This window comes from Paenibacillus sp. FSL R7-0313 (genome assembly GCF_037969885.1).
In the GTDB taxonomy this organism is placed as follows: Bacteria; Bacillota; Bacilli; order Paenibacillales; family Paenibacillaceae; genus Paenibacillus.
In genome coordinates this window covers 1,324,478-1,555,163 of sequence record NZ_CP150219.1, presented here as the reverse complement: position 1 = coordinate 1,555,163, position 230,686 = coordinate 1,324,478, and the positions used below count along the sequence as shown (strand labels likewise).

At 47.0% G+C, this 230,686-nt stretch carries 204 protein-coding genes and 1 pseudogene (2 of these 205 cut by a window edge); 54 read left to right on the top strand and 151 right to left on the bottom strand.

What is annotated here, in order from left to right:
• The 25 genes from NSQ38_RS06890 to lspA all read right to left on the bottom strand — a co-directional run.
• Window positions 1-239: the 5' portion of a hypothetical protein gene (locus tag NSQ38_RS06890; RefSeq protein WP_339788074.1), read on the bottom strand. It extends 10 nt beyond the left edge of the window; 239 of the gene's 249 nt are visible here — the first part of the coding sequence; its start codon is at window positions 237-239; the stop codon falls past the left edge of the window.
• A gap of 34 nt (window positions 240-273) precedes the next feature.
• Complete coding sequence (locus NSQ38_RS06885; RefSeq protein ID WP_339788071.1) at window positions 274-1,014, bottom strand: hypothetical protein; 741 nt, start codon at window positions 1,012-1,014, stop codon at window positions 274-276.
• Window positions 1,015-1,692: 678 nt separating this feature from the next.
• A complete protein-coding gene (locus NSQ38_RS06880) occupies window positions 1,693-3,039 on the bottom strand; it encodes an MFS transporter (RefSeq protein ID WP_339788068.1) in 1,347 nt (448 codons plus the stop codon).
• Window positions 3,040-3,108: 69 nt separating this feature from the next.
• Window positions 3,109-4,287: a winged helix-turn-helix domain-containing protein gene (locus NSQ38_RS06875; RefSeq protein ID WP_339788065.1), complete on the bottom strand. Its 1,179-nt coding sequence runs from the start codon at window positions 4,285-4,287 to the stop codon at window positions 3,109-3,111.
• A gap of 191 nt (window positions 4,288-4,478) precedes the next feature.
• Window positions 4,479-5,273 carry an ABC transporter ATP-binding protein gene (locus NSQ38_RS06870; protein ID WP_339788062.1) on the bottom strand — a complete coding sequence of 265 codons (795 nt, stop codon included), beginning with the start codon at window positions 5,271-5,273 and terminating at the stop codon, window positions 4,479-4,481.
• Between the two features lie 2 nt (window positions 5,274-5,275).
• Entirely contained in the window at window positions 5,276-6,196 is a 921-nt protein-coding gene (locus tag NSQ38_RS06865; RefSeq protein WP_017691724.1) for an ABC transporter permease, read from the bottom strand.
• A 104-nt stretch (window positions 6,197-6,300) separates the two neighbouring features.
• Entirely contained in the window at window positions 6,301-7,350 is a 1,050-nt protein-coding gene (locus NSQ38_RS06860) for an ABC transporter substrate-binding protein (protein WP_339788059.1), read from the bottom strand.
• A gap of 341 nt (window positions 7,351-7,691) precedes the next feature.
• Window positions 7,692-7,853, bottom strand: coding sequence for a hypothetical protein (locus NSQ38_RS06855; protein ID WP_339788056.1), 162 nt, complete (start codon window positions 7,851-7,853; stop codon window positions 7,692-7,694).
• A gap of 256 nt (window positions 7,854-8,109) precedes the next feature.
• A complete protein-coding gene (locus tag NSQ38_RS06850; protein WP_339788053.1) occupies window positions 8,110-8,967 on the bottom strand; it encodes an Rpn family recombination-promoting nuclease/putative transposase in 858 nt (285 codons plus the stop codon).
• Between the two features lie 196 nt (window positions 8,968-9,163).
• On the bottom strand, window positions 9,164-9,811 hold the full coding sequence (locus NSQ38_RS06845) for a winged helix-turn-helix transcriptional regulator (RefSeq protein WP_338589118.1): 648 nt from the start codon (window positions 9,809-9,811) through the stop codon (window positions 9,164-9,166).
• A 12-nt stretch (window positions 9,812-9,823) separates the two neighbouring features.
• The gene (locus tag NSQ38_RS06840) at window positions 9,824-10,711 is read right to left on the bottom strand and encodes a rhodanese-related sulfurtransferase (protein WP_076216798.1); all 888 of its coding nucleotides are present in this window, start codon (window positions 10,709-10,711) and stop codon (window positions 9,824-9,826) included.
• A gap of 239 nt (window positions 10,712-10,950) precedes the next feature.
• Window positions 10,951-12,060: a hypothetical protein gene (locus NSQ38_RS06835; RefSeq protein WP_339788050.1), complete on the bottom strand. Its 1,110-nt coding sequence runs from the start codon at window positions 12,058-12,060 to the stop codon at window positions 10,951-10,953.
• Window positions 12,061-12,117: 57 nt separating this feature from the next.
• Window positions 12,118-13,623 carry a HAMP domain-containing sensor histidine kinase gene (locus NSQ38_RS06830; protein WP_338589123.1) on the bottom strand — a complete coding sequence of 502 codons (1,506 nt, stop codon included), beginning with the start codon at window positions 13,621-13,623 and terminating at the stop codon, window positions 12,118-12,120.
• Window positions 13,620-14,330: a response regulator transcription factor gene (locus NSQ38_RS06825; protein WP_338589125.1), complete on the bottom strand. Its 711-nt coding sequence runs from the start codon at window positions 14,328-14,330 to the stop codon at window positions 13,620-13,622. The genes NSQ38_RS06830 and NSQ38_RS06825 overlap by 4 nt, the downstream gene beginning before the upstream one ends.
• Window positions 14,331-14,581: 251 nt before the next feature.
• The gene (locus NSQ38_RS06820; protein WP_084650287.1) at window positions 14,582-15,478 is read right to left on the bottom strand and encodes an AraC family transcriptional regulator; all 897 of its coding nucleotides are present in this window, start codon (window positions 15,476-15,478) and stop codon (window positions 14,582-14,584) included.
• Window positions 15,479-15,700: 222 nt separating this feature from the next.
• Window positions 15,701-17,110, bottom strand: a complete 1,410-nt coding sequence (locus NSQ38_RS06815; protein WP_339788047.1) for an MATE family efflux transporter — start codon at window positions 17,108-17,110, stop codon at window positions 15,701-15,703.
• 236 nt (window positions 17,111-17,346) lie between these two features.
• Window positions 17,347-18,210, bottom strand: a complete 864-nt coding sequence (locus NSQ38_RS06810; RefSeq protein ID WP_339790420.1) for a carbohydrate ABC transporter permease — start codon at window positions 18,208-18,210, stop codon at window positions 17,347-17,349.
• Window positions 18,211-18,426: 216 nt separating this feature from the next.
• Window positions 18,427-19,308, bottom strand: coding sequence for a sugar ABC transporter permease (locus tag NSQ38_RS06805; protein WP_338589132.1), 882 nt, complete (start codon window positions 19,306-19,308; stop codon window positions 18,427-18,429).
• A 38-nt stretch (window positions 19,309-19,346) separates the two neighbouring features.
• Complete coding sequence (locus NSQ38_RS06800; protein WP_339788044.1) at window positions 19,347-20,666, bottom strand: extracellular solute-binding protein; 1,320 nt, start codon at window positions 20,664-20,666, stop codon at window positions 19,347-19,349.
• A gap of 114 nt (window positions 20,667-20,780) precedes the next feature.
• On the bottom strand, window positions 20,781-21,575 hold the full coding sequence (locus tag NSQ38_RS06795) for a response regulator (RefSeq protein WP_339788041.1): 795 nt from the start codon (window positions 21,573-21,575) through the stop codon (window positions 20,781-20,783).
• Entirely contained in the window at window positions 21,565-23,337 is a 1,773-nt protein-coding gene (locus NSQ38_RS06790; RefSeq protein ID WP_339788038.1) for a sensor histidine kinase, read from the bottom strand. Before NSQ38_RS06790 ends, NSQ38_RS06795 begins: the two co-directional genes overlap by 11 nt.
• Window positions 23,338-23,878: 541 nt before the next feature.
• On the bottom strand, window positions 23,879-24,706 hold the full coding sequence (locus tag NSQ38_RS06785; RefSeq protein WP_339788035.1) for a carbohydrate ABC transporter permease: 828 nt from the start codon (window positions 24,704-24,706) through the stop codon (window positions 23,879-23,881).
• Complete coding sequence (locus NSQ38_RS06780; RefSeq protein ID WP_036606633.1) at window positions 24,706-25,572, bottom strand: sugar ABC transporter permease; 867 nt, start codon at window positions 25,570-25,572, stop codon at window positions 24,706-24,708. Before NSQ38_RS06780 ends, NSQ38_RS06785 begins: the two co-directional genes overlap by 1 nt.
• A 24-nt stretch (window positions 25,573-25,596) precedes the next feature.
• A complete protein-coding gene (locus NSQ38_RS06775) occupies window positions 25,597-26,835 on the bottom strand; it encodes an extracellular solute-binding protein (protein WP_339788032.1) in 1,239 nt (412 codons plus the stop codon).
• A gap of 262 nt (window positions 26,836-27,097) precedes the next feature.
• On the bottom strand, window positions 27,098-27,589 hold the full coding sequence (gene lspA / locus NSQ38_RS06770; RefSeq protein WP_036606631.1) for a signal peptidase II: 492 nt from the start codon (window positions 27,587-27,589) through the stop codon (window positions 27,098-27,100).
• Between the two features lie 240 nt (window positions 27,590-27,829).
• Here lspA and NSQ38_RS06765 point away from each other — a divergent pair, with 240 nt between their 5' ends.
• On the top strand, window positions 27,830-28,297 hold the full coding sequence (locus NSQ38_RS06765) for a heme-degrading domain-containing protein (RefSeq protein WP_339788029.1): 468 nt from the start codon (window positions 27,830-27,832) through the stop codon (window positions 28,295-28,297).
• Window positions 28,298-28,368: 71 nt separating this feature from the next.
• Here NSQ38_RS06765 and NSQ38_RS06760 read toward each other — a convergent pair whose 3' ends face one another.
• The 12 genes from NSQ38_RS06760 to NSQ38_RS06705 all read right to left on the bottom strand — a co-directional run bounded on the left by NSQ38_RS06760 (window position 28,369) and on the right by NSQ38_RS06705 (window position 38,491).
• Window positions 28,369-29,346 (bottom strand): permease prefix domain 1-containing protein, encoded by a 978-nt coding sequence (locus tag NSQ38_RS06760; protein WP_339788026.1) that lies wholly within the window; start codon window positions 29,344-29,346, stop codon window positions 28,369-28,371.
• Between the two features lie 6 nt (window positions 29,347-29,352).
• A complete protein-coding gene (locus NSQ38_RS06755; protein WP_133386233.1) occupies window positions 29,353-29,682 on the bottom strand; it encodes a PadR family transcriptional regulator in 330 nt (109 codons plus the stop codon).
• A 160-nt stretch (window positions 29,683-29,842) separates the two neighbouring features.
• Window positions 29,843-30,790, bottom strand: coding sequence for a nucleoside hydrolase (locus NSQ38_RS06750; protein WP_289390622.1), 948 nt, complete (start codon window positions 30,788-30,790; stop codon window positions 29,843-29,845).
• A 56-nt stretch (window positions 30,791-30,846) separates the two neighbouring features.
• A complete protein-coding gene (locus NSQ38_RS06745) occupies window positions 30,847-31,251 on the bottom strand; it encodes a DUF350 domain-containing protein (protein ID WP_017691702.1) in 405 nt (134 codons plus the stop codon).
• Window positions 31,233-32,633 (bottom strand): glutathionylspermidine synthase family protein, encoded by a 1,401-nt coding sequence (locus NSQ38_RS06740; RefSeq protein ID WP_339788023.1) that lies wholly within the window; start codon window positions 32,631-32,633, stop codon window positions 31,233-31,235. Before NSQ38_RS06740 ends, NSQ38_RS06745 begins: the two co-directional genes overlap by 19 nt.
• Before the next feature lie 4 nt (window positions 32,634-32,637).
• On the bottom strand, window positions 32,638-32,922 hold the full coding sequence (locus NSQ38_RS06735; RefSeq protein ID WP_036671603.1) for a hypothetical protein: 285 nt from the start codon (window positions 32,920-32,922) through the stop codon (window positions 32,638-32,640).
• Complete coding sequence (locus NSQ38_RS06730) at window positions 32,922-33,389, bottom strand: hypothetical protein (RefSeq protein WP_339788021.1); 468 nt, start codon at window positions 33,387-33,389, stop codon at window positions 32,922-32,924. The genes NSQ38_RS06735 and NSQ38_RS06730 overlap by 1 nt, the downstream gene beginning before the upstream one ends.
• 267 nt (window positions 33,390-33,656) lie before the next feature.
• Entirely contained in the window at window positions 33,657-35,738 is a 2,082-nt protein-coding gene (locus NSQ38_RS06725) for an ABC-F family ATP-binding cassette domain-containing protein (protein ID WP_339788018.1), read from the bottom strand.
• A 98-nt stretch (window positions 35,739-35,836) separates the two neighbouring features.
• Window positions 35,837-35,998 carry a hypothetical protein gene (locus NSQ38_RS06720; protein ID WP_017691697.1) on the bottom strand — a complete coding sequence of 54 codons (162 nt, stop codon included), beginning with the start codon at window positions 35,996-35,998 and terminating at the stop codon, window positions 35,837-35,839.
• Between the two features lie 110 nt (window positions 35,999-36,108).
• Window positions 36,109-36,393 carry a hypothetical protein gene (locus NSQ38_RS06715; RefSeq protein ID WP_339788015.1) on the bottom strand — a complete coding sequence of 95 codons (285 nt, stop codon included), beginning with the start codon at window positions 36,391-36,393 and terminating at the stop codon, window positions 36,109-36,111.
• A gap of 52 nt (window positions 36,394-36,445) precedes the next feature.
• The gene (locus NSQ38_RS06710; RefSeq protein ID WP_091035796.1) at window positions 36,446-37,444 is read right to left on the bottom strand and encodes a glycosyltransferase; all 999 of its coding nucleotides are present in this window, start codon (window positions 37,442-37,444) and stop codon (window positions 36,446-36,448) included.
• Window positions 37,445-37,462: 18 nt separating this feature from the next.
• Window positions 37,463-38,491: an aminoglycoside phosphotransferase family protein gene (locus tag NSQ38_RS06705; RefSeq protein ID WP_339788012.1), complete on the bottom strand. Its 1,029-nt coding sequence runs from the start codon at window positions 38,489-38,491 to the stop codon at window positions 37,463-37,465.
• A 114-nt stretch (window positions 38,492-38,605) separates the two neighbouring features.
• On the opposite strand from NSQ38_RS06705, the gene NSQ38_RS06700 reads away from it, so the two are divergent.
• Together NSQ38_RS06700 and NSQ38_RS06695 are read left to right on the top strand one after the other, a co-directional pair.
• On the top strand, window positions 38,606-39,196 hold the full coding sequence (locus NSQ38_RS06700; RefSeq protein ID WP_339788009.1) for a TetR/AcrR family transcriptional regulator: 591 nt from the start codon (window positions 38,606-38,608) through the stop codon (window positions 39,194-39,196).
• A gap of 371 nt (window positions 39,197-39,567) precedes the next feature.
• A complete protein-coding gene (locus tag NSQ38_RS06695; protein ID WP_339788006.1) occupies window positions 39,568-40,146 on the top strand; it encodes an NAD(P)H-dependent oxidoreductase in 579 nt (192 codons plus the stop codon).
• Between the two features lie 464 nt (window positions 40,147-40,610).
• Here the strand turns inward: NSQ38_RS06695 and nikE are convergent, their stop codons facing one another.
• The 10 genes from nikE to NSQ38_RS06645 all read right to left on the bottom strand — a co-directional run bounded on the left by nikE (window position 40,611) and on the right by NSQ38_RS06645 (window position 51,650).
• Window positions 40,611-41,411 (bottom strand): nickel import ATP-binding protein NikE, encoded by an 801-nt coding sequence (gene nikE / locus NSQ38_RS06690; RefSeq protein ID WP_339788003.1) that lies wholly within the window; start codon window positions 41,409-41,411, stop codon window positions 40,611-40,613.
• A 138-nt stretch (window positions 41,412-41,549) separates the two neighbouring features.
• Window positions 41,550-42,356 (bottom strand): ABC transporter ATP-binding protein, encoded by an 807-nt coding sequence (locus tag NSQ38_RS06685; RefSeq protein ID WP_339790417.1) that lies wholly within the window; start codon window positions 42,354-42,356, stop codon window positions 41,550-41,552.
• A gap of 38 nt (window positions 42,357-42,394) precedes the next feature.
• On the bottom strand, window positions 42,395-43,225 hold the full coding sequence (gene nikC / locus NSQ38_RS06680) for a nickel ABC transporter permease subunit NikC (protein WP_036606611.1): 831 nt from the start codon (window positions 43,223-43,225) through the stop codon (window positions 42,395-42,397).
• Window positions 43,222-44,166 (bottom strand): nickel ABC transporter permease subunit NikB, encoded by a 945-nt coding sequence (nikB, locus tag NSQ38_RS06675; RefSeq protein WP_339788000.1) that lies wholly within the window; start codon window positions 44,164-44,166, stop codon window positions 43,222-43,224. The genes nikC and nikB overlap by 4 nt, the downstream gene beginning before the upstream one ends.
• A gap of 247 nt (window positions 44,167-44,413) precedes the next feature.
• Complete coding sequence (gene nikA / locus NSQ38_RS06670; RefSeq protein WP_338589180.1) at window positions 44,414-46,048, bottom strand: nickel ABC transporter substrate-binding protein; 1,635 nt, start codon at window positions 46,046-46,048, stop codon at window positions 44,414-44,416.
• A gap of 294 nt (window positions 46,049-46,342) precedes the next feature.
• Window positions 46,343-47,290, bottom strand: coding sequence for a 1,4-beta-xylanase (locus NSQ38_RS06665; RefSeq protein WP_339787997.1), 948 nt, complete (start codon window positions 47,288-47,290; stop codon window positions 46,343-46,345).
• Between the two features lie 66 nt (window positions 47,291-47,356).
• Window positions 47,357-48,394 (bottom strand): glycoside hydrolase family 130 protein, encoded by a 1,038-nt coding sequence (locus tag NSQ38_RS06660; RefSeq protein ID WP_289390634.1) that lies wholly within the window; start codon window positions 48,392-48,394, stop codon window positions 47,357-47,359.
• Window positions 48,395-48,416: 22 nt separating this feature from the next.
• A complete protein-coding gene (locus NSQ38_RS06655) occupies window positions 48,417-49,250 on the bottom strand; it encodes a carbohydrate ABC transporter permease (RefSeq protein ID WP_133386247.1) in 834 nt (277 codons plus the stop codon).
• Between the two features lie 2 nt (window positions 49,251-49,252).
• Window positions 49,253-50,140: a sugar ABC transporter permease gene (locus NSQ38_RS06650; RefSeq protein WP_017691677.1), complete on the bottom strand. Its 888-nt coding sequence runs from the start codon at window positions 50,138-50,140 to the stop codon at window positions 49,253-49,255.
• A gap of 196 nt (window positions 50,141-50,336) precedes the next feature.
• Entirely contained in the window at window positions 50,337-51,650 is a 1,314-nt protein-coding gene (locus tag NSQ38_RS06645; protein WP_339787994.1) for an extracellular solute-binding protein, read from the bottom strand.
• A gap of 449 nt (window positions 51,651-52,099) precedes the next feature.
• On the opposite strand from NSQ38_RS06645, the gene NSQ38_RS06640 reads away from it, so the two are divergent.
• From NSQ38_RS06640 to NSQ38_RS06630, 3 genes are all read left to right on the top strand, one after another.
• Window positions 52,100-53,290 (top strand): AGE family epimerase/isomerase, encoded by a 1,191-nt coding sequence (locus NSQ38_RS06640; protein ID WP_339787991.1) that lies wholly within the window; start codon window positions 52,100-52,102, stop codon window positions 53,288-53,290.
• Window positions 53,287-54,471, top strand: a complete 1,185-nt coding sequence (locus NSQ38_RS06635) for a glycosidase (protein ID WP_339787987.1) — start codon at window positions 53,287-53,289, stop codon at window positions 54,469-54,471. Before NSQ38_RS06640 ends, NSQ38_RS06635 begins: the two co-directional genes overlap by 4 nt.
• Before the next feature lie 140 nt (window positions 54,472-54,611).
• Window positions 54,612-55,688, top strand: coding sequence for a substrate-binding domain-containing protein (locus NSQ38_RS06630; RefSeq protein ID WP_339787984.1), 1,077 nt, complete (start codon window positions 54,612-54,614; stop codon window positions 55,686-55,688).
• Between the two features lie 75 nt (window positions 55,689-55,763).
• Here the strand turns inward: NSQ38_RS06630 and NSQ38_RS06625 are convergent, their stop codons facing one another.
• The 3 genes from NSQ38_RS06625 to NSQ38_RS06615 all read right to left on the bottom strand — a co-directional run bounded on the left by NSQ38_RS06625 (window position 55,764) and on the right by NSQ38_RS06615 (window position 59,038).
• Window positions 55,764-56,441, bottom strand: a complete 678-nt coding sequence (locus NSQ38_RS06625; protein WP_339787981.1) for a hypothetical protein — start codon at window positions 56,439-56,441, stop codon at window positions 55,764-55,766.
• A gap of 363 nt (window positions 56,442-56,804) precedes the next feature.
• Window positions 56,805-58,232, bottom strand: coding sequence for a hypothetical protein (locus NSQ38_RS06620; RefSeq protein WP_339787978.1), 1,428 nt, complete (start codon window positions 58,230-58,232; stop codon window positions 56,805-56,807).
• 290 nt (window positions 58,233-58,522) lie between these two features.
• A complete protein-coding gene (locus tag NSQ38_RS06615) occupies window positions 58,523-59,038 on the bottom strand; it encodes a DUF2179 domain-containing protein (RefSeq protein ID WP_036671622.1) in 516 nt (171 codons plus the stop codon).
• A gap of 345 nt (window positions 59,039-59,383) precedes the next feature.
• On the opposite strand from NSQ38_RS06615, the gene NSQ38_RS06610 reads away from it, so the two are divergent.
• Window positions 59,384-60,598 carry a Glu/Leu/Phe/Val dehydrogenase dimerization domain-containing protein gene (locus tag NSQ38_RS06610; RefSeq protein ID WP_339787975.1) on the top strand — a complete coding sequence of 405 codons (1,215 nt, stop codon included), beginning with the start codon at window positions 59,384-59,386 and terminating at the stop codon, window positions 60,596-60,598.
• Window positions 60,599-61,304: 706 nt separating this feature from the next.
• Here the strand turns inward: NSQ38_RS06610 and NSQ38_RS06605 are convergent.
• The 13 genes from NSQ38_RS06605 to NSQ38_RS06545 form a co-directional block, all read right to left on the bottom strand.
• A complete protein-coding gene (locus NSQ38_RS06605) occupies window positions 61,305-62,972 on the bottom strand; it encodes a hypothetical protein (protein WP_339787972.1) in 1,668 nt (555 codons plus the stop codon).
• A 1-nt stretch (window position 62,973) separates the two neighbouring features.
• Window positions 62,974-63,759 carry an ABC transporter ATP-binding protein gene (locus NSQ38_RS06600; RefSeq protein ID WP_047840868.1) on the bottom strand — a complete coding sequence of 262 codons (786 nt, stop codon included), beginning with the start codon at window positions 63,757-63,759 and terminating at the stop codon, window positions 62,974-62,976.
• A gap of 234 nt (window positions 63,760-63,993) precedes the next feature.
• Window positions 63,994-65,397, bottom strand: coding sequence for an RICIN domain-containing protein (locus NSQ38_RS06595; RefSeq protein ID WP_339790415.1), 1,404 nt, complete (start codon window positions 65,395-65,397; stop codon window positions 63,994-63,996).
• A 139-nt stretch (window positions 65,398-65,536) separates the two neighbouring features.
• Window positions 65,537-65,728, bottom strand: coding sequence for a hypothetical protein (locus tag NSQ38_RS06590; protein ID WP_091035743.1), 192 nt, complete (start codon window positions 65,726-65,728; stop codon window positions 65,537-65,539).
• Between the two features lie 135 nt (window positions 65,729-65,863).
• On the bottom strand, window positions 65,864-66,460 hold the full coding sequence (locus NSQ38_RS06585; protein ID WP_339787969.1) for a PepSY domain-containing protein: 597 nt from the start codon (window positions 66,458-66,460) through the stop codon (window positions 65,864-65,866).
• Between the two features lie 277 nt (window positions 66,461-66,737).
• The gene (locus NSQ38_RS06580) at window positions 66,738-67,538 is read right to left on the bottom strand and encodes a PepSY domain-containing protein (RefSeq protein ID WP_339787966.1); all 801 of its coding nucleotides are present in this window, start codon (window positions 67,536-67,538) and stop codon (window positions 66,738-66,740) included.
• Between the two features lie 78 nt (window positions 67,539-67,616).
• Window positions 67,617-68,993: an ATP-binding protein gene (locus tag NSQ38_RS06575; protein ID WP_339787963.1), complete on the bottom strand. Its 1,377-nt coding sequence runs from the start codon at window positions 68,991-68,993 to the stop codon at window positions 67,617-67,619.
• Complete coding sequence (locus NSQ38_RS06570) at window positions 68,990-69,745, bottom strand: response regulator transcription factor (protein WP_339787958.1); 756 nt, start codon at window positions 69,743-69,745, stop codon at window positions 68,990-68,992. The genes NSQ38_RS06575 and NSQ38_RS06570 overlap by 4 nt, the downstream gene beginning before the upstream one ends.
• 55 nt (window positions 69,746-69,800) lie before the next feature.
• Window positions 69,801-70,445: an SDR family oxidoreductase gene (locus NSQ38_RS06565; RefSeq protein WP_036671628.1), complete on the bottom strand. Its 645-nt coding sequence runs from the start codon at window positions 70,443-70,445 to the stop codon at window positions 69,801-69,803.
• A gap of 317 nt (window positions 70,446-70,762) precedes the next feature.
• Window positions 70,763-71,944 carry an NAD(P)/FAD-dependent oxidoreductase gene (locus NSQ38_RS06560; protein WP_036606574.1) on the bottom strand — a complete coding sequence of 394 codons (1,182 nt, stop codon included), beginning with the start codon at window positions 71,942-71,944 and terminating at the stop codon, window positions 70,763-70,765.
• Between the two features lie 24 nt (window positions 71,945-71,968).
• A complete protein-coding gene (locus tag NSQ38_RS06555; protein ID WP_017691658.1) occupies window positions 71,969-72,415 on the bottom strand; it encodes a DUF1641 domain-containing protein in 447 nt (148 codons plus the stop codon).
• A 690-nt stretch (window positions 72,416-73,105) separates the two neighbouring features.
• Entirely contained in the window at window positions 73,106-74,905 is a 1,800-nt protein-coding gene (locus NSQ38_RS06550) for an RNA polymerase sigma factor (protein WP_339787955.1), read from the bottom strand.
• Window positions 74,906-74,942: 37 nt separating this feature from the next.
• Window positions 74,943-75,875: a hypothetical protein gene (locus NSQ38_RS06545; RefSeq protein ID WP_051447001.1), complete on the bottom strand. Its 933-nt coding sequence runs from the start codon at window positions 75,873-75,875 to the stop codon at window positions 74,943-74,945.
• A 190-nt stretch (window positions 75,876-76,065) separates the two neighbouring features.
• On the opposite strand from NSQ38_RS06545, the gene NSQ38_RS06540 reads away from it, so the two are divergent.
• Entirely contained in the window at window positions 76,066-76,242 is a 177-nt protein-coding gene (locus tag NSQ38_RS06540; protein ID WP_074092719.1) for a CsbD family protein, read from the top strand.
• Between the two features lie 164 nt (window positions 76,243-76,406).
• Here the strand turns inward: NSQ38_RS06540 and NSQ38_RS06535 are convergent, their stop codons facing one another.
• A complete protein-coding gene (locus NSQ38_RS06535; RefSeq protein ID WP_338589230.1) occupies window positions 76,407-77,408 on the bottom strand; it encodes an NAD-dependent epimerase/dehydratase family protein in 1,002 nt (333 codons plus the stop codon).
• Window positions 77,409-77,560: 152 nt separating this feature from the next.
• Between NSQ38_RS06535 and NSQ38_RS06530 the strand changes: the two genes are divergently transcribed.
• Window positions 77,561-78,079 carry a cupin domain-containing protein gene (locus tag NSQ38_RS06530; protein WP_133386258.1) on the top strand — a complete coding sequence of 173 codons (519 nt, stop codon included), beginning with the start codon at window positions 77,561-77,563 and terminating at the stop codon, window positions 78,077-78,079.
• Window positions 78,080-78,240: 161 nt separating this feature from the next.
• Here NSQ38_RS06530 and NSQ38_RS06525 read toward each other — a convergent pair whose 3' ends face one another.
• The 8 genes and pseudogenes from NSQ38_RS06525 to NSQ38_RS06490 all read right to left on the bottom strand — a co-directional run bounded on the left by NSQ38_RS06525 (window position 78,241) and on the right by NSQ38_RS06490 (window position 90,208).
• Window positions 78,241-79,323 (bottom strand): DUF1835 domain-containing protein, encoded by a 1,083-nt coding sequence (locus NSQ38_RS06525; protein WP_339787951.1) that lies wholly within the window; start codon window positions 79,321-79,323, stop codon window positions 78,241-78,243.
• Between the two features lie 73 nt (window positions 79,324-79,396).
• Entirely contained in the window at window positions 79,397-80,032 is a 636-nt protein-coding gene (locus NSQ38_RS06520) for a TVP38/TMEM64 family protein (protein ID WP_339787948.1), read from the bottom strand.
• A 292-nt stretch (window positions 80,033-80,324) separates the two neighbouring features.
• Window positions 80,325-80,759: pseudogene (locus NSQ38_RS06515) on the bottom strand (HNH endonuclease); the annotation flags it as partial.
• Window positions 80,760-82,350: 1,591 nt separating this feature from the next.
• Window positions 82,351-83,526, bottom strand: a complete 1,176-nt coding sequence (locus tag NSQ38_RS06510) for an acyltransferase (RefSeq protein WP_338589237.1) — start codon at window positions 83,524-83,526, stop codon at window positions 82,351-82,353.
• Window positions 83,527-83,807: 281 nt separating this feature from the next.
• On the bottom strand, window positions 83,808-85,154 hold the full coding sequence (locus NSQ38_RS06505) for a deoxyribodipyrimidine photo-lyase (RefSeq protein WP_339787945.1): 1,347 nt from the start codon (window positions 85,152-85,154) through the stop codon (window positions 83,808-83,810).
• Between the two features lie 27 nt (window positions 85,155-85,181).
• Window positions 85,182-86,345: a response regulator gene (locus tag NSQ38_RS06500; protein ID WP_339787942.1), complete on the bottom strand. Its 1,164-nt coding sequence runs from the start codon at window positions 86,343-86,345 to the stop codon at window positions 85,182-85,184.
• A gap of 99 nt (window positions 86,346-86,444) precedes the next feature.
• Window positions 86,445-89,540 (bottom strand): ATP-binding protein, encoded by a 3,096-nt coding sequence (locus tag NSQ38_RS06495; protein WP_339787939.1) that lies wholly within the window; start codon window positions 89,538-89,540, stop codon window positions 86,445-86,447.
• Between the two features lie 239 nt (window positions 89,541-89,779).
• Window positions 89,780-90,208, bottom strand: a complete 429-nt coding sequence (locus NSQ38_RS06490; protein ID WP_339787936.1) for an SRPBCC domain-containing protein — start codon at window positions 90,206-90,208, stop codon at window positions 89,780-89,782.
• Window positions 90,209-90,435: 227 nt separating this feature from the next.
• Between NSQ38_RS06490 and NSQ38_RS06485 the strand changes: the two genes are divergently transcribed.
• Entirely contained in the window at window positions 90,436-91,203 is a 768-nt protein-coding gene (locus tag NSQ38_RS06485; protein WP_339787933.1) for a class I SAM-dependent methyltransferase, read from the top strand.
• Between the two features lie 264 nt (window positions 91,204-91,467).
• Here NSQ38_RS06485 and NSQ38_RS06480 read toward each other — a convergent pair whose 3' ends face one another.
• Both NSQ38_RS06480 and NSQ38_RS06475 read right to left on the bottom strand, forming a co-directional pair.
• Window positions 91,468-92,502 (bottom strand): NADH:flavin oxidoreductase/NADH oxidase, encoded by a 1,035-nt coding sequence (locus NSQ38_RS06480; RefSeq protein ID WP_339787930.1) that lies wholly within the window; start codon window positions 92,500-92,502, stop codon window positions 91,468-91,470.
• Window positions 92,503-92,550: 48 nt separating this feature from the next.
• Window positions 92,551-92,742, bottom strand: coding sequence for a 2-hydroxymuconate tautomerase family protein (locus NSQ38_RS06475; RefSeq protein WP_017691642.1), 192 nt, complete (start codon window positions 92,740-92,742; stop codon window positions 92,551-92,553).
• A 488-nt stretch (window positions 92,743-93,230) separates the two neighbouring features.
• Between NSQ38_RS06475 and pepT the strand changes: the two genes are divergently transcribed.
• Complete coding sequence (pepT, locus tag NSQ38_RS06470) at window positions 93,231-94,469, top strand: peptidase T (protein ID WP_036671635.1); 1,239 nt, start codon at window positions 93,231-93,233, stop codon at window positions 94,467-94,469.
• Window positions 94,470-94,605: 136 nt separating this feature from the next.
• Here the strand turns inward: pepT and NSQ38_RS06465 are convergent, their stop codons facing one another.
• Window positions 94,606-95,298 carry a cyclic nucleotide-binding domain-containing protein gene (locus NSQ38_RS06465; protein ID WP_339787927.1) on the bottom strand — a complete coding sequence of 231 codons (693 nt, stop codon included), beginning with the start codon at window positions 95,296-95,298 and terminating at the stop codon, window positions 94,606-94,608.
• Between the two features lie 283 nt (window positions 95,299-95,581).
• Here NSQ38_RS06465 and NSQ38_RS06460 point away from each other — a divergent pair, with 283 nt between their 5' ends.
• The gene (locus NSQ38_RS06460) at window positions 95,582-96,421 is read left to right on the top strand and encodes a methyl-accepting chemotaxis protein (protein ID WP_338589254.1); all 840 of its coding nucleotides are present in this window, start codon (window positions 95,582-95,584) and stop codon (window positions 96,419-96,421) included.
• A gap of 148 nt (window positions 96,422-96,569) precedes the next feature.
• On the opposite strand, the gene NSQ38_RS06455 is transcribed toward NSQ38_RS06460, so the two are convergent.
• Window positions 96,570-98,006, bottom strand: a complete 1,437-nt coding sequence (locus NSQ38_RS06455) for an alanine/glycine:cation symporter family protein (RefSeq protein ID WP_074092731.1) — start codon at window positions 98,004-98,006, stop codon at window positions 96,570-96,572.
• A 329-nt stretch (window positions 98,007-98,335) separates the two neighbouring features.
• Between NSQ38_RS06455 and NSQ38_RS06450 the strand changes: the two genes are divergently transcribed.
• Window positions 98,336-99,265: a response regulator gene (locus tag NSQ38_RS06450; RefSeq protein ID WP_339787924.1), complete on the top strand. Its 930-nt coding sequence runs from the start codon at window positions 98,336-98,338 to the stop codon at window positions 99,263-99,265.
• A gap of 176 nt (window positions 99,266-99,441) precedes the next feature.
• On the opposite strand, the gene NSQ38_RS06445 is transcribed toward NSQ38_RS06450, so the two are convergent.
• Window positions 99,442-99,618 carry an aspartyl-phosphate phosphatase Spo0E family protein gene (locus NSQ38_RS06445; protein WP_338589257.1) on the bottom strand — a complete coding sequence of 59 codons (177 nt, stop codon included), beginning with the start codon at window positions 99,616-99,618 and terminating at the stop codon, window positions 99,442-99,444.
• 434 nt (window positions 99,619-100,052) lie between these two features.
• On the opposite strand from NSQ38_RS06445, the gene NSQ38_RS06440 reads away from it, so the two are divergent.
• Window positions 100,053-100,676, top strand: a complete 624-nt coding sequence (locus NSQ38_RS06440; RefSeq protein WP_091012490.1) for a GPR1/FUN34/YaaH family transporter — start codon at window positions 100,053-100,055, stop codon at window positions 100,674-100,676.
• 205 nt (window positions 100,677-100,881) lie between these two features.
• Complete coding sequence (locus NSQ38_RS06435) at window positions 100,882-101,394, top strand: acyl-CoA thioesterase (protein WP_026081401.1); 513 nt, start codon at window positions 100,882-100,884, stop codon at window positions 101,392-101,394.
• A 35-nt stretch (window positions 101,395-101,429) separates the two neighbouring features.
• Here NSQ38_RS06435 and NSQ38_RS06430 read toward each other — a convergent pair whose 3' ends face one another.
• Window positions 101,430-102,506, bottom strand: coding sequence for an anthranilate phosphoribosyltransferase (locus tag NSQ38_RS06430; protein WP_339787921.1), 1,077 nt, complete (start codon window positions 102,504-102,506; stop codon window positions 101,430-101,432).
• A gap of 18 nt (window positions 102,507-102,524) precedes the next feature.
• Window positions 102,525-103,118, bottom strand: a complete 594-nt coding sequence (locus NSQ38_RS06425) for an ANTAR domain-containing protein (RefSeq protein WP_338589262.1) — start codon at window positions 103,116-103,118, stop codon at window positions 102,525-102,527.
• A 610-nt stretch (window positions 103,119-103,728) separates the two neighbouring features.
• On the opposite strand from NSQ38_RS06425, the gene nirB reads away from it, so the two are divergent.
• The 4 genes from nirB to cobA are packed head-to-tail and all read left to right on the top strand — an operon-like array spanning window position 103,729 to window position 108,190.
• Complete coding sequence (nirB, locus tag NSQ38_RS06420; RefSeq protein ID WP_339787918.1) at window positions 103,729-106,170, top strand: nitrite reductase large subunit NirB; 2,442 nt, start codon at window positions 103,729-103,731, stop codon at window positions 106,168-106,170.
• Between the two features lie 16 nt (window positions 106,171-106,186).
• The gene (nirD, locus tag NSQ38_RS06415; protein ID WP_339787915.1) at window positions 106,187-106,504 is read left to right on the top strand and encodes a nitrite reductase small subunit NirD; all 318 of its coding nucleotides are present in this window, start codon (window positions 106,187-106,189) and stop codon (window positions 106,502-106,504) included.
• Window positions 106,505-106,541: 37 nt separating this feature from the next.
• Window positions 106,542-107,423, top strand: coding sequence for a formate/nitrite transporter family protein (locus NSQ38_RS06410; RefSeq protein ID WP_339787912.1), 882 nt, complete (start codon window positions 106,542-106,544; stop codon window positions 107,421-107,423).
• Window positions 107,420-108,190, top strand: coding sequence for a uroporphyrinogen-III C-methyltransferase (cobA, locus tag NSQ38_RS06405; protein ID WP_076213931.1), 771 nt, complete (start codon window positions 107,420-107,422; stop codon window positions 108,188-108,190). Before NSQ38_RS06410 ends, cobA begins: the two co-directional genes overlap by 4 nt.
• Before the next feature lie 233 nt (window positions 108,191-108,423).
• Here the strand turns inward: cobA and NSQ38_RS06400 are convergent, their stop codons facing one another.
• Window positions 108,424-109,062 (bottom strand): TetR/AcrR family transcriptional regulator, encoded by a 639-nt coding sequence (locus NSQ38_RS06400; protein WP_339787910.1) that lies wholly within the window; start codon window positions 109,060-109,062, stop codon window positions 108,424-108,426.
• Window positions 109,063-109,257: 195 nt separating this feature from the next.
• On the opposite strand from NSQ38_RS06400, the gene NSQ38_RS06395 reads away from it, so the two are divergent.
• A complete protein-coding gene (locus tag NSQ38_RS06395; protein WP_339787907.1) occupies window positions 109,258-110,025 on the top strand; it encodes an SDR family oxidoreductase in 768 nt (255 codons plus the stop codon).
• A 462-nt stretch (window positions 110,026-110,487) separates the two neighbouring features.
• On the opposite strand, the gene NSQ38_RS06390 is transcribed toward NSQ38_RS06395, so the two are convergent.
• From NSQ38_RS06390 to NSQ38_RS06380, 3 genes are all read right to left on the bottom strand, one after another.
• Window positions 110,488-110,799, bottom strand: a complete 312-nt coding sequence (locus tag NSQ38_RS06390) for a hypothetical protein (protein WP_076332227.1) — start codon at window positions 110,797-110,799, stop codon at window positions 110,488-110,490.
• Window positions 110,800-110,942: 143 nt separating this feature from the next.
• The gene (locus NSQ38_RS06385; RefSeq protein ID WP_339787904.1) at window positions 110,943-112,304 is read right to left on the bottom strand and encodes a HAMP domain-containing sensor histidine kinase; all 1,362 of its coding nucleotides are present in this window, start codon (window positions 112,302-112,304) and stop codon (window positions 110,943-110,945) included.
• Window positions 112,304-112,981: a response regulator transcription factor gene (locus tag NSQ38_RS06380; RefSeq protein WP_338589277.1), complete on the bottom strand. Its 678-nt coding sequence runs from the start codon at window positions 112,979-112,981 to the stop codon at window positions 112,304-112,306. The genes NSQ38_RS06385 and NSQ38_RS06380 overlap by 1 nt, the downstream gene beginning before the upstream one ends.
• A gap of 255 nt (window positions 112,982-113,236) precedes the next feature.
• Between NSQ38_RS06380 and NSQ38_RS06375 the strand changes: the two genes are divergently transcribed.
• From NSQ38_RS06375 to NSQ38_RS06365, 3 genes are read left to right on the top strand one after another with little or no spacing between them, the layout of a single operon-like run.
• On the top strand, window positions 113,237-114,055 hold the full coding sequence (locus NSQ38_RS06375) for a polyphosphate polymerase domain-containing protein (RefSeq protein ID WP_339787901.1): 819 nt from the start codon (window positions 113,237-113,239) through the stop codon (window positions 114,053-114,055).
• Window positions 114,048-114,728 (top strand): DUF4956 domain-containing protein, encoded by a 681-nt coding sequence (locus tag NSQ38_RS06370; RefSeq protein ID WP_076332062.1) that lies wholly within the window; start codon window positions 114,048-114,050, stop codon window positions 114,726-114,728. The genes NSQ38_RS06375 and NSQ38_RS06370 overlap by 8 nt, the downstream gene beginning before the upstream one ends.
• Before the next feature lie 27 nt (window positions 114,729-114,755).
• A complete protein-coding gene (locus tag NSQ38_RS06365; RefSeq protein WP_339787898.1) occupies window positions 114,756-117,062 on the top strand; it encodes a carbohydrate-binding domain-containing protein in 2,307 nt (768 codons plus the stop codon).
• A 110-nt stretch (window positions 117,063-117,172) separates the two neighbouring features.
• Here the strand turns inward: NSQ38_RS06365 and NSQ38_RS06360 are convergent, their stop codons facing one another.
• From NSQ38_RS06360 to NSQ38_RS06345, 4 genes are all read right to left on the bottom strand, one after another.
• Complete coding sequence (locus NSQ38_RS06360) at window positions 117,173-118,582, bottom strand: MDR family MFS transporter (RefSeq protein ID WP_339787896.1); 1,410 nt, start codon at window positions 118,580-118,582, stop codon at window positions 117,173-117,175.
• A 154-nt stretch (window positions 118,583-118,736) separates the two neighbouring features.
• Window positions 118,737-119,201, bottom strand: coding sequence for a MarR family transcriptional regulator (locus NSQ38_RS06355; protein WP_133386280.1), 465 nt, complete (start codon window positions 119,199-119,201; stop codon window positions 118,737-118,739).
• A gap of 104 nt (window positions 119,202-119,305) precedes the next feature.
• A complete protein-coding gene (locus tag NSQ38_RS06350) occupies window positions 119,306-119,884 on the bottom strand; it encodes a class I SAM-dependent methyltransferase (RefSeq protein ID WP_339787893.1) in 579 nt (192 codons plus the stop codon).
• 26 nt (window positions 119,885-119,910) lie between these two features.
• Window positions 119,911-120,582, bottom strand: a complete 672-nt coding sequence (locus NSQ38_RS06345; protein WP_339787890.1) for an FHA domain-containing protein — start codon at window positions 120,580-120,582, stop codon at window positions 119,911-119,913.
• Window positions 120,583-120,815: 233 nt separating this feature from the next.
• Here NSQ38_RS06345 and NSQ38_RS06340 point away from each other — a divergent pair, with 233 nt between their 5' ends.
• Window positions 120,816-120,971: a hypothetical protein gene (locus NSQ38_RS06340; protein WP_165980318.1), complete on the top strand. Its 156-nt coding sequence runs from the start codon at window positions 120,816-120,818 to the stop codon at window positions 120,969-120,971.
• 374 nt (window positions 120,972-121,345) lie between these two features.
• Here NSQ38_RS06340 and NSQ38_RS06335 read toward each other — a convergent pair whose 3' ends face one another.
• Together NSQ38_RS06335 and NSQ38_RS06330 are read right to left on the bottom strand one after the other, a co-directional pair.
• Complete coding sequence (locus tag NSQ38_RS06335; RefSeq protein ID WP_339787888.1) at window positions 121,346-123,934, bottom strand: DUF2339 domain-containing protein; 2,589 nt, start codon at window positions 123,932-123,934, stop codon at window positions 121,346-121,348.
• 188 nt (window positions 123,935-124,122) lie between these two features.
• Window positions 124,123-125,166: an LCP family protein gene (locus NSQ38_RS06330; RefSeq protein WP_338589292.1), complete on the bottom strand. Its 1,044-nt coding sequence runs from the start codon at window positions 125,164-125,166 to the stop codon at window positions 124,123-124,125.
• A 112-nt stretch (window positions 125,167-125,278) separates the two neighbouring features.
• Between NSQ38_RS06330 and NSQ38_RS06325 the strand changes: the two genes are divergently transcribed.
• Window positions 125,279-126,253, top strand: a complete 975-nt coding sequence (locus tag NSQ38_RS06325) for an aldo/keto reductase (RefSeq protein ID WP_339787886.1) — start codon at window positions 125,279-125,281, stop codon at window positions 126,251-126,253.
• A gap of 144 nt (window positions 126,254-126,397) precedes the next feature.
• On the opposite strand, the gene NSQ38_RS06320 is transcribed toward NSQ38_RS06325, so the two are convergent.
• The 3 genes from NSQ38_RS06320 to NSQ38_RS06310 form a co-directional block, all read right to left on the bottom strand.
• The gene (locus tag NSQ38_RS06320; RefSeq protein WP_091035655.1) at window positions 126,398-126,859 is read right to left on the bottom strand and encodes a MarR family transcriptional regulator; all 462 of its coding nucleotides are present in this window, start codon (window positions 126,857-126,859) and stop codon (window positions 126,398-126,400) included.
• Between the two features lie 134 nt (window positions 126,860-126,993).
• Complete coding sequence (locus NSQ38_RS06315; RefSeq protein WP_017691614.1) at window positions 126,994-127,671, bottom strand: TIGR00266 family protein; 678 nt, start codon at window positions 127,669-127,671, stop codon at window positions 126,994-126,996.
• Window positions 127,668-128,063: a winged helix-turn-helix transcriptional regulator gene (locus NSQ38_RS06310; protein ID WP_339787883.1), complete on the bottom strand. Its 396-nt coding sequence runs from the start codon at window positions 128,061-128,063 to the stop codon at window positions 127,668-127,670. Before NSQ38_RS06310 ends, NSQ38_RS06315 begins: the two co-directional genes overlap by 4 nt.
• Window positions 128,064-128,227: 164 nt before the next feature.
• Here NSQ38_RS06310 and NSQ38_RS06305 point away from each other — a divergent pair, with 164 nt between their 5' ends.
• On the top strand, window positions 128,228-129,442 hold the full coding sequence (locus NSQ38_RS06305; protein WP_339787880.1) for an MFS transporter: 1,215 nt from the start codon (window positions 128,228-128,230) through the stop codon (window positions 129,440-129,442).
• A 196-nt stretch (window positions 129,443-129,638) separates the two neighbouring features.
• Entirely contained in the window at window positions 129,639-130,496 is an 858-nt protein-coding gene (locus NSQ38_RS06300; protein WP_339787877.1) for an aldo/keto reductase, read from the top strand.
• 154 nt (window positions 130,497-130,650) lie between these two features.
• Here the strand turns inward: NSQ38_RS06300 and NSQ38_RS06295 are convergent, their stop codons facing one another.
• The 9 genes from NSQ38_RS06295 to NSQ38_RS06255 all read right to left on the bottom strand — a co-directional run bounded on the left by NSQ38_RS06295 (window position 130,651) and on the right by NSQ38_RS06255 (window position 142,568).
• Window positions 130,651-132,750 carry a glycosyl hydrolase family 18 protein gene (locus tag NSQ38_RS06295; RefSeq protein WP_339787874.1) on the bottom strand — a complete coding sequence of 700 codons (2,100 nt, stop codon included), beginning with the start codon at window positions 132,748-132,750 and terminating at the stop codon, window positions 130,651-130,653.
• Window positions 132,751-134,262: a glycosyl hydrolase family 18 protein gene (locus NSQ38_RS06290; protein ID WP_339790412.1), complete on the bottom strand. Its 1,512-nt coding sequence runs from the start codon at window positions 134,260-134,262 to the stop codon at window positions 132,751-132,753.
• A gap of 444 nt (window positions 134,263-134,706) precedes the next feature.
• Window positions 134,707-135,762, bottom strand: coding sequence for a pectinesterase family protein (locus NSQ38_RS06285; RefSeq protein ID WP_339787871.1), 1,056 nt, complete (start codon window positions 135,760-135,762; stop codon window positions 134,707-134,709).
• Window positions 135,759-136,871, bottom strand: a complete 1,113-nt coding sequence (locus tag NSQ38_RS06280) for a glycoside hydrolase family 88 protein (protein ID WP_339787868.1) — start codon at window positions 136,869-136,871, stop codon at window positions 135,759-135,761. Before NSQ38_RS06280 ends, NSQ38_RS06285 begins: the two co-directional genes overlap by 4 nt.
• A gap of 26 nt (window positions 136,872-136,897) precedes the next feature.
• On the bottom strand, window positions 136,898-137,875 hold the full coding sequence (locus NSQ38_RS06275; RefSeq protein ID WP_339787863.1) for a LacI family DNA-binding transcriptional regulator: 978 nt from the start codon (window positions 137,873-137,875) through the stop codon (window positions 136,898-136,900).
• 39 nt (window positions 137,876-137,914) lie between these two features.
• Window positions 137,915-139,510 carry an extracellular solute-binding protein gene (locus tag NSQ38_RS06270; protein WP_339787860.1) on the bottom strand — a complete coding sequence of 532 codons (1,596 nt, stop codon included), beginning with the start codon at window positions 139,508-139,510 and terminating at the stop codon, window positions 137,915-137,917.
• A gap of 69 nt (window positions 139,511-139,579) precedes the next feature.
• Entirely contained in the window at window positions 139,580-140,461 is an 882-nt protein-coding gene (locus NSQ38_RS06265; RefSeq protein ID WP_339787859.1) for a carbohydrate ABC transporter permease, read from the bottom strand.
• 29 nt (window positions 140,462-140,490) lie between these two features.
• A complete protein-coding gene (locus NSQ38_RS06260; protein WP_047841090.1) occupies window positions 140,491-141,396 on the bottom strand; it encodes an ABC transporter permease subunit in 906 nt (301 codons plus the stop codon).
• Window positions 141,397-141,764: 368 nt separating this feature from the next.
• Window positions 141,765-142,568 (bottom strand): helix-turn-helix domain-containing protein, encoded by an 804-nt coding sequence (locus NSQ38_RS06255; protein ID WP_339787856.1) that lies wholly within the window; start codon window positions 142,566-142,568, stop codon window positions 141,765-141,767.
• A 117-nt stretch (window positions 142,569-142,685) separates the two neighbouring features.
• Between NSQ38_RS06255 and NSQ38_RS06250 the strand changes: the two genes are divergently transcribed.
• Window positions 142,686-143,909, top strand: coding sequence for an MFS transporter (locus NSQ38_RS06250; protein WP_339787852.1), 1,224 nt, complete (start codon window positions 142,686-142,688; stop codon window positions 143,907-143,909).
• A 78-nt stretch (window positions 143,910-143,987) separates the two neighbouring features.
• Complete coding sequence (locus tag NSQ38_RS06245; protein WP_339787847.1) at window positions 143,988-144,770, top strand: ABC transporter ATP-binding protein; 783 nt, start codon at window positions 143,988-143,990, stop codon at window positions 144,768-144,770.
• Between the two features lie 199 nt (window positions 144,771-144,969).
• On the opposite strand, the gene NSQ38_RS06240 is transcribed toward NSQ38_RS06245, so the two are convergent.
• The 5 genes from NSQ38_RS06240 to NSQ38_RS06220 form a co-directional block, all read right to left on the bottom strand.
• Window positions 144,970-145,698 (bottom strand): class I SAM-dependent methyltransferase, encoded by a 729-nt coding sequence (locus NSQ38_RS06240; RefSeq protein WP_339787842.1) that lies wholly within the window; start codon window positions 145,696-145,698, stop codon window positions 144,970-144,972.
• A 146-nt stretch (window positions 145,699-145,844) separates the two neighbouring features.
• Window positions 145,845-147,140 carry a glycosyltransferase gene (locus tag NSQ38_RS06235; protein WP_339787837.1) on the bottom strand — a complete coding sequence of 432 codons (1,296 nt, stop codon included), beginning with the start codon at window positions 147,138-147,140 and terminating at the stop codon, window positions 145,845-145,847.
• 160 nt (window positions 147,141-147,300) lie between these two features.
• Window positions 147,301-148,176 (bottom strand): diguanylate cyclase, encoded by an 876-nt coding sequence (locus tag NSQ38_RS06230; RefSeq protein ID WP_338589329.1) that lies wholly within the window; start codon window positions 148,174-148,176, stop codon window positions 147,301-147,303.
• A gap of 112 nt (window positions 148,177-148,288) precedes the next feature.
• Window positions 148,289-149,398, bottom strand: a complete 1,110-nt coding sequence (locus NSQ38_RS06225; protein ID WP_339787831.1) for a glycosyl hydrolase family 8 — start codon at window positions 149,396-149,398, stop codon at window positions 148,289-148,291.
• Window positions 149,399-149,499: 101 nt separating this feature from the next.
• On the bottom strand, window positions 149,500-149,940 hold the full coding sequence (locus NSQ38_RS06220) for a MarR family transcriptional regulator (protein ID WP_339790410.1): 441 nt from the start codon (window positions 149,938-149,940) through the stop codon (window positions 149,500-149,502).
• Between the two features lie 212 nt (window positions 149,941-150,152).
• On the opposite strand from NSQ38_RS06220, the gene NSQ38_RS06215 reads away from it, so the two are divergent.
• On the top strand, window positions 150,153-150,593 hold the full coding sequence (locus NSQ38_RS06215) for a GNAT family N-acetyltransferase (protein WP_339787828.1): 441 nt from the start codon (window positions 150,153-150,155) through the stop codon (window positions 150,591-150,593).
• 167 nt (window positions 150,594-150,760) lie between these two features.
• Here NSQ38_RS06215 and rlmN read toward each other — a convergent pair whose 3' ends face one another.
• The 3 genes from rlmN to greA all read right to left on the bottom strand — a co-directional run bounded on the left by rlmN (window position 150,761) and on the right by greA (window position 154,149).
• Window positions 150,761-151,855, bottom strand: coding sequence for a 23S rRNA (adenine(2503)-C(2))-methyltransferase RlmN (rlmN, locus tag NSQ38_RS06210; RefSeq protein WP_339787826.1), 1,095 nt, complete (start codon window positions 151,853-151,855; stop codon window positions 150,761-150,763).
• 179 nt (window positions 151,856-152,034) lie between these two features.
• Window positions 152,035-153,390: a sodium-dependent transporter gene (locus NSQ38_RS06205; RefSeq protein WP_091035609.1), complete on the bottom strand. Its 1,356-nt coding sequence runs from the start codon at window positions 153,388-153,390 to the stop codon at window positions 152,035-152,037.
• Window positions 153,391-153,672: 282 nt separating this feature from the next.
• The gene (gene greA / locus NSQ38_RS06200; RefSeq protein WP_062836673.1) at window positions 153,673-154,149 is read right to left on the bottom strand and encodes a transcription elongation factor GreA; all 477 of its coding nucleotides are present in this window, start codon (window positions 154,147-154,149) and stop codon (window positions 153,673-153,675) included.
• A 291-nt stretch (window positions 154,150-154,440) separates the two neighbouring features.
• Between greA and NSQ38_RS06195 the strand changes: the two genes are divergently transcribed.
• Both NSQ38_RS06195 and NSQ38_RS06190 read left to right on the top strand, forming a co-directional pair.
• The gene (locus NSQ38_RS06195) at window positions 154,441-155,313 is read left to right on the top strand and encodes an arylamine N-acetyltransferase (RefSeq protein ID WP_339787822.1); all 873 of its coding nucleotides are present in this window, start codon (window positions 154,441-154,443) and stop codon (window positions 155,311-155,313) included.
• A gap of 159 nt (window positions 155,314-155,472) precedes the next feature.
• Entirely contained in the window at window positions 155,473-156,159 is a 687-nt protein-coding gene (locus NSQ38_RS06190) for a 4'-phosphopantetheinyl transferase superfamily protein (protein ID WP_339787819.1), read from the top strand.
• Window positions 156,160-156,334: 175 nt separating this feature from the next.
• On the opposite strand, the gene NSQ38_RS06185 is transcribed toward NSQ38_RS06190, so the two are convergent.
• Both NSQ38_RS06185 and NSQ38_RS06180 read right to left on the bottom strand, forming a co-directional pair.
• Window positions 156,335-157,081, bottom strand: a complete 747-nt coding sequence (locus tag NSQ38_RS06185; RefSeq protein WP_036612268.1) for a Bax inhibitor-1/YccA family protein — start codon at window positions 157,079-157,081, stop codon at window positions 156,335-156,337.
• Between the two features lie 207 nt (window positions 157,082-157,288).
• A complete protein-coding gene (locus NSQ38_RS06180; RefSeq protein WP_036612270.1) occupies window positions 157,289-157,645 on the bottom strand; it encodes a nucleotide excision repair endonuclease in 357 nt (118 codons plus the stop codon).
• Window positions 157,646-158,318: 673 nt separating this feature from the next.
• Between NSQ38_RS06180 and NSQ38_RS06175 the strand changes: the two genes are divergently transcribed.
• Genes NSQ38_RS06175 through NSQ38_RS06165 form a run of 3 tightly spaced genes read left to right on the top strand, consistent with a single transcriptional unit; the run spans window position 158,319 to window position 161,158 of the window.
• The gene (locus NSQ38_RS06175; protein WP_339787816.1) at window positions 158,319-159,770 is read left to right on the top strand and encodes a PLP-dependent aminotransferase family protein; all 1,452 of its coding nucleotides are present in this window, start codon (window positions 158,319-158,321) and stop codon (window positions 159,768-159,770) included.
• Between the two features lie 12 nt (window positions 159,771-159,782).
• Complete coding sequence (locus NSQ38_RS06170; RefSeq protein WP_339787813.1) at window positions 159,783-160,703, top strand: D-alanine--D-alanine ligase; 921 nt, start codon at window positions 159,783-159,785, stop codon at window positions 160,701-160,703.
• The gene (locus tag NSQ38_RS06165; RefSeq protein WP_074092765.1) at window positions 160,700-161,158 is read left to right on the top strand and encodes a GNAT family N-acetyltransferase; all 459 of its coding nucleotides are present in this window, start codon (window positions 160,700-160,702) and stop codon (window positions 161,156-161,158) included. The genes NSQ38_RS06170 and NSQ38_RS06165 overlap by 4 nt, the downstream gene beginning before the upstream one ends.
• A gap of 132 nt (window positions 161,159-161,290) precedes the next feature.
• Here NSQ38_RS06165 and NSQ38_RS06160 read toward each other — a convergent pair whose 3' ends face one another.
• From NSQ38_RS06160 to NSQ38_RS06140, 5 genes are all read right to left on the bottom strand, one after another.
• Window positions 161,291-162,079, bottom strand: a complete 789-nt coding sequence (locus tag NSQ38_RS06160) for a glucose 1-dehydrogenase (protein ID WP_339787810.1) — start codon at window positions 162,077-162,079, stop codon at window positions 161,291-161,293.
• Between the two features lie 141 nt (window positions 162,080-162,220).
• Window positions 162,221-163,684 carry a GNAT family N-acetyltransferase gene (locus NSQ38_RS06155; protein WP_339787807.1) on the bottom strand — a complete coding sequence of 488 codons (1,464 nt, stop codon included), beginning with the start codon at window positions 163,682-163,684 and terminating at the stop codon, window positions 162,221-162,223.
• A 243-nt stretch (window positions 163,685-163,927) separates the two neighbouring features.
• A complete protein-coding gene (locus NSQ38_RS06150) occupies window positions 163,928-165,436 on the bottom strand; it encodes a copper amine oxidase N-terminal domain-containing protein (protein WP_339787804.1) in 1,509 nt (502 codons plus the stop codon).
• 207 nt (window positions 165,437-165,643) lie between these two features.
• Window positions 165,644-165,772 carry a hypothetical protein gene (locus NSQ38_RS06145; protein WP_017691584.1) on the bottom strand — a complete coding sequence of 43 codons (129 nt, stop codon included), beginning with the start codon at window positions 165,770-165,772 and terminating at the stop codon, window positions 165,644-165,646.
• Between the two features lie 136 nt (window positions 165,773-165,908).
• On the bottom strand, window positions 165,909-166,376 hold the full coding sequence (locus NSQ38_RS06140) for a YfbM family protein (RefSeq protein WP_338589357.1): 468 nt from the start codon (window positions 166,374-166,376) through the stop codon (window positions 165,909-165,911).
• A gap of 96 nt (window positions 166,377-166,472) precedes the next feature.
• Here NSQ38_RS06140 and NSQ38_RS06135 point away from each other — a divergent pair, with 96 nt between their 5' ends.
• Both NSQ38_RS06135 and NSQ38_RS06130 read left to right on the top strand, forming a co-directional pair.
• Window positions 166,473-166,937, top strand: coding sequence for a DUF4385 domain-containing protein (locus tag NSQ38_RS06135; RefSeq protein WP_047840920.1), 465 nt, complete (start codon window positions 166,473-166,475; stop codon window positions 166,935-166,937).
• Window positions 166,938-167,041: 104 nt separating this feature from the next.
• Window positions 167,042-168,349, top strand: coding sequence for a VWA domain-containing protein (locus NSQ38_RS06130; RefSeq protein ID WP_339787801.1), 1,308 nt, complete (start codon window positions 167,042-167,044; stop codon window positions 168,347-168,349).
• A gap of 21 nt (window positions 168,350-168,370) precedes the next feature.
• Here the strand turns inward: NSQ38_RS06130 and NSQ38_RS06125 are convergent, their stop codons facing one another.
• Window positions 168,371-169,186 (bottom strand): SDR family oxidoreductase, encoded by an 816-nt coding sequence (locus NSQ38_RS06125; protein ID WP_339787798.1) that lies wholly within the window; start codon window positions 169,184-169,186, stop codon window positions 168,371-168,373.
• A 249-nt stretch (window positions 169,187-169,435) separates the two neighbouring features.
• Between NSQ38_RS06125 and NSQ38_RS06120 the strand changes: the two genes are divergently transcribed.
• Window positions 169,436-170,095, top strand: a complete 660-nt coding sequence (locus NSQ38_RS06120) for a TetR/AcrR family transcriptional regulator (RefSeq protein WP_339787795.1) — start codon at window positions 169,436-169,438, stop codon at window positions 170,093-170,095.
• Between the two features lie 132 nt (window positions 170,096-170,227).
• Here NSQ38_RS06120 and NSQ38_RS06115 read toward each other — a convergent pair whose 3' ends face one another.
• The 5 genes from NSQ38_RS06115 to NSQ38_RS06095 form a co-directional block, all read right to left on the bottom strand.
• Window positions 170,228-171,289 (bottom strand): LLM class flavin-dependent oxidoreductase, encoded by a 1,062-nt coding sequence (locus NSQ38_RS06115; RefSeq protein ID WP_036612299.1) that lies wholly within the window; start codon window positions 171,287-171,289, stop codon window positions 170,228-170,230.
• A 155-nt stretch (window positions 171,290-171,444) separates the two neighbouring features.
• Window positions 171,445-171,606: a hypothetical protein gene (locus tag NSQ38_RS06110; RefSeq protein WP_339787792.1), complete on the bottom strand. Its 162-nt coding sequence runs from the start codon at window positions 171,604-171,606 to the stop codon at window positions 171,445-171,447.
• Window positions 171,603-171,860: a hypothetical protein gene (locus tag NSQ38_RS06105; protein WP_074092774.1), complete on the bottom strand. Its 258-nt coding sequence runs from the start codon at window positions 171,858-171,860 to the stop codon at window positions 171,603-171,605. The genes NSQ38_RS06110 and NSQ38_RS06105 overlap by 4 nt, the downstream gene beginning before the upstream one ends.
• A 109-nt stretch (window positions 171,861-171,969) precedes the next feature.
• Window positions 171,970-172,782, bottom strand: coding sequence for a class I SAM-dependent methyltransferase (locus tag NSQ38_RS06100; RefSeq protein WP_339787789.1), 813 nt, complete (start codon window positions 172,780-172,782; stop codon window positions 171,970-171,972).
• 154 nt (window positions 172,783-172,936) lie between these two features.
• The gene (locus NSQ38_RS06095; RefSeq protein ID WP_017691576.1) at window positions 172,937-173,278 is read right to left on the bottom strand and encodes a zinc ribbon domain-containing protein YjdM; all 342 of its coding nucleotides are present in this window, start codon (window positions 173,276-173,278) and stop codon (window positions 172,937-172,939) included.
• A 234-nt stretch (window positions 173,279-173,512) separates the two neighbouring features.
• On the opposite strand from NSQ38_RS06095, the gene NSQ38_RS06090 reads away from it, so the two are divergent.
• A complete protein-coding gene (locus NSQ38_RS06090; RefSeq protein ID WP_339787787.1) occupies window positions 173,513-174,664 on the top strand; it encodes a VanZ family protein in 1,152 nt (383 codons plus the stop codon).
• Between the two features lie 175 nt (window positions 174,665-174,839).
• On the opposite strand, the gene NSQ38_RS06085 is transcribed toward NSQ38_RS06090, so the two are convergent.
• From NSQ38_RS06085 to NSQ38_RS06055, 7 genes are all read right to left on the bottom strand, one after another.
• Window positions 174,840-176,297 carry a carboxylesterase/lipase family protein gene (locus tag NSQ38_RS06085; protein WP_339787784.1) on the bottom strand — a complete coding sequence of 486 codons (1,458 nt, stop codon included), beginning with the start codon at window positions 176,295-176,297 and terminating at the stop codon, window positions 174,840-174,842.
• Between the two features lie 280 nt (window positions 176,298-176,577).
• The gene (locus tag NSQ38_RS06080; protein WP_339787781.1) at window positions 176,578-177,672 is read right to left on the bottom strand and encodes a metallophosphoesterase family protein; all 1,095 of its coding nucleotides are present in this window, start codon (window positions 177,670-177,672) and stop codon (window positions 176,578-176,580) included.
• Window positions 177,672-178,010, bottom strand: a complete 339-nt coding sequence (locus NSQ38_RS06075) for a multidrug efflux SMR transporter (RefSeq protein WP_051447260.1) — start codon at window positions 178,008-178,010, stop codon at window positions 177,672-177,674. Before NSQ38_RS06075 ends, NSQ38_RS06080 begins: the two co-directional genes overlap by 1 nt.
• Window positions 178,007-178,777 carry an HAD family hydrolase gene (locus NSQ38_RS06070; RefSeq protein WP_338589383.1) on the bottom strand — a complete coding sequence of 257 codons (771 nt, stop codon included), beginning with the start codon at window positions 178,775-178,777 and terminating at the stop codon, window positions 178,007-178,009. Before NSQ38_RS06070 ends, NSQ38_RS06075 begins: the two co-directional genes overlap by 4 nt.
• Window positions 178,778-178,937: 160 nt before the next feature.
• Window positions 178,938-180,311 carry an ABC transporter substrate-binding protein gene (locus tag NSQ38_RS06065; RefSeq protein ID WP_339787779.1) on the bottom strand — a complete coding sequence of 458 codons (1,374 nt, stop codon included), beginning with the start codon at window positions 180,309-180,311 and terminating at the stop codon, window positions 178,938-178,940.
• Window positions 180,312-180,348: 37 nt separating this feature from the next.
• Window positions 180,349-181,194 carry a carbohydrate ABC transporter permease gene (locus NSQ38_RS06060; protein WP_339787777.1) on the bottom strand — a complete coding sequence of 282 codons (846 nt, stop codon included), beginning with the start codon at window positions 181,192-181,194 and terminating at the stop codon, window positions 180,349-180,351.
• A 59-nt stretch (window positions 181,195-181,253) separates the two neighbouring features.
• Window positions 181,254-182,129 (bottom strand): sugar ABC transporter permease, encoded by an 876-nt coding sequence (locus NSQ38_RS06055; protein WP_036671737.1) that lies wholly within the window; start codon window positions 182,127-182,129, stop codon window positions 181,254-181,256.
• A gap of 252 nt (window positions 182,130-182,381) precedes the next feature.
• On the opposite strand from NSQ38_RS06055, the gene NSQ38_RS06050 reads away from it, so the two are divergent.
• Window positions 182,382-182,900 carry a transcriptional regulator gene (locus tag NSQ38_RS06050; protein ID WP_339790406.1) on the top strand — a complete coding sequence of 173 codons (519 nt, stop codon included), beginning with the start codon at window positions 182,382-182,384 and terminating at the stop codon, window positions 182,898-182,900.
• A 243-nt stretch (window positions 182,901-183,143) separates the two neighbouring features.
• On the opposite strand, the gene NSQ38_RS06045 is transcribed toward NSQ38_RS06050, so the two are convergent.
• The 3 genes from NSQ38_RS06045 to NSQ38_RS06035 form a co-directional block, all read right to left on the bottom strand.
• Window positions 183,144-186,479 (bottom strand): S-layer homology domain-containing protein, encoded by a 3,336-nt coding sequence (locus tag NSQ38_RS06045; RefSeq protein WP_339787774.1) that lies wholly within the window; start codon window positions 186,477-186,479, stop codon window positions 183,144-183,146.
• Window positions 186,480-186,855: 376 nt separating this feature from the next.
• Window positions 186,856-190,893, bottom strand: coding sequence for an S-layer homology domain-containing protein (locus tag NSQ38_RS06040; RefSeq protein ID WP_339787771.1), 4,038 nt, complete (start codon window positions 190,891-190,893; stop codon window positions 186,856-186,858).
• Window positions 190,894-191,122: 229 nt separating this feature from the next.
• Entirely contained in the window at window positions 191,123-191,866 is a 744-nt protein-coding gene (locus NSQ38_RS06035; protein WP_339787768.1) for an SDR family oxidoreductase, read from the bottom strand.
• 239 nt (window positions 191,867-192,105) lie between these two features.
• Between NSQ38_RS06035 and NSQ38_RS06030 the strand changes: the two genes are divergently transcribed.
• Together NSQ38_RS06030 and NSQ38_RS06025 are read left to right on the top strand one after the other, a co-directional pair.
• On the top strand, window positions 192,106-192,459 hold the full coding sequence (locus NSQ38_RS06030) for a helix-turn-helix domain-containing protein (RefSeq protein WP_339787765.1): 354 nt from the start codon (window positions 192,106-192,108) through the stop codon (window positions 192,457-192,459).
• 144 nt (window positions 192,460-192,603) lie between these two features.
• Complete coding sequence (locus tag NSQ38_RS06025; protein WP_339787762.1) at window positions 192,604-193,650, top strand: sugar diacid recognition domain-containing protein; 1,047 nt, start codon at window positions 192,604-192,606, stop codon at window positions 193,648-193,650.
• A 133-nt stretch (window positions 193,651-193,783) separates the two neighbouring features.
• On the opposite strand, the gene NSQ38_RS06020 is transcribed toward NSQ38_RS06025, so the two are convergent.
• The 3 genes from NSQ38_RS06020 to NSQ38_RS06010 form a co-directional block, all read right to left on the bottom strand.
• Complete coding sequence (locus NSQ38_RS06020) at window positions 193,784-194,941, bottom strand: glycerate kinase (RefSeq protein ID WP_339787758.1); 1,158 nt, start codon at window positions 194,939-194,941, stop codon at window positions 193,784-193,786.
• Window positions 194,942-194,963: 22 nt separating this feature from the next.
• Window positions 194,964-196,259 (bottom strand): SLC13 family permease, encoded by a 1,296-nt coding sequence (locus NSQ38_RS06015; RefSeq protein WP_339787756.1) that lies wholly within the window; start codon window positions 196,257-196,259, stop codon window positions 194,964-194,966.
• 521 nt (window positions 196,260-196,780) lie between these two features.
• Window positions 196,781-197,215, bottom strand: coding sequence for an Lrp/AsnC family transcriptional regulator (locus NSQ38_RS06010; RefSeq protein WP_036611653.1), 435 nt, complete (start codon window positions 197,213-197,215; stop codon window positions 196,781-196,783).
• A 161-nt stretch (window positions 197,216-197,376) separates the two neighbouring features.
• Here NSQ38_RS06010 and NSQ38_RS06005 point away from each other — a divergent pair, with 161 nt between their 5' ends.
• Complete coding sequence (locus NSQ38_RS06005) at window positions 197,377-197,838, top strand: VOC family protein (RefSeq protein ID WP_339787753.1); 462 nt, start codon at window positions 197,377-197,379, stop codon at window positions 197,836-197,838.
• Window positions 197,839-197,928: 90 nt separating this feature from the next.
• Here NSQ38_RS06005 and NSQ38_RS06000 read toward each other — a convergent pair whose 3' ends face one another.
• Window positions 197,929-198,483: a hypothetical protein gene (locus tag NSQ38_RS06000; RefSeq protein ID WP_339787750.1), complete on the bottom strand. Its 555-nt coding sequence runs from the start codon at window positions 198,481-198,483 to the stop codon at window positions 197,929-197,931.
• Window positions 198,484-198,579: 96 nt separating this feature from the next.
• Between NSQ38_RS06000 and NSQ38_RS05995 the strand changes: the two genes are divergently transcribed.
• The gene (locus NSQ38_RS05995) at window positions 198,580-199,497 is read left to right on the top strand and encodes a phosphatidate cytidylyltransferase (RefSeq protein WP_076213755.1); all 918 of its coding nucleotides are present in this window, start codon (window positions 198,580-198,582) and stop codon (window positions 199,495-199,497) included.
• Window positions 199,498-199,849: 352 nt separating this feature from the next.
• Here NSQ38_RS05995 and NSQ38_RS05990 read toward each other — a convergent pair whose 3' ends face one another.
• Both NSQ38_RS05990 and NSQ38_RS05985 read right to left on the bottom strand, forming a co-directional pair.
• Window positions 199,850-200,428, bottom strand: a complete 579-nt coding sequence (locus NSQ38_RS05990; RefSeq protein WP_338589406.1) for a hypothetical protein — start codon at window positions 200,426-200,428, stop codon at window positions 199,850-199,852.
• Window positions 200,429-200,832: 404 nt separating this feature from the next.
• Window positions 200,833-201,210, bottom strand: coding sequence for a LysM peptidoglycan-binding domain-containing protein (locus tag NSQ38_RS05985; RefSeq protein ID WP_339787748.1), 378 nt, complete (start codon window positions 201,208-201,210; stop codon window positions 200,833-200,835).
• 306 nt (window positions 201,211-201,516) lie between these two features.
• Here NSQ38_RS05985 and NSQ38_RS05980 point away from each other — a divergent pair, with 306 nt between their 5' ends.
• The 3 genes from NSQ38_RS05980 (at window position 201,517) to NSQ38_RS05970 (ending at window position 203,989) form a co-directional block, all read left to right on the top strand.
• The gene (locus NSQ38_RS05980; protein ID WP_339787746.1) at window positions 201,517-202,569 is read left to right on the top strand and encodes a trifunctional transcriptional activator/DNA repair protein Ada/methylated-DNA--[protein]-cysteine S-methyltransferase; all 1,053 of its coding nucleotides are present in this window, start codon (window positions 201,517-201,519) and stop codon (window positions 202,567-202,569) included.
• A gap of 77 nt (window positions 202,570-202,646) precedes the next feature.
• On the top strand, window positions 202,647-203,420 hold the full coding sequence (locus NSQ38_RS05975; protein ID WP_339787743.1) for an isocitrate lyase/phosphoenolpyruvate mutase family protein: 774 nt from the start codon (window positions 202,647-202,649) through the stop codon (window positions 203,418-203,420).
• Between the two features lie 50 nt (window positions 203,421-203,470).
• Window positions 203,471-203,989, top strand: coding sequence for a hypothetical protein (locus NSQ38_RS05970; RefSeq protein ID WP_339787741.1), 519 nt, complete (start codon window positions 203,471-203,473; stop codon window positions 203,987-203,989).
• Window positions 203,990-204,152: 163 nt separating this feature from the next.
• Here the strand turns inward: NSQ38_RS05970 and NSQ38_RS05965 are convergent, their stop codons facing one another.
• From NSQ38_RS05965 to NSQ38_RS05935, 7 genes are all read right to left on the bottom strand, one after another.
• The gene (locus NSQ38_RS05965; RefSeq protein WP_091035496.1) at window positions 204,153-204,851 is read right to left on the bottom strand and encodes a hypothetical protein; all 699 of its coding nucleotides are present in this window, start codon (window positions 204,849-204,851) and stop codon (window positions 204,153-204,155) included.
• Window positions 204,848-205,723 carry an ABC transporter ATP-binding protein gene (locus tag NSQ38_RS05960; protein WP_339787738.1) on the bottom strand — a complete coding sequence of 292 codons (876 nt, stop codon included), beginning with the start codon at window positions 205,721-205,723 and terminating at the stop codon, window positions 204,848-204,850. The genes NSQ38_RS05965 and NSQ38_RS05960 overlap by 4 nt, the downstream gene beginning before the upstream one ends.
• Window positions 205,720-206,100 (bottom strand): GntR family transcriptional regulator, encoded by a 381-nt coding sequence (locus NSQ38_RS05955; RefSeq protein ID WP_036611682.1) that lies wholly within the window; start codon window positions 206,098-206,100, stop codon window positions 205,720-205,722. The genes NSQ38_RS05960 and NSQ38_RS05955 overlap by 4 nt, the downstream gene beginning before the upstream one ends.
• Before the next feature lie 99 nt (window positions 206,101-206,199).
• The gene (locus NSQ38_RS05950; protein ID WP_017691550.1) at window positions 206,200-206,370 is read right to left on the bottom strand and encodes an aspartyl-phosphate phosphatase Spo0E family protein; all 171 of its coding nucleotides are present in this window, start codon (window positions 206,368-206,370) and stop codon (window positions 206,200-206,202) included.
• A 244-nt stretch (window positions 206,371-206,614) separates the two neighbouring features.
• Complete coding sequence (locus tag NSQ38_RS05945; RefSeq protein WP_339787735.1) at window positions 206,615-207,997, bottom strand: transcriptional regulator; 1,383 nt, start codon at window positions 207,995-207,997, stop codon at window positions 206,615-206,617.
• 272 nt (window positions 207,998-208,269) lie between these two features.
• Window positions 208,270-209,187, bottom strand: a complete 918-nt coding sequence (locus tag NSQ38_RS05940) for an aldo/keto reductase family oxidoreductase (protein ID WP_076213731.1) — start codon at window positions 209,185-209,187, stop codon at window positions 208,270-208,272.
• A gap of 147 nt (window positions 209,188-209,334) precedes the next feature.
• Window positions 209,335-210,225, bottom strand: coding sequence for a diacylglycerol kinase family protein (locus NSQ38_RS05935; protein ID WP_091035480.1), 891 nt, complete (start codon window positions 210,223-210,225; stop codon window positions 209,335-209,337).
• Between the two features lie 380 nt (window positions 210,226-210,605).
• Here NSQ38_RS05935 and NSQ38_RS05930 point away from each other — a divergent pair, with 380 nt between their 5' ends.
• The 3 genes from NSQ38_RS05930 (at window position 210,606) to NSQ38_RS05920 (ending at window position 215,246) form a co-directional block, all read left to right on the top strand.
• On the top strand, window positions 210,606-212,123 hold the full coding sequence (locus tag NSQ38_RS05930; RefSeq protein ID WP_339787732.1) for a leucine-rich repeat domain-containing protein: 1,518 nt from the start codon (window positions 210,606-210,608) through the stop codon (window positions 212,121-212,123).
• 311 nt (window positions 212,124-212,434) lie between these two features.
• Window positions 212,435-213,775, top strand: coding sequence for a glycoside hydrolase family 30 protein (locus NSQ38_RS05925; protein ID WP_339787730.1), 1,341 nt, complete (start codon window positions 212,435-212,437; stop codon window positions 213,773-213,775).
• Between the two features lie 310 nt (window positions 213,776-214,085).
• Window positions 214,086-215,246 (top strand): MFS transporter, encoded by a 1,161-nt coding sequence (locus NSQ38_RS05920; RefSeq protein WP_339787728.1) that lies wholly within the window; start codon window positions 214,086-214,088, stop codon window positions 215,244-215,246.
• A gap of 128 nt (window positions 215,247-215,374) precedes the next feature.
• On the opposite strand, the gene NSQ38_RS05915 is transcribed toward NSQ38_RS05920, so the two are convergent.
• On the bottom strand, window positions 215,375-216,337 hold the full coding sequence (locus NSQ38_RS05915) for an endo-1,4-beta-xylanase (protein WP_339787726.1): 963 nt from the start codon (window positions 216,335-216,337) through the stop codon (window positions 215,375-215,377).
• Window positions 216,338-216,597: 260 nt separating this feature from the next.
• Between NSQ38_RS05915 and NSQ38_RS05910 the strand changes: the two genes are divergently transcribed.
• Complete coding sequence (locus NSQ38_RS05910) at window positions 216,598-218,895, top strand: 5'-nucleotidase C-terminal domain-containing protein (RefSeq protein WP_339787723.1); 2,298 nt, start codon at window positions 216,598-216,600, stop codon at window positions 218,893-218,895.
• A 91-nt stretch (window positions 218,896-218,986) separates the two neighbouring features.
• On the opposite strand, the gene NSQ38_RS05905 is transcribed toward NSQ38_RS05910, so the two are convergent.
• Window positions 218,987-219,544 carry a DUF4352 domain-containing protein gene (locus NSQ38_RS05905; RefSeq protein ID WP_339787719.1) on the bottom strand — a complete coding sequence of 186 codons (558 nt, stop codon included), beginning with the start codon at window positions 219,542-219,544 and terminating at the stop codon, window positions 218,987-218,989.
• Window positions 219,545-219,834: 290 nt separating this feature from the next.
• Between NSQ38_RS05905 and NSQ38_RS05900 the strand changes: the two genes are divergently transcribed.
• A complete protein-coding gene (locus NSQ38_RS05900; protein WP_339787716.1) occupies window positions 219,835-221,280 on the top strand; it encodes a DEAD/DEAH box helicase in 1,446 nt (481 codons plus the stop codon).
• A gap of 265 nt (window positions 221,281-221,545) precedes the next feature.
• Here the strand turns inward: NSQ38_RS05900 and NSQ38_RS05895 are convergent, their stop codons facing one another.
• Both NSQ38_RS05895 and NSQ38_RS05890 read right to left on the bottom strand, forming a co-directional pair.
• Window positions 221,546-221,785: a hypothetical protein gene (locus tag NSQ38_RS05895; RefSeq protein ID WP_062836614.1), complete on the bottom strand. Its 240-nt coding sequence runs from the start codon at window positions 221,783-221,785 to the stop codon at window positions 221,546-221,548.
• 459 nt (window positions 221,786-222,244) lie between these two features.
• Complete coding sequence (locus tag NSQ38_RS05890) at window positions 222,245-223,657, bottom strand: DKNYY domain-containing protein (protein WP_339787713.1); 1,413 nt, start codon at window positions 223,655-223,657, stop codon at window positions 222,245-222,247.
• A gap of 246 nt (window positions 223,658-223,903) precedes the next feature.
• Here NSQ38_RS05890 and NSQ38_RS05885 point away from each other — a divergent pair, with 246 nt between their 5' ends.
• Window positions 223,904-225,772 carry an AbfB domain-containing protein gene (locus NSQ38_RS05885; protein WP_339787710.1) on the top strand — a complete coding sequence of 623 codons (1,869 nt, stop codon included), beginning with the start codon at window positions 223,904-223,906 and terminating at the stop codon, window positions 225,770-225,772.
• A 144-nt stretch (window positions 225,773-225,916) separates the two neighbouring features.
• Here the strand turns inward: NSQ38_RS05885 and NSQ38_RS05880 are convergent, their stop codons facing one another.
• Window positions 225,917-226,525: a flavin reductase family protein gene (locus NSQ38_RS05880; protein ID WP_339787708.1), complete on the bottom strand. Its 609-nt coding sequence runs from the start codon at window positions 226,523-226,525 to the stop codon at window positions 225,917-225,919.
• Between the two features lie 154 nt (window positions 226,526-226,679).
• Between NSQ38_RS05880 and NSQ38_RS05875 the strand changes: the two genes are divergently transcribed.
• A complete protein-coding gene (locus NSQ38_RS05875; protein WP_339787705.1) occupies window positions 226,680-227,033 on the top strand; it encodes a helix-turn-helix domain-containing protein in 354 nt (117 codons plus the stop codon).
• A 201-nt stretch (window positions 227,034-227,234) separates the two neighbouring features.
• On the opposite strand, the gene NSQ38_RS05870 is transcribed toward NSQ38_RS05875, so the two are convergent.
• Window positions 227,235-230,686, bottom strand: partial view of an InlB B-repeat-containing protein gene (locus tag NSQ38_RS05870; RefSeq protein WP_339787703.1) — the end only. 3,616 nt of this gene lie beyond the right edge of the window; only the last 3,452 of its 7,068 coding nucleotides appear in the window; its start codon lies off the right edge, out of view; the stop codon is at window positions 227,235-227,237.

The window sequence follows — 230,686 nt, the reverse complement described above, 5'->3', positions numbered from 1 at the left end:
TCTTTCTTTTTGTCCATTTCAGCCCATACTAGATAAATAATTCCTAGACAGAGTGCAATTATTTCTGGGATAAAAGAAAAGGATTTTGTAACTGACAGAGCATAGTCAAACATACCCTCACCTAAAACATTATCTTTGCGGCCCATAATTGCCGCAACAATATAATGTGTACTATTTCTCGAAATAAACAATATGGCAGAGATGACAAGGAGGGTAATACCAGCTGCCCGTTTATTCATATAATCATTCCTCCTTGGTATCAATTGATTTGTTTTAATTCGGAACCGTATCAGTTTCCATTATTACATAGAGCCCATCAGGTAACCCTGCATTTCCTTTTTTCGCGATATAAACGTCTAGAAAATATGTCTCATCAGTTATTTTCACATTGGTCTTACCATCGAAGTTCCATAGTTCTTCATACATTGTACCAAAAGAATTACTCATGTTGGGAGTATATTGCATCCATGAGTATTTTTTTGGAGGTATTGGTTGAGCAATTGAATCAGTGTTAGAGTATGAGTTACTCCACGATGCCCCTACTGATACCCCTGCAGTAAATGCTTTTTTAGTATGAGAAGCGGATAAACTAACGTTACTCGTATAGGATTGTGAAGCCGCAAAGGTGATAGTTCTAGTTGCAGTTTGTGTCCCAGAATTATAAACCGGAACGGAAATTCTGCGAGCTAAATTTTGCCGATACACTGTAGGTACGAATCCAGCCTGAACGTATCTACTTCGATCAATCAAAGCAAATGGTGTAATCAAATCATCATCATTAGTACGACTCTTTAAATCCCCAATATTAATTCTATTAGTCATAATACTTTTCTGTGCCTCTAAAAGTTGTTGTTTTTCCTCATTTTCCTTTATTAAAAGATCATACTGCTCAGTATTAAGCTCTTTTTTCACCCCATCTTCAACGACAAATGCTCTTGCTACATTAGATTCGGCCGAAACTGTATTTTCAGTTTCAGCAAAAGCAGCTGAGCTGGTACCTCCTACCATTGCCACTACTAGAGACAGAATTACCGGAAACTTCAACTTCACCTTCATTTTCACGTTCCTTTCTCTTAGGTTTATTTACGCACAACCAAATACAGTAATTGTATTAAATGTATCTATTTATAATAAGAACACCTTATGTCAGTGTAAAGTTTGGAATTTTTTTAAAAAAAATAATAATTTATTATCCATATAAGAAAATAACATCCATATCTATATGTTTTCGCACCAGATCCAAGGTATAATCACTAAAAAATACCGATGAGGAGCAACGTTTCTTTGAATATTCAAGATCAATCAGAACAAGACGTACTCTTCATCGAAGAATAGTTTTGAGAATTGATCTCTCTTTTTCTTCCTTAGAATCTACAATCGTTTGATAAGAAAACAGTTGGGCGTCAATGCTCCAAGGTTTAGTAACCCATTTCACGGATTCTCTCCTCTGATTGAGTTCAAGATAAGGAACTATATCAAGATCAAGTAATGCATCATAAATTCCTATAATAATGATATGCTTGTCGTATCTTATTTACATGTAAGTTCGCTTCTCTCGGCTTTGGTAAAACCATGGTTATCTCCTCACTCTTTTATGGTAGGAACAGTTAGCTATTAAGAGAGACCCCAAGTTTCAATATGGCTATCTGTCTGACTGTAGATACAATGATGTTAGGAATCGGGTCAAAACAGTCAGACCGATTCCTGCGGAATGGTCTCTTTTGCTTCCGATAGGAGAGGCTGTTTCCCCTCCCATAAGACGCGCTGTAACAGTATGCCAGCAAGACCAATCACCAGCGTAGCAAGACCGATATATTGAAAAGTGGGGCTCGGCCCTGCAACTCGAATGAGCGCTCCGCCTGCAAGTGGAGCTACGACAAGTACAACACTGGATAGTGAATTTTGAATGCCGAAGACACGCCCTACATAGGCAGGAGGGGTCTCCTTTTGCAACAAATAATTCAGTGTGACCATAAATAGTCCATTACCCAGCCCGATGCAAAGGCCCCAGATAATGACCCAAATTTCAGGTGTTTGTGGGCCGATCCACCCCAATGCAGCGATTCCGGCACCCACGAACAGATATCCTCCACCCAGTCCCCACCCATCCGCAATTCTCGGCAAGCGATTTAACAACAAAATGATGACAACTGCCCCTGCGCCTGCAGATGAACCCAACCAGCCGAGCAGTGATTCATTACCTGGCTTGATCTCCCGAAACAGGGTCGTAAACTGATAATCAATCATCAGAATGGCCATGAGTCCAAAACAGCCGAACAGAATCGTACTCAGCACGGTGCGACTGCTCTGTATAAAACGCCAGCCTTGCTTCCACTGGGAGAACAAAGACTCCGATCTTTCCTTTCCACTAGCAGCACTTCCGTCTGATTCAACGGACTCCGACTTCTCCACCAAACGCCGCAAGGGCCATAATACCGCACCTGACAACAGGCGGGTACAGGCATTAATGACAATACAGATTTGTGGTGAGAAAAAGGCCAAAATGACTGCACCCAGAAGTGGTCCCGCCACTTTCGAACACTGGCTTACAAAACCGTTTAGGGACGATGCCTGAAACAGATGCTCCTCTGCCACCACCTGGCGGGTTAACGCCTGCTGAGCTGGAACGTGAAAAACCCCCATCATGGCCCGTAAGGCAAGAAGCGGAAGCAACCATGCCGGGCTTGGTGCGAATAAAATAGCAACGGTTAATCCCACCGTGATCACATCACACAGGATCATGATTTTCACTTTGTGCAGTCGATCAGCAAGGGCACCTGCAAAGGAGCCCAGCAGTATGCCCGGGACAGCCATACATACAGGAATAAGGGCAATGATCAGCGGATCGGCGCCCCAACGGTAGGCCACCATCACCTGGATGGCAAGTGCATCGAACCAGTCTCCAAACGTAGCCAGCGAGTATGCGATAAACATGCGGACAAACCGGAGGTTGGTCCATAAGCTTTTGGAAGATTTCGCAGATGAGGCGGGTGATTCGGTGGATTCATTGGATGTGGGTCCATTTGAAATGACGGTCATACGTGTACTTCCTCCCTTGATTACAGCCATTAGCGGTCTGTATGTTCCTTGGCTGTAATCATAAAGGAGTTATATCAGAGGAAGATCAGAGGATGGGGAGATAGGGGATAAAAAGTTACGTATTTCATCTACAATTTGTTGTCCATATGCGGGTACACCGTAACTTTTGCCGATCTCTGCATACACTTGACGATACTTACTGCGAATTCTGCCTTCAATTCGATGTTGACCCATGAACTGGAGAATCTGAAATGCAGCATTCAGATATAGCGGTGCGTTCAGCGACATCTTTAATACGTCCAGGCCATCATCCATTCTAAGTTCCGCTTCACGAACTCGTCCTTGCCGAAGTAACCATAACCCCTCCATCACCTGAAAACGTCCGATCTCTCGCAGATACGGGGCATCCTTCAATCCCGCTCGCAGGACTGCCATCTGGGCCTCAATAGCTTCACCGCTGCCACCCCACAGTTCCACATACAACGCTGCAAGTGCTACAGGCAGTCTGAAATTCTTGAGCTCGTCAGTCTCTATTACACGATATGTTTCTTCCAGCTGCTCTTTGGCACGTTGATATTGGCCCGCCTCTACATAGACTTCAACGATGTTTAGAATGCGGAGTTCCCGAAGCTGATCGGCAGACAATGCCGATGAATTCAGCGCCTGTTCATACAAAGGTAAGCTTTCTGATGGTTCAATTAGCGAATGAACAAAGATCAATAACCAGTATAAGCGCTCTTCAAAAGCAATTTCTTTCGTTGTAATCAGCCACTCCAGATCTCCCTGTATAAAACGGATATACAACTGATAATAAGGGGCAATCTGAATGCCAAGTGCTTCCTGCTGTTGAACCAGGGTCTGTATGGCATTTCCCTGCCCAAACAAGTGATATTTACGAAGTAATCCGTGAATGACTTCCTGCATTTCTGGGTCCTGAGCAGAAGGGCTAGCGGGTAGAGCGGACTTGTTATCATGCACAGCAAGCCGGTATCCGTAGCCCCGTACTGTATCCAGACGGATCTCATCCCAGCGTTTCAGCTTCTTGCGCAGGCGATAGATATGATCGTCCACGGTGCGTTCAACCGGATATTCAAGCGGCCATACCCGATCCAGCAGTTGGCTGCGGGTGAAGGCTTTTTCCTTGTTTTCATACAAAAAATGCAGCAGTGCAAATTCCTTGGCGAGCAGGCGAATGGACTCTGTACGCCGCGTGACAGTATATGTTCCTTCATCCAATTGCAAAGACATGCCTGGTTCCTCCTACTATGTATAATTCGCTAATCCGAACAGTATAGATTCATTCCATTTTTTCAACGTGTTCAACATACCATAAAAACCCTTTGCGAGAACGCAAAAGGTTTTTATCGTCTATCTTATAGCTGGCTTAGATTGTAGATCACGCTACGTATATCTGTTCTTCCAACAAGTATTCACTTGTCTTAACCCAGCACGACACGATCATCTGCCATCTTTTTGCCGCTAATCCGTTCGAATTCACCAAGCAACTCAGGCACGGTTAACGTACGTTTGCGCTCTTCGCTGACATCCAGAATAATTCGTCCTTTGTCCATCATGATTAGACGGTTACCCAGACGAATGGCCTGTTCCATATTGTGCGTCACCATCAGGGTGGTCAGTCTCATCTCACGCACAAGTGTCTCCGTCAGTTCCGTGATCAATTCGGCACGTGAAGGGTCAAGGGCTGCCGTGTGTTCATCCAGTAGCAAAATCTGCGGCTGGGTAAACGTAGCCATCAACAGACTGAGTGCCTGCCGCTCACCGCCAGACAAAAGCCCCACTTTTGCATTGGGACGCTTCTCCAGTCCGATTCCCAGCTTCTCCAGTTGCGTGTTGAAAACCTCACGTCTGGCACGGGTAACTCCGAAGCCCAGTCCGCGTCCTTTACCACGTTTGTATGCCATCGCCATATTTTCTTCAATGGACATATGTGGTGCTGTTCCTGCCATCGGGTCCTGAAACACCCGGCCAATCCAGCTGCTGCGTTTATGCTCCGGCAGATTTTTAATGGAGCGGTCATTGATCAGTACATCACCCATATCCGGCTTCATCACACCCGAGATGATGTTCATCAGCGTGGATTTACCCGCTCCGTTACTGCCAATCACCGTCACAAAATCTCCCGGATTCATCGTCAGATTCACGCCAACCAGCGCGGTCTTCTCATCCGTTGTACCTGGGTTGAACAGCTTGGTTACTTGCGTAATCTCCAGCATGATCACATACCTCCCTTCGCCTGATGACCCCCGGATCGCATCAACTCTTCTGTTCGTTTGCGAGCCAGACTTCGCTGCTTCATGGAGCGCTGCATCGTTGGGAATACAAGGGCAATAATGACGATCACCGCGGTGATCAACTTCAGATCAGATGTATCAAACCATTCGACCTGTAGGGCAAGTGCAACCACAATCCGGTAAATAATCGAACCAACGATCGCTGCAAGTGTCGCCCAGAATACCGTTCTTGCTCCAAGAATGGCCTCACCGATAATGACGGAAGCCAGTCCGATAACGATCATACCGATGCCCATCGTGATGTCTGCAAAACCTGATTGCTGTGCAATGAACGCACCAGACAGTGCAACCAATCCATTGGATAAGCTGACACCTACAATGGTAGTCACATCCGTATTTGCCCCAAAGCTGCGAATCATGCGTTTGTTATCACCTGTCGCGCGGAGTGCCAGTCCAACATCTGTTTTCATGAACAGATCGAGCATGATTTTAAACACCAGCACGACGATGATAATTAGTACCATGACATGCTCACCTGAGAATGGATTATCCATACCCATAATGGATTTATTCGGTGCGCCAAGAATACGCATATTAATGGAGTAAAGCGCGATCATCATCAAAATCCCGGATAACAATCCGTTGATTTTGCCTTTGGTATGAAGCAGACCTGTACAAGCCCCGGCCACCATGCCGCCAGCCATTGCCGCCAAACAGGCGAGCCAAGGAGAGAAGTCATTGGAGATCATAACCGCCGCGATTGCGCCTCCTGTTGTAAAACTTCCGTCTACGGTAAGGTCAGGAAAATCGAGTATGCGGAACGTAATGTATACACCCAGTGCCATCAGTGCATATAAAAGCCCCAGCTCGATTGCTCCTTCAATTGAATTCCAGCTTATACTCACGCTACTTCCTCCCTGTCTATCGAAAAGAATGAGGCGAACCCGTTGCATGTTCGCCTCGCATCCATACTGCCGGATTACACTTCGGTCAGATTATTGAATGAATCTTATTGAATAATGTTGTTTTCCTGGTCTTTTACTTCGGCTTTCATCTCATCTGTAACCATGATACCTTGGGCTTCAGCCGCTTTCAGGTTCAGGATCAGATCCAGCTTGTCCGGAACGGTGACTTTCATATCACCAGGATTCGTACCATTTTTCAGAATATCCGCGGCCATCTCACCCACCTGATATCCATGGTCATAATATTTGAAGCCAACCGTTGCGAAAGCTCCTTTTTCAACGGTATCCCGATCACTGGAGAAGAACGGAATTTTATTACTGTTCGCCGTTTGGATGATCGTATCAACCGCACTCACGACAGAATTATCAAGTGTGATGTAAAAGGCATCTACTTTGCCAACAAGAGAATCCGTTGCCTGTTTTACTTCAGATGTATTCGTAACGGGTGCTTTCACCAGCTTGATATTATGTGTTGCGAGTGCTTTTTCTGCGTTATCTGCCATAACCACCGCATTTGGTTCACCTTCGTTAATGACCAAGCCCACCGTTTTCACATCCGGCAGATTTTTAGCGATAAAGTCAGCCAATTGTACGATGGCCTCTGGATTCGTGTCGGATGCACCTGTAACATTGCCGCCCGGCTTGTCCATATCGGTCACCAGTTTGGCACCCAGTGGGTCTGTCACTGCTGCAAACAACAATGGCTTGTCCTTCACTTGTTGAGCCAGAGCCAACGCAGATGGTGTTGCGATGCCGAGTACGAGATCATTTTTGGAATCACCCGAGATTTTCTGTGCAATGGACAGGTTGTTCGTTGAATCACCTTGCGCATTATTGTAATCGATTTTAAGGTTCTTGTTCTCTTCAATACCCGCATCCTTCAGGGCTGCGATGAAACCTTCGCGTGTAGCATCCAGGGATGGATGTTCAACAATCTGGGAGATGGCAATCTGGTATGATTTTTCCTCGCTGCCTCCACCTGTTGTACTGCCCGATCCTTCGGATTCCGAGCTTGTACCGCTGTTATTTCCGCAACCTGCCGCAACGATCATTGAAGCAACCATCATCAGTGACATCCAAAATTTCTTTTTCATGTGTGAGAACCCCTCTCCATCTTATAAAATGTGGTTAACCTTATCGATCTGAATTCCATTGACACGATAGGGCGGGACAAAACGAACGCTTCAACGCATTGTTGCTTTGATCGACAAAAGCAGACAAATATAGACTTTTCTCATGCGACTGAAGTCCATGACCCGTGTTGGTGTTTTATTGTTCCCCTAATATTAAGGGGCGTCCCGATATCCGTCAATGGTTGAACCGCTTCCAATTTAGTTTCATCGTATGGTTGTGATAGAAAACATTACATTAAACAAAAAACCACCCACATTGTTCTGTAGATGGTCGCCATGGATACAACAACATAAAGTCTTACTCATGAAAATGGAATATGAAGTCTTCTTCTAATCTCGTCCACGAGCATTGTTTTCTCCGCTTCCGATATGGCATCCGCGATCAATTTGCGTACCGCAACAAGCTTAATCCAAGGTTCGATATCTGCATAACCAATACCGGACAACTTCTCATACTCCTCCATAAAGATGCGAATGCTGGAATAAAGGTATCATGCTCTCGAAGGAGTATGTTACCCGGGTTGGGATTACCGTGACATAGTTGCTGCTTCATGGGTAATTGATAACTGGGCAATCACGGCAGCTATCTCCGCTCCAGACAAGTATTGTGCTTCATCATGAGATTTTTCATATTTAAAATTTTCAAAAAAAGAGGCATCCCTCCCAGTGTACTTTGGGTATGGTCACCTTATATCGATCAATGGATAGCTCCAGAGTGCTTTATTCCTTTTCTTTTTGCAGTTCTTCTAATTCAGATGGTGTTAGCCCGGTAGCTTTAATAATAGTAGCCTGATCAAGACCTAAAGTGAGCATATTCATTGCGATTTTCCGCTTGCTCTCAGCTTCACCTTTCTTGAGACCCTCTTCTCGTGCGCCCTCAATCATGGAAGCTTCGTCCCATAGAAATTTCTGACGGTCAATATATCGTTGACGTGCTTGCTCATCCTGGCTCAGAAACTCTAATACACTCATGGCTTTTTTCAAAGCCGGTTCGGGTTCGTGCATCATTAACGCCTCCCAGCTTGATTTAGTCATTCCTTTCAGAAATAACAGCCAACGCACCAATCCATCCTTTATTTGAATATTTTCATCATTCAGCTTTGGTATTTCCATAAAATGAATCTCTATAACATCCGTCAACGGAATATCAGTATGGTCTTCTCTTAAATGAAATACGTTGTGGTACTGATCATTAGCGAGCATTTTGAAATTAACAATGTTGATCGCTACGCATTTTTTGAGTTGACTATATCTCTGTCCTTCAAGTAATTGTCCGGAATATTGTTTACCCCAATAGAACAAAGTCCTCTTCTCTAAATCATACTGATTAAACAACTGCATTTCAACATTAATTAGCTCACCTTGATCTGTTTTGGCCCGTATGTCCAGTATGGACTGTTTATCTCTCGGTGTATCCTTGTCCAGATAAGGGTTGATTAACACAATCTCGGTCAGTAAAGACTCACCTGCATTTTTGAAGGTATGATTCAGAAAAGCCAGAAGAACATCCTTATTCTCTTCACTTCCAAAGATTCGTTTGAACACATAATCGTTCTTGGGATCAAGCAACTCTGTCATTATTATTCACTCCTACGCGCAAATTGAACAGAATATATCTGCTGAAGTATCAGCAAATATAAGGATGCGAACATGCACTGGATGTTAGCTTCATTATAACACGCATTTCCATACGTAAATAGCGTTTATACGTAATTCATTATCAAAAAAAGAGACTATTTCGACGAATCGAAACAATCTCTTGTGTATAAACCAATTAATTCCCCGACGCTTCGCGAATCTCATACTTGCACCTTTTGCCGCCATCGGCGTAACATTCGGTACGCTCTACCTCAGCTTGAAGCAGCGAGCGGAACAGATCGAGTTCACAGCGGCAAGCCTGCTTGTAGACACTCGCGACTTGCACAATCGGGCAGTTCATTTCCGTAATAACGTAGGTTCCATCTTCTTCTCTGGATGCATCCGCCATATATCCGTTGGCATTCTGGATTCGCGCGAGTTCCTCCACCCGTCCGGCCAGATCCTGGCCCTCCATCTGTGGCAATCCGCTGCGAAGCAGCTTGTCCCGGCGACTCTCGAACAATGCATCCACCACACCACTCCCGGCTGAGTCAGACAATTCTTCAAGCAGTTCCAGCGTAAGGGACGAATATGATTTTGGAAAAAAGCTGTCCCCGCGTACCGTCAATTGGTACACCGAGGACGGACGTCCGGCCGTAGCCCGGGCCTCCCGAACCTCGATCCATCCGTCCTGCTCCAGTGCCGTCAGATGACGGCGAATGGCCATGCCGGTCAGACCCAGATCAGCTGTCATTTCCCTCGCGGTCAATGTACCTTGCTGCTTCAGCATGAACAAAATCCGTTCACGCGTCGTTCGTTCCTCTTCGCGCTTCACGATCAGCACCTGCTCTCCTGCTTATGCGTGTACCGGTGCTGCCTCCCGGCAGGCATCCGAGCAAAAGCGGTTATGCGTCTCTTCGCAATCCTCACAGCTTACATGCTGCAGGTTGCAGGTTGGACAATTAATATATCGGTCATGTGTCGTTCCACAGTGATAACAGCTGGCAATGACAATATCCTCGTCTGTCCGGTTAATCGGTACAGAGATCCGCTCGTCAAACACGTAACACTTGCCGTCGAACAGATGGCCTTGTACTTCCGGATCTTTACCGTACGTGACAATACCGCCGTCCAATTGAGCCACGTCCTGGAATCCTTCATTGATCATGAACCCGGTCAGCTTCTCGCAACGAATGCCACCAGTACAGTAGGTAATAATCGTTTTGTCCTTCATGTCACCCAGGTTCTCGCGGATCCACTCCGGAAACTCACGGAACGACTCGACATCTGGACGAATGGCCCCGCGGAAATGACCAATTTCGTATTCGTAATCATTGCGACCATCGATAACGATGACATCATCACGTTGCAGATGTTCATGGAACTCTTTCGGTGAGAGGCGTTTGCCGCTAATCACATTAGGATCAAGATCTTCGTCCACGCGGAACGTAACCAGCTCTGCTTTGTGACGAACAAAGATTTTTTTGAACGCATGCTCTTCCACATCATCAATCTTGAACACCATATCGCTGAACAACGGATTAGCCAGCATGTCTTTCATGTACTGTTCCGTCTGTTCGGGCGTTCCGGATACCGTACCGTTAATGCCTTCGGATGCGATCAGAATACGGCCTTTCACACCGAGGTCCTTGCAGTATTGCAGATGCTCTTGTGTAAACGTCTCGGGGTCTTCAATCTTCACGAACTTATAATATAAAAGCACGCGGTACGCGCTGTTACACATGTATATCACCTGTTCCTATTCCATGTTGTTATTAGCCGGATCATCCGGCAAGACGACTACGTTGCACCCTTACTTGTAAAAAGAAAATAAACAGCCGCCCGAAACATCGTCTCGAACTGCTGCCTGACATTCGACTTTTATTCCTGCATTCTAGTTTATCGGAAGCGGAACAGCTTAGTCAATATAAATGTATAGAAAGGGATGAAAGATATGGAACATATCTTTCTGCACCATTCACCCTATTCCGAGATCGTAATGACCGAGGTCACAAAGTGATAAGACTCATTCTCCAATATGGCCTGCGATAACAGGATCTTATTGCCTTTCGGGCTCCAGGCGAGCGGGTCAGAAGCGTTGTCCATATCCGCCGAGATCTGGAACTGCTCAGCCGATTCCGTGTTGGAAACAAACAGCCCTTTCTCATTATCATTCTCTGAATTGATGGTGTATGCAATCTTGGAATCATCACCCGACCAGCTTGTGCCGAAAATCTGCGTGCCTCTGGCGAGAGTGGCCTTCTCATTGCCTTCTAGATCGGTGAGCACCAGCGCCCGTTTGGTATCCGCTGTTCTTTTCACAATCGCAAGCCTTGTTCCGTCATTGGAAGGAATGACCCACTCCACACTTTTCAGCACCTGTTTCACGTCACCCGTCTTCACGTCATATGCATTCAACTGGCCGTCTTCGCCCGTAATATAATAGATGGTATCATTCGCAACCTTGATGCTTCGAACATTGAAATTGCCTGTCTCCACCAGCACTTTCGTTGTACCGTCCACACTTGCCGAGATGAGATCACCCTTCATATTGGGAAAAACAACATGGTCATTATCGAGCCACGCACCCTCTTGGATAAATCCATCCTCCTTACCAGCAGGGGTTGTTTCCCCGTTATGCAGGTTCAGAATATAGCCTTTTCCCGTGTTTTCCTCCGGCTCCCGATAGAATAGGTACTGACCATCCGGTGACACCAGCGGTGCACCAAGATTCGCTTCACTTTCCTTGAGCGGCGTATCTGTACCTTTGGTTAGATCATACATGTATAAGTTATGCGGGTACCTTTCCTGACCTTCAACGGTGACGGGTTTCAAGGACTTGTTCTCCTTGTCGGATACAATCCAATCATCACTGAGCCAGGTAATCCCGCGCATATTTGGCAATTTATCTATTTTCTCCAGCTTAAAGCTCTGGTAGACGGATGTGTTGGTGTTATCTTTCACCGTAATATCGGTTCCCGTCTTCCCGCCTTGTGTGTTGCCCCCCGGCTCTGTTATTCCCCCGCATGCTGCTGTTGTTAACAGGACGATGGCCCCGAACGTGCCCAAAGCTGCTTGTTTCCAATTCATCATGGTCCCCCCTGGTTTCTCTTCTATAAGACCAAGCATACACACGGCATACTTCCAAAGTTATTCAGACTTGTTTCGAACTTGTAAACTTGCATCAGCCAAAGGAAATACGAGTTGGAATGCCACACCTTCCCCATCTTCTGGATCACCCGACAGCAGGGTGATTGTACCGCCCTGTTTTTCAACAAACTGCTTCACGAGAGATAGTCCCAGTCCTGTTCCGCCAGTTTTTCTGGCCCTGTCTTTGTTCACGGTGTAAAAGGGTTCAAAAATCTTCTCCCGTGCCTCTGCCGGAATCGGTGTACCCGAGTTGTAGATGCGAATGACCGCTTGACGCCCCTGCATCCGTAGTTCACTCTTCACCCGGATCACACCATCCGGAACGTTATATTTGATCGCATTATCCAGCATGTTGATGAAAATATGCATAAGACTCTCCCGATCACTGCGGATCACCGCCGGTTCAAGATCCAGTTCCATGTTCAGCGCAAACTTCTCCGCTTTCCCACGCATCCGGCCACAGGCATCCTCCAGCAGAGCACTGACCTCTACATCTTCGGCCTGGTTCTCGAAGTCATACTTCTCCAGGGCAGATAAATGTAATACTTTCTCCACCATCTCGTACAGCCGCTCCGTTTCTTTGCCAATGTTACTTGTGGCATCATCAAGCAGTTGCGGATCATCCTTATACATGTCGAGTAGCTCCACATAAGCTTTGATCGACGTTAGCGGTGTCTTGAACTCATGGCTGATGTTACCGATATATTGTTTCTGTTGCTGTTCCAGCGCCTGAAGCTTCTTAATCGCCAGTTGCAGCTTCTCCTGCTCCGCATGCATGGCTGTGATGTTTTGCTGAATGGATGTACTCATATAATAAATGCCCTGCCCCAGCTCCCCCAGTTCATCCTTGCGCCTTACAGGAGACTCCGTAATGTAGTTCCCTTCGCGAATGGAGTCTGCGGACCTCTTCAGCCGGGTAATCGCGACAGCAAACCGATTGTAGAACAGATAACCTAATATGAAGCTCAGCGCCACAACGGTAATTCCGGCCCAGATGAACAATTGAAGGATGCGAGTATAAAATTCATGGTAGCTCTGGACAGGATATTGTATCCATACGGCGCCCATCTGTCCATCCGGACCATCCAGCGGTGCGGCATAGAGCAGGGTCTCACCCTGCTCATGATAGGCTATTTTATTTTGCAGCGCATAGTCTAGCGTTTCCTGAACAAGTTCACTCTCGCTGGAGGCGAAGGATGCTCCCACCTGCTGGCCTGTCATGTTATAGAGTGCTATTGGCAATCCGGTAGAGTTGGCCAGTTCCTGTGCCAGCCTGCGGCCATTTCGCTGTAAAAAAACGTCCTGATCCAGATGAACGGACTCGGTGTAGTAGGACTGTCTCACATTCAGATTCACCAACCGTGTCTGCTGCGATAAAATACCTTCAATCTGTGACTGCTGATTGCGTTCAATACCGCGCAGGACCAGTGAACTAAGTACAACCACGGTCAGGATAAGCAAGGCTGCCAGAAAAACACTGAACTTCAGCTTGATGCTGACTCTCATATGGCCCCGCCTGTTTCAGGAGCAGATGCTTTGTAACCAATCCCGTATACGGTCTGCAATTTTTGCTGATCTGTATCTCCAATTTTCTTACGCAAACGCTGGATGTGAATGTCCACGGTCCGTGTCCCACCCGCATATTCCATACCCCAGACCCGATCCAAAAGATCATCTCGTGTATACACACGCTCAGGATTAGACATGAGAATGGTTAGCAGATCGAACTCTTTTGGGGTCAGATCCAGCTTCTCCTCATTCACGGTCACGGTGCGGTGAGCAACATGAATACGCAGTGTGCCATTCACGATGGCCTGATTCTTCGAATCGTCAGGTGGTGGACTGCTTTTCTCGACACGGCGCATGAGCGCTTTCACCCTTGCGAGCAGTTCACGGATCTCGAATGGCTTGGTCATATAATCATCGGCGCCCATTTCCAGGCCAACGATTTTATCCACGATATCATTTTTGACAGTTAGCAAAATAATGCCGATATCCTCCCGGTCTTCCAGCCTCCGGCATACACCGTACCCATCAAGTCTTGGCATCATGACGTCCAGAATCATGACTTGCGGGTGAAACGATGCGACCTTAACCAAGGCCTCTTCGCCGTCACTCGCAGTCTCTACTTCATATCCTTCGCGCCGCAGCGCGTAAGCAATGGCACTGACGATGCTTGATTCGTCATCTACCACGAGCACTTTTTTATTCATGGGATTCATCCTCTTTATCTATGTCATGAGTTAGTTTATGGGTCTATGTTAGCAAGGTCCGTGGGAATTAGCTATGGATGAGTTTGCAATTTGTATGAGAGACTTTCATCCTCTCAGCTTGGACTTGGCTCTACTTTCTTTATACCCCAAAGGCAACAAAAAGAGCCAACCCATAATTGGATCAGCCCTTGATCTATAGATTTCCAAATCATGTTAATGTTTAAGTCAGCCGTTTAAGGCCCCTTCTGCATTTACTCCTCAAATGACAGATTGAGCGGCTCGTCCGACATCTCGTACTCTGTCTCCATATGTGTCAGCGGTGTGTTCAGATCCACTTCTTCGAAGCGGAAGCTGTCGACCCACACTTTTCCTTTACCGTTCAAAATAACCCCGAATGAAATGACCGCGCTGCCCTCCGGTACATCAAGCACAATACTATACTGATTCCATGGCTGCGTACCCGTAATTGGCCGATCATGCATGTTATCAAATTGGAGTACATCATGAACGTTATTATCCACACGCATCCATAATCCGCAGAACGCATCCACATGCTCGGTCTTCACGAATCCCGATAACTTCATCCGCTTGCCCACATACTTGTCTGCTCTGAACTGTTGCATCATAGTTGCAAATTCGTTGGGCTCCATCGGCGTAACTGCCTTCAAATATCCTGAAGCTTTTCCCTGATGCACTTCGGCAGGATCAATGCCCATCTCATAATTTTGCGGATGACTTCCGGTTAACATCCAACCTGTAATCGTTGACGTCTGATTCATCTGTAATTCCCCTCCTCTGGTTCTTCCTTCGAATAATTTCAGATCGAACAATTTGCGAAAACGTCCTGGTGGCATGCCATATAATTTACGAAATGCACGGGTGAACGCTTCCTGACTCTCAAAGCCACATGCCAGCGCGATGTCCAAAATGCCCGCATCCGTCGACCGCAGGGTCGTGGACGCCAGACTCATCCGACGGTTTCGGATATAATCCACTACCGTCATGCCCACCTCATTACGGAAAATTCGATGGTAGTGATATGGCGACAACAACGCTTCGGATGCCACTTCTTCCAGTCCAATCTGCTCATGCAGATGAGTCTCAATATAGAACAAACTTTGCTGAATCATTGCACGATAACGGCTCAACTGAGGTAAAGCCCCCTTCCATATCCTTACTATACGTGAAGGATGTCATCGTCGTTTTGATCATTTTTGCTATCTTCACTTCGTTTGGCCTCTATCCCGAACGCAAAAAAGAGCCAATCACGGATGGAATCCTTTCCGTAATTGACTCTTCTGGGAAACTGCTGCCCTGTGGCTACTGTTGAGCCACTTCATTGATCTACAGCAGGTTCATTTATCTATTCGTCAGACAGCTGGCACCGGCTGTGCACCAACCTCTTCATCATCATGCTCCACCAATTCATGTTTCTCCCAAGCTCTACTCTTCCAGCGGAAGTACATAATGACCGCACGCGTCCACTCATCAGCCGCAATGGCAAGCCACACACCAGCGAGCCCCAGATGAAGCTGGAATATGAGCAGGTACCCCAGTGGCAGACTCATGCAGACCATGGAGATCAGCCCCATGTATACCGGGAATTTTGCATCCCCTGCCGCACGCAGGGAACCAATGATCACAATATTGCAGGTACGCCCGGTTTCGAGCAAAAGACTAAGCAGAATCACTTGAGCCCCCAGCTTGATAATTTCCGGATTATCCGTAAATATGCTCATCAGTGGCACACGGAATAAAATGATGATTACATCAATGATAACCGTGGCCAGAAGGGCCCATTTTACACTGTCAAAAACACGTTTGTACGCATCGTCTTTGCGCCGCGCACCCACAAGCCGGCCTACAATAATCGATGTCCCCATACCAATCGCCATGCTGAACAAGTAGATATAGCTGGAGATATTACCCGCATACTGCTTGGTTGCCATAGCTTCTGCACCCAGATAGGTCACATACAGCGTGAACACGAGCTGGCAGGAATGATATACCATCGATTCCATCGCAGACGGAATGCCAATCCGCAGAATTTTGCCAATGAATTTCTTGGACAACTTAATGTAGTATTCAAAATCCACCCGTACCTCGCTCACACGATACAACAACCAGAAGAAGATCAGCAGGCAGATAAACCGGCTTCCCACCGTGGAGATTGCTGCACCTTCCACCCCAAGCTTCGGCAGGCCGAAGTGTCCAAAGATCAATGCATAGTTACCAACAACGTGAATCACGTTCATGAATACAGCAACATACATCGTTTCTTTGGTGTAACCATGTGTACGAATCGTCGCAGCCAGCGCATTAATGAGTGCCTGGAGGAAGATCCCGCCACCAACGATATTTATATACGAACGGGCAAAATCATAAATTTCGCCTTGAATATTCAGAAGTGTTAGCAATTGTCCTCCGAACAGAAGGAAGATTCCGCTCAGGACCAGACCTACGATAAGATTCAGTGTGATCGCATTACCTGTAACCTGCGCTGCTTCACTTAACTTTTTCGATCCGATATATTGTGCGACTACAATCGCAGCACCATGTCCAATGACTTCCAATACAAGGATAGCGATAGAAATAATCTGATTGGCTGCTCCAACGCCGGAGACCGCATTATCGGATACCGAGCTGAGCATGAGCGTATCCACGCTCCCCATCAACATAAATAAGAAGAGTTCCAAGAAAATAGGCCATGTCAGTCGAATCAGATTCAGATCCTTGGCATCAGAACGAAGGGACTCTTTGGTTGAGGATATTGCTGTCATTTTCTCACCTTTCCCATGTGGGCTTTAATTCTTAGGGTATGTTAGCACAGGTAGTTTGAAAATGCAGTAGTTTTGCGAAAATAGTTGAAAGTTTTTTGTAATTCCATAAATAGGTATTTTCAGCGTTTTCATCAAGCCCTGTTTCCGTACGCCTGCCCGAGGTTTTAGAAGATAAAAAAGGCCCCTCCCGACTCGCTTTTAAGCAAGTAATGGAAGGACCTTAGATCCCCAGCCTTTTAACCTTTAACAGAACCCGCAGCAATTCCCTCTACGATTCGATTACTCAGGATGAGAAACGCAATCAGGATCGGCAAAATACTAATCATCAGCGTTGCACCAATCGCTCCCCAATCTGTTGTATATTGACCGATAAAGTTCTGTACCCCAACAGTTAAGGTCTTGTACGAATCTGTACTGATGAACGTATTAACAAAGATAAATTCATTCCAGTTATAGATCATGTTGATGATCGCCGTTGTGGAAATGACCGAAGACGTCATCGGCAGCACAATCTGAAAGAAAATCCGATGCACGGAGCAGCCATCCATCACTGCGGCTTCTTCCACTTCACGGGGAAGCGCGTAGTAGAATCCCAGTAGAATCATAATGGTAATTGGCATATTAAAGGCAATGTAAGACAAGATGACTGACAAAGGATGATCGGTGAGATTAAGCTTCAGGAACAAGCTGAACAGTGGGATCAATGTGGAGTGCACAGGGATCATTAGACCCACCATGAATAACCCCAATATCAACGAGCGACCCTTCCAGCGCATACGTGTAATGGCAAAGGTCACCAGACTGGCAAACAGCACGGTGAACACAACCGAGACCGCCGTAATCCATACACTGTTGAAGAAGTATAAGCTGATATTTCCCTCTGTCCATACCTTGACATAGTTTTCCCAACGCGGGGTAGCAGGAAGGGAAAAAGGCGCCATGTCGAATACTTCCTGATTATTTTTAAGCGAGAATAACAGCAGCCATACCAAGGGCAAAATTTGCAGCAAAGCTACCAGGGACAAGAGGAAATACAGCAGAACATATCCGAATCTCCTTAACCATGCCGAACCTCGGCTTGTCCCCGGGTACGTTGGCAATCTAACGGCCGTATCCGTCTTCACCGGGATGGACCTCCTTTCATTTCACTAGGGCGTGTCTGGAAACTCCGAAGGTGGCAGATTTTGCCGAATTTTCGTTCCAAGCAAGGAAATTTTCCGCAGGCGTGCCGGGGCACGTCAAGGGAAAGTGACGCAGCAGGGGGCGAAAAGGCGGTAAAAGATGCACTTCAGCGAGTTTTCAGACACGAACTAGCGTCAGGAATACTGGATCGTATCTTTGGATGCTGTCGCTTTTCGAAGCAGCCAGGTAACCAGCAGACAGATCAAGAGCAGGAAGAAACCTACAGCACTGCCGTAACCAAAGTCGAAGCTACGGAACGCCTGACGATACATATAGGAGGCCATCACTTCGCTGGAACCATTCGGTCCGCCATCGGTCATCACGTAGATGAGATCAAAATACTTGAGTGAACCTACCACAGCCAGTACAACGGTCACCTTGATCACCTCAGTAATAAGCGGCAGCTTGATTCGAAAAGCGATCTGCCAAGGGCTTGCTCCATCAATCCGGGCTGCTTCCACCAGAGATTCCGGAATATTTTTGAGTGCCGCATAATAGATCAAAATATAGAAGCCTGCATACTGCCACAGTATCGGTACGAACAATGCATACAGCACCAGGGATGGTTCCGCCAGCCAGGCTGGCGGATTGCTGAAGCCGATCGCTTCCAGAAAGGTGTTCAGCACACCATTGCTGGGATGATAGATCTTCAGCCATAACTGGGCGATCGCGACCGAAGACAGCAGCATCGGGATCAAATATATTTTGCGGAACAGATTGGCACCCTTGATTTTGCCTGACAGCACCAAAGCAATCATCAGATAACCGATCAGACTCAGCGCAGAGAACAAAGCAAGCAAAAAAGTATGACCCGCACTCTGCCAGAATGTTCCGTCCTGAAGCAGTCTGGCGTAATTATCCAATCCAATATAGGTCATTGCACCGATCCCGTCCCATTGCATCAACCCATAATACCCGGTGAGCACGATTGGGATGTAAACCAAGACCAGCAGCAGAAGCAGTGCAGGAAGCACGTACAACGCAGCAACGAGACGGTTGGACATGACTTTGTCCATCACATTATCCTCCCTTCAAGCGTTCAAACGTGTGTACGTCAATTGCCTTTATCAATCGCAGCCTGATGATTCTTCACAAAGTCCTCCGGTGTTACCGCTTTGCCAAACAGCGCCTGAATCATATCCAGATGTGCCTGAGCGGCTGCCGGTTTCATCTGCACGTCTGCAAAAAGTGTGAGACTGCTGGCCTGATTCAATTCGTTGAGCAGGTCAATGTAAAGCTGTGGCAGCTGTACTGCAGCTGTATCTACTTTGGTAGCCGGGATGACGCCTGCTTCAGTCACCGAACTCTCACCCCATTTTTCCACAAAGTATTGCACGAACTTCGCCGCTTCTTCCTTCACTTTGGAGTTCTGGGCCACGAACAGCCCTACGCCTGGTCCACCTACCCAGCTGTTAATATCACTCTTGCCATCTTCCATCGTTGGGAATTTGAAAAATCCGATCTTGTCCTTGAATTCCTGCGGGATGTCCGGGTTGGTCGTGAAGTTTGGCAGTTCCCAGGTGCCCATCAGATACATGGCAGCCTTTTCATTCATGAATTCGGATTTGCCCTCATCGTTGGACAACCCGTTGAAGCCTTTGTTGAAGGCATTCATATCCACCAGCTTTTGTACCTCGGCAGCAGCTTGAGTCAGCGCAGGATCGTCAAACTTGCCGGAGCCATTGATCGCCTTTTCCAGTGCATCTCCACCTAACCGATTCGCCAGATACATATACCAGAGTGAGCCGGTCCAGCGGTCTTTATTACCCAGTGCGATCGGAACCTCACCGTTATCTGTCAGTGTCTTCAGCACACTCAGGAATTCATCGTACGTTGCTGGCGGCTGCAAGTTATATTTCGCAAAAATGGCTTTGTTATAATAAATGGGGGAGATATTCAACTCGATTGGTAACGCATACGTTTTGCCGTCTATGGCATAGGCTTCTGTTGTTCCGGCTATGAATTTCTCGCCCAGCGAGCCGCTCAGCAGATCATCGACCGGTGCAAACAGATTCCCCTTCACATAAGGCTCCAGAAATCCAGCAGCCCAAGTTACACCAACATCGGGAAGTTCATTCGATGCCGACAGAATTTTCAATTTGTTCTTGTATTGTTCATTCTCCAGCACTTCCTGCTTAATGGTCACATTGGGATGATCCGTCTGATACTGCTTGATGATATCGTTGACCAGTTTGTTTTGCTGTGCGGAACTGCCTGCTGGCCAGAGGTGCATGAATTTGAGGGTTACTTTCCCATCTGTGCCGTTGCTGCCCGTTTCACCCTCTTGATCCGAACTTGAACTGTTACATCCGGATAAAATTACGGCGAGAACCAGCGTCCATGACAGAAGAATGGCCATCGTCTTTTTGCTCATTATCCCAACCCCCTTGGTTTTTTCGGTTAATGTAACCGCTTTAACAAAATTGTAGCACGGGCCTATCACCCCTATAAGGCCAGAATAATTTGGAAAAACTCCACTTTTTTGAGGTTATTTGTTATCTCGTTCAGATAGGGAATGCCGATATTTGCTTGGACTAAGTCCCTCAAGACTTTTAAATACCGTGATAAAATATTTATCCGTCTGATAACCCACCTGTTCGGCAATCTCCGAGATGGGCATCGTTGTCTGTACAAGCAACTCCTTCGCGCGCTGAATGCGTTTGCGGGTAAGGTATTCACTAAAATTGATGCCGATCTGTTCCTTGAACAATACACTGAAGTAACTGGAGTTGAGATGGAGTAACTCAGCGATTTCACGCATGGTCACATGTTCACCCAGATGAGTATCCACATAGGCCAAAGCTTCACTGATCTGGCTATTAAGCCTCTGTTCCCCGCGCTCCTTAACATCCAGCAACTTGGGGTCAACCATTTCCTGCATCGTTTGAATACGCCGCTGTTGTTCGCTGAACTTCAAGGCTTTTTCGACGGTCTGCAGCAATTGTTCTTTATCAATTGGTTTCAACATATACTCCACGACACCCAGCTTAATGGCCTGCTGGGCGTACTGAAAATCGGCATGTCCTGACATAATCAGGACAACAGGCTTGTTGGAAAAATGTTGAATGGCCTCAATCAGAGACAAGCCAGAGAATTCTGGCATGCGAACATCCGTTATTAACAGATCTGCCGGCTTTTTCTTGAGCCATTCCACGGCCTCGACGCCACTTTCTGCAGTCTGAATGTGATTTCGTCCTGCCGACCATCCTTCCAGTGTCTTGCGAATACCCTCTCTTGTACGCGGCTCATCATCCACGATAAGAATCGTTTTGTCATGAATCATATGCACCCTCCGTTCCCATGGGAATCTCAAAGGAAATGACAGTTCCTTCCCCAACCTTACTTGTTATGGAAAGCCTGCAACGTTCGCCAAGTTGGCTGCCAAAGTAAAGCTTCAGTCGCCGATGTACGTTGATTAGACCTACGCCTGTCCCCTTGTTAGATACAGCGGGGCCACCATGTAAGGCATGAATGACAGATTGAAGCCGTAATTCATCCATACCGGGACCATCATCCCGAACCTCAATGCGAACCAGATTCTCCTCGGTCGAAGCATACACATGGATGCTTATCTTTCCCGGTCCCAGTTTACTTTCAATGCCGTGGAGAATCGCATTTTCGACCAAGGGCTGTATAAGCAGTTTCGGAATGGGGACCTTACGAACCGCATCGTCCAGCTGAATCTCCCATTGCATTCTGTCTCCCAACCGCATCTGCATAATACGAAGATAACGCTCGGCGTGTTCCAGCTCGTCGGCAATCGTAACCCATTCATCCTGCTGCGAACTGGAGATAATGTAGCGAAATAATCGGGACATTGCCACGACCATACGTGCCATCTCCTCGTCTCCCTTTTCTTCAAGGGACCAATAGAACGCCTCCAGGGTGTTAAATAGAAAATGAGGATTAATCTGAGACTGCAACGCCTTCAGCTCGGCCCGGGACTGCATGATTTCCTTCTCATGAACCACACGGGTCAATTCGTTCTGCCTGTAAACCATCTGGTTATACACTTCGTTGAGTTCATTGATCTCCATCGTAGAGCTGACCATTAGATTAGGTCTCATTGCTCCTGGCTGTGCACTGCGCATAGCCCGCATCAGCCGTATGAGCGGACGTGTAATCATCGTGGACAGAAAGAAGGACATGATGAGGAACAGAACAACACCAATCATTCCCGAGACGAGCAGCGCCGTCCTCAGGATGGATACACCTTCCGTTGTCTCCCGCAGCGGGGTCAGGACAGCAAGTGTCCATCCCGTTAACTCCGATTTTTGCCGGACGACGATGTAGGATTCCTCCCCGTTTTGCACGACTGATCCGCTGTCCAATATGGCCTTGGGATCGAGATTTATCTCCAGATCGGAAGTCACCACTTCTCCTGCACCATCCAAGAGCATGATAGAGTCCTGCGAACCATCTGACCCATTCGAATCATTGAGTTGAAAAAAACTGCGTTGCATCCGTACCACCACATAACCTCCATGTTCGAAAGAATGATCCAGCAGGTTAATCCGACGAATAGCCAGAAGCACACCCGGATCTTCAGGGTCAGCGCCTGCCCATACCAGTCTGCCTTTTCCTTCATCCGCCAGGTTGATCCAGTTGCGCTCTACTCTGAGATCGAGGGATCGGTCATCCATCGGAAAGATGCGGTTATAACCCGTAGTGTATATCTCCATACTCTGCGCACCATTGATGAAAGACTGATAGCTGCCTGCAATCTGCAAGAGCGCTTGGCGCTGATTAAAGGTGGCCGGGTTGCCTTGCTTCTCATCGCTAAGCAGACGCTGCACGTATGAATCATCCGCCACCTGGGCGGTCAGTGAATTCACTTGTGCAATGAGTGCATCCAATCTGCCACTGGCTTGGACGGCGGTTTGGTGAATATGTTTCTCCGCATTGCTTTTCAGCAGAGCAGCTATCCGATCATAGGCCGATATGCCTGCGAGCAGCAGAACAACAAGCATCACCATAACAAAACCAATGAAGATCTGATTCCGAAGTGAGTTAAAATGTCCTTTCTTCCCGTGCAACTTCCCCATTCTCCTCTCTTTTTGGCATGTAAAAGAACCCACCACCTTACGCCCGTGCTCTTGAAGACTGGGTACAAACGATGCCGGATTTATCTACGTATTCAGTTCCCCTATATAAAATGAACGAAAGAATATTTACACTTGCCACTACGATGACAGAATAACCTTCCAATCGCTGTTATCCCCAGATTTTTTGATTCCCTTTTTAAAGGGGAAAATCCGGGGATAAAGGCGAACGCTCCGCTTTTTCAGGTTATTTCTGCCCTCTCCGTTCTCGTGCAAATGTTTAGTTCAATTTATATAGTTAAAGCGCTTGCAAAATTGAACCTCAATCTTCTTCTCACTATCTTTGTTTACCGATTAAACTAACGACTAAAAAATAGCATAGTTTTACAGGTTAATCAATCCTCTCAATAGTTCCCAAACGTTAAATGACAAGGATCAAAAACAAAGAGAGGGGACTTTTACAGTCCACCTCTCTTTACTCATCTTCCCTTTACATATGTCCATTCCTTTTACATCTATCTTTTTCTTCCCTACATAATTTCAGTTATTTCACAGACCCTTGTGTAACCCCGTTGATGATCCACTTCTGCGCAAACAGATAGATGATAATCATCGGCAGCAACGCGAGCAGGTATGATGCGAATGCAAGGTTAAACTCGGTATTGAACTGTCCTTGGAATACATACTGTACCAGCGGCAGCGTGTATTGTCCCGGATCACTGATAATAATGAGAGGCAGCAAGAAGTCGTTGTACGTGGACAGACAGGTCAGAATACCAACCGTGGCACTGATGGGTGCCATGAGCGGGAAAATGATTTTCCAGAACGTGCCCCAAGTTGTCGCCCCATCTACAAAAGCCGCTTCCTCCAGCGCTACCGGAATAGACCGGATGTATCCAACGTATACAAATACGTTGAATGCCAGACCATAGACCGTGTGCAGCAGGATTAGACCTACCAGATTCGTCATCTCCAAGGATGCGGTCAGCTTAACAATCGGCAGCATGATGATTGGGAACGGAATGAACATCGCGCTGACGAAGTAATAATACAGCCCTTTGAAAAACTTGCGTTTCTCCATATTTCGCGCAATGGCATAGGCCACCATCGAGTTACTGAGCAACGTCAAAAGCACGGTTGATGCGGTCACAATCGCACTGTTACGGAACGACTGGAAGAAGTTTGTCATGTCGATGGCCCTCGAGAAATTCTCCCAGTGAAGCGTTGTCGGGATGGCAAAGACCGATTGGGCCATCTGCTCCGGATTTTTCAAAGCAATCGTAACGGTCATATACAATGGGAACAGGATAAACAGGGTACCCAGCACAACAAGCAGCATAACGAGCCAATTGATTCGTGTACGGCTTCTCATTACAGATCCATCTCCCTTCTTTGCAGGAACCGGATTTGCAGAATTGAAATCACCGCAATAACGATGAAGTAAATAACCGAGTTCGCAGATTGATATGCATATTCGCCGCCTTCAAATCCGCCGGTGTAGATCAGATGGGAGATGGACTGCGTCGCCCGTCCGGGACCACCGTTGGTCAAGGCTACGATTTGGTCGAAGACCATAAGTGAGTTTTTCATCGCCAGCACCATATTAATGGTGAAGAAAGGTGCAATCAGCGGGAAAGTAATACTCCAGAATTCACGCCATTTGCCTGCACCATCGAGGTTGGATGCCTCGTATAGTGTCGTTGGTATCGTTTGCAGACCAGCCAAATACAGAATCGTATTCAGCGCCACAGATTGCCATACTGCAACAATGACGATACCGATCCAAGCCAGACTCTCGCTGCCGAGAATGTTGGTGGATAGCGCGTTGATGCCCAGATTTTGCCCCCAGATCGGGAATACGTTGGAGAACAGGTAGTTAAATATGTAACCTACGATCAGTACACTCAGAATATTGGGCAGGAAGTAGATGCCGCGGAAAAAGTTACGGAACTTAATCTTGGCATTCAGCCCGAGTGCAATGAGCAGGCTCAGAATATTGGTCAGGATCGTCACCACGATCGCAAATTTGAATGTAAACCAGTAGGCGTTACCCACGTTGTCATCTTGGAACAGATTGAAATAGTTTTTAAAGCCAACAAAATCATACTCTTTCCCGAATCCGTTATAATTCGTAAATGAATAATAGATGCCCTGGAGGGCCGGCAGTGTCATAAATACAAAGAACAATACAACCGCCGGAACCGTCATCCAGTAGTAAGGTGCGATACGTTTGTTCATACTCCATCCTCCTTCAGACAAGGCTTAACGCCGATTGGCAACCTTGTCCCATTCTTTGTCGAGTGTATCTAGATAGTTGTCGATGTTTTGGTTCTGCAAAAAGGACTGTACGATGGAATTCAACTGCACGGCAGCCGGAATATAGTGATCGGCAAAGTCAACAACCTTGCCCTGCTCGATATATGGCATCAATTCCTGTACGGCAGGATCATCCTGCTTCACATCTTCTACCGCAGAGAACAGCGTCTGTTCATCAATGTACCTTCCGATATTTTCAGGCTTTAACAGGAATGCAATAAACGTCTCTGCCTGCTCGCGATTAGGCGTGTCCGCCGCAATGGTAAACAGGGAGTCGATCCCGTTCACCAGCTTGATCTTGCTTGCATCGTTGCCCGTTGGGAATGGGAAGAAACCGATGTCCACATTCGGGTTAGCTTTGCGAATCTCCGAGATGGCCCAGGTTCCCTGGATGTACATGAAAGCTTCACCGTTAGCGAAGGCACGGTTACCGTCCGAATACGCTTTACCAAAGTTATCGCTGTGACCATACTTCATGAGTTCCAGCTGCTTCTCAGCTACCTCGCGGTACTTCTCCTTGAACGTCACTTTGTTATCGCGCCGCTCTTGGTAGAAATCAATACCGACCAGATTGGAGGCCAGTGCATTGAACGGCAGGCTTGTCTGCCAGTCATCCTTGTATGTGAAGTAAAATGGAATCTCACCTGCATCTTTTATCTTTTGGGCGGTTGCAATGAGTTCATCCCACGTCTTGGGCACGTCCAATCCCATTTCCTTAAACAGCGTTTTATTGTACATGATGCCGTTTGCATTAGTCGCGTAAGGAATACCTGTTACTTCGTCCATGCCTGTGAGATCATTCAGCATTTGTATGTAGTTTGGATCAATCGTCTGGAGTAATGAGCTGTCCGTCAGATCGGTGAAAATATCACTCTGGGCCAGAATGGAATAGGTGTCGGTTGCACCCATGGCCATAATATCCGGTATATCATTTTTGACGACACGCGTTTTTAAGACCGTCTCCGCATCTGGCGGATTCACCTGTGTCACCTGAATATCGTCATGCTCCGCATTAAACGTTTTAATTAATTCATCAAAGGTTGTTTTGGCTTCAGGCTTGTTCTGGAAAAATTCAATCTGCACTTTGCCATTCGCGCTATCTCCACTGGTACAGGAAGATAAAAGTACAGCCATCATTCCACAAAGCAACATTGTCCCGAGAGCCTTGGTAAGCGTTGTTCTCATGTTGTACCTCCCTCAGCTTTATACGTAAGAATTTACCCATTCAGATGGTGAAATAACCATTTGGTTAATCCTTCCAAACTAACTTCAATCTGAGTGGATGATATAAGTCTTTATTATTTCTAAAACGGTTTCGGTAAAAATGAATCACGGCAGTTCTTCCCATGACCTGAATCGGGCATAACAAAAAGGACACTGGATGATATCCAATGTCCCTCATTTAATAAGCTTATATTCAGCCACTGTAACGCTTTTATCCAACCTATTACGAACGTTCTGCTTTCGGCAAAGCATTGCGTAAACGTTTGGCTCGATAACTCTGATATGCACGAATCAACATGCCGATGATGATCATGACCACACCGATGTTAATTGCGACATCAGCGAGATTCAAAATCCCGCGTCCTGACGGAAACACGAGGAAATCCGTTACCCGCGCATATATAAATCGATCGATCGCATTTCCTAAAGCCCCACCGACCATAAAACCCGCGCCAGCTTGCATCCAGAAACCGCGAATCTCACCTTTACTCCGATAATACAGCATGCCCGCTATGAACAGAACAGCAATCACACCGAACAGCCGTGCATTTCCCTGAAACATGCTGCCCGCCATGCCACTGTTCTCGTAATGCTGTAACTGCATGCCCGAGTTACCCAGTCTCATGACGTCGCCAACTTCCATATACATCCTCACTGCAATCTTGGTTCCCTGATCCACCAAAGTCACCAGCAGTGCTACAAAATAAAACAGCATCGTGCTTCTCCTCCTGCCTACTTAGCGATAACTTATTTTAACTTTAAGAGTTTTGAGTATATTAGGTTCCCTTCACTTTAACACAGCCGATGTATGCTCTCCAAATGAGCCGTCTTCAACCACGCCTATAACATCCACTAACATCGTCCAGTCCGCATTTGGAAGGTACTAAACCTATTCATGTCGAATGTAGACATCAATCATATATGTAAAGGGGCTGCCTGTAATTTGAACCTGACCATGATCGAAAAATTAAAGGAAATGCAGCAGGAAGAAATGGACTTGGTATTTGGCACATTTGATTCTGAAACGGCGCTTAACCTTGGCCTGCATCTGGTTGAAGAAGCGAAGCGTCGCTCCCAAGCCGTGACCATCGACGTTACCCTGAAAGGACATCGTCTCTTTTTGCATGCGATGGAAGGCACTCATCCCGACAACGAAAACTGGATTCGCCGCAAGAACAACGTGGTGAATCATTTCTCCTCCAGTTCTTGGCATACGGCTCTGAGGTTAAGAAGCGAAAACCAAAAGCTTGAGCAAGACTTCAATCTGCCTTCATCGGACTATGTCCTGGCTGGTGGCGCTTTCCCGCTGATTCTGGAAAATGAGGGACAGGTCGGCACCATTACAGTATCAGGTTTGCCCGATGAAGAAGACCATGATCTGGTCACGACCGGCATTCGCTCGTTTTTGTTGCAGCAAAACTAGATTAAGTGGAGCAAAAAAAGCCCACCTGATCAATATAGATCAAGTGGGCTTTACTAGCTAAAGCAGCATGCTCAGGACGGATTTTTACTTTTCATAATATGGTACACATTGCTAAAGCTGCCGGAGAGAATGCCTGTAATCGGGAATATGGCCCAATTGATATCCCACCGTTGATATACAAAGCCTGTGAACAAGAAGATGGCTGTCGCCAGCGGCCATACAATCGCTTCCACGGCTCTCACAACCTTTACCTCTTGCTTCTTCTCTACCGTCAACTGGTGCTTCTCCAGCAAGTTCGTGTAAGCCCCCTGAATGTTCCCGTAATATACAAACAAGAATGCTCCTACCCCAGCCATGACCATAAAGGCAGATACACCATAAGAGGCGTAGTTATCATTGATAGAGGAGGCTGCGAAAATAAACACAGGAGACAGAATGCACAGGCAGACACCCGTAATGATGGCTATACGATAAGTCAGAGCGAAGCTCTCCCGACTATGCTGAATACTCATTTTAAGTGTATAAGGAAGCTGGAAGCCCTTCTCCATATAACTGAAGCGTTCAAGCTTCATGCCACTGTGAATGAACATGCCCACCGCAATGGCAATGAGCACGAACATGCCGATCAGGCCCAGTACAGCCCCCGTTTCCACCGAACGGTTTGCAGCTGAAGTGGCATAGTTCTCAAATAAAGTATCCATGAAAATCAGAAACGCCACACCCAACGCGCACAATAAAACACCCAGCCCGATCCAAAATCCGGCATTTCTTTTGGCAGTGGTATATGCGTAGGCTTCTTCTTCCGTCAGCACAGGTACTGCCTCTTCCGCACTGACTGGCTGAATACCGAGTTCTGCAGTTAACTCCTCGATATTACCAAATTCCGAGATCACAATGCCGATGGCTTCATTCTCCGACTTGCCTTCCCGCTTCAACTCCAGGTACTTATCTTCCATCCCCGAAAGAAGCTCCTGCTTCAGATGCTCCACCTCGGGGGTCTTCGGCAGACCAGCAAACATGTTCTCCAGATACACCATAATTGTCTCCATGTTTCGTCACAACTCCCTGATAAATAGATTAACAACCTCCTGCGTAACCTTCCATTCCTCACACTTTTCTCTGTAATAGTCGAGGCCGGACGGCGTAATCCGGTAATAGGTACGACGCTTTCCCAAACTATTCTCATCCAGGTAAAACGATTCAATATAACCGTTCTTCTCCAATCGGGTGAAGGCCGAGTATAACGTCGTCTCCTTCATGACGTACTTTTCCTCTGTCAGCTGCCTGATGTTCTTGGAAATCTCGTAGCCGTACGACTCCCCTTCGAGCAGCATGTAGAGGATCAGCGTATCATTGTAGCCACGTATAACGTCACTGCTGATCACAAAAGATACTCCTCCTCATTACTTCATCTGTCGTAGTAGTTGAAGTATAGCACAATTTACTACGACAGGTGAAGTAGTTATTCCAAAAATGGGCAATAAAAAATCCGTACCTGGGATAGGCACGGATTTTCTTCTTTTTCCTGCAGTTCAATTCCTGCGATTATTGAATCGCTGAGAGAACGTCCAGCAGCATGGATTTGAATTTTGGTCGATCAATGGCCTCACATACACGTACATTGGGCTCTTTGCCAAAACGTCCGTTGATATCAACCACACTGTATCCGCGTGTCAGTTCTCCTGCTGCTTCTACATCCACATAATATTGACCCGACTTGGTCATGATGGATTCATCTGCCGCAACAGCCATCAACAACGTATCGGGATGAGTAGTGCCATTCAGCTTATGTACCGACTTGTTGAACTTCATAACCACTTTGTTGATTGCGGTGAAGAAATCGGCACCCGATGTTCCGAGAGCTGCAATCTCTGCATGATCGTCATCGTCCATGACTGAATATTGCGTACACATTTCCCAGCCAACCATCGTGATTGGAATGCCTGCATGCAGTACAATTTTCGCCGCTTCCGGGTCCACGTAGAAGTTATACTCCGCCGCTGGTGTGATATTGCCCAGTGCATTATTCGTTCCGCCCATAATGTACAGGTGAGCAATCTCCGGAATAATCGTTGGGTCTTTCTGGATCGCCATTGCAATATTGGTCAGCGGGGCAATCGCCAGAAGTTCAATTTCGCCCGGATGTGCATGCACCTTCTCAATAATAAAATCAACCGCGTGCCCGCTCTCGGGGCGCTGATCCGCCTTCGGGAAATGCGCGCCGCCCATGCCGTCATCGCCATGCACATCTTCCACTGTGCGGTGCTGAGCTTTACCGTAGGCCATTAGCGGACGCTCGCATCCTTTATACACAGGCACCTTGCCGCCATGTCCAGCAACCTGTACCGTGTACAGGGCATTTTCAACCTCCTGGTCGAATTGTACGTTACCGCCCGTAATGGTGATGCCTTCCACCTGAAAGTGGTGCAATGCCGTCAGGATCGCAATCGTATCGTCTCCTGCTGTATCTGTATCGATGATGACTCTTCTCATGATGCCGCGCTCCTTCTACCGTTTGATAGTAAACTCTATAAACACTATGTCTTATTTTACATCAAAAATGTACCAATGACGATGGAAACGCCGATGATAATCGAACGCAGTAGCTGGGCTACCGCCATATTGCCTCGTGCGATTTCGTCACATACCCGCATTTTTGGAATCAGGAAATCAAATATAATATAGACCAGGCACAGCACAATAATTCCAAACGCCGACCACAGCAGCATATCCAACCACGAGTGCGTTGAGAAAGATACCATTCCCACAATAATACACAGTCCCAACAATTTGCTGCCCATGTACATACCTGCCGCCTCGTTACCTTTGGCGATTTCCTCACTATCGTTATACCGGGTCAATTTGCTAAAAGCGAAATATCCACATACCAATACCACCAGCAGAATGCCCACACCCACCGCCACATTCACGAGGTTTAATCCCAAGTTCTCCATTCCTTCTCCTCCTCATCATTCATCCGTTCACGAACTGTAGCCGCACAATAATAGGCCATATCTCCAGTTACTTTCTCCCCAACCCTGGGTAACACCCCAGCCAAACGCCCACCGATAACAAACACCCCTGTAAGCAGATAACCGCTGTACGCTCCATCTTCCGTCTCGATCACGGCCTGTTCCATCGGAACCAGCTGCTGATAGATTTTGGGTTGGTTTTCGTAATAAGCTGCAATCTCTTCATCCTCGTCTGTTGCCCCAGTTGCAAGATTGGATTCCAGCGCCTCGTTAAGAGGATGCTCCATATCCTGCTTTCCAAAGGCATTGTTCGTTCCTCCATCCAGCAAAAGAGTACCTCTGCCCTCGCGTCCCCAATAACTTTTGGATACATACGGTATGGCATTCAGCTCGAAAGGCTCAGCCGAAAAATAGGTGGGCAGCAGATATCGGGAAATCACATCCATTTCTGCTCCATCAAAGAGGGTAAATCCGCAATATTCCGGGGTTTGCTCGTTACGCTCGTAGAGCGACCAGATCGCCGCCATGAAGCCTTTGCTCTGCATCAGTACATGCTGAACCGGATTCATCAGGCCTAGTCGTCCTTCACGTACAAGTTCAAGCAGTGCAGCACCAATGTCCACTCCTGTCGTCTCATCCCGATCATCAATCAGATACTCCAGTGGATAGAGACGGTACAACAGGTTAATCTCCCGCCCCTTATGGTAAAGCGCCTCTCCCGGAACAATCTCCAGTTCCTCCAGTGGAGCATAGAAAACTTCGTATCCCGCTTCCTGACAACGTCTCATCAGGTATTCCGTATTTGTTCGATCTTCGACATGTTCGCCAAAAGAAGTGAACGTCACCGGACCCTGCAATCCCTGCTCTGCATAGAATTCCAGCCATATCCTGAAACACTCCCGAATACGTGTATCCATCTCGGCAGATGGCGCAGTTAGCGTAGCATCCTCAGCAAGATCGAACAGGATATTTTCCAATGCAGCAGCCTCCGGTATGCCCGTTGGAGTGTCCGTATTATTTTCAATACACTTGGGCCCAGCTTCTCCGATAATCCAGTCCTGACGGGTAATGCCTCCAGTTACCATCTCCATACGTGCCGCCGGAATAAGCCCGGGATGGATACCCAACTGATGCTCCAAAAAGGAATCCGGCATGTATTGCTGGATAAATCGCATCACTTTACAATAAATGCCGTCTACCGCCTCAGCTGCGGTACGCAGCTCTTGTATCTCCGAGGGAGAATAGACCGTCAATGCAGGCACACAATACTGCTTCCCGTACATTCGATGGTATGGAATCTGTTGTCCCGCTTCACCCTGAAACACCTCTTCGTGACTAAACGGCAGTTGAACCACTTGCCTCATCCGGTTATCCTCCCGAACTGCGGAAGAAGCTACCGAAGCCGCTTGATTTGGACTTGGATTTGCTATAGGAGCTGTTACTGTCCTTGTTGCTTCGATACGACGACCCACCGTAGTAATAGTGCCCACTGCTGGAATCATATTCACATCCGGTATCATACTCCGGGTCACATTCATCATTGTTGCTGCCACAACCCGATAACACGGCAGGTACCGCCAGCATCAGGGAGAACGCAACCAGCTTTGCTTTTGAACCGGGTTTCGATGCTTGCCCCCGCTCTTGGTCACTCATTACAGATCCACCTCTTTCATATAAAACAACACTTTCTTGCGATCCGCATCCAGCACGGAATACAGGAATTCATACGTCTTGCCATCGCGAACCATGTAATGGTCCAACAGTTGTTCGGCAAGCTCCATCGTATAGGTGAATGACGTTGTGAGTTCCAACTCCTGAAATGAACGTCCATTCCACAACATATACTCTGCGCTGTACATGGAAGACATTTTGCACATCGCCAGCGCAGCATCCGCAATGGCTGCACCGTACTCATCCGGCATCTGTTGCTCATACGCCGTTACATATACTGCATGTTCCCGCCCATCCTGGCATTCATTGGACAGATGCGCCCAGAGTTTGTTTTTCACCAGAGTGGCATCCACCAGTTTGCGCATAAACAGTTCATCTCGCGTGACTGAAGTCTGTTCCAGCACTCCCGTCTCCGCCTGTCGATCATCCGACCAACTCCGATACGTCAATGAATAATAGATACCGATAACCTCCCTTTTTGCGAGCTCTTAGGTGAGCCGTTTCAATTCATACAAACGTATTTAACGCATGTGGAGGTAAAAAGTTACACTATTCCCCATGACATGTAAAAATAAGAACAGGTTGTCGCCCAATCTCGGATCAACAAAGCTTGAAAAAACAAGTAATTCCGCGTTTGGTATGTAACTCCGGCCCAAAAAGGCCGGAGAAGATTCTCCGACCTCGTATGTTCAATCTTATGCTCATGCCATTCAGACTTATAACTCAGCCCACTGGGCCAATAGATCATTGTATTCAGCGGACAATTGCTCACGTTCATTCCAGATTTGTTCCAGTTCAAGTGGATTGTTCTGCACCGTTTCCAGCTGTTGATCCAGCACCTGAATCTGTGCCTCAAGACGAGCCAGAATTTGTTCCAGCTTCTCCGCAGACTGTATGTTGCCATTGCCGTTTCTATGATTCGATACAGCTGTTGCTGAAGGAGTTAACGCCTTACCTGATTCAGTAGAAGCTTCATAATCACGACTTCCATCGATAGCCGCAACAGTGGAACCGTTCAATGTCGAGATTGCTTCTGATTTCTTCCCTGATCTGGTAGTTCCGCCGGGCGCAGACGTTAAACCTGACTTCATCTCTGACTTGGCGTTCCCACGAGAAGAAATTCCCACTCCTGCTGTAGCCTGAGTTGTCGCCGCCGAACGAGCTTGCAAATCAAGCTTCTTCTCGCGATACGCCTCATAGTCTCCCAGATAAGCGGTCATCTGCCCGCTCTCCAGTTCCCAGACACGGGAAGCGAGGCGATTGACGAAGTACCGATCATGTGAGATGGCAAGTACGGTCCCTTCAAAATCAACCAGCGACTCTTCCAGCGCTTCTCTGGATGCGATATCCAGATGGTTAGTTGGCTCATCGAGCAGTAGTACATTGGGTTTACGCTGCACCAGCAGAGCCAAACGCAGGCGCGTCCATTCCCCGCCAGATAATTGCCCGACAGAGCGGAATACATCCGCTCCATAGAACAGATATCGGGCCAGAATTCCGCGAGCCTCTCCTTCCTCCACGCCTGCTTCCAGACGAAAGTATTCAAGTACGTTCAGCTTCGGATTCGTGGGTTCCTCCTGTTGAGCCAGATACCCCACATCCACACGAGCCCCCCACTCCAACTTGCCCGCATTGGGCTGCTCGTCACCAAGCAACAGCTTGAACAGGGTCGTCTTGCCGGAACCATTGCGGCCAATGAGTGCAATTTTATCCCCATATTCCAGCAGACCCGAAACCCCGCGCAGGATTTCACGCTCGCCATAACTCTTTTCGACCTGTTCCAATACCGCTACCCGTTTACCCGTTCGATCCGTAGGACGCACATCGAATTCGGCATTGCGGCGCTCCAGCACAGGACGCTTCACCTGTTCCATCCGCTCGATGGCTTTACGCATAGAAGCCGCCCGTCTGAAGAACTTTTCATTGCCGCCCACACGACCCCATTCCTCCAGTTGGCGAATTGTTTCTTTCATTTTCTTGATAACCTTCTGCTGCTCCTTGAACTCTTCGAATTGCTGCAACAGCCGTTGTTCCTTCACTTTCATATATTCCGTATAACCGCCAGCAGACGTTTCCGCTTCTCCATCCTCCAGCTCCAGTGTTCGATTCACCACCCGATCCAGAAAATAGCGATCATGCGAGATCAGGACAATGGTGCCAGGATATTCTCGTAAAAATCCTTCCAACCACTCGACCCGCTCCAGATCAAGATGGTTTGTCGGCTCATCCAGCAATAACAGATCAGGTTTTACGATCAGCTGCGAGGCCAGCACAACCCGGGTCTGTTCCCCACCGGACAGGGAACCGAAGCGCCATTCATAATGCGCCTTGGCGATATCCAGACCGTCCGCCACCTGATCGATCCGCGCATCCATTTCGTATCCACCCTCACGCTCAAACTGGTCTTGCAGCGCTGCATAACGTTTCAACAGGCGCTCCAATTGATTAGGGTCTGCTGCACATGCCGGATCGGACATCTGCTGCTCCATTTCCTTCATTTGCGTGCGACATATCATAAGCTCCTTGAATCCAAGGCTCAGCACATCCAGGACGGTATGGTCATCCAGTCCTTCTGGAACTTGTGCCACGTAGCCAGTCCGTGTATCTTTTTTGATCATCAATTGCCCTTCATCGGGCTTGTTCAGTCTTGCCATCAGGCGCATGAGTGTTGTCTTGCCGCTTCCGTTGCGGCCGATCAGAGCGACCTTGTCACCTTCCATAATTTCAAATGTAATGCCGTCCAGCACCAGATGTGCTCCATGGTATTGAGTCAGTTGTTGCGCGCTAATTATCATCATAATAAGGTTCCTCCTATGGTATGGAAGATCCTGACCGCAACACAAAAAGAGCCGCAGGAGGTTAGCTCCGCGGCCCTTCAGAATTCAAGCAATATCGCTTATCGTCCGAATGAGGTCAAGGCAGGCATCTTCTCGCAAATGTTAACTTCCGTATATTCAAAATTGGACAGACTTCTCCCGTTGGTCAGAAAAGTATGAACAATGCCAGCCATAGCAATCGGCAGCTGGCTAATACGGTTGTTAAGCATCTCGTGATTCACCTGTCCTCACCTCCCTTGTCATAATTAATGTCAATATATCACAGACGAATGCGTTTCCGCAACCATCCCTTCGCCCAATTCACCCTTACTGTACAGTAGCTACAGCTCTGTTAGTCCCTGCCTCGTCGCCGAAGCACCACATCCCTAATCGCCACCGTAATAAGTGTTAACATTCCCGAGGTACCCAGTGATGCGCCAAGCAGGGCATATCCGATACCGTTCCACCCGCCAATATCGATGCTGATCATGATTACGACGGCACCGCCAAGCAAGGCCACACATGGCAATATATATTGAACCCACGTCATTCGCCGTCCTTGCAAACGGTAGATAAGCCATTCAATCAGCAGCTGCACCGCCCACATTCCCAATGTCCACAAGATCAGTACTTCCATAAGGTTCCCCTCCTGTTGCTGGATGGATCAAGCCTGTGTTACAGACCTTACGTTACTTCAACCAATCCGAGAAAAAGTTCTGGTACCCTTCTTTCATCTTCGTGCGCGAAAAAGCACCAAACGCATACTCACGGTTGTCTTCTGACACACTGCGCGGTGCGGCCGCAGCCATGTTCACCAGTTCAAACCAGTTATCCTCGTTGCCTGCAAAGGCATGCGTGGATCGAATGTGACCGTAGCAGGCATGCTCCGGTTTCACGACCATTTTGCCCATCGCCATCGCTTCCGTCAGCGGCATCGCAAACGTATCAAAGGCCGAACAGTTCCAATACACCTTGGATGAGTTCATCAACGTAAATATCTCATCCTGCGTAAGCGCAAACTTCAGCTTCACGTTGGGAGGAATGTCGTACTTCTTCATGGTTTCCTTATAGCGTACACCGCCAAACACCATATATACTTCCTTGTCCGGGTTCTGCCGAGCATATTCCAAAACTAGATCCGGTCGACGGTTTGCTTCATCCCGACCGATCCAGAGCACCCGATTATGCACAACCTGGCTCGGGTCATAGTGCCGATTCGCCAGCTCTTCGCTAAAACCAATCGGGATGACGTTCACGTCATGTACGCCGAAATTGCGGCCCAGTTCTGTTTTCAAAAACTCCGTCTGCACAATCGCTTTATCCACCATCGTATAAAATGGCTTCATCATCTCATATCCCGTCAGTGCGGGATCGGGGAAACTGTGCGGGAACAATACACTCTTTGGTAAGAACATCTTCAAAAACGTAAACCCGGATACGGTGTAGATGACATGCTCTATATTTTGGCTATGAATCTGGTCCAGCACGATATCGTAATTCACCAGGTCACCTTTCTCATGCTCATACCCCGGCAACCAGTCGTATCCGCTGACATGACGCTCCGGCGAGATGAACACAATATCCACACCCAGCTCCAGACCAATCTGCTTCAGCCGATCCGCAAATACGCGTGGCCCCTGTGCTTCCGTGAATTGAATTTTACGCATAACAAGTCCGACTTTACGCAAGCTTCTCACCCCTCATTTCTATTCCTCACGCAAGTGCTTCATGCACTGTTCCAGCGTCGCTGCCGTCTCATGCCACTGGTTACGCAACTGTTCCTTCGGCCACACACATTCCTCACTTCTCAGGTCACCGTCAATCAAACGCAGCATCCAGAGCGAAAATACAATAGCATAGGCGTTGTACCATTCTGCAAAAGAAACCCGTTCAATCTGCATGCCCAGGCTTCCCAGTTTGTCCAAATAAACATCCATGACCCGCTCTCGCAATGCAGGCGTCACCGTTCTGGGAAACAGCGGATGCGAGAGATCAACTAGGTGATATATATCCCACAGCGGTGTATTCAGATGAGCATGCTCCCAGTCCAAGACGACCAGTCTGCCGTCTACTTCCGCCAGATTACCGGGATGCAAGTCTCCGTGACATAAAACGGTTGGAAGTTGCTCCTCAGCTGTGAGAATCAACGTGGAAATCTTGTCCCAATTCGATGCGGACAGCTGCATATCCAGTCTGGATAACAGTTCATCGTTAGACTGCTTTTGCATTTGCAACTCATCCAACATGGTGTGAATGGACGGTTTCTGGCCCACGCGAGGCAGCTCACTCCAATTCGTAACAGGCAATGCATGCCATGCTGCCATATGTGCCGCTGCGCCGAGCATCGTCACTTCTTGCGAATCATGCACCAGTTGCCCCAGATCCTCGTAGATCATCCAGCTCTGTGCCGGTGCAATGGTAAGATCCGACGCTGCAATAAGCTGTGGATAGATCTGTGGTAGACCAGACATTACACGCTCGTACATCCATCGTTCCCGTCCATGCTGTGCAGGATTCGTCAGTGGTTTAAAAATATAACTTTCACCGGTAGGAACAGTGAATCGCTCCACATATCGTCCGTTCATTCCTTGATACAACTGTTCACGGCTTGTTATATATTGATCATTCAGCATTCCTTCGGGCGTCACCCAGCTGTATGCATCCATCTCTTCTTTCACGCATCCACCATCCGTTTCGTTCTCGCTGCTGCTCCGATGTTGATTTCTATTCATCATACGTCGCTGTTCACAAGCCTGCAAGCTTTGTTCGTAAGCGCTTATTCAGTGTATCAATTCAGATTTTCAAAATTGCTTGTTGCATTTTGGTTAGTAATCACTTACTATACAATCATGAAGAACAAATCTCATGTGGACAGCAAAAAGAAAGATATCCTACAAGCGGCGATGCGCTTGTTCGCAACCAAAGGCGTTGACGGCATATCCGTCAAAGAGATCGGTGACGCCGCCGGAGTAACCGATGCGGCGATCTACAAACATTTTAAAAACAAAGATGCCGTTGCACTGGAAGCCTTCACCCAATACTGTGCGGACTATACTTCACTGATTGACGGGTATGTTCGACAGGAAGGTCCGGTGCTGGAACGCTTCAAGCAACTGGTTACCAAGGTTCTCCATCTTCATGATGAAGATCCCTACGGGCTGCTGCTGATTTCACAGAATCATGAAATATTCATTGAAGCCGGAAGCAGCGAGGATTACCGTCAGCCATTGGATGCGTTAATGGATCTGATCGATCAGGGAATGATGCGGGGTGAGCTGCCTCAGCAGGATTCACGGCTCACAGCCGTTCTGGTAATCGGTGCAATCACACGTATGGCGGTCTCCAGTATGCAAGGTGAGTTACCCGAGTTGTTGGTACCCTACACTGGAGAGACGGTTCACCGTCTTGCATCGATGTTGGGGCAGGTACCACAAGAGTAGCGAGGGAGATGGGAAGCCATTTGCCCATGCAGAACTCCAAAAAAGGTTCAGAGTTGCACGTTAATAAAAGTGCGTGTTCAAAAAGTCTGGGTTTCAGTACTGAGAAGATGGGATGAAGATAGAAATAGAGTAGCGAAGCGTAGAGAAAACTACGTGAGCAACGGACATCTCAGCTGAATCCCATCTTCGATACGGATGATGCCGCTAGGCATGATTTGGAATCAAAAGCGGACTTGTTGAATAACTTCTAAAGAGAATCGTCAACATACCATCAGGATATACGGATGGATTACCGGGTCATACGTGACCTTTTCTTTTTGCACATGAGGTTAGTGTTCATTAACTAAAATAGTCAGGACGTGTCATCTTCCATGAAAAAAATATTAATTATTCAAGGCAACCCCGTCTCCCCCAGTTACAACGGTGCAATCGCCGAGGCGTACCGCAAAGGTGCGGTGCGAGCGGGTGCCGACGTCCGCATGATTACCCTGAACGAGTTGGCATTCAACATGAATCTGGAAGGAGGATATCGTAATAAACTTCCACTTGAACCAGATTTGCTGGAGGCCCAAGAAGCAATCAAGTGGGCCGAGCATCTTGTATGGGTATTCCCAATATGGTGGGGAGGACCGCCTGCCCTGCTGAAAGGTTTCGTTGACCGAATCTTCATGCCAGGTTACGCCTTCAAGTATCAAAAAGGAAAACCTTTCCCGGATCAACTGCTCAAAGGCCGCACCGCCCGCATGATCACCACGATGGATGGTCCGAGCTGGTACTTTAAATGGTTCCAAGGTGAGCCTGCACATAAAATGATGAAAATCTCCACATTTGCACTGACTGGCATCAAACCTGTGCGGATAACAACTGTAGATCAAGTTGGTAAGAAGTCAGATGAACAGAGAAAGAATTGGCTTGATAAGATTGAGCAGCTTGGGCGGAAGATGGGGTAAAAGATTTTTGCAAAAAACTTCATCGGAAGTATATGTTCACCTTGTAAGTTAAATCAAAGATCTGGGGATAGGCGTAATTCAGAGGTAGTCCTGTTTTTCGCGAGTAGCGCAGTGTAATTTTAGTTTAACTTATATCAGAAAGCAGGAAATGTGCCTATTCCCAGTTACAAAAAAAGGGTTGTCCCTACGTCTTGTTCAAGACGCAGGAGACAACCCTTTTAGCATTCATTATGATCTAACGAACCGTAAACACGCTATTAACGCCATTTCCGATAAGTCTGAGGTTTAACGAATCTTAGACGCGTTATTTCCTCGATCTGTGTATCATTTGGCGGTTTTAAACTAGTTTGCACCGGAATAACTTCACTGAGGTTCGTTACATTTTGCATTCCTTGCTAAATCGCCAATTAACGCTCACTCGGTTCGTTAGCGACTTGCCCATCTACAACCATACAAACAACGTATTACCCAAACGAAATACGACCTGATGGATGCTCAGGCAAAATAGCTGTAACCAACTGCTGCACAGCCGGATGATCCGACTGCATTACCGAATCCCCGGCATCACCGTTATAGACAATCCTGCCCTGATCCATCACGGCAATGCGGTCACAGATCGTCATGGCGGCCCGAATTTCATGTGTGATAAAGAGATACGATAACCCGTAGGACGCTCTTAGCTCAGCCAATAGAGATAAGATTTGCGTCTGGTGCACCATATCCAGGCTGCTGATCGATTCGTCCAGTACGATTAACTTTGGCTTGAGCGCGATGGCTCTTGCGATGTTAATTCGCTGTAATTGCCCACCGCTGAACTGGTGCGGAAGCTTGTTAGCATCCTCTGGTGTAAGTCCCACCTGCTCGAGCAGTTGTCCAATCACACGAAGTTGTTCTTTTGCCGAAAATCGCTCGTAATTATCCAGCGGCTCCCCAATGATCTGCGCGGCAGTCATGAGCGGATTCACCGCCGAATAACAGTCCTGGAACACGACCTGTAGATCACGCCGTAATCCCTTGAGTACTGGTTTGCTGGATCGGTAGATATCCTGTCCTTGAAACAAAACCTGACCCTGGCTGGGCTTCTCCAGACCAAGAATGATTTTGCCCAAGGTACTTTTACCTGCCCCGCTCGTACCCAGGAGCCCCAGACACAAACCCTTTTCAATCGTAAGTGAGATGTCTGCCAGCACAGGAGGACGCGCTCCCGAACGATCCAGCCAGTTGCGTTTGCCATAGCTATGGCTTATTTCACGTACCTGAAGCATCAGGTCATCCCCCTCTCTTGTACTTGGCAGAAGCAATCTCCGAAGAGGCCGAATCTACACATCACCATGCCCATTCCACCTCTACGACTACCCGCTCTACACATACACTCACTGAACGATTCCACTCTTTATTAGTCGCTATCGTCCTAAAGACATACTGGGTCTGGCATTTAACAACATCCGTGTATACTCATGCTGCGGGTGATCGAACAGTTGGTACACATCTGCTTGCTCCACAATACGTCCCTTCTGCATAACCGCGACTTCGTCTGCCATTTGCGAGATCACGCCCAGATCATGGGAGATGAGCAAAATGGATGTGCCATATTCCGTACGTAAACGATCCAATTCCTGAAGCACCTTGAACTGATTCACGACATCCAGTGCCGTCGTTGGTTCATCTGCAATGACCAGCGCTGGTCGCAGGCACATCGATATGGCAATCATCACCCGCTGCAACATTCCACCGCTCAGTTGGAAGGGGTATCGTTTCATCAGCTTGGCCGGCTCGGGCAGGTTCATATCTGCCAAGGCAGCAATAGCCCGCTCCCCGGCCGCTGCTTTGGACATACCTGTGTGCGTACGCAAGGTTTCAATGAATTGAGATCCAATCGTATATACGGGTGTAAAAGCATTCATCGGGTTCTGCATAATAAATCCGATGTCCTTGCCCCGGATGCGTCGCATCTCCTCACCTGACAATGAGCCAAGCTCCCGTCCATTCAGACGGATGCTGCCCGACACTTCCATCCGGCGTGAATCAAGCAGATGGAGCAAGGCGTTACACGTAACGGTCTTGCCACTGCCACTCTCGCCGACCAGACCGAAGACACGACCTTTTTTTAATTCGAAATTAATAGGCGCAAGTAACGGGACTGAACCCTCCGCTGTTCTAAGATTCACTTGCAGACCACGAACTTCGAGTACCTTCGCTGCATCATCCATCGTTACGTTCACCTCCATATGCCTTTGGTTCCGAACCACTACCTTTTTGCAATGCCATAACGCTCGGATAACGCTTCACCCAAGATGTTGAACGTAATGACTACCAGCAGAATCAATGCACCTGGGTAGATCATCAACTCCGGATGACTGCGAATGTAACCTGTTCCTTCATGAATCATGGCTCCCCACTCTGCATTCGGTGGTTGAATACCGAGTCCCAAGAAGGACAGAGCGGATATATCCATAATCGCCCATCCCATCTCCAGCGTGCCCATTACAACGATGGGACGCTGCACGTTGGGGATGATATGTTTGCGGATAATCGTCCACGAAGAGGAGCCGCTAATCCGCGCCGCCGCGATGAAGTTCCGTTCCTTCAGACTAACGACCATGTTCCGGCAGATGCGTGCATAATACACCCACTGTACCATCATAAGGGCTAGAAGCACCTGCATCAGACCTGGACCAAAGATCCCTACAATGCCCAGCACCAACACCAGATTTGGAAATGCCATAATGCCTTCACACAAGCGCATCAGCAGACTGTCAACCCAGCCACCAAGGTAACCGGAGATCGAGCCTACAATGACACCTATGAGCAAAGATGACAGGAAGATCAGGGTAGCAAATCCAAGCGACACTCTCGCTCCATACATCAGCCTAGTGAGATTGTCGCGTCCCAGATGATCCGTTCCGAGCCAATGCTCAAGCGATGGACTCGCCAGCTTCTGCAACAGATTCACCTTCACAGGGTCATGAGGAGCAATCCATGGGGCTAATAACGCGATCACGAAGAAAAGCAATATGATCACCGAGCAGATCTGGATGGCTCTCTGTCCTTTAAATACCGCACGCCATTTGTTTATCAATGTTCTGCCCGTCCTTTCGCTGAAATCCGTGGGTCCATAACGAGCTGCACCAGATCAACGAGCAGATTGCATACGATGAACAGGCATGCCGCCAGGAAGACATAACATTGAATCACGGGAATATCCCGGTTAAATATCGCATCGACAAAATAACGTCCGAACCCAGGCCAGGAAAACACCTGCTCCACAATAATGGTTCCTGTCAGCAGCTTGCCCATACTCATCCCCATTCCCGTAATAAGGGGCGTTATGGCGATTTTCAGCACATGTTTCAGCATGATGACTCGTTCGCGAATCCCGCGTGTTCTCGCGTACTGTACATATGTCTCCTGCAATTGCTCCAGTACACTGGAACGCAACAATCGGGTGTAGACCGCAATAAGAATCAAGGAAAGTGTAATCGTAGGCAGAACCAGATTCTCCCACGATCCACGCCCCTCAACAGGTAGCCAGTCCAGCTTTACCGAGAAAAAGAAGATCAGCAGATAACCAAGCCAGAATTGCGGAATAGATGCTCCAAAATAGGAAATCGCACGGCTGACCATGTCAATCCAGCTATTCTTATACACCGCCGCCAGTATTCCCAAAGGAATACTTACCAAAACCGATAACAACATACTCCAGAAGGCTAGCTCAGCCGTAGCCGGAAGCCTTAATTTCACTTCATCCCATACAGGTTTATTGGTGAGATACGAAGTGCCAAAGTCGAGCTTGGCAATCTTCTGAATCGTATGCGCATATTGGGTTAATAAAGGCTGGTCCAGACCGAACTCATGCCGCTTTTGCGCAAGTAGCTCCGGTGTCGGATAGATATGAGCGGCTGTCAGATAAGCCTCGGCCGGATCAACCGGTGAAATATGAATAAGCGCAAAGGTAACAAGTGTAGCGATAAAAACGATAGGAATGATCGCGATCATTCGTTTACCAATATAACCGATCACTGAACATTCCTCCCTGTTCTCAAGCTACATGCGCTTATTACTCTTGAAATCACTATATAAGTTCAACTAATTTTTTACACGAGAACGGAGAGGACAGAAAAAACCTGAAGAAGCGTAGCGTTCGCCTTTATCACCGGATTTTCCCTTTAGAAAGGGAATCAAAAAAATCTGGGGATAACAGCGATCGGAAGGTTATTCTGTCATCGGAGTGGCACGTGTAAACATTCTTTAGTTGAACTTATACAAATTATTGATTGCCTAATTCAATTCCCACAAACGGATTTTCATCACGGTTCGCCGGGAAAATAAAGTTGGAGATTTTCTTCTGATATACAGCCGTTTTCTTAATATAGGAGATCGGTACGATTGCCGATTGCTCCTGAAGTGTTTTCAGGATAGAGCCATATAACTCTTGGCGTTTCGTCTCGTCTGTGGATGACAGGGCTGCATGCACCTGATCGTCCAGTTCCTTTTTCATCGGCAACGCACTCAGGGTCTCGGAAATCCCGAATCCAGGGCTCGCCACAACGTTAATGAAGGAATGTGGATCATATGGAGCGCCATAGTTGTACCAGAAATACAGGTCGAAATCATTGGCTTTCAGACGCTTGATCTGTACCGTCAGTTCCAGCCCAGTGAGGTTTACTTTAACCCCAAGCTCGCTCCATTCCGCCTGAATGGTCTCAGCCATCGCTTTCTGAATCGGGTCCGTTTTGTCAAAAATCATCTCGAAATCAAGCTGCTGACCGTCTTTCTCACGAACCGTACCACCAGCCGGTAACTTCCAACCCGCTTCATCCAGTAAAGCTTTGGATTTCTCCACGTCATACGTGATCGGTTCCAAGTCTACATTGGTGTATGGATAGTTTTTGGACAATACGGTATCGGCTGGTTCTTCCAATCCGGAAGTAACGCCTTCCACCATCGCCTGTTTGTTAAACCCTTGCTGGAGCGCCATCCGCACTCTGACATCGGACAGCTTTGGATTGGAAGAGTTCAGCAGCAAGCTGCGAGTACCCACCGGATCAGACAATTGGGTCACATATTTATCATTGTCACGCAGCTCCTGGAACGCGTCCAGACTGATCATACCTTCACCATAGATCAGGTCGAGATCGCCTTTTTCAAAAGCAAGGACACGAGTTTCACCGTCTGGAATGATTTTGACCGTAATCTGATCTACCTTTGGTGCTGTTCCCCAATAATTCGGGTTGCGTTTGAAAACAGCATATTCGTCCTGCTTATATTCAGCCAGCATCCACGGACCCGTTCCAACCGGCTCTTTGATGCCTTGGGAAGTATCTCCGTCATCAGGGAATCCAGCTTCACCCAGGAAGCGGAACGGACGGACCACAGACAAGTCCTGAAGAACCGGATAATATGGCTCTGTGAGTGTCAATCGGAAAGTATGGTCATCCACAACTTCTGTCTTGTCGAGCACACCTACAATGCCCAGCCAGCTATGTGTATCTTTGTTTTTCATTACAGCGTCAAAGTTCTTTTTCACAATCTCAGCATTAAATGGCGTACCATCTGAAAATTTCACACCTTGGCGAAGCTTGAATGTATATACCTTGCCGTCATCGGAGATGGTCCATGATTCTGCCAGAGCAGGTTCCAGTTTTCCGTCCTTCTGGTAACTGATCAGTGGCTCATAGAGCATGGATTGGGCAAATAATTGCGAAGGATTGTACGTATGCGGATTCATTGTACCGATATCACGTGGCCATGACATCGTAATCGACTTCGTAGATGTTTGATCCGAAGCAGCAGATGAGGATTCATCTCCACTTCCTGTATTGCTGCAACCCACAATAACGAATAACAACAAGAGCATAGTTGCCAGCGTGAGGGCCGAAGATTTGCGATGTTGAACAGACATGGATGTTGAACCCCTTTTCTCTATTTTATGATAATGATTATCATATTCATCCATTAAGAATAGGCAGGAGCCCTCCTTTTGTCAACAAAATTCGACATAGTATGTGTTGTTATTAAAATAGCCAAAAAAGCCCTTCCTATAGGAGGAAGAGCCTGTCGACCTGAATATAAATCGCAACTGCAAAAATAAGTTCCACAATAATCTGCTATTCCTTGCTCACAGCAAGGTAATCACGAAAGTACATATGCAGATACATTACTGAAATCCATCTTCATACGCCTTCTTGTTTCTCATTTAAACGTCTACAGCGATGCCCTCATAGAACCGACGAATCACCTGCTCCGCTGGCTTGCCGTAAACTCCATATCCGTCATCGGTCAGCGCATCCTTCTCCGCGTGCAGATGTGCGCTCCAATCCCACAGACCGAATCCGCGTACCCAATGACGCTGACTGACATGCCGGAACATCGCCTCATAAAAACGCTCTTGTTCCTCCGCATTCATTTCGCCTTCCAGTCCCCAATCGTTTGGTACCTGGGCTGATCCACTGCGGCTGGGACAGCCTGCTTCTGCGAAGAAGAAAGGTTTGCCGTAGGGAGCAATCGCCTGCTCAATTCGATCCAGCTGTGCCTCCCAATCTCCGATGGGATAATACCCACTGGAAGAGATGACGTCCACAGCATCCCACCATTTCACATGACCTTCCTGATATTTGTCCGTATTGTATGACACCGGTCCCGTGTACACTTCACGCACACCAGCGATTACCTCGCGCCATTCCTGATCCCGACGCTCGGATTGCACCATCTCACAGCCTACGATGAACATCTCACACTTTTCCTGCTCTGCAATCCCTGCATAATGCTTCTGAAATGCCGTGTAACTGCAGAACCAATCCTTCCACTTCGGCTCACAAGGCACATCGATATCAAAAAAGTTAATGTGTGCACGCCATGTGCCGTCGGTGCAGTTAACGGTTGGTTTCAGAATGATACGCAGCCCGAGTGTACGGGCATAACGAATCATGTCGATCAGTTCATCATCCTCCACCAGATGTTCACCCCGATACTTGACCTCTACCGCCTGCGGATGATCCTGATGTGCCGCCAGTGCAAAAATAACATGTGAACTGCCTGTACGTTCAGCCATCAGGCGCAAGGATTCTTTGGCTTCCGGCTTGCGGAAGTCGCCCTTGCCACTCATCCAGCCAAATGTAAATCCCTTAATATAATCCATATGCATTGCTCCCCAGTGTTCCTGTTAACTTAATGTAAATACAATGACCGAATATATACACTTTCACTTCAATTACAGCTTGCCTTCCTCGTGATCTCCTGCAATGACTTCGTCCGTCTCGATCACATAGTTCACGATCTCTTCGATGGTCGTGTAAGCCACGCCCACATACGTGTCGGCTGCGCCGTAATAGATGGCGATACGTCCGGTATCAGCATCATGCAGTGTTGCACACGGGAAGATGACGTTATCAACGAAGCCTTGCTCCTCGTACCATTTTTCCGGTGTCAGTACAAAGTTAGAAGAACGATATTTTACTTTGGAGGGTTCATCTAGATCCAGAATGACCGCACCCATGCTATATACCAAACCGTTACAGGTTCCAGTGACGCCGTGGTAGAACATCAGCCAGCCTTCGGACGTTTCAATCGGAGCAGGACCGCCGCCAATTTTGACCGATTGCCACCAGCCCTGGCCGCCTTTGCTCATCACATGACGGTGCTTGCCCCAATACACGAGATCCGGGCTTTCGCTCAGGAAAATATCCCCGAATGGCGTATGTCCACTGTCACTTGGTCTGGACAACATTACATAGTTATCGTTGATTTTGCGTGGGAACAACACGCCATTCCGGTTGAATGGCAGCATTGGATTTTCGAGGCGGACAAATGTTTTAAAGTCATCTGTTTTGGCCAGACCCAGTGCTGCACCGTAGAAGTCTGTACACCAGATGATGTAATACGTGTCTTCGACTTTGACCAAACGTGGATCGTACGCATAGTTCGGCATAAACGGATCGCCATTCTCATCCACAAATGCAATACGCTCCTCTTCAATCGTCCACTCCAGACCGTCCTCACTCGCCCCCATGTGCAGGTGCGGACGGCCATTAACGGTTTCAGCGCGGAATACACCAATGAATTTTCCTTCATACGGTATAACAGCACTGTTGAAAATACGGGCAACACCCTTGACCGGGTTACGCGGAACCACCGGATTCGCCGAGTGTCTCCATACCGGGCCTTCCGTTCCCTCCGGTTTGGCTTCCCATGGCATATTCGGCAAAGCATCCCCAACAATGTGTACGTTTTTCGTTTCGGCAACTGACATTTTTCATTTCTCCCTTCGGATTTTATTTAACTGAACCTTGCGCGAAGCCGTTGTAGATGTACTTCTGTAACAACAGGAAGATGATCATGGTTGGAATAATGGCGATCATGATGCCAGCGCTGATGACTTCCCACTGCGATCCAAACGGTCCCTTGAATTTGAACAAGGCGGTGGATATGACCTGTAGATCGGTCTTTGGCATGTACAAGAACGGTGTGTAGAAGTCGTTATAGATGTTCACACCCTTCACGATAATGACCGTTACAATGGCCGGTTTCAGCAGTGGCAGAATGATTCTCCAGTAGATCGTGAAGTACGACGCGCCGTCCAGCATGGCGGATTCATCCAGTGCACTTGAGATGGAGCCAAGGAACTGCAGGAAAATATAAACCGCGATGATATCTGTACCCAGGTACATCACGATGGCCGCCCAGCGTGTGTTAAACAGGTCGAGCGCGTTGATGATCTGGAATGTGGCGACCTGTGTCGTAACACTTGGAATCAGGGTAGCGAGCAGGAATGCCGCGACCATGATTTTCTTGCCTTTGAATTTGAACCGATCCAGCACATACGCGATCATGGAACCCGTTAAGGTCGCCCCTATAATGGAGATGACCAAGATAATAATTGTATTTTTGAAACCAACCAGCATGTTGCCATCCACAAAAGCCTTCGCATAGTTCGCAAAGTTCAGCCAGTTGGCTGGCGGGGCAAGCGGGCTGCTGGTAGCGTATTCTGCATTCGTTTTGAGAGATGCAAACAGGATGACCACGATAGGTAACAGTGCGATAAACGCCGCAAGCACCAGGGAAGCATATTTAACCACGCTCGCAAGGGTGTATTTGAGTTGTGTCACGTTTATTCCTCCCCTTTCATGGTGACGCGCTGCACAAGCGTAACGAGAATAACGATCAAGAGCAGCACCACAGCCATGGCGGATGCCAGTCCCAGCTTGCCATATTTAAATGCCAAGTGAACCGTTTGGATTACAAATGTCATACTGCCGTTGGAACCATCGGTCATGATATATGGAATATCGAACGCACTAATTGCGCCGCTAATCGCCAAGATCAGGTTAAGCTGCAGGATGCGTGTAATGCTTGGCAGGATGATGTGGCGGAATTGCTGCCAGCGATTGGCACCATCAATATCGGATGCTTCATACACATCCTTCGGAATGGAGGAGATTGCACCCAGGAAAATGATAAAGTTGAAGCCCATGTATCTCCATACCGATGCACCTGCGAGTGACACGTTAATAATATTGGGATTACCGAGCCAGAGCTGCGTGTATTGTCCCAGCCCTACAGCATGCATGAGCATATCGAGTGTACCGTCAGGTTTGAAGAAAAAGAGGAAGATAAAACCGATGGCTACCCCATTCAGCAAATAAGGGAAAAACAGTATGCCTTTGAAGAAGTTTTTGCCTCGAACTTTGAAACTCAGAATCGTGGCAAAGTAAAGCGCCAAGCCCATCTGTAAGAACGTAGCCACGAAGTAGTACAAGCTGACAATAAATACTTTGAAGTATTCGGGATCACTGAAGATACGCGTATAGTTCTCAAACCCAACATAATCGAACCTTTTGCTGTATCCGTTCCAATCGGTGAAACTGTATTTGAACATGTTGATGACTGGCAAGTATGCAAATGTAAACAGCAACGCCAGCGGAATAATTGAGAAGGCACAGATGATAAATATGCGTTGCGCTGAGTAGCCCCAATTCGAAAGTTTTAAGTACTTCATGCTCTCCACACCTCCAAGCGGTTCTCCCGCCTATATATCGAAAGACTCCCGTCCAATGGAATTTCTGCGTAATAACTGCCGGGGGAAGAGCATGGGTATCATGCTTTCAAATACCACATACTCCATGCTCCATTCATATATGGATTCCTATATCCCCGCAGTCCATTCATCACCTGATCCACTTACGTTAATCCAATTATTTCGTGAGTTCTGCTCTTGCTTTGACCCACTTATCGTTCAGATCTTTCATAATGTCGTCATACGATTCCTTGCGGTTCCCAATACCTGCTTCGATAATTCGTTTCTTGAAGTCAGGCTGCCAGAGACCGATTTCGCCTTCGTTATCGATCTTGTCAACCAGACCTTCCTGACCTTCTTTGGCAGGTGTAAGTGTGGAGAATTTAACGTCTTTATATTGATCCAAAATGGGTGGTAATTCCGCGTTTTTGTCTGCATCCATACCGCCGCCCTGTTCAACCGCGTAGTTTGATTTCGCCAGGAACCAGTCAATCCAGGCTTTGGCAGCAGGTTTGTTCTCACTGTTCACGTTCATACCGATGTTATAGTCGGCGGAGAGCGGAACCACAACCTCACTTGCATTGGTTGGGAAAGGAAGGAATCCGATGTCGTCCGGTGTATCCGTCATGCCTTGGATCTGTGTGATGGCCCAAGATCCAAGTGCCATCGTAGCAATTTTGCCTTTGGCGAGATCCGCTTTGGAGCTTTCCCAGTCGGTAGTTGTTGGATCTTTCTCGATTAGACCGTTCTTGGCTGCATCATAGAGCACTTTATATAGTTCATAGTGCGGCTGACCAGGCACAAAGTTATCATCTGTGTTCGGTTGGTCCACATTCACGTAATCTACGCTACCTGCAACGGTTGGCAGATCCGATTCCCATTGTGTCAGGGCCCAGCCGGATGCATAGTTGGTGTAGAGCGGAACCGCGTCAGTATTGTCTTTGATCAACTGAAGCGCAGCCTGGAATTGTTCAGGTGTCTTAGGCACTTCATTGATACCGGCTTCTTTGAAGACCTGTTTGTTATAGATAATTCCCGAGAACGTGATGACCGTAGGGATACCGTATACCTGACCATCCACCATGCGTTCCTCAATAGCGGTGTATTTGTCTTTCAGTTCATCGTACGTGCCAAGCGGCTCGAAGAAGTCCGGGATATCCGCGATCGGAACGCTCGTCGGGATCATCAGAACGTCACCATAATCTTTGGTGCTCATACGAATTTTCACTTGTCCTTCATAGTCGGCCAGTGCCTGAAAGTTCACTTTGACATCCGGGTATTCCTTATTGAACTCAGCAGCGTAATCTTTGAATACGGTATCAACAATATCTGTACGTTGTGTAAGGACGGTAATTTCGCCCTTGATATCTGCCGGATCTGTACTGATCTCCTCCCCTGCCTGCGAAGATCCACCTCCGGATGAACATGCAGCAAGTAGTGAAGTGATGAGCAGCATCGTCAGCAACATCATCCAACCTTTGTTTTTTTTCAATTGTTTCGACCCCTCTCTTAAGTTAATTAAGTTATCGTTAAGGTTACAAAATGAATTTTATTATGGTAACGCTTACCTGTCAATTAAATTATTTATAACTTAACAAGAAAAATTACGATGCATTTCGTTGACATCTGTTTTTCAGAGCACTAATATGGATTAATAAAGTTACCGATAACTTAAATATATAAATTGATTAAACATTTACACGAAACGTAGAGGACAGAAAGAACCTGAAGAAGCGGAGCGTTCGCCTAAAAGCTTTCTGAAAGAAAGCTACATCGGAAGCATACGCTATCCCCGGATTTCCCCCTTATAACAAGGAATCAAAAAAATCTGGGGGTAACAGCGATCGGAAGGTTATTCTGTCATCGGAGTGACCAGTGTAAATATTCTTTAGTCCATTTATGAATTAAGAATTATGTAACACGTTGAAGGAGCGCTCACTTATGAATACAAAAACACCCCAACTCCAATCTGAGATTAAGGCCCATTGGGAGAAGCAGATTTTACCCTTCTGGTCCAACCTTAAAGATACAACCCACGGTGGATTCTACGGCTGGGTTGGCAATGATCTTCAGGCGAATACGCAGGCAGCCAAAGGCGGGATCGCCACGGCACGGCAACTCTGGTCTTTTGCAGCGGCGTATAGGGTTACCGGAAACGAAAGATGGCGCGATCACGCGGAGCACGCCTATCGTTTTCTCGCAGACCATGTGATGGATACCGAATATGGCGGTATGTACTGGATGGTAGATTACACAGGGGAAGCGCTGGACACGAGCAAACATGTGTATACGCAATCATTCGGTGTGTATTCACTCAGTGAGTACTATCGTGCTACCGGGGATGCTTCTGCATTGGAACTTGCGAAAACGCTTTTTGCTCTTATCGAGGACAAAGGTCTGGACGCCGGACTACCTGCTTACAAGGAACAATTTGATCGTACATGGAAGGAACAGCCCAATGAAATGCTGAGCGAAAATGGGGTTATTGCGGATTACACAATGAATACGCATATCCATGTGTTAGAGGCCTACACCACGCTCTATCGCGTGTGGCCAGATCAACAAGTGAAGGCTGCGCTGGAACGCCTGCTGAGAATTCTATATGAACGGGTGTATGACCAAGACACCAAGTTTCTCGGGGTATTTTTCAACAAACAGTGGGAATCCATCATCGATCTGCGCTCGTTCGGACATGACATCGAAGCCAGCTGGCTGATCGACGAAGCCCTGAAAGTTCTGGGGATGGAACAACATCCGGAGTATGCGGCGATGGTAACGGATATTGCCTATAACATCTCCAACGTGGCCGTAAATGCCGATGGTTCCCTGCTCAATGAACAAGAAGGTGAACATATCGATGAGAAGCGAATCTGGTGGGTTCAAGCAGAGGCGATGGTTGGCTTCTATAACGCGTATCAGCGCACAGGTGATCCACTGTTTCTGGAGAGAGTGGAACGATTGTGGACCTATACGCAAGAAAACATCATTGACCAGCGTGCTGGCGGGGAATGGTACTGGTCGGTGGACGGGAACGGCACACCGGATCAGAGTGAGATTGCCGGACCGTGGAAATGCCCGTATCACAATAGCAGATTCTGTATTGAACTAATCGAGAGGATGGGATCAGAATGATACACCCGAAATACAAGGAGTTATTGGAGAAACAGGAACAGCTGCTTACTCGCCCCAATGAGATCAATTCTTCCTTCTACAACGGCATATATGATCGGTATCAATATCCGGTAATCACTCGCCATCATGTACCGCTGCATTGGAGATTCGATCTGGATGAGACGACGAACCCGCATTTCATGGAACGTCTGGGTATTAACGCAACGCTGAATCCGGGAGCCATCTATTTCAATGGCAAATACGTCATGGTTATTCGTACCGAAGGATTAGATCGCAAATCAATCTTTGCACTCGCCGAGAGTGACAATGGAATTGACGGGTTCCGTTTCACGGGTAAACCATTGGTCTGGGATGATATCGATGCGGATGAAACCAATCAGTATGATATGCGCCTCGTCCAACATGAAGATGGCTGGATCTATGGCATCTATTGCTCGGAACGCAAAGACCCGGAGGCTCCTGCATTTGATACATCCAGCGCAGTTGCACAGGCAGGACTGGTCCGTACACGGGATCTTACAAGCTGGGAACGGTTGCCCAACATCACAACGAATTCCCCTCAACAGCGCAATGTCGTTTTGCACCCGGAATTCGTGGATGGAAAATATGCCTTCTACACCCGTCCACAGGACGGATTCATCTCGACAGGCAGCGGCGGCGGAATCGCCTTTGGTCTGTGTGAGGATATCTTGAACCCTGTCATTCATGAAGAGACCATTATCGACGAACGGCAATATCATACGGTATATGAGGTCAAAAACGGTCAAGGCCCTGCTCCGCTTAAGACGGATCGTGGCTGGATTCACATTGCTCACGGAGTTCGGAACACCGCAGCAGGCCTGCGTTATGTGTTATACACTTTCGCTACGGATCTGAATGATCCGGCGCGTATTATTGCCAAGCCGGGCGGCCACTTCATTGCCCCTTATGACGACGAGCGTGTAGGCGATGTGTCCAATGTTATTTTCTGCAACGGTGCTGTGGTCAATGAGAAGAAAGAAGTCTTTATCTATTACGCATCCAGTGATACCCGCTGTCATGTGGCAACAACCACCCTGGAGAAACTGGTCGATTATACGTTCAATACACCGGCTGATCCATATCGTTCCTTGGACTGTGCTAGCCAACGGGGTCAGCTGATTGAACAGAATGAGAAGCTTCTACAGAAACAATTGACATAACATCGGTAGAGCGTCCTCTCAGGGAAACCTGCAATGTGCTGAAAATTAGCGAAACAACAGCCAGAATGGCTTTATTCCAAGTGGGTAACGATGTATACTGATATGGATTGTTATTATGTTGGAGGAAAGCGCTCATCATAATGACAGCACATTGTGCCTATACCGGCTTGAAGGAGGCGACCATACTGAAGAATAATATCACCATGCGGGATATCGCCGACAGGCTCGGGGTCAGCAGTGTGACCGTCTCGAAAGCATTGAATGATAAAGATGGCGTGAGTGGCGAATTAAAGGAAAAAATTAAAGTGCTTGCTGTTGAAATGGGCTATCGGTATAATGCCGCTGCCCGTTCGATGAAGGAAGGCTTAACCCATAATATTGGCGTAATTATCCCGGAGCGTTTTACCGGGCCTACGCAGTCGTTCTATGTACGCGTGTTCCAGCGCATCACCAAACATCTGGAGGAACAGGGCTACTACGGCATTCTGCACATATTGAATGTGGAGGATGAGGAAGAATTAACACTGCCCAAGCTGTACAGCGATAACAAGGTCGATGGTTTCATCGTGCTCGGGCAGATCAGCAAAGAGTATATTGAACTGGTGAGATCGATGGAGGTTCCCAAAATGTTTCTCGACTTCTACGATGAGCATTCGGATATCGATTCCGTCGTTACCGATAACTTCTACGCTGCCTATGAGCTAACGAACTATCTGGTTCAGCAGGGCCACCGTGACATTGCTTACGTGGGAAACCTCTATTCCACGAGCAGTATCCAGGACCGATTCCTCGGATATTACAAATCCTTGCTGGAACATCGGCTGCCAATGAATCCGGATCTGGTTCTGAATGATCGGGATGAACGGGGTACGTTTATTGAGATTGATCTGCCGGAACAGCTGCCAACCGCTTTTGTATGCAACTGTGATCAGGTCGCTCATCTGCTCGTTCAGAAACTGACTTCCATGGATATTCAGGTGCCTGGCCAATGCTCTGTTGTTGGTTTTGATAATGATATCTACGCGATGCTCTCCGATCCCAAGCTGACAACTGTTGAAGTGGATGTGGAACAGATGGCGCGCACGGCAGTTCAGTCCATGCTCAAAAAGGTCGACAACCCGAACCGCAGTTTCGGCCGTGTACACGTGAAAGGCAACATCATCTATCGTGACTCGGTGAGTGCTGTGTCTGCCTCATCAGATACTATGGATATCTGAATTAAAGAATTAAATAAACGAACACAGATGACTGGCCTTTATCTTACTGGCCAGTCTTTTCTGATGCATCGGAGCTTAACGAGGGCGACGATCTGTTGAATTCTTCAAAAATGTAGTCGTTCTCCAAATCGAGAGGATGAGGATTAACTCATACACATTGGTTAAAGTTCCGGTTTCCAATGGCAGGGAGATTAACTGTCCTACAAACAATAATGCAGTCCCAACAAACAGCCATACCCATTTATGTTTGAAAAGAACGATCAGGCTAACAAATAAGAGTACAAGCCCCACGATGATCACCATCATCGGCGGACCTCCATGACCTTCTGCCATATATCTCAGTACTCCATACTCTTCTATAACCTTGAGATTTTTAACCTCGGATAAAGTAAAACCTACAATCTGGTAGATAACCAAACCTAAAGTTATCAGCCATGCTACCACACTCGTTATACTTCTATTTGCAAACTTGGCACCTGAGCTACGCAAGATATGGTAGCCAACCAGAATAAGGGTAGGGGTAGCAAATGCATGTAGCCAAAATCGAAGGCTACTAAGAACAATTAACAATTCCCCTTCCCCTATCAAATTACCTAAAGCAATAATTCCATTATCATATGCCAAGCTGAACGCTACAAATAGCTGAAAACTGGAATACGCGAGCCATTGCTTCCTCTGGGTTAAATCGACGCCCATCCGAATAACAAGTATCAAATAAACAAGAGTAAGTACGGAGTATATCCATACATCCAAGCTGCTTCACCATCCTTATTGGTCAATTCTAATAAATTATATTTACCGGTAAGTAAATTTACAAGTCATACTTGTAAAAATGGATAACTTGTCATAAATTACTCGCTGATGTAATGAAGATGAATATCGATATATAACGTTTACCCGGGAGACCAACACATGCTGTAGCTGGAGATGTTCCACCCTAACAAGGAGTCACTTTTCAAGCGGCCCGCCAAACTGTTAATGAAGCTGATTCATATAAAAAGAGCACTCCCGGCTATCGTAGCTGCAGGAGCACTCTTTTCCTTATTTGAAAAACGTAAAAGCAACAGGTTACTCTGATGTCTACTCGCTTTGTTCAGACTTAAATCACATCATCGCCTAATAACTTGTCTTCAACCAATTGTCCTTGGACCAGGTCAGTTTACCCGAACCCGCGCCATTGGAAGCCGTGAGGCGTGCATTCAACGTAGATGGATCATCCGTGGTATAGCTGTAAGGAAGTGTCGAGAAACCGTTCCAGGAGAACGATTTTACCACTGCCGGGATTGGCGCCAGTGGACTGCCAGACGTATCACTGCTTCCACGGAATGAGCTGCCATCCAGGGAGTACATGGTATCGGTCACTCTGATTTTGCCGGTATAGGTTGGATCTGCCGGATCGGTCTGATTGTTACGAACAGGATATAGCACGTCCTTAATGACTGATTTCTCAACCAAGACGGCCCCTCTTTCCGTAGAAATCGCTCCGTTGCCAATGATATCGAACTTATAACCTTTGGACGCAATCGCTGTTGCCATCGCCGTTGTAATTTTGGCTTTAGCGGCACGTGCCCCTGTCGCATCCATCACGATGTTGTATGCATGTGCGTTGCCTCCACGCAGGCGTGGCATCCGGTCCTGAATATCCTTGTACAAGTTATGGTGCAGCGTCATGGACAGGTTGGCGTTAGCTGATTCCAGGCTGGTCGAACCGACCAGATGTCCTTTCTTTTGGGGTCCCGAGATAGCGATAATATCGGCTTTGCTAAGACCTACAGCACTGCTGCGCAGGTAGTTGTACATGGGATAGGAAGCCTTGTTTGCTTCCAATTCGTTAATCTGCTGGGTAACCCAGCTGTTCGAGCTGCCGTCATCCCCTTTGAAGAGGGACCAGGAGATGGTCACGCCGCTGGTTCCTTTTTTCGAATCGACGAGTCCATCATAGGCTTTATTAAATGTGCAGTGATCAATCCATACGTTGCTGTTCTCCTCCAGGGTGATGTAATCCCAGTCATTCTTGTCGTAATCACCTTTGGTGGATTCATCCCATTCCCATAACTCATCAAATTCCAGGTTGCGAATGATGACATTCGAGCTTCGTTTCACGCTGATCGCAGCGTGTTTGATCTTGGAGCCATTGGCGGAGAAAATCGTGAGTCCATTGAAACCATCAATCGTGAGCTTGCTAACACCGGTCTGTTTTAATACGGGATGCGTCAACGCATCATTATGCTTGGCAAAAGGAGAAGTCTGCGCTGCGCTCGGAATTTCATTCCATCCCAGATTCAGATCGTTCATGATCTCAACAACTTTGACACCGGAGTTCTTTTTCAGCGCCAATGCCAGATCGGTCGCATTATACACTTTCTTATACGTGGCTGTGTTTGATTCGCTAATGATGCCGCCGCCCACATTCCCTTGGGAGAAGCCTGTAAGATTGTAGTCTGCGTTACCCGCTGCCTGCACACTTGCCGGGCCGGACAATAAAGTTAACCCCAACGTTAGAGCCAGAGCTGTGCTGCACAAGCTTCGAAATTTGCTTTTCATCGATTCCATTCCTCCCAATATATGATGATGACATTCGTCCATCGCTGCCATGCCAAGTTACGAAGGACATGTTCTCAATGTAATTGTTGAAAGCGATTACAACAATAATCCCTATCTCACATGTGGTTAGGAAAGGCTGGTATGGTAAAGGTTTGTACTGTAAGCAACCTTGAATCGTACAGAGTTAACTTGGAGAGTGAGGTTTCAGGGATACATCGAGGTAACAAGAACATTCTAGATGGGATGAAATTAAAAAAGCAGGACTGCATCTGCCGCAGACCTGCTCGATTTTACTTTTTGATGGAACGTGTCCAGAAGCCACCATGGAACTGTTTGGGCTCCACAGTAATGACAAATGCTTTCGGGTCCAGACTGAGAATCGTCTGATAGAGCAGTTTCTGGTTTTTACGTTTTGCCAGAATCTCCATCACAAGCCGATCTCCATCACGTCCACTGCCCACCCATGCAGTAACGCCGTAGCCCTTATCCCGTAGGGCATTCGCGACGCTTCCATCCAGCTGATTACAGATTACTTTAACGGTGATATAACCGAGCGCAATCTTTTCTTCAATCCACGCTCCGAGCAGCACACCCAATCCGTAACCTACCGCATATACAATCAGGGCCTCCGGTTGTTTCAGATAGTTTAACACCAGATTCAGACCGAGCACATAGATCACAATCTCACCCATGCTGATCAGTGCGGCGATATATTTCTGTCCTTTGAGTGTCAGAATCATCCGTAATGTATAAGCCGATACATATACAATCTGGATCAAAAAGATAAATACCAATATTTTAAACAATCACTATCCCTCTTTCCTGGCCTTCGCAACGGAATTGGCCCTTTGCTGCATATACTCGACGATTTCGTTTCATCTATGCTTCCGATATGTTCGCTCTATCTCCATCATTGGACGTTATACCCTCATTCTAAACGGTTGGATGTAAATCCGTAGGCATTTTCTGCTCTCTGGCATGCCGGAACTGCCATTATAGAACCGTTTGTACCGATTATCAACCCGGCGGAGGTCCCAGGGTCGAAAACGGGGGTCTTTGAATATGCTGTATCATCATAAAGCCAAGCACGCTGGCACAGGATATCAGGTCAAAACCAGGATGGATGGGTCAAAACAAAAAGGGGGGCCGTCATGCAACTATGGCAGGAGATGGAGCGAGAAGGCATGGAGGAACTCATTTTTTGCCATGATGCAGATAGTGGATTGAGGGCGGTCATTGCCATTCATAACACGGTCCTTGGACCTGCGCTCGGCGGATGTCGCTACTGGACGTATGCGTCCGAGGAAGAAGCTGTTCGGGATGCTGTGAAGCTTGCCAGAGGCATGACGTACAAAAATGCAATCTCCGGACTGCCTTATGGTGGAGGGAAAGTGGTCATATGGAATGTGCCTATTGCGAAAAATGCAAAACCGGATGTGGATGGTTGCGGGTCTCAAAGTGCTGAGCAGGTCGCTGGAGATTTAGGGGTAGAGCAGCAAAAGGGCGCTATCGCTGAACGGGAAGTCGTCGCCGATCAGGGTGCTGATCGTATAGATAAAAGCCTGGATACGGACGTATCCAAGCGGGCGCAGCGCTTTCGCGCACTGGGTCGTTGTCTGGAGCGGCTGAACGGACGGTACGTGACCGGTCTTGATCTGGGTACCACGGCGACAGACATGGACCAGATCCGATTGGAGACCGCACATGTGACGGACACCACGGGTTCGCTTGGGGCGCAGGATGACTTCACTGCCGAGATGACCGCCTACGGCGTACACATCGGCATTGTGACCTCGCTGCGCCAGCAAAGCATTGCATCTTTGCAGGGCATACCCGTTGCCGTCCAGGGACTGGGCAAGGTCGGGTATGCCCTGTGCCGTTACCTGCATGCAGCCGGGGCACGGCTCATTGTGGCAGACGTTGTACCGGAGCGTGTACAACGTGCCCTTGTGCAGTTCAGCGGCGCCATCTCGGCCGATCCGGCCCATATCCACGCCGCTGACTGCAAGGTCTTCGCCCCCTGTGCCTTAGGGGGCGTACTGACCCCGGCAACGGTGGAGGAGCTGCGCTGCTCCATCGTTGCCGGGGCGGCCAACAACCAGCTGAGTGAACGACAGCTGGTTGCAGGCCGCATGCAGGCGCGCGGCATCCTGTACGCGCCTGATTATGTGCTCAACGCAGGCGGAATCATCTCCACCGCCTACGAGCTGGAAGGCGCGGGGCCTGACCTGATCCGCCAAAAGGTGGCGGGGATTGCAGGCACGCTGAGCAAGGTATACGCAGAAGCTACGCAATCTGCGATCTCCACAGCGGATGCAGCCGATCGGCTGGCGGAATCCATCCTTCGATCAGGCTATAAGAAATAGGGCACCCCACTCTGCCCAAAGATACAGATCAAGAACCGTTCCAATAGCAGACCCCTAGCCGTAAACAAGTCCAGAACCATCCGTTAGATTACTCACTTCTACCACAATTCACGCGGGTGATTGCGTACTCATGTGTCCCCACATACCTGAACCTAATATTTGCTTGCTGGGCGCGACGTTACTGCTAGTCCTTATTACTAAATTGGATACAGCTTCTATATACAAACACCCTGCCACCTAAGTATATTCACACCGCCAACACATCGGCCGTCTCCCTATTGATTCAAAGTTATAGTATTACCTGGAACTCATTATGGGCTTCACTCGATTTAGATATTTCGACGTACCGAAAGAGAGCCTCCACTGCTTCACTCCATTTTAACGAACCTGATACACGTTATAAGCCCCTTTTAGCATGGATCTAATATCTAACGAATCTCAGACACGTTATTGTGCCTAGTTTGGTCCTTTTTCAAGCTAAATAACTACTTTTCCGAAGAATAGCGTTCCTGAGGTTCGTTAGAATTTATATTTCAGAATTTTACCCTGAATAGGTTGTCTCAGGTTCGTTAGCGCAGCGGACGAGGGTTCTATGGGGTAGTATCACCTATCAAAAAGAGCTAACCCCGACATCCGTGTCCAGGTTAGCTCTTTTACCCTCTCTTATTGTTTAGTCCTCTTACTCTCTTTCTCTACTACTCTATTCTCAAACTGCAACCGGCCTCTTCTTCGCTGTCTTCTTCTCTCGAAACAGCAGCGTCCATAGTAACACATTCGCTACGATCAGTAGCGCACCGTAGATCCAGATGCCCCCCGATACCGAACGGAAAAAGACATGGACTCCCCATAACATGGCAAGCACAGGGAGGGCGGCGAATACATACCAGCCATCACTTTGCTGCGCCATACTGAAAGATTGGGAGAACGGCGGCTTACGCAGCAACAATTTGCCTGCCAGTGGGACAAGTGCCGTAGCCGTCAACAAAATTATCGCAATATCCGGCAGTATCCGTGATCCAAATGCCCAGGTGAACAGAATGGCATTTGCCAGAAATATAGGCAGGAACATGTTGCACAAGAATGCCTTCAGAGCGCCTTTGTATAACGCGCTATCATTCGCCATCGGTGCAGCGCGAAAGGTCCAGAACGCCTTATATTGTCCCGAAAATTTCAACATGACCACAACCGTTACAACCAGCATCAGCACGATATAAAAAGTGTATACAAACGAACTTTGCCTAAACTCAGCCCAGGTAGAAGACTGCAATTCGGTAAACCAGAATACATAAGGTAAAACAAATGATAAACCAAGCGATGGATACACCTTCAGCTTGAATTCCCGTTCATTACGCATCATGCTGGCTGACAGACGGAAGCAAGCATGCTCCTCTCTGGAACGACTGACCACCTTGGAGATCAACCGATCCCATCTTCCGCGTCTGCGTCCGGAGGACTGACCCGAATGTGCCATTTTCTCCAAATACAATTCAAAGGAAGGCATAAGCTTCACATATGCGATCAGACTTACCACAGGAACCAAAACTGCAAGGGCTGTGAACGTGTAGATCCATACATTCCCGCCCCCTGCGAATAACCATTCGTAGGCAGCCGCATACCATAACGGAGGCAACAGCAACTGCCACCAAGCTGGTGTAAATACCATACCAAAGTCAATAATACTGAACGAACGGATGACCAGCTGATAACCGATTGCAATCCCCACGGAAAGCAGAATCTGTACCATATTGATCATATCCTTCAGCTTCTCGCCATCCAGAAACTTCATCATGAACAGATAGATCAGAGACGTTGTCACCAGAATCAGCATATTGATCAGAATCAGTTCTACAAGGAAAATCAGAAAGAATCCGATCCCATGCGTCACTAACGCGGCAATTAGCGGTATACCGGTTAATGAACCCGTCAGCAATAGCAGATAAACGCCTGCATGGATGGCTCGGGCCATACCTACCGTTCGCCCATTAACAGGCTTGGTCATAATAATATTACGATCCCGAATGTCCAGCAGTACGGAGGAAAAATCCGAGATCATGGACGTCATGATCATAAACATTAAGATACCAAACACAAGCCCCATCTGAAGCATGAAATGCCCCGTATCCCAGACGATGAAGGGGACCATCATCAGTCCCATTAATCCATACAACCACAGGGAACGAAGAAACTGATTCCCTTCCTTGCGCTCTTTTTTCCCTGAATTGTTGGATAAAATGGTAGGTACTCTGCGTTGATCCATCTGAAATTTCACCCGCAAAATCAGGCGAAGCACATCATAATCCGCCCCTGTTCTGGCGATGATCGGACGAAAGCGATCCAGAATCTTGAGTGTGCGGAAGTCGGAGGATTCCTCCATATCAGTACACCTCCTGCACAATCGATACAAATCGCTCCGCAATGGCTTTGTGCTCATTGAAGCCTGTCAATTGATTAAATACTTCCTCCAGCGTCCCTTCCATGGACTGCTGTTGGAGCTGCTTGAACGTACCGTCTGCCACCACGCGTCCTTCAGCGATCAGTACAATTCGACTGCTGATCTTCTCCACCACATCCATGATGTGTGACGAATAGAAGATCGTTGTGCCTTTAGCTGACAATTGTGACAAAATCTCTTTGACCACCATCACACTATTGGCATCCAATCCGCTGAGTGGTTCATCCAGAAATAGCAGATCCGGGTCATGCAGCAGCGCAGAGATTAACAGCACTTTCTGACGCATACCTTTAGAAAAGGATGCAATGCGGGAATGATATGATTTTTCCAGCCCAAAACAATCCATCAATAGCTTGGCTTTGTAATCCGCATCTTCATAGGACATGCCGTATAACTCTCCCGTAAAAGTCAGATACTCCGCAGGCGTTAATTGTTCGTACAATTCCGCGACCTCCGGAACATAACCGATTCTGCGCTTATACTCTACATCCCCATCCGCAATATCTTTACCAAAGATTCGCACCGTGCCTACATATCCTTCAACCAGCCCGAGTAAAATCTTAACCGTTGTACTTTTGCCAGCCCCATTGGGACCAATATATCCAATCATCTCACCGCGATTCACTTCCAGATCGATGCCATTCAGCACATAACGTCCGTTATATCTCATACGTAAGCTTTCAATTGACAGCACTTGTTGTTCACTCACTTCGTTATCCAGCTCCTGTCTCTATCTTTTTCTACAATTCTACTAGTTTACCACAGATTGGGATGGTAATGATCGGAAATAGGTCACGATATCAGCCATCGTCTGGATATCCCCTTTGAGTATGAGCATCACGTAACAAGCGTGAACACATCACAAAGCCCCTGTCCCACCTTACGGTAAGAGACAAGGGCTTCCACTTTATGTTGAACCTTATTTTATAATATTTAAAACGTCTTACTGCACCTTAACAATCTGAAAATGCTGATTCGTGCCGCCATTATCCGTCCACTGGATGGCCGCAGCCCCATCTGCCAGGGATTGACCGGAGATGTCCAAGACCTTGCCTGTACTGCGGTTCTTCAGTTTATAATAACCACCACCTACATGGACGAGCTGCCATTGCTGACTGGCCCAGCCGCCATCATTCCACTGTTCAATGACAGCCCCATCGGTCGTGGCACCATTTTCCACACCGATTAGCTTACCACTGGAACGGTTGATGATTTTGACATAGCCGCCACCCGCATCGGTAATCTGCCACTGTTGACTTGTTGTTCCCCCATCTGCTCGCTGCTCCAGATCCGCACCGTTGGCGGAAGAACCCCCGATGACATTAAGCAACTTGTTACTTTTACGACTAATCAGCTGATATGAAGCATTCGGGTCCCATACATCCGGTGTATTCACTCCGGTCACGATCCCTGTTGCTGTATCAATCGTAATACTGCTGGCCCAGTTCATCGCCAGACTGGTTGCGCTTGGGAATGAAAGTGGCAGCCAGACATACTTGGAATCCTGCACAGGTCCGCTCCACGCTCCAGCCCAGCGATCACCCATGTAGAGATAGGAGGTTGTTTGTGAACCCTCTACCGGAACAACATAGGTGGATTGGGAACCATACGTTGTACTGTCTCCAAAGTTACTGAGACCGCTCCATGTGCCTGTAATGCTGGAGGCTGTCGCATATTTCGCCTGATTCGGATTCCAGCCAGTGGCACCCGAGGTGATCAGGAAGTAGACGCCATCTTTTTTGAATAGGGCAGGTGCTTCACGATATTGTCCGGGCCACAGTGTTGTGACAAGGGATTCCACACCGAGGAAATCCGGGGTCAGCTTATATATATTCAGATCTGCATTCACTCGGGTCGCGGAGATCAGATAAGCGGTTCCGTTATCGTTATACACCGTCATGTCTCTGGAATCATACCCAAGTGGACGATAGCTGCCCACATACGTGTAGTTGCCATCAACCGTATTCGAAGTAGCTACGGCCACTCGGGCCTCGCCATAATCCAGACCATTCTCCTTGTGCATCCACAGCACATATTTGCCAGTCGAACTGTTATAGATGACCTTCGGGCGTTCAATGTTGGAGATATTTAACTCGGCTGCCGAGCTGCTGGTGAGCACATCATTGCGATACTCCCAGTTCTTCAGATCCGATGAACGATACACCGATACCGCCTTGAACGTTCCATTCGTATTACGATTCTCCCCAAACCAGTAATAATACCCATTTGCCTTGATCATCCCGCCCCCATGAGCATGAACGACATTGCCATTGGTATCCTTGAACTGTATCCCGTTCGTTACACTGAGCGGAGCAGCTGAAGCATTCGGTCCGGGTGCGAGCAGCATACCTATTGATTGCAGCGCCAAAACCAACACAAGCAAATAACTTAAGCGGTGGGTAAAGCGACGTGAATGTGTATTCTTTTTCAACCATCCATCGTTCATAGCCATATCGTAATGCACCTCCATATTTTTTGTGAAGCGCTTACATAAAATAAAATCGATATGTCTCATCTGCCTCCGATCGATGATGCATTTTAGCAATAGAATTCTTGGCAAGATTGGCTGGGCATTCACCTCCTTGATTCCGATTGTATCCGCCACGTTCCTGCTCGGATAGTGAACAATCCGGCGGAAGATGTACAATTTCATACTCCATTCTCTTCATCAACAGCAAAAAGACGCTTCCCCCGAAGCGTCCTCTGCTATACCTGCCCTGCCCCTCCATGATGTAACGATCTCTAGCTGTGTGCGGCTGTTGATAGGCAGGTTTTTATATGATGTTTTATCGGCGTACTCTCGCCCTTATTGCTTAGTCTTGGTCGTCAAAATCCTGGTCGAACGATAACACTTTACCTGTGTTGGCATCGATATCTACATCTGCTTCACCTTGAGCGGTTCTCAGTTCGATCTCATACACATAGCGACCATCATCATGATCCAGCTCGACTTTGGTTACTTTACCACCCGTAACTTGTTTCAGCGCAATGTTTGAAGCTTGGGATGCCGTCAATTTGACCTGCTTGGAAGCAGAGTTGTTAGATGTGTTGCCTGTCACATTATCTTTATAATCGTCGTCATCATCGTAGTCTTCATCATTCACGACCGCAAGAATTTTGCCTGTATAAGCATCCAGACGAACGACAACATCATTGGTTCCTTTTCTGTCGATCTCAACTTCATAGAACGTTTGGCCGTTTCTACGCTCCAGATCCACGTCATCCACTTTACCATCGGCTGCTTTTAACGCCAACGCTTTTGCTTGTGATGCATTCAGCATTTTACCTGTGCTGTTCTGATTCTGTGTTACAGATTGTGTTGTTGACGTTGGTGTAGTTTGCACCGATTGTCCGTTCACATTCCCGCTAGCCGCTACGGCTGATCCACCAAGTAATACTGCTGCTGACAAGCTACCAATCCAAAGTTTATGTTTGTTCATCATCATCATTCATCTCCTCGTTGTTGTTGTTTCGTTCTCGTCTACATTTATAGAATAACCTGCAGGAATGAGAGATCAGCGAGAGTTAGATTAGAATTTGATGAGAAAATGAAGAGAATGCTCATTTAATAAGTGTTCATTATGTTTGTAATCTAAAAGAAATGAAAAAGATGACCCCTAAACTAGGAATCATCTCTCTAAAGCAGTTCAACACTATAACTATATTTAATGGGTTCTTTGCAAAAGGTTAATCCTCGTCCTCATCCCAAGTCACCGAACGAATCGCTCCTGAGATGGCATTCACCTGCACAATAGCCTCTCGGCCATCCTCCAGATCAATTTCAACCAGATAATATGGATTCCCACTGTTGGTTCCACGCAGTTCGATGTCGTCCACTTCTCCCGGGACCTCCGCAAGTGCCTTCTGCTTGGCTTGTTTCTCGCTCAGAAACTGAGGTTTGGGATCATCCTTGGTTGGTTCAGTTGTCGGGGCTGCTATTGTTTTGGAAGCTATCGTCTCTCCCGTGTATGGATCAATCGTGAGTTCTTCACGGCTGTTATCCTTCGCCTTCACGACCGCGGTGTATACCGGACTGCCTTGCTGCTCCACAAGTTCAAGCGAGACCAATTGGTTATCTGTTTGTTGTTTTAACAACGCCGTCTTGATCTGCTCGCGGCTCCATAACGTCTTTTCTTCCGCTTGTGGGTTCGACTCCAGCCGTTTGATGGAATTCACGGTAGCCGTGACGGCATCCACTTGCACATCATATAGGCCAGTCTCCGAACGGAGCTGCATGATATACGTCCCGTCCTTCAACGTGGAATTCACAATCTCACCTGGATATTGATCCAACACCGATTGGGCCGCCGCATCTGCCGTAAGTACCGCACCAGTCGATTGCCACGGCTTCCACCACACAACTGCTGCCACAATCAGCACAACGAGAAACCCCGGCCCCCACCAGAGTGATCTTCGCGATTTCGCCCATCCGCTATTCCCCTGTTCATGCCGTTTCATCTCCGGTGGTCGCTGCTCATGCTCTGTCATCACGTTTCCCCCTATGCACTCTCTTATCATCCCCAGTTGATCTGATGCTTATCAGTATATAAGAGAAGAATGAGAATTTCATGAGAGCGGCCCGTTCTGAACCGATAAAGGCAAAATAATCGAAGCCTCGGTGCCTTCACCCTCGGTGCTGGTCAGTTCGATCCGTGCTCCAACTGCTCCTGCAAGCTCTTTGGCAAGTGACAATCCCAGACCTGAACCGCTTGCGCCTAAGCTGCGTGTTCTGGCTGGATCAACCCGGTAGAATCGGTCAAATACCTTCTCCAGCTCGTCCTCCCGCATACCAATCCCGGTATCCACGATCCGAATACGGCACTCTTGCCCCTTGGCTTCCAGCCTGACTTCAATTGCATCTTCACTATACTTCCGGGCATTATCCAGCAAAATAAACAAAAGCTGCTTCAGCTTGCTCTCATCGCTGATCGCCCAGATTGGACCTGGATCTTCACACCGCACTTCACGGTGATAGGCTTCGCGAAACGCACGTGTGGAGTCTGTAGCCAGTCTCGTGATATCCACACGCGCCAACTGTACATTCCACTGCTCTGGCTGCTTCGCGAGCAGTAGCAGCTGTTCGGTCATCTCTCGCATGCGAACCGATTCGGACAGAATCGCCTCCACCGCTTCATCAAATACCTCGGGCCGCTCTTTTCCTCGCCGCTGTAGCAGACTGGCATAGCTTTCAATAATGGTCAGCGGTGTTTTGAGCTCATGAGATGCATCGGATACAAATCGCTCCTGTCGTTCAAAGTTGGATTCGAGCAGATCCATCATCCGGTTGAACGTTTGCCCCATCGTTTTCAGTTCATCCTTCGACCCTTCCTCCAGTGGAAGACGCTTGAATTGGCCGCTGGACTGTATATCAGTCATCGTGCGTGTCATCTGCTGAATCGGTCTGGTCATTCGATTCGCAAGAATCCGGCTGGAGATAATGGCTGGAATGAGAGCAATAATCGTGACCGCCACAAGCACAGTCCGCAGTACAGACAGACGATTCTCCGTCTCTGCAATGCTCTCGGTGACCTGTACATTCACCACCTTGCCATCAGGCCAGATGACCGGGACTGATACCCACACATAACCAATCTGCTCAACTTGGGTATACTCTGATTTCTTCTCACTTTCGTACTTATAAGGTAGCTTGCTCAGCTGCTCGGAAGCTGCTGTTGTTGTCACCGGGGAACTGGTGCCGTCTTCATTAACGATCCGAAGCATGCCGTTCACAGGCGCGTAGGCCCGCAGTAAGTCGTCCGGCGGAATGGAGCCGGCAGACTGACGCACTCCTTTGACAATAGACTCCGCTTCCGCTTCCACCCGATTAACCTCGTTATCAATCGACATCCGTTCAAACACGATGTAGACCGACAGGTTCACCGCGATTAACAGCACAGCAAATAATACAGACGAATATCCGTAGATTTTACTACGCAGGCTCATAACTGTTCCTTCAGGACGTATCCTACGCCCCGTACGGTATGTATTAAGGGCGGTGTGAATCCGTTATCCACCTTTTTGCGCACATAACGGATGTACACATCCACCACATTGGTATCTCCATAATAATCGTAACCCCACACAGCCTGCACAATCTGATCACGACTGAGCACCTGACGTTGATTCTGAAGCAGATACACGAGCAGGTCGAACTCACGTGGAGTAAGCTCAATGGCCACACCATCTCGGGATACCTCTCGCGTACCTTCATTTAGTTTCAACCCGGCAGCCGTCAACCAGCCCGCCTCAACTTCATCCTGATGCCCAGAAGAGTCATTCCCCGTATCAGCAGGTGTAGACGAAGAAGCGGAAGAAGCAACAGACGCCACTGCACTAAGCCGCAATGCAGCCCGAACTCTGGCAAGTAGCTCTTCAATCTGGAACGGCTTGGTGATGTAGTCATTGGCTCCGAGATCCAGGCCGGATACTTTGTCCTCTACAGAATCTTTGGCAGTGAGCATAATGATCGGAACCGTAGCATCTTTGGCCCGAACTCGCCGCAACACTTCAATTCCACTCATACCAGGCAACATCACATCCAGCAGAATCAGATCCCACTGTCCTTCTGCATACTTCTCCAGTCCTTCTGTTCCACTTCCAGCCTTGCCCACCTGATATCCCTCATACTGTAGTTCCAGTTCCAGCAGACGTGCTATTTTGGGCTCATCCTCTATGACCAGCACGGCTTCGTTCATGCAGCGCTCCCCCTCATCCCCATCATTTCATTCTCCCGTTATCTTACAATAACATCTACAATTTGCCCAAGGCATCTTCAACCGGATGCTCCCCGGCAACCAGATCAAAGGCCATTCGGTACGTCTTCTCTTCCTGCAAAGAAGCCACGATTACACGGGCCACATCTTCACGCGGGATACTCCCCGGTTCCAGATCGGTTCCAACTGCGATCTTGCCTGTGCCCGGTTCATTCTTGAGACCACCTGGACGTATAATCGTGTAATTGAGATCACTTGCAAACAACGCACGATCCGCATAATGTTTCGCCACGTAATAAGGCTTGATGGACTCTGACCACTTCTCCCGTTGATCTGCGCCATACGCACTGACCAGAATATATCTGGAGATTCCTTGCTGCTCTGCGGCTTCCATCGTTTTCACCGCACCGTCGAGATCAATCAGAAGTGTTTTGTCCTGACCGGTAGATCCGCCAGAACCCGCCGTAAACACAATGGCATTATGATCCTTCATTGCCTCAGCCAAATCCTCTACACTACCCTCCAAGTCACCAATTACCACATCTGCACCGAGTTCCTTCAGTGCATCCGCCTGCTCCGGTTTGCGGATCATAGCCGTTACTTTATGTTTGCCTTCCTGTGCCAGCTGCTCCACCACAAACTTACCGATTTGTCCATTTGCTCCTATAACTAAAACGTTCATACGTCATTCTCCTCTCAGTTGAACGGATGGCTTGATGCGGCTCCCCGATCCTTTTATTTAAAGGTGCTCATCCTATAATTTAAACGAAAGCCGGCGCTTCTAAGCGCCGGCTTCATGTCTATGCCCGTTCAGTACATTTATGAAATGTGAATTCTTCCGTTGTCCCATTAATATGCCATATCCCCTAGGTACTTTATACGCGACCTCACATTTGACCACTTCTGCCGCACCTTTTTTCCATCTGAATATCTGTTTTCCTTTGTAATGGTGACAACCAAAAAGGACGCCCAAAAGGGCGCCCTTGAATGGCATTAAGATTAGTAAGCCAGTGCGAACAAACCGTGAATATGAGCCAGGTAACGGATGTTACTTGCTTCTTTCATCATGGTTGCAGGCAGACCTTTCAGACGAGTCTGGTTGCCACCGATCATGCCGACAGCATCTTTACGACCCAGACTTCCCAGCGTACCGGAGAATACTGGTGTGAAGGATTCCATTGCGCCACCTTTGAACATAACGCCCAAGTTGTGACCAATAGTCTCACCCATTTGCCAAGCCAATTGTGCTGTTGGAGGGTAAGGGCGAGCGCCTTCGCTAGGGAAGACCACTGCGCTGTCACCAGCAACAAACACGTCTTTGTGAGAAGTAGATTGCAGAACTTCCGTAACTTTCGCACGGCCACGATCCACTTCAATTCCGCTGTTAGCAACAACAGCGTTGCCTTGTACGCCACCTGTCCATACGAGTGTGTTCGTAGGGATGGAGCTGCCGTCTTTCAGCAGAACTTCGTTTTCTTTCATCTCGGTAATCGCTACGCCAACGATGAAGTTAACGCCACGTTTCTCAAGACTTGATTTAGCACGTTCAACCAGCTCTGGCGGGAATCCTGCCAGGATGGAAGGACCTGCTTCAACTGTGTACAGGGATACTTCTTTGAAGTCGATGCCTTTTTCTTGACATACTGCAGGAAGCAGGTCAGCGAATTCGCCAACAAGCTCAATACCTGTCAAGCCGCCGCCACCAATAACAAACGTAGCGTCTGCTTTGTTGCCGGACTGTTTGTAAGCATCAAGACGTGCTTCAACGTGTGCACGAATACGGTTTGCATCGCTAACCGATTTGAGCGTGAAGCTGTACTCTTGCAATCCCGGAATTCCGAAGAATGCCGTTTCGCTACCCAAGGCAACGACAAGTGCATCGTAAGAGTATGTGGAGCCGCTGGTCATCAGAACTTTCTTCTCGTCCGGCTTGATTGTATCCACCGTATCGATTTTCAAGTTCACGTTTTTGCCACGCAGCAATTTTTCGAGTGGAAGAGCAACTGCTTGTTCAGCAATGCTTCCCGCTGCAAGACGGTGCAGTTCCGTGATAATTTGGTGTGTAGGGTAACGGTTCACGACAGTAATTGTCGCTTCTTCCGGAGACAAGTATTGACGTGCAGTCAATGCAGTCAACAGACCGCCGTATCCTCCACCCAAGATCAAAATTTGCTTCGACATATCCATCCTCCGTTCTTCTAAGTCTTAACGTTTCGGTTGTTGACGCTCGTTCAAGATGCTCAAGAAAGATTGAGCAAAACGAAGCGATTGTTGTACGTTTGGATCTTTAAGCATTTTCAGCATAGCGAACAAGCCAACTGAAGTTTGCTCTGTTTGCGCACGGTCATTGGCTTCGATGGCAGCAGAAGCTACACCTTTAGCTTTGTCTACAACAGGCTTAGCGAACTCGCCCATTGCGCTCATTGTGTCGCTGATCAGAACTTTGTCTGTTGCTACACTTTGTGCAAAGTCATAAGCTTTCGTCATAGCAGTAACCATTTCAGCCAATTTAGGCAGGTTCTCCACCAGAACGGTTAAAGACTCCTGTACCTCAGGCTTCATCAGTTGATCCAGAACGTCCAAGGACTGGCGCTCGGAAACGTTGGCACCTTCTGTAACTGGCACCTCTTGTTGAGTAGGCGATTGTGACATAAGAGAAAGTCCTCCTTTACTTTGGGATAGAAGTCCGCGACTTTCATGATGCCTGTCAAGCAGAGCCGAACCACAAAATACATCGAATACATCTAAATGTACCAAATTTCACACAATAGGATGAGCGTAGCTCATGGCCACTCCCATATCATGCATTGTATCTTGGATCTATTGCGGACAACAGGTGTTGACGCACAAAACGACAAGCAGGCCGAAACCGAACTCTATACCCTTATATTACACCTCTTACACATGAACATGAAAAAGAAATTTTTTACACTTGTGAAGATATTGTGAACATTGTAACAAAATCGATTTTTTTGTCAACCCATGAAGGCAGGCTAAAGCCGCCGATCCTCCTGTCCAAGATCCGTATTACTACCACATGTGGTATTAAGACAAGATCACATATGACCAGATGTGCGATATGTACACAAGGAAGGATTTGTTTATTCAAATGTTCAGGAATTGTTTTCCAATATCACGATAATCATGCAACGAAATTGGTCACTGTCGTTATTATGCAGCGTTGGGCTCGGCCTTATTCCATCATTGAGACATCTTTTCTATTTCAAGTATGAACCTCTTGCGTCACGAATGCAAAAAAAAGACAGAAAGAAGGCCTGACGGATCGCCCTGCCTCCTGATATTTGTTTTCACTTTTTGCCCGATCTGATCGATACAATTAGGTCACACCATAACTATTTCTGGGGAATGCTGATCCATTTCTTCAAGCAATGCTTTTATTGCAACGACGGCGGCTCGCTCCAATTTCTCCACTTCCAGAAGTATCGAGATAGCCTGATCGGCATGAAGCTTCTCATTAGGCAGTCCTCCATCTGGAAAAGGAAATAATGCCGCGAGTGTATTTAACTTTTGGGACATGTTTCGATATAACTCTTTTGCCTGAAGACAGAATGGAATCAAGTTGGAATAGCAGGCAGTCGAAGCCCACTTTAGAGAAAGTTCTTTGAAAAACTCACTTGCATAACGTCTTGCATCCCACAAAACTGCAATGTTATAGGCGTGACCGTTCGGTTCTACCCGTCTGTATTCTAGGGCTTCTCTCCAGACTGCATAGGCAGCCACACCACTGACTGTTTTCGGCAAGGTATACGGGTCCTCTCCACGATAATGAGCCAACGCAGCTGTCAGTGCCGCGCGCAAGTTCATTTCTCGTATCATGCCATCTGATTCGGCTGCCAGTACAAATACTTCCTGATTCACACCCCGGCCTACATGATCATAGGGAATTGTTCCTGATTTAATGAAATCGGTACCGTATAGGGTCCGGGCTGCGTCATCATAGCCATAGATCAACCCGAATTCCGGAATATTCAGGTCCCACACAACGGCCGGAATTCCCCGATGAATGGCGTAACGTATCAGGGAGAGGGCCTGAACAAGTCTTGGATTAAGCAACCTTTTCCCCTTCGCTTTCTCCTCTAGCATCGAAGGATCGACCAGATTGGCATTAAGTCCCGCTTCGCTCGCCAAAGCCTCAACCGCATGGGAACGATAACCCATATGTTGCAATCCTCTTGTAAGCACCTCTTTGAAGTTATAGGCGGTAGGTCCAGCGATATGTATGTCCTGAGGCAGGATGGTCAGACGAAAAGAAAGTCCACTCATCCCCATAACCATGGGAAGAGACGGAGATGGACCGATATAACCTAACATCTCGTGAATGGATGCTGCTGCCGAGTTCCAGGTTTGGGGAGCCCGAAACGAAAGGGGCTCCTCCAGAGTCACTCGATTTTGCCCAAGTGAATTCCACTCTGCCAGCATTTCTTCTACAGATAAATGAATATGAAGCTGAGACACTTTTTTACGTGAACGGGACAGAATTTGATACACATTGGCAATTGTCAGGTTGAATTTGTAGGCCATTTCTTGCGGTGACAGCTGCTCCATCCAATATGATGTGAAGACCTGTTGTTCTCTTTCATTCAGACAACCCAACAGCCTGTGGAGATTGTTCCTCATTTCCTGCTGAGCAACAGCTTGATACGGATCATAGCCTGTTTCCTGCGATCTCCGATTTGAGTCATTCAGAAGATGATTCAGCGTCATGTCGAGTGAGTCTTGATCGCTCCATGAGGTATCATCGGCTCCAAATCCAAATGCAAAAAACGAAGAAAAATGTTGTTCCCTCTGCTGCTTTTGGCGCTGCATATGTGAGTACGCCTGATTACGTATAATACGCTGCATCCAGGCCATAAAACGCTCAGCATTCTGAAGCTGTCCCATATGAATGAACGCACGAATAAGCCCATCCTGTAAAATGTCTTCTGCGAGATAAGAATCATACGTAAGTGCTCGCACATAACGAAACAATTGCCCACGGTGACGGTGAATCAAATCTCCAAAAGCCTCTGTATCCCCCGTTTGGGCTCGTTGGATAAGCGTGATATCCGGCTCATTTTGACGATCCTCTAATATCTCATCTTCCCCTGGCCTGATATGGCGATTATTAGTTAATCCATCCATGTATATCTCCCTTCCTTATAACGCCGCTCCACTTTCATTACTCCATCTTCAGAATAGAAGCTTCGATCATGGCTTCCGTCTCCGCGAGTGCCACCATGATTGTCGCAGCAGCCTCCCAGTTCCGAGAGACAAGACGGGATTGGCATTCCCCGAATTGGCGGGATTGTGCGTATTTCAAAGCAGATAGGTCAGGATGGATTGTTTTAAAAAACAAACCATAATCATGGGCACGACGCGCGCCTACTGGCAGAGCAAAATACACATAATGAGCCCACTCATTATCATCGATTGCTCCAGCACGAACCTGTTCCGCCTTATGCAGAATGGCTGAAGCTCCGGTTCGTCCTTCCTGTGCAGCAATATCATGGGTCTGTTCTGTAAGGGTTGATTTGAACCAAGTAAAAGCCCGACGGTTAATCTCCTCCAGATCAGGATGTTCAATGCGTTCAGGACTCCACCATCGTCGATACACACCGCTACTCCATGGGAATTCAGACTTCCATGCTTCCTCAAGTTTATCCAGTGTCAGGAAGACATTGGGGAATCCGGCTGGGTCATGCAGGCATATTTCATCGCCCTCCATGCTCAACGCCACTACATAATGATCGCAACCACCCAGGTTGGGAGAGTTGGGATTGTAGACGAGTTTGCCCATATCCAGCGGACCCATCATGACAGGACCCTGCTTCAAAGCCTCTCTTAGCTCATCTACAGGCATCTCTGTACCCCGTGCTTGCACACTTTCGCGCACACTAAATCCCAGAATGCTCATCGCCTTGCTGATGGCCAGATCAGGACTAGATGTACAGTCATCAAAAAACAGAAGGTCTTCCTGCGTGCGGAAAGCTCCGAGGGAAAAGCCACCTATAGCTTCAAGGACACTCGGGTCAACCTTTTCTCCGATGGACGACAGCAGCATTGAAGCTGAATTAGCATAACAATACGCACCATTGCCAATATAATTGCTCATATCATAACATCCTCTCATTCCTTTAATGAAGCACGCGACTATGCAATGCCTATACTTATACTGACTCTCCATACAGGTCATTTCTGACAGAATATCCAGAACAATTTCTGCCTGTATCACAATAGCAACGTTTAGAATAAGGACATCCCGGTTAATAAGGACTACACCAGAAACGAAGGAGATGTTCGATATGAGTAATTCAACTGGCGATAAAATCAAAGCAGGCGTAAATAAAGCCAAAGGCGAAGTGAAGGATCAGATCGGTAATGCAACCAACAACAGATCCCTTCAGGCTGAGGGTAAAAAAGACAAAGCCAAAGGTGCTGTACAGGATAAAATTGCCGACATTAAAAAAGATCATCACTAGATCCTTTTAATGTGAAGGTCCAACAGCACGATGATTTCGTGCAATAGATTATTTTAATAGCCTGACCGTCCGTGTTCGGAAGCTATCCGAAAATGAGACGGAGGCGCAAAAAAGCCAAGGAAGGTGTTACTCAATACACCCTTCCCTGGCTTTTTTTGTGCGTTCTATACTGCTGGAACTGCGTATCTTGCCATATCGATAATGAAACTGCGCGTTTCCCTTGTTGTATGGTATTCACGACTGAACTGTCTGACCCATTCGGGATGTTCCCGATACCAACGGAAGGTTCTTTCCAATCCTTTTTCCAAAGTGGTTTGAGGTAACCACCCCAATTCCGCTCGCAATCTCCCTGAATGTACGACCAGACTGGACCCCCTGGACTGGGTTGGTTCTTGCTCCCGGATCTCTACAGCAGCTATAGATCGATCCATCGGTTTCAACAATTCCCCGATTTCCTGCATGGTTGTTCCAAGCCCTGTCGATATGTTATAGACCTGTCCATCTTTGCCTTTCAGCATGATCTGTTCAATGGCCCGGAGGGCATCATCTACATACAAGAAATCACGTACTGCCGATCCCTGGATATCAAGAGGCAGTCCATCCAGCATTCGACCGAAGTTTCGGGGAATAATACGGTCTGGCAATTGCCATGGACCATAGAGGTTGGTCAAACGAAAGAGTTTGACTGGAAGCTGGTAACATTGAGCGTAGGAGTGAGCAAGCATTTCACACGCGACTTTGGATGCGGAATAAGGTGAGACAGGTGCATACGGATCTGATTCGTGATAGACTCTGCCCCAATCACCGCCATACACTTCAACGGATGAAGCCAGCAAGACTGGAATGTGATGTTCGGTCGCATATTGCAGAATAGCCTGTGTGCTGAGTGTATTATTGCGGAAAACTTCTCCTGGCTGATGATACGAATAATCCACGTGTGGCATGGCTGCCAGATGAATAATGTAATCTGTTCCTGGAGGCAGATGAATCCGGTCCGATGCAAGGTCACAACAGATGAACGGCATCTCATGCAGAGGAGAAATGTGAACAAGCCTCTGACAATAATCATCCCGATCCAGAAGGATAATTTGATGCCCCTTTTGCGCCAAATACTGCGAAAGATTAAATCCCACAAATCCAGAAGCCCCTGTAATCACAATGTTCACACACGATTCCCCCTTGCGATTTATACAACGAGTGCATTGAAGAGAGTATATGTACTGAGTATAACCTTAAAATGATACATTTTGTATCATTTTACAATTGTTTTTTGTTCGTCTTTGAGTTTATAGGGTAATTTATAGTGAGGTGATGTGAGATGAATGAACGGAAAAAGGACATAGAGACGTTATTCCTTCAGGATGACGGTGTAATTCCCAATCATCCGACCCTGCCTGTGCTTTTGTATAAGAATGTATGGGCTGAAGAGGCTCTTCATGCAGAATCGTTGCTGAACCGTAATGGATGGGGGAATAGCTGGTTGAATGGTGTGTTCAATTATCATCATTATCATAGTAATGCTCATGAGGCTCTTGCTGTGGTGAGTGGATTCGTGGAACTGATTTTAGGCGGAGAAAATGGACAGAAAGTTTACCTTCAGACAGGCGACGTTGTCGTGCTTCCCGCTGGAACAGGGCATAAACGTTTGGAGTCCAGCACTGATTTTCGTATTGCCGGTGCTTATCCGGGCGGCATGAGTTACAACACACGCACAGGTGAAGAAGGCGAGCGACACAAGGCTCTTCAGGAGATTCAAGAGGTTCCGATCCCGGATACCGATCCGGTCTATGGGCAGCACGGACCGCTACTAGAAATCTGGAATGGGAAGAAATCTTAATACAGTGATGATCATAAAGACGATTGGACAATGCACAAGCGAAGTTGGTTCAGTAATCAAGGATGAAAAATAGACTGTTCCCCGGACAAGTAGTAGAATCATGCCGGAGTACAGTCTATATGTTTTTCTTTAATCTCTAATCTATCGCACGCCAGCAACTTTTAGTTCAGCTCCGTACTCGCAAGTCGGATACTGTAGTACCTCATCGCATGTGGCCTACCTTCCATCTCCAGTCGTCCCTGCAGTACAAGTTGACGTATTCGATATTCAATAAATGCGTCTCCCACAGTTTGTTCTAAATATCCAAGTACTTCACCTACAACACGGGCACATATTATAAATTCATCAGATTGTCTGGTTAACGTAAGGTCTCTCACCTTTTGCATAATGAAATCATCAATTCCGTCCTCGGACACGCTATGGATCTTACTATCCTTCATTATTCGCAGAAGGCCTCGTTGTTTAGAGAGAGAATCCCACTCTTGCTCCATCTGCTTGCGCTCTTCTAAAGACACCGGCTCTGCATTTACACAGTGGTTCCACATGGCCAACAACTTCTCGGAAACAATCTCTCCTGTTCTCCAAACATCATACTCGATATCAGGGTTATGGAATAACTGCTGATACAGTTCACTTGTCTCGATCAGATAAACAGGACTCTTCCTGTTACGCAGCAAATGAATAGCATACAGAAGACCCGTTTTCTCATGGGCGTTATTAGCATACCAAATGGTAATTCTAGTCTCTTCATCAATGGAACTCATCACGGTATTTAATTGAATCAGTTCATCTACGCCTTTGATAGCGTAATTTCCGTGTTCACTCAAATAAAGTCGCTCCAGTAACCAGAGGTGTCTACGTTGTAGAACTATCCTATCAGTGAGATCTCCCAATGGGCCAATCGCATAGTAGTCATTCATAGAATAAAAACGCCGCTCCAAGCGTCCAGGAACGCTACCCATGGCAACCTTAATGCTACCCAACGGCGATTCACCAATCGCTATATGAATTTCACGCGGCTTCTGTGTATCAAGCAATTGCTGCTCAGCTTGCTTCCTATTCCTTTCCTCGTCTAACCCCTCAAAAATCCGCTGTACACTCACTGCAAAATGAACTGAATGTTCTTCTGTCTGATGACTGACTGCCATGTCCGCCCTAAGATAGAGCATACGCAATAATGAACGAAGCTCTTCTTCATTCATGCGATATAATTCTTTATCAAAGTCAAAGACATTTTCAATCATACTGATCCCCCTTAAAAGGTTCATCACGAGTTAATTCATAAATGCCACACAAATATACCACTGTACCCCGAAACTAGGAGGAAATTGATTTTCCAGAGGGTTGATTCAGATCATGTAGATCTTCTCCATCTGACGATGAACGGGTAAAGTGTCGCTCCAGTTTGCGGCTTGCCCACAGGGATATCGCAATAAACAGCAATACGCCTACCCAGCGTACAGGGTGCTCCAGAAATTGTTCCACATTGGAACCGATATACGTAACAGAGAAAATCATGATCGCTTTACCACAACCCACTGCAAGCAGGAAGGATAACAATCGCATTCGCGCGATACCTGCCGCCACATTAATAATGACGAATGGACCTACCGGGAAGATACTCAGCAGAAAAACATAACTGAATGCATTCCTTCGAATCCATACCATGCTGCGTTGCACACGAGGTTTGCGTGCCCATCGCTCTACAAAGGCGGATTTCCCAATCTCCCGCACAATCAGGAACGTAACGGTACAACCGAGCACCATGCCGATCCATGAATATAAAAATCCTGCCCACAGACCATATACCGCACCGTTCACGCCTACAATTAATAGCGTTGGAAGCGGCGGCACAAATGATTTCATAAACGTAAGCAAAATTCCCGGTAACGGGCCAAGGGAGCGAAACTTCTCCAGCCAGAAACGAATATTTTCTTCCGTAATATATGACATAATGTCCAATGCTGCCGGGGTCATCTGCATCCATCCAATCTATACAGTCTAAGTTCTCAGGCTTGATGTTCACTATACATTTCATCATTCATATGGATGATGAAGCTTCTTTAGCAACTCCCTCCCAGTATAACGTACATCTTCGATGAACACCGTTGTCAATTTGAAGAAATTATTGCACAGCAAACTCACTTCCCACCCAAATCAGAATTAAATCAAAAAAGCACACCTCGACCTCTGTGGTCTTGGTGTGCTCTTCATATCAAAACCCCGATTCCATGTTCGGGGGCATTTATCCTTCTTCCAGCTGCGCTTCCTGCATTGCCAGTTCAATCAGTTCTGCCTGATGTGCAGCATTCCATTCGGGAATACCGGAACGCATGAACTCTTCGGCATCCATCGCTGCTTTGGACTGGTTGCACAGATTACAGGCGCAGACACAGTTGAGCGGGGTGGTATGTCCACCTTTGGCACGCGGCAGCAGATGGTCAATCGTATCTCCATACGATCCACAGAAGTAACAGGTGTAGTGATCTCGGGTTAAAATATACCGCTTGAAATCCTTGTTGCTGAACAATCGGCGAATCGTGTACCGATTGACCACCACAGCGGCTTTTTCCTTGACCAGCGTGACCGCAAGCTCCATGTCCACTTCCTGATGCCAGCGTCTGCCCTTGTCGGTCTTGCCTCGCATCCGTACCATGCCTTGCCGGTTGGTCCGGAGCGAAGCCGGATCTTCCGGGTCGATGGCCACCGGGGCCGCCGGCGTCTGGCGGCGAGGACGGCCGTCCGTGCCAGCCCCGTGACTGCGGCTGGCATGCGAGGGTCGCTGCCCGGATGTAACGCGGGCAGCGTCTTCGCCGTTCGCCTTGGGCGCACGCTCCTTGCGCGCCTGGCGCGGCTTGGACCCTGGCGAGCCAGGCTGGCGCACGGGCGCAGGAGGCCCTGCCTCCGCAGCAGCCCCCGGCGCTTGCCGAGGCTCGCGCCCGGTGGCGGCAGGCTGTGCCTCCGCCGCCGTAGGTGCAGCGACCGTGGTGGCATCGCCACGGTCGCTCAAGGCCGGCGCATGGGCCTCAGCAGCTATGCTGCGGGCCTGCCCTGCGCCGGGCGCGAGCGCGGCAGCACGCTTGCGGCGCCGCTTGCGCTTGCGTTTGGCTGCGGTCGGTTGATCCGCAGCCATGGGCTCTGCTGCCGGGCCTTGCGGCTCAGCCGGCAGCAGAGCTTGGTGGGCCGCCGCAGCTTGCTCGGCGGCCTGCCCTGCAGCGGCTGCTCGCGCGCCAGCCCGCTGTGCAGTGCCCTTATCATTCGCAGCAGCATGAACCTCCTGCGAATGCCCTTCTACCCCACGCCAGCGCTCACCTGGCTGTGGCTTATCTCCTACCTCACCCGCCAAACAATCCTGCTCCAGACTCGTCTCTCTCAGCTCATTGCCCGTTATGCTCTCTGAACGCTTGCTCTTCCTCCGTTTTCTCCTCTTCTTCCGAATACCCGAAGAAGAGGGTGAGGAAGTCACCAAGTCAGCACGTTGATCATCATTCGAAGAATTCGAGCCTACTGACGGTTGAGACACCAGACTTCTGTCAGACTCAGACACCGTAGCAGATCCCTGCTCCACGTCATGGAAGGTACGACCTGCCTTATTTCTCGCAGATGCAGAGGGTCTGGCAGTAACAGCACGTGTCTCCAAGCCATCCCGCTGATGCTCAATCCGTTCATTCATTCGTCCGCTCACGCTTGAACCTGCATCGTGGTCAGCCTGTCCACCGAGCTGGCGACAGCTGCGGCAGGCTCCACGCCTGGCTCCGGGACCTGCCCGCTTTCCGGTTCTGCGCCGGAATTCGGACATCGGCCGCTGTTGTCCGCAATACATACACGTTTTGCTCAGTCGCGCTTCTTGTTCCGTCTTTCCTTGCCGGAAAGGGGCTGGACCCGTCTCCATGTTGTCACCTCGGTTCCGTATGAATCCGGTTTCTTTCTATTGTATCACATCTGCTCGCGAACACCCTCATGGCCAAAAGCCTGATAATCTTTCGAATTATACTCCTGAGTCTGTTCACTGCATTCGTGAAGAATGTGTTCCACATATTCCAATATATCTTGCATCGGTCTCCCGCATTTTTCGCATGTTGTCATTATATTCACCTTAATCCTGTTATCCATAATGTATTATCGTTCCGCCTTATGATTACCCCTCATACATGAAAAAGAAACACTCGTTCCCCACATCCAGCATATCTGTATAGACGAAAAAACCGTTCCCTGCTCTCCCCTAAGGTCGACCAAGAAACGGTTTATTATTCCTGTGTTGGAAAACCATCTTAACGAACGTCCAGTTGGCCCGAGTTCTGTTGTGGGACGAGACGTGGTTTGGGTTTTGGCAGATTGCCAAAGATGACCCATGCATATGGAACAAACCTTGCCGTCAATCCAACGACGATCCACGAAGCGATTAGAGCTACACCGAATCCTCCGGCATACCACAGATGCACTAACCAGGAAACACCTGTTTGCGGTGGAAATTCACGATACACCAGCAGGAAGAAGGGATGGATCAGATAGATGCCAAAGGACAATGCCCCAAGCCGATTCAGCGGCTTGACGATAAGTGAAGGCCCTTTGCGATAGAGCAGATAGGCAATCTGGATAAGCACCAGCGCACAAGCAAAGGTATGCACATTCCAGAAGAATTCGTACCACAGTGTGTTATACGTTGCGATCTTCAGACGCAGCAGGTAATAGATATACACATGGCCAAGTCCGGCAATGATCCAGACCGCCCAGAGCAGAATCCATGAAGCTACGCGTCCTTTGGTTGCATTGGCCCGACTGATGACAAACCATTGCTTGATTTTAGGGAAATATACCCCGATAAAAGCACCCAGCATGAAATAGGAGAAGTATGAGAACGCCCAGCTTCCCTTGTTGGGTACCTGGAATCCATATTTATTACTTACGATAAATGCCCATTGAATCAATAATCCAATCGGTACAGACCATTTGACCACGGAAGGATACTTCTTGAGCAGCCATAACACCAATGGGAATAACAGATAGAATTGCATGTTAATAAACACAAAGTACAGATGCGTATAGGCTTTACCCGTAAACAATTTCGTAATGAAACTTACAGCCGATTCGCCAAACGGTCGGCCCTGATAATGCGTGAAATGCAGAATAACAAAATACATCAATGAAAACAGGAAGTACGGAAGCAAAATATACACAAATCTTTTCTTGTAGAAGTTACTTACGAGTTTCTTATCCAGCGGACGGGAATAATAGTTATAGAACAGTACGAAACTGCTCATAAAAATAAAGGTTGGCGTACCATATTTCATAAAGATATTAATAAAGTTGTACAGCCAGTAGTAGCCTGAACCCGTCATGTCCACCGTCGCATAGGACGTGGAATGCACGCACAGTACGCCGATAATTGCCATGGCACGCACCAGATTCAGCTCTGGAATTCGCTCTCTTTTCAGTGTTTCACTCATGTTTACGTTTCTCCTTAATGTGTTCGTCAATATGTCAGATATGACTTAATACAATAAAGCTCTCTATCTATTAAAAGCCATAATGCTTAAGATGGATAGTCCATTTTCTTAACAATTCCTAAATTTTCAACACATTTCACACTATTTTCATGTCTATATATGTAAAAAAGACCGCGAGTACGCGGTCTGTGGGACATCCTGCTCTCAACCAAATGAATATTGGATCAACCGGATGAGAATGGTAAATTTGGGTTTGGGCATGATCCTGCTTCTCACTGAGTCTACTTCCCACGACTCGCCAAAATCTGTTTATACACGTCAATAGCTGCCTGTCTCGAAGCCTTCAGATCAACAATGGCATCCTTGCGCGGCTGATGGATATCCTTGCTATGCAGATCCTTCAAATCTGGCAACCACTTTCGAATGTAGTCTCCTTGAGGATCGTACTTCTCCGATTGCGTTACCGGATTGTTCACCCGAAAATATGGAGCTGCGTTCTCACCAAGCGAGGCGCACCACAGCCAGTTACCTCGGTTCTGAATGTTATCATAGTCACTCAGCTTGCGCCTGAAATAGGCTTCACCCAAGGTGAATGGGCATTGCAGGTTTTTGGTGAGAAACATCGCCGTGAGAATCCGCAGCCGGTTTGGCATATGTCCGGTTTCATTCAGTTCCGTCATCGCTGCATCAATAATCGGAATGCCAGTCTCCGCCTTGCACCACCGTTCAAAGTGATCATCATGGAGAGCCGAGAGATCGTACACCTTTTCATATGTAAAATAGTGACTCTCATAGACGGCTCGATACAGATAGAAGTCGCGGAAACACAATTGCCTGATCCATTCCCCAGCCTCAGCCGTGCGACTCGCCGCATCATACATTTTGCGAATGGATACAGCTCCCACAGCTACGTAAGAACTGAGATGACTCGGCTCGTACGCCTCATATTCATCCCGATGATCACCATATTCAGCAATTCGATCTGACAAAAATTGATCCAACAGCAGATGCGGGTCCTCGTCATTCGAACCACTGCCCTCCAGCAACTCCGGAGGTACCTGCATTGCATCCGGCCATTCAATCTGACGATCACTCACCTTCAACTCTGCAACCGTTGTTGCCGAAGGAAGGTTGGGATGTTCATTCATGAATTCCACCCACCGCCGATGAAAAGCCGCAAATACCTTATAAGGCTCCGACTTGCCTGTAAAATTGGCAAATCCATTCAGATCCATCAGCAGATGATCCGTCAGTTGTGTGAACGTAACCTCGCGTGCCTCACTGACTTTGCGTATGGCCCTATCCCGCTCAATTGCATATGGCGTCATGTCCCGATGGACTACAATCTCGTCAATCTCACCTTTGAATTCGTTCAAGATGAATTCAACCACTTCAGCTGGATTGCCATAAGCAACATGCAGTTTTCGTTTGGCTTCAAGATAACGTCTGCCTAATTCCGCTGCATGCTGCCTGAAATTCACACCGCTGTGTTCCTTCTCTCGGCCTTGCCGCAGGAGAAATGCATCGTAGATGAGAACATGCACACTCTCTTCTTGGTGTTCCCGCAAATAATCGAATGCAGCCAGATCATCCGTACGCAAGTCTTTGCGGTGTATGAATAACTTCATGCCTCACCCTCCTGTCTGCACTTACGTTTATTTGTCCGTCAGGTTCTGATATAACCTGCTTGTTTCGGGCTCGGGCTGATACCCCAGATCCTCATTTAATGTCAATGTAAATGAATGATATAAACGAAGTATGCCTTGCTGATCATCCATGGATGCATACACTTCCATCATGAGTCGGCAGATCTCTTCCGAATAAGGCTCCCGTTCCTGCAATATCGTTAATTGCTCAATCGCTTCCTTGCCACGACCATGCTCCATGTCCCATCTCGCAATATCCATAACCAGCCCTGTGTACTTCCGTCTCAGTTCCCTTGCTTTGGCCTGTGCCCAGTGATAATCATGCTCTTCCAAATAATCGGCACGATAAAGCGGAATCATATGCCTCAAGTCATCAACATTGTCTGATGTGATGACGTTGTAGACCATGGATTTTTCGAATTGATCCACATCACTTACCAGATTGCCTGATAACAGGCGATAACGGTTCATATTGTACTCCAGCTTGCCTGTCATGTTCCATTCCTTAAACAGCTTTCGAATCTGGTACACGGAAGTATGTAGATGGGTTAATCCCTTTTCCTGGGAAACATCACCCCACAGCTTATCCAGCAGAATCTCCTTGCTTACCCATTCTTCCCTGTGATGAAACAAAAAAGCAAACAATTCCTGTGATTTGGTTGTGCGCCACTTATGTTTCTTGGCACCCTGATCCAAGCTTCTGTAGATATCCAGATGTTTGAACGTAAGCAGCCCCGGAACTTCAGTATCCAACTCCACAGATACATTTGCCGATTCCTGTATCTCGGCGGTGGCTGCAACTTGGGAAGTATGCGACATTATGCCCGCAATTCGATCAATGGTTTTGGTCAATCGGGCGGAGCTTACCGGTTTCAGTACATAATCCAGTGCATGCAGCTCGAATGCTTCCACTGCATGGTCCGCATAAGCCGTAACAAAGATGATACGAATACTCTGATCCAATTGCTGTATATATTCAGCCGCTTCCAGGCCATTCATCTCCGGCATTCCAATGTCCAAAAATACAACATCTACACGTTCGTTTGCCAGAAAATGCAGACCATCACGAGCTGTTGAAAAACATTGCACGGGTGTAATTCGTCCGTCCGCTCGTAGTAGTCGCTCCAGATGAAGCTGCGCTGGCCTCTCATCATCGATCACAATGGCTCTCACCGTTATTTCAGCCTCCTGCCATGAAAGATTCAATAGGAATACCGATTTTATCGGCATCCGCTTATTAGTCTGTTAACCATAATTGCTTAACTCGGCACATTAATTGGAATAATCCACCTTTTGCACAGGGATACGGAATCGGATCTGCGTGCCTTTACCCACATGGCTATGAATCTCGAGTCCCTGACCATAGAGAGACATCAGGCGACGGTTTATATTTTGCAGCCCGACACCTCCTGGACCTTCGGTGCGCCCTGACATGACCTGAGCCATACGCTCAGGAGGGATACCTACACCATCATCCTGAACCTGAACGACCACATGCTCGCTCTCTTTGAAAATTCTAAGCTGAACTGTCCCGCCGGCTGCCCTCTCCATCACGCCGTGGCGAATGGCATTCTCCACAAGTGGCTGAATACTGAGAGGTGGCAGATATAGATGCACGTCCGATTCCACCTCATACTCAACCACCAGTCTTTCCTCAAATCTCGCCTGTTCCAGATGCACATAAGACTCCACCAATTCCAGCTCTTTGGTCAAAGGAACAAGCTGCTCCCTGTTCTGGAAGTCAAAACTTCCACGCAGGTAATGACTCAATTCAATCAGCAGATCGGTTGCTTTGTCCGGATTCACTGCACAGGTCGCGATAATCACATTGAGTGCATTATATAGAAAATGCGGCTTGATTTGCGCCTGCAAAAAGGCCATTTCGGTCCGAATAGCCTCCTGCACAGAACTCCGCATCTCAATTAACGTCCGAACTCTGGCGCGCAATTCGCCGGCATCCACCGGTTTGCTCAGGAAGTCATTGGCTCCCGCCTGGAATCCGTGCTTGATATCCTCTGGCAACCCGCGAGCGGTCAGCATCAGAATCGGTAACTCTGACAGGGAACTGTGCTCACGCAGTTTGCGACATAACTCAAGTCCGGACATTTTGGGCATCATCCAGTCCGTTATGACAAGATCAATCGACGGGAATTCTTCACGAAGTTTCAATGCGGTGGACCCGCTATCTGCTGCGATAACCCGATATCGTTCCGTCGATAAAAGGTTAAGCAATACCTGTCGATTCACGGGGTCATCGTCCACAATCAAAATCGTATGCTCAGCTTCCGTAAGTTCATCCAGCTCATCTGACTCTCTTGTCACAAGCTCCTTCGTCCCTGCCCCCTGTGCAGCAACATATCGGGCGGCAGCTGGTTTCGAATGAGATTGCAGCAGCGGCAACTTCATAACAGGCAGGGTGAAATGAAAGGTCGAACCTTGCCCCGGCTCCGATTCAACCCAGATCTCACCACCGCCAAGCTCAACGAGTTTTCGCGTAATACTGAGACCCAGTCCGGTTCCATTATTCAATCGCTCGATCGTGCCGTTACTCTGCTCATACGCCTGGAAGATATCCTCCTGTTTGTCCAAGGCAATGCCTACCCCTGTATCAGCAACCGATACCTTCACCCAATCCCCTTCAACACTAGCGTACAATCGAATCTCACCCTGCTCAGTGTACTTATAGGCGTTACCCAGCAAGTTATACAGAACTTGTCTTAGGCGATCTTCGTCTGCCTCCACAAGTGGCAACGACTGGGGCCATTGCTGAATCAATATAACTGGCTTATCCTCAAACGTGAAACCCGAGACTTCAACCACAGTACGAGCAACGGATTCCAGATCAACAGGTACCCGTTTCAACTCGATCTCACTATTTTTTAATTTGGAAAAATCCAAAATATCGTTAACCAGCAGTGAAAGGCGCTTTCCGGTTGAAGTAATCATGGACAGATTTTTGGCTTGCTTGGGCGTGACTGCTCCGGCCGCCCCTTCCAGCATGGATTGCGCAATATTAATGATGCCATGCAGGGGAGTTCGCAGCTCATGAGACGTGTTAGCCATGAACTCGTCCTTCAGGCTGTCGATGGCAAGCAAACGCTCAGACAGGGCTTCCACGTCTCGGAATGATTGTGCAAAGCGGATTGCGGTCACAATCATCTGGGCAAATACAAATAATAAAAGTTCAATCAGCGCAAAGAACGCTGTGTCTAGGGTAGTGAACGCACCAAGGGTGTGCAACACAACAACCATGAGTATGCTCATCATGCTCACCAGTGCAAAGTGGCTATCATTCGGCCGTCCTTTCAACCAATAAAACATGGCTCTCAGCGTATAGAACATGACAACAAGGGAGATCAGTAACATGGGAAGCTCAAGAGACGAGAAAAGCGTGGGAGGGAGCGTAAGACCCACAATGGTCTGGGTAACGATCAACACTACAGCCAGACGAACAAACCACTGATGAACTGCTCCTGGCACACGGGCGTCCATATACCGAAGCAAAAAGTAATAGGCAAAGGCTGAACTAAGGAGCTGAATCCGAAGCATCTCATTATTGGTCAGGAACGGTACAAACGTCCCCAGTAACTTCTCCCCATGTGTCAGAGCGTATATCGCACCAGAAAGGCTGAATAATCCGAGAAAACGAAGCTCCTTCTCCGTACGTCGTAATCTGAATAGTAGTAGGAAAAAGGCGGCTGGCAAGATAAAACCAAATAAGGCCATCAGATCCTTGAGCCAATCTTGTTGCTGGCTTTTCAGAATGCTATGCTCGTCTCCAAACAAAATGGGCGCTACAATGCCCCCGGAAGAATAACTATAGTTCGATACCTGAATGATAATGTCAGCCGTGTTGCCCTCAATGGACGTGAATCCCGTAAAGGGCAGATTTAATTGTATATCTGTCGCCTTGGTCTTTCCTGGCAGGCCTTTGCCGCCAATCTCTTTACCATCAATAAATACCCGGTGGGCCATGCGTATATTCTGTGTGCGTATACCATAATCATTTTTCATCGTCCGGGGTGTAAGCTGGACTTGCAGGTGATAAGTTCCATACCCATGCGCTTGCCCCAGAGATTTGTTCCATCGGGCAGGAACCTGAGTACCAGACGAAGCCGGCAATGGCTTGCGACCGGATACACTTGCTTCAATATCTGCCGGACTCAGCAGCTGCCCAGGGTAGAAATCCCAGACACCCTTTAGAGACGCTGCACCCTTGCGATCAAAGTCCCATTGGGTCAGGTCAATTTTTCCATCTGTAGCCTGGGGGTTACTCCGTTCGCTAATTAACGTCTGGGCGATCCAACCCAGTGGAACAATGACAATACATATGAAGCTTATGGTCAGCATAATCCAGTGTTTTCTCATCTATGTATTCCTTCCATCCACAATGGCGAGAGACGTCTAATTTTGTCGATTATCACTATAATTCATGTTACACGTTTCTGGTGCTCACGGAAATAGTTTCCGTCTCATAATCGGTCAACTTCCTTATAATTTTAAGGATCTCTATCTGTTTTCGCCAGCTCCTAGTACACCAAGAAACCCCAGGCCGAATTTCACCGGAATGAACGGGCGAAATGGCCTGGGGTTGATTAAATGAAGATTTATTTAACAACTTGAGCAAGCTTCTGAACGATTCCGGCCCATCCCTGTTCCATACGTTCGCGTACGATAGCGTGGGCCTGTCCAAACTCGGTCAGTTTATCTGCATCCCAACCGCTATGAATCAGTGTAAAATCTGTACCTTCGGGCTGTTCATTCAGTTGGAACGTCAACGTCCAGTCCTTACCCCAGCGGAATGACAGCTTGTGCAGTGGAAGAACTTCCGTCACCTGACATGGTGATTGGCCGAAGGGGCCTGCTTCCAATATAAACTCGTGACCTTCCACGGGTTCCAGATTGCCTGGCATGAACCAGGTTTTCAGTCCCAGCTCGGTCGAGACCATTTCCCACACCTTCTCTACAGGTGCATGGAGCATCAGTTCCTGCCGTATATCTGGCAGTGCACTTGATGAACTTAATGATGAATCCATTCGAATCACCTCCTTATACATTTCATTTCGTATAACTACCCGAATAGAAGTTGACCTCCACTTCATCCCCACCCTATAATTGGAACATATTCCATAAAAGGTGCGTGATTCCTATGATAGTCTGCTCTGAAAAATCCAATTCCAACCGTTGCCGGAAGGGATAATCTTAACGTATTCCCTTCCACGTTTGCAATTCATTACATTGAAATGTGGGGGATACCTATACCATGTCTTTCAGTTATTACGGTCCATTATGTACCGCCGTATATGATCTAACCAAACCCGTGGGACACTCCTTGGGAGGAGACATTGAATTCTATCGCCATTATCTCCAGCGCTGCAAAGGACGTATCCTTGAAGCCATGTCGGGATCAGGTCGAGTGCTCATTCCTTTGCTTGAAGCAGGCTTGAAGGTGGATGGAATTGATTATTCAATGGATATGATCGACTCTTGCCGTTCTCGTTGCACCGAGCGGGCATTGCCCATGCCTGAGCTGTTTGTTGCCGATCTGGAGAAGCTTGACCTTCCATATCGATACGAGGCAATTATCATTCCCGGAGGTTCTCTGCTCCTCATTCAAGACAGACAGGCGTCGATTAACGTATTACGTAATCTATTTCAGCATTTAGAACCTGGCGGCAGGCTCGTGTTTGATCTGTTTCTGCCCGATGTGACACAACCCTCTTCTGTAGAAACATCAACCGTTTCATTACCCGATGGTGATACGATCACGGTAGAAGTGAAAACCATTGAGGTAAACCTTCTTCACCAGTACAAATCAAGTCTCATTCGCTACGAACAATGGCATCAGGGTGCTCTTGCCGCTACGGAGCTGCAACAACTCACTCTGCGTTGGTACGGCATAGAAGAGTTACGCCTAATTCTCGAACACATTGGTTTCTCTGACATTAAAGTGTACGCCGACTTTAACCCGGATCAACCACCCACGCAGTCCAATCAAAAATTCGTCTATGAAGCGACTCGAAGAGCGTAGTCATCCGTATTGATGCTTCTCATTATAAAAAAATTAGGCCACAGCAAAGGTTATCCCCTGCTGTGGCCTATTTTACTATATAAAATTTGCAATAACATTTACATGAGAACGCAGAGGGCAGAAATAGCCTGAAGAAGCGGAGCGTTCGCCTTTATCCTCAGATTTTCACCTTTGAAAAAGTGAATCAAAAAAATCTGGGGATAACAGCGATCGGAAGGTTATTCTGTCATCGGAGTGGCAAGTGTAAGTATAATTTAGAGCAAATTAGTATCCACGAGAATATTGCTCTGCAATGGCAGCTCGATCCTTGCTGACACCCAGTTCCAGAGCCGCATGGTTCGCCCAGTACGGATCACGTAGCATGCCTCTGCCAACGGCAACCAGATCCGCATCACCGTTGCCAATCACCGCCTGAGCCAATGCTGCATCCTCCAGCATACCCACTGCGATTACAGGAACGTTCAGTTCTTCACGGAAGCGACGGGCAAATGGCACTTGATACCCCGGATAGTTCCCCGGTTTCCGCTGTCCCGAAGGTCCTTCGCCACCTGAACTGATATGGAACATGTCCACGCCTGCATCTTGGTAGGCACGAGCGATATTGATCGTGTGGTCGATGTCGTATCCACCATCCGCGTATTCTACAGCCGAAATCCGCAAAATCAGCGGCATATCTGCTGGCATTTCTTTTTTCACCGCCCGAATGACTTCAACGCCAAAACGGGACAGATCCTGCCCATATACATCTTCACGATGATTCATCAGCGGAGAATGGAACTGGTGGATCAGGTATCCATGTGCGCCGTGCAGCTCAATGGTATCCACTCCAGCCTGTACTGCGCGGCGAACACCGTCTGCGAACTTCTGCACCATGGCTTCTACCTCTTCTGTACTTAACGCACGCGGTTCCTTGTACTTTTCTCCCGGGAATGTAACTACCGATGGGGCAACCGGCTGCGGTGCATCCTCTGCTTTTCGTCCGGCGTGTGCGATCTGAATAGCTACTTTGGAGCCGTAGGCATGAATTCCGTCTACAAGTTTGGTGAAGGCAGGCACATGCTCATCTGACCATATACCCAAGTCATTATCGGTAATACGTCCATCCGGATCTACATCGGTCATCTCGATTACAATCAGTCCTGTTCCTCCAACCGCACGGCTCACATAGTGAACCTGATGCCAATCGTTCGGAATGCCATCCTTCGCAGTGACAGAATATTGGCACATCGGTGCCATGACGACACGGTTATTTAATTGCAGGCTCTTGAATTGATAAGGGGAAAATAATTGTTCAGTCATTGATGTTGCATCTCCTGTTCCATGATCATGATATATATGAAGCCTTACTTATTTGTCTAAGTCCGAAAACAGTTTTCCGTTCTTGCCGTAATTGTCCTTCTCCAAATCCTCAATGAAGATAAAGACTTTGCTCGGATCAACATCCAATGTCTCACAAGCCACCTGAGTCATACGTTCAATCAACTGACGTTTCTGCTCGACCGACTTGCCTTCCAGTACCTTAACCGTGATAAATGGCATGTCTTGAACACATCCTTTCTTCATCATTTATTATGAACCTCGGTTATAGAAATACAAGTACGTACATTTTTGTGACCTAGTACCCTTTTTGATACCTAATCATCCTCACATTTCGGTTCTGCCCCATTCTGGAAATGACTGCAAAACATGATATGATAACCGTAGAGAACCACAATAATTACTATACCCAATTTACATAAGTTGTGACTAACGGTTACACGATAACGGAGAGGGCAGAAATAACCTGTAGAAGCGGAGCTAAAAGCTTTCTGCAAGAAAGCTACTTCGAAAGCATACACTTCGCCTAAAAGCTTTCTGAAAGAAAGCTGCATCGAAAGCATACGCTATCCTCAGATTTTCACCTTTGTAAAAGTGGATCAAAAAATCTGGGGATAACAGCGATCAGAAGGTTATTCTGGCCTCGTAGTGGATCAGTGTAAAACAAGTAGCTCAACTTATATACTACTCAAGCTAGGGAGAGATTATAGATGAAAGATATATTAATTCAAAGACTGAGCACTTACGTTCAGATGGATACCCAATCTGATGAAAATAGTGAGACATGCCCTTCCACACCCGGCCAACTGGCCTTGGGCAAACTGCTCGTTGAAGAGTGTACCTCCATTGGTCTGCAAGATGTGACGATGGATGAGAACGGTTATGTCATGGCTACACTGCCATCCAATACCGACAAGGATGTTCCCGTAATCGGTTTCCTGGCTCACCTCGATACAGCGACCGACTTTACTGGCAAAAATGTCAAACCACAGGTTATCGATAACTATGACGGTGCTGACATTGTGCTGAACTCGGAGCTAGACGTAGTACTGTCCAACAAGGATTTCCCGGAGCTGCATGAGTATAAAGGCCACACCCTGATCACAACCGATGGTACAACATTGCTTGGTGCAGACAATAAGGCAGGCATTGCTGAGATCATGACCGCGATGGCCTATCTGATTGAACACCCGGAAGTGAAACACGGTAAGATTCGGGTTGCTTTTACCCCGGATGAAGAGATTGGCCGTGGACCGCACAAGTTCGATGTAGCTGCTTTTGGAGCCAAATATGCGTACACGGTTGATGGTGGACCGCTTGGCGAGCTGGAATACGAGAGCTTTAACGCAGCTGCCGCCAAAATTACAGTACGAGGCACCAATGTGCATCCCGGAACAGCGAAGGATAAAATGGTGAACTCTCTGAAAATTGCAATGGAATTGAATCGACGCCTGCCTGTGGAGGAAGCTCCTGAATTCACGGACGGTTACGATGGTTTCTATCATCTGTTGTCTTTGGAGGGTGACGTTGAGCTGACGAAAATGAGCTATATCATCCGTGATTTCGACCGGGAGAAGTTTGAAGAGCGCAAAACAAATCTGCTCCATATCGCAAACGAACTGAAGACCAAGTATGGAGAGAAAAGCATCACAGTTGAATTGAATGACCAGTACTATAACATGCGCGAGAAAATTGAACCCGTACGCCAGATCGTCGACATTGCCCATGAAGCCATGACCCGACTGGATATCGAACCTGTGATTCGCCCCATCCGGGGAGGAACAGATGGTTCCCAGCTATCCTATATGGGCATGCCAACACCAAATATCTTCACTGGCGGTGAAAACTACCATGGCAAATTCGAATATGTATCGGTAGACAATATGGTGAAGGCAACCCGTGTCATTGTAGAGATCGCTCAATTGTTCGAGCAACGCGGAGATATCTAATTCACCTAAAGTACAGAGCAAAAAGAGCACCCCTTGGTATATTCGGGAGGGTGCTCTTTGTTATGCCATATTGTATTTTATTGTGTCGCATCATGTCGCATAGATATGTAGGCTTGGTCTTTATTTTAAAATGCCATCACTCATATATATTGCCTCCCGCGATGACACGCAACTGATCCAGATCACAGATCACAAGCTTTCGTTGCACTTTGCGAATAATATTTCGATTACACAGATCTTGAACAACTCTATTAAGATGTCTATAGCTGGTGCCCAGCATATCCGCCAGTTCGGTGAGCTTGGAGGTCTGAATCTCTTCCGAAGAGGACTCGTCCTGGCCCATTGTGGACAACAGATAGCTGGCAAATCGGCTCTCGACCGGATATAACATGTTCAGACTCGACAGGTTCGAGAAGGTATACAATTTGTGTGTAACTTGACTCAGCATAAAGTGGAGAAATTTAGGGTTCTCTGCATACGTATTCTGGAGAGCGCGATAACTGATACCCAGTAACAGGCTTTTGCTCACAGACTCTACCGTATTCATAGCCTCCTTGCCATTCACCAGTTCCAAATCTCCCACAAGCGCAAGTGGTGTACTGAAACGAAGCAACAGAGACTTCCCGTTAGGCAGGGTGGTATAGATCTTGAGTTTGCCCTGCACGAGAAAATACAATCGCTCGGGTCGTTCACCTTTGGCACATATCATCTCGCCCTTCGCGGCCTCAAGCAGTCGCAACTCAGCGAGCGCAGACTCGTCCAGCACCTTATCCAACCCATTCTCACGGGCAAGTTGCCGCACAAGTCCAAAGTCCATAATTTCCTTCATTCCGACTTCCCCTCCGTTGTCGTATATAACATATGCAAAAGGACATATGTCCCATAATTGATATACACTCGTACAAATATCTTGATATAAAAATAGTTACAACTAACACTTATATCCAATAAATCAGTTCACATGGTAAATATTTAAAAATTTAATCATAAAATGTTCATTCTTTCATACAAAATACCGTTCACGAAAAGCCATTTCTATCCGATGAAAGATAGAGCATTCCATAGATCGTTAAAAATAATACATTCAAATATTGAAAGGATGGTCCTCTTCCATGAACGTTGTAGATGCCCTGCTTAAAGTAATGCCTTATATCAGCATGATCCTTAGAGAACCAGCTAGTTTAACTGTATATGATCACGAAAAGGTATTGGAGGTTGTTACCACCGACAAGTTTGACCTTGGTTTTGAAAAAGGAATGCCACTCTTGGAATCGTATCAAAACTTTGCCATCTTAAAAAACGGAAGAGAAGCTACTCTCGCTACTCTCTCCAAGGAAGTTTATGGTATCGAACTGGATATTTTGAACATTCCGATCTTTGATGATAACCAGAACGTTGTTGCTGTTTTCTGTGTATCTTACGACCAATCCAACCAGAACCAACTTGAGGACATTATACAAGAAAATCAAACCATCAATGGTAACCTCGTTGATATGGTGCAGCATGTCGCCGCTCATGCCGAAGAATTGCAAGCAACCAGTGAGCAGATCCTGCAGAACACACGGATTGCTGTTCAGAACTCTTCCCAAATCAACAAAGTAGCTGGATTCATTCGTGAAATCTCTGAACAAACCAACTTGCTTGGCCTGAATGCCGCTATTGAAGCCGCTCGCGTTGGTGAGGCAGGCGCTGGCTTCGGTGTGGTTGCTTCCGAAGTACGCAAACTCTCTGTGGATGCCAAACAAGCTACAAGTGATATCGATACCAGCCTGAGAGATGTACAACAGGTCATCAAACAGATGGAAGTTGAAGTCTCCCAGATTGCAGCCTCTTCACAGGAACAAGCAACGCTTGTAGCATCCTTTACCGATGTGATTGAGCAGCTTAACGAAACAGGGGCACGAATGAAAACTCTATCCGAACAATTGATCAGTTATTCGGTTAAAAAGTAATTAAAATATATCTTTTGATGTACTTTAGCTAGTGCAAAGAAACATTTTATATGCAACAAACAGGACTCGGGTTGCCCATGATGGATAATCCAAGTCCTGTTGTTTGTTGTGCCCATTTGTATATAACCAACCAGGTACAGATGAAATCTTAATTGGCTACATGTATTGATTTATCTCCAATAACTTCTTCTTCCGACTGCCAGCATTCCACTTCACCCGGAATATGAATCCGGTCCCGGGTAAAGACGGGATCACGGCCTTCAGCCTTCTGTTTTTTGTAGTCCTTCAATGCTTCGAACGTCACCTTGGACAGCATCAGAATCGCAATCAGGTTCACCACCACCATGAGCCCCATGAACAGGTCAGCCAAATCCCATACCAGCTGCACTTTGGCTACCGCACCAAACACCACCATCGCGATAACGCAAATACGGTATACCCACAGCCAAACTTTGTTGGATTTGATAAACTCAATGTTGGTTTCTCCGTAGTAATAATTTCCGATTAGTGTACTGAAGGCAAACAGGAACACCATAACCGCCAGGAATCCCGATGCCCATGAACCAATATGTACACTTAATGCTGCCTGAGTTAACTCAATGCCACCCAGATCGGAACCTTTGTACACTCCTGATAGCAAAATAATCATGGCTGTGCTTGTACATATCACTAACGTATCTGTCAGCACGCCAAATGCCTGGATAAGTCCCTGTTTCACTGGATGTGTTGTATCCGCCGTTGCAGCAGCATTCGGGGCACTACCCATCCCCGCCTCATTGGAGAACAATCCACGTTTCACACCGTTCATCAGTGCAGCGCCCAGCGTTCCGCCAGCCACCTGTTCAATGCCGAAGGCATTTTTGACGATCAATGCAATCATGGCCGGAAGCTGGGTAATGTTCGCCAACACCACAAAAGCCGCTACCCCAATGTACAATACAGCAAGCACAACGACAATGTATTCCGACGCTTTGGCAATCCGTTTGACACCGCCCATAATAATTCCTGCAAATACCACGGCCATAATGATCCCTACCGTTAACCGATCCGTGCCAAATGAGTTCTCAAATGCAACAGTAATCGTGTTAGACTGCACCGCATTAAAGACCAAACCGAATGAAAGTGTGATGAGAATGGCAAATAAAATCCCCATCCAGCGCTTTCCTAGCCCACGCTCCATATAATACGCCGGACCCCCGCGGAATCCGCCCTTATCCTTCACTTTATAGATCTGAGCCAGCGTGCTCTCCACAAAACTGGAGGCAGAACCAATAATCGCAATAACCCACATCCAGAATACAGCCCCGGGTCCCCCCAGTGCGATCGCCAGTGCAATACCGGTAATATTGCCTGTGCCTACACGGGCCGCCATACTAATACAGAACGCCTGAAAAGGTGAAATTTTGCCTGGTTCCTTGCTTTTCGGCTCTAGAAGCACCTTCACCATATCTCCAATCATGCGGAATTGCATGAATCGGGTCTTGGTGGTGAAGTATATCCCACATACTACCAATAGTATAATTAACACTTTGGACCATAGAAAATCATTGAAAATGACGACAATATCTTGTATTGTTTGCTCCATCGGTATGCCCCTTTTTATGGTGTATTTCAAGCACAGAGATGGTCACGTGAAAAGTTTGTACCATTCTGCACAACACTAGCCCCAGACTTCGGGATGTTACTTATACTACAAGGGCATCTACGAAAATCGACAAATACCTACATGCAATTCCTACATTTATTTTAAAATTGGGCTTTGATTGCCCAAACATTGTCATAGAACCTGACATGTCAGGTTCTATGCAAGAAGGAAAGGAACGATTACACTGGAACGAGAGTTCATGGCGGAGTTAACCGCCTTTACCATAGATTTATCAATCACACCATTCGCAGAGAAAGGGAATGACTGACATGCGTTATTTTATCGTGGATGATGATCCTGGCGTTCGTTCCATGTTGATGGATATTATTGAGGATGAAGGCCTTGGCGATATTGCTGGGGAAGCTGAGGACGGAGCACATATTCACGCGGAACTGTTGGAGCTGCATAAGGTGGATGTACTGCTGATTGATCTGCTGATGCCACAACGAGACGGGATTCAGACCGTGCGGGCGCTTGAGGGAAGGTTTGAGGGCAAGATCGTCATGATCTCCCAGATCGAGTCGAAAAATATGATCGGAGAAGCCTATTCACTAGGCATTGAATATTATATTACGAAGCCGATTAACCGGCTGGAGATCCTATCTGTTCTGCGGCTGGTGAGCGAAAGGCTTCGGATGCAGCAATCCATCGCAGATATTCAGCGGACATTGCAGGGACTGTCCGGTTTGAATTCTACCGAACGCGCTACGGCTCCGGTTCCGGACAAAACAATCACGACTGCAGGACATTTCCTCCTGTCCGAGATGGGCATGATCGGCGAAGCGGGCAGCAGGGATCTGCTGGACATGCTGGAATATCTGGAGCAAGTAGAGACAGATGAGCATAAGCTGTCGCCCTATACATTCCCATCCCTCAAGGACATCTTCCAGAACGTAGCGGTACGCAAGCTGGGAGACAACGCATCACTCGCAGAGATTAACAAGGAGATCAAGGCATCGGAACAACGTGTTCGCAGAGCCATCTTCCAGACGCTGAGCCATGTGGTGTCTCTGGGATTAACGGATTATACACATCCCAAGTTCGAGAACTATGCATCCAAATTTTTTGATTTCACCGAAATCCGCAAGAAAATGCTGGAGCTGCAAAACAATGTGGAGCCTTCCTTGTCCCAGACACGCATTAATACGAAAAAATTCGTACAGGTTCTATACTTAGAAGCCAAACGATTGCTGCATTAAACAGGTAGATGATTGATATTCGGCAAAAAAACAAACGGGCATGAATACTATGCCGGAATGGTACTGCCTCTTCAACGGAGGCAGTCCATTCCGGCCATATTCATGCCCGTCTGTACGATCAAGTGTTACTTATCTATGTGATTCGTTCTGTATTTAAAATCAAAATCCCTTCGGGTTCAGGCCCGTGAATGGTTTCGGCTAATTCGGTTATACTCATTAATCAATTCGTCCAATGCCATAGACTGCCGAATCACATCGGGATGTCCAAGACCACCTTTGTTATGCTCTACCAGCACATAAAGGTTATGTCTGGCCTTCTCTATTTTATTTTTCAAATCCAAACTCATAACCATAACCCCTGATACCTCCTTATTCTGTGAACCATTTTAGTTTTTCCTGTCAATCTATAGTTGGATTAACATATGGCATAGGAGACAAGGATGTTTTGTATTCTTCTCCATTTTTTGATAAAGATTATTTTATCACACAAGAGCTTATCCGAAAATGGCTGATATGACGCAATTTAGTGGTAATCACAAGGCCTTTATTCTAACGTCTGGCCTCATCATTCACGGCCAGAATGGATTGTGTCGTAAATGTGTATATTGAAAAAACAAAAAGTCTATTGGTTCAAAAGGTAATAAAATCCCTTTCCATAATGGGGGCATTCAGGTACAATAGGGCGATGTGTGTGTCCGGACCCGGCGGATACAAATGATGTAATTTAGAGGACGGCCAACGACGGCCATGGATCCTGATTTGATATTATTGGAGGCTTATCATCACCATGCAAACCGATTCACAGACTAAAGTCAAAATTGTTAACGCCGATCCCAGCGCAATGGGATTATTTGGGTTGGCTATCGTAACCCTGGTCGCTTCTTCCCAAAAGCTTGGCATTACGGATGGACTTAGCTACGCTATTCCTTGGGCGATCTTCCTGGGTGCCTTTGCCCAGTTATTCGCATGTATTCAAGATTCCAAACGCAACAACACCTTTGGCACAACAGCTTTTGGCGCGTATGCATTCTTCTGGTTTGCCATGGCGGCCAACTGGATGATCAAAATGGGCGTATTTGGCTCCACGCTTGCTGAACAGGCCGATGGCAAGCAGCTCGGATTCGCTTTTGCCGGATACCTTGTATTCACCCTGTTCATGACAATCGGTGCTATTGAAGCAAATAAAGTATTGCTTATCATCTTCATTCTGATTGACTTCCTGTTCCTTGGCTTGACCTTTGACGCTTTCGGCGTAGCTCCTCACATTTTCCACACCATTGCAGCATACGCTGAAATGGCGATCGGAATTGTGTCCCTGTATGGTACAGGTGCTTCGGTACTGAATGCTCACTTCGGTTATGCGTTCTTGCCGATCGGCAAACCGTCCGGCATTTTCAAACCCAAGGCTTAATATACAGCAGTAAACCGCCAGCGCGCCGGTCCGCGCCTGGCGGTTTTTTTGCAGTCCAACTTCATTTGAATATGTATCTGACCGACACCTATACTAGGGATAATAGACCAAAAAAAGACCCTGTAACACATGAAATGTCACAGCAGCCATACTGTAAGGAGGAAAAAGCATGAGAGAGATACCGAAACCTACGGAGATGGATCAGGTGGAGAAAAAGTATGTACGCGAAACGCGTTGTTTTAAGACGGCACGGGTGTTCCCAACCGATGTCAACAATCATAACACACTGTTCGGCGGCAAGCTGATGTCCTACATCGATGATATTGCATCCATCGCCGCTTCCAAGTTATGCCGGGTCAATACCGTAACAGCATCAACTGACTCGGTCGATTTCCTGTACCCGATTAACCCAACGGATTCCGTTACGCTGGAATCGTTCGCGTCCTGGACCGGACGCAGTTCCATGGAGATTTTTGTGAAGGTGATTCGTGAGGATCTGAAGACCGGAGAGAAGAAAATTGCGGCGACTGCATTTCTGACCTTTGTGGCCTTGGACGAAAACAATCGAAAACTGATTGTACCTCGTATTATCCCGGAGACGGAAGAAGAGAAGAAACTATACGAGACCGCTCCGGATCGGGCGGCCATGCGGAAACAACGGCGGGAAGAGAGCAAGAAATTCGCTGACTTCCTGACCGTTACTTATCCTTGGGAGTAAGGACACACTAAACAAGCACAAGCTTGAACCAAGGCTTATCTGGACGATGCCGGATAGATGGACATCGCTCTATTATCCGGCAGTTCGCCACCCATGGAGACACACCACTGTTGATAGATGCGATATGCTGCACCACTCTCCAGTAACCCCTGACAAGTGTATATGCCCTCTTCGATGGAATTGACACGCCCCGCGGCGTACAAGCGGAATCCTCCATTTAACAAGACCTGATTCACAAAAGCGATATGACCATCGCCGCTTAATACACTTTCCGCCACTTCAAGCTGCTTCGCAGCCGTCCAGACCAGTTCCGGCACGGGCATATCCAGTTCATAGGCTGCAGGATCAACCAGTTCCAGCTTCATATCGCCGTCTTCCACTGCGTATACGCGGGTTGGCCGATCAATGTACAGATCCTCAGAACCTTCCATCCCCTGTACAACATAAGCACGACGATAGTTAAACCGGGTGAGCAACTTCGCAATCCGATCCAGAAAGGTATTATGAAACACACCAAACACCAAATACGGTGAATGGTTATAATCAATCAGTTTCTCTGCCGTGTTAAACACCGTACGGAATCCCAGCTCTTCCCGTAACGGACGAAGCTTGCGAAGAGGCTCACACCACTCCTCGGAGGATACGTACATGACACCGGAACGCAACGCAGCCCCACGGGCATCTTCCCGATCCATTTTACGTGTATCAATTCCCGCTTCCTTTAATAGAACCGACAGCGTAACGCCCCACTTGGGCGGTAAAGGATCACTCCCGTGTAAAGTCACCGGCAACCCGGCAGCCGCGAGTACAAACGCAACCGGAAACGTGGCCATGAACGACTTCGTCCGCCCGTCATAGGGACCCGCACAGTCCAATCCGTCCTGAAATACGGAGAAACGTTCCGCACTGTTACGGCATGCATGAACAAAGGCTTCCAGTTCCTCGACGTTTTCCATTTTCATTCGTTCAGCCATTAGAAACGCAGCCGTCTGGGCAGGGGAAACCTCCTGTTTTAGGATTTTCTCTGCAACGGTCAGTGCCTCTGTATAATTCAGATCACGCGAGCCTCGTTTCCCACGTCCGACTTCTCGGAGTATCTGAGACATATCCATGGAGAATCCTCCTTCCAATTAAGACTGGAGCAGTTGATGGGCCTTCACAATCGCTGTGGCTACATCAACCATCCGTTTGCGTTCATCCATCGCTTTCTTGCGTAACAGGTCATAGGCTTCGGCCTCGGAGATCTGCTTCAGATCACTAAGGATAGCCTTCGCCATATCAATCCACTTCCGATCCTCCAGCCTGGATTGCAGCTGCTTCCGTTCCTGCTCCCACTGTTTGCGTTCCATGTAGCGCCGAGCTGCAAAGTGAAGAGTCCAATGGATCTCGGGCCCGGTCATGGATGGTGTAAGTATTCCATCAAATGAAGTTTCGACCTCGCAGGATTCTGCGGAGGAAGAAGCCGTATCTGGCGCACACCACCAGAGCAGCGGGGAATCCGACTTCCCCTTTCCCAGGCAGTTCACCCAGTACTCCACATCGGCCAGCGACAGATGCAAGATGGACGCTTCCGCTGCAATAGCCAGCTTCAACGCTTCCGTTTCACTGCCCGCCACCTGTACATGGTACCCGTTTGCTCCCAGCAGCCTCTCCGGTGTCAGAGGGATTGCATCGGATGAGGCAGCTATCGTTGGTTGAACACGGATGACCAATAAAGATCGCATGATGGATCAATCCCTCCCTATGGCGTATAGTCAGAGTCCACAACATTTAAGACGTTAATACACAAAAGTGATAAATATGTTACATTACCTAACAAAAGTTAAGTAGTGACGATTATGCGTCTTATTTTCAACATTAAAATGATCTTTTCATGCCTCAAAATGATCTTTTTATGCCCCATCATGTTGCAATAAAAAAGGGTCAAACACTATACATGGCACCTTTTCTACAGTGTTTATCATATCCAGCGTGCTAACGTTATCTAAATCCTTCAAATTAAGAAGATATACTCGTAAAACTTCGTCGTCCATTCGGTATTCCAATAAACTCATGTAAACATAATTAACTTTAAATTTCAAATACTTTTTTATGTTAACTATATTGACACGTGTAGATCGATCTTTTATAGTTAAGCCATAACAACTCCATATTTAAATCGATCACAGTTACAACGGCGTAGCTGGTTGAAACGGCAATGAAGCCTGTTTTGCAATCTCGGAGCAAGGGATGCGTATGTATATACGCAGTCCTCCGAGGCATAACAGGCTTTTTCGATTTTAGAGACAAGGTTTCGAGGCAGTTTGCAGAATGGACCTAAGGGGGCTAATCATAATGAGTACAACGAAAAAACTGGTGCTGGTCGGCAATGGCATGGCGGGAATCCGCACAATCGAACATATCCTTAAGCTTGCTCCGCACGCTTATGAAATTACAGTCTTCGGCGCAGAGCCGCATCCCAACTACAACAGGATCATGTTATCCTCTGTATTGGCTGGCGGAACATCCATCGAAGATATCGTAATCAATGAGTGGAGCTGGTACGAAGATAACGGCATTCAGGTATACCCGGGTGACCCGATCGTTCAGATCGATACCAAGCGCAAGGAAGTTGTATCTCAAAATGGTGTACGCGCAGCCTATGATGAGCTGATTATGGCAACCGGTTCACAGGCGTTCATCCTGCCACTTCCCGGTGCTAACAAGGAAGGCGTTATCGGTTTCCGTGATATTAAAGATTGCGAAACCATGATGGCAGCATCACAAAAGTATCGCAAAGCTGCCGTCATTGGAGGTGGATTGCTAGGGCTGGAAGCAGCGCGGGGGCTGCTCAATCTGGGCATGAACGTCACGGTCATCCATATTAACGGTCATCTGATGGACCGGAACTTGGATTTGCCGGCAGGCCTGATGCTCCAGCGTGAGCTTGAAGAGCAGGGCATGAAGTTCCTTTTGAATAAACATACCGAAGAAATTACAGGCAAACATCGAGTGAAGGCTATTCGTTTCACTGATCAAACGGTACTTGAAGCTGATCTGGTTGTCATGGCTGTCGGGATTCGCCCTCAGATTGAGCTGGCTCGCAATACCGGCCTCGATGTGAATCGTGGTGTCATCGTAGATGATTATATGCATACCAGCATCCCTGGCATCTCTGCCGTAGGTGAATGTGCAGAACACCGCGGTATTGCCTACGGACTGGTTGCTCCATTATATGAACAAGGTATGGTACTCGCTAAACGTCTGGCTGGCGCAGCAACTGAAGGATACGAAGGTTCGGTCACTTCTACCAAGCTGAAAGTATCCGGGGTTGACGTATTCTCTGCCGGACAATTCAAAGACGCTGCGAACACGCGCAGCATTCGTATTCAGGATGATGTCGATGGTGTGTACAAAAAGATGGTGATTAAGGATGGGCAGCTAATTGGAGCTGTACTGTTCGGGGATACCACGGATGGCGCATCGCTGTTTTCTCTCATTAAGAGTGGTGAAAACATCAGTGGTCGCGAGAAAGAAATTCTACTCGGCGTACCTTCCGGTGGTTCAGGCTCAGGTCCATCTGTCGCGGAACGCATGGCAAGTATGCCAGATGACGAGATTGTCTGTGGTTGTAACGGTGTTACCAAATCTTCCATCGGGGACGCTGTTCTGAATAAAGGCTATAATACACTCGGTGCAATCAAGTCGTGTACCAAAGCCTCCGCTTCTTGCGGTGGGTGCAAACCCATTATCGAAAACCTGCTCACATATTATGCCGGCGATAATGTAGGCGAACAGACCAAAGAAGGCATCTGTGGTTGTACATCCTATGATCGGGATGAAATTGTTGCACAGATCAAGGAGATGGGACTCAAAAGCGTCAAGGAAGTTATGAATGTTCTAGGTTGGAATGAACCGGAAGGTTGCTCCAAGTGTCGTCCTTCCCTTAACTATTATCTCGGTATGATCTGGCCGGCTGAATACACAGATGAGCGTGTATCCAAATTCACCAATGAACGTTATCACGCCAATATCCAGAAGGACGGTACCTATTCCGTTATTCCACGGATCTATGGTGGTGTTACTTCTCCAGCCGAATTGATCAAAATTGCAACTGTCGCAGAGAAATACGATGTGCCGTTGGTGAAATTCACGGGTGGACAACGTCTCGATCTGCTTGGTGTACAAAAGGAGAACCTGCCGAAGATCTGGGAAGAGCTCGATATGCCTTCCGGTTTTGGTTATGGCAAGGCGCTGCGTACGGTGAAGACTTGTGTAGGTAATACGTTCTGCCGATTCGGCACGCAGGATTCCATCGAGATGGGTATTCGTTTGGAGAAAAAACTCGACAAAATGGTGGCTCCAGCCAAAGTGAAGCTCGCTGTTTCCGGATGTCCGCGGAACTGTGCAGAAGCGACCATCAAGGATCTGGGTGTTGTCGCCATTGATGGCGCTTGGGAGATTCATGTTGGCGGTAACGCCGGAGTTAAGGTTCGTGCAGCCGAGCTACTCTGTACGGTGAAGACCGATGCGGAAGTGGAAGAGTGGACTTACTCTTACCTGCAATATTATAGAGAGAATGCAAAATGGAATGAGAGAACAGCGGCTTGGATTGAACGGGTAGGTCTGGATCATGTGAAGGAAGCATTGGCGGATCGGGATGTACGTCTCGCTCTGGTTGAACGTCTGGAAGTTACTCTGGGTCACACGGTTGATCCTTGGAAAGAAATCATTCAAGACGAGAAATTGCGTAAAAACTTCACCCCACTGTCCGGTGCCGAGCCGGTAACCCACTAGAAGAGGAGGAACAGCGATGAACAAATTCCGAATTGGACACCTTGCAGATATTGATGAAAAGGGAGCACGGACCTTCCTGATACAGGATACCGAAATTGCAGTCTTCAAACTGAGCGACGGAAGTCTGCATGCCATCGAGAATCGTTGCCCTCACAAGGGCGGCAAGCTGTCGGAGGGCATGGTATGCGGGACAGCAGTTCATTGTCCTTTGCATGATTGGAAGATTGATCTGCGTAATGGTAAGGTACACGAGCCAGATGAAGGATGCTTGAATACCTACAAAACAGAAGTGGACGGCAACAGCGGAGAAATCTTCATCACAATTGCGGGTTAAAGGCTAGAGATACCCTGACATCAAGGAGGCGTGCGCTATGGATTTTGTTAAACCTGCAGAAGTGCTGCAATCGATGGTCGAAGCTGGTGAGAGCAAAGCCAGAATGAATCGGGTACAGATGCTGATCCGCGGTTTTCTGGCGGGAGCTATCCTTGCTTTTGCAACCACACTGGCATATACCGCTGTATCTCAAACTTCCGTTGGTTTGGCAGGTGCACTGATATTCCCGGCGGGATTTGTCATCATTATTCTGTTGGGTCTCGAATTGGTGACAGGAAACTTTGCGATGCTTCCACTCGCAATGATGAAACGTAAAATCACACTGATGGATATGCTCCGAAATTATTTCTGGGTGATCACAGGTCATCTGCTCGGATGTGCATTCTATGCTCTGTTATACGGCATGACCATCACCAAGATGGGTACGGATATGAGCAACCCTCTAATTCAAACGCTGATCCAGACCAGTGAAGCCAAAACATTGGGATATCAGCATTTGGGCGGAGCAGGCATTGTTCTGGTGATCATTAAAGCCATTCTATGTAACTGGATGGTCGCACTCGGGGCAGTGATGGCAATGACATCCACTTCTACTCTGGGTAAAATCGTAGCGATGTGGCTGCCCATTACCATATTTTTCGCTCAGGGATTTGAGCACGCTGTGGTGAACATGTTCGTCATCCCGGCAGGTATGATGCTCGGCGCACAGGTGAGTATCGCTGACTGGTGGCTGTGGAATCAGATCCCGGTATTGGTGGGCAATCTCATTGGCGGAGCTGTATTTACAGGCCTCGGTCTGTATGCCGCTCACCACTGGGGAAATCCAGTGAAGCTCTCGTCCAAACTTGCAACCATTCCGGGTGGTCGTTCAGGATTGGCAAGTTCCGATGTTACACCGAAATTGGGGACACGATCATGAGCCGGGGCCTGGTTAGTATTGTTGGCGCTGGTCCTGGAGATCCGGATCTGATTACGGTTAAAGCCCTCAAACGTATTCAGTCCGCAGATGTCATTATGTATGATCGGCTTGTGAATGATCAATTGCTCGCCGAAGCTCGTGAAGGAGCACTCCGCATCTACTGCGGCAAGGCTCCAGGCCTTCACTCCATGAGTCAGGAGATGATTGGACGGATGCTGGCTGCACATGCAGCGGAAGGCAAACAAGTCGTACGACTCAAGGGTGGCGATCCGTTTATATTTGGCCGTGGTGGTGAAGAAGCACTTGTGCTGGCGGAAGCAGGGATTGCATTTGAGATCATTCCTGGCATCACTTCAGCTGTAGGTACATCCGCTTCATCCCTTATTCCGTTAACCCATCGCGGGATTGCTTCATCCTTCGCATGTGTCACGGGAACCGGCAGTGACGGAAGTGTATCATCTGTTCGCTGGGATCTGCTCGCCCATAGCGTGGATACACTGGTCATCTACATGGGCATTAGCCAACTGCCCCAGATTCAACATGAATTGCTTCACCATGGCAAAAGTGGACACACCCCTGCGGCTTTAATCGAACGTGGAACCACTTCGGAGGAGCGCATTATTACCGGCACACTTGCCGAACTCCACTCCCTCGCCAAGTCGCATCAAGTGAATAATCCGGCATTAATCATGATTGGCGAGTCGGTCCTGATCCGCGAACAGCTGCTTCAGATGCAACAGGCCGCGAACGCCTCCATGACCGGATAATCGAATTGGATTCCTTCATCTATATCAATTGAACAAAACATTTACACAAAACGGAGAGGACAGAAACGACCTGAAGAAGCAGAGCGTTCGCCTTTATTCCCGGATTTACTCTTTATAAAAGGAATCAAAAAAATCTGGGGATAACAGCGATCGGAAGGTTGTTCTGTCATCGGAGTGTGCAGTGTAAATATTCTTTAGTTCAATTGATATAGAACAAAACTCTCATTCGACCTTTAATCCAACATCATACGCTCGTGAACAGTCCGGCCCTTCTGCCCTGGTTCAATCAGCAGACGGGTCGGTTTGATGTTAATCAGCGCCGTAAGCTGCTCTCCCATATAATGCGCAGAATACTTGAATCCAATCTCCGCCCAATGCATGATTACCCCTACTGTTGCAGATACCAGATAACTTAACATGATGTCATAATTAATTGTCCACTCACTATCCTCGGTCACCAATACAAAATCTTCGGTTAGATACGTTCTAAACATATTGCACAGCCGGGAACCCATATCGGAATGCATTGTTATTAATGCACGAAAGATATCCTGATGGGCTTCAATATATTCGAATACAGGCATCGTGGATGGCAGCAATACAGTCATGTCCACTTCCTTGAGCTGTGCGTATGGTTCTGCATAAGCTCGCCCCACTCCCTGCATGAAATCATCCAGAATGAACTGCAACAACTCCGGTTTGCCGGGAAAATGTAAATAAAAGGTTCCACGGTTGTAATCCGCCCGTTCCGTAATATCCCGGATTGTGAGGGCATCCGCTCCCTTCTCTAATATCAAAGAAACCGCCGCAGCGATGATCGCATCCTGTGTTCTTCGTGCTCTCCGATCCTGAGGATGTTCAATGATCAACATTCTCGCCTCCTTTGTTCATTATTGTAATATAAATAAACACCGCTTACACCTCTGTCCGATAGCTGACATATGCGCTGTCAATGATTATTGTCACATTGCTATGTATATCTTAACATTGAGACAGGAAAGATAGACGACAGGTTGAAACTTTTTTTGAGAAATACCTGCCAATAATGAATAAGGAGCGGATAGTTCATGAGTACATCTTATACACATACAGCCGTTATTACAGGAGCAGCCGGAGGCATTGGTAAAGAATTGGCACGTCGCCTGGCTGAGCGCAAAATCAACTTGGTTCTGGTGGACCTGAATGAAGAAGCCATCCAGCAAACAATTACCGATCTGAACCTCGACAAAGAGCACGTCATCGCCGTAAAAGCGAATGTATCCCAAGAAGCAGACGTGAAAAATTATGTACAAAAAGCATTGGATGCTTTTGGCCGAATCGATTATTTTGCCAACAATGCCGGAATTGAAGGTCCAACAGGGCTGATCGAAGACCTGAGTGTTGAAGCACTCGACACCGTATATAACGTCAACATTCGTGGGGTATTCCTGGGTCTGCAAAATGTTATTCCAGTGATGAAAAAACAAAAATCCGGTGCGATTCTAAACACCTCTTCCCTTGCGGGTCTGATGGGTGCACCTGCCGTATCTCCATATATTATGTCCAAACATGCCGTAGTTGGTCTCACGCGTACCGCTGCAAATGAACTGGCGCCTTATAATATCCGGGTTAACGCTGTATTGCCAGGGACAATCAACACACGTATGATGCGTCAGATTGAGGCGAATTCCGGTAACGTGGAGGATTATCAATCTGCTACGGTATCTGCCATTCCAATGGGCCGTTACGGTGAACCGGAAGAAGTCGCTGCGGTGATGAACTTCCTGTTGTCCGAAGAAGCATCTTATGTAACAGCTTCCCTCTACACCGTAGATGGCGGTATGGTGGGTCAATAAGAAGCTGTAAACTGTAGGATCCGGTCCGATAGAACTTCAAGTCCATCCTTAGAAAAGTTATACCGACAGGTGTTCCCGAAGGAATGCCTGGTCGCTACAATCTAAAAAAGGCCTCAACACCACAGTATTGTGGAGTTGAGGTCTTTTTTATAGTACAACACTTGCCATGCATTAGGCTGCATCTGTGAGATTTCACTTTTGAAACGCCATTTAAACGTCTCGTTGCACCTTGTGATCACTCTAAGTTACTCTAACGAACCTAGGGCACCTTATTTCGGCTAAAAGCGCTTATTTCCCGAAATAACGAATTTCAGACACGCTAGTTCCGCGGAAATGCTGCCATTGCACCGAAAAGTCCTAAAATACAGAGAATAACGCGTCTCAGATTCGTTACATTCCCAATCGAGCGAGAAACACCCGAATAGCGCGTGTGAGATTCGTTAGATTTTGCCCACACTTAACTTAATCGACGTATCCCGCGTGACCCTTGTCCATCAAGTAGTCCATCTCAGCATCCAGGATGCTTTCCACGGTCAACTCATCCAGCTTCACATCTTTGCGACTAAGGATGTAGTCCGCCAGATCATCGCCGTCAATATCCACATCGTTACCTTTAGCATTTTCGTGCGCCTTGTTGATGTACGCTTGCTCATGCTTCAACACAAGAGCGATGTTCGCCTGGCTTGCCTTTGTTTTATCTGCAATATATTGCATCATTTCTTGTTCATTAATTGCGTTTGCTTCTGCCACGTTCAGTTCATCTCCTTGATTCATACATACTGTTGCCATTGTAGCATAGGTTAACCCATTAGAGGCAGAACTTATGCCTGACGAACGATTATAGAGTGGGAGGGAAGGTTAGTGTGGAGCCGAAACGTAGGTAGCATTTTTTCATACGCTGGCTCATCACTCCCACCTTACGACAACCGCACGTAAAATGTAGCGCCCTCTCCTACAACGCTTCGAGCATACACTTCTCCTTTGTGCTGATCCACAATGGAACGAGCAATCGCCAAACCCAGACCATGCCCACCATGCTTGCGGGCTCTTGACGAATCCGTACGATAGAATCGATCGAAGATCCGATCCAGATGTTCTGGTGCAATGCCTTCCCCTGTGTTGGACACGGCCAGCATGACATCATTATTCTGTTTCTGGAGGGTAACGTTTACGGCCCCTTTTGGACCGGAATACTTCACTGCATTATCGAGCAGGATCAGAATGACCTGTTTGATCTGCTCACTGTTCCCATGAACCATAAGATTCGGCTCAATGTTGTAATCGAGGGAGATATTTTTCTCAAAAATAACGGCTTCCATCGGCAAAATAATACTCTCTACCGCATCGCTCATATTAAACTTTGCATGAATCATCGTGGAGCGTGAGTCGTCCATCTGTGTCAGATAGAGCAGATCATTCGTAAGTCCGGTCATACGCTCAGTTTCCGACTTGATATAGTGCAGCCACTTCGCCTGGTTCGCTATGGTATCCTCCTGATTCGCAAGCAGTACGTCAGCATTCGTATTGATGATCGCCAGAGGTGTCTTCAACTCATGTGAAGCATCACCGATGAATTGTTTTTGCTTCTCAAACGCTTCTCTGACTGGTGCAATGGAACGATTCGCAAAATAACGGCTCAAGAAGTAAATCACAATCAACATGATTAATCCAACAACAGCAAAGGTATAGATCAGATTCGTAAGAATGCCCTGTTGTGCCGTCACATCAATGAATACGATCATATGCCCGTCACCGCTCGGATCAACCACATAGGCCCAGTCCGTTCCATCCAGCGCAAATTGTCCAGTCTGCCGTTCCGAATCACCAACCTTATTCTGGTCAACCTTTTGCAGTGCCTCGGCGTAGAACGTATCTTCCATATCAAATCTGGAATGTGTATCCGTAATCTTCCACTGATCATCCGTCTTAATCATGAACGAAACGGAACGTGCCGGAGGTGAGTTGGGATCACCTCCCGGGCCTCCATTATCACCACCCATGGCATCGGAGGGAAACGAATCTGAACCGGAACTTGAACTTGAACTTGAACCTGAGCCTGTATTACCACCTGTACCGGAACCCTGCCCTTCCCCACGTGGCATCTTGGATGAATTATAAGGACTGTGATAGAAATCAGACACCTTGTACAACTCCATATTGGTCTCACGCTGCACATTCTGATAAGTAATTGTATAGATCGTCGCAAATGCCACCAGCATCATAATGGAAATAGACACCAGATTCACGATCAGGAATCGATTTCGGAGTTTCTTGAACATCAGGACGTCACCTCAAGCACATACCCGACACCCCGAATCGTGTTAATGCGGACAGCAGAGTTCAGGAAGGTTAATTTTTTGCGCAAAAACGAGATATACACCTCCACATTGTTATACTCCACTTCCGAATCAAATCCCCATAACTTCTCAATAATCTGCTCTTTGGAGGTAATCGCCTGTTTGCGGGCAATCAACAGCTCTAGCAGTTCATTCTCCTTCAGATTCAGCTTGATCTCCTTACCCTGAACACTCAGCTTCAACTGAGTTGTATTCAGCTCAATGTCGCCAAACTTCAACCCATCCTCGGGAACCACTTCGCCCTTCCGCCGTAAAGCTGCACGAATCCGGGCCAGCAGTTCCTCTGTGGCAAAAGGCTTGGCGATATAATCATCGGCACCATAATCAAGGCCTGTGACTTTGTCCGATAGTTCACCCTTGGCAGTAAGGAGAATGACAGGCGTATGATTGCCTTCACTGCGGAGTTTCTTCAGGACGGCGATCCCGTCCATCTCCGGCATCATGATGTCGAGTAGTAACAGGTCGTAGATGCCGCTCTGCGCATAATCGAGTCCTGATCTGCCGTCGTGGACCATGTCCACGGAGTAGTTGTTTTTTTTCAAAATCTGCGATACAGCCTCTGCCAAATGAACCTCATCTTCCGCAATTAATATTCTCATGCTCTATTCATTCCTCTGCTTGAATTATTCGTCTTCAATTAACTCTTTATGATATCACCTATTCTACCAATTAAACCTTGAATCAATCTTAATTCATTTTGTGCATGCGAACTATTATAGGAAGGTAAAAAAATGTTAACGCAATGTAAAACCATTTAAGATTCATTCAAGGTTGGGGCTCTAAGATACAGACATGGAAGCAATACACGATGCAACAAAACATACAACCCACCCACGAAAGGAATGAAGTCCCACATGGCTATTGAAGTATTCAACCGATATGAGAGCAAGTACCTTCTGACGGATGACCAGTACGCACATTTCTACAATGACCTGCTGAAATACATGGAGCTGGATGCCTACAACAAGAAACATGAGTATTACTCCATCAGCAACCTGTACTTCGACACTCCGCAAGATTCGCTGATCCGCGCCAGTCTCTCCAAACCAAAATACAAGGAGAAGCTGAGACTGCGGGCATATGGAATCCCTGAAGAGAATGCCAAAGTGTATCTGGAGATTAAAAAGAAAGTCTTCGGCTTGGTGAACAAGCGCAGAACAGCCTTGAAGCTGGATGAAGCTTACGAATTCGTTCGTTCGGGACAGGCGCCAGAGCTGGCGGATTACATGAACAAACAGGTTGTTGAAGAGATCAAATATTTCCTTCGGGTATACGACTTGGAACCGAAAGTGTATCTGGCGTATGAACGCAAAGCGCTCTTCGACAAGAACAGCCGCGATCTCCGCATTACATTTGATACTAACATCCGCAGCCGCAGATACGATCTGAAGCTGGAACAGGGAGATTACGGTGAACCGCTGGTGAAGGACGGTCGATGGCTGATGGAAGTAAAAGCCGAGAAAACTGTTCCGCTGTGGCTGTCGCAACTGCTATGTGAGCATGGTCTCTACCGCACCGGATTTTCGAAATACGGCAACGAGTTCAGACATCTGGTGAGAACAACCAACCTGAATTACCAAACAGAGCGCATTCTTGTACCAGGTACCGATTTCAACCCATCCATAGAACAAGATAAAACGATTATAGAAAGAGAGAGTGTCCTATATGCTTGATTCACTGTTCAGCTCAGCCCTAACCGATACCAACCTGACGTTTAACAACGCAGTCATCACCATTGGTCTTGCCATCATTCTGGGGTTAATCATCAGCCTCACCTACATGAAGACTAACCAAAGCACATACTCCCAGAGCTTTACCTTAACGATGGTTGTCCTGCCCGTCATCGTCGCCATCATCATCCTGCTCATCGGTAGCAACATCGCTCGAGCATTCAGCTTGGCAGGTGCCTTCTCCATCATTCGTTTCCGTAGTGCACCTGGTGATCCAAAAGACATTGCTTATGTATTGTTCACGATGGCTTCCGGTCTGGCCTGCGGTGTAGGCGCTTTTGGATACGCGGTGCTGTTCACCATTATCCTGTGTGTACTGATGTTTGTCCTGAGTCGCTTCAATTTCGGCGGCAAGAAAAGTCAGCTGAAAACGCTGAAAGTCACCATTCCCGAAAACTTGAGCTATGAAGAAGCCCTTAATGAAGTGTTCCATAAATTCAACGTACCTTTTGATCTGAAAAAAATCAGAACGACCGAACTCGGTAGTCTGTACGAGCTGGTCTACAGTGTAACCATTCACGAAAGTGTTAGCCAAAAGGAATTCCTCGATGCCATCCGTACACGGAACGGCAACCTGGATATCTCGTTAACCATGAGTCCAACCACGGAATATTAATTTTTAATTCGAAGGGAACGATCTAATATGAAGAAAAACATGATAACAGGCAGCAAACTTTGGTCCATTGCCATGATTACCAGCCTACTCGCAGCATGCAGTGCACCAGCAACGACAAGCACAACCGCCAATGCCGCAACATCAACGACAGGAACAACCAAAACGGTATCCGTCAGCGAGCAAACTTCTGTAAAATACGCGGATCTGGTCTCTCTGGATGCTGACGATACCAACATTAGCTGGAGTGAGACAGATTCCACAGCGATTAAGTTGAACGGAACAACTGCAACGGTGACCGGTTCGGGCGCCAAAGCAGCGAATGGTTCGGTAACTATCTCGGAAGCAGGCACTTATGTACTTAGCGGTGAGCTAACGGATGGCCAGATCGTGGTTAATGTTGCCGATAAGGGTACTGTGCATCTCGTATTAAACGGAGCAACAATTCATGATAACGACAGCGCTGCGATCTACATTCAGAAGGCCGGTAAAGCGGTGATTACGCTCGAAAAAGGAACCAAGAATACCGTTTCCGATGGTAAAACATATGTGTACGCCGATGCTACGACAGACGAGCCCGATGCTGCAATCTTCAGCAAAGCAGATCTTACATTCAACGGTGCAGGTCAATTGACCGTCACAGGTAACTATAATGAAGGTATTACAAGCAAGGATGATCTGAAGATCATTAGCGGTAACATCAGTGTCAAAGCAGCAGATGACGGGATCAAAGGTAAGGATATGGTCGCCATTCAAGCGGGTACCATTACCATTGAAGCCGAAGGCGACGGTATTAAATCCACCAATGACACGGATACCACCAAAGGCTTCGTTGCAATCGCAGGAGGTACCTTCGATATTCAGAGTGGCAATGACGGTATTCAAGCCGAAACCGCACTCGTGGCAGATGGCGGCACATACAACATTGTAACGGGCGGCGGTAGCGCCAATGCACCAGCCAAAGTAGAAGAAGGTCCATTTGGCGGCGGTGGCGGTGGATGGGGTGGCGGCACACCACCAACCGATATGGGTACACCACCGGATGGCGAACCTCCTGCGGATATGCCAGAGATGCCTACTAACAGCGGTACGAATGCGGGAACTAACACGAACGGCGCAACAGCATCCAACTCTGCTAACACAACAACAACAACGGATAACAATGCCGATGCAGACACAGCAACAACAGCAACGGAGTCCACAAGTGCCAAAGCACTCAAAGCAGGTGCAGATCTTACGGTTAATGGTGGTACGTATACCATTGATTCCATGGATGATTCCTTGCACAGCAACAATAACGTAACAGTCAACGACGGAACATTCAGCATCGAATCCGGTGATGACGGCATCCATGCCGATCAGGCCCTGACGATTAACGGCGGAACCATCACGATTGCGAAGAGTTATGAAGGACTTGAAGGTGCAATCATCACCCTGAACGATGGGGATGTCGATGTAACAGCATCCGATGATGGCGTAAATGCTGCAGGTGGCGAGACGGAAACAGCTGCGAATACAGCGGCAAGTACAGATAGCGCTACTACAGCAACCGATGCCGCAACGACATCCAACAGCTCTGTAACCGAAACGACAGGTACAACATCAACTACCGATCAGGCATCCCAAGGTACAGCTGCTAATCAGCAAGGACGTGGACCGGGCGGTATGGGTGGTGCAGCAGCAAGCAATAACGAGTTCCACATTAACGGCGGTTCCCTCACCGTGAACGCAGGTGGTGACGGACTGGATTCCAATGGTTTCATCAATATGACTGGCGGAACAGTTATTGTGAACGGACCAACGGATAGCGGCAACGGAGCATTGGATTATGACGGTACATTTGAAATCAGCGGTGGATACCTCGTGGCTGCCGGAAGCTCTGGTATGGCACAAGGAACATCCGATACGTCTACGCAAAATACCATTGTGATGACATTCCCTGCAACGCAAAAAGCTGGAACACTTGTACATGTACAAGATAGCGAAGGCAACAACATTCTGACATTTGCTCCGGCAAAAGATTATCAAACCGTGGTTGTCAGCTCCCCGGATCTGAAAAAAGATGGCTCCTATGTGATCTACTCCGGTGGTACGTCTACAGGTAAAGCGGTGGATGGACTCTACACAGACGGTACCTACAGTGGCGGAACTCAAGTAGTTGCATTCCAATCGACTAGCAATGTAACTTGGGTCAATGAATCAGGTGTAACTACAGCCAATTCAGGTATGGGTGGTCCTGGTGGCGGCGGTGGACAAGGTGGATTCGGAGGCGGCAGAAACAGATCCCAATCCGGTACGACCTCCGACAGCACAGGCACTACCGATTCTGCAAAATAATCATGATTTGTAGTTAAGTGTATAATAAGAAACACTAGGTCCCGAAATCACGATAACAGTGAATTCGGGGCCTAGTGCTTTTATTTTTCAGGAAGAACATGAGTAACTGTTCATGCGTTCCTCTTATTTGTAAGATACAAACTAGGGATTAGAATAATTACAAGAATAACGCTGGATAATAGAAATCCGGCATGGTACCCCTTCAACTCATTTATGACCGTTGGTTGCAACCCTTGTATGACCGTTGCAACAACCGTTGCGATAATAGCTGAGCCAAAGCTTGAACCAAGATTCTCAATCATATTAATGCCCACACTCGCTTCGGGGAGCTGTGTGCTATCAAGCCCGGTGTATGCTTCACTTGTTAACGGCAGACTAATTCCTCCAATACTCGCACCACGAATTAACAATATAACGGAGATCCAGATCATACTTGTTTTATCAGAGATGAAAATAAGCGGAATTGATCCAATGAGAGAAAGAAATAAACTGACAATCACTACATATTTGGGTCCAATTTTATCAATCATTTTTCCAAGTAAAGGCCGAGTAACAAGCATCCCAACCCCTTGGGGGATAAGAGCAACTGCTGTTTCAATCGCCGTAAAATGGCGAAAGTTTTGAAAGAATAGCGGGAGGATTAACATCGGGCCCATAAGAGCAATATTTGCCATGAACAAGCCGGCGCTTGAAGCAGCAAAACTTTTATAAGTAAACAAACTCATGGGTAGGACCGTTTGATTCTTGCGAATGAGATTATAAGCCATATATATGACAACCAAACCCACACCAATACCCACCCATAAGATCGTTTCATTATTGTTAAACGTAGCATGTTCCGCAGCTCTCGTTATCCCGTAGATTAAAGCCCCGCTCATGGAAGATAAATTAATAATGCCAAACAGATCAAGCTTATTCTCTTTGTTGAAAGGTTCAAAGTCAGGAATTGTTTTCATCATTACTGGCGCAGCAATCAACACGATAAACACGTTAATGAAGAAAATCCATTGCCAGGATGCCACCTGAACGATGAATCCTCCAAGGACTGGACCCAGAATAGGGCCGAAGATCATAGGCGTACTTACGATGGCCATCACTTTTCCCAAGTGATCTTTCCCTGCCGTTTTCACCAAGAGGGTAAACATGAGGGTCGTAATCACCCCTGCGCTGAACCCTTGAAGTAAACGAAAGAAGATAAAACTCGAAATGTTCCAGCTAACACCTACTAAAATAGAAATCACTCCAAATAGGATAACAGCACCAATGAAAATCTTCTTGCTATTAAACTTGTTCATAAGCCAACCGGAGATGGGAACTGCCATGGCAAGAGCGAGAATATAGCCTGTAATGGCCCATTGAATAATGGTCAAGTTTGTATTGAAATCATGTGTTAATTGATCTATGGCAATATTCACCATGGTAGAATCAAGCAAAGGTGCAATGGCTCCAAGAGCTATAGCCCAGGCTGCAATGAGCACCTCTTTGGGTAAATCAGTGGTTTTGACGTTTTCTTTAGTCATATGTGTCTCCTCTTTGCATTATTGTTTCCTATTCAACAAAAAATGTAACTCTTTTTAGTTTCCTTGTCAACAATATTTATTCAAATAAAAAAGCAACCTACCCTCGATTAGAGTAGGTTGCTTTTTTGTGTTACCCTTCATTACACACATTTATCTAAATGTCCAAACCCTGTTTCTTTATCTCTGCGTCCAAATGTTTGCTGTATTGCTCCATAAACCTGAGCATGCCCTCCAATTGCGCTTCGGTTACCTGCTCAAACACAGCCTGATCCCGCTTTTGAAATTCTTGGTGAAGTTCCTCGTGAATACCGAATACAACGTTCCCTTTCTCGGTCAGTCTGAAATAGACTTCTTTCTTGTTCTCCGGCTTCTGGTAGACTTCGATCAGTTTTTTTTCGATAAGTTTCTTCGTCAATTTACTTATGGCACCCTTGGTCATATACAGCGACTCTGCAAGCTTTGTCACATTGGGATCGATATTCTTTCCAATATATTCAATGCAATGAACTTCGGAAGACTTATAACCACGAAGACTGGCTTCCATCTTCGACTTGTTAATCCAGACCATTTTATTAAATAATTCTCTGAAATGATCAGTCACTTGTTCTTGTTTATTCATAGCTATATACACCCCACGTGAGTTATAACATGCATTGAAAAAAAGCAGAAACATGAGGGTCTCATTCCTCCGGTTTCTCCTGTCTCCAATCATAAGCTTCTTCATTAAAAAGCATACACATACACTTTGGTACGTAGGGCATCTCGACATGTTATTATGCGTAGCGGTTCCTTGTCCGGCAGGGCAAAACAGACGCTAATCACCTTGGCACCCGGCGGAAGCTCCCGACTGAACTTGTCCAGAAGTCGGGTCATCGCTCCCGGAAACAGATAACAGATCACACAATCTGCATGTTCATAGGAACTGGTGTAGATATCCCCGCGCATGAAGCGCAGTCTGCCCTTGAGAGAGTGCTTGTTTCCCTGGGCTCGACGTAAGCGAACACTGAGATAGGCAAATATTTGGGAAGACCATAAGGGAATGATAGAATTCTCAATCCCGGTCAGCCTTTTACCAGGGCAATGCCTTACAACATCCATTCCCAGTGTGCCCCATCCGGAGCCGGCTTCGAGCACATCGCCGTACCCTGGAATGCGGTTTACCTCTTGAATGACCACCTGCCTGACGCGGCCGGATGTGGGCATCGGGGAAATCCCGTTTTTCCAACTGACAAGTACGATGGATATGACACCGATCAATGTCACCACGGCAATCAGCCATGGAATCAGGTAAATGATGAACATGAACTCATCCCTTTGTTATCACTCATTCATTCTGGCACATGAGACTTCATATATACACCCTTTTTATAAACGGACTTGATGGTAAAGTGCACACCCAGCTTACGATTCGTCCGATAGATTAGCGAGTTAATCTCGTCGATCCCTACTGCTTCACTCTCCAGCATGCTCCGCTCCGGCCACACCTGAGCCACAATCTGCTCTCGGGTCACAAAATGGTCCAGTTGACTATACAGCAGCTTGAACAGCTGATACTCCTTCTTGGACAGCGGAATCTCCACTTCGCCGATCTGTACCGTTTGCAGGTGATCCTGCAAGCGTACGCCCTCACCCAGCAGATCCGACACCCGATATTCCCTTGTCTCTCCAAGATCTCCTTCAGCGCGAAGCTGGATCAATCCGTTAACCAACGTCAGGCTGTCTCCTTCGCCAAACGGATATTTCTCATAGGGAACGAGGCGCTGCCCGTTCAGTTCCGTTCCATTTTTACTATCCAGATCCTCGATCCATAGCTGTTCATGTACATCATAATGAATGCGGCAATGCCGCTTCGATATCATCTGATTATAGACAGACAAGTCCAATTCACTACCGCCTGTATAACGTCCCACCGTAATGGAGCGACCCTGGCTTACATAAGCGAATGAGCCGTCACTTTCCTGTCCTGGCGTACGAATGACGATTTTTGCCGTCTCCCGCATGTTATTCTCCCACCTTCAACGATCACTCACTCGATCTCTATAAACATTTCATAACAATAATGATAAGATCATCAGATTTGTTCCATTGTTTGCACCGCTATAGATCAATATAGTGGTATACAGGAACGATTTTTGTTCGGTTCTACTCACTCTACTATACCAGACGTTGTGCTTTTTTTCTCATGACGGCCGGATGTCTACTTTAGCTCATTCAACAAGAGAGGTACCTTCTGATGAACAAAAAAAACATTTTCATATACGTATTGCTCGCCTTTGCCCTGTCCATGACATTAACCGTGCTCTCCCGCATGAATGATGATGGCGGAGAATCACTGAAAGGCACATCGGCTTCCGAAACCTCATGGTTACAAATGAAGATCCAACCCTAAGTCTACTCTATTATAACGTGATCTCCACGCAAAACGTTTCACGAATGTCATATTAGCCTAAGCCATAGACTCCAATCAATAAGGCCCCAGATTGCTGGTTACAGCAGCCCGGAGCCTCATTTTAATCCAAAAAATCTATATTACACGACTTATTTCCCAAAGCGAAGTGAAGTGGACAATGGACATCCCCACCATCCACACTCACCTTAACGCCGCTTCTTTCTCACGCCGAATTTCCTCCACGCATACACGATAAGAGCTACAGGGCCAGCAAGCCATAACAGTTGCCAAAGCATGATTTTCATGTCGAATCCCATTTCAAGAATCCCTCCCCATATAACCGCAAATGCAACCTCGGTCGTTCAGAATCAAAGTCAGTCTTGTTCCTCCTCAGGAACAGTCGGTTCGTCGGCAGGCTTGGCTGTCTCTCTGGACTGTATTTCCTCCATCCGGCTGGACACCTTCTGATACAGGTAAGAGATCCCCAGCAATAGTACGCCAAAGCTGAAATAGGCAAAGATTTTGCTGCCCGAGGTAAGCATACCCACATCATAGAACACCATCTTACCCGTAGCGAACAACGTGAGACCCAGGCCCAGACGCCGAATCATCACATATTTTCTACGGAATCCATAGGCAATATAGAGAATCGCCAGCAGCAGATAGATCAGGCTGAACATCAGCCCCACATCACCCCACTGGAACTGGATCGTCAGGAATACGGTGATAACCCCAAGCAGGTATACCCCTGCGATAACCGGGTACCATTCAATGCTCTTGAACTGCCCACGGATGCCTGCAATCAGCAGATCCCTTCCTGCAAAGAATACCCCTACGTTAAAGATAATTAGCACCAGCAAACCAACAATCTCTGCCGCTGTATGCTGCTGAACTTCCGGCTGAAGGGCTGGCATAGTTAAGGTTACGGCCAATGCAATACAACAGCCAATAGCATGCAGGAAGGTGGTATACACCTGTACGTATCGATCATGCAGCAGCTTCACCTTGCTCAGTCCATAGGCCAATGCAATCGTGAGCGCTGCGAACATGAGTAACTTGTAGAACATGTATAACAGGAATGTCCCATCGACTGCTCTGGTATACAATTCATTTGACTCATACAGTACGTATAACCACAGATTCGCAAGTGCTACATACTTGAATCCGTTCAGGAAGCCCTGCTCCAGCGGGCTGTAGTTGAATCTCTCCCTGGACGATGAGCTGTTGTGAACTGCCCAGGCATAATACAGTGTAATAAGCAAAGTTCCCAGCGTAATGCTGGTGTATTTTAACATAAAGTAAGAACGTTCCCCGATGAAGAATAACGCCAGAAGATCGTAGTACACAAAAGTGATTAGACATAAAAGCACAATGCCCCATCCGGCACGTTCCACCGACTTGAGCCGTTTCAGATGTCCGAGTGTGACCAGCAGAACGCCTTCAATTAACCAACCCATGGATAACCACTTGGCCCCGAACTGGAACGGGATAATCAGAATGGCAAAGGTCAGGGAAGTGACATAGAAGAGCAGAATCGTCTGTTTCTCCTGAGCCATATGGCGCTGAACGAATCGTGCGAGGCCCAGATACACCGCGCAGAAGATTAACGCCAGCAAGCCCTGAGCATCATTCCAACCTGCCACATCAAATAACACGTATAACATCAGACAACTAATGCTCGTATTCATGGCGAGTAGAGCGAAATCCCACCAGGTTAACTTCATCCGGTGTTTGAACGGATACGCCAGTGTAATCCCCAGATACAATGCAAACGTCACAATGGAATACAACATGCCAATCTTCTCACTTGGCGACAGCCATAAGAGGATGAGCATGGATGGTGTGTTGAACAGAAAACTAATATAGTGCACAACCGGCCACCGTTTGCCAAACGAAATAAACACAATAATGCCGTTTAAGAGCAGCAGATAGATCATGGCTACATAGACAGCAGTGCCCTCAAGCCCGAACGAGAACATATACGAGAATAGCGGAAGATATCCGCCTACCAGACCCAATGAACAGATGGTCTTCGATTGGTATCTCAAGGACAACAATACGGAGATTGCCGATACCAATACAGACAGGGCAAGTCCCGTATATAACCCGATAATATGCAGTAAAAAGTAACTATAGAAGATGGACCCGAATAACACGGAGATCCCACCGCCGAGCAGACCCATTGCAAACGTCTGCTTTTTGCGCCGGAACAGCCACTCTCCTCCAGCAAGCATCAGTGCACCGAGCAGGAAAAAGGCTCCACTCTTCATCTCGTCATTAAACCAGGTCGAGTACGAATATTGAAACGCTGCTCCAACCCCCAGAATGAGGAGCAAGATGGCTACTTTGTTGATCCAGCTGAGTCCAATCTTCATCTCCATGCGATTCTGCCTGATCCGGCGCTGAATGGTCTCTTCGCTCAACCCTTCCTCCGCCATATGCTCATATCCACGTTCCATGTGCCCACGCAGAGCCTCTTCTCTATCCCATACGGCTCGTCTGTGCGATTCAATGCGCTCATTCACCTCTGCCGCAAGGTAAGCAATCCTCTCCTTCACCTCATCGGAATCCTCTTGCAGCTCCTGTGCGGCCTGGTTGTACAGCGCGTTTAGATTGGATTTGGTTCGATGTTCATGGAATGCAATTCGATCATTATGTACCGCTGTTTTCCCTTGAAAATAGGTCTCCATCTTCTCTCGGGATACCCGAATCAGATTCAGCTTCTCATCCAGCATCTGCTCGGATAACGCCATGCGAAGACGTGCATTCTCTTCTTCCATCTTGCGCGAGCGAAGTTCGAGCTGTTGCAGCTTGAGTTTGTGAGCTTCATACTGTTCCTGTAACTGTTCATTCTTAACGATCAGGTCATCGGACTGGTATTCCTGGAGCAAGGCGTGATACTCCTTCGCCAGCTGTTTCTGCTGCTCCTGAACCTGCCCAAGCCGTTCCTTAAACTCCTTCATGAGTTTCCTCCGTTGGTTGATGTTTAATCTTTTCCCTATATTTTACTATATGTATGCCATAAAAAGAGGTTTAAACATTAGATATATCTGTGCAATATGTCATCCGCAGGATCTCAAACGCAAAAAAGCCGGGAAGCAACCGCTTCGCCGGACTTATATTCATATGGGTTTTGCACAAGAATAGATGCTTATGCTGCATCAGGTGTATCTGCCTGGTCCGCTGACTCCGGTTCAATAATTTCGGTAGCATCCGGGTCCAGCCAGCTGGCGATCATGCCACGCACATATTGCAGATCGTCCTCCGACAGATCGTAGTACCATGTGCCACTGCGCGTTGCACCCTCACCCTTCAGCATGTAGTTGCTGATCGTTGGTATGCTATCTTTCATATATAAGGACTCGGCAAATTTCACGATAAAGTCCGAGGTCATGTTGGTTGTAAAATTCGATCCGGCAATCTGAATTACGTCCGGGATCTTGGTCAGATTTTTGACCTCCAACGCGCGATTCATGAAGGCACTTAGGAAAATCCGGTGACGCATCGTCCGATTGAAATCGGAATCTTCCCGGTAACGCACATAACCAAGCGCTTCTTCACCGCTATAGATCGGTTTATTCGCTTCAACAAACAGCTTCTCATGAATTTTGAGCTTGTTCTCAATATTTTTCTTGATCGGCAGTTCAACGCCACCCACCGCATCAACAATATCCTTGAGCCCGTTAAAATTAATCGCGGCATAGAAATCCACTTTGTTCCCCAGCAAATTCTCCACCGTATCCATCGCCATCTTGGCTTCACCGTGGGCATACGCTGAGTTGATCTTTGACTTCACATCCCGGCCAACAATCTCGGTATAGGAATCACGTGGAATGGACAGCAGCAGCACTTTATTGTCTTCTGGACGCACGACGGAATAGATGATGGTATCCGAACGGCTTGGTTCGTTATCCCGCTGGTCAATCCCCAGCAGCAACAGCGAGAATGGGTCGGTATGTTCCACAACAGGGGCATCCTTATCGCCAGCTGGTACAAAGGAGTCATCCAAGGCTTCCTTCACCGTAGCTGATGCGAACAAATTAAAGGCAAACACGACGAGTTGCTTTTGATAAATAAATCCGAGTCCTCCCAACACAAGCAGCACACTTAGGGTGATGATCAATGGCTTCTTCCATTTCTTCTTCGGTTTCTTCGGCTTCCGTCTTGTTAAATGTGCGGCACTGTTTTCCATCATATCTCCTTTAATAACGGGTTCTTAGAATCATTTAACTATATTAATAACACGTTTTCAATAGATTACGTTATAATCTGCTATACAAATACTGACAGAGAAGGAGCGATGAAAGATGGATTATCGACGTTTAGGCAATAGTGGTTTGCGTGTTTCAGCGCTGGGGCTCGGCACCAATGCGTTTGGCAAACGCGCGGATGAAGCAGCTTCTACCCGCATTATTCATGCAGCGATGGATCAGGGCATCAACTTTATCGATACCGCCAATATCTACGCAGGCACGGAATCGGAACGCATCATTGGACAGGCTCTTACAGGTCGACGGGAAAACGCGGTGCTTGCCACCAAAGCCGGATTACCCCGGCATGATGGTCCTCATGGGCGTGGTTCCTCCCGCTACCATTTGCAACAAGAGCTGGAACATAGCCTGCGGCGTCTGCAAACGGATTATGTGGATCTGTACCAGATCCATACCTTTGATCCGCATACACCGCTGGATGAGACACTGCGCACACTGGATGATATGGTCACTTCCGGCAAAGTCCGTTATATCGGAGCCTCCAACTACGCAGCCTGGGAGCTGATGAAAGCTCTGGGGATCAGTGAACAGAAAGGTTATATGCGCTACATCTCCACCCAAACCAGCTACTCCCTGGCAGACCGTACGCCTGAGTTGGAACTGGTACCGATGTGTCTTGATCAGGGTGTAGGCATTATCCCGTATTTCCCGCTGGCAGGTGGTATTCTGACAGGTAAATATAACGGACAGACTAGCGTACCTTCCGGGTCCAGAGCAGACACCGATCCATCTTTCAACCGTTTCCTGCTGGAGCATAATATCCAACTGAGTGAACAAGTGAGTGCTAAAGCTGCCTCATATGGCTGCTCCCCAAGTGTGCTGTCACTCGCATGGCTGCTGACACGTCCGGCTGTATCCACAGTCATTGTTGGCGCCACACACACCGATCAGTTGGAACATAATCTGGCTAGTCTGGACATGTCTCTACCCGTTGATCTGTTGGTCGAACTGGATCAGATCAGTGACTCTTTCCGTCGCCGCGAGCCGTTTGCATCCTACCGAATCGATTGAGCAACCGAAATAGACCTCCCGACAAGATGAAGTCAGGAGGTCTATTTGTATTTTGCATAAATATTATTATCATTAGTATTCAGAAAATTTTCCAATTCCACTACATTCTGTAGTTTAATACATTAAAAAAAGATATATTACGGATCAACTCTCTGTTTTTTGGCGAAGAAACTCTTGCATAATCTCCATATACTCTTCCTTACGATCATCCAAAGTTTCGAAAAATGCCTTGTCCGATTCCTCGACCAGATGAATTCCCTCCACAGCCAATCGGGTTCCTTCTTCCGTTGTTGTGATAATATTGGCACGCGTATCTGTCTGATGACGAGCGCGGGTAATTAATCCCCTTTTTTCAAGCGCACGTAGAACCTGAGAAGTCACGTTAACATCCACCTTGGCAAACTGAGCAATTTGAACCTGAGTAACTCCTTTGCCTTCCTCATCGTGTTCATTGAGCCACAAACAGGCGTGCAACAATACAAATTGAGGTTGTGTCAGTTCGAGGGGCTCCAGCACCCTGCGTACTTCCTTTTGCCACATGGCTGTAACCTGCCATAACAGATATCCCGGGCTTTCTTGTGCGTTTTTATACCGTGAGCTTGTCATCTCATACCTCCATGATGTGCGACCTTATGCAACAGAATATGTACCCGTCAGTCAATGAAGTAAATCCATTATTCATATAACGATGTTGGAAACATATCCGTTGCAACTCTGTGTGTTCTTTCTCAAAAAAATAATTAGCGCGCAGGGATAAACTGCTTCACCCATTGTCCGAATCCTTGAGGATTGCGGCTCTGTATAAGAATGGTTCCTTCTCCCCGGAACCGACATACCAGTCCTTCTCCACTTGTAACACTGGATAACCAGCCCTGTGAAGCTTTCTCAATACGGTAATCTACATAATGAGGCCATGCCACCAAATGGGCGTTATCCACGATCATTTCTTCACCTGCTGCCAGATTAATCGCATGGATGGCACCATAGGAAGACAGAAATACAGTTCCACGTCCACTGATCTCAATAATGAAGAAACCTTCTCCCGAAAAGAGACCTTTTTTCAGATTTTGCATTTTGGTATTCACCTGAATGCCCTCGGTTCCTGCCAGAAATCCGTCTTTCTGCACATAGAGTGAATAGGAACCGTCCAATTCAACAGCTTCTACATCGCCCATGCTTGAAGGTGAGAGCAGAATCTCTGCCGACCCGCCCGCAGCCGTCAGTTCCTGAAAGAAAAACTTCTCCCCGCTCAGCATCCGACCGAACCCGGCAAACATCCCACCTTCTGCTGAACCCTTTAGTTCGACCGTAGGAGTCATGGATACCATCGCACCACTCTCGGCCTTGAACCGCTCTCCCCGCTGCAAATGTACCTTGAGCATCGCAAAAGCACCATCATATAAAATCTCATAGTTCACGGTTGCACCAGCTCCCTATTGTCAGAGTTAAAATCATTGAGTCCATTATCTTCCAGAACTGCTGATTTGTCTCCGTATTCCTTCACAATATGTTGATCCCCCCAATTACATAGCGCATTGAGAATCGGTTCAAGACTTCTCCCGTACTCACTCAATTCGTATTCTACTTTGGGAGGGACCTGATTATATACGATTCGATTCACGATCCCGTCGTTTTCAAGCTCTCTCAGTTGCTGTGTTAACATTTTTTGTGTGATTGCGGGCATAATACGCTTAAGATCACTGGTTCGTCTTTTCCCATGTGTCAGATGACAGAGAATGACGCATTTCCACTTGCCACCGATCACCTCTAAGGTAGCTTCAACCGAGATGTTATATTTTTTTCTAACCATAACTTGCTTCCTCCCTGATGAATTGAATTACATCCGTCGCATGCTGTATAGGCACCAAAAAGTACGTAGGGTACTAAAAAGTACGTACTATTCAATCTATACCGAATAACTCATAATAGCATTTGCCGGTACGTAAATCTACATTCGGGGGAGTTGAGCAAGAAATGTTACAAGATTCAAAGCGCAGCACGTGGGCACTGCTAGCACTGGCCATTAGTGCCTTCGCGATCGGTACCACAGAATTTATCAGCGTTGGGCTACTGCCCCTCATTGCAGATGACCTGGGCATTTCCGTAACTTCAGCGGGACTGACCGTTACTTTATATGCATTAGGCGTTACCTTTGGGGCTCCTGTTCTGACCTCACTGACGTCTACCATATCACGCAAAACGCTATTGCTTGCCATCATGATTGTCTTCATTGCGGGTAACACGATGGCTGCACTATCGACGGGCATCACCATGTTACTCATTGCACGAGTAGTATCCGCTCTGGCACACGGGGTGTTCATGTCCATTGGCTCCACGATTGCAGCCGATCTGGTGCCTGCCAACCGTAGGGCAAGTGCCATTGCGATCATGTTCTCCGGTCTTACCATTGCCACAGTAACCGGTGTACCTCTCGGTACACTCATTGGTCAACATTGGGGCTGGCGCGCTGCCTTTATCCTGATTGTTGTGGTTGGCATTATTGCAATGATCGGAAACCTGATACTCGTGCCATCCACGTTGAAGCGAGGAACACGGACGGCATTTCGGGATCAGTTGAAGCTTGTTACAGGTGGACACTTGCTGCTTGCTTTTGCCATTACTGCCGTTGGGTACGGAGGAACATTTGTTGTCTTTACGTATTTGTCCCCGTTGTTGCATGATATCAGTGGATATTCTGAGAAAACAGTAGCGTTCATTCTGTTGTTGTACGGAATAGCCATCGCTGTTGGCAACATCATCGGCGGCAGAGCAGCCAATCGCAACCCGCTCAAGGCGCTCTTCTACATGTTCATCATTCAGACCATCATTCTCGGCGTGATGTACTTCACCGTCCCGTTTAAGTTGGCAGCACTGCTCACCATTATGGGTATGGGTCTGCTCGCCTTCATGAATGTGCCTGGTCTTCAGATGTACGTTGTAACCTTGGCTGAACGATATGCACCACAGGCCAAGGATGTAGCCTCAGCCTTTAACATCGCCGCATTTAATGCAGGGATCGCTATAGGTGCCTATTTGGGTGGAGTGATCAATGACTCCATTGGTTTGATTCACACGACATGGGTCGGAGCCCTGATGGTTCTCGTAGCTGTAATCCTGACCGCATGGGCTAAAATGCTGGAAAGCAAGGATCAACATGCATCAGTCGAAATGGAGAAAGCTTCGTTCTAATTTCCATTCCGACCATGGGTCTCACTCTTATATATATCAATTCCAGCCTTCGAGGGGAACCGGTTTCACATGGTATTTTATTATACTATAATACGTTGAACCCAATTTGATCTACTATGATTTAATTTTGTATGATAAAACAACGATAATTCAGCTTGAAACGATTGATTTTCACACAATTTAAGGAGGAAATCTCATGACAACAGCTCAAACCGCACAACATTTACAATCCACAGTAACTCTGCATAACGGTGTTTCTATGCCTTGGTTCGGACTTGGTGTATTTAAGGTAGAAGAAGGATCTGAACTGATTGAAGCCGTGAAAAATGCGATTAAACATGGCTACCGCAGCATTGATACTGCTGCAATATACGGCAATGAAGCCGGTGTTGGCCAAGCGATTGCCGAAGCTTTGCAAGAAAACAACCTGAAACGCGAAGAACTGTTCGTTACATCTAAAGTATGGAATGCAGACCTCGGATATGAAGAGACTCTTGCGGCTTTTGATACCACATTGAACAAACTGGGACTGGAATACCTGGATCTGTATCTGATTCACTGGCCTAAGGCAGGCAAATACAAAGCAGCCTGGAAAGCAATCGAGGAACTGTACGCAGCCGGCCGCATTAAGGCTATTGGCGTAAGCAACTTCCAGATTCATCATCTCGAAGACCTGATGCAGGATGCCAAAGTGAAACCGATGATCAATCAGGTGGAATACCACCCTCGCCTGACTCAGGTTGAGCTTAAGGCTTTCTGTGAAAAACATGGTATCCAGCTTGAAGCTTGGTCACCTCTGATGCAAGGTCAGCTGTTGGACAACCCAGTGCTCACGACGATTGCTTCAGCCAAAGGCAAATCGGTTGCACAAGTCATCCTGCGTTGGGATCTGCAAAATGGAGTCATTACCATTCCGAAGTCCACCAAGGAACACCGGATTATCGAGAACTCCTCCATCTTCGACTTTGAACTTTCAAATGAAGAGATGGATCAGATCAGTGCTCTGAACGAAGATGTACGCGTTGGACCTGATCCGGACAACTTCGATTTCTAATGAATAACCTTTTTGGAGCCTGCTTTGTTTGACATAGCATAACGAAAAAACACCGGACCAGGAGCCGGTGTTTTTTCGTTATATTCTCTTCCCTATAGCCAAACCTCGCTAAAACTGCACGCTTCAATTCAAAATGTTGTAATCCATTTTTTAACTATTGGACCTGCCACAATGCAGGGACATTGGATGGTTCCCACCCAGGCAAGGAAGTGTGGGCCTGCAAACATTTATATGTCTTGCCGCTATAGGTGACCAGCTGTCCTACAGTATAGGCTGTATTCGCCTGCCAGGCGGAAACGCCCGGATTTGTCGTTCCTGCTGTTGTTTTCACGGTCACCGCATTGCTCGCAGCAGAACCATTCCCCGCCGCATCCTTTGCTTTCACCGTAAAAGTATACGAGGTATCCGCAGCAAGCCCGCTGATCGTTGCTGTTGTTCCAGTCACGGATGTCGCAAGTGTCGTTCCGTTGTACACATCATAACCCGTTACACCCACGTTATCCGTGGATGCCGTCCAGCTCAGCGTTATGCTGGATGTTGTTTGCGCGGTTGATGCGAGGCTCGTTGGCGCAGTTGGCGCTTGAGTATCCCCTCCCGGCTGAGTGGCAGTGCTTACGGTTACAGCATTACTGGCTGCAGACAGATTACCTGCCGCATCCTTTGCTTTTACCGTAAAGCTATAGGATGTACCCGCTGACAGTCCGCTGATTGTTGCGGTCGTCCCGTTGACGGAGGTCACAAGATTGGCACCATTATAGACGTTATAACCGGTAACCCCTACATTATCCGTTGAAGCATTCCAAGCCAGTGTAACCGAGTTTGCCGTCACGCCTGTCGAACGGGCATTACCGGGTACGCTTGGCGCCGTCGTATCTGCTGGAGGCACTGTACCTCCGGTAGGCAGATCGGCTTTCAGTTTATTCTGAAGTGTTTTGTTCCGGTCACCGCTAAGCTCCCAGAACATCGCTCCGCCGAGTCCTTTGCTTTTGATATAAGCGGTTTTATATCCAATAGACTCCGCATCGTCATAGCTAATAAAGCGCTTGTTGGTCGCATTATAGAGATATGGCACCTTGGCCGTGTCATTCCAGTAACGCGTGTACCCGTTTTTGTTAATGTAATTGGTCTCCAGATCATAGAAATCAAAGGAGCCTGCTTCCCAAGTTCCAACGGAAGAACCTCCCGCGCAGGTCTGATACTGACCATTGCCCGCCTGTGCGCATCCATCCCAGCCGCGGCCGTAGAATGGAACACCAAGCACAAGTTTGGCGGCCGGTACCCCAGCATTCAGATGCCCTTGCGCTCCGGCAGCTACGTTAAATGTATTGGCATCCGGCACCCCAGCAGCTGAAGCCGCAGGGTCATAGTTCAACGGCGCGTTATGCGCGCTGACTTTTTGCCAAGCCCCGTTAAAATCATATGTCATAATGTTAATCCAGTCGACGATGGCAGCTATATTGGCAAGCTCTGTATTCGCAGCATAGGTCGTCGATGCACCGCTTGCAATCGTAAGCAGATACTTCTTGCCGTCCACAGCTCCGGCAGCATCCAGCTTCTCACGAATTTTGCTCAGAAGCAGTGTGTAATTCTGCTTATCCTCAGGACGTTTGCTGTTACCATCAAGTCCGCCTGATACCGGATACTCCCAGTCCAGATCTACCCCGTCAAAATTGTATTTCCGCAGGAAGTCGACGGCAGAGTTTGCAAATACCTCTCGCGTTGCCGCAGTCGCAGCTACATCAGAGAAGCGATTGGACCACGTCCATCCTCCCACCGAGATGATTGTCTTCAGATTAGGATTGATCTGTTTCAACTTGTTAAGCTGATTGATATTACCTGCAATGGGCTGATCCCACGTATCCCCTGCAAATGTCTTGCCGGTATCAATCCATGGATCGCCAAGCACGATCGTTCCATTCGGTACATTGATTGTCTGGCTCTTCTCATTCTGACATGTCCAAGTCACCGGGTTAGGGCCCGAAGGGTCCGGATTTCCATGAATACCGTTCCAGCAAATATCGGCAAAAGCATAGTTGATATGCGTGACTTTGGTCGGGTCGATATCCGTTACATTATAGTTTCTCCCGTACGCAGCCCAGGACGGGTAGTAACCAACAATTTTATAAGAATCTGCAGCTGCTGCCGTAGCGGGTTGGAGCACAAAAGAAGGAACAATGACGGATAAGAGCAGGGATAGACCCAGGAGAAACTTTGCGGTTTTCTTGAAAGCAGTGTGTTTATTTAAATGTATCATCTAATACACAACCTCCTTTGTCGTTTGCGTACTCAGCCCGTTCAGGAACGGACGATGTGCGCTCGAAAACTGGTTATTTGTATATGCGTCCCAGTTGATGGACCAGGTCATAATCCCTTTTATCCCCGCATAGCCCGTAGACTGGCGCAAAGTGTAGGAACCGCCGTATGACACACCTTTGATTAGATAATTCAACGCCTTTTGCAGATCGGCTGGTGCCGTATAACCGCCTCCAGCAGCCTGTTGGGAAGCCGGTACACCGATGGCAATCTGGTCCGGTCGCAAGGGACTAAAGAAAGGGCCTGTGCTACCGCCTACATGAAAGCCTTGAAGCAGCATCTCCGCCATGGCCACATGGAAATCAGCTGTCCCTTGGGCGTAAGAGCGTCCATCCAGCCCCACCATGGAGCCCGTGTTATAGTGCTGCACATGAAGCAGGGTCAGGTCATTACGCAAGGCATGGATGACTGGCAGGTAAGCTCCCCAAGGACCGCCGTAGCTCAGATATCCACCCTGTACATAGGCCGTCTCCGGTGCAGCCGTCAGGATGAAATTAGCGCCGAAGTGTGACTTAACCGCTTTCACGCCTTGGATGAGGTTAATAATTTTCGGTGTAGTTGGACTACGGAAATCGGTATCCCCTGCATTCAGAGACAGGGAGCTTCCTTCCAGATCGATATCAAGACCATTGAAACCATACGTGGAAATGATTGATTTTAACGAATCTTCGAACTGCTGTCTCTTGGTCGCGTCGGTAAGCTCAATGGTACCGTTGGCTCCCCCCATGGAAAGAAGTACTTTTTTCCCCTGGCTTTGCAGATAGGCAATATCGGATTTGAATTCGGCTACTGTTGCATTGTATGGAGTAAAAGCAAGCGTTCCGCTGCCATGTGAAATCGGTTCGGCAAAGGAGACATTAATGACGTCATAGGCTGTTGATACGTTACGAAGTCTGATATTGGTTGAACCATTATCGAAGTTATGCCAGTAGCCAATCAGCCATTTAGTGCCGGTTGGCCCCGGATTGGATGATCCATTGGAAGTTGTCACACTGAGGGAGGTGCTCGCAGCCGATATATTGCCTGCGGCATCTTTGGCTTTTACCGTAAAAGCATAAGTCGTGCTGGCTGTCAGTCCCGTGACTACAGCCGTTGTAGTTGAAGTACTTGTCACAAGAACGCCGTTCCGGTACACCTCATACCCCGCTACGCCCACATTATCCGTGGATGCATTCCAGGAAAGAATCACGGAGGTATTCGTGATGGAGGATGAAGTCAGACCCGCAGGAACAGAAGGTGGTGCCGTATCTGGCGTTGGCGTTTCCCCTCCTGAACCTTCCCCGACGTGTTTCCACAACGCGGGCACAACAGAGGGCTCCCATCCGGTCAACGCCGTGTGTGCCTGAATACACTCATAATCTTTATTTTGATATGTTACGAGGTCTCCTTTCTTGTATGCGGTGCCTGCCTGCCACTGGGCGGCGGCATCGGCTCTCGGTGCAAACCACGAAATAAGGAGAAGAAATGCCAAAGCAAATGTAATGACCGGGCGGAATCGAACAGCTTGATTCAAGCAAAATCCCTCCTGTACTAAGGATACGTTCACCTTGCAAACAAAACTTCAATTGTCCACCTGCATCTGATCTGTGATCGACTAGAGCCAACCTCATTCAGCCATCTGATGTTGCGTGTCACTTCACTCCCTTCCCTTACCAAAATGGACCTTCCCTCTCGTGTTCTTTTTTTGCAGGCACCATCCAAATTTTACAGGGAATTTACAGATCCTCATCCTGTATTTAATCAGTAAAATGCAAAAGAGATAAGGGATAAAATAGTTCTATTGGGGGCGAAAAATGTAATATAGCGCACAAAAAAGGTTTTCTTTCAACTCCTTAGGAGACTTGAAAGAAAACCCTTGTTAGATATTGCGCAGAGAAGAGGGCGTGTCTTACCGCCGCTACTCCCCTCTCCTTTCAAAAGGCTGCCATCCATCCACGCCGGACAGAATCAGAGGTACAGTGTACTCGGCCGCTTCCTGTTCGGTCAGTATTTTGGACCAAGGCACACGATCAGCAGCACCTCCGGCACCAGGCCCAGCGCTGTTGTATTCCGCATACTGAACGGTCTGCTCTGCATCTGTCTTGTTCCAGTTGTGCCATCCCTCCCGCTTCACATGAGCGCCGATCCAGCAGTTCAAAAAACAGACTTTGGCATGATGACGCCACGGTCTGCCCAGATACACCGACTGCGGTGGAGCATTGCTGGTCAGATCACAGTCCAGAAATACATAGCCGTAACGCACATCCTCCGGCGTAGAGGCTGCCGTAATCCAACCGTTCACTTGTCCGTCCGTTGCCTCCGCTTCAGTCAGGCGATTCTTCGTAAAGATCTCGCAGCCCTTAAACACCACCGTAGCCGAGCCAAAAATAAAATCGATATCACCTTCGATGTAACAGTCCTCGAAGTACTGCCGCAGTTTGCGCCGCTCAGCACCATCGCGTGGCCCGCCAAAGTAACTGCGATCCATGGGCTGCTCCGGCAGCGGGCCGGTGAAGATCGTATCCTGGTGACCGATCAAACGACAGCGGCGAAAGGCCGCCCGGTCTCCATCCACATAAACGGCCAGCGCCTGACCAACTTGCTTGCCCGGCCCAGCAGCATTTACGAAGGAAATCCCCTCTGCCGTGAAATCATCAGCACCAATGAAAGCCGTATAGGAATGAAACGTATGATATGGCGACCCATCCGGGAACTTCTTGAGTGCATGATCATCATACGTAATGATCGTCTGCTCCGCCCCCTCACCAATCAGATGGATGCCCGGCTTCTCCATATGCAGCTTCTCATGATATACACCAGCCTTCACGCGAATTGGAACGGTTCCGATGCCATTCTCCGGCAGCGCATCAACTGCAGCCTGGATCGTCACATAATCCCCCGTCCCGTCTGAAGCAACCGTCAGACAGGGAGCCGATGATTCCAATGCTGTATTTGGCAATCTCTGTTGCGTCATGGCAATCGCTCCATTTCCAGCGCTGCCAGCAGAAGCGGAGCCACACCCATAAAGGAATCGCTTACAACTGCTTCGCTTACATAGTAGTTGTACGAGCCATCCCGGTCCAGACTTAGTCCTGCGCCATGACAGATCCCGTTTAACCGAACGCCGTCAGCCGTCTCCTCCACTAACCTGGAGGAAAGTCCCTGCCATCCTTTCTCCGCCGCAGCTCTGAAATGCGGCTCAAGATATCTCAGCCGCACACCCTTGGCAAGTGCATATACAAACATGCTTGACCCGGATGCTTCGAGATAGTTGCCTTTGCGGAAGCCCTGATCCAGCACCTGGAACCATAACCCACTCTCCTGCTCCTGCACGCGTACCAAAGCATGACACATCCGTTCGAAGATGCCGATGATGGTTCCGCGCTTTGGATGATTCACGGGGAAATGCTCCACGCTGTCTACAATCGCCATGGCATACCAGCCCATCGCCCGGCTCCAGAAGTGTGGCGAGCACCCTGTCGATGAATCTGCCCAGACCTGTTCCTTCGATTCATCCCAGCCATGATAGAGCAGGCCGGTCAGCGGATCACGGGTCTGGCGTTCGATTAGCAGAATCTGATGTGCTACTTCGTCCCATAACTCGGGGTGATGAAAGGTCTTAGCATACTCGGACAGAAAGGGAGATGACATATACAGGCCGTCCAGCCACATCTGGAATGGATAGATTTTTTTGTGCCAAAAACCGCCCTCCGACGTGCGGGGTTGCCCTGCGAGCTGTGCTGCCAGGAGATGCGCCGCTTCTGCGTAACGCTGATCTTCAGCACCATCCAGTAATGCAAACAGGTTTTTCCCCTGATTAATCTGATCCAGATTATATTCTTCCAAAGTATAGGTGCCAATAGAGCCGTCGGGCTGGATATACAGGTCCATATGCTTTTTCATAAAATCAACATACTCCTGTTTGCCATAATACTGCCCGGTTCGTGCCATCGCCATCAAGGTCATGCCTTCCACGTATGCCCATCGTCCCGAAGGGAACGCATGATAACCGTCCCCGTCACATTGCTGGATAATCGTTGCTGCAATTCGCTCAGACCAGGATAACTGCGTCTGTACCTGCATAAGCAATTCCTCCTTGAATGTTGTACTCACCTAATAGATGTATGACTAACTGCTGTTGAATTGCGAAGGTTCAGCTTAGGCTGAATGACTACCGGAACATCGACCTGTTCATCACGGATTAACGATACAATCAGCTCTGCTGCCTGCACAGCCAGTTCATCCAGAGACGGGCCAATCGTCGTCAAGGCTACTTCGGCATACTGCATATCCGGCAGATCATCATACCCAATTAACGAGATATCGCGTGGAACACTGTAACCTGCCTCAAGCAAAGCCCGGAGCGCCCCTCGGGTGACCAGATTGTTCAGTCCGATAAAAGCTGTTGGCGACTCCGGTCCAAACACATGATTACGTATGGCAAAATACCCATCCTCCCAGGAGGAATACGCAGGCAGCACATGGTCTTCGTTAAAAGCCAGACCCGTACGCTGTAACGCTTCCCGATATCCCTCCAGCTTGACGTGCTGGGAGTTGCCGATAAATCCGATTCGGCTGTGGCCCAGCGATTTCAGATGCTCTACTGCTTTGAACAACCCTTCTTTGCGATCAATCTTGATGTAAGGAGAGTTCGGCGCTTCATCTGTACCGAGCACAAAACATGGCATGTTGAGTGTGGCGAACTTTTTCCAGAACATCTCCCGATTGTCCAATGCGTAGTCCCACAGAATACATCCGTCCACGCGCAGCTGGCTGAAGACATCCACGCCATCATCCGCCACAACCAGGATCATCTGATATCCCCGCTTCTTCAGCTCGGTATGCAGACGGCCGGAGATGTTCGAGAATAACGGATTGCTCAGCTCATCCAGCACAAAACCGATGATGTTGCTCCTGCCGGTGGAGAGTTGCCGGGCCAGCATGTTTTTCCGATACTGGTGTTTCTCCGCGACCGCAAGCACCTTCTGCTTTGTTGCCGGTTTGATTCGGGGATCATCATTCAGGGCCTTTGATACCGTGCTATAGCTCACCCCCGCCAGTTTGGCAATGTCTTTAATGGTTATCAAAATCAATCAACACCTCTCATACGCCTGAAACCCTATTTCCTATTTCTGTGCAGCCTTATAACGATCATATTGTGCCTGTCTGCCCGCAATAACCTGCTCTATATTCATCTTCTTCAACGTCTCAATATAACTGTCAAACTGGTCCAGACTGGCATCACCGCTAATAAACTTGAAGTTCATCTCTTCCACGAATGTGGTGATGTCAGGCATCGCCATGCTCTCCACGCTCGCTTCATCCGGCAGGGCATAGACAAACGGGAACGGTTCGCGCACATACGGCTCCAGTTCCTTATCCATCTTTGCATGCCAAGGGGCTACGACGGAATCAGCAGAATCGGTGGATTGGATGTTCGGCAGATTCACCGGACCAATACCGAGCTTCTGAATGTATTCATTGTCCTTGCCTTTGTCCGTGAATGTCTTCACGCCATTCTCTTCCGTATACGTGTCATCCTTGATGCCCCACGTATAATACGTCTGTGCTTCCTCACTTACTGCATAGTCCAGGAAACGGAAAGCAAGTTCGGGATTTTTACTATCACGTGTAATGCCAAAGATGCCACTCACTGGTGTACGTCCTACGTAGAACTGATCCCCATGCGGTCCTTTCAGTGGCAGAATGCCTTTGATGATTGGCTCTTCCGGATTATAATCCTTGAACAGCGGGCTGTAGACCATCGACATGTACCAGCTAAAATTAAACGTTGCTCCCGTCACATCCTGAGAGATGCGCGACGTGACCTGATCACTCGTGGTGCTCGCATAATCCACCCCAAGCAGACCTTCCTTGTACAGTCCGTTCAGATAGGTCAGGTACTCCTTGTACGCCGGCTCATAATAGCTGAAATGTACCTTGCCCTGATCGTCTGCATAAAACTGATTGGACAGATCAAGTCCAAATGCCGGGCCAAAGGCCATGGACACAAATTTGGCTTCCATGGACAGCGGAATCTCATCAGCTTTTCCGTTGCCGTTCGGGTCATCTGTCTTGAACTTGCGCAACATCGCCGTAAATTCATCCAGCGTAGTCGGCTCGCTTAATCCCAGCTTATCAAGCCAGCGCACATTGACCATAAATACCGGCATGTAGTTGCGGGTTAACGTCTGCTGCGGAATATAATACATTTTACCATCTGGCGTCGTTAAACTGGCTTTAACCGAAGGGGACTTTTCATATATTTTTTTGAGATTCACGCCGTACTTCTCTACCAGCTCGTCAATCGGGATAAACAGGCCGCTATTGATGTACTTCATCAATTGATCCTGATCCGGCAGGTATACGATATCGGGCAAGCCCGTACCGGCAGCCAGCCTCGGATTTACGGCATCCGCATAGTTCTGCGGCGGAATTAGATCCCAATCCACCGTAACACCGGCATTTCCTTCGATTTTCTTAACGATCGCTGCGGTGGACAAATCCACGTTCGTCGTCCAGGCGTTGGTGCCGAGAATAGACAGCTTGGCATCCGGTTGATCCGTTACCGGCCCTGCCCCGGTATAGTTGAAAGCTGGCTCCGAACTGGACGGGGTGCTCCCCGCATCGGTTCCCGCCCCTGTTCCACCGCTGCATCCCGCCAGGCTGATTGCCAGTATCGCTGCGATTACACTTTTTCTTCCTGCCCCTTTAAATCTCATCCATCATTCCTCCTTAGGTATGAACCATTTTGAACTCCCTTGAATGACATGACACTTAAGTAAGTAAAGCTATCCTTTCACGGCTCCGAGGGTGATCCCCTTAACGAAGTACCGTTGGATAAACGGGTAGATCGTAACAATAGGCAGAATACTGACTACAATGGATACATAACGAACTTGAAGGGTCGATACCGCCAGCGCACCGGATGTCATTGTGCCGCCCATCTTCTGCATCACTTCCGGAGATGCCATGATCAGCACCCTTCGCAGGAACATCTGTAAGGGCTGCATATCCTGTTTGCCCAGATATAACAGGGCCGAGAAAAAGTTGTTCCAGTGGAATACCGCATAGTACAGCGTGAGCACAGCCAGTGTTGGCTTGATGATCGGAACCGCCAGACGATACAGCATCGTCATCTCGTTGGCCCCGTCTATACTGGCACTTTCGAAAATCTCATTCGGAATGCCTTCAAACGCCGAGCGGCAGATCATGACGTTAAACGTAATCACCAGCACAGGCAGCACCATAACCCAGCGAGTGTTGTACAGCCCAAGCGAGGTAATCAGCATGTAGACCGGAATGAGTCCACCCGAGAAATACATGGTAAAAGCGATGAAGAAATTCAGCTTGCGACGTAAGAAAAACTGCTGTCTGGATAATGGAAACGCCGCAAGACATGTTGCCACAATGTTTAACATTGTGCCTACCACGGTGTACCAGAGGGTGTTGTAAAACGAAACCCATAACTCCTTGTATTGCAGTACCATTTGGTAACCTGACAGGGTAAACCCAACGGGCCACAATACCACTTTTTGTTTGTCGATGGCATCCACCGAGCTGAATGAAATACTAATGACGTACAGAAAGGGATACAACGTGATAACAACCGCCAGTATGGTCAGCAGGTAGACACATCCGTAGAACAAACGGTCACTTCTCGATTTTTGCATACAGGTCTCCTTTGGTCCGGGTTATAGTCTTACCAGAGTGACATCTTGGTCAGGCGGCGGGTCATAGAATTGGCAGCAAAAACAAGGATAAAGGTGATGATCGAGTTGAACAGGCCGACCGCTGTGGCGAAGCCGTAATTCTGGCCCTCAATCCCCATCCGGTATACATAGGTGGACAGGACATCAGCCGTTTCGTAGGTGGCTCCGTTGTAGAGCAGATATACTTTCTCGAAACCTACACTCATAATGCCGCCAAGCGACAGAAGCAGAAGAATGACAATGGTTGGTTTGATACTCGGAAGGGTCAGGTGCCATAGCTCCTGGAATTTGTTGACGCCGTCGATTTTGCCGGAATCATACATCTCGGGGTCGATCCCCATAATGGCTGCAATGTAGATGATGGAGCTGAAGCCAAAACTTTGCCAGATGTCGGAACTTGTGAAGATGGTACGGAACCAGCTCGCATCCATCATGAAGTTCACTTTTTCCATGCCAAGACTCGCGATGAGGGTGTTCACGATACCGTCTGTTGGTGACAGGAAGTTAATAATCATACCGGCTACAACAACAGTGGAGATGAAGTGAGGAAGGTACGTAACGGTCTGGGCAAATCGCTTGAATGTCCGGTTCTTGATCTCCACGATGCAGACAGCGAATAAAATCGGAATGGAGAAACCAAATAAGAGTGGCAGGAAGGCGAGCAGAAATGTGTTACGCAGCAGTCGCCAGAAGTAAATGGAATTCACGAACTGTTCGAACCAGCGTAGTCCCACCCACTCCCCGCTGAGCATGCCCTGCCCCGGCAAGAAATTACGAAATGCCAACAGCACGCCAGGCATCGGAAGGTACATGAAGATGAGGTAATACAGAAAGATAGGCGAAAACATCAGCAGCAAATACTTATCCCGTCTGATCAGGCTGAACAGCGTGGACATGCGTTTTTTCAACGTAAAACACTCCCCTTCGCTACATAATTACAACGTTTGAATTTTCGAATAAAAAAGAATTGTCATTTCACTGACGTATTTGTTATTCATTTCATTCACATTTTGTAACAACCTATATTATTCTGCATAAGAACAAGATATTAGCTTGAATTAGTCCTCCTCACACCGTATTTCTTTCTTTTCAACACTTGCCATAACCATAATTACAACGTTGTAATTTTAACTTAAATGTATACGCTTACATAAACTTTTTCCCATCTTAGCAAAGTCTTCAATGTTTGGCAACAACAAAAATCAGTGTCATGTTGTAACGTACTAAAATACAGTCTCGCATATGCGAGACTGCCCGTTAAAATCTAAATGTGATTCCGATATTCCATCGGTGTCATAACATACACTCGCTGAAAGGCTCTGTAAAACTGGCTGACGCTGGAAAACCCCAGTTCATAACTGATTGTGGTTACTGAATCCGTTGTATGGCGAAGCCTCTTGGATGCTTCTTCTACGCGCAAATTCAGCAAATATTGATACGGTGTTGTTCCCGTAAGAGCTTTGAAAGAACGCATAAAATGATACCGGCTCTGATGCGCAACCATCGCCATCGAATCAATATCCATTGGGCTTGTATAGGCACTGTGAATGTAATCCAACACTCGTTGGAGATGAGGGTCAATGAATGTACCGTGATCCACAGTCCCTTTACCATTTTCCTGCCCCGTCAACATACGTCTTAGATACGTCTCGATCGCCAATTCTGTTTCCTGCACTTGCAGCATTTCGGGCACATCATCTAACAAAATGGAATTCCAGCCACGAAACAGACTGTTTATCTCAGCAGGATCAAATGTCTGGGTAGGTCGAAATTCAGCTCGTCCCCCATTTAACTCCGCACCTTCAAAACTGCCTAATGGCGGTTTGCGGAACTTGATCACAATGACAGCCGAATCCGACCCTATCTCAAAATAATGCTCAGTCTGGGGATGGGCAATAATCCCCATGCCTGCCTTCAGAGGATAATCATACCGTTCCTGCACCAGATGACATTGACCTCTGACCGGCAGCGTTAGCTGATACCAGTCGTCATGTACATGCGGCTCATTCGCAAACCCTCCGGTAGCTTTCCATAATTCCAACCCATTTAGCGTCATGTTTAATTCCATCGTTTGCTCACCTGCTGACATTATAGCAAATCGTGCTCACTTTCCAAGCACTTTTCACAAAGACATGATCTGCCCCCATCTTTTATCATAGAAAAAAATAATTCGAGGTGATCTCCCATGGCTCAGGCCACTTTAAGCAAAATGCAAATCAACTCCTCCGCCAATTGGGCACTTGCCGGAGTCAGCTTCGCCCATCTGCTGAATGATGCGATGCAGACAGTGGTTCCGTCTGCTTTCCCACTATTCCAGCAGACCATGCAGCTCAGCTTCGCCCAGATGGGCTGGATTGCCTTCACCCTGAATATTACCGCATCCGTCCTTCAGCCACTGGTCGGTTATATGTCAGACCGCAAGCCAATGCCGATCCTGCTTCCCGGAGGTATGTTATTCTCCCTGATCGGTGTTCTCGGCTTAGCCTTGTCTTCCGAGTTATGGATGCTGCTTGTTGCGGCAGCATTGATTGGCATAGGCTCGTCCATCCTCCACCCCGAATCCTCACGCGTGGCTCATATGGCAGCCGGCCGTGGACGCGGAATGGCGCAGTCGATCTTCCAGGTGGGCGGCAACACAGGACAGGCTATTGCTCCATTACTGGTCGCCTTCATCCTGCTGCCACATGGGCAGCGTAGTTTTCTATGGCTGATGGGCTTTGCCCTGATCGGTATCTTCATTCAGTCTTTGGTCAGTCGTTGGTACAGAGACAAACTTGCCGAGACTCGCATTCGTCAGCAACGACCTCTAAAATCAAGCGGCGCAGAGCCAGCAGCTCGGCCTGTGAGCAGGGGATTCATCGCTTTTACAATGGGAATTCTCATCCTGCTGCTGTTCTCCAAATTCGTATATATTGCAGGCATGACCGGGTACTACGCCTTCTATTATGCCGATGCATATGGCTTGCCTCTCTCCCAGGCACAGATCTGTCTGTTTATTTTGCAACTTGCAGGCATGGTCGGAACCTTGCTTGGTGGCCCACTCGCTGACCGCTATGGACGCAAACCGATGATCTGGTTCTCCATCGCAGGCACTGCACCGTTTTCCCTACTGCTACCTTATGCAGGACCCGTCCTGTCTATGGTGTTGTGCGGAATGATTGGACTCATCCTGATGTCTGGCTTCAGCGTCATCATTGTTTATGCGCAGGAACTGCTTCCTCGTCATATTGGTACGGTATCCGGGTTATTTTTTGGCCTGTCGTTCGGCATGGCTGGACTTGGCTCGGTTGTGCTGGGGTCCTTAATTGACGTGACCAGCATTTCGTTTGTTATCAAGTTATGTTCGTTTTTGCCACTGCTTGGTGTGTGTGCTGTATTTCTGCGCAGGGACCAACCAAGAACAGTGTGATAACCGTTGAAACCTCACTGATTTTGTGACTACAATACACCTAGGACACTCGAGGATAACAGGAGGAAGGAATAACCCATGATAATTGATGTACAGCATGTCACTTGGAAAAGGGGACCTCTTACCCTGCTGAATGATGTAAGCTGGCAGGTTAAAGACGGTGAACACTGGGCGTTGCTTGGCCTGAATGGCTCCGGCAAAACAACACTCCTGAACATGATCACCGGGTATCTCTGGCCGACCGAAGGCAAGATATCCGTGTTAGGCCATGAATATGGGGATGTGGATCTGAGGCAGCTTCGCAAATCCATCGGCTGGGTCAGTTCATCTCTGCAAGAGAAATTGTACGGCACGGATCGCACACAGTATGTCGTGATCAGCGGCAAACATGCCACCATTGGCCTGTATGACAAGCTGTCAGATGATGATCTGGATCAAGCAAAACAATTAATGCAAACGCTGGGCTGTAAGCACCTGTGGGATCGGGAATATCGTACCTGTTCTCAAGGCGAGAAACAGAAACTCCTTATTGCCCGAGCACTCATGGCCAATCCACGCGTACTCATTCTGGACGAGCCTTGCAATGGACTGGATCTGTTCTCAAGGGAGCGACTGCTGGACAGCATCCGTGAACTATCACAGCGTCCAGATACCCCTTCGCTCATCTACGTCACCCATCATACCGAGGAAATATTGCCCGTGTTTAGTCACAGTCTCTTGCTACGCAGGGGTGAAATCGTGAATAGCGGATTAACTAGCGAGCTGATGAACACCGAAGTGCTGAGCAACTTCTTCGAGGCACCTGTGGAAGTTGCTCGGCATGGAGAACGTGTCTATGTTAGAGCTGCGGCGGATTCATAATCGCATGGTTATACACAGCAAACTTACAATAGGTGCAGAAACATAACAGTAAAAGCCCAATATCTTATCCACATGTGGATAGATTTTGGGCTTTTCACTGCTATATCTAGTGTTATCCACCGTTTTCTGTGTAGAACTTTCTAATTTATGAGTATAACTTAGTTATGTCCTTCTATTTATCTATATTCTTCTCCACGATCTATTTCCGGGCTGCCAGGAACAGAAACAATGGAATACGCTGCCTGCGCAGATAGGTTTCCTCGTTTACAAAATAAGCACGTTGTGGTGCTGACTCGCGCAAATGTTCTACACGGAATCCTGCCCGCTGCAATGCCATAAAGTATGATTCAATGGAACGATGCATCTTTTTCACAGAACCGCCCAGCCACTGCTGCTCACGGAATCCTTCCACAAAATACTGATCAACCACCCAATCCGTTCGCGTCCCGGAAGGTTGCAGTGTGGACGTGATCACAGGATGTTCTACCGAAAATATGAATGTGCCATTTTCATTTAACGTGTTATATATCTTGTGGAATAGGCTCTCCACATCCTCAATGTAGTGAACAGCCAGTCGGGATATAACCAGATCGTATGTACCTGCCGGATAGGTCCAGTCTTCCATGAATGCCTGTTCAATCTGTGCATTCGTGCCTTTAACCGATTCGTTAGCTGCCCGCACCATATTCAGTGAACCTTCAACTCCCGTGTAAGTTGTACCCTCTTGACCAGAACGGAGCAATTCTACGCCAAACCTCGCATCCCCGCAGCCAAGATCCAGTATGCTCTTGCCCGCAACGTCTCCGATCAGCTCTAGCATCACGGGTTTCTCTAACGTATCATTGGCATTCTCCTGCCACTGGCGGCGTTCCATATACTTCTCAAAGTTTTCCTCATTATCGTAAAACTCAGGTCCCCTGTAGCCCATTCCACACGCCTCCGTTTCCTTTATGCAACGTTCAATATGTACAGCCTGAAAGAGTATACATAATGCCAACCAATCTTTCCATAGTAAAAAAGACTGCCTTCTGAACGAATCCAGAAAACAGCCCTTCATTTATAAGTTGATGTTTCTCAGCCAAAACGCTGCGTTTTGTACCATTTGGTTTCTCTCCGGAATAGCTTATCTCCAATAAGCGAGATAAATGCTTTGACGGATATGACCAGAAATAACTGGGCATATGTGAAATAGGAGAGGCAGGCCACAATAAAATTCTGCGTATTGCTTTGCCCAATATCTGCTGAGAGTGCGAGATTAATTTGTAGTACATAAATGTAGTACATTAATGCCCATGCTATTACGAGATACACGTAAACATCCCCTGAGAACTGGAAGGGAGAAATGACATTCGGATTAAATAATGCAATAACCTGATACACTAGATTCGAGACAAAAATAATATCCGATACAATAATAGCGATCATAAACCAGAAATAACTTGCAGCATAGTACAGAACATGCAGTTTAATTCTCCAGCTAGTACGGTCAAATAAATGCTTCACATTGTCGATAACAACCTGGTAATTTCCCTTGGACCAGCGCTGGCGCTGTTTCATATATACCGATAATTGCTCAGGTTCCTGCTGGTAAGCCTCTGCTTGTGGCGCTAATGCAATAAGCTGACCCCGAGTAAGAATATCAAACGACACGGCCGTATCTTCCGTGATCGCATCAGGGTCCCATCCACCAATCTCACGGATCAGTGCTGCCTTGATAATATAGTTCGTACCAGGAATCGTGCCCAGTTTGAATAACTCCCATAACCCCGTATGATGAACACGTTGGACCGTTATAAGTTCCAGATTAATGCAACGGGAGAGAAAATTCTGACCCCGATTACGAGCTTTGTTTCGACCAAATACAGCACCATACTTCTCCGGGTTTTCCAATGCTTTTTGTGTCAAAAACATCAATGCATTCCGCTCAGGCGCCGCATCTGCGTCATAGATACATATCCATTCTCCCCACGCCAGTTCAAGGCCATCATTCAATGCTCCCGACTTCCCACCTGTACCGGTACGCTCCAGAATGGTAAAGTCACGATCTGCATAACTCGTCTTGGCCTTGAGTTCCTTCAGGCGCTCTGCTGTATTATCTGTACAATTATCTGCAATAACAATAACTTGAACTTTATGCTCAGGGTAGTTCAGACGCAATATATGCTCAACGGTAGACACGATAACTACCCCTTCATTATGCGCAGGCACCATGACAGTCACAGTGGGGTAATCATCCATACTTTCAGGAATTTGAATTCCCTTTTTTTCTTGTTTGTTAATGAAACGAATAGCTCCAGCCATAATGACAATCGACTCGGTGACGGATATCCAAATACTGAGGATGGACATCAACAGCAGGAAATCAGCCATTCAATTTCCTCCGATCATATTTCCTGTTAATTTTCCCTCGAAAACGAAGAGTCGCAAAGGTTAATATAAGAATCGTAATGGCAAAGAAACTGCTAACTACAATACATAATGGAACAAACCATGTTAAATAATTCACAGAAATACTCCTCCCCCATAGCATCTAGATGTATTCACCAATGAGATCTGTCTCTGTGTTCCGTTCCAGTGCCGCAATAACAGCATCGATATCCTCATACTTACTGAATTGTTCCTTCTGGAATACCAGTGCACCCGATCGAATAACCGTCTGCAACTCATTTCCCTTTTTATCGATGATTTGCAGATCCATCATGGCTTTTTTGATCCGTTGTGTCAGGATGGGCAAGTACTCCACATTGGTCATTGGACAGATAATCACAAAACGTCCTCGATCCACAAAAAATTTATAATCCTCAAACCGAATCTGCTTCTGTATGGTAGTGGATAGTTCAAGAAGGAACTGTGCATAACGTACGGAACCGAGAGATTCCAGTACCAACGGCAAAAACTCGATCTTGAACATCGCCATGCTGAATCCATATTGCTCCGAATAACGTCTGGCTAGATTACTTTGCTTAACAAGCGTATCCGCAAGTGCATCCTTATTGCCCAGAGAGGTATCCAGATCAATCTCCGGATTACGCTCCTGAAGCTCCTGCAGACGCTCCATGACACGCGCATTGCGCACAAGACTTGCCTTGATAAAAGCAGCCACAGCCACATTGGCTGGAATGAGCAGCCACCAAGAGAACGTAAGTACACTTACATCCGCGTAGGTAACAAGCCATACAAAATAAGAGACCAGATAGATAAATCCGGCGACGACAGATACCCCGACAGGTATCACAAAACCCAGGATCAGCGCTGCAAGCGACACAATGCTAAACACCACATCCAGTGTAGTATAACTCTGATTCATATAAATCTTAAGATAGACAACGAGCTGCTGGATTACGGCTAATCCAATCAAACTCGCATATCCCCATGCAATACGAAGGATGGGTGCTTTATTCCTCATAGGTTTCTTCTCTCCAGTAGATTGGTTAGTGATATTTCGAGTAAACAATATATGACATGAATAGACAAACATTATGTTAACACATAGTTGAATATATTAAACGACATTTTTATTACTTTTTAAGTAACTTTTGTAATTCAGTCTCCCCAAGCAAAGGAAACAGGTTATCAAACATATGTGTGTTTCCACTAAATACATATCCGCCTGGATAACTGGCATCCAGACTACGCATGCTGATCATATGCTTATACAGCTGTTTCGCCCATTTTGGATCACCTGATTGAACCGCAAGCAGTATCGCGAGTCCATATACGGATGGAGATTGGTAAGATACCGCAGGTGTGCGAGTACTACGCTTATATTGTCCCGGCAGCTGATGACGGGTATTGAATTCTTTTTTCAAAAAAGCAATGAGCTTGTCCGGTTTGCGGCTGGTCGCAGTTAGATGGTTCGCTACGATCAGCTGATCAATCAGATTCACTGTGTCATCATATGTATACTCTTTCGTCCCCACATTGAATGTTTTCGGATAAAATATCCCGTCATCCGGCATACTCTTCAACATGGATTCGTACTTGGCATATGTGCCCGGCTCCAGCATTTCATGCTTCTCCATTAATTGGAGAGACGGTAGATCCACATAAACCAGGCTTAACATATCCGCGGAGTAACCGTTGCCAAAATCGTGAAAATCAACATAATATCCTTTATTCTGAACCGACTGCGTCAGTGTACGGGAAATATCCGAGGCCGTTGCCAGTTTGGCTTCTCTTCCCTGTTGCCATTGATCTGCTGCCTTTAATAAGGCACCTACAATTCGGAAATCATCACCGAGCGCGTTGGTGGTCACGTGAGATTTTCCCTCAGCATCCAGCTTCCAGGCAATATATTTTTGCGGCATGAGGAAATAGGTCGTCAGCAGCTCATAGCTTTGCTCAAATAACGCCTGATCGTTCTTGGCTACAGCATATTGCATCCAAAGACCAAGTGATTCAGATAAAACCTCTCTGCCTGCTACGATATCCGCTTTTTCGGATGTGGCATCCTGCAAATAGGACGCAAGTAAACCATTGGGATTGGTCATATGATCTTGGACAAAGGATACTGTAGGGGATAATTCATTCATCACGAACCGCTCCTTCATGAAAATAATGAACGCTGCTGCAATACTGACCACCATTATGACCAACCACGTTACTGTTTTCCGGTTCACTCTCTTCATGATTCCCTCCTGTACTTTTGCTATTGTGAGATAATGACTCTGCTCCTTGAGATCGGTTCGGCTAGGGTCTGGGATGTAGGGGTCAAGGATAGAGGCATTGTTCATTCTGAGATATCCATGTAGGACCGCCGTCCGCCCTTTTTGACAAATTTCCAGTCTACCTCGATGTTGTGGCGCATTCGGCGGAGAAGCTTAACCGCGGTCTCTATATCTTCATCCGTAAAGTCGTCCAGCGTCACCTGGTCGGAATGCTCGCCCTCTTTACGAATGAATTCCCATGCTTTCAGGCCAGCTTCTGTCGGATATAACAACTTGTTCTTCTTATTGTCTATTGCCGACTGTTTGACAATAAATCCATCGGATTCGAGTTTGCTAATCGCTCTGGCCGCTGTCGTTCGATCTACTTTGATTAGTTCAGCCAGCTGGTTGGGAATAATGCCCGGATTCTCACATATGCGATAAAGATACAGATATTGGCCTCGGGACAAGTTCAGATGTTGAAATTCGACATTGCTGATCGAATCCAGACAGCGGGCAATCATGCCAATTTCGCGCAACACTTCGTTTTTATCAGTCAATGCACTCACGCCCTTTTATAAAATTGTTGCATTCACAACATAAATAGTGATATAACTACAGTTAAATTGGATTAAATTTTAACCAAGATACTCACATGGAACGGCTGCAATGATTATGCTATATACCAGTTTATCATGCCCGGATATGATTACTATCGTCCAAAGGAGAAACATTCATGAATACAACGATTGTTGAAGTTAAAAATCAGGAATTGCTCGATGCCTGTTTTGCCATTCGAACTGCTATTTTTGTCGAAGAACAAGGCGTACCCGCAGCGGATGAATTCGATGCTTATGATACATTAGACGCGGAGGCACGCCACATTCTGCTCTACGTAGACGGTGTGCCTGCTGCTTCCTCCAGACTGCGCATTGTGGAACAGGTCGCCAAATTGGAACGGATCTGCGTCATGCTCGATTACCGCAAACACGGCCTGGGCCGTGTGCTGATCGACAAGCTGGAGCAGATGGCTGTTGCCGAAGGACTTGAGAAAGCCAAGCTGCATGCACAGGTACAAGCTTCCGGGTTCTACGAACGTCTCGGATATGCACCCGCGTCGGAAGTATTTATGGAAGACGGCATTCCCCATCTGCTGATGACCAAAAAACTGAAATAATGAGATTCCAAAAAACGCCTCCGTTATCACTTCTCAGTGATATACAGAGGCGTTTTGCATTAAGACCAGGCAACGCATTCGCAACCCAACAACGGTAAATGGCACGTAGAGGCACCCATTAGAGCAAACAAGTATCCTAACTTTACTTGCCAGCTCCGCATTGTGTCTTATCCCAGTGCCAGACGGTCTGGCTCAGATTCGGTTGCGTTGTTCTTCATTTGTTTACTGCGCAGCTGTCCGCAAGCAGCATCGATATCCGTACCATGTTCCATACGTACAGTGGAGTTGATGTTGTTCTTTTTGAGCGTATCATAGAAACCCAGAATCGATTCTTCTGTACTCCGTTGATACTGACTGTGCTCATCCACCGGGTTGTATGGGATCAGATTCACACTGACCATACTTCTGCGACTGGACAACAGTTCAGCGAGCTCCGCGGCATGCTCACGTTGATCGTTAACATCACGTAACAGAATGTACTCAAACATGATGCGTTTGTTCGTTGTAGCCAGATAATAATCCACTGCATCCATCAATTGCTCAATCGGGAAAGCCCGGTTGATCTTCATGATGTGTGTACGCAGTTCATTATTAGGTGCATGCAGAGAGATTGCCAGGTTAACCTGCAGACTGCTGTCTGCAAATTCCTTGATTTTATCCGGAAGGCCACTCGTGGACACAGTAATCCGTTTCGCCGCCAGCGCCAATCCTTTGCGATCCTTGATGACTTCGATGAAATCACTCATGTGTTGGAAGTTGTCGAATGGTTCGCCAATCCCCATCACAACGACGTTGGTTACCCGCTCGTCTTGACCCGCTGCATCCAGATGTCGCTGCACATGCATAATCTGTTCCACAATCTCGCCAGCGGTCAAGTCACGGCTCTTCTTGATCAGACCGCTCGCACAGAAGCTGCAGCCAATATTACAGCCCACTTGTGTGGTCACACAGACGGTAAGTCCGTATTTTTGCCGCATCAATACCGTCTCAATGAGGTTGCCGTCCTGCATCCGAAGCAGAAACTTCACGGTACCATCTGCCGATTCCTGCTTCACATGTTCGCTCAGCGAGTTCATTGTGAAATGCTCGGAAAGTACATCCAGACATTCTTGACGGACATCGGACATCGCCGGGAAATCGTGTACACGCTCTTGATATAACCATTCCCAGATCCGGGATGCACGGGATTTTTTCTGCCCATGCTCCGGCAGCCAGGAACGTAATTGCTCTAATGTTAATCCATATATGGATGATTTGTTCATTGTATAATCCTCTTTTCGCAAAAAAGCATATGGCTTATCGGTCCTACCCAAAAAACCTCTACTCCGTATTGTCCCAAAATTGACGAGGGAAAACAAGGGCTTTTGCATTTCTTCCAAGAGGTTTTATCCATGGTAAATCTGCACAACAGACCATATTTCACCCTATCGGGCCTTCACCATTAGAAGTGAATGATACCGGATGTGTGCAGTAGAACCAGCAGAACCAGGATCGGAGCTACGTAACGCAGCATGAACAGCCACACCCGGAACCATCCGGAACGCAGGCCGGAAGCTTCCGCAGCCGTTTTCCAGAAGTATCCGGCAAAAATCGTCACAAGCAATCCACCGACAGGCAGCAGGATGTTGGATGCTACAAAGTCCATCCAGTCGAACACACTCTTCGATCCAATCGTCCATTCAGGCTGCAATCCGAGCGACAATACCGAAGGAAGTCCCACGATGAAGACCGCTAGCGAAATAACCCATACCGCACGACTGCGGCTCCAGGACAAACGTTCCATGAAATATTTCACCGGAACTTCCAGCAAGGATACCGCTGACGTTAATGCCGCAATAGCCAACAGGATGAAGAACAGTCCGCCAAACAAGAAACCAAGTGGCATCGCCGAGAAGGCCGCCGGAAGTGCCACAAAGATCAATGACGGTCCTTGGTCCGGTGCAATACCAAACGAGAATGTTGTTGGGAAGATGATCAGACCCGCAATGAATGCATAGATCAGGTCACCTGCACCAACGGCGACGGTTGCCGCACCGAGGGATTGATTTTTATCCACATACGAACCGTAGGTTACAAGAATACCCATCCCCAGTGACAGGGAGAAGAAGGCATGTCCAAGCGCCACCAGTGCGGATTCCGTTGTAAGTTGTGAGAAGTCCGGATTCAGGAAGAAGGAAACCCCAGCTCCTGCACCCGGCAATGTAACTGCTCGAATCATCAGGATAATGAGCAGTACCAACATCGCTGGAATCAGCACCTTGTTAAACTTCTCGATTCCGTTAGATACCCCTTTGGCAACAATCCAGCCTGTGATCAGAACCGAAACCAGTTGCCATACAATCGGCATATAACCGCCTATGAAGGAATTGAACTGTCCGGCATAATCCGGATTGTTGAACAATGTTCCACTGAATGACGTAATTGCATATTGCAAGGTCCAGCCTGCAATAATGACATAAAAAGACAGGATGATAAACGGCGTCAGTACTTGCAGCAATCCGGCTGCGAGCCAGCCCTTATGTCCACCTGCTTTGATAAAAGCAGTAGCTGCACTACCTCTGCCACTGCGACCAATCGCAAGTTCAGCCAAGAGCACTGGCAGACCGATGAGCAGCAAACAGACGATGAAGAGCAGGAAAAACGCAGCCCCTCCGTTCTCACCCGTAATGTACGGGAATTTCCACATGTTGCCCAGACCAACCGAACTACCAATGGCCGCCAGGATAAATCCAGCTTGGGAGAAACGTTCTCCTTTGCCAGCGTTGTCTTGATCTAGATTAGGCTTACTAAAATTCATCGTATCTACTCCATCACTTTAAAGTTTTCCCGTAATTATATACTACTCACCTTGTCAGGTCATTCGAAATTCGAAATTTGTCGAAATGTTATTTTTTTACATAAAAAACATACGGAATTCTTTGTCTTATAAGTTCCTTAAACACAGTATGTGATAAAGTCCGTTAGTCCAACCGTATGAAGTTTCAACAAATCCATATTGCCAAACGTTCAAAGCCCAGTAAAATCAAAAGAGGTGTCCCCTCAGCCACTTGGATGACTGCGGAACACCTCTTATTTTTGATTAAACTTTGATTTGAAGTAACTCGTACTTGATAACGCCCATCGGAGCATTGACATGAATGACGCTGCCCACTTCTTTGCCCATTAATTCCTTGCCCAGCGGGCTCTCGTACGAAATTTTATTATCCGCAACATCGGCCTCGGCAGGGCCAACCACTTTATATTCAATCTTCTCGGCGAACTCAATGTCATTAAGCAACACCGTCGATCCAATGCTCACTTTGTTGGAGTCTATATTGTCTGAAGAGATGACTCTTGCTTTTGTCAGCATCTTCTCCAAGATCAAAATTCGAGTCTCCATAAAGGCCTGATCATCTTTGGCTGAATGATACTCACTATTTTCCTTCAGGTCACCGTAACTGATCGCGAGTTTCAGACGCTCAGCCAGTTCCTTACGCTTCACTGTCTTCAAATCCCTCAGTTCGTCCTCCAGCTTTTCCAAGCCTTCCTGTGTCAAAATCACTTCATCATTAGCCATTTTTCCATCTCCTAATCCTGCTATCTATCTATATTCTAACCTATATCCACTCCAAAGGGTTAGCATACCCCAGAAAAAGAAATAGCTCATCCATATATTGTATTTCAATGACATCAAAACCATGTCCATCTCATGAGATGATTTTAAAGGCTATCCTATGAATTGTACCGTTACAATCAACTCAATTGATGATGTTGTTTTCACCCGGTGAATTTTACAATGAACTCAGGGCAGCAGAAGTTTTATAAAAATTTGGGCTGCAGCCCACCATATGACGTGAGGTGACTCTGAATGATTGAACTATTGAATACAGCTGAAATACAGACCTATCTGAAACGGATCGGCATTGAAGATATAAAGGAACCTACACTGGAATTCTTATTTGAACTCCAGCGAGCACATGTCCAATATTTATCCTGGCAAACGGTCGATATTTTTGCAGGTCGTCCTGCGGGAATCGGTCTTCAAGATTCCATTCAGCTTATATTACAGGGACGTAGCGGCTACTGCTTTCATCTAAATGGTGCATTTAGTGTTCTTCTCCACTCGCTGGGTTATACGGTCGATTGGCATCGCGGGGGAGTTCAGCCTCATGGGGAACAACCCCGTGTGAACTCATTCCATCTCGGTCTATCTGTGCTTCTACCGGATGCTGACCCAACAGTTGAGCGCTGGATTGTAGATGTAGGTCTGGGCGGAATGCCCTTTGAACCTCTGCCACTTCGTTATGGAACCTATGGTTCAGCTCCGTTCACATACCAATTGATCCCTTCATCTGTTGCTAGTGGGGGATGGCGACTTGAGTACGAGCCGAATGGGCCAAGTGAAGGCGTCGACTATGCTCCCGAGGTAGTCCACGATCTGGAGGAGTTCATCCCCAAACATGAATTCTACAGTCGGGCTGCCGAATCACCTTGGCATAACGCATTTTTGCTTCGTCAGCGGGATAAGAATCGCAGTCATGAATTACGTGGATGTATGCTCCGAACTCATGATATCGAAGGAATCCGGAAAACGGAGATCCGGAATTATACCGAGTGGCGCAACGTATTAACTGAAATATTCCATGAACCCTTGGTGAATTACAGCGAACTGGAATGCCAAGAGATGTGGGAGCGAGTGCAGTCTGCGCATATAGAATGGAAACAAGCGCAAGAAGCATGAGATAAAGATGCATTACCTGAAATCTTAACATGAAAAGCGAGACAACCGGCTTGCTTGTTAGGGGCATCCGTATAGTGATGATTTGGGAGGAAGAGTTGAAGGGACGTTCCATATAAAGGGAAGTTACTGAACTGCGCCGAATACGTATTCAGGTGATAAATGATGATAACTATTCGTGTGCTCCAAGTTCCAGAAGTATTGCCCGAGGCGTACTGGAACCACTTTTTGTCGCAAGTTTCTGCCGAGCGACGTGCTCAGGCTTCGCGTTTTGTGCGTCAGGCTGACGCGTTTCGCTCCGTGCTGGGCGAGATATTGACTCGTGTATCTTTGAGCAAATTAACTGGACTGAGACCTGCTGAGCTTTCTTTTACCCGTAATTCCTACGGCAAACCTTCGCTCAATCACCATTCGGATGTACAATTCAACGTCTCCCATTCTGGTGATTGGATTGCGCTGATCTCCGGGAGTACAGATGAACTAGGCGTGGATGTGGAAAAAATAGCTCCAATTGACATGCAGATTGCAGAGCGTTTCTTCTCTCCTAAGGAGAGCCAGTTCTTGGCCGCCGAGCCTGATGATCGTCAGCTGGAGACCTTCTACCGTCTATGGACGCTGAAGGAAAGTTATATCAAGGCAGTGGGTATGGGGTTGTCCATGCCATTGGATTCATTCGCCATCCTTCCCAATGAGCGGGAAGATTGGCATTGCAAACAGGCCGGGACTTATCTCTTTCTCAGTCAGCGACTGGATGAAGGACATATGATTGCGGCATGTTCGGCTGGTGGAGAGCTGCCAAGCCAGCCCGAGATTATCACCTTGGAGGATCTGTATACAGAGTTGGTATAGAGCGGTGCTGGGCTGAACTAGTTGGGATCAGTTGAGTTTTGTAAGAGGCTGGCATCAAGAAGCCCTAGCTAAGGTTAATTAAAAAAAGCTAACGACGTGAGTATCACGCGTTAGCTTTTTGGCTTTTTAACTTTACATTCACACTACGTTTACGTCTCGTACGAATTGAATAGAACTAATCCCGGCTCCGCAATTTGCCAAGCAGACGGATGATCTCAATGTACAGCCATACCAGGGTAACCATCAATCCAAACGCACCGTACCACTCCATGTACTTGGGCGCACCACGTTCAGCACCACCCTCGATGAAGTCGAAATCAAGGACTAGATTGAGGGCAGCAACAATGACAATAACGACCGAAATACCAATGCCGATTAAGCTGTTATCATGCAGGTAAGGAATCGAAATTCCGAAGAAACCAAGTACAAAGCTCAGCAGATACATGATCATGATACCGCCGGTTGCAGCCACAACCCCAAGCTTGAAATTCTCCGTAGCTTTGATCAATCTGGTTTTGTATGCCACCAGCAGAGCGATGAATACAGCCATGGTCAACAGAGCCGCCTGTAAGGTAATTCCGTTATACAGGGACTCATAGGTTGCAGAGAGTGCTCCAAGGAAAAGGCCTTCTGCCACAGCATAGACGGGTACCAGATATGGTGCCGCTACGGGTTTAAACGAAATCACAAGTGCCAGAATGAAACCAACGATCAATCCGCCATAAGCGAGCGGCATCACTTGTTGTCCGTTAAAAAACATCATCCATGTTGCAAACGCACTGCCCAGCAGGATCACAAGCGTAATAAACGCTTTGTTAACCGTACCGTTGATCGTCATGTAATTCTGATACCGATCTTCTCCATATCCTCTGTTTTCAAACGTGCTGTCTTTAAGTGTAGGGTTACCGCTACGACCGATCAACACAATCACCTCTTCATATGTATTTGATATATCTGTGATACTAAGTTTGGGCGTACTACGGTTCAATTCTACAAGCTACTCCCTCGAAAAGATCGGGATGGCACCAGCAGGAATCGGATGCAATCCTTCGATTACATCCGTAACCACTGGCGAAACAATTAGGACATATGTCCCAGACATTGCATGTTCATGTGCTTTTTAAGTGTCTTATTTGTACAAGACTTTATCTACATTGTATTTCGCACGCATCGTGTTGATGATATACGTCTCGTAAATTTCACGATCTACCGGATCTTCAACCAGGCATACTTCAATCTTCGTTACTTCTTCCCGGTGATTCTTAATTGGTGATACCGTGTCTTCAAAATGCTTTTTGATACGTGGTCTTAATTTACGTGCTTTCCCGACAAATAACAACTCTCCAGCGGCATTGTAAAACATGAAAATCCCGCCTAGTTCCCGGGTAATCAGGTGAAAATCAGTAAATCCATAAATGTGGCTAAGCTGTGGATCAGCCTGCTTTGTGATGGTTACATCCGGTGTTGGCACGGTAATATTAATCAATAGGCTCACTTCCTCATTATCTATAGGTTTACATCCTATCACATATTATAAAGGGACACCATTTCAATCTATATGAAGTACAATTCACGCAATTTTCGCTATTACGACAAATATTTCAAAAAAAAGGTTAACTTCCCTGATTCAAAGTGGTACTATAGGGGTATGAGGAAGAAATTGGGCACTGAGACATACGTCTTTATATCTACCTCCGTCTATTGTACCCTATGATTGAATATCTTTTTCATGCTGAATTCTGTTACGTGATCACGACAAGAGTACAGTTAGCAAGAACCCTAGCTTATAGATTGTGGATTCATCATCTACTCGACCCTTGCAGCAAGCAAACTTAGAAAGACCTAGATTCATGATTCACTGTAGATTTTAAGTATCACCTAGAAAGCCTGCAATTATAGTCGTACTGAAGTTAATAGACACACGTAGAAGGTCAGATAGCTATCGATCCTAGAGAGACTAGTCATGCAATGCAACTGTAGAAATTATAGCAGCAGTACTATAGAAAATGGATCAAGTTTCACCACCAGGCCCCGGCATACTGCCAGGGCTTTTTTGCGTTTGTGCGAACAACCAACCACACGCTCAGGGAAACAGAGGTATCGTGGTTCTTTCTGCTGGGTTTATAATATGGCAAGATACCAATAGAGGGAGTGATGGGATGTATTCCGATCTGCAACTGACGGAGGACCGCCCTGTATATATACAAGTCAAAGATTATATGAAGCGATTGATGCTCAAAGGCGGCCTGCAAGCCAAACAAAAACTGCCCTCGACCCGTGAACTCAGCACACTCATGAAGGTTAGTCGCAGCACGGTCCTGCTCGCTTATGCCGAGCTTGAAGATGAGGGACTGATCTATGCAGTCAAAGGCAAGGGCAATTACGTCAGTGCCTCCATCGAAACACCTGAGGCAGCAGCAAGCTGGAAACTGGACTGGACGACAGAGGTAAGCGAGTATGCCATTCAGGCAGAGCAGTACGATCTGATGAAGCATGGCTCCGGAGCAGAGCGCGGTGAAATATCGTTTACCAGCATAGCACCGGATGAAAAGCTGTTTGATCTGCACAACGTGAAACGGGCTTTTCTGGATCGCATGTCACTTGAAGGAGAAGTACTGCTGAATTACGGATATGCGCAAGGATACAGACCGCTGATGAACTATTTACTACGTTATATGGAGAACAAAGGTGTCGACCTCCGTGGCAAGGACATTCTGATCACCAACGGATTCACGGAAGGTTTCGATCTGGTGCTTGGAGCGTTGCGTAAAAAAAGCGGAAAAGCGCTCTGTGAGAATCCAACGCACCACACGGCGATCAAAAATCTGAAGTTGCACCAGTTCCACCTGACCGGTGTGAACATGGAGCCGGATGGCTTGGACTTGAAACAACTGGAACATGAACTTGAGGCAAGTCCATATGATCTGGCATATCTCGTGCCCTCCTATCACAATCCAACCGGGATTGTGACGTCCCCTGCGAAACGGGTAGAGATCATCCGGTTGATGAACAAGTATGAGGTACCCATCATTGAGGACGGATTCAATGAAGAATTACGCTATTCCGGTTCCCACGTATCTCCCCTGATCGCCAGCATGGGGAAAGGCAATGGACTGGTGTATCTGGGCAGCTTCTCCAAAGTACTGTTCCCAGGTCTGCGGGTAGGTTGGATTATTGCGGATGCGGCGCTGATTGATTATCTGGAGAGTATGAAACGGGCACGCAGCATCCATACCTCCACGCTGGACCAATCGTTATTATATCAATATCTGAGCAACGGTAATTTCGAGAAATATTTGAAGCGAGCTCGTACGGAGTATAAGCGAAAATATGAATTGGTTGTGCGTTGCCTGAAGCAGCATCTGCCAATGTGCCGGATTTCCGGTGCGGGTGGTCTGCATCTGTTCGTGCAGTTCCCGTCCGAATACAGAACCCGTGAACTGCTGGGAGCTTGTAAAGTGAAAGGTGTAACGTTCACACCTGGGGATACCTTTTATCTGGAACCCGGTCAGGGTGTAAACACGATGCGTCTGGGTTTCTCCAGAGTCAGCGATGAAAATATACGTAAAGGCATTCGCATCATTGGCGAGACAGCAGCTCAAATGAGATAAGGAGGATTTCACATGAAAGTTGGCGTGATTATGGGCGGTACATCTTCAGAGCGGGATATTTCCCTGCTCACCGGACAGGAGATGATTGCAAACCTGAATAGAGACAAATACGAGGTTGTACCCATTGAGCTGAATACCAAGCGCGATCTAATCGACAAGTCAGCGGGGATCGATGTGGCACTGCTTGCCCTGCATGGCAAATACGGCGAAGACGGTACGGTTCAAGGCACACTGGAATCCCTGGGTATTCCCTACACAGGTTGTGGCGTGCTTGCGAGCAGTGTATGCATGGATAAAGACATGTCCAAACAACTCATTCAGCATGCAGGTGTGCTTACCGGAGAATGGCTGCGAGTGAGTCATATTGAGGAACTGTCCTCTATTGCTGTTCAACAATTAACGTACCCCGTGGTGGTCAAACCCAATTCAGGCGGTTCCAGCATCGGTACCCAAGTGGTGAAGGAAGCTTCCGCCCTGTCCGCTGCTGTAGAGGCTGCCCTCGCCTGGGATGATACGGTCATGATTGAACAGTATATCGAAGGTGAAGAGATTACCTGTGCCATTCTGGATGGTAAGATGCTGCCGGTGATCTCCATTCGTTCGAACGCGGAGTTTTTCGATTATTCTTCCAAATACGATGACCATGGAGCCGATGAGCAGGTTGTGCAATTGCCTTTGGACCTTCACAATCGCGTTGAAGCCGCGGCCTTGGCCTGTTATCAGGTGCTCAAATGCAGTGTTTACGCGCGCGTGGATATGATGATTCGGGAAGGCTTGCCGTATGTGCTTGAAGTGAACACGCTGCCGGGTCTTACCCGTAACAGTCTGCTGCCCAAAAGTGCAGTTGCTGCAGGTATTTCTTTTGCAGATCTGCTGGATACCATTATTGAACTTTCATTGAAGGAAAGACCCAAGGAGGCTACAACATTATGAGCCTGGATGTGACGATTAGACATAGCTCCACTACAGATCTTCAAGATATGGTCATTCTGATGGATCAACTCGGTTATCCCACCACGTACGCCGAGATGGAAGAGCGCTATACCCATATCTCTGCGGACGCAAACTTTACTACACTGGTTGCTGAAGCACGCGGACGCGTAGTTGGACTGATCGGATTACAGACGTCTTATCTGTATGAAAAGAATGGAAGACACTGCCGTATCTTGGCATTGGTTGTGCACGACCAATTCAGAGGCTCAGGCATCGGCCGTCAGCTCATTCTTGAAGCTGAGCAATGGGCAGCCACGCATAACGTGGATTCCTTGTCTCTGAACAGTGGCAATCGCCCAGAACGTGAAGCTGCACATGAATTCTATCGCCAGATGGGCTTTATAGCCGGGAGTACCGGGTTTAGCAAAAAGCCGCAGATTTTACAGCACACTTAACCTGCCGGATACGGGATACGCCCCCTTGAATATCAAACCCAAAAAAGAACGCCCCAATCCGCAACTTGGCGAAAAAGGGCGTTCTTCAGTATATATCTATGTCGCATTGATGTGCTGTTGATGATTATGGGATCAATATTTGGCTGACTGCGCACCATCAATCGGAATAATGGCTCCATTGATAAATGGTGCTTCGCCAGACAGCAGGAAGGCAACGAGACGCCCTACTTCCTTCGGTTCACCCAAGCGTTTCGCCGGGTTGTCCTTCACGAACTCTTTGGATGCTGACTCCCAGTCATTCGGATTGATCTGTTTGAACGAGCCTATAACCATATCTGTCAGAATGGCTCCGGGTGCAATTGCATTAACGCTGATCCCATGCTCGGCGTATTCAATCGCTGCATCTTTGGTCATGCCGGCTACGGCATGTTTGCTCGCTCCGTAGGCAATCTGGTTTGGCACGGCGCGGATGCCACCGACAGACGACGAGTTCACAATATATCCTTCGCCCTGTTTTTTCATCACAGGCAGGACGTGCTTCAACCCGAAAAATACACCCTTCAGATTGATATCGATAACTTTATCAAACATTTCTGTCTCGTAGTTCTCGATCAGGTTTTGCTTGCCTTCAATGCCTGCATTGTTGAAAAATGCATCGATACGCCCAAATTCATTGACCGTATCACTAACATACTTCTTCACAGCTTCTTCGTTGGCTACGTCACCTTCAATTAACAGAAACTCGGCATGCTGTATCTCTTCGGAGATTACACGTTTGGTCTCTTCCAGCGCCTTCATGTTCACATCCACCAAGGCAAGCTTCGCCCCTTCACGTGCTACTTCCACAGCAGCTGATCGCCCGAGGCCGGAACCGCCGCCTGTAATCAGGACCACTTTACACGCAAATCGTTCAGTCATCATTCATAGACCTCCCTTTGCTGTTTTGGACATCTTCCATAGATAAATACCCGTTTCCTCAATTATTCTAATCAAACGAGAATCTGTTACAGCCAGCATCTCAACCGGATTAGTATGCTTCCGTATTCGCCCTGGCATTCGTCCTCAGGACTTCATAGCCTCATAGGCTGCAAGTAATTCCTCTACTTCTACTCCGTTGATCTTCATCCCGGTCACTTGACATTGTTCCAACTGAACTCCAGATAGATCGCAATCGATAAAACGACTTCCCCCAAGATCACAATGCGCCCACTGCATAGGTACACGGTCAGATCCAAGGTGTGTGTCCTGGAATTGAACGCCATCCAAAGCACAGAATTCAATCTTGCTGTCGGTTAGGCGCAAATCAGCTAGCAATATATTCGTCATATTTAAATTGGTAAATTTGCTTCCACTCAGGTTGCAGTCAGTGATCCGACTATTGGTCAGATTACTGGTACTGTAACGAACCGAGTCCAGATTAGCTTTAACATATTCAACCACCGACTCACCCGAGTCCTTGGCTAATGTCTCATCACATGTTGGATCAAAAGAATCAACGGACATGTTCTTCTCATATACAAACTCATCCTCAGATGCATAGATACAAACATATCCCATTTTTTCGTAAAAATGATGATTATCCAGCTGCCGACCTGAGGTCTCCAGCTTCCAGGTTTCAATCTGTGGAAATTCAGCCTTAATAAGCCTCATGACTTGAGTTCCCACGCCACGGCCCTGGCATACAGGGTCAATATAGATCTTATCGATCCTGGCATGTTTTCGTCCAAGCACGTTAACACTCACTCCGCCAATAGCGCATCCATCTGATTCTACAACATAATAATCCCATTCACGGATCACGTAACGATGCATGCGAACTGACGAATAATCAGGCGGGCATAGATTGCTATCGATATCCTTCTCATTATCCGCCCAGACTTTTATGACATGATCAAAAGCACGAGTGCAAATCTCTGTAAGCACAACAGCATCTTCCTGCTGTGCTCGTCTTAAGCGAACTGTGCAATGCATCTGCTTCAATTGCGCTGGTTCGGACTTTACTTTGAGCAGTTCAAAATAATCATAGCACTCCTGGTCCATAAGCATTCTGCGAGAGATATAATGAAAACCTGTATGCTCCAGAACTTTGCGTGACGGCTGGTTGTGCGGCTTCACAATGCCCACGATTCGATCCAGCAAGGTATGCTCAAATACATATGCTGTTAGCGCCTGCACAGCCTCTGTGATGTATCCTTTATTCCGGTAATCCCGGGAGATGGCGTAAGCCACTTCACGGTCAGCCCGATCCAGCATGTCATTGGGAAACACACCACACCAACCAATGATACGCTGATCTTTATTGTGTACAACGGCAAGCAGGATGCGTACATCTTCCGGGCTGAACTGTTGGTAACTGCCAACGACAAACTGTAAGAATTCACGCAACTGCTCCTCGGTCATCTTCCAATCTGGCAGGACATCTGTGATTTCAGGTTGTTGGGTTAATGCATACACGGCAGCCTGATCTTCAAGCGTAAATGGACGCAACGTAACGGAGTTTGAATGGATGAACAATTGACTTTTCATATACAACACCTCTGGGGATTTATTTAGGATGACACAACAAAGAGGAGCACCTCCAATAGAGGCACTCCCCGATCCGTTTCATCATTTCAGAAACGCCGAAGCTCCTCGTAATGGGTCAAAAGGACACACGTATCCCGTTCATGGTCTAACGGAATTTTTGCGGTGTTCTTTTCACGATCATCACGAGAAATCTGGCATACTCTGAAATCCCCTCTCATGCTAAGGACTACTTCAACGTCTCACTTAAGGACGGTCAATGTAAATCCAGCCTGTTTCTTGTTCCTTATCTACAGTAGCTCCAAGGGATTCAGCCATAAAGCGCAGCGGCACATACGTCTTGCCGTCCTTGCCGACATAGGCGGATTCCACCATGGTTACTTCTTTACCAGCAACGGTTGCCTTCTTGGAACCTACAGTCAGGACAATCTCGTCACCAGTGATGTCGTCAATGACAACGATTTGGTTTGAACCTTTGGTCCATTTCACTTCAGCATCCAATTCCTCAGACACGTAGCGAAGCGGAACAAATGTTGTATTCTTAACCGTGATCGCCCCAGCGTATTCATCATCCGGGAAGAGCACTACACTTTTACTCGTGATCCCAGCTTCATCTTTCAGCAATTGGTATGCCAGTGAATTGGAATCAAAATTGCGCAGCATCTGTCCAGGCGTAATATCATCCTTCATCAGATCCATAACGCCGCCTGATACATCCACTTCATCCACTGCAACCGTTCCACCGATATTCCACTGTTCACTGTCTCCACTTACGGTTACGGAGTTCACCGGCAGATCTTCGGAAGCCGGCAACGCTACTTTCAGTTCAAAGTTTTGCTTGCGAATATCCAGCTTGCTGTCGAGATAGAAATCCAATTTCAGTGTGGTACCTGTGCCAAATACCGTTTTGAATTCAGGTGTCTCATTCAACAGGTTGTTCAGCTCCTGATCATAATTGACCAGCATGCTGTCCAGTCCTACTTTGATAATGGCATATAGTGACGCAACGGCTTCATCTTTCGATTCAGGAACGATCGAATTCAGCGTGTCGTCTCCCCCACCTTCTACCTCATTCACTGCTTCCAGTACAGGGTAGAACACATCGTACAGATCGCCAATCAGGTCTTTCAGTCCTTGCTCATCCTTCGAAATACTCGTCAGGAATGGTTTAACCATGGCAAGCATCTCTTCACCACTAACTTCCAGATGCAGCTTGGAGAGGCTAAGTGCTTCGCCATTCACGGATTCCTGTACCGGTGTTACGGAGATGTTCTTCGGATTGGACAGATGCTTCAGGACAAAAGAGAACAGTTTCGGGGAAATTTCCTCGAGTTGTTTCTCCAGAGCCTTCGTATCTACCATCGGAAGCGCCTGTGCATCCTGGAACGTATCCAGAGACATGTACAGCGGTTTCTGGGCTCCGTCCAGATCAATGACCAATTGGGACTCATTCATGGACACGTGGAAAGGTAACTTTGTTCCCTCCATGCTCAGTGTACCTTTGATCGATGCTGTCTTCGCATCTTTCATTTTGGCTTGATCAATATCCAGGGATATGGAGTTAATAAGTTCGATCATTTCAAGGTCTTTCTCTGTAGCAAATTCCTTAGCCGGTTCTATGTTTATATTCATGGATTGTCTGGATTCACCGGACTTGATACTCGCGCCATTGGCCATTGCTTTGCCAACGTCTACTCCACCCACAGCCTGACATCCTGTAAGAACAACCATTAAAAGTACTAGTGGCACTGCCATCCATTGGACTAACTTCCGATTCGTAATATGAACTCCTCCTTAGAAAAATATGGTTCATTTCCATTATGAAGGTATAGGTAATTCTTGTAAACGGATACGCAAAAAATAAACCAAAAGGCCGGAACATGTCCGACCTCTGGTCTATCTATATTTCAGCATATCGTATGTTTCGATAAAACATCCTGCTTCATTATGCAATGCTGGGAGTTATTCTTGCTCCTGATCTTCTGCGAGTTTCTCATCCGTTTCTTCATCTTCCGCAGTTGCGGGAGTCTCGAATTGATCCGGCTCGTCCTCTTGAATCGCTTTGTTCTCTTCGTTCTGATCCTGTGTCATATCGCATTCCCTCTCTTCTACCGGATTGTCATGTCATCAAGGCCTGAGCCTTGTGTCTATCAATAACCCGAATAGGCACAGTTCAAACCTGCCTCAGTGTCGGCCATAGAATTCCCATCATAATTTTAGTGCTCATTTAGAAAACATAAAAGATGATGCCGTTCCCACTTGCAGCCGTGGCCTGAAACAAGGCCTGGACATCATCCACAGTCTGAACGATCTCCTGAAATGTCTCTTCCTCATCCCAATCTTCCATGACAGGATAGACCCCTTCAGCGATCATCCGGTCCAGACTATACCGCTGCTTCAATTCCTCCGGTGTGAGCTGCTCCAATGCCATGTAGGCTTCCAGCACCTGCTCATTACTGAGCAAGAAGAGATCCATATCCGAATAGTTTCCCAAGTACTGCTCACCTGCTAGAGGCACCACATAGCCCAGGGGCGGCTCCCCTTCTAACAAGTTACCGTTCAGCGTGAATTGAAGCATCTGCCACGTTTTATCAATATCCAGATCCACTGCACAATCATGCACACTAATCTCACCTGACTTGATGGATTCAACTAACTCCTTCGTTACCACAAGATATCTGCCGGACATTCCCATACCGCTACCCCTCCTGTGTAATTCCTTCTATTGTTCCCCATTAACCGTGCTTGTTGGTTCAGAATCGGGGTAATCCCTATCAAGGAGGGTGTATACATGAAAAAATTTGATTACAGTCTCAATTATGATGAGTTGGATCTGCGCAAACATCCTGAGCTCTACACCGTAGGCCGGGGAGAGCAGGGTGTGCTGATGGTTGAGCCGTACAAGGGCGAGATTCTGCCACACTGGCGATTCAAAACACCCGAGATTGCGACAGAGTCATCGGAGAAGATCTATGAGCTATTTTTGGAGTATAAGAAAAAGGGAGATTTCGTTGGCATGGATATGGCTCGTAAATTTCTCCAGATGGGCTATACACGGGCCAGACGTTATACGAATCACAAAGGAGGACGCAAATACTCGAAGGAGGATGGCTCGATCCTGCCCTATCAGAATGATAAGGTGAAGGCAGAAGCCGCCGCTATATTCAAAGCACAATGGGAGATTGCGAAGACGGATCCAGACTATGTGAAGATGAAGAAGGAGCATCGAGAAAAGTACGAGTCTGATGAAGCGTAGGATCAACGGTGAAAAGATTGACTTATGGAAACATTTGTCTCAGAATCGATCTTGTTACTGTACATTTTCAACCATTATATTGGAGAAAAGAGGCGCATCCGATTATGACAGATTCGCTCGTCCACTTAAACACAGGCCAGAATACCAGCATCAACGAATGCGCTCAACTTCAGGTAACCATTCAATGTACATCATCTCCCTCTCCCTTGGATGTTAGCTGCTTTATGGTAAACGAAGAGGGAAAGGTCCCATCTGACGACTATTTTGTATTTTATAATCAGACGGCCGATCCCCATCAAAGTGTACTTCTGCAACAGGCAGAGGAACTGAAATCCTCGTTTGTACTAGATACTAATCAATTACGGCAGGCCCCTGTGGAAAAATGTGTGTTTACGGCTACTCTGGATGCGGGAGGGACTTTCGCCGATGTTCAGGCATGTCAGGCGATTGTACAAGCTGGTTCCCAACAGATCACCTATGAGATCACGCAGGTCACTGCGGAAACAGCGCTTATTTTCATTGAAATCTACAAGTATCGTGACGGGTTCAAAGTTCGTGCGATTGGACGAGGTTTCTTTGGTGGATTGCAGCCGCTGGCAGAGTCATTCGGTGTTGAAATTGAGAGTAACGACACCTCGGAAGCCGAACAGGTTCTTCTCATGGCACAAGCTGAAGTAGCAGCGGCCTCTCCAGAAGTCTTGGCACCTGTTGCTGCACCAAACACGAATCATCCGCCGCTTAACCTGACCAAAATCGATCTCCTCAAGCGTAAAGTAACCCTGTCTCTGCAAAAGAAAAAGATTGAACCTATCCAGGCACGTGTTGCCGTTGTATTTGATGCATCAGGCTCCATGTACCATCTGTATCGCAAAGGCATCGTGCAAGAGGCCTTCGAGCGTATCCTGGCGATTGCATCAGCGTTTGATGATAACGGAGAGTTGGACGTCTGGTTCTTCGCCAAAGACTTCTTGCGTGCACCTAGCGTCACCGCCAGGGATTTCGAGAATTATATTGAACGCACATATACGCTGGGAAGCAAAGGCGGTACCAATAACGAACCTCCTGTGATGCAGGATGTCATTCGCAAATATACGATCGAGGAACCCGATGTGAAGATTCCAACGTATATTATCTTTTTTAGCGATGGTGGAGTCAGTCAAAAAGGGAAAATCATGCGGCTTATTACCGAAAGCTCAACCAAAAACCTATTCTGGCAATTTGTTGGCCTAGGCCAAGCCAATTACGGTATTCTCGAGAAACTCGATGACATGACTGGACGTTTCATCGATAATGCTGACTTTTTTGCTCTCGACGACATCTCCAAGATCAGCGATGAAGAATTGTACGATCGTCTCCTTACTGAATTTCCAGACTGGATAAAGGAAGCTCGGGCCAAAGGCATTTTGGCCTAAAGCTTTCTCCCTACCCACTAATCAGGCTTGTACTTTTTCTGGTTTAGCATCCTTGGAACGTGGACGGAGCATACTTCCTACGATTCGCAACATCAACTTGCGTGGCACGAGGCGGGTGAACTGCGCTGTCCAGTAATTACCAGCCCCCGGCACAGCATAAGGTTTGCCTGACTCGAGTGCTCTCATGGCCACCGCCACGACATGCTCAGGGGTATCACGTTTACCCACCGAGGCTTCATCAGCACCTACTACATCAAAGAACGAGGTCTCGGTTGAGCCTGGGCATAGTGCCAAAAACTGTACGCCACGCTTCCTATTTTCTTCGTATAATGCCTCTGTAAAAGAAAGTACAAATGCCTTCGTTGCTCCATACACAGCCATATACGGATCAGGTTGAAAGGCAGCCGTCGAAGACACATTAATGACAGCACCATTTTTCTTCTGTAACATGCCTGGCAAGAAAAGATGTGTCATGTTCGTTAAGGCGAGCACGTTCAACATAATCTCGTCCTGTTGCCTTGAACCATCCACCTGTTCAAAACATCCATGGGTAGCAAATCCAGCATTGTTGATCAGCATATCGATGTGTATTCCCCGATTTTGACATTCCTCATATACATTCTGAGGTGCCTCTACTTCGGAAAGATCCGATACGATTACCTCAGCTCTTACTTGATATGTACGTTCTATTCGCTCTGCCAATTGATTCAGTTTGGATTCTGTTCTGGCCACCAGCACAATATTTTTACCCTTAGAAGCCATTTCGAGTGCAAAAATTTCCCCAATACCTGAAGAAGCACCTGTAATAAGTACCCATTGATGCTGTTCCTTTATCATCTCTCATCCATCCTCTATGCATAATTTAAACACTTGTTTTCATTTGGAAACACTGTTTCTTTATAGAACCATCGTAACCAAATTGCGTGACGCTGTCAAATGCATTTGTTAAATTCGGACCTAGAACGTGGTGCTTACTTATTAAACTCGGATTAAATTGACGTTATCCGGCGTAAAACAGTAGAATGACGATAAGCGAAGGAAACGTAGTTTCTGTTCAACAACAATACGGTTACGAGGATGAAATCAATGAAGGATCATAATTCGGGTTCCACGGAATCTGCACATACGGTAACAACCTTTCAGGAAGCCAGACTGCAGCACTCGGATAATCTGAGACAAAATATTGTGCATGCTGCTGCTGCTTTACTGCAAGAGCATGGACCAGAAGCTGTCACGGTACGCCGTGTAGCTGAACGCATGGAGTGCTCCACCAAAATCATATATAACCTTTTTGGCAAAAAAGAAGGGTTGGCCAAGCATTTATATTTAGAGGGCTGCTCCCTCATGGCCCAGCGATTTGAAACTATACCCCGGCAGGCATCGTTCGAACAATATTTCCGTGATCTTGCCCACGTCTACTGGGACTTCGGCATTTCTCAATCCAGCTTCTATCAGCTGATGTTTGGAGGATCTTTTTCCGAATTCAAACCAGATGGAGAGACCTTACAGGGAACAGCAACTGCACTGAAACAAGTGTCTGCCTTGGTTGAGGTAGCGATTGAACAGGGAATGCTTCAGGTACAAGATCCCATGCTTGCAGTTCGGATGATCTGGGCTCCCTTACACGGTGTTATTCATCTGTATTTGGGAGGCCATATTGAGAGCGAAGAAGCTGCCAAAACCCTCTATGATCATACGTTGTCGATGGTTATACACTCCCTTGTGAGTACATCTGCGAATGGATAGGCATTAAACCTGTGCTGTTTTAGATACTTTTAGAAGATAAACGAAAAAGGAGCAGACCCATTGGCGTAATACGCCTAGGGCATGCTCCTTTATTTGGTTGACTCTATCTAGTTCCGTAACGGTTTCAGTCGATTAACGTGCCTCTTCGTTCTCAGCTTCCCAACGTGCAATTTCTTTACGCACGATTGGAGCCACTTCTTTACCAAGTAGCTCGATTGCTCTCATAACCTCGTTGTGCGGCATTGTGCCAAGGGGGGTGTGCAACATGAAGCGTGTAATACCGACTTCTTTGCGCAGGTAAATAATTTTCTGAGCTACCGTCTCCACATCACCCACGTACAAAGCACCCTCTAGGCTACGCGCCGCATCAAATGTTGCACGGCTGTAGTGTCCCCATCCACGTTCACGGCCCAGTATGTTCATGACCGCTTGCGCTGGCGGGAAGAATTTCTCCACGGCTTCGTCTGTTGTATCGGCAATGAAGCCGTGAGAGTGAGAAGCAACGGTCAGCTTGGAAGCATCATGTCCTGCATGTGCAGCTGCTTTCTTGTACAGTTCCACCAGTGGTGCGAATTGCACCGGACGACCACCGATAATGGCAAGCACCAGTGGCAAACCGAGCAGTCCTGCACGAACTACCGATTCCTGATTACCGCCACTGCCAATCCATACCGGAAGTTTTTCCTGTACCGGGCGCGGGTAGATGCCCAGATTGTTAAAGGAAGGGCGGTGTTTGCCTTCCCAGGTTACTTTTTCCGAATCACGCAGTTTGAGCAGCAAATCGAGTTTCTCGTCGAATAACTCATCGTAGTCGTTCAGATCATAGCCGAACAGTGGGAACGATTCGATAAATGATCCACGCCCTGCCATAATCTCTGCACGTCCGTTCGAAATGCCGTCCAGTGTCGCAAAATCTTGATATACCCGTACCGGATCATGCGATGACAGCACGGTTACCGCACTCGTCAAGCGAATATTCTTGGTCTGTGAAGCTGCGGCTGCAAGAATGACAGCTGGTGATGAAGCGGCGTAGTCAGCACGATGATGTTCTCCCACGCCATATACATCCAGACCCACCTGATCTGCCAAAACAATCTCTTCAACAACATCCCGAATACGCTGCGCATGACTGATAAGTTCTCCTGTTTTTACATCCGGATTTGTCTCCACAAATGTACTAATTCCGATTTCCATTGTCTGTTCCTCCCTGGTATGAAGCGATCCGTCGTTCATCTAACCTATTGTAAGTAGGTCACCTTTTGTTATGTATCTTAATATTGAACTATTTTGATGAAAAACACAAGTACCCTCTGTTTCCAGAGGGCACTTTTATGTTTATTTTCTATCGATTATGGCTTACCTATACTTAGTTCCATCAGGTTGGCATTAATTACAACACCGGTCTGTTTCATAAAATTAAATCCCAGAATTCCGTCAATCTCTAAACCATAATCCATATTTCCTATTTCAACTTGAAAATCATTAATCGTTGTTCCATCTGAAATTTTCATCGAGGACCTCTCATGCCAACATATCGTTCTCTTGCCACAACTTCTGGACGTGAAGTGTGAAAAAAGCAGTATTCCCGTCTGGGATCTTCCTGATGCAATTCACCATAACGTTTTAGTGCCTTTGTAGAATCATCAAATGAATCAATCACTGCCATCTCTTCAATGTAACGCTGGCCTTCTCTAGAGTACGCCTTGGTTGCCTCAAAAACGACCCATTCATTAGGGAATCGCTCCTGAACTTCCTTCCATTGCATAGTGACACCTCCAGACCATTAGATAGAAATATTATATCATGTGGAAACAGTATTCCACGGGCTGACATTCTAAAATACATAGATTTTTAGAACATTGCCTGTAAGTCTATTATTTCTTTCTCCCAATGTACAGCAGATGAGACGAGATTCCCAATATGGAAGGGTCTTTGGCGGCTTCAATCATATATTGCATGAGTTCATCGTACTCGCCACGCTCTTTCCAGTATTGCTGCTGCTCGTCCGTAAGCATCGCTCTAAGGCTGGATGAACCAATCAAATCAACGGTTTCAAATCCATGTTGCTCCATGAAGGGTGTAACGTCCTGAATATTAAAATAGTATGCTCCCGTAAATCGTCCTTGATCCTGATGATCGAATATACCCTTTTCCACAAAAGAATGGATTGCTGCCATGTTATCATTCGGTTTCCAGTGCTGCGGAGATTGCAGCGAATTGATACTCATGCGCATTCGGCTTTGCATCGCTACAAACACCACGCCTTCTCGCTTGGTCACACGGTACAACTCCCGTACAGCAGCCATCCGCTCTTCGTCTGTCTGTAGATGATATAACGGCCCCAGCATGAGGGACGCATCGTACGTCTCGTCAGCCATACCGGAGAGCGAAGTGGCATCGAGAACATGGAACCCATCGAATTGCTGTGTCAAACCAAACTCCTGAGCCTTTTGCCTCGCAGTATCCACGGAGGAAGGTGTCAGATCCGATAAAGTGACTTGGTACCCCAGCTTTGCAAGCTCCATGGCATACTTTCCTGGTCCTGCGCCATTATCCAGAATACAACCAGTAGCGGGGAGATGTTCCCTAATGTAATGCATGTTAATGATGAATTCAATTGGTTCCCGCTCCAGTCTGCCCCACTCATCAAACCCGGAATAATATTCAATAATGTGATCTCTCTTCATCGCTCTGACACCTACCTTTTCTTATATGTAGACTACTCATCCATGTTCAAAAAAATTAAATTCCAATCAGTATATATCTACTAAATATTTCCTGTCAAACAAAAAAACGTTCAATTCCCATTGAATGCGGAACGGAACGTTTCTCGATCTTATCTTATATCTTTTTCACAAACTCAGACTTCAACTTCATCGCACCCAAGCTGTCGATCTTGCAATCAATATCATGATCTCCATCAATCAGGCGGATATTCTTCACCTTCGTGCCCTGTTTGACCACGAGTGAGCTACCCTTAACCTTCAGATCTTTAATGACGGTAACGGTATCACCATCACTTAGCACATTTCCGTTGGCATCACGGATTACTTTTGCATCCTCTGCGTTATCATTGTCTGCTTCCAAAGACCATTCATGCGCACACTCCGGGCAAACCAGCAGGTTACCATCCTCATACGTGTACTCTGAATTACATTTGGGGCAGTTAGGCAAATTAGACATATGTATAAACTCTCCATTCTACGATTGGCATTCCCGCAAGTATACGGGATTTCGACGGTATATTCCATACGCTTGGTCACTGCATGGATGGATTTAAACCAAATTTAAGGTTCATGCCTCCCTCACTTTAAGGGTAACTACTTATGATGTAACTAATAGATACGCACTACCATAAATGAATTTTTCTGTTTCTATGAATGTTATTATATTTAATACCAAAGGAGTTCCTACCTCATGTCCTCATATGTTTTCCCTGTGCAAACGGCTTTTTTGATCTTTGTTGTTGCGGCCATGTTCCTGCTGGTGCCGTGGTTGATCTATGGTTATCGTAAAGACGGTTTCTTCAGCTGGTCACGGTTTGGCATCAGCTTTTCGTTTATCTTTTATATTCTGGCCGCCTATTGCCTCGTCATTCTCCCGTTTCCGACTACGCGAGATACCTGTGCACAGCAAGCCGCTGACACGGTCTACTACAATCTGGTTCCATTCACTTTTGTCAAAGACATCATGAAGGAAACACCCATTGTATGGTCTCAGCCTTCCAGCTATCTCAGCATGATTCAGGGCAGAGCCTTCTTACAAGTTCTATTTAACGTCCTGCTTCTCATGCCGCTGGGTGTATATATCCGTTATTTTTTTCAAAAGAGATCCTTCTGGAAGTACGCCCTGCTAGGCGGATTCGGGCTTTCCTTATTCTTCGAGATTACCCAGATCACCGGATTCTACGGGTATTATAATTGTCCTTACCGTCTCTTCGATGTGGATGACCTGTTGTTGAATACTTCGGGAGCGGTCATTGGATTCTTCACAGCGCCCATCCTGCTTGCTTTATTCCCATCACGTGCAAGCATTCAGGCGAAGAGCGAACAGATCGTGGAGCAAAACCGAGTGTATACTATGCCTCAATTGCTCGCGTTAATTATTGATGGAATCATTGTTGTCTTCCTTTCGAATCTGATATCGATCTTCACAGCATCTGATGTGATCAGTGATGCGCTAAGTACATCCATTGCTATGGTCATTGTGCTGTTCTTCATACCTTGGGTGCGAAATGGGGTAACTCCAGGCTCGGCCATCTTGCGATTCCGCTATGTGGATCGTCAGACCGGCACACCCACCAGTGAATCGTTATTCAAAAGATTTGCCGCACTCTATGTTCCATGGCTGCTCGTTACGATCATTCGCCTGGTCAACGATTATGCTTTTTCAGGTCATCAGGATGTGATGCTTCAGCCTTATCAAATGTGGATCTCCTTGGGAACATTCGGCATCTATATGTTAGTCTACGCCGTGCTCTTTGTTCATGTTTTGATCGTACTCTTCTCCCGTGGAAAACGTTCCTTCTACTTCGATGAGGTGTCCCGCACACGTGCCTCTCGTAAATAATGTTTGGAGTATAACAATGCAATGCGTATTGTCACCTTAATTGGTGCTTACGTTCTGCTTACTTCATTAGCAGCCGGATTACAAAAAGAGGACGTTCATTCTGAGAATGAATGTCCTCTTTTGATCGGGCTCAAAGCAGTTATTCAGAGTATCCATTTCAAATAATCGGCCTGGATTATAACCCTAACAGCTCTCGCTTGGCTGCATCCGGATCATGTACGACCTCAATCTTATGGTTGAAGATAAGTGTCGCACGATCCTGCTCATATTCAGGCCAGTTCACACCTGCAACTTCAGGTTGGCCATTCTTGGCAAAGGAAATCCAGGCATCCTGTACCTTGAGGGCAAGTGCCGCAGCAGCTTCATCCGGCTCCGCATTCATGAATTTGAGGACATGCAGTGTATTAAATACAAAGAACATTTCGATACTGTGAATCGCTCTTTTTAACAAGGGATGTTCCGGCATGATCCAATCAAATCGATACATCCACACCGGGGCATACTTCTGCTGTGCAGCAGCATATTGCAGCGCTGACCGCCAGAAGTACATATCCGTCATGACTTGGGCTTGTCCATCTGCCGTTTTTGGATAACTATCCGCGATGGCTACCCGGTTCTCCAGATCTGGCGTCATAAAGTCTACGCCCTGAACCATATCGATCTCTTTTGAATAAGACACATGCGGCTGGATGAACAGTGCACCCTCGTGCAGTGTCGTACCAATCAGCACCGGAATGTCCTGCGCTGAACCTTCGCTCACCGCCTGAAGTGGCACCTGAGGTAGTGTATGCCCGTCCAATACAGGTTGGAACAATAATGCCATACCTGCCCCGCTCTGCTGTTTGACCGTTTCACCGGCTGCAATAATCTGCTCTACAGGAATTGTATTTAACTTCTGCAGGTTGTCCCGATCCACCCCAAGTATCTTTAACATCCCTTCCCGCAACGCTGAAGCTTGCTCTGCCGGCATGAACTGGGATGCACCACTCTCCATAATGGCACGTTGGAACAGTCCTTTGGCCGCTGGCATCGCCATAAGTGCTGCAATACTCATGCTGCCTGCTGATTCGCCGAACACCGTAACTTGATCCGGGTTACCACCAAAAGCAGAGATATTATCCTTCACCCACTGTAATGCCGCAACCTGATCCAACAGACCTGCATTGGATACATATGAATCACCTAATGGAGCCATATGCAGGAAACCTAAAGGTCCTAATCGGTAGTTGATCGTGACAACGATGACGCCCCCCCGAACCGCTAACTGTGTACCATCATACATCGGCTGGCTACCTGAACCTGATACAAAGGAGCCGCCGTGAATCCATACCATGACCGGCAGTGGTGTTGCTCCTTTTTCCTTAGGTGCCCAGATGTTCAGATATAAACTATCTTCTGACTCATTCGGAATTTCTGTCTGGCCTTCTGGTTGATGATTTCGTGGTTGTATATTCTCAGGTCCAAATTGCGTGGCCTGTCTGATTCCATCCCATGACTCGGGCTGTACCGGAGCCTTGAAACGTAGCTCACCTACCGGAGGTTTCGCATAAGGAATGCCTTTCCATACACTTGCATCGTGCAAAAGTTCGCCTTGAACGGTACCATATGTCGTTTGAACCTGAAGTTCTCTCATGCCGCTTCTACTTCCTCTCCGTAAATAGGTTAAATTAACGAGTAAGTGCATATCATGTGTACTTATTTGAGTATAGTTTGTAGTCATACCCATTTACAACTTTACCCAACCCTAGCCTCCCCTGCTACGTTTCACGTGGAACTTTATGGGGTGGAGGTTCTGATACATATCTTTAAGATGGACACCAAAAAGGCCACCCATTGAGCAATATCATCAAGTCTAACTTATCTTAATGACATTGACCCTTAGCATGACCTTTTCCCGTTGACTATCCAAATATCTACCCTTCTACAGGATATCGCACCGTAAACTCAACACCCTTGATCCATTCGCCCGCGACAAAGTTACGTCCCTTCACAACAACTCGACCCTTATAAACCTCCACATGAAGTCCTTCACTGCCCTCCAGATGCTCATCCTGATCTGTCCAGAGATAACCTACAGACGAAGCATTGAACATCGTTGGCATCTTGCCTGCGCCATCGTACATCGTATGCTGTGCCTCCAATTGCCAATGGGTATGGCCAGAGAAGAGAATTGCTTGCGGGTATTTAGCAAGAACCGCTTTGAGTTCAGCATCCTGATTCACACCATACCATCCCTGTTCCTTCAGCGATCCAGCTACCGTATCCATAAGCGGCTGGTGTAAGAACAGGAAGATGGGATGATCTAGTGTTGCACGCTCAGACAATTTGGCATCCAGCCACTCCAATTGTTCAGCCGACATATCACAATCCTTCGGGTGAGGTTGCTCGGTGCCCAGGAAAATATAATGATACCCATCAATCCAATGGTCGTGGTATGCGCCCTTCATGCCTGTTGTCCCTTCAAAATCACTTAATCGACGCTGCCATAACCCTGCGACTGTAATGGGGTCTACTCCTGAAGAGATCGGTCCCCCGTCTTGGCCCTCCTGCTCCGAAGTTACAGCAGACAACGTATAGGTTCCGCCGGATAGTTGCTCAATTAGTGCAGCTGATTCAGCAGCGGTTTGTTTTGTGACCAGTTCCATATCTGCTTCCTGCTCCAACAACTCGGTTACTTCATCTTCTTTCATCTCAAGCAAAACGATCGGCGGATCTTGCCATACCACGGCTCCAATATCATGGTTACCTACCGTGTACCGGATGTCCGGCAAACTCTCCGCATGCTGCTTCCATATCCGCTGCAACTCACGATATTCGCTCGACAGACCCCGATCCGTCACATCGCCCACATGCATAATCCCGCTGCTTCCCTGACTGAATGTAGCTATGTCGGCTAATGCCAACTCCAAATGTCGGTTATGAATGTGGTCTGCCTCGTCCCGTACATGCGTATCTGTAATGACTTGGAAGGTAGCAAGAGGTTGCTCCGGTGTATGTTCATTTTTCATCAAGAATCACTCCATTTCAGTCCAATAATGCCAATCAGAATAAAACCGATCCAGACCATCGACGTGAGCCGCAGACGTTCACCGAAATAATAATGGCCCACAACGCCAATGAGCGTAATGCCCACCCCAGACCAGATCGCATAGGCCACAGCCAGCGGCATATACTTCACTGCAAAATTAAGAAAGGTAAAACTTGCGCCATAACAGACAAACATCAACACCGAAGGCCATAACCGTGAGAACCCATCCGATACTTTTAGCAAAATGGTAGCGCTCAACTCCAGCCCGATGGCCAATGCCAACAGTACCCAGCCCAAGTAGGCGTGACTGTTCGTCATCGATTCAGCCCACCATTCAGCAATTCATGGAAGGATTGAATCGTTCTGTCCGCCAAGCGGATTTTTCCCGGTTCTCCAATGCCAATCCTGTACCCCGCACCAGCGGTTCGTGCCATCTCCATGTCTCCGTCCGTATCTCCAATAACCACAGTATGCTGTACAGATACTCCCAACCGTTCACAGGCAAGCAGTAGCATATCGGGAAAAGGTTTCCCCCGTTCCACCAGATCTGTACCAATCACCACGTCAAAAAAGGAATCCAGTCCCATCCACTGTAAATGTTTAATTGCACTTGGTGTATCATCTGCCGTCACAACACCCATAACCACGCCTTCGCTACGGCACTGTTCAAGGAATCTTTGAACTCCCGGTAACGGACGTGCCGGACGATGCTGTTCCATCTCTTCCTCCGCTCGCGCCAAACACTCCCGAACCATGATCTTGGCTTCCGCCCAGCTGAGACCCGCACGATATCCATGCCACGTCAGCACGGCATACACTTCATCCATAGTTCCCATCGCAAGTGGCCCCCGCACGTCATACCCATTCATTCGGCCTTGGTCATCGTGGAATGTACCCCAGATCTGTGGAAGTTCATCTGTATTGATACGAAGTCCCCTGGTCGCCAACTGGTCTCTGAAATCGTTCAACACACAATCGGTCCAGAACCCCCACATGCCCGTAAAATCAAGTAATGTGCCGTCCTTGTCGAACAAAACGGCTTCAATCGGATTTGGTAATCCGTCTACATACGTTTCATCTTGCATTGGTCAAACTCCTTGTCTGCAATCTTTATGAACGGAAAGGACGGTACAGCATGTACCGCCCTTTCCGCGTGAGTTACTTATAGTGATTAGTGATACGTTATTTTTACAATCTGGTCAGGCTCACGACCGAGTCTCTTGGAAACAGTTCTTGTCGATATCGTTACTTCGTTACCCGATCCAGTTCCTTCTGCGCTTTCTCTTTTGCTTCCTTCAGCGCTTGTTCCGCTGGCATATTATTGATCTGCACCTGATCAGCTGCATCTTTCAATGCATCATTGATCTTGCCACCCGTTGGATCCTGGAATGGAGCCGAGGCGTGAGCTGCTTGTTGCAATGGTACCGTGATCTGTGGATTTTCCTCACTGAACTTCATGAACTCTGGATCTTGTTGAGCCGACTGACGTACTGCAATATATCCGGTGTTCATGGACCATGAAGCTGTGTTCGAAGTTTCAGAGAAATACGTAAGCCATTTGTATGCTGCCTGCTGTTGCTCTGGACTTGCCGCTGACGGAATACCTGCCGATATGGCACTCGCTACCGGTTTTCCTTCACCAATACCTTCCCAGCCTGGTTGTTGCATTGCAGCGACTACGCTAAAGTCCAAGTCACCTTGGTCACCACTAGATCCGGTGTAACCTGCTGCTTTATTTTTCATCACATCATCAATCGTTTTGTACCAGTACTCCCAGCCCTGACCTCCGTAATGAATGCCCATAATCTTGTCTTCGTTAATCCATTTACGGAACAAATCCCATGTCTCGATCCATTCCGGAGAGTCGATCATAACGGTTTTGCCATCGTCGCTAAGAATCTGTCCGCCCTTACCCAGCACGGCATCAATCATATTGTCTCTACCCCACATCGGTTCCCAACCGTAGAAGGTAGTCTTGCCATTCTCTTGTTTGCTCATCTTCGCCGCTGCCTCAGCCAGCTTCTCCCATGTCGTCAGACTGGCTGGGTCGATTCCGTTCTCTTTGAACGTATCCATGCGGTAATACATGATCTGGGTTGTACCGTACATTGGCAAAAAGTATTGCTTTCCATCCACCTGTCCCTGGTTCAGGAATGTCTGAATGAAATCGTCTTTCTTAAAATTCGGATCAGCGGCAATCATCTCATCCATAGGTGCATAATATCCTTTACGTGCCCAGTCTATATTGGAGCTGAGTACAGCGGCTGGAACCTTCTTGGAAGCAATTGCTGCTTGCAGCTTCTGTTCCGTTTCCGTGTAATCTGCTTGTACAATCCCCTTCACAACGACTTCGTTCTGGGAGGCGTTGAACGCGTCAATCGTCTTTTTCATGTTATCGCCCAGATTACCACCCAGACCATACCAGAACTCAATCTCCACCGGATCTTTTGCCTGAACTTCGGTTCCACTGGCAGCAGCTGTCGTGCCTGATTCTGCGGGTGCTTGTGTTCCACAAGCGGTCAATAGAGCAAAGCTGGTCGCGAGTACCAGCGACATGCCACCCTTCCAGTTCAACCTCAATCTCTTCTTCCATGTCATGCTTGTCTGACTCCAATTCATTGTTGTTCCTCCCGTTTTAGGTGAATGGTAGTGCATATCAGTTCTTGTTCACACCAGCCGTGATGTTCACGCTCTGCATGATGGTCTTCTGGGTGAACAGGAAGAGAATAAGTAGTGGTGCGATGGTGAAGGCACTCGCAGCCATAATCTGTGGCCAAGCCAGTCCATATGCCCCGCCTTCTACAAAGAAGCTGCGCAGACCAGCCGATACCAGTTGCAGATCAGGATCTTTGGTGATGAGCATAGGCCAGAAATAGTTGTTGTACTGTTCAATAAACGTAATCAGAACCATCACGGCGAAGCTTGAGCGAACAAGCGGCGTGATAATCGTCCAGAGAATCCGGAAGTGGGATGCACCGTCCAGCTGTCCGGCTTCCACCAATTCATGCGATACCTGCATGAACGCCTGCCGGATCAGGAAGATCGAGAACACGCTGACACAGTTGGATACAATCAAGCCTGTGTAGGAATCTAGCAAATTAAGTTCGCTAAGCACCAGGTAACTAGGCAGATATACGGCTGTACTCGGTATCATATAACCCACCAGAATCAGGGAGGTCAGCACACCTTTGAGACGGAACTTCATATGTGTCAGGGCGTATGCCATCATACTGGAGTTGACGACCTGAAATAAACAGATGGCTAAGGCCACCCCGGTACTGTTCAAGATGTAACGGGCAAATGGTGCCGCATTCCAGGCATCCACATAGTTGCTCCACAGGAACGTCTCCGGCCAGAAGGTCGGCGGGAACTGCCAGATCTCATCATTGGTTTTGAACCCGCTAATGACCATCCAATAGAAGGGAAAGGCTGTACCCAGCGCGATAATGGCTAACAGGAGGTAGCGGATCAATTTACTTATTTTAAAATTCGGTTGTGACACGTTCTGCAACTCCTTGCGCTTCATCCGTTTAGACTTTTTGTTGGGCAATGTCATTGTCATTAGTAGTGCACCAGACGTCTGCCAAGCAGGAAGGATACTCCCGACAGCAACACGCAGATCAGAATAATCACAACGGCGATGGACGAAGCTTCGCCTACGTTAAAGGATTCGAATGCAGACTGGTAATACATGTACAGCAACGTTCTCGTTGATCCCGCCGGTCCACCCTGCGTCATGACATTGATCTGGTCATAGGCTTGCAAGGACTGGATAGTAAGAATAATCGAGAGAAAAAATGTCGTTGGTGAGATCAGCGGCAATGTGATACTTCTGAACTTGTCCCAACCGTTGGCTCCATCGATTGAAGCTGCTTCGAGCAGATCGGAAGGCAGATTTCGTAGCGCAACGAGATAAAATACCATTGCCCACCCAATCGACTTCCAGAGCGTGACGATCAGAACAGCAACCAATGCCCAGTCCGCGTCACGCAACCAGCCGATCGGAGATACGCCTACCCAGCCCAGCATCAGATTAGCGAGTCCCACTTCGGGCTCGAAGATCCAGGACCACGCGATGGACACCGCAACTGTCGGGGTGACCCAAGGTGAGAAGAGTAATGTCCGGAAGATGCCGGATGATTTGATTTTGCTATTCATGAGCATCGCAAGCGCCAATCCGCCCACAATGGTTGGGATTACACTTCCAAGTCCGAATAACAAGGTGACTTTCAGTGATCGATAGAATTCAGAGTTTGTCAGCAGATAACTGTAATTGTCCAACCCAACGAACAACTTGTCCGGGCTCATGAAGTCCCAGTCGGTGAAACTGAGATAAACGATATATCCCAGAGGTCCCAGCCAGAAGATCAGCAATGGGATTAGAGCTGGCAGCGTGAATAGGACCGCCTCAGACTCCCTCCATAGTTTTAAACGCAAATCCCCCACTCCTTACTGTCCAATTTTTCTTTAATTATTGGGAATTTTTGAGTATAATCGACTTTATATTTCTTATGTACAAAATTGATTGTACACTCGTATTGAAAATTCTAATTCCGGCTTATGTTAAAATTGGAGCAAGTCATGTAAAATATGAGGCAGCTAGTGGGAACGCTATCATAAACCAGAGGTGACATTGTGGGAAAAGAAACCGCCGGGAACCCGAATCATTCTTCGTTACCTGATCGGCATATGCTAAGGGAGAGAGTCATTGAGGCCATCGCCAATACGATGGATCTGTATGGGGTGAATCATACATTTGGCAAATTATATGGCATCATGTATTTTGAGGATCGTCCGATGACACTTGAAGAGATGAAAAACTCGATGAATATGAGCAAGAGCAACATGAGCTATGCGGTTCGTTCGCTTACAGAATCACAGATGATCTATAAACTGGAGGAGAAGAAGGACCGCCAGGATCAGTATCTGGCAGAGACCGACTTCTATCGTACATTCCAGAATTTCTTCGGGGCCAAGCTCCAACGGGAAGTAGATGTCATGTTAGAAGGCATTCGTGAGGTCATTCCCGACCTGTCCGCAATGATTCTTTCGGAGCATACCTCTTCTGAAGATCGAGATGATGCACTGCGTGATCTGCACAAACTCCAACACGCAGAGCAATATTACGTCTGGCTCCAAGGATTCGTGGATCAATTGCGAGACGGGAAATTTTACGAGAATGCTGCACACGCACCCAAGAAAGAGTAGTACAACTGCGTAAACAGAATAACTAATAGGTGACCCAGGGGCGCTAACGAACCTAGACGATCTGACGTACCATTGTTGAGTCACACTAAAGCGCAAAAAGGAGCTGTTCCTAGCCAATGTATGGCTTTTTGGAACAGCTCTTTTTTTATTCTATCTATTGTATTGTCATATCCTATCCGTCATTAGGGGTTCTCTTTTCCATATGCTACTGCGTTAATGACCCCTTTTTTTCTTTTATAAATATTACTTTTGCGCTGCAGCTTCGATATCTGCATATGCCCAGTGTGTTGCTGGTACATCACTAAACGTTGGCGTAACTGCAACAGTGAGCGGTGTGCGGTTGAACAATACATTCAACACTTTCACCGCTTCCGCACGCGTCAGCTTACTGTCCGGTTTGAATGTACCATCGTTGTAGCCGACCATCAGGCCGGCAGTTTGCACGTATGCAATGGCATCTGCTGCCCACAGGTCTGCGGATACATCTGTGAAGGAAACCGCTGTACCTGTATTTGTTGCTGTGCTCGCTTGTTGCTGCATCCAGCGATACGCAATGGTGGCCATCTGTGCACGGGTGATCGAACCTTCCGGTGCAAAGTGGGTGTTGCTCATCCCGTTCATGATACCAGCGGATTGCGCTTTTTGAATTTCACTTGTTGCCCAATGTGTTGCAGATACATCCTTGTAGCTCACATTAGTCGTGGAGCCTGCTGCCGCTTCAGTTGGAAGATTGCGAGCCAGCATGGCTGCCATCTGTGCACGTGTTACGAATGCATCTGGACGGAAATCTGCACCAAAACCTTGGATATACGGTTGGTGTGTACCTTGCGAAGCTTTCAGTCCATCCACAACAACGAGGGTGAACGTACTGAATTTGGTTACGGTAAATTCGATGCCTTCGCTGTTATCCGCGAGTTTCACCAATTTGCCTTGAATCAATTCTTTTGTGCCGTCACTGTGTTCGATATAAATTGCCAAGTTGTCCAATGCCTGCTGACGAGCAGCCGGATCGGTTGGCAGACTATCACGCAGTGGCAATGTGAGTGTCACTTCACGGCTCTGCATATTCGTGTCGATCTCTACCGGACGAGCCAATACGCGGACATTCGTATTCGGAGCAACTTGTTGGATCAACTGTTCTTTCTTTGCACGCTCTTCAACTTCTTTGCGCTCCGATTCCTTTTTCAAAGGTACAACGCGGAAGTACAAGTCTTGATCAAATCCGGCGATGGAATTCGTCGGGACGGAAATCACTGCATTTTCAGTGGAAATTTCGAGTTTCAACGAACCATCATTTAATTCTTTTACGGCTGCCTTAGGCAGTTCAATACGTGTCTCGGACACGGAATCTTTGGTGTCTGGAATGACAATGCGTGCGGTGTTCATGTTCAATTGTTTCGCTTTTTCCACCGATTCCTTGGCAATCGCTTCGGTCATCTTCACCAGATCTTTAATCATGCCGCTGGTTTCAGTTGTACGGGTAATCGGTGTTTTGGTCAGGTTGGTGCCGTTTGTTCCATTAACGTCAACCACGATCTGCTCTTGTTTCGTTGTTGGTGCAGGTGTAGAGTTTACTGGTGCAGGTGTAGACGTTACTGGTGTAGTCGTGGACGATCCACCACCTGTGTTTCCACCCGGGTTAGGTGTTGAGCCATTACCGTTATCAGTGTTGCTGTCACCGTTCTGTGTAAAGACAATCTTTACTGCGCGTCCTGGCAGTTCATCACTAATCGCTTTATGACGAACCAGAACTGTTTTATTTCCACTAAAGTCAAGACGCTGAATGAGTGCAACATCTAGCCAGTTCTCTCCACCATTGAAGGAAATCTCCATCGTGGCATCCAAGCCCGTTATTGCGTTGGTAATATCGTTACCCTTCACATTAGGAGCCGTAAAGAATCGGTTGAATACGTATTGAAGTTGATGAACATTCTCGTATTGATCCTCTTCATTAAGCAACCATTCTGCAAGTTCCTTTTTCCCCTCTGAACTAAGCTCTTCTCTTTTGGATAAATCAAGAGCACCTAATAGGTTATACTCATATTGACTCAAGAAATTTTTGCTATTGAATTGATCCAGCATGGTCTCATTAAGCCACTGGTCCATCTGCTCTATCGTTTTAGCATCTTCCAAAGGCTTGAACGGCGTATTTAACAGAGCCAGTACATAATTAGGAGTTGCGATGTTTCCTGCAAACTCACCCGAGCTCTTTCCAGCTGCCAGTAGATGCATATATTTTAGCGCAAATACAGGTTTATTTACTTTACTACGTTCCAAATGTTGTTGACCGATAAAGCGGAGTAGGCCTGTCTCTTGGTCTTCAAAGTAACGTGGTCCATCCACCAGTTTTACGGCGAAAGCGTCCAGCTTAAACTGAAGAAAACTTAAATCCTTCTCTTCCCAGATCGACTGAATCTGTATAGCCAGTTCAATCATATACTGAACTTGTTTCTCATCCTCATAATCCTTCTTAATATTTTTGAACATGAATTCGGCAACATACTCTTTAACCTCAGGGGTCAAAGCTGCATATTCATCCGGCAAATGAATCCCCAAAGCAGGGTTTTCTATCGCCTGACGCATTGCCTCCGCATCTTTGCCCAATCTTGCTGCATTTACCTCAGCAAGCGGCGTAAGAATGTTGGGATTAAAGAAGCGATCGAATGCTTCTTGGATTGCAACAAAACTCGCATATCCCCCATTCGGTCTTTGATCCAACATCCACTGTGCTAATGATTCTTCTTCTGAATCGTTTAACAAATCACTTAATTTTTCCAGTTGAAGGGGGAATTTCTCGACTGCTATTGTTGGTTCACTTGCATTGTATTGCTGCGATTGTTTCTGAACAGAATAAAACATATCAAGGATCTGCTCCATATCATTAGCAGTCTCTGCCTTATTCAGTGAAGGAAACATTGCGGGAACCGTAAGAAGATAACCCACTCCAACTTCATCGCCTGCAAGTGCCGTGCTTAGCTTAGCTGCATAAGCCATCAGATACTGATCCATATCGGAAGCAATCAAGTAACCCTGGGCGGAAAGCTTAAATTTTTCAAAATACTCTTGTGAGAATAGACCATTGCCTTGAACAATTTGGTTATAGAACAATTCCAACTTAGGCATCATGTCCCGTACATCAACTTCTCTATATGCCTCTATTGCCTTAATACTGGCATCCACAATGAATTGAACCTGAACCTCATTGTACTGTTCGGATGGAGGATTCACCTGAATCAATGTAGCAACGACTGTCATTTGGTCGCGACCTGTAAGATCTCTAAACTGCTCCGATCGTGTAAGCAAATCCGTGTCGTTTAATACAGACAATACCCCCTCTGGATTTCTAGTAGAAATGGCCCCATTCAACTGTTCCAGTGGTGTCTGCTCTGTTGTTGAAGTTGATGAGTTATTATTATTTGTATTGCTATTGTTGCTTGAATCATTGGAATTGGATGATGTGTTGCTGGATGAATTCGTATTATTAGGATCTGGTCCAGCACTTACATAACTCGCTACTGCTCCTTGCGTCAACATGAGTGAAACGATTAACAAACTAAATGATTTGCGGATCTTGCCCATTTTTATCCTCCTCAGATGTGTTGAACATGAATAGATTGTGTATATTCATCATTGATAACATAGGCATATTGTAGTACATAACTCTGAACGGATTCTGAACAATGGAGCAAATAAAAGGTATTAGTACCACTTATAGATATAAAATTTGTGGGAAATTTCATTTTTTTCGTCATTATTCAACATTTTATTTTGAGATATACTATTTTAGACCTATAAATGCATAACGCGAGATTCAAACAACATTAGCATATACTTCTCTGAATTTCAGTAGAACAAAAGAAGACCACCTATTTTGTGGTGGCCTTCTTTGTTCTACCTATTAGCTTGCTCGGAACTAAAAACTACGAGCTTTTAGCCTCTTAACCTTGCATAGATATTATTTCTGCGCAGCAGCTTCGATATCTGCATATGCCCAGTGTGTTGCTGGTACATCACTGAACGTTGGCGTAACTTCGCCAGTTAGTGGTGTGCGGTTGAACAGCACGTTCAACACTTTCACCGCTTCAGCACGTGTCAGCTTGCTGTCTGGTTTGAATGCACCATCGTTGTAACCAACCATCAGGCCAGCGGATTGCACGTATGCAATGGCTTCTGCTGCCCATTGGTCTGCGGATACGTCTGTGAAGGAAACTGCTGGACCATTTACGGTTGTTGCACTCGCTTGTTGCTGCATCCAGCGATGAGCAATCGTTGCCATCTGTGCACGGGTAATCGAACCTTCCGGTGCAAATTGAGTGTTGCTCATGCCGTTCATAATGCCAGCGGATTGAGCTTTTTGAATTTCATTTGTTGCCCAATGTGTCGCAGATACATCCTTGTAACTCACGCTATTCGTGGAACCTGCTGCCGCTTCAGTTGGAAGATTGCGAGCCAGCATAGCTGCCATCTGTGCACGTGTTACGAATGCATCTGGACGGAAATCTGCACCAAAACCTTGGATATACGGTTGGTGTGTACCTTGCGAAGCTTTCAGTCCATCCACAACAACGAGGGTGAACGTACTGAATTTGGTTACGGTAAATTCGATGCCTTCGCTGTTATCCGCGAGTTGCACAAGTTTGCCTTGAATTAATTCTTTTGTGCCGTCACTGTGTTCGATGTAGATCGCCAGGTTGTCCAATGCTTGCTGACGAGCAGCGGGATCGGTGGGCAGACTATCACGCAGTGGCAATGTCAACGTCACTTCGCGGCTCTGCATATTTGTCTCGATCTCTACTGGACGAGCCAGTACGCGTACATTCGCATTCGGAGCAATCTGTTGAATCAACTGCTCTTTCTTCGCACGTTCTTCGACTTCCTTACGCTCGGATTCCTTTTTCAAAGGTACAACGCGGAAGTACAAGTCTTGATCGAATCCGGCGATGGAATTCGTCGGAACGGAAATCACTACATTTTCAGTGGAGATTTCAAGTTTCAGCGAACCATCATTCAATTCTTTTACCGCTGCCTTAGGCAGTTCAATACGTGTCTCGGACACGGCATCTTTGGTATCTGGAATAACAATACGTGCGGTGTTCATGTTTAATTGCTTCGCTTTTTCCACCGATTCCTTGGCAATCGCTTGGGTCATTTTCACCAAATCTTTAATCGTGCCGTTGGTTTCGGTTGTACGTGTGATTGGCGTTTTGGTCAAGTTCGTACCGTTTGTTCCATTAACGTCAACCACGATCTGCTCTTGTTTCGTTGTTGGAGCAGGTGTAGAGGTTACTGGTGTAGTTGTGGACGAACCTCCACCTGTGCTACCACCCGGGTTAGGCATTGGAGTATTGCCATTATCTGTGCTGCTATCACCATTCTGTGTAAAGACAAACTTCACGGCGCGGCCTGGCAATTCATCGCTGATTGCTTTGTAACGAACCCATACCGTTTTGTTGCCGCTAAGGTCCATTTTTTGAATGAAGGCAACATCAATCCAGTGCAACTTATTGTCGAAGGAAATCTCCATCGTGTTGTCCAAACCCGTTAGGGTGTTATTGATGTCATTCCCCTTCACATTAGGAGCCGTAAAAAATCGGTTAAATACATATTGTAGATTTTCGACATCTTCGTAGCTGTCTTGTTCAGTGAGCAACCATTCTGCCAATTCCTTTTGGTCTTCAGGACTCAGCTCTGCTCTTTTGGATAAATCAAGAGCACCTGTACGGTCAAATTTGTGTTTATTGAAGAATGCTTCACCCGTAATTTGATCATTCATAGCTGAATCAAGCCATTGATCCATTCGATCAACCTTGGTAGCCTTATCAATAGACAGGTATGGCGCAGTCAAGAGCCCTAGCACAACCATAGGTTCCACGATATGCCCTTGAAAATTCCCTTCTAACCTCTCGAAGGCCACTGAATACAAGTATCTATAAGCAAAAACATTTTTGTCTACTTTGTTGGTACGTTTCAAATACTCTTGACCAATGCTCCGATATTCTTCGCTTTGTTGATCATTAAAGGATGCCGGCAAATTAGCCAACTTCTGCGCAAGTGCATCCAGCTTGTTTTTAAGAGTAACAAGTTCCTTTTGCTCCCAAACCGATTGTGCGAGGACACCCAGTTCAATCATGTATTGAACCTGTTCTTTATTTTTGAACTCTTTACTTACATATTGAATCAGGAATCCTGCAATGAAATTTCTAACCTGCGGGGTTAAAGCACCGTAGCCATCCGGCAGAGTAATACCCAGATCCGGGTTTTCCATCGCGACACGCATAGCATCTCTATCAAAGTTGCTTTTTGCAATATTTAAGGCAGTCAGTGGATCGGTTCCGTTGTCTTCAGGGAAAAATTTATTAAATGCAGTCTGAATTTCTTCAAAACTTGCATATCCACCAAGTGGTCTCTCGCTAAGCATATGGTCTGCCAGTTGTTCTTGCTCTTCAAAATTGAGATTATCCAATTTGCTAACATCCAAAGGGAAACTTCCAAGTGGAGTTTCTGTGTAGACGGAGTTATATTCCTCAACATCTTTCTGAATAGATCGAAGATGCTTCAAAGACACCAACGCTTCTGCTTCCGTTAATGCCTGGTTAAGATAAGGTGTTCTTTCAACAGCAGTGTCCGTGAATTTGATAACTCGGGAGATGGACTCTTTCCCTTTTAGCCTAATTGCATATCGATACTTAGTCATCCATTTGTCCATTTCGGAGGATGTGAGGTAAGTATTAATAAGTCGGTAGTATTCCCCTTCTGGATCGGGCTCTTTGAAATGATTTACTCGCTCTGCTTGCTTGTTATAAAACTCATCAAGTGCAGCTATTGCGTTTGGTCCATCAATTTCGCGTGTGACTTCAAGTGCCTTCAAGGCTACTTGCACCAAAAATTCAACATCTTCTTTTTTCTCATATCCAGCATTTGTTGGTGGATCTATATCCAGTAAGTATATTGCGATTTCCTCCTGATCTTTGACAGAAAGCATCTTGAAATCAGGCTCAGTGATGAATTGTTCATCGCGCAGTAATGCAATCATATCTTGGATAAAATCATTGCTGTTACCCCGATCGGCTTCTTTCTTCAGTTCGTTATATTTGGTAAGCGGTGTATCGCCATTGAAGAAAGCATCAAACGCAGTTTGAACCTGGGATACTGTTTCATAACCGTTTTGCGGCTTATGATCAATCATCCATTGAGCCAGTTCGGATTTTTTGGTTGTATCGTTCTGGATGGTCGACATCTTCTCCATATCAAAAACAAAAGGCTGGATGTTAGGGTTTGGATTAAAAATGACATTCATTTGAATGAAGTCATACATACCATAAAGAATATCCAATGATGCTTCCATGCTGGAAAGGTCAAGTGCTCCATTCAGTTCTTTATATTCGGATTCGGATATCTTAGTAACCATAAATTCCAACTGACTATTAAAATGCGTAGGATCGCTAGAATTCATGAAAATAATATTAAAGAACATAAGATTACTCGTAAACATTGATAAGTCTGCACCCATTAAACTCATATAATCATTGCCAGCTTGTGTCCAATCAGATTTTCCAACATTCGGGAAATAAGTGGACCATTCTGCCAGCAGGCTATAAACCATAGTGATGTTGTACTGCAATACGCTCGACTCAGTCTGCTTAGGAAGTGTGATAAGATGGTAAACCAAATTAAATACGTAATTGGCCTGATTGTTGTTCTCATATGGAAACTCCAGCGGAAGCAACAAGACCATGCCTCTGGCAATTTCATATTTTTGATTATCGTTCAATGCTTCATAATCTTCAGGTAGTGTGATTAAATCTTGTTGTTCAAGTAAATTTTGAACATCGCTCATCGTCGTACCCTCATCCGACTCAACATACATGTCTCTCTCCATATTAAGTTGATCCAACGGAGTAACCGGGTCAGCACTTGCAACCCCACCCACGCTAACCACCTGTAATAACAAAACCGCAATTAAAAGGCAGCTTATCAGCTTTCTGTAATTCATGTACTTGATCCTCCCTGTCTCATGATTTTTTACATATAAATTCAATCCCTCTGATACGTAAGGCCTATTGTATTGCAATGCAATAAACAGAATCTAAACAAAAAGAGTAAGTAAATGTAAAAAGATCCACCCTGTAGTACAAAAACAGGATAGATCTCAACTTTTTTCGTCATATTTCATCATTTTATTTTTAAAAAAGTATTCTTTTGGACCTATATAACTCCAGCTCTTAAATCAAGGTATACCCGCCATCCACATACAATGTGCTGCCGGTCGTAAACGTATTGGTCATCAGATACGTAACGGTATGTGCAATTTCTTCATTGTAGCCAACCCGCTTGAGCAGAGACAGCTTCTCGTAATCTTTAAAATGATCACCACGCGGCGTCCCTTCTTGACCCTCCCGCCAGATGGTTCCAGGGGATACAACATTCACACGAACCGGTGCCAATTCCACTGCAAGTGCCTTACCCAGACTCTCAATTGCGCCGTTACATGCAGCGTAGGAAGCACCCCCATCCAGTGGTCGCTGGCTGAATCCACCAGACATTAACGTGATCGAGCCGGAAGTCGAAAGAGACGGTGCAGCGTATTTAGCCGCAAAGCATTGAGGCCAGAATTTTCCTTTAAAACAACTCTCTGCCGTTTCCCGATCCGAAGTCAGTGGACCTCTAGTGTAGGCTGCTCCTGGCGTGAAGAGATGATCGAACCTGCCGATTCGGGCAAAAAATGCTTCGAGCTGTTGCTCATCCTGATTGTCCAATACATGAACTTCCACCACCGTTTCTCCAGCCACCCCTTTGCCCACAGCCTTCGTAATCTCTTCCTTTGCTTCCTCCAGTCTGGACGCCGATCTTCCCGCAATTATCACATGCGCACCTGCGGCAGCTGCCTGAATTGCCGTAGCCAGTCCGATGCCCGAGCTTCCCCCGATAATAACGACCCGTTTATTCGCCAATGTATACTGATTCATCTATGATCATCCTCTCATCTCCGGTGATGTAAGTGCTTGTGCTCTCACGTTGTGTTCATTATTCATGAAATGAAGGATGTTGAATAGTACGCATTTACATCGTACCTAGTATGAATATTCGTACTATTGGGACGGGATTACGACGGTCCCCCCCTCTTTTCACAGAGTCAATCAAGCAGAGATCGTGAAAATCCGATATGATGGAGATACATATTGTCGTATAAAACGAGGTGATTACTATGGATTTACAAGAACCCAGGTTACAGGGAGTATTAACAACGCTGGACACCATTAATGGGAAGTGGAAACCCCTTATCTTGTTTATTTTATTAAAGGAAGGTACGAAACGATTTGGTGAACTACGACGCATGATTCCTGATGTAGCCCAAGGCACGTTAACGAAACAACTACGCGAGCTGGAGCAGGATCGAATTATTGTGCGTACGCTCTATGGGGATGTTCCACCGAAGGTGGAATACAGTCTGTCCGAACACGGCCAGACGATCGGTACGTTATTGGACGGGATGTGTGGTTGGGGCAAAGCACATCTGAACTACCTCAACAGTACACAAAGCACAACCACGGATACATGAACACCTTCAATTCGAACTGTCGTGCTTGTGTAAGCCTTACCATTCCTCTATAATTTCGTTCAGATGCACAATATGGTATCGGGCGGAATCATCATCAGAGAAGATGCACATTTAGCACGATGAGATGGAAGGGGAGGAGCTTCGTTGTTGCAGCTGTCGGAAAAACAGGCACAGGATATCGTAGATAAAATGATGCAAGACATTCCATACAACATCAACATCATGAATGAGCATGGCATTATTATTGGAAGTGGTCAGAAGGAACGTGTGGGCACAGTTCATCAGGGCGCTGTCCGCGCATTAACAACAGGAAGCATGATCGAGGTTTGGCAGGATGGCATACTTGAGAAGATGGGCACCAACGAACCGATTCTAATCAATCAGCAGCATGTCGGAGTCATTGGCATATCCGGTCATCCGGATGAAGTTCGGCCTTTCTGCAACATCGTGCGTACTACCGTATCTCTCTTAATCGAACAGCGTAATCAAATAGAAAGTATGGCTCATGAAGCTTCACGTAAAAAAGCCTTTATCGAACGACTGCTCAATCAGCCGGGTTCATACTCACAAAAGGTCAAAAAGGAAGCCCTGCAATACCGTATTGATCTGCAATTGCCAACCATTCTTCTATATGTCCGTCTCCCCAAAAACTCCTTGGCCGCTGAGACGGAGGTTAACCGCATATTGCTCCAAGTCCCTTCATTCTCTATTGAAGGTGATGGTGATGATCAGATTATTCTGATCCAGAATGAAGCAGACGTTGATCGGATGATCCAGCGTTTGAGACAGGTCACACCCACAGCATTCATCGCCGTCAGCCAAAAAGAAGCGAATATCGCCACCAGTTACGAACAGGCCCGGTCCGTGATGAACATTATGGTGGCACTTCAGCCGGACTCACCGATCATTCGGTATGAGGATGTGCCCTTTCTGGTACGATTCAGTGCAGCTGATCTAACACCGCATGCCAACATCATCAGCAAACTTGAGGATACAGTTGACCTGCTGGATACACTCCGCAGTTTTATCCAACATAACGGCAGTATGACCACGACAGCAGACCATCTCAATATTCACCGCAATACCCTTCAATATCGGCTCAAACGCATACAGACCCTTACGGGCAAAGATCCCCGTAATTTGCTGGAACTCATTGAACTTACACATGGACTACTCGCGTTCTACCAATAGCGTCAGAACAGCTTCGAGAATAGCAAAAGACGAGACACAGATCACCTGATTTCAGGCATCCGTATCCCGTCTTTTTTACATCGCATTCCAATACGATCACGTAACTCCCCGTACGATCCCGATCGTCACTGATCTAAGATAGTAGACCCAGTTTCAGCACCCTGGCAATATTCTCAGTTGTACGCTCCACATTCTCAGGGCCTTCTTGCAATAACCGCTCCAGATCTGCTGCCCCGGGCACAATACCAAATATGGCATCAATGCCTTCCCCGTACAGGGTGTCGATTCCTTCGCCCACACAACCTGCAATGGCAATTACAGGTTTACCCGCTTCCTTGGCTGCCCGAGCAACGCCATAGGGGGTCTTGCCAAATTTCGTTTGAAAGTCGATACCGCCTTCGCCCGTAAATACGACATCCGCAGCAATTAATTTTTCACGCAACTCAGTGTATTCAATGACAATTTCAATGCCTTTACGCAACACTGCCTGTGTAAAAATCAAGAGTCCCGCACCCAGCCCGCCAGCCGCTCCGGCACCTGGCATATCACGGATGTCTTTGTGCAGCTGCTGCTTTACGACATCTGCATAATGGGACAGGTTCGCATCCAGTTGCTCAACCATCTCTGGGGTAGCCCCTTTTTGTGGCCCAAACACCCTTGATGCGCCATGCTCTCCACAGAGCGGATTGGTCACATCACAGGCGACAATGAACTCCACTTCCTGCAAACGCACATCCAGACCGGATACATCAATCTGAGCCAGTTGATCCAAAGCCCCGCCACCCCGCGCAAGCGGCTGACCCTGTTCATCCAGAAATTTCGCGCCAAGCGCTTCAGCCATGCCGGCACCACCATCGTTAGTTGCACTGCCACCAATTCCGATGATGATTTTGCGTATGCCAAGGTCCAGACACGCTCGAATCAACTCTCCTGTTCCGTAGGTTGTCGTCCGTAGCGGATCTCGAGCTGCCTTGCTTACCAGATGTATGCCACTGGCCGATGCCATCTCGATGGCCGCCGTTGTTCCGTCACCCAGAATGCCATACTGGGCAGTCACTGTCTGACCTAATGGTCCGCTCACCTCTTGCTGGTGAAGGGAACCGCCCGAAGCATCCACAAGGGACTGTACCGTGCCTTCCCCACCATCTGCCATGGGTACATGAATATAGTCTGCCGTCGGGTATACTTTACGCAAACCTTTTTCCATCGCGATACATACTTCTTTCGCTGTCATGCTTTCTTTAAACGAATCCGGTGCCAGAACAAATTTCTTCTCTCCAGTTTCTCTCATCTCTCTCACTCCATCCGTTAGATTAAAGGATAAATCCGTACAGTAACGTCGCTACGATAGCCATCGTGCCGCCCACAATCGCCTCATATGGAATCACGCCCATCCGCTGACGAATCGTCATCTTCATGCTATCAGCCGACACGTGGAAGTAATTGCCCTGTGGCAGGGAATCAATAACAGTCGCACCCGTGTGCACCATAACTGCCGCTGCAAGCGGTGCCGTACCCATGTTCAGGATGGCATCACCGAAGGAGCCCGTTGCTAGAATAACACCTGTTGACGTCGAGGCCGTCGCTGCCGCCATCAAAATACCCGCGATTGGTGCGAGGAAGGTACCGGATATTCCAGAGGCTTCAATCAGACCCACCACCTGACCTGACAGATCTGAAGCAGAGATGAGCCCTGCTATTCCGCCTGCACCTACCAGAATGAGCACAGTTGCGGTCATTTTGTTTAATCCTGCGGTTGTATACTTCACAATATTTCTGCCTTGCCCCATCGCCAGCATACCGATGATGCCTGCAATCGGCAGAATGTACATCGCATCCACTTTAAAAGTAGACAATGCTTCAATGCCCGCAATAGAACCGATGGGATTAATCATCAATAGGATGATCGCAACCAAAGGGGCAACAATGGCTTTGCCAAGTGGTGGATACTTCGATGTATCTACATCGCCCTGTTCGGCTTCCTGATCAGAAACCATAACCCCTTTGTTCTTAAGCATTGAAGCTACAATAACAGTTACAATTAAACCGCAGATGGCTGGAATTACGCCTGCCAGCATAACGTTGCTCAGATCCAGATCGAATCCTCGCGCTGCTGCAATGGTATTGGGATTCGGGGAGATAATGTTCCCCGCTTTGCCTCCACCCGATAAGGCCAGCAGCAATGCCAATTTGGATATACCCATTTTATTACCTACAGACAATGCAATCGGTGCAACGATCAACACGGCTACGGGGATAAATACACCAACTGCGGTAATGATCATCGTAGCCAGCGCCAAGGCGAGAATGGCTTTGCTGCCGCCAAATTTCCGTACAATTGCCTGCGCTATCGTCTCTGCTGCTCCCGATTCCATCATCACACCCGCAAGCACCCCGGCTGCCAGTACACGGAGTACGGTTCCCATGACACTTTGTGTGCCATCTACCAGTATATTTACGGTCTCTTCCAGGTTAGCGCCGCCAATTAAAGCGCCTACAATTGCACCCAGAAATAAAGAATAGACCGGATTCAGCTTCCTCAAAATTAAAATGATGGCAATAGCCAGTCCTGCCAGCGCGCCAATCCAGCTAATTGTTAATGGTTCCATTGTCAATTGCCCCCCATGCACTTGTTGAACACGCTTTCATTATAGTTGCTGGAGGCGAGAATAAATATTGATGAAAGGACGAAATTCATTGTGCATTTGCACAACACGAAGGACAGACTATCCTCATCATCACCCTAGAGTACGTTTTCAAAGCTGAAACCCAAGCGAACGGGATTCAAATCCTTCCTCTCACTCACTATTGGAGCAAAGGGTGAAACCGAGCGCTAAAGAATCTGAGACGTCTTATTGAGCGGTTAGAAGCGTCCTCAGAAATGTAAGGAACCTGAGACACGTTATATCTGAATAAATAGCCGTTTGCAGCGTTTTTATCAAGGGATTGCGGGAAATAACGTGTCTAATGTTCCTTACATTTTCAAAAGAGGGCCAAGAGGCCAAATAAGACGTCCTGTGTTCCTTAGAAAATCGTTCACTCATTCGCGGGATCAGCTCGGCTTGGGTTCGAGACTTTTGGGGCACTAACATCCACACTTGTATAGCTTGCCTGACCTTGAAGATACAACCTAGAGGAGAACACGGTTTTCCATAATATTTTTCATGCTGATATGGGATTTAGATGGTCCCAGCTTCACCAGTGAATCCTGAAATTCGGCAAGTTCTTCAATGGACGCCGTCTGTACCTTGATCAGATAGTTATACTCGCCGCTAATCCGATAAACGTCCGTGACTTCGATGGCCTGTTCACAGAACTGGACCAACTCGTCGCAATGCTCTGTTTTGAGCAAAATAAACGTTGTGGTTCCACGGTTTAACCGGGCCAGATTATAGATGGTTGAATATCCCGTTATCACACCTCTTTCCTCCAGTTTCAGGATTCTTTCCTTAACCGAAGGTTGGGACATGTTAATTTCTTTGCTTATCTGTGCAACGGGGATACGTGCATGATGTTGCAGCAAACGCATAATCTGCTGATCGATCTCATCTATTATATGTTCCATTTGTAAGACCTCCGAGTCGTCGCCTAATTTAATAAGGTTTTTCTAATAAATTAGCTAAAAATAGTTAGATTTTATCTCATTATATCCTTTGATATTGCATGGTTCCAATGTGATATCAACCCTATAATTTAGAATACAATCTGAAAAAGGAGCGATGAACTGTGAGTGTTATTGGACTTGCACATGTAGCCATTCAGGCTCGTAATTACGAAGATACTCTGGCGTTTTATACAAAAGCATTGGGATTCAAGGTTGGTCACTCCTGGAGTTTGCCTTCCTTCCACATTACCGAGGCATGTATGCTGATCTCTCCGGATCAGCGCACCTGCATTGAGGTATTTGACCCAAAAGCCGTCATTCCCGCCGAGGGTGAACCTGCCACCTCGCCTGAAGCGGTCCGGCACGGCGCACTATTACATTTCGCCTTTTACGTGCGTGATGTAGAAGACATCTATCAGCAAGCGCTCGCCCACGGAGCCAAAGACTATGTTGAACCGGATTGGATATCGCTTGGCGAACCTGCACTTCGGGTTAGAAATGCGCTCGTCCACAGTCCGAATGGTGAAGTGATCGAATTCCTCGAAGAGGTTAATTTCGACCGATCCTTACCATCATCCATATGAAGTACACAAACAGCCTGTTGCCTCGTCATTCGTGGCAGCAGGCTATTTCATGGTTCGATTCCTTGGCAAGCATCAGCACACGCACCTACCCTACTCTTGCTCTGCATTCCCCAGCGTATACTCGCTTAGCTTCCCTTCATAGACCAATTGCAATCGTTCACTCTGGCGAAAATCATCCGGTGTCACCAGCGCAGGCAGCTTGTTCCACAACTTGATGCCTGAACGCTGCAGAATCTCGGCTACAAATTGGGAGCAGAAGTAGGAGTTGCTGAACTCCACCGGTTCCTTGAGCGTAATGCCAAGCACGCCGAGCAGATTGTACATATATTTCTGACGGCTGCGGATGAAGATGTGCAGCACACGTTTCATCTTTTCCACTTCACGATCCGTCACCTGAAGCTCGTATATGACACATGTCGTATTAGGATACTTGCTGTATGTACCTGTCTGAATATCTTCCTTCACAAACCCGCCATTCAGTGGATTGCTCGGATGCTTGCGGCCGAAGCTGTACAGCTCGGTTAACTCCCGGTCAAATGAGATCGATGCGTGATTATATGGCGCTCGGGTATAGCTCTGAATAACCTTGGTAAACAACGTTCCTGTATTCGTAAGCAAGATATAGATGGAGCGTTCATCTGTCATAGCAAAATTTCCCCTTATCAAGTTGGCACTATTCCTTCATAATAACATAGGTACCCTATAATGGAATCTTACTTTGAATAAGCAGGTGATCGGTACGTGAGCAGTTCACTCTTTACACTAACGTTAATCTTCACAGCTTTACTTGTGATACATATCGTGTACAAAATTATTGCAAAGCTTCAGCCAAGCAAAGACTATTCAGGCATCGGCCAAAAAATCAAAACCTGGTGGGGTATGTTTGTGATCTTCTGCCTCGCCACCCTTTTTAACCCCATCGTGTCCCTCATCTCCCTTATGGTGCTTGCATTCTTCTCACTCAAAGAATACTTCTCCATGATTCGCAGTACACGCAAAGCCGACCGCAGGCTGTTCCTATGGGCGTATCTGGCGATTCCGGTTCAGTTCTACTGGATCTACATTGGATGGTATGGCATGTTTATCGTGTTTATTCCACTATATGTGTTCCTGGTGCTTCCCTTGCCTCGCCTGATTAACAAAGGTACGGTCGGGTTCCTGCGCAGTGTCAGCTCTACACAATGGGGACTGATGCTGATGGTCTTTGGGCTGAGCCACCTGGCCTATTTCCCGTTCGCCACACCGGAGTATGGGTCCAAGCTCGTGTTGTTCCTGGTCGTGTTAACACAACTGAACGATGTGGTGCATTATCTGGTCTCTCTCTATCTGGGCAAACGAAAAGTGGTGCCTACCGCCAATCCATTTGTCACCTGGGAAGGGTTTGCGTGTGCGTTTATTGTAACGACAGCTACGTCTTATTTCATCCATCCCTACCTGACGCCATTTGATTGGAAATTCTCGCTGTTCATCGGGGTGTTGATCAGTTTGGCCGGATTCTTCGGCAGTCTGACGGTGTCTGTACTGAAGCGCGATCTGTTAATTGGAGATGACAACAAGTTCGATTCACTCAAAAAAAGCTACCTGAGCCGGGTCGACAGCCTGACCTATACCTCGCCGGTTATGTTCCACGTAGTCCGCTATTTCTTTGACTTTATGTAGCAACTATATAAATTGAACTAAACAGTAATTTTTACACTTGCCACTCCGATGACAGAACAACCTTCAGATCGCTGTTATCCCCCGATTTTTTAATTAATTTTATAAAGGTGAAAATCAGGGTATAAAGGCGAAGTTTATGCTTCCGAAGCAGCTTTCCTTTAGAAAGCTTTTAGCTCCGCTTCTTCTGGTTATTTCTGTCCTCTACGTTCTCGTGTAAATCTTCAGTTCAATCTATATAGATGTAGCAACAGATAGATCGGCGAGCTTGTAATTATGTATGTCAAAAAAAGCAGCCCCAGTGGCTGCTTTTTCTGTTCAACAGACTCCTGACGGAGCCTTCATGATATGCCTGCTACTTCAACGTAATTTCTTTCTCGGACATGATTTCGTTCCCCTCATCATTGGTGAAGACAAATGTCGCTTTGCCCCGCTCGCCCTTCATCTCATCCGAATAGATAAAGCCTGAGAACTGTCCATTGCCGCTAAAGTAAAAGCCATCTTCTCCATTTCCACCATGTTCAATGGCTTCCTGTAGCGAATTCACAATCGTCACCGTGTTAGACGTCCATCGCATCTCCGTTAGTGTATACCCCTTCGGAACCTGTTTAATTCCAAAATCAAAGCTGTTACCCTCGCTCGGTTTCTCCGACTGGTCAATGACGATATCAATCTGCTCAGACGGTTCAGTGGATTCCGATTGAGCCGTAGGCTTGCCCTCATCACCACTGGCACTGCCTTTGTCATTGTTATTCTTCGCATCCGCATTCGGAACAGAGTTTTCTCCAGCTTCCTCTACGGGTTGCTTCGATTGCGGATAGGCGTGCTCCTGAACCGATTCATTATTATTCTTGGCGCCACAGGCACTAACTAATAGCGAAATACAGAGCACAGACATGCAAAGTGCAGATTTCTTTATATTTATTTTCATCATCTAATTCTCCCTTCATCCATTTACAGCACATATATCTATATAAGTTGAACTAATCATTTACACGATAACGGAGAGGACAGAAAAAACCTGAAAAAGCGAAGCGTTCGCTAAAAGCTTTCTGAAAGAAAGCTGCATCGGAAGCATACGCTATCCCCGGATTTTCCCTTTAAGAAAAGGGAATCAAAAAATCTGGGGATAACAGCGATTGGAAGGTTATTCTGTCATCGTAGTGTCAGTGTAAATATTCTTTAGTTCAACTTATATAGCACACCACTTATTAATCACTACACCATATCGTCCCACATGAAGCTCCATTATATGTAAATGATTAATAAATTCAGTATGTAACTGCACCTCGATGAATAAAAAAAGAACTCTGTTCATGACGTCATGCACCGTTTATTTTATCGATCAAACCCAGGCAAGACCAACACTTGTCCAATCTGAATGGCGTTATGCTCGATTTTGTTCACTTTCTTGATTGCTTCTACATACACACGAGTGTCCATCTGCTGAGGTTTATGTGCCAATGAAATGCCCCACAGTGTATCTCCCTGAGATACAACGATCTGGTCCCCCGACAACAATTGCTCATTCCCGGCAAATGCAGTGAATACAGCACTACACCCTATGATTATAATTAGAGTTATGGTGACGATCTTCACTAGCCAGGTTGGCGTCTTCACACGCTGCATGAATTGATCTTTAACATTCATGGTGCGGGACTCGGACGTTTTGGTATAAGCGGATTCATAAATACTTTTGTACGTGGAATATTTCATTCTAGTCGACCTCCAAACTTTCGTTCCGCTAATCTTTAATTTCATGTTTACCTATGTATTTTTCCTATAACAATGAATGATCAATAATTACTTTTTTTCACTATATAGGTATCTTTGCCTAAGTCACCCTACGCTGATAGGTCTATACTACCAGTTCACTCTAAACAAATTCTGAACAACCGAATTTCAATGTGATATCCAATTTAATCTATCCAATATTCATGCCTGATTTTCGGCGATGCTTGCTGCAACGTTTTTCTATAATAGGTTATAGATAAAGATTCTAATGAGTAAGGACGTGCCCCCATGATTTCTGCTGATCTGAAGGAACAATATTACGAGGCGCTTGTGGCCAAAGATTCGGAATACGAGGGTTTATTCTATGTTGGAGTCCGAACCACAGGTGTGTTCTGTCGTCCCACATGCCCTGCGCGAAAGCCAAAATTCGAAAACTGTGAATTCTATGAGACGGCTCAGCAGGCACTTCTGGCCTCTTATCGCCCTTGCCAGCGCTGTCGCCCGCTTTCTCACCCCAACCAAGTATCCGATGTCGTTCGCATATTAGTGGAAGCTGTGGAGAACAATCCGGAGAAACGCTGGAAAGGACAGGATTTCAAGGAACTCTCCATCGATGAATCCACGGCGCGCCGACAGTTCAAGAAGCGGTTCGGCATGACCTTTGTCGAATATGCTCGCGCTCGCCGCATGGGACTTGCCCTGAAAAATATTCGCTCCGGCCGCACCGTGATTGATAGCCAATTATCTACCGGATATGAATCAAGCAGCGGCTTCCGCGATGCCTTTTCACGGATCATGGGTGCTGCCCCTACACAAGTCGATGAAGGACATATCCTAAAAGCGTCCTGGATTGACACCCGCCTCGGCCCGATGATGGCCATTGCAGATGAAGAGGCGCTATATTTACTGGAATTTGTGGACCGCAGAGGTCTGGAACGCGAAGTTGAGCGTCTGCGCAAACGAACCAAATCAGCGATTGTGCCCGGCACTACAGCTCCCATCCAATCCATTGAGCGTGAACTAAACGAGTACTTTCAAGGTATTCGGACAGCATTCGACACACCGTTGTTCTGTTTAGGAACACCATTTCAAAAGCAGGTATGGGATGAGCTCATAGCCATTCCGGCTGGTGAAACGAGGTCATATCAGGAGATTGCAAATGCACTGGGAAAACCGACTGCTTGCCGAGCTGTGGCACAGGCGAATGGGGCCAATCAGCTTGCGATTGTGATTCCATGTCACCGTGTAATTAATGCCAGTGGGGAACTGGGTGGATACGGAGGGGGATTAACTCGCAAAAACTGGCTTTTGACTCACGAGAAACAAAAAAACGGTAGCTGAAAAACAGAATGAAGTAATGAAGTACGCATCAAATGTCCAAAGGAATGCATGATATAACAAAGGAGAGTCAACATAATATGAGTACCTTAGAAGAAAAAGCAACGTTGTTCCAACAATACCATGTGAAAGGAAAACCACTTGTTCTGGTCAATGTGTGGGATGCCGGAAGTGCGCAAGCCATTCAATCCGCTGGAGCAACGGCCATCGCAACCGGAAGCTGGTCCGTTGCTGCGGCCCATGGTGAGCAAGATGGGGAAGCCATGCCATTCCATTTGGTGCTTGCCAATCTCGCACGGATTACAGCGAGCGTGGATCTGCCTGTAACGATCGATATAGAGGGAGGGTATGGGAGGTTGGTGTCAGAAGTGAAGCAAAATATCCTGCAAGTCATCGATCATGGTGCTGTAGGAATCAACATGGAAGATCAACTTCCCACTGGCTTGGGATTGTACTCTGTGGAGGAGCAATGCCCGAGACTGTCCGCCGCCCGGGAAGCTGCGGAGCAGGCAGGCATACCGTTGTTCATTAACGCCCGCACAGATATTTTTCTGCAACATGCACCTGAACACCATAACCACTCCCTCCTGGAGGAAGTACTTATACGTGCGAGCCATTATGCAGATGCAGGAGCCAGTGGTCTGTTTGTACCCGGTTTGCAGGATCACCAACTGATTCAGGAATTGTGTGAGCGTTCACCGCTGCCAATTAACGTCATGGTTACGTCTCCTGAACCTTCCCCAAAACAACTTGCTGCACTCGGTGTAGCTCGCGTAAGCTATGGACCATATCCTTATCTGCAAGCTATGGAACATCTGAAAGAACTGGGGAGAAGTATTTTATCGGGAAATTAACTGGAGGGCATGTTATAATCACCTCTATTGAACATTTACAGGAGGCAATTATGCTTAACGTGGAACAAAAGCTTGAAGTGCTACAATCGTATCCCCAACTGCAACGCAAAGATGTTTCTCTCGGTCGTGTTAATTTCCACTACGAGGATAGTGCGTATGATAAAAAAATTGTTGCTCTCCATATTCACCCTAACGGTAACGGTTATATCTATGCAGGGTTACTGCCCAACTATGAGACCGATGCTAAAGGATTCGTCAATATTCGTGATTACTCCGAAGCAGATCTGCGCACCTTGTTAGATGAAACGATCCAAGCGATGTCTCACAATCCCAACGCAGTTGAATTCGAAGAGCCAGAACAAGTAAAAGCTGTTGCTCCTGCCTTGTCTACAACCTCTACGGGTGGCGGAACATGGGTCGATGAAGATGGACATACGCTGACTTTAAAATACGAAGATGACATGTGGTATGTGTATTCCGGTGTTAATCTGGATATGGCTTTTGAAACGCGTAGCGAAGCCGGCGAGTACCTCAAAGACGAAGGATTCAAACCGCAGGCTCAGGCTTAAGGGATACACCTTCATTTTGAATTGCGCACAAAGATTGCCGAATAGGTATATTCAGAGATTTAGGATGATACAAAAAACACGAGGCGTGTTCGCACTCGTGTTTTTCTGGTTACAGGAAGTTTCCCTTAGATTCCTTGCCCAGTTCCTTTATAACTGTTTCCTGTCAGTCTTTTTTGGATTTCATGGTAAGCGGCGCATTCTTCATCATCGGGTACGTAGACAGAAGTAGCGCACCACCAATACATCCCAGAACGGTGAACAACGTCATGCGATTGATCCTAGCAATCCACAACGTAAACTCACCAAGATCGCCCAATGTAATGATCAGCGTAATGACCAAGCCTACCCCAAAGAACATAATGAAGAAGTTACGCAACCCCAATCGCATCCAACAAACCGTTGGGAATACAGATATTCCCAGTACGAGAAAGCCACACATCAGATCGATCCAAAGGTAAGATAAGAAATGATATTTGCTCGAATACAACATGCCCGGTTGATAAAGGGTTACGTCAACAATTCCTTTTTCCTGAAGCAGGTGTATGAGGAAGTACGCCACATGCAGAATGATCATGGTGCCCGCAACCATCCATACCGAATTCATATAGAAGGATTTCATGAATTGAATTCGTGTACTGCCCATTCCAATCGCAACCGGAAACAGTGTAATAATTCCCCCGATTGCAAACGTACATATCCCTCCGTACATGGGACCAAACAGTTGCGTAGCATACGAGACATCAAATATGAAGCCAATGGCCAAATATACAACGGCGAGCATTAGAGCGATGGATGAAAATATGCCCAGATACAAACGCATATCATCGCGAATCAGTCGGTTCGTACCTTTTACTGCGTTCATGGTTTAACCCCCTCTTGATTACGGGTCCTGTTAACCAAATAATCTTGTAATGTCGCTTTCTCAATGGAAAGACCCTGCGAATGAGCGATATCCTTCCACATTTTCGAGTAGGGCTCATCAATCATCACTTTTACAGTCGATCCCATCTGGGAAGACTCTATAACTTTAACACCTGCTGTAACTCGGTTGATATCGTCAATTCCCCCTGTTAGAAGAACTCCTTTTTCGCGTATCTCTTCCATTGGTTGATTTAACAAAACCTCTCCGGCTTGCAAAACGATAAGGGACTCACATAAGGGCTGAATCTCCTCAATATGGTGGCTGGATATCAGAATCAGACGCGGGTTATCTTCATAACTTTCCAGTAACGCATTGTAGAAGAATTTACGCTTCTCAGCATCGAGCCCATTGGTGGGTTCATCCAGAATGGTTATCTTTGCATTACTGGCAAGACCCAATATAATCTGGGTGGCAGTCTTCATGCCTTTCGAAAATTTAATGATCTTCTTCTTCTCCGGTAGTTCGAACACATTGATTAAACGTTCTGCCAAATCCTGATTCCAATGCGGATGAAAATATTGCCCCATTTGAACCATGTCACTAACCGTCCAGTTTTTCCCCAGGGGATGATTCTCCTGGATGTAGCACAGATGCTCTTGGGCAGTCAGATTATTATAGGGGTCTTGACCCATGATCTGAACGGTTCCACTGTCGGGGCGGTTATGACCTGCCAGTAAACTCATCATGGTTGTTTTACCCGCTCCATTTCTTCCCCAGATTGCACTAATGATTGGCTCACTCTCATGTAGCGTAACCTGATTCAGAACGGGCGTCTTCTGATAGCTATAGTTGACCTGCTCCATATGAATCATAACTCACTCTCCTTATCCTTCTTGCCGCGAATCAGATCAATGATCATGTCCTCATTCATGTGAATCCGTCTGGCTTCTTCAAGTAAAGGCTTGATGTATTCTTCATAAAAATCTTGCTTCCGTTCAACGAGCAATGCTTCTCTTGCTCCCTTTGCAACAAACATTCCAACACCTCGCTGTTTGTATATAATCCCCTTGTCCACGAGTTCCTGCAGTCCTTTGCGGGCTGTAGCCGGATTGATATTGTAGAAGCGTGACAGTTCATTGGTTGAGGGAACCTGTTCTTCCACCTTCAATCTGCCCTCCACAATATCGTCCATAATCATTGTGGCAATCTGATGAAAAATAGGCTGAGATTCATCCAAAGTCGATTTCATGTGCTTCCAACTTTCATACGTATTCATTAGTCAGTTAGTCGGTTAGTTACTCATGTAACTAACTATAGTATACAAAAACGCAAATGTAAATAGGCGAACTTAATTCATTGCCTTCCCTACCTTGGCTCTGTTGTATTGATTAATAAGCCCGTCCAGGACTACGGATTGCTGGATCACTTCCGGATGAAGCAGACTGCCGTATTCCATATGCATGCGATATAACAACTGTCTGGCATCTTCGATCCGTGATATCAAATCCAGGCGATCCATAGTATCCCTCCTTTTTGTCATATTTTAGTGTATTATGCCAATCATAAGCGCATGTGAGATACGACATACTTATTCTTCCACTTTGATACACAAAAAAAGAACGCTCCTGAAATGAATTCAGAAGCGTCCATTGGTTCAGGCTTATGTCCCTAAACCGTGATCATTTGTTCGGTAAATTGAAGGGTCTGGATTCTCCACAGTCGGGACAGGTCCAGTAACAGGAGCTACAATGCTCACCACTATACTACATGTAACTATCAGCAAAGCCAGCTTTCTCTTCATTGAGTTTCTGCACCTCACCAATCAAGATTTTGTACTGCTGTATAGCTGTGTCAGACGCATATTCCCTGTATTGCTCAAACAGTCCGACACCTCTAAGCATACCTCGTCCATCGCTAATTTCAATAGAAAATCTCAAGCTATTCAGTACAAAATCTAATCCCTCCGCAAACCTGTCTTTTTTAAGACAATACGTGCCTAATCCAGCTAAAAGACGAACGTAGCGATCATCGGTTACCTGCTTGCTTACTTTCCCAATCCGATTTCTTTGTTCATGATAAGTGAAGTATGGCTCATATTGATTGAGTACATGATCTATGTTCATATCATAACGGTTAGCAGCCGTTACAATATCACAAAGTGCTGGAAATATCTCATTTTCCTTCGTTGAGATATACGCGAGGTAGTCAGGTAATACTTCAAACTGCCCAGCCATTAATTGATATATATAACGATTACCCTCAGCCCATTCCTGAAACTGATGAATAACCACTTTTTCTTCAGGTTCAGGCTCTTTCACCCAACTGTAATCGGAGTATAATGCAACATACTTCAATGCCATTTCATAGTTGTTCAAGTGGAAGTGGGCACTTCCGCAGGCTAAATACGCATACATAATATAAAAAACGATAGGTCGTTTGGTCTCTTCTTGTTTCCTTCGGCCATTCATCTCATAATGGATGGCTGCTTTCACCTTCAGCTTTTCAGATAGTTCCTGAACTTTGCTCCATCTGTGAAGTGATGCAAATGCATTAATTAGTTCGTTAAGCGCATCCAATTGATAGCGCTCATCCAGCCGATCCACATAATATTCGAACCGAGATGCAATAATCAGATTCCGGTGCTGATCATTAGTCAGTCCCAACCGGAACAGTCGATACTGACAGAGTGCAAGCCGCTCGGAATGTTGCATTTTCTCGCTTTCAGCGATATTTTCATATAGAAGAATGGCTGGTTTGAATTTACCCGCTTGGAAGAATTCTTCAGCCACATCAAATAACAAAGGAATATAGGATAGATTATCCATCATCAGACGAATAACCTCTTCAATACAGTCCAACTTGTCCAACTCGGCACAGCGATGAAGGAAGGGTCCCAGTCTTCGCCAGTCCGGGGTCGCGTGTACAAAACACTCATCTATGTATAACTCATAGAAGTAACCTTCTTCAAGTTTCATGGCGGAAGTAATGCGATCCAACTGCTGCATGGCAATAGGTCGATTTTTATTCAAAATATTGCTGAGCGTACCCGAATTAATCCCTGACGTTTCCGAAAAATGACTAATGGACATCTGTTCACGCTTCAGATAACTTTCCAAGTGATCGCGTATCGTGGTTGTCGACTCCAAACGAACACCACCCTCCAAAATAAAAAACATAAACAGGATTATCGGTATGCAAAAGTAATTATATGTAATTAGAAAGTATCGGTCAATATAATAATTTCAACTAATTTGTATTAAAACCATTTTAATCCTTTTATAAAACAGACAATCCTATCCTTATTTTATATCGGAAACGTGCCTGACATCAAACCTCAAAATAGACAAAAAACACGAGCCATCTACGGGCTCGTGTTCTCAACTGACTCAGCAGTCATCATGCTCACTATAACTTGAATTTAAGGCAGTATATTGCCTGCCGCACGGTAAATTTCATACCACTCTGGACGTGTGAGATGAACATCTCCTGCTTTTACACAGTCTTGCAGACGTTCAATATTCATCGTGCCTGTCACAGGTTGCATCTGCGCAGGGTGACGAAGCAACCATGCGATTGCAATCGTTGTATTGCTCACGTCATACTTCGCAGCAATCTCGTCAATCTTTGCATTCAATTCCGGGAACTTGTCGCTACCCAAGAATACACCTTCGAAGAATCCGTACTGGAACGGGGACCACGGCTGAATGGTGATATCATGAAGACGACAGTAATCAAGAATGCTACCGTCACGGTTAACCGCGGCATCGTTCTCCATGTTCACGTTGATGCCACTGTCAATCATCGTCGTATTGGTAATACTCATCTGCAACTGGTTGGCTACCAGTGGCTGTTTCACGTATTTTTTCAACAATTCGATCTGGTTCGGATTCTGGTTGGATACCCCGAAGTGACGCACTTTACCTTCGCGCTCCAGTTGATCAAAGGCTTCAGCCACTTCCTCCGGCTCAACCAAAGCATCTGGACGGTGCAGCAACAGAACGTCAAGATATTCCGTTTTCAGACGTTGCAGGATGCCATCGACTGAATTCAGGATGTGCTCTTTGGAGAAATCAAACATGCCTTTGCGAATCCCGCATTTGGATTGAAGAATCATATTTTCACGAACTTGGGGATTCATCTGTACCGCTTCGGCGAAGATCTCCTCACATGTTCCTGTACCATAAATGTCGGCATGGTCAAAGAAATTTGCCCCAACCTCCATTGCAGAACGAACAAAATGTTCGGCTTCCTTACCGTCTAGTGAATTAATCCGCATGCAGCCCACAGCCACTACAGGTACTTCTAGTGCACTGCTGCCCAATTTAATGGTTCTCAAGATGTTTTCCCTCCATATTCGAATATTATCGTGTATCTTACCTTTGATTGTGACATATATCTGCAATCGGTTTCAATAGATTTATCCTATATTCATATGGAGAAATGATAGGTTCTTCATTCCAGCCTATAGATCCCAAAGAATAAGTTATACTTCTTCCGGTATGATAACCTCAATATGCCTTGGCAGGACAGTGAGGTGAATCGGCAGGGCAGGACCTTCTTCCCCATCTACATTGGTGCGAATGGCTTCTTCTGAGCGAACATGAACTTCTTTGGCTGTAAAATAGTCCACATCCTTATGGTCCTTCAGATTGCCAAAAAACAGGGAAGTACCTAGTGTGAGGCTGTTGAACACACTGATGTTACGAACAACAAAACAATGTATCAGACCATCATCCACCTCAGCATCCGGGGACAACTTCTGGAATCCTCCAACCGAATTGGTCAGCGCCGCCAGAAAAAGGGGAGATTCTCCTTCCCAGATCTGTCCGTCATATTCGATGGTTAGATGATTGGCTGGTGTATTCACCAGGTCTTTCAAGCCTTCTTTGAGATATGCGAATGATCCCAACTTCGACTTCTCTTCCGAGGATACGGAGAACAGAGCTTCTGCCAAAGAACCTGCAGCCACAACGTTGGCAAACAGGCGATCATTGATTTTCCCCAGATCCACGATATGGGTCTGATTCGAACGTAACTGCCTAATGGCCTCCTCCGGGTCAAGCGAGATATTCAGCGCACGCGCAAAATCATTCACCGTACCTAGCGGTACCACGCCCAGTCGGGGACGATGATCCTGATCCATCATGCCGTTAATCGTCTCATGTAGTGTACCGTCGCCCCCGATGGAGATGACCAGATCACAGCCGTCTTTGCAGGCGCTCAGACAGTAGTTGGTGGCATCACCTTCCCCGGCCGTCTCATTAACAACTACCTCGTACTGCTGTGACTCCAGAATTTCTCTGACTTGGGACACATACTGCTCGGCCTCTTCCTTACCTGACGATGGATTACTAATGATCATGGCTTGGCGCATACTCACATCTTCCCCTCCAAAATGGCATCTTTACTTCATCTTTACCCGTTTCAAGGGTGGGTTGAATAGGGTCTGCGGGAGATGTTCTATTTTTTTTGATAAACATGTCTCTGAAGAGTGCAGAGCAGGGTTTGTTTCATATAGAATAGAAGTAGAGAATTACCCATTACCAAATTTCTTGTTCCTTTTCCCTGTTGACGGGTTAATAACTATAGATATGCTTTGAGCCGAACCTGCATATGTTAAAATGTTCCATTTACACTGAACACTCCGTGTGCAGAACAACCTTCCGGTCGCTGTTATCGTGTAACTACTATACTTATCTAATTCAATCTGTTCGGATGATTTTATAATTCTAAAAATCGGAGGGAATGCATGCAATGAGAAGAATGACGCTACTATTTCTAGTATTCATCCTGAGTCTCGGGGCATCGGGGCAAGCCATGGCTTACACGACTTCAGACTTGGGCGAGGGAATCATTGAAGATCCCCTACTTGAGGACGGACTGAAGCTAATCCTGAACAAACCTCTGGATGTTCCACTGACTTCATCTGATCTGAAGCAGCTTGAGGTGGTGGATCTGAGCAATGCAGGTATTCAAAGCCTGTCCGGTCTGGAATATGCAACCAACCTGACTCACCTCCGATTATATGGGAATGAGATTGAGGATCTCACACCGCTGGAGCACCTAACCCAGCTTCGCGAGATCGATGTTCGCAACAATTACATTACATCCATAGACGCACTTGCTGAATTGAAAGACTTGGGAAGGCTGTATATCAGCAACAATTCCATTTCATCCATAGAGGTTGTACGTGGGTTCAACCGATTACATACGTTCCACGCCAGCGGTAACCAGATCACTAGTCTTGCGGCCCTCTCGGATGCGGATGCACTGAAGTGGCTTGAGATCTCGAACAATACGATTAGCGATCTGACACCGCTCATGGATAAAACCCGGCTTCAACAACTCAATGTAGCAAACAACCAGATTCAGTCGCTGGAAGTACTGGCTGAACTGCCAAATACACTACGGAATCTGAATGTGGCAGGCAATCAAATCACGGATCTGACACCACTGGAGCACATGACACGGCTGCGGACACTTGATATCTCCGGTAACCAAGTACAACACCTCAAGGGGCTTGAGGGACTGACTGGGCTGAAGGAGCTGAATGCAGAATCCAATCAGATCTATGATCTGGAACCTCTTCGGCAACTATCCAGCCTGGACGTATTAAAATTATCCAATAACCGGGTGTGGGATCTGACACCGATCGCAGGTTTTACGTTTACCCGTGATCAGTCAGCGACGAATGCCATACAGGATATCTCAGCGTCCACCTCGTTATCCTCTGGTATTCAGACCTCTGTCTCAGAGGTTGAGCCTGCGGGGCTTACGGTGCAGAACAACTATCTAGATGTCACAAGTGGCAGTCAGACGATGCAGCTTCTGAACCGAATGAATGTGCGGGAGCAGAAACGAACGCCGCAGGGCAGCTTCCAGCGTCTGATTGAAGGGTCTACCACTGCTTATGTAGGAGATCGCGCTTATGCACTGGATGCTGCACCTTTTATCGATGAAGGGCGGACCTATGTGCCTCTGCGTTTTGTCTCGGAGCAGTTAAACGCCAGCGTGAACTGGAACAGCGGTACACGCGAAGCCGTGATCACACAGAATGACAAGACCATCCGCTGGAGCGTGGGCAACAAACAAGTTGTCGTGAATGATTCACTTGCGATCAATGATGCTCCTCTATTGATGAAAAATGGCAAAGCATTTGTTCCAGTTCGCTTCATTTCAGAGCAATTCAATACCTCTGTTGGTTACATCGGAAGCAGCAAAACGATTCTGATTTTTGAAAATAAACAGCTTGGTGAGAGTGTACAGCCTTAAGTTGTGTCTCACGTTCATTTTCAGCCATAAGAGAATATGAGAAACATAGCGCAAGTCCCCGTCTGAACAATCAGCGGGGATTTTTGTTGTGCCATGACAGTTTTGCTATGACATTGGATAATGGTATATGGACATCGCCAATCTCAAGCAAATACAGCATACCATCTGTCTGTGCGGACATGAACTTGTGACACTCTATCTTGGATTAGGGCAAATTTTACACGGTTTAGCCTATCTTCTTTTGCCGCGGGAGTTGGTATACTGAACTTAATATATAGGACAGCTGAAGTTCAAGCGAGGGGGAAATTCATATGACATTCACATTCACTGGTTATTCAACAACCCAAGGTAGCCCATGGAAAGAGTTATCTTATGTATCGACAAATGAAAGCGCTAACTTAAAACTCACGGGTGAAGATCACCAGCTTGTGGAAGGGTTTGGTGGCTGTTTCAACGAGCTTGGTTATATGGCTCTGTCCCACTTAAATGAGGAGCAGCGCCATGAGGTATTTCATTCCCTCTTCCATCCGGAGGGTGAGCACAAGTTTAACATCTGTCGCCTGCCGATCGGCGCAAGTGATTATGCAGAGCAGTGGTATAGCCACAACGAGGTGGACGGAGATGTGGCCATGGAACATTTTTCAATCGAACGTGATTTCAAATATCTGATTCCTTACATTAAGGAAGCTCTGACTTATAACCCGAACCTGCAATTCTTCGCCTCCCCATGGAGTCCACCAACGTGGATGAAATCGCCAAAAGCCTATAACTATGGCACGCTTCGTTGGGAGAAAGATATTCTGGAGGCCTACGCCCTGTACTTCGTAAAATTTGTACAGGCCTACCGTGAAGCAGGCATTACCATCCATCAGGTGCATGTGCAGAACGAAGTGATTGCAGATCAGAAATTCCCTTCTTGCGTGTGGACAGGCGAGCAGCTTCGTGAGTTTATCGCCGATTATCTGGGCCCGGCTTTTGACCAACACGGTCTGGATACGGAAATCTGGCTGGGAACAATCAACGCCCCTGATCCATGGGAGGAATTGATTAAGAAAAAAACAAACGACTTCGACGAGTACGCCGGGCTTGTCCTGAGTGATCCAAAGGCCTATTCCTATATCAAAGGTGTTGGGTATCAGTGGGCAGGCAAAAATGCCATTCAACGTACCTCGGCGAGTTATCCGGAGCTGCGTTATATGCAAACCGAGAACGAATGCGGTGATGGCAACAACTCATGGAACTACGCTAAATATGTATATAACCTCTACCAGCACTACTTCAGCAACGGAGTGAACGCGTACATCTACTGGAACATGGTTCTGGAACCCAAAGGCCGTAGCACATGGGGCTGGGAGCAAAACTCCATGATCACCGTAGATCCGGACAATAAGGAGGTTACTCGAAACCCCGAGTATTATGTGATGAAACACTTCGCTCATCATATTGTTCCTGGTGCTCGAAGAGTCGGTCTGTCAGGTGCGTGGAGCGGGAAATCCGTTGCTTTCCGCAACCCGGATAACAGTCTAGTCATTGTCATCAACAATCCATTCCAGGACCGTCGTGACCTGTATCTAACCTTTGAAGAAGGACATACCCTACACATGAAGCTGGAGGCAGATTCGTTCAACAGCATGGTTATCCAACCGAAATAACTACTCCAACACATCGTTAAAAGCGTCGATATTAAAAGCGTCAGGCCCAAGAATTCCCGGGGCCGGCGCTATTTTTCATGGGCCAGACCATGCTTATTGTCACCATGACTACTCCTGTAGAACACAAGCCGAAGACAACTTAAAGATATGACGTTTCACCTTTTATATTTACAAATCTATAAATCTAGATATAATGTAATCCAGAGAACTTACTCTCATGTCCATCATATTATAGGAGGCAAGGCAGGCTCATTTCAGCATAATATATCTACTTTTCTGTATATTTAAATTCATTGGAGGTACGCTTTACATGAAATCACAACAGGTCAACCCACTCCTTATCCTGATGCTGGCACTCGGGGTATTCGGGATTATTACAACAGAAATGGGAATCGTGGGGGTACTGCCTCAGGTTGCGAATAAATTCAACATTACGGCTGCACAGGCAGGTTGGCTGGTCAGTATATTTGCGCTGGTCGTAGCCGTTGCAGGCCCTTTTCTCACCTTGCTGGCGTCTGGAATTAATCGCAAAATCATCCTGTTAGCCGCTGTGCTGATGTTTGCCATCTCGAATGTCGTCTATGCCTACGCCACAACCTTTGATACCATGCTGATCTTCCGTATCATTCCCGCGTTATTCCATCCCGTCTTCTTTTCCGTAGCCCTGGTCACCAGTGCCCAACTCGTGCCAGCAGAGAAAAGTAGTCAGGCCGTCGCCAAAGTATTTACCGGAGTTACCGCGGGCTTTGCCTTTGGCGTACCACTGACATCGTATCTTGCTGAACGCCTATCCCTCGAAATCGCCTTCATGTTTGGAGCGATGGTAAGTGTAGTCGCTTTGATCGGCATATGGATCTGGTTACCCTCGATGCCCGTGAAGGAAAAGATGTCCTATGGCAAGCAACTCGGTATTCTGCGCAAACCTGGATTATGGCTGAATGTTGCCGCAGTCATTTTTATATTCGCCGCCATGTTCTCCGTGTACAGCTATTTCGCCGAGTATCTTGGACAGGTCACTCACATGAGCGGATCATGGATCAGTATCATGCTGACCGTCTTCGGTGTCGTCATGATCATCGGAAATTTGGGGTTTGGACAGTTTCTGCGTAAGAGCGTGGTCCGTACTGTTCTCATGTTCCCCCTGCTCTACATAGCAGCTTACGCACTCGTCTATTGGGCCGGTCCCCACTTCATGTGGATGATTATTGTAGTCTTTATTTGGGCATCGGTGCATTCAGGAGGATTAATTGTAAGCCAAACCTGGTTAACCGCTGAAGCGCAGGACGCGCCTGAATTCGGCAACAGTTTGTATGTATCCTTTTCCAACCTTGGTATTACCTTGGGTACTGCCATCGGAGGCTGGTTCATCGCGAACCTGGGGATACATCAACTGATCTGGAGCGGAATGATCTTTGCACTGATCGCTTTTGTATTGGTTTGGATTAAAATTAAATGCTTCCCTGCACCATGAATTGCCGAACACTGTTGAGACAAAGTATTAACACAAATAGCACCATATTCCCATGTGGAACAGGCGCTATTTGGTGTTATATGATTACCGGATCTGCAAGAGATGCTCAGACTCATCAATACGCAAACTTATGGATTGTTCGCCAGGTAATTTCTCAGCCATTGCATAGCCGGACGTTCTGTACCGTTGCTATTAACCAGATGTGAACCGTTCACCCATGTTTGGTTCTGGTTGTAACCCCACAGTGTTACACCTTTAACGGCAGAATGCTTCCAAAGCACAGGGAACTTTTGTTGGTAACGCTGCAATTGTGTATTATCGTCACCTGTCATATCCAGCTCGGATACATAGATTGGCAACCCTGTCGCTGCAAGCTTGTTCAATACCGTGTTCATCGTGCTCACAGAAACGTTGTCCATATTGAAGTAATGCGCTTGGATTCCAATACCATCAACTAGACCTCTGTTTTTCAAAAGGTTGATAATCTGGATATATTGGTCCGCTTTAGCAGGATCACCGATAATACCATATTCATTGATTAACAATTTGGAGTTAGGGAAGGCTTGTCTCGCCTGCTCGAATGACCAGATGACCCAGTCCCAACCCGTTGCCCCATCTCCACCAATGGCATTGCGATAGGATGGTTTCGCATGCAGAGGTTCATTCACCACATCAACGAAGGCAGACTTCGAATACCGTTGTCCTGCGGCTTTAATCCATTGTGTCACTTCAGCTTTCTGATCTGCGGCTGAGAGACTGTTAATCCAATTTGGCTGTTGATTTCCCCATACGAGCGTATGGAATTTGAACGGAAATCCGTTGTTGTTAGCATAATTGTATGCCATATCCGCCTGGCCCCAATTCATTACGTTGCGCGTGCCTTCAACAGCATCCCACTTGGTTGAGTTCTCCGGGGTCACCTGATTCCAATACGGGCTAAAATTCGAAGGAACCTGACTAGCTATAATATTCCCCAAAAATTTGCTGCCTTTTGCCAAACCAGCACTAACACTGCCCACCGCAACTGAAGCAGCGAGAATACCTACCAACGCCAGTGAGCCGACTGTTTTAAACCACTTAGACTTAATCAATGATTTTCCTCCTTAGTATTCATTTTTTGTTAAGCGCTTACAAACATCATTTTACTGGATAATTTTGGTTTTTAACACCTGTCAAATTATAGTATTTTATTGTAAAAAAGTAGAATTAAGTTATTTTTCTGAAGCTATCCATAGATTCACTCTCTTAAATCGAACAACCTCTTACATTGGAGTTTACATTCACCACATGTTTATCTAGTATGAAATGATACATATCTTTACACACACTAGATAACAAGGGAGATTACAACATGCGCAAAATTTCAACGAAACGTTTCGCCGGATGGCCTTTATCTTTCCTCTTATGTGCCTCCATTTTGTTCGCCCCTTTTGCTTCCACTCCGGTTCAGGCTGCTGAGGCAGACAAGGAGACCAAGATCACGTTGCTGGGTACATCGGATATACATGGTCGGTTTATGCCGTGGGACTATGCTCTGGACGGTCCAAACCCAACCGGTAGCATGACACAGCTATACACCATTGTGAAAAAAGTCCGTGCGGAGAATCCCAACACGATCCTGCTGGATGCAGGAGACATGATTCAGGATAACTCAGCTGAATTGTTCAATGATCAACCCCAATCTCCCATGATGGTTGCAATGAACGAGATGAAATATGACGCATGGGTCATGGGTAACCATGAGTTTAACTTTGGACTGGATGTACTGGAGAAGATCTCTTCCCAATTCAATGGACAGCCTCTCGTGGGTAACATTTTCAAAGAAAACGGCGACCGCTACATGCCTGCCTATACGATTATCGAGAAAGACGGAATCAAAGTGGGTGTTATCGGAATGAACACACCTATGATTACCGAGTTTGAGAAAGGTACGGATCACCTGGACGGCATCATCGTCAAAGATCCTGTGGAAGAGACCAAAAAGGCCATTGCTGAGCTGAAAGGCAAAGTGGATGTCATGGTTGGACTCATGCATATGGGATTGGATAACGAGAACGGAAACCCAGGCACCGGAGTAACAGATATCGCCAACGCCAACCCGGAGCTGGCTGCCATTTTTGCCGGACACATGCATACCTTGATTGAATCCCAAACGGTTAACGGTGTATTGATCTCCGAACCGAATAAATATGGCTCACATATTTCACGAATCGATCTGACATTTGAAAAAGACGGCGACAAAGTTGTGCTGAAAAGCAAGGAAGCTCAAGCTCTCGCTGTAAAAGCAGCAGACGGAACATATGAAGTCTCCGATCCTGCGCTGGAAGAGACTTTGCACCCATTCCACGAGTTCGCTCGTGCCGATGCCAATATTGAAGTGGCTGAACTGAAAGGAACGAATCTGGTCCCTGCTGATGAGATTAAGGGTATCCCTGCGGTGCAGATCCAGGAAACACCTTTGTCTGACTTTTTCACCGAAGTGATGTTGCATTACAGTGATGCCGATGTGGTCGCGCACCAGATTGATAACGACAAGGCCAAGCTGGATGTAGGCCCGATCAAGAAAAAGGATATTGCGTTCAACTACCAATACACCTTCGGTGAAGTAACTGTATATGAAGTGACCGGACGCGATCTGATGGATTATATGGAGTGGTCTGCGGGGTACTTCAACTCCACACGCCCGGGTGATGTGACCGTCAGCTTTGATCCGAAACGACGTGCTTCCAAATACAGCACCGATGATTTCTTCGGCGGCGTAACGTATGAGATTGACCTGACCAAGCCATATGGCAGTCGGATTACGAATCTTAAGTACAGCAATGGATCCGTTGTCAAAGAAGACGATACGCTGAAGCTCGGTATGAATGCCTACCGGATGGAAGCCCTGATTGCCAAAGGCGGCGCGATGGAAGGACGTAAGTTCAAGCAGCTATGGTCCTCCAAGGATGCTTCGGCATTTGGTGAGATTCAGGGTACGATTCGCAACCTGTCCATCGCCTATCTGAAAGATGTCATGAAAGGTGTCTACGAACCGAAGATTCAGCACAACTGGAAAATCACTGGCGTAGACCTGACTGCACCAGAACGTGCAGATGTGGTCGAGTTAATTAACGATGGCATTATGTCTGTGCCAACAACAGAAGATGGCAAGTACACCAACATTGCCTCCATTAACATTTTGGATGCGGTGACTCAAGAAGAGATTGATGTTTTATCTGCCAAAGCAGGTGTGAGTGCAGCGCAATTCGCAGGCGTGAAAACCAAGGGAGCGTTCTATCAACAGCTGAACAAAACTCGCAAAACAGTAGGTAATGGTGAGGAAGAAACTACACCTGAGAAACCTACGACACCAACTGTACCAAAACCAAAACCAACTCCAACTCCAGGCACGTCGAAACCTGGCAAACCTTCAACACCAAACACCGGTAAACCGGGTAACGTCAACAAAGGCAAGCAAGCCAAGGTTACTGCGGCTTACCTGAACGTACGCGCTGGCGCTTCATCCAAAGCCAAGGTCATTGCTTCCGTACCGAAAGGCACCGTACTTGAAGTGATTAGCACAGACAAGTATAGCTGGGTAAAAGTGAAGCTGGATGGACGTGTAGCATTTGTATACGGGAAATATGTGAGTATTCTCCTTAATTAATAACACCATATCTCTGTATAGTTATTGAAAAAGGCCAAGCTCTATAAAGAACTTGGCCTTTTTATTACAACCTTCTAATCTTATAACTGCACTAATAATTGATTTTAATTTGACCTTGTTCTGTACCCCAAAATCCAGTCTGTACACTAAGCTCAAAATCATTCAAATCTTCGGGAATTTCAAAAACAACATTTCCTGTTTGCGATAATCCTGGATTGATGCCATCATACATAAAAATTTTGTTGGAAACGGAAATCATTGTAGTCGGTGCATATGTAACTTCGCCTTTTTTCAATTGGAAAAACGAAGAATCGGTAGTAATCATCTGTTTTCCTTCGTTCTTTAATGTCGCATTCACAACTAAAAAAACACTTCCATCAGAACTTGGCTTATAAGATAGGATTTGTCCTTCTTTTATTTCATTCTTTGTCGATACCTTGTTAACTTTAAAAACTACATCTCCTACTTTTAATTCGTCACCAATTCCAGCAAGCTTAACCTCCTCTTTTGTTTCTTTCTGTGCTGTGGAAGCTGGTTTACTCACTGCAGTATCAGCTGGTTTATCATTGGAAGAAAGCATACTTCCAATAACACCCAAAACAATTAACCCAATAAAACCTAAACATCCGATCTTAAAAAACTTTTTCATATTTCTCCCCCTAATACTTAGGTAATTTGACCCAAGTGTTATATTAACATATATCGGAATATTTTGGTGGTTATTTATACCTATAATAAATTTCTTTGTATAACCCTCCACATCCGACCCTCTCCCGTAGTAGTGTAAACCACACATCAATCAGGAAAACAATTTACACACTTGAAGCATTTACTCCGTTAGCCTGCCTGCATATAGAGTATAATGAAGAGGTATACGATAAATGTACGGTGCAATGCTTGTATGTAGAGTATTCAAAACTAACGCAAAAGAGGTAAACGATGAGCGAGCAACAATTTAAAGATTATGGACTTGGTGAAGAGATCGTAAAAGCACTGGACAGTCTGGGCTATGAGACACCAACCGAGGTTCAAACTAAAGTTATTCCTGTAGCACTGGAGAATCAGGATCTTGTGGTTAAATCACAGACAGGCAGTGGTAAAACAGCCGCCTACGGCATTCCGCTCTGCGAGCTGGTGGATTGGAATGAGAATAAGCCACAGGCTTTAATTCTTACACCAACCCGGGAACTGGCTTTGCAGGTTAACGAAGATATTACGAATATCGGGCGCTTTAAGCGCATTAAAGCAACCGCACTATACGGACAGTCCCCTTTTCATATTCAAAAAGCCGAGTTAAAACAAAGAACACATGTCGCTGTAGGTACACCAGGTCGGGTGCTGGATCATATCGAACGCGGCACGCTGCCACTCGAACGGATCGCCTATCTCGTTATTGACGAGGCCGATGAGATGTTGAATATGGGCTTTATCGAGACGGTGCAGTCCATCATTCAGAAACTGCCGCAGGAGCGAGTAACGATGTTGTTTTCCGCTACGTTCCCTGAAGATGTGGCCAAGCTGTCACGCAAATACATGAACAACCCGGTAGAGATCGAGATCAAGGCAAGTGGACTGACTACAGCCACCATCGAACATGCTGTGATTCACGTGCCAGAGGTGAACAAAACCGCGCTGCTTCAGGACTTGTTCATTGTGGAAAATCCCGATAGCTGCATTGTGTTCTGCCGTACGCAGGAGAATGTGGATAAACTGTTCCGGGTCATGGCTGACCTTGACTACCCAGCAGATCGTATCCATGGTGGCATGGAGCAGGATGAGCGGATCGAAGTAATGAACGCATTCCGACGTGGACAATTCCGTTATCTGATCGCGACAGATGTAGCTGCACGTGGTATTGATATCACCAATATTACTCATGTCATCAACTACGATATTCCTTTGGAAAAAGAGGGATATGTTCACCGTACAGGCCGTACGGGTCGCGCAGGCAAAACAGGTAAAGCCATTACGTTGATTACACCGAAAGATGGCAGACGTCTGGCTGAGATTGAATCCTATATTGGATTCCAAATTCCTGTCGTGAAGGCTCCTTCCGAGGAAGCTGTAGATCGCCGCAGAGAAGATTTTGAGAAGCGATTGAAGATCGTTCCTGAACGCAAAAAGGACAAGCGTGAACAGCTGAACCAACAGATCATGAAGCTGAACTTTAACGGAGGCAAGAAGAAGAAACTTCGTGCCGTTGACTTTGTAGGTACCATCGCCAAGCTTGAAGGGGTAACCGCAGACGACATCGGGATCATTACGATTCTGGATAATGTGACGGATGTAGAAATCCTGAACGGCAAAGGCCCACTCGTACTAGAGCTCATGCAGAATACAACGATTAAAAAGATGCAGCTCAAGGTTCGTAAAGGCCATAAATAGATTGAGAACTAGCGTAGAATCATAGGGATAAATTCGATTTACTTTCCTATATCTATCGCTATGCCCTCCTATAGCTTTTAAAAAAAGACAAGCAGACCTGATAACATGATGTTATGACAGGTCTGCTTGTTAGGCATGCCAACATCGCCCCTCTCTTCATTCCACCTTCCTCTCGAACCCGTTTGTTCATCTTCTACCTCCAGAGAATATCCATTGCGTTCCACGTAGGTCTTAACACCAAATCTCCACCTGTCTGCTATGAGGGTTATCCTACACCATCACTTTCTAACAAGGAGTAAAAATTATCGCGGTCTTCATCATCGAATTTGCCAAGCGCCCGTACCCTAATAAATTCATGTCCACCAAACATGTCGATTTCCTCGCCGCAATTATTGTAGAGTGCGATCATATGTCCATCCCGATTCAGCTCCATATAACCGTAACAAGTTGCCTCTGGTGCTTCGCCATTTAAGAGTAAAAATCTGATTTTATCCACGCTGTTCATACAGATCTCCTTCCCTTATTTCTTATTAATGTTAAGAATATTTTACGTAACACCAGATGAATTGGAAAAGCGATTTCACCCTGCATACCGGGATATACATTCCTATTTAGCAAGCATGAGGGGGGAACACTCGCTAAATCGTTCATTCTCACATTATCTCTTGACGTGATGCGATTTTGGGATTATTATATCGTGCCGGTTTATCAACAAGATAAAACAAATAAAAGGCTGACTTTTCGAGTGTGTTGGCACCGAATCATCAGCCTGTTGTGCAGATCATGAAAGATAAAGAATAATTTTATGTTATTGGTGATAAGAAATGGATGACTATAACAACGATAAAGTATGACATGATGCTAGACTAAGATCTCCGAGTAGGAGGGCTTGTTCGTTTCACCTTCGAGATGGTACTAAAGGCTGTACCACAAGTAAAAGCATTTCTATAAAGACTGGGGTTTTTTACCTCTTCTTTTTCCGCACTGTGCCGCCTTCCACCGTATACCGGAATAGCGCATCTTCCGCGCCCCCGATATCATCCGTAACCTGAAACGTCGCTGCATCTCCCGACTTATAGACACTTCCCGTCACAAAACTGAACACCACATGCTGATCTTTGCCCCAATATTGATTCAGCATGACAAATGTACTGCCGCTGACGCCCTTTACCGTGCGGTTGCCATTGGCATTATACAGGCCATTCTGGTCCATTGCCCAACTCTGGGGATCGGCATCGAGTAGATGTGTAAAGCTGGCACGATCGATATGTTTATTCGGTTTACCCCATAGATACACCCGATCAACATCCACCGCCCAGCTACCGGAAGGGGTTATCAATTCAAACGTCGCTGCATCTGCCCCCTTAATGATCTGAAGCACATCGTCAGGATGACCGAAAGGCTGACTTGTCCGAACAACCTCTGCACGATACACATGGTGCTGATCCTTGGAAAGTCCGAGATGCTCCGTCCCGGCAAACACTTCAAACTCCCGAGCATCTGCCTCATCGACACGATATCCGTTGTAATACACATGATTGCGGTCACGTCCAAAAGGTCCACCTAGCGGCTGGAACGTATCCGGGTCCGCTCCTTTTATAGTACGCCACTGAAAATAGACCTGTTCCCGGTCCCGTGCAAACTGCTCATTCAGTGGTCCAAAGGTAGATCTGTCGGCTCCACGGACAAGGTTGAATACCGCTTTTGCCTCCCGACGATACGTACCGCCCCATTCTGTTCTATAAAAAATAGACGACGCGGTCTCAACCCAATTGCCTCTGAGCTGCGTAGCGCCCTCTGCACTGTGGGCATAATGCGCATGCCACCAGCCAGGTACGTCGGGATGATGTTCTTGTAGCCATGCCCGCACCTCATCCTTTTCCCCATTCGCATAACGAAGAGAACTGGACAGATGGAACAAATGGTCCTTGTCGGTGCAATAGTCGTGATGAGCAATCACAGCATTCGTATCGATATCCTCAAATAGATGAAAATGCGTACTGCTCTTTACATATAAATAACGTTGGTCCTGAGCAAAGTAGGGCGTATCCGGCAATAGCCGAAAGCTGTTCGGATCGGAGTCAGGCACGGCCTGATCTTCCAGATATACGTACTGTGAGTCGCAGCAGTAATCTTCATCAATCACACGAAAAGCTCCCGTATCCCGGCTGAACAAACTCGCCTTGTTCTTGCGAGCATTGAACCACCATATTCCCTGACGATCACGCAGATAGGCAAAGGTCAGCCATCCTTTTGTATACGTAGAGATGACTTCAAATTCCTGAGCGGTAATGCCTCCTTTAATCGGAGTGCTCGTTCCATCTTCATCATTTTGCAATATCACCTGAAGGTCTTCATCTACAATAAACTTGTCCATGACAGTTCACCCTCCAACTCTATTGTGAAATCAATTTCTCCTCATTTTAGCGCGTGTACCTGATTCTCTCCACATCATCGCACATGATATTTAAGCACAACTCCCTCGCTCTCACCGCTCAGCCCCGATGAAATGAAGGTTTGTTCAGCAATGGATGGATTGTTCACTTGAAAAAGAGTTTAGTCCAACTAGAATATAAATGAAAGCGTTATATTTCAGTTGCATATCTTCTGGGAGGTGTATGTCATGGGTAAAAGGAAAGCGGTTTGGTTTCTGGTCTTTGCACTCACGTTCACCCTGTTTGGACTTCATCCTGAACGAACAAGCGCAGCAAGTGTCACGATAACCAATGGCACCGATTGGCTCGACACCGCAGGCAATCCCATCCATGCGAACAGCGGCAACATTCTACAGGTAGGCTCGACGTATTATCTGTACGGTGAACATGCGGTGGGCGGCAGGTTTGACAGTGTGAACGTCTACACCTCCACGGATCTGAAGAACTGGACTTTCAGCAACGCCATCCTGACGAAAGATTCCGCAACCGAGCTAGCCTCCAGCAAGATCGAACGCCCCAAAGTTATCTATAACGCCTCCACCAACCAGTATGTGCTCTGGGCACACTATGAGAATGGTACGGACTACAACCTCGGGCGTGTAGCGGTCGCAACAAGCAATACCCCGAATGGCAAATTCACCTATGAGGGCAGCTTCCGCCCACTCAATTATGAATCCCGTGACATGACCGTCTTTGTTGATACAGATGGCACAGGTTATCTGGTTACTGCTTCACGCAAAAATGGCGGAGCCAATGATACGATGGCTATTTTCAAAATGAATGCAAGTTACACCGGAATACAATCCTTCGAGGGTTGGCTGTTCGAGAATGCCTACCGTGAAGCACCTGCCGTTGTGAAAAAAGGAAACCGTTACTACCTCTTCACCTCCCAAGCCGCTGGCTGGTATCCGAATCAGGGGGCTTATGCTACAGCAACTTCCATGGCGGGCCCGTGGACTGCACTTACACCATATGGCAATCCATCTGCCTTCGGTTCGCAGATCCATGATATTGCCACGATTACAGGCAGCAACACCACATCTTACATCTACATGGGGGATCGCTGGAATCCGATGAGCATTGGAGAGCACAAACATATCTGGCTGCCGCTAACCTTGAATGATTCGAACGGAACAGCATCACTGGAGTGGTATAAAACGTGGAACATCGACGCAGTAACAGGCACAGTAACACCACCCGCTCTCGTCAACCATGCACAAGGCAAAACAGCTACCGCCATCTCCACAGCCTCCGGCTCGTCTGCATCCAACGTCAATGATGGCAACTACCAGACGTCTTGGGTTGCTTCCTCCAATAGCTGGCCTGCATGGTGGCAGGTGGACTTCGGCGCACCGAAGACGATCACGGAGATTGACACGTCCTGGTTTATGTATAAAGGTTCCGAGGGGTACTACAAATATAAAATCGAAATTAGCAACGATGGTGTCAATTACTCCACCTTGGATCGCACCAACAATCTGACCTATGGTTTCACCACGGATGCTGTGCATTTCACCGCCCGTTATGTACGGATCAATATGGTGAACGCCGTCTTGTGGAATAATCCGGGTAACTGGTATACCCCAACCCTGCACGAGGTCAAAATGTTGGGTCCTGCAACACCTGAAGCCACAGGTTACAGCCGGTTCAGTTCACATAATTATTCGGATCGATACATCCGTCATGCCAATTACACCGCTCGCGTGGATGCCAATGTTTCTCCTGCCCTGGACTCACAGTTCCGCGTCGTACCGGGTCTTGCCAGCTCTACAGGAATATCACTGGAGTCCATTAACTTCCCAGGCTACTTTCTGAAGCGTAATGCCAGCAACAAAATTGTACTTGAAGCTTACGCCGACACCGCTGCCTACAAAGGAGATGCTACGTTCCTGAGCAGCCCTGGTTGGGCCGACAGCACCAAAGTATCCCTTCAATTATACAGTCAGCCCGGATATTACATCCGGCATTATGATTACGTTTTACAACTCGATGCGATCAATGCATCCAGCAGTTCAACGGTGAAGAGTGACGCTACGTTTGGGCGAACCAATTTCTAAGCAAAATAATTGGAAATGAGGATTAGCCCAGCCACCTACATCTACAATTTAAATCTTTGGAAAGGCCGTTTTTTCAGGAGTCACAAACTGAAGAAGCGGTTCTTTCTGCTGCACCACTCCAGATATAGATTACGTAGCCCTATCTCAGGTTGAAAATGTAGATTTAATTAGAGCGTAATCGCCAGCCAGACTGGCTAGTGGCTGCCAGCTCTCGATCGCTATTTTATAATGACCGGCATATGCCTCTGCATTCACCCGTACGTGCTCTACCTTTCCAAGAACCAGATGATCTGTACCCACCGCAATAATCTGATCCAATGTAAGTTCAAAAGCAATCGGAGATTCGAGCACGGAAGGTACATCTACACGTATGCCTGCTTTGGGTGTAACCCCCGCCAGTTTAAATTCATCTTCGTCCGATGCTACATCTGCTGAAGAACGCTGCATGGACGCTGCAAGTACAGCGGGAACTACATTGATCACAAACTCTCCCGTCTCTCGTATATTGACGAGTGTATCCTTCACTGTTCCTTCTCTCTCACCTACACCAGGCCCAATGGATAGGAGCAGCGTCGCCGGATTGCGTGAAGCAACGGTAAAAAAACTAAATGGAGCGAGGTTAAGCACACCCTCCATACTTCGCGTAGAAACCCAGGCAATAGGCCGTGGTACCACGGAACCGATCATCAATTTATACATTTCATCGCTGGTGATATCACCTGTTGCAAACTCAAATACATTGTTTTTTTCCAATGACACTCGCTCCTTTCTACTCTGTCCCTGAGCAGCTCCTTCGGTTTACAAAGCCCCACGGGAAACATATAGTTGGTATAAGAATATACACTTGTTCACCACAAAAAAAGTACGCACTTTGAAGTGCGTACCTGCATAAAGGAGCTTATTCGTGATGGATAACCCGAGTAAAAAACCAGCGGAAACACTCACCCCATTCGACTACACCCTATCCATTATCGGCGGAAAGTGGAAGATGAAAATCATGTATCAACTTGCCTTTCATGGGGTCACACGCTACGGCGAACTCAAAAGGCGTGTCCCCGGGATCACGTACAAGGTATTAACCTCTCAACTGAACGATTTGGAACATGAAGGTGTGATAAAACGAGTGGAGTATGATCAGACTCCGCCCAAAGTGGAGTATTCCTTAACCCCCCGAGGCAAGAGTCTAATGCCCATTCTGGAGGAAATCTGCAAATGGGGTGTGCATAACGTACCTGATACACAACCGTTGCATGAATTATAGTGAATTATTTATGACTTCAGATAAGAGCTCTACATGGTACGTATCATCTTGAGAATGCGCCATTCTCCCTATTGTGGGGGCGGGAAGGGATTGCAGCTATTGCCCTCGCCTTGCTAACGCAAAGAGGAGCTGTCTCAAAAGCCAAGTCTAAGGCTTTTGGGACAGCTCCTTCTTCTACTTACTTGTTATTAAAGCTTTGCACTATTCAATTTTATGTTTCAGTATATATATTTTAGTGAAATTCGGTGAAAGCTGATTAACTTTAGCAACTCCCTCTTTATACATCACATACAGATTACCGTCTTTGCCTTTCGTGATTTGTATATCATGAACTTCAGTTGAGGAGAAACCAGGTTTGTCTACGGCGACCCACTCGCCCTCGTATTTCATGATGGTTGCCCGTTGACCATTTGCCGAATCTTCATAAGCAACATAAGGAATATCGTACTTATCAATGAAGAGGCCCATATACGAATTTCTTCTCATCGAAGAGTTGAACTCGCCAACCTTTTCCCAGTCCGTTCCATTGTATCTCATCAGGACCCAAGGGGAAGCAGCTGTGGAAGGAGCGGAATACAGTACATAAGGCATACCATTTGAATTGAGTTCCATTTTGACGTATATCCCAGACCCAGGTTCTACATCCACTCGGCCAAAGTCACCGATCCGCTCCCAAGCTCCATTGATGTATTTGAGAACAGCTACATCCAGAATACTAGCGTTAGTTTGCACCGCGTTCAATACATATGGGATATTGTTTTGATCGAATTGGATGACTGCACTACCCGTCTTCTCACCAAGATCTTCTCCACCGGCTACAGCCACCCATTGATTTCCTTCGTATTTCACTACCTGCATCTTATTGTCTGAATTATTATACACCAGGTAAGGAACGTTATTGTGGTCAAACGCAATGTCTGATCCTTCTCCCGGAAGAGATCCATTACGGGCTATATCTTCCCAGCTACTTCCGTTATATCTCTGCAAATATACACCTTCGCCGCTGGAAGAAGTCTGGTAAAGAGTGTCTTGATTGTCCAAGGCAAACCTCGTAAGCCAATTCTTCTCCGTGCCTTGGTAGATATTTTTCCACTCGCCTCCCTCGTATTTGTCCATGTACAAATGATCAACATAACTATAACCACCAAGGCCACCCTGATAAGCATCATGTTTATTATAAGAAGCGTAAATCGCACCTTGGCTGTCGGTTAAAATTTGATACGTTCCTGACGCTCGTGGCAACGTAGCTACGTTTAACCACGGTGTTACCGTCCATTTGGCGTACAGGGTAAGGCTGCTTGTCACTGCCGTTTGGAAATCGTAGGCTATTGTTCCTTCGAGATCGCTGTACCAGCCTGCGAACACATAACCTTCCCACATCGGAGCAGTAGGTGCCGTAGCATGGCCACCAGGACTCACAACTTGATCATCCACAGCCGATCCACCGTTGCTATCAAAGCTCACCGTGAGTTTGTCGGATGTCCACTTGGCATATAACGTCAAGTTATCCGTCACTGGTGTCGTGAAACTGTAAGCTTCATTCAGGCCTGCATCACTGTACCAACCGCTGAATATATATCCGTCCTTTGTCGGAACGGCAGGAGCTATAGCTTGTCCGTCATATTCTACGGTCTGAGCATCTACGCTCGAACCTTCGTTGCTCTCAAAGGTTACCGTATAGGTTACTGTCCATTTGGCGTACAACGTGTGGCTCGCCGTCACCGATGTCGTGAAGTCATAAGCTTCGTTCAGACCGATGTCACTGTACCAACCGCCGAACACATAACCTTCACGTATTGGGGCAGCAGGTTCCGTAGCCGTATCGCCGTCACTCACGGACTGGCTGCTCACCAATGATCCACCGTTGCTGCTAAAACTTACCGTATAGCTGTTTCTTGTCCACTTCGCGTAGAGCATTATATTTTCCATAACTCCTGCTGTGAAACCATAAGCAGTCGTCAAGTCTATATCGCTGTACCAACCACTGAAGGTATAGCCTTCCCGGATAGGAACGCCGGGAGCGGAAGCCACAGCGCCTTCGTTCACCGTTTTGGCATCTACGATCGACCCACCATTACTTTCAAAAGTCACCGTATAGGTATTCGGTACATAAACCGTCCACTTTGCGTACAACGTAAGATCCGTCGTCACTACTGCTGTTGTGAAGTCGTAAGGGGTGATCAGCTCTATGTCGCTGTACCAACCACTGAATACATAACCTTCGCGCTCCGGAGCGACCGGAGCTTCAGCTTTAGACCCTTCATTCACCGTTTGGCTCGTGACTACTGAGCCTTCGTTACTCTCGAAGCTCACCGTATAGCGTAACAGCCACTTCGCGTACAACGTAAGGTCACCCGTTACCGGTGCCGTAAAGTTGTAGAGAGTTGTCAGATCGCTGCTAGTATACCAACCGCCAAATACATAGCCTTCATTCGTCGGTTCAATCGGTGTGCTAACCAAGTTGCCGTATCCCACCGTCTGGTTCTCCACTTCTTCCGCTCCGCCATTACTGTTGAATTTCACCGTGTAAGCGTTCGTGGTCCAATGCGCGGTGAACGTCATACTTTCCTCAGGCATGGTCGTCGGAGGAGTCGGTGACCATCCCGCGAAGACATGTCCCTGCCAGATCGGTGTACCTAGATATAGCTGCGTCGTAGCGCCAAACGGAACTTCAATAACTTTGGTCGCCTGACCAGAACCGTTGTAATCGACCGTCAAGGTATGGGCATCGCGCTTGTAGTACAGTTTCAACACTGTTTTTCCATTGCCCGTTATTTGGCTTGTTAACACCGTTCCCGGAACATTTTCATCGAATTTAAACCCAGCATAGGATCTAGGGGTTATATTCGTCAGATTAGCTTCTGTATCGGTAGCTCCGCGATACGTTTCCGTATCGGCCACCGTATAGGTGTCACTCGCCATATTCTGCTTCAAGTATACGACTTGGTAAGGCGTATCTTCTTTGGCAGACCATATAGCGGTGTACTCAGTATCCGAAGTCGGCATGGTGCCTGGCACTTCCGGTGACCATCCAGCAAAAGTATAACCCGTTCTAGTCGGGGTCGGGATACGACCCGCAATATTTCTGCCAGCCGGTTCGGTTATTGTGCTGCGTGGAGCGCCTGGATAACCTAGATTGAAAGCGACGGTATGACTCGCCGGGTAGTACTCGATTCTTACAACCGTCGATCCGTTTCCTTTGATGATTCGTCCGACGGATTCTCCATTCGCATAACCCTGGCTCTTGAATCGGTCAGAATTGATGCGAATCTCCGTATCGGTCGTTCCAGTCAATAGCTCTGTATACGCAGGTGAAGCCGAAGTCGCTTTCCTTGTATCCGGGTCTATCAAATAATGCTCCACTGTATACGGCGTATTATGGTTTACCTTCCAATGCGCGTACAGCTCGTAATCATCCTTAGGCATACGGCTTGGAATCGTTACCTTTGTTCCCCCTGTAGCTGCCGTATACCATCCGTCAAATGTATAGCCCGGATAGACCGGAGTAGGTACATTAACCGCTGCATTATAAACAAAAGGAAGTACCTGAGTCACGCCACCATTCCCTGGGTGTAACTGGAAAATGTATTCACCCGCTGTGACGCGCCACGTCAACGGAATGGTGCGCTTAAGTGGATCAGACGTAAATGAGA

Bases quoted from the DNA above. Each gene is read 5' to 3' on its own strand.
- NSQ38_RS06880 (WP_339788068.1), bottom strand. From the start codon at position 3,039: ATGACCGTCATTTCAAATGGACCCACATCCAATGAATCCACCGAATCA.
- NSQ38_RS06875 (WP_339788065.1), bottom strand. From the start codon at position 4,287: ATGTCTTTGCAATTGGATGAAGGAACATATACTGTCACGCGGCGTACA.
- NSQ38_RS06870 (WP_339788062.1), bottom strand. From the start codon at position 5,273: ATGCTGGAGATTACGCAAGTAACCAAGCTGTTCAACCCAGGTACAACG.
- NSQ38_RS06860 (WP_339788059.1), bottom strand. From the start codon at position 7,350: ATGAAAAAGAAATTTTGGATGTCACTGATGATGGTTGCTTCAATGATC.
- NSQ38_RS06855 (WP_339788056.1), bottom strand. From the start codon at position 7,853: ATGGAGGAGTATGAGAAGTTGTCCGGTATTGGTTATGCAGATATCGAA.
- NSQ38_RS06850 (WP_339788053.1), bottom strand. From the start codon at position 8,967: ATGACAGAGTTGCTTGATCCCAAGAACGATTATGTGTTCAAACGAATC.
- NSQ38_RS06840 (WP_076216798.1), bottom strand. From the start codon at position 10,711: ATGTGTAACAGCGCGTACCGCGTGCTTTTATATTATAAGTTCGTGAAG.
- NSQ38_RS06835 (WP_339788050.1), bottom strand. From the start codon at position 12,060: ATGATGAATTGGAAACAAGCAGCTTTGGGCACGTTCGGGGCCATCGTC.
- NSQ38_RS06830 (WP_338589123.1), bottom strand. From the start codon at position 13,623: ATGAGAGTCAGCATCAAGCTGAAGTTCAGTGTTTTTCTGGCAGCCTTG.
- NSQ38_RS06825 (WP_338589125.1), bottom strand. From the start codon at position 14,330: ATGAATAAAAAAGTGCTCGTGGTAGATGACGAATCAAGCATCGTCAGT.
- NSQ38_RS06815 (WP_339788047.1), bottom strand. From the start codon at position 17,110: ATGACAGCAATATCCTCAACCAAAGAGTCCCTTCGTTCTGATGCCAAG.
- NSQ38_RS06805 (WP_338589132.1), bottom strand. From the start codon at position 19,308: ATGGACAAAGTCATGTCCAACCGTCTCGTTGCTGCGTTGTACGTGCTT.
- NSQ38_RS06800 (WP_339788044.1), bottom strand. From the start codon at position 20,666: ATGAGCAAAAAGACGATGGCCATTCTTCTGTCATGGACGCTGGTTCTC.
- NSQ38_RS06795 (WP_339788041.1), bottom strand. From the start codon at position 21,575: ATGATTCATGACAAAACGATTCTTATCGTGGATGATGAGCCGCGTACA.
- NSQ38_RS06790 (WP_339788038.1), bottom strand. From the start codon at position 23,337: ATGGGGAAGTTGCACGGGAAGAAAGGACATTTTAACTCACTTCGGAAT.
- NSQ38_RS06785 (WP_339788035.1), bottom strand. From the start codon at position 24,706: ATGAGAAGCCGTACACGAATCAATTGGCTCGTTATGCTGCTTGTTGTG.
- NSQ38_RS06780 (WP_036606633.1), bottom strand. From the start codon at position 25,572: ATGAACAAACGTATCGCACCTTACTACTGGATGACGGTTCCGGCGGTT.
- NSQ38_RS06775 (WP_339788032.1), bottom strand. From the start codon at position 26,835: ATGAGAACAACGCTTACCAAGGCTCTCGGGACAATGTTGCTTTGTGGA.
- lspA (WP_036606631.1), bottom strand. From the start codon at position 27,589: ATGCTGTTTTATTTTGTAGCACTGCTGGTGACTTTGGTGGATCAGGGA.
- NSQ38_RS06765 (WP_339788029.1), top strand. From the start codon at position 27,830: ATGATCGAAAAATTAAAGGAAATGCAGCAGGAAGAAATGGACTTGGTA.
- NSQ38_RS06760 (WP_339788026.1), bottom strand. From the start codon at position 29,346: ATGGAGACAATTATGGTGTATCTGGAGAACATGTTTGCTGGTCTGCCG.
- NSQ38_RS06750 (WP_289390622.1), bottom strand. From the start codon at position 30,790: ATGAGAAGAGTCATCATCGATACAGATACAGCAGGAGACGATACGATT.
- NSQ38_RS06745 (WP_017691702.1), bottom strand. From the start codon at position 31,251: ATGGAGAACTTGGGATTAAACCTCGTGAATGTGGCGGTGGGTGTGGGC.
- NSQ38_RS06740 (WP_339788023.1), bottom strand. From the start codon at position 32,633: ATGAGGCAAGTGGTTCAACTGCCGTTTAGTCACGAAGAGGTGTTTCAG.
- NSQ38_RS06735 (WP_036671603.1), bottom strand. From the start codon at position 32,922: ATGAGTGACCAAGAGCGGGGGCAAGCATCGAAACCCGGTTCAAAAGCA.
- NSQ38_RS06725 (WP_339788018.1), bottom strand. From the start codon at position 35,738: ATGATGATAATTAGCGCGCAACAACTGACTCAATACCATGGAGCACAT.
- NSQ38_RS06715 (WP_339788015.1), bottom strand. From the start codon at position 36,393: ATGGAAGTACTGATCTTGTGGACATTGGGAATGTGGGCGGTGCAGCTG.
- NSQ38_RS06705 (WP_339788012.1), bottom strand. From the start codon at position 38,491: ATGATGAATAGAAATCAACATCGGAGCAGCAGCGAGAACGAAACGGAT.
- NSQ38_RS06700 (WP_339788009.1), top strand. From the start codon at position 38,606: ATGAAGAACAAATCTCATGTGGACAGCAAAAAGAAAGATATCCTACAA.
- NSQ38_RS06695 (WP_339788006.1), top strand. From the start codon at position 39,568: ATGAAAAAAATATTAATTATTCAAGGCAACCCCGTCTCCCCCAGTTAC.
- nikE (WP_339788003.1), bottom strand. From the start codon at position 41,411: ATGCTTCAGGTACGTGAAATAAGCCATAGCTATGGCAAACGCAACTGG.
- NSQ38_RS06685 (WP_339790417.1), bottom strand. From the start codon at position 42,356: ATGGATGATGCAGCGAAGGTACTCGAAGTTCGTGGTCTGCAAGTGAAT.
- nikA (WP_338589180.1), bottom strand. From the start codon at position 46,048: ATGTCTGTTCAACATCGCAAATCTTCGGCCCTCACGCTGGCAACTATG.
- NSQ38_RS06665 (WP_339787997.1), bottom strand. From the start codon at position 47,290: ATGCATATGGATTATATTAAGGGATTTACATTTGGCTGGATGAGTGGC.
- NSQ38_RS06660 (WP_289390634.1), bottom strand. From the start codon at position 48,394: ATGTCAGTTGCCGAAACGAAAAACGTACACATTGTTGGGGATGCTTTG.
- NSQ38_RS06650 (WP_017691677.1), bottom strand. From the start codon at position 50,140: ATGAAGTACTTAAAACTTTCGAATTGGGGCTACTCAGCGCAACGCATA.
- NSQ38_RS06640 (WP_339787991.1), top strand. From the start codon at position 52,100: ATGAATACAAAAACACCCCAACTCCAATCTGAGATTAAGGCCCATTGG.
- NSQ38_RS06635 (WP_339787987.1), top strand. From the start codon at position 53,287: ATGATACACCCGAAATACAAGGAGTTATTGGAGAAACAGGAACAGCTG.
- NSQ38_RS06630 (WP_339787984.1), top strand. From the start codon at position 54,612: ATGACAGCACATTGTGCCTATACCGGCTTGAAGGAGGCGACCATACTG.
- NSQ38_RS06620 (WP_339787978.1), bottom strand. From the start codon at position 58,232: ATGAAAAGCAAATTTCGAAGCTTGTGCAGCACAGCTCTGGCTCTAACG.
- NSQ38_RS06610 (WP_339787975.1), top strand. From the start codon at position 59,384: ATGCAACTATGGCAGGAGATGGAGCGAGAAGGCATGGAGGAACTCATT.
- NSQ38_RS06605 (WP_339787972.1), bottom strand. From the start codon at position 62,972: ATGGAGGAATCCTCCGACTTCCGCACACTCAAGATTCTGGATCGCTTT.
- NSQ38_RS06595 (WP_339790415.1), bottom strand. From the start codon at position 65,397: ATGCTGCTCGCACCCGGACCGAATGCTTCAGCTGCTCCGCTCAGTGTA.
- NSQ38_RS06580 (WP_339787966.1), bottom strand. From the start codon at position 67,538: ATGACAGAGCATGAGCAGCGACCACCGGAGATGAAACGGCATGAACAG.
- NSQ38_RS06575 (WP_339787963.1), bottom strand. From the start codon at position 68,993: ATGAGCCTGCGTAGTAAAATCTACGGATATTCGTCTGTATTATTTGCT.
- NSQ38_RS06570 (WP_339787958.1), bottom strand. From the start codon at position 69,745: ATGAACGAAGCCGTGCTGGTCATAGAGGATGAGCCCAAAATAGCACGT.
- NSQ38_RS06565 (WP_036671628.1), bottom strand. From the start codon at position 70,445: ATGAACGTTTTAGTTATAGGAGCAAATGGACAAATCGGTAAGTTTGTG.
- NSQ38_RS06560 (WP_036606574.1), bottom strand. From the start codon at position 71,944: ATGTCGAAGCAAATTTTGATCTTGGGTGGAGGATACGGCGGTCTGTTG.
- NSQ38_RS06555 (WP_017691658.1), bottom strand. From the start codon at position 72,415: ATGTCACAATCGCCTACTCAACAAGAGGTGCCAGTTACAGAAGGTGCC.
- NSQ38_RS06550 (WP_339787955.1), bottom strand. From the start codon at position 74,905: ATGGATGGATTAACTAATAATCGCCATATCAGGCCAGGGGAAGATGAG.
- NSQ38_RS06545 (WP_051447001.1), bottom strand. From the start codon at position 75,875: ATGAGCAATTATATTGGCAATGGTGCGTATTGTTATGCTAATTCAGCT.
- NSQ38_RS06540 (WP_074092719.1), top strand. From the start codon at position 76,066: ATGAGTAATTCAACTGGCGATAAAATCAAAGCAGGCGTAAATAAAGCC.
- NSQ38_RS06530 (WP_133386258.1), top strand. From the start codon at position 77,561: ATGAATGAACGGAAAAAGGACATAGAGACGTTATTCCTTCAGGATGAC.
- NSQ38_RS06525 (WP_339787951.1), bottom strand. From the start codon at position 79,323: ATGATTGAAAATGTCTTTGACTTTGATAAAGAATTATATCGCATGAAT.
- NSQ38_RS06520 (WP_339787948.1), bottom strand. From the start codon at position 80,032: ATGTCATATATTACGGAAGAAAATATTCGTTTCTGGCTGGAGAAGTTT.
- NSQ38_RS06510 (WP_338589237.1), bottom strand. From the start codon at position 83,526: ATGAGTGAAACACTGAAAAGAGAGCGAATTCCAGAGCTGAATCTGGTG.
- NSQ38_RS06505 (WP_339787945.1), bottom strand. From the start codon at position 85,154: ATGAAGTTATTCATACACCGCAAAGACTTGCGTACGGATGATCTGGCT.
- NSQ38_RS06495 (WP_339787939.1), bottom strand. From the start codon at position 89,540: ATGAGAAAACACTGGATTATGCTGACCATAAGCTTCATATGTATTGTC.
- NSQ38_RS06490 (WP_339787936.1), bottom strand. From the start codon at position 90,208: ATGGATTCATCATTAAGTTCATCAAGTGCACTGCCAGATATACGGCAG.
- NSQ38_RS06485 (WP_339787933.1), top strand. From the start codon at position 90,436: ATGTCTTTCAGTTATTACGGTCCATTATGTACCGCCGTATATGATCTA.
- NSQ38_RS06480 (WP_339787930.1), bottom strand. From the start codon at position 92,502: ATGACTGAACAATTATTTTCCCCTTATCAATTCAAGAGCCTGCAATTA.
- NSQ38_RS06475 (WP_017691642.1), bottom strand. From the start codon at position 92,742: ATGCCATTTATCACGGTTAAGGTACTGGAAGGCAAGTCGGTCGAGCAG.
- pepT (WP_036671635.1), top strand. From the start codon at position 93,231: ATGAAAGATATATTAATTCAAAGACTGAGCACTTACGTTCAGATGGAT.
- NSQ38_RS06465 (WP_339787927.1), bottom strand. From the start codon at position 95,298: ATGAAGGAAATTATGGACTTTGGACTTGTGCGGCAACTTGCCCGTGAG.
- NSQ38_RS06460 (WP_338589254.1), top strand. From the start codon at position 95,582: ATGAACGTTGTAGATGCCCTGCTTAAAGTAATGCCTTATATCAGCATG.
- NSQ38_RS06455 (WP_074092731.1), bottom strand. From the start codon at position 98,006: ATGGAGCAAACAATACAAGATATTGTCGTCATTTTCAATGATTTTCTA.
- NSQ38_RS06450 (WP_339787924.1), top strand. From the start codon at position 98,336: ATGCGTTATTTTATCGTGGATGATGATCCTGGCGTTCGTTCCATGTTG.
- NSQ38_RS06445 (WP_338589257.1), bottom strand. From the start codon at position 99,618: ATGGTTATGAGTTTGGATTTGAAAAATAAAATAGAGAAGGCCAGACAT.
- NSQ38_RS06440 (WP_091012490.1), top strand. From the start codon at position 100,053: ATGCAAACCGATTCACAGACTAAAGTCAAAATTGTTAACGCCGATCCC.
- NSQ38_RS06430 (WP_339787921.1), bottom strand. From the start codon at position 102,506: ATGGATATGTCTCAGATACTCCGAGAAGTCGGACGTGGGAAACGAGGC.
- NSQ38_RS06425 (WP_338589262.1), bottom strand. From the start codon at position 103,118: ATGCGATCTTTATTGGTCATCCGTGTTCAACCAACGATAGCTGCCTCA.
- nirB (WP_339787918.1), top strand. From the start codon at position 103,729: ATGAGTACAACGAAAAAACTGGTGCTGGTCGGCAATGGCATGGCGGGA.
- nirD (WP_339787915.1), top strand. From the start codon at position 106,187: ATGAACAAATTCCGAATTGGACACCTTGCAGATATTGATGAAAAGGGA.
- NSQ38_RS06410 (WP_339787912.1), top strand. From the start codon at position 106,542: ATGGATTTTGTTAAACCTGCAGAAGTGCTGCAATCGATGGTCGAAGCT.
- cobA (WP_076213931.1), top strand. From the start codon at position 107,420: ATGAGCCGGGGCCTGGTTAGTATTGTTGGCGCTGGTCCTGGAGATCCG.
- NSQ38_RS06400 (WP_339787910.1), bottom strand. From the start codon at position 109,062: ATGTTGATCATTGAACATCCTCAGGATCGGAGAGCACGAAGAACACAG.
- NSQ38_RS06395 (WP_339787907.1), top strand. From the start codon at position 109,258: ATGAGTACATCTTATACACATACAGCCGTTATTACAGGAGCAGCCGGA.
- NSQ38_RS06390 (WP_076332227.1), bottom strand. From the start codon at position 110,799: ATGAATCAAGGAGATGAACTGAACGTGGCAGAAGCAAACGCAATTAAT.
- NSQ38_RS06385 (WP_339787904.1), bottom strand. From the start codon at position 112,304: ATGTTCAAGAAACTCCGAAATCGATTCCTGATCGTGAATCTGGTGTCT.
- NSQ38_RS06380 (WP_338589277.1), bottom strand. From the start codon at position 112,981: ATGAGAATATTAATTGCGGAAGATGAGGTTCATTTGGCAGAGGCTGTA.
- NSQ38_RS06375 (WP_339787901.1), top strand. From the start codon at position 113,237: ATGGCTATTGAAGTATTCAACCGATATGAGAGCAAGTACCTTCTGACG.
- NSQ38_RS06370 (WP_076332062.1), top strand. From the start codon at position 114,048: ATGCTTGATTCACTGTTCAGCTCAGCCCTAACCGATACCAACCTGACG.
- NSQ38_RS06365 (WP_339787898.1), top strand. From the start codon at position 114,756: ATGAAGAAAAACATGATAACAGGCAGCAAACTTTGGTCCATTGCCATG.
- NSQ38_RS06360 (WP_339787896.1), bottom strand. From the start codon at position 118,582: ATGACTAAAGAAAACGTCAAAACCACTGATTTACCCAAAGAGGTGCTC.
- NSQ38_RS06355 (WP_133386280.1), bottom strand. From the start codon at position 119,201: ATGAATAAACAAGAACAAGTGACTGATCATTTCAGAGAATTATTTAAT.
- NSQ38_RS06350 (WP_339787893.1), bottom strand. From the start codon at position 119,884: ATGTTCATCATTTACCTGATTCCATGGCTGATTGCCGTGGTGACATTG.
- NSQ38_RS06345 (WP_339787890.1), bottom strand. From the start codon at position 120,582: ATGCGGGAGACGGCAAAAATCGTCATTCGTACGCCAGGACAGGAAAGT.
- NSQ38_RS06340 (WP_165980318.1), top strand. From the start codon at position 120,816: ATGAACAAAAAAAACATTTTCATATACGTATTGCTCGCCTTTGCCCTG.
- NSQ38_RS06335 (WP_339787888.1), bottom strand. From the start codon at position 123,934: ATGAAGGAGTTTAAGGAACGGCTTGGGCAGGTTCAGGAGCAGCAGAAA.
- NSQ38_RS06330 (WP_338589292.1), bottom strand. From the start codon at position 125,166: ATGATGGAAAACAGTGCCGCACATTTAACAAGACGGAAGCCGAAGAAA.
- NSQ38_RS06325 (WP_339787886.1), top strand. From the start codon at position 125,279: ATGGATTATCGACGTTTAGGCAATAGTGGTTTGCGTGTTTCAGCGCTG.
- NSQ38_RS06320 (WP_091035655.1), bottom strand. From the start codon at position 126,859: ATGACAAGCTCACGGTATAAAAACGCACAAGAAAGCCCGGGATATCTG.
- NSQ38_RS06310 (WP_339787883.1), bottom strand. From the start codon at position 128,063: ATGGTTAGAAAAAAATATAACATCTCGGTTGAAGCTACCTTAGAGGTG.
- NSQ38_RS06305 (WP_339787880.1), top strand. From the start codon at position 128,228: ATGTTACAAGATTCAAAGCGCAGCACGTGGGCACTGCTAGCACTGGCC.
- NSQ38_RS06300 (WP_339787877.1), top strand. From the start codon at position 129,639: ATGACAACAGCTCAAACCGCACAACATTTACAATCCACAGTAACTCTG.
- NSQ38_RS06295 (WP_339787874.1), bottom strand. From the start codon at position 132,750: ATGATACATTTAAATAAACACACTGCTTTCAAGAAAACCGCAAAGTTT.
- NSQ38_RS06285 (WP_339787871.1), bottom strand. From the start codon at position 135,762: ATGACGCAACAGAGATTGCCAAATACAGCATTGGAATCATCGGCTCCC.
- NSQ38_RS06280 (WP_339787868.1), bottom strand. From the start codon at position 136,871: ATGCAGGTACAGACGCAGTTATCCTGGTCTGAGCGAATTGCAGCAACG.
- NSQ38_RS06270 (WP_339787860.1), bottom strand. From the start codon at position 139,510: ATGAGATTTAAAGGGGCAGGAAGAAAAAGTGTAATCGCAGCGATACTG.
- NSQ38_RS06265 (WP_339787859.1), bottom strand. From the start codon at position 140,461: ATGCAAAAATCGAGAAGTGACCGTTTGTTCTACGGATGTGTCTACCTG.
- NSQ38_RS06260 (WP_047841090.1), bottom strand. From the start codon at position 141,396: ATGTCCACGCTGTTCAGCCTGATCAGACGGGATAAGTATTTGCTGCTG.
- NSQ38_RS06255 (WP_339787856.1), bottom strand. From the start codon at position 142,568: ATGGAATTAAACATGACGCTAAATGGGTTGGAATTATGGAAAGCTACC.
- NSQ38_RS06250 (WP_339787852.1), top strand. From the start codon at position 142,686: ATGGCTCAGGCCACTTTAAGCAAAATGCAAATCAACTCCTCCGCCAAT.
- NSQ38_RS06245 (WP_339787847.1), top strand. From the start codon at position 143,988: ATGATAATTGATGTACAGCATGTCACTTGGAAAAGGGGACCTCTTACC.
- NSQ38_RS06240 (WP_339787842.1), bottom strand. From the start codon at position 145,698: ATGGGCTACAGGGGACCTGAGTTTTACGATAATGAGGAAAACTTTGAG.
- NSQ38_RS06235 (WP_339787837.1), bottom strand. From the start codon at position 147,140: ATGGCTGATTTCCTGCTGTTGATGTCCATCCTCAGTATTTGGATATCC.
- NSQ38_RS06230 (WP_338589329.1), bottom strand. From the start codon at position 148,176: ATGAGGAATAAAGCACCCATCCTTCGTATTGCATGGGGATATGCGAGT.
- NSQ38_RS06225 (WP_339787831.1), bottom strand. From the start codon at position 149,398: ATGAAGAGAGTGAACCGGAAAACAGTAACGTGGTTGGTCATAATGGTG.
- NSQ38_RS06220 (WP_339790410.1), bottom strand. From the start codon at position 149,940: ATGATTGCCCGCTGTCTGGATTCGATCAGCAATGTCGAATTTCAACAT.
- NSQ38_RS06215 (WP_339787828.1), top strand. From the start codon at position 150,153: ATGAATACAACGATTGTTGAAGTTAAAAATCAGGAATTGCTCGATGCC.
- rlmN (WP_339787826.1), bottom strand. From the start codon at position 151,855: ATGAACAAATCATCCATATATGGATTAACATTAGAGCAATTACGTTCC.
- NSQ38_RS06205 (WP_091035609.1), bottom strand. From the start codon at position 153,390: ATGAATTTTAGTAAGCCTAATCTAGATCAAGACAACGCTGGCAAAGGA.
- greA (WP_062836673.1), bottom strand. From the start codon at position 154,149: ATGGCTAATGATGAAGTGATTTTGACACAGGAAGGCTTGGAAAAGCTG.
- NSQ38_RS06195 (WP_339787822.1), top strand. From the start codon at position 154,441: ATGATTGAACTATTGAATACAGCTGAAATACAGACCTATCTGAAACGG.
- NSQ38_RS06190 (WP_339787819.1), top strand. From the start codon at position 155,473: ATGATGATAACTATTCGTGTGCTCCAAGTTCCAGAAGTATTGCCCGAG.
- NSQ38_RS06175 (WP_339787816.1), top strand. From the start codon at position 158,319: ATGTATTCCGATCTGCAACTGACGGAGGACCGCCCTGTATATATACAA.
- NSQ38_RS06170 (WP_339787813.1), top strand. From the start codon at position 159,783: ATGAAAGTTGGCGTGATTATGGGCGGTACATCTTCAGAGCGGGATATT.
- NSQ38_RS06165 (WP_074092765.1), top strand. From the start codon at position 160,700: ATGAGCCTGGATGTGACGATTAGACATAGCTCCACTACAGATCTTCAA.
- NSQ38_RS06160 (WP_339787810.1), bottom strand. From the start codon at position 162,079: ATGATGACTGAACGATTTGCGTGTAAAGTGGTCCTGATTACAGGCGGC.
- NSQ38_RS06155 (WP_339787807.1), bottom strand. From the start codon at position 163,684: ATGAAAAGTCAATTGTTCATCCATTCAAACTCCGTTACGTTGCGTCCA.
- NSQ38_RS06150 (WP_339787804.1), bottom strand. From the start codon at position 165,436: ATGGCAGTGCCACTAGTACTTTTAATGGTTGTTCTTACAGGATGTCAG.
- NSQ38_RS06145 (WP_017691584.1), bottom strand. From the start codon at position 165,772: ATGACACAGGATCAGAACGAAGAGAACAAAGCGATTCAAGAGGACGAG.
- NSQ38_RS06140 (WP_338589357.1), bottom strand. From the start codon at position 166,376: ATGGGAATGTCCGGCAGATATCTTGTGGTAACGAAGGAGTTAGTTGAA.
- NSQ38_RS06135 (WP_047840920.1), top strand. From the start codon at position 166,473: ATGAAAAAATTTGATTACAGTCTCAATTATGATGAGTTGGATCTGCGC.
- NSQ38_RS06130 (WP_339787801.1), top strand. From the start codon at position 167,042: ATGACAGATTCGCTCGTCCACTTAAACACAGGCCAGAATACCAGCATC.
- NSQ38_RS06125 (WP_339787798.1), bottom strand. From the start codon at position 169,186: ATGATAAAGGAACAGCATCAATGGGTACTTATTACAGGTGCTTCTTCA.
- NSQ38_RS06120 (WP_339787795.1), top strand. From the start codon at position 169,436: ATGAAGGATCATAATTCGGGTTCCACGGAATCTGCACATACGGTAACA.
- NSQ38_RS06115 (WP_036612299.1), bottom strand. From the start codon at position 171,289: ATGGAAATCGGAATTAGTACATTTGTGGAGACAAATCCGGATGTAAAA.
- NSQ38_RS06110 (WP_339787792.1), bottom strand. From the start codon at position 171,606: ATGAAAATTTCAGATGGAACAACGATTAATGATTTTCAAGTTGAAATA.
- NSQ38_RS06105 (WP_074092774.1), bottom strand. From the start codon at position 171,860: ATGCAATGGAAGGAAGTTCAGGAGCGATTCCCTAATGAATGGGTCGTT.
- NSQ38_RS06100 (WP_339787789.1), bottom strand. From the start codon at position 172,782: ATGAAGAGAGATCACATTATTGAATATTATTCCGGGTTTGATGAGTGG.
- NSQ38_RS06095 (WP_017691576.1), bottom strand. From the start codon at position 173,278: ATGTCTAATTTGCCTAACTGCCCCAAATGTAATTCAGAGTACACGTAT.
- NSQ38_RS06090 (WP_339787787.1), top strand. From the start codon at position 173,513: ATGTCCTCATATGTTTTCCCTGTGCAAACGGCTTTTTTGATCTTTGTT.
- NSQ38_RS06085 (WP_339787784.1), bottom strand. From the start codon at position 176,297: ATGAGAGAACTTCAGGTTCAAACGACATATGGTACCGTTCAAGGCGAA.
- NSQ38_RS06080 (WP_339787781.1), bottom strand. From the start codon at position 177,672: ATGAAAAATGAACATACACCGGAGCAACCTCTTGCTACCTTCCAAGTC.
- NSQ38_RS06075 (WP_051447260.1), bottom strand. From the start codon at position 178,010: ATGACGAACAGTCACGCCTACTTGGGCTGGGTACTGTTGGCATTGGCC.
- NSQ38_RS06070 (WP_338589383.1), bottom strand. From the start codon at position 178,777: ATGCAAGATGAAACGTATGTAGACGGATTACCAAATCCGATTGAAGCC.
- NSQ38_RS06065 (WP_339787779.1), bottom strand. From the start codon at position 180,311: ATGAATTGGAGTCAGACAAGCATGACATGGAAGAAGAGATTGAGGTTG.
- NSQ38_RS06050 (WP_339790406.1), top strand. From the start codon at position 182,382: ATGCTAAGGGAGAGAGTCATTGAGGCCATCGCCAATACGATGGATCTG.
- NSQ38_RS06045 (WP_339787774.1), bottom strand. From the start codon at position 186,479: ATGGGCAAGATCCGCAAATCATTTAGTTTGTTAATCGTTTCACTCATG.
- NSQ38_RS06040 (WP_339787771.1), bottom strand. From the start codon at position 190,893: ATGAATTACAGAAAGCTGATAAGCTGCCTTTTAATTGCGGTTTTGTTA.
- NSQ38_RS06035 (WP_339787768.1), bottom strand. From the start codon at position 191,866: ATGAATCAGTATACATTGGCGAATAAACGGGTCGTTATTATCGGGGGA.
- NSQ38_RS06030 (WP_339787765.1), top strand. From the start codon at position 192,106: ATGGATTTACAAGAACCCAGGTTACAGGGAGTATTAACAACGCTGGAC.
- NSQ38_RS06020 (WP_339787758.1), bottom strand. From the start codon at position 194,941: ATGAGAGAAACTGGAGAGAAGAAATTTGTTCTGGCACCGGATTCGTTT.
- NSQ38_RS06015 (WP_339787756.1), bottom strand. From the start codon at position 196,259: ATGGAACCATTAACAATTAGCTGGATTGGCGCGCTGGCAGGACTGGCT.
- NSQ38_RS06010 (WP_036611653.1), bottom strand. From the start codon at position 197,215: ATGGAACATATAATAGATGAGATCGATCAGCAGATTATGCGTTTGCTG.
- NSQ38_RS06000 (WP_339787750.1), bottom strand. From the start codon at position 198,483: ATGACAGATGAACGCTCCATCTATATCTTGCTTACGAATACAGGAACG.
- NSQ38_RS05990 (WP_338589406.1), bottom strand. From the start codon at position 200,428: ATGATGAAAATAAATATAAAGAAATCTGCACTTTGCATGTCTGTGCTC.
- NSQ38_RS05985 (WP_339787748.1), bottom strand. From the start codon at position 201,210: ATGAAATATTCCACGTACAAAAGTATTTATGAATCCGCTTATACCAAA.
- NSQ38_RS05980 (WP_339787746.1), top strand. From the start codon at position 201,517: ATGATTTCTGCTGATCTGAAGGAACAATATTACGAGGCGCTTGTGGCC.
- NSQ38_RS05975 (WP_339787743.1), top strand. From the start codon at position 202,647: ATGAGTACCTTAGAAGAAAAAGCAACGTTGTTCCAACAATACCATGTG.
- NSQ38_RS05970 (WP_339787741.1), top strand. From the start codon at position 203,471: ATGCTTAACGTGGAACAAAAGCTTGAAGTGCTACAATCGTATCCCCAA.
- NSQ38_RS05965 (WP_091035496.1), bottom strand. From the start codon at position 204,851: ATGAACGCAGTAAAAGGTACGAACCGACTGATTCGCGATGATATGCGT.
- NSQ38_RS05960 (WP_339787738.1), bottom strand. From the start codon at position 205,723: ATGATTCATATGGAGCAGGTCAACTATAGCTATCAGAAGACGCCCGTT.
- NSQ38_RS05955 (WP_036611682.1), bottom strand. From the start codon at position 206,100: ATGAAATCGACTTTGGATGAATCTCAGCCTATTTTTCATCAGATTGCC.
- NSQ38_RS05950 (WP_017691550.1), bottom strand. From the start codon at position 206,370: ATGGATCGCCTGGATTTGATATCACGGATCGAAGATGCCAGACAGTTG.
- NSQ38_RS05935 (WP_091035480.1), bottom strand. From the start codon at position 210,225: ATGCGCCAAGCCATGATCATTAGTAATCCATCGTCAGGTAAGGAAGAG.
- NSQ38_RS05930 (WP_339787732.1), top strand. From the start codon at position 210,606: ATGAGAAGAATGACGCTACTATTTCTAGTATTCATCCTGAGTCTCGGG.
- NSQ38_RS05925 (WP_339787730.1), top strand. From the start codon at position 212,435: ATGACATTCACATTCACTGGTTATTCAACAACCCAAGGTAGCCCATGG.
- NSQ38_RS05920 (WP_339787728.1), top strand. From the start codon at position 214,086: ATGAAATCACAACAGGTCAACCCACTCCTTATCCTGATGCTGGCACTC.
- NSQ38_RS05910 (WP_339787723.1), top strand. From the start codon at position 216,598: ATGCGCAAAATTTCAACGAAACGTTTCGCCGGATGGCCTTTATCTTTC.
- NSQ38_RS05905 (WP_339787719.1), bottom strand. From the start codon at position 219,544: ATGAAAAAGTTTTTTAAGATCGGATGTTTAGGTTTTATTGGGTTAATT.
- NSQ38_RS05900 (WP_339787716.1), top strand. From the start codon at position 219,835: ATGAGCGAGCAACAATTTAAAGATTATGGACTTGGTGAAGAGATCGTA.
- NSQ38_RS05895 (WP_062836614.1), bottom strand. From the start codon at position 221,785: ATGAACAGCGTGGATAAAATCAGATTTTTACTCTTAAATGGCGAAGCA.
- NSQ38_RS05890 (WP_339787713.1), bottom strand. From the start codon at position 223,657: ATGGACAAGTTTATTGTAGATGAAGACCTTCAGGTGATATTGCAAAAT.
- NSQ38_RS05885 (WP_339787710.1), top strand. From the start codon at position 223,904: ATGGGTAAAAGGAAAGCGGTTTGGTTTCTGGTCTTTGCACTCACGTTC.
- NSQ38_RS05875 (WP_339787705.1), top strand. From the start codon at position 226,680: ATGGATAACCCGAGTAAAAAACCAGCGGAAACACTCACCCCATTCGAC.